Origin of the sequence: Streptomyces sp. NPDC021225, from assembly GCF_044332865.1 — a bacterium.
Classification (GTDB): Bacteria; Actinomycetota; Actinomycetes; order Streptomycetales; family Streptomycetaceae; genus Streptomyces.
Genome location: NZ_JBIRPV010000004.1, coordinates 113,098 through 275,132, shown reverse-complemented (window position 1 = coordinate 275,132; position 162,035 = coordinate 113,098). Strand labels below are relative to the sequence as shown.

Sequence of the window (162,035 nt, the reverse complement as noted above, 5' to 3'; positions counted from 1 at the left end):
GGGGGGGGGGCTCCCCCGGGGGGGGGGGGGCCCCCGGGCCCGCGCCGGGGGGGGGGGGGGGGGGGGGGGGGGCGGGCCCCCCCCCCCCCCCCCCCCCCGCGGCCCCTCCCCGCCGAGTGCCGGACCTGAACAGCCCTGATCGTCACGGGGGATTGCGCGGGGAGGGTGCTTGCGCCGGACGCTCGTCGGCTGCCGGACGGAGAGGTACCTGAACGCTGTCGCGGCGGCCCGCGCGCCTGGGTTGGCCCAGGACGACTCCGGCCAGGACCAGGACCAGTCCGCACAGTTGCTGAACGGTCAGTGCGTCTCCGGCGACACATGTGCCGAGCAGGACGCCGGTGACGGGGTTGAGCAGTCCGATCAGTCCGACGGTCCCAGCCGGCAGATGCCGCAGTCCGGTGAACCAGGCGGCGAAGGCCAGCGCGGTGGCGACCAGGGTGACGTAGCCGAACGCGAGGAGCGTCGGCGTCGAGAGCGCGGGCGGAGGGCCTTCCACGGCGGCGGCGACCGGGAGCAGAAACAGACCTCCGGCGGTGAGCTGCCAGGCGGTCGAGGCGAGCACATCGGTATCGGCGCTCCACCGTTTGGCCAGGATGTGCCCGAAGGACGACACCAGCATGGCCGCGGTCGAGGCGAGGACCCCCGGCAGGCTCACCCCTTCCGTCCCCGTGAGCAGCATGAGGCAGACCCCGGCGAGTCCGATCGCGGCGCAGGCCAGGTGGGCGGTCCGGGGCCGTTCGGACACCAGGGGCCAGGCTATGAGCATCATCGTCAGCGGGGACACCGCCATGACGGTCGAGGCGACGCTTGTCGGAAGCAGTTGGGAGGCGGCGTAGACGAGGACGAAGAACACGCTCATGTTGAGCAGCCCGAGCACCGCGGACCGCCACCACCACGCGCCACGCGGCCGCTGTCTGCGCAGGGCGAGCAGGACCAGGCCGGCGGGCAGCGCCCGCAGGGCGGCCCCGTAGAGCGGGCGGTCGGCCGGCAGGAACTCGTGTGTGACGAAGTAGTTGGTTCCCCAGGCCACCGGCGCGACTGCGGTCAGCGCCACCCAGCGCATATTAGCTTCCATGGAAGCTAATATAACTTCCCGGGAAGCTACCATGAGGTGCATGGAACACGGTGAACCGATGGACCGCGTGGCCCGCATCCAGGCGGACTGGCGCCGCGAGCGCCCCGACGTCGACATCACCCCGCAAGGAGTGATCGGACGGCTGCACCGCCTGGCCGACCGGCTCACCGAGGAACTCTGCCTCGTCTACGGCCGCTACGGCCTCAGCGAGGGAGAGTTCGACGTCCTGTGCGCGCTGCGCCGCGCCGGGGACCCCTACGAGCGGGCACCCGGTGAGCTCGCCGCGCACACCATGGTGACCACCGGCGCGATGACGAAGAGAATCGACCGCCTGGAGCGAGCCGGACTCGTCACCCGCCGCCGTTCCGACGACGACCAGCGCGGCCGGATCGTCGCCCTCACCAAACCCGGACGTGAACTGATCGACCGAGCGTTCACCGACCACATGCGCAACGAACGCCACCTGCTGGATCTACTGACGCCCACCGAGGCCGAGTCACTCGAAACGCTGCTCACGACCTGGCTCTCCCGCATGGAGCATCCGCGTCCTTCCCGCGGCGAGTGACGCTCGCGGCTCAGCCCGTCGACCAGACGCGGCGCAGCTGTTCGAAGCGGGTGGGCAGCGGGGGGCGGCGGGCGGCGTAGGTGGCGTTGGTGCGGTGGACGAAGCGGCGCCAGGAGAGCACCAGGCCCTGGCGGGTGATGGGCAGCCCGGCGGCGACGGTGACCCCGTTGTCGTGGGTGTGGTGCACCGTCAGCAGCAGCGCTCTCGGCACCGTCCCCTCCAGCTCGGCGCACAGTTCCTGACGCACCCGCAGCCATCGCCGCACCACGATGACCGTGCCCGGATCCAGCCCGTGCCGGCGCGGGACGCGGTGCTTGCCGTGTTCGATGGTCACCCAGCCCGCGTCCAGGTCCAGCGCGTCGGTGGTGCAGCGCAGCAGGTCCCCGTACCGGGCGCCGGTGGCCCGGGCCAGCCCGACCACCACGGCCAGCCGCACCGTCTCCGGCCGCGTGCCCTGCTCCAGCGCCTGCACCGACAGCAGCCGCCACACCCACTCCGCCTCTGCGGCCGACACCACCGGCCGCGGATACCGGTCGCTCGCCGTTTCCCCCGCCATCCATGCCCGCCTCTCCAGACCCGGCCAGGGCCGCTTGGCACACTATTTCTTACACCGTACTTCCCACCAGGGACAGCGGATATGCGCCACGACGCGCCGCGTCCGGCGCGGCAGCGCGGTACGGTCGCCGGGTGCGGTTGCTGCTGATGTCCGACACCCATGTCCCCCGGCGCGCCAAGCGGCTCCCGGAGGAGCTGCTGGCCCAGGTGGCGCGGGCCGACGTCGTGATCCACGCCGGGGACTGGGTCGACACCGCCACCCTCGACCTGCTCCAGGCGCGCTCCAGGCGGCTGATCGGGGTGTACGGCAACAACGACGGCCCGCCGCTGCGGGCGCGGCTGCCGGAGGTGGCGTACGCGGAGCTGGGCGGGGTGCGGATCGGGGTCGTGCACGAGACCGGGCCGGCGCGGGGACGGGCAGCCCGTTGCGCCGCGCGCTTCCCCGACGTCGACGTGCTGGTGTTCGGCCACAGCCACATCCCGTGGGACTCGGTGGCCGAGGACCGGCTGCGGCTGCTCAACCCCGGCTCCCCCACCGACCGGCGCCGGCAGCCCCACTGCACCTATATGACGGCCGAGGTGTCGGCGGGGCGGCTGACCGGTGTGGAGCTCCATCGGCTGCCGGCCCACCCATGACGTCCGGACCCGCCGCCGCTCAGCCGACGTGGACGTGAGGGCGCCGGGCGCGGTCCGGCTCTGCCTCGCGGAGCACCTCGCGGGTGACGGGCGCGACCTCCCCGTGTCCGAAGAGGAAGAACCGCAGGAAGTTGGCGATGGGGTTGCCCTCGGTCCACTCGAAGTAGATGTGCGGCCGCTGGCCCGTCACATCCCGTACGTGCAGCAGCATCCCGGCCAGCGCGTTGGCGACGGAGGAGCTGACCAGCGTCAGCACGCGGTAGCGGCCGTGCAGCACCTCCCCGCACACATACAGCTCCGTCTCGAACTCCGACGGGTCCGAGACGGTGACCTCGACGAAAATGAAGTCCTCCTCGGCCGGGAGGTCGTTGTCCTCCCGGATCTGGCGGAGCTTGTCGCGGTATTCGGCCACGTCGCGGCTGTCCGGCTCGTTCGCGATGAAGCGGATGGTGCGGTGGGCCATGTCGCGGACGAAGCGGTCGGCCATGGGGTCGAGGTCCACCCGGGTGACCCGCAGCTCGAAGGCGCGGGCGGCCCGGGACATCAGCGAGAGCCCGATGATGCCGGCGATGAAGCAGGCGCCGATCTTCACGCCGTCCGGCCGCTCCACGACGTTCGCCGCCGTGGTGTAGACGAAGACCGCCGCGATGGTGGCGAAGGCGGCCGTCCAGCGGCGCTGCCGGGCCTTGCGCGCGGCGATGGTGACGGCGATCGCGGCGGAGGAGATGAGCACCAGCACCCCGGTGGCGTACGCACCGCCCTGGGCGTCCACGCTGGCGCGGAAGATCCAGGTCACCAGGAAGGCGATGAGCGTGAAGACCAGCACCATGGGCCGCACCGCGCGGGCCCAGTGCGGCGCCATGCCGTAGCGGGGCAGATAGCGGGGCATCAGGTTGAGCAGCCCGGCCATGGCCGAGGCGCCGGCGAACCACAGGATGACGATGGTGGAGATGTCGTAGACGCTGCCGAAGCCGGAGCCCAGGTACTCGTGGGCCAGGTAGGCGAGGGCGCGGCCGTTGGCCTGTCCGCCGGGCTCGAACTCGTGGTGCGGGATCAGCAGGGTGGTGATGAAGCTGGTGACGATGAGGAAGACGCTCATGATCAGCGCGGCCGTGGTCAGCAGTTTCCTGGTCCCCCGGATCCGACCCGCCGGGTGCTCCTCGGTGTCCTGGGGGTCACCTTCGACATGCGGCATGACGGCCACGCCGGTCTCGAAGCCGGACAGGCCCAGCGCGAGTTTGGGGAAGACGAGCAGCGCCAGGCCGATCATCACCAGCGGATTGCCGTGTTCGGTGGTCAGCTTCGTCGTCCAGTCCGAGACCACGCCCGGCTCGGTGAGCACATGTTCCATCCCCACCACCACGACGACGACGTTCAGCGTCAGATAGATGCCGACCAGCACCACCGCCAGCCCGATGGCCTCCGTGAAGCCCTTGAGGAACACGCCGCCGAGCAGGGCGATCAGCACCCAGGTGACGGCCACCTCGTGGCCGTGCAGGGCGCCGCCGACGTTCGGGTTCTCGACCAGGTGGGCGGTGGCGTCGGCCGCCGAGAGGGTGATGGTGATCAGGAAGTCGGTGGCCGCGAACCCCAGCAGGATCAGGACGAACAGCTTGCCCTTCCAGAACGACAACAGCCGCTCCAGCATCGCGATCGAGCCCTGGCCGCGCGGGCTCTCCTCGGCCACCCGCCGGTACACCGGCAGCGCGCCGGCGACGGTGACGAGCACCAGCACGAGCGTGGCCACCGGGGAGAGCGCGCCCGCCGCCAGGGCGGCGATGCCCGGCTGGTAGCCCAGGGTGGAGAAGTAGTCCACACCGGTCAGGCACATGACCTTCCACCAGGGCCGCCCGGGGTGTTCGGCGGGAAGCTCGGCGTGCGGGCCCGGCTGCTGCTTGGCCATGTCGGCCAGGCCCTCGAGCATCCAGATGCGCAGGCGATGATGGCGTGTCCGGCCCCCGGCGTCGTTGCCCGCACGGTCGGAGCTGGCCATCACGTACTCCTGTCGAACCGTTGGATCGAACCGGCCGCTTCGGCAGGCGGCCAGGTCAGAGTACGCAACGGTCGGGTCGGAGCCGGCCCGGCACACCGCGCGAAGCGGGCCGCGGGTGCCGGGCGCGGGTGCCGCGCCCGGCACCCGTCACCGGCCCACGAGCGCCCTCAGGGTCGTCGCCTCCCTCGGCAGGATGGCTTCGTCGTCCCCCGGCACGAACTCCAGCAGCACATCCAGCGGCTCCCGCACGCCGCCCCGCGCGGCGCGGTGGGCGCGCAGCCGCTCGAAGGCGCCGCGCCACATCGCCTCGCGGGCCGACAGCGGCAGCCGGGTGGTGCCGGGCCACCAGGAGAAGGCGTGTACCGCGGCCACCCGGTCGATCAGCGCGTCGAGGCCGGACAGCGCCTCGGCGTCGGGCGTAGCAGGTTCAACAGGTGGCTGCCAGTAGCTCCGCACATCCTGGCGGCCGACCTCGTCGAGCAGCCCGAGGGTGTGGTCCGCGCCGTCGGTGAGGGTGTTCCGGTGGAATTCGTACCCGAGTTCCACCCCGGCGCGGGCCGCGAGCGCGGCGGCGCGCCGGGTGTCCTCGACGATCCGCCGGCGCTGCTCGGGCGGGGTCTCATGGGTGCCGGTGGCGCCCGCCCAGATCCGTATCCGCGGGGCGCCGAGCAGTTCGGCCGAGCGCAGGACCGCGTCGAACTCCTCCGGTTCGCTCACCCCGGCGCGGTAGTACGAGCCGTACGACGCGACGGCGAGGCCCGCGCCCTCGGTGGCCGCGCGCACCCGGCGGGCGACCCGCTCGTCCCCGGCGGGCACATGCCGGTCCCCGCCCCACTCCACGCACTCCAGGCCCGCCCCGGCGACGGCGGCGATCACCTGGTCCGGGTCCAGCCGGCGGAAGGTGACGGAGCAGATGCCCAGCCGGGTGCCGGTCACGCGGTCTCCCCGGTCACCCGGGGCGTGCGGCCGTCCGGGCCGCCGCCGAAGGCCACCACGGTGCTGCCCCCGTCCGGCCAGCGGATGGTGACGACCGGTCCGCTCACCTCGGCGGTGGCGAGCCCGGCCAAGGGCGGGGCGTCCGGGTCGCCGGTGAGCGAGGCGAGCGAGGCGAAGACGGCGCCGGACTCGCCCTCGCCGACGGCGCCGGTGAGCTCGGGGACCAGGGCCCAGGGACCGTACGCGGTGCCCTGCGGGGCCCGGCGGACCGCGGAGCTCTTCCAGCCGTGCAGCGGCAGCAGCCGGCCGGTCACCTCCGCCCCCGCCAGGCACAGCTCCCCCGCCGGGCCGGCGCCGTCCTCCTGCTCGGCGGCGCTGCCCGGCGCCACGGCGATGGCCCAGCCGCTGTGGTGGACGGCGGTGCCGACGGGGACGTTCACCATGTGGTGGAGGCGCAGCTCCATCGAACCGCGGGCCAGGGTCAGGCTGTCGATACGCGCGGCGGGCAGCACGGGGCCGCCGTCGGGGAACACGGGGATGTGCGAAGAGGCCAGCCAGTTGGGGCCGGCGGCCAGCGGGGTGATCCGGAGCCGGGAGCTGCGCAGCCCGCGCAGTTCGAGGCAGATGTGGTTGTCGGGGGTGTTGGCGGCGCTCGTCGGGCCGGTACGGGTGGAGTAGGCGAGGCGGGCGTACAGCGGGTCGCCGGGCGCCCGCTCCCCCTCCCAGGGGCGGATCTTGGCGCTGCCGTGGTTGTGCAGCCGCACCAGCCCGTCGCGGCCGGTGGTCTGCACCAGGAAGCCGGGGGCGGGCAGCGCCAGCACCCGGTCGGGTCCCTGGGACGGGGCCGGCTTCTCGGTGGCGGTCCACACCGGGTGGTCGGGCGGGAGCAGCAGGGCGAGGAACCCCTTGGACGCCCAGTAGGGGGAGCCCGGTCCGGAGTAGCGCTGAAGGGTGGCCTCATGGGGCCCGTACCAGCCCAGGCTCAGCACCCCGTGCCCGGTGAAAGCGCCGCGGTCGAGGAAGTGCCGCAGCGACCCGCTGAGCACCCGCCGGGTGGCGCCCGGGGCCAGCGGGGTGTGTCCGGTGAGGGCGCCGAGCGCGACGGCGGCCCCGGCGGCGAAGCGGTAGGTGAGGGAGCGGCCGTGGTGGATGGGGGCGCCGTCGGCGTCGAAGAGCAGCGAGAACCCCTCGAGGAACTCGCGCAACCGCGGGCCGAGGTGGTCGAGCAGCGCGCGGTCGGCGGCGAGGTGGGCGTGCAGCAGCGGATACAGGTGGAGGGCCCAGCCGTTGTAGTGGTCGAAGGCCCGTCCGTCGCCGTCGGTGTACCAGCCCTGGCCGCGGTACCAGCCCTCGAGCAGGTCGAGGGCGCGCTCGATGGCCCGGGCGGTCTCGGCGTCGCCGCGCCCGACGGACTCCAGGAAGCCGGCGACGGTCAGCGGGAAGAGGTACCAGTTGTTGGGCGCGGGGGTGTGCCGCAGGGCGCCGCGCAGCCATTCCTCGGTGCGGTCCCGGGCGGCGGCGGGCATCTTCTTCCAGGTCCAGGGCGTGGTCAGGCGCAGGGCCAGCGCCACGGACGCGGACTCCACCATCGGCTGGCCCTGGATGCCGTGATGGCCGATCAGCGGCCAGGACTCGGCGTCGTCCCGCCCGGGGGTGAGGGTGCCGCGCTCGATGCCCGCGGTGTAGCGGGACAGAAAGCTGTGCGGGTCGGCCCCGCCGGCGCCCGCGACGCGCAGGGCGGCCAGCAGGAAGGTGCGGGCGAAGCCTTCGAGGCCGTCGGAGCGCACGCCGGATCTCGACGGCGGTCCGGGGAGGTCGATCAGGCCGTGGCCGGGGGTGGCGTACCGCAGGGCGGCGCGCAGCATGCCGTCGGCGGCGGCCTCCCAGTGGGCGCGGGTCAGCCCGGTGTGCGGGCTGAGCTCGCGGTCGTCGGCGGGGAACGGGAAGGGGAGCGGCGCGGTGGGGGTGAGGGGCGTGGCGGTGGCGGTGGCGGGGGTGGGCATGGCGGGGTGGGTCTCCTGTCGCGTCTGTCCCTGTGCTGGAAGGCCCGGGTTTCCGGTGCCCCGGGTCTCCGGTGCCCGGCGTCAGGCCGAGCGGTCGAGGATCTCCGGGCGTACCGGATGGGCGAACGGGCGGCCGTGGACGTAGCGTTCGACCTCGCCGATCGCCAGGTCGGCGAGGCGCCCGAGCTCGCCGCTCTTGGACCCGGCGATATGCGGGGTGATCAGCGCGTGGTCGCTGTCGTACAGCGGCGAGTCGGCGGGCAGCACCTCCGGTTCGGTGACGTCCAGCACCGCGTACAGCCGTCCGGCCACCACCTCGTCGGTCAGCGCGGGCTGGTCCACGATGGCCCCGCGGGCGGTGTTGATCAGCGTGGCGCCGGTGGGCATGGTGGCCAGCAGCTCGCGGCTGACCAGGCCGCGGGTCTCGGGCAGCAGCGGGGTGTGCACGCTGACCACGTCGCTGGTGGCGAACAGCTCGGCCGGCGGGACGAGGCGGGCGCCCAGCTCGCTGGCCTCGTCGGCGGTGACGAACGGGTCGTACAGCAGGATGTCGAGGTCGTGCGGGCGCAGCAGTTCGATGACGCGCCGGCCGATGACGGAGGCGCTGAGGATCCCCACCGTTCTGCGGTAGTTGCCCGCTCCGGGGTACCGCTCGTTCCAGTCGACGCGGCGGCGCTCGGCGCGGTAGTCACGGGCGATGTCCAGGACGCGCTTGTTGGCGAGCAGGATCATCGCGAGGGTGTACTCGGCGACGGGCACCGCGTTGGCCGCGGCGGCCGAGGAGATGGCGAGGCCGCGCTCCCAGCAGGCGTCGGTGATGTGGTTGCGCACGGTCCCGGCGGTGTGCACGATGGCGCGCAGCCGGGGGGCGGCGTCCAGCGCCGGGCGGTCGACGGGCGCGCAGCCCCAGCCGGTGATCAGCAGTTCGGCGTCGGCCAGGGCGTGCTGGGCGGCCGGGGTGGTGAAGTCGTCGAGGACGAGTCCCGCGTCCAGGTCGGTCAGCCGGGTCAGGCGGGCCAGCGCCCGGTCGTCGAGCACCTGCCGGGCGGTTCTGGACGCCATGGCGAGGACGGCGCGCGGACGGGGACGGGGTTCGGTCACTTGACGCTCCCTGCGGTGAGGCCGGACTTCCAGTAGCGCTGGAGCAGTACGAAGGCCGCGATCAGCGGGACGACGGCGAGCAGCGAGCCGATGACGACCAGGGGGTAGTACTCGGGAGAGACGGTGGCGGCGCTGTTCCACGTGTAGAGGCCGAGGCTCAGCGGATACAGGTGCTGGTCGGAGAGCATCACCATGGGGAGGAAGAAGTTGTTCCAAATGGCGGTGAGCTGGAAGAGGAACACGGTGACGAAGCCGGGGCCGAGCATCCTGAGGCTGACCCGGAAGTAGGTCTGGAGCTCGCCCGCGCCGTCCATCCGGGACGCCTCCAGGACCTCGTTCGGCACATAGCCGCTGCTGAGCAGGCGGGCGAGGTAGACGCCGAAGGGGTTGAAGAGGACCGGGACGAACACCGCCCAGAAGGTGTTGACCATGCCGACGTTGGAGGCCACCAGATAGAGCGGGAGGGCCAGCACGGTCGGCGGCACCATGACACCGGTGAGGACGAGGCCGAACAGCTTCTCCTTGTGCCGGAACTCGTACTTGTCGAAGGCGTAGCCCGCGGCGACGCTGATGAGCGAGCCGACCAAGGCGCCGACGACCGCGTACAGCAGGCTGTTGACGTACCACTCGCCGTAGAGCCCGCCGTCCATGGAGAACAGGTCGGAGAGGTTGCGCGCGAAGGAGAAGTCGCCGAGGGAGAAGATGTCGCTGCCGAAGAGGGCGTCGGCGTTCTTGGTGGACGCCAGCACCAGCCACAGCGCGGGCAGCATGGTGTAGAGGGCGGCGATCAGGACCACCGCGTTGGCGACGCCGCGGCTGGTCAGCCTGGAACGCCCGAAGGGCTTGCCGAGCGTTCTGGCCGGCGGTCCGCCGGAGGCGTTCACGGGGGTGGTGGGTGTCGTCGTGGTCATCCCTCTCTCCGTTCCCGGCGGCCCGACCAGCGCGTCACGGCGTACGAGAGCACACAGGTGACGATCAGGAGGATCACGGAGGCCGCGGAGGCGAGTCCGTAGTTGTTGCGGCGGAAGGCCGCGTCATAGATGTACATGTTGGGGGTGAAGCGGGAGTTGACCATGGGGGTGGCCTGGTTCATCAGCATGGGTTCGGTGAACAGCTGGAGCGCACCGATCAGGGAGAACATGCACACCATGACGACGGAGCCCCTGACGATGGGCACCTTGACCTGGAGCGCGGTGCGGATACCCCCGGCGCCGTCGATGGTCGCCGCCTCGATCACCTCACGCGGCAGCGCCTGGAGCGCGGCATAGAAGATGATCATGTTGTAGCCGAGCCCGCTCCACAGGGCGATGTTGACGATCGACGGCAGCACGGTGTGCAGGCCGAGGAAGTCGATGGTGATGTCGGCCTGGGCGAAGAGTTTGATGACCGGGCTGAGCCCCGGGGTGTAGAGGTACAGCCAGATGACGGCCGCGATGATGCCGGGGACGGCGTGCGGCAGATAGACCAGCATCTGCGCGGTCCGCCGCAGCCGGATGAGGCCCGAGTCGAGCAGCAGGGCGAGCGCGAGCGAGCTGATGACCACGAGGGGTACGAAGATCACGCAGTAGAGTGCGATGGTACCGAACCCCGAGAGGAAACTCGGGTCCTGCAGCACCGAGAGATAGCTGCGCAGCCCGGTGAAGACGGTGCGCCCGCCGCCGAAGCCGAGGCCTTCGTGGTCCTCGGAGAAGAGGCTGAGGTAGATGGCGTAGCCGACGGGGATCAGGAACACGGCGATGAGCAGTGCCGTGAAGGGGGTCAGCAGAACGGTGGCGGCGATCCGCTGCTGACGTCGTCCGGTTCTGCGGGGCGGGTCGACGGCGGCCGCCGATGGCGGCGCCGTCCGTTTCGAGGACATGGCTGTGCTCACGGGTTACCTCGGATCCAACGGGTGAGGTGCGGCTCAGGGGTGAGACGGGGAGACGGCGGCTCAGCGGGTGGTGACCGACAGGCCGAGGCTCTTCAGATCGGGCATCGTTTTGCTCTGGGCCTCGCGCAGGGCCTTCAGGATGTCGCCGCTGCCGACACCGGCCTTCGCGAGCCCGTCGTCGCCGGAGGTGGTGGTCGAGACCATCCGCGGCCCCCACTTCCAGGTCGGGGAGATCAGCTCGGCCTGCTGCTGGAAGAGGCCGAAGATGTCCTGACCGGAGTAGTAGCTGGTGTCCATCTCCTTGCGGGCGACCGGGACCAGATCGGGGACGACCGGGAAGGCGCTGCTGACACCGCTGGCGAGCTTGGCGCGCAGGGCGTCGGGGCTGGTGACCATCCAGGAGATGAACTCCATGGCCTCCTTGGGGTGGTCACTGTCCTTGGTGACCATGAAGGTCGAGCCGCCCTGGGTGGACACCTTCGGCTTGGCCGGGTCCCACTGCGGAACCGGAGCGATGGCCCATTTGCCCTTGCCGTCGGGGGTGGACGCCATCATGGACCCCGCGGCCCAGGCGCCCGCCAGATAGCCGACCGTCTCCCCGCTGCGCAGATGGGCCCGCCACTGCTGGCTGGACCCGGGCTCCACGCGTACCAGGTCCTCGTCCATCAGCCGCTGCCAGTACGCCGCGACCTTGCGGGTGGGGGCGTCGTCCATGGAGATGCGCCAGGTGTCGTCGGCGGTGTCGTACCACTGGGCCCCGGCCTGCCAGGCGTACGCGGCCATGTAGAGCGTGCCGCCGGTGGTGAAGAGGCTGGCGATACGGGACCGCGGCTCCGCCTTCTTGAGCTTGCGGGCCGAGCTCTCGAACTCCGCCCAGGTCTTGGGCACCGGGATGTGGTTCTTGGTGAAGATGTCCTTGCGGTACAGGAAGACCATCGGCTCGATGTCCACCGGTACGGCGTAGGTGCGCCCGTCGAAGGTGGTGAGATCCAGCGCCTGCGGCAGGATCTTGCGGCGCACCGAGTCGGGCAACAGCCCGGTGATGTCCCGGGGCACGCCGTCGATGGTGAAGCTGGGCAGCTGCGGGTATTCGACGGTGGCCACATCGGGGGAGTTGCCGGCGCGCGCGGCGTTGCTGAGCTTGGCCCAGCCGCCCTGCTCTCCCGAGGGAACCTGCTGGAAATCGACCTTGATCTTGGTGTGGGTGCGGTTGAACTCGTCGACGACCTCCTGACTGCCGCGCAGCGCCGACCAGAAGGTGAGGCGCACGGGGCCGTTGCCGGCGGTGTCGGACCCGCGACCTGTGGAGCAGCCCGCCAGTACGAGGGCGAGCAGAGTGAGTAGTGCCGTGGTTCCGGCTGTGGCCCGGCGTCGGGTTGCCAGGCGTCCTGGGCGTCTGTGGCCAGGCATGGACCCTCCCCTGATTCAACGGTGGAGTCACGGGGAATCCTGATCGCTTGACTAAAAAGACGTCAATACATCGAACAGAAGAAACTAAAGCGGTCAAACGATCAGAACTGATGGGCCGCCGCGGGGGCCGTGGAATCCCGGACCACGAGATCCGGCAGCAGCTCCAGATGGCGGGTGGCGCCGGGCCGCCGGCCCTCACGCGCCGCGTCGAACTGACGGCTCAGCACATCCAGCGCGGCGCGCCCGATCTCCGCCTTCGGCGGGGCCACCGCGGTCAGCGCGATATGCCCCATATCCGCGACCACGTCGTTGTACGCGACCACCGAGCAGTCACGCGGCACCTCGAGGCCGGCCTCCTGGAGCCGCTGGACCAGCACCAGCGCGTCCATGTCGCTGTGGATCAGCGCGGCCGTCGCCCCGGTCTCGCGCAGCGTCTGGACCAGGTCGACCGCGCGCGCGTCGGCGACGCTCGGATCGGGGCCCGCGGTGCGCGAGCTGAGGATGGTGCGGCACCCCCCGGCGATCCCGCGGGCCGCGGTCTGCGCGGCGAACTCGGCGCGGATCACCCGCGCGGTGGGGCTGTCGTCGCGCGCCGCCAGCACGATCCGCTCATGGCCCAGGGAGAGCAGATGGCCGAGGGTCAGGTGCACCCCGTACGCGTGGTCGCCGCGGACCGAGTCGACCCCGTAGAGGGCGCTGCCCCGCTCCGGGCGCCGCTCCACCAGCACCACGGGCACCTCCAGGGCCGACAGCCAGGAGTGGTCCTGCGCCGCCTCCTCCGCCGTGCGCCAGCGCGGCGCGATCAGCAGGCCGCGCACCCCGGCGTCCAGCGCCTGGCGGACCGCCCGGCGGTCGGCACCCGGCTCGTCGGCGGCGATGTGCAGCGCAAGCCGCAGACCGGCCCGCTCGGCGGCCTCCCGCGCGCCCTGCACGGCCTCCGTCAGATACGTGTTGCGCTCGGGGACGACCATGCCCACCGCGTCCCCGGTGCCGGCGCCGGGCTCGGGCAACGGCCGCAGCGAGCGCGCCACCCCGTGGCCGCGTCGCACCTCCCCGCGGCGCGCCAGCTCCTCGATGTCCCGGCGCACCGTGACGATGGAGACCCCCAGCTCGTCGGCGAGATCGGTGATCCGCGCCAACCCGCGGGCCTCCACGATCCCCACGATCCGCGACTGCCTGTTCCGCGCCGGTTCCCGCATACCCCACCGCTCGTCTCCGTCGGTCACGCCCGGCGTGATCGGATTTTCCAGAACCCGGCCATAGTAGCGATCATTCGATCAGTACAGGACGGCGCCCATGGGGACGGCCCAGAAACACCACGAGGTGGTGAACGGAACAAGACCGCGGCACGTACCACCCTCCGTGCGCCGGTGCGCGGCGCGCGACGCCGACCCGACGACAGCTGCCCGAAACCTGGAGGCCCGATCATGAACCAGCCGGTCACCCCTCCCGTCCAAGCGCTCCCGGGCGGAGAGGCCGAACTCCGCCTTGTGCTCCATCTGTCCTGGGAGGACATCGCCAGGCTGGGCCAGGAGGCCGGCCGGCTGGCCGCCCAGCTACAGCGCCCGGTGAGCCTCGACGAGGCCGTCAGCCACCGGCTGCGCAGCCGACCGCCGGCCGCCCACGCCAAGCCCGCCCACGCCCCGGCCCCCGACCGCAGTCAGCCGCTCGCCGCCGCCTCGGCTCCGGCCGCGCCGCTCACCGCCCGCTCCCCCGGCGAGCAGGCCCGGCAGGCGATCGAGAAGATCAACAGCTCGGTCCAGCCGTATCAGGGCGGCGCCGAATCCCCGGGCTCGGCACCCCCGGGCCCGGCTCCCGAGGCGATCCCGAGCGACGCCCGGGGCATTCTGGAGCGTCCCACCCGCCCGCCGTCCTCCGTCAACGGCGCCGGCGAGCACGGCCAGTTGAGGGGCGCCTGACCACATCCTGCCCGGGCCCGATGTCGGCGGCCCCCAGTAGGGTCGCCGGATGAGCGTGTTGTGGCTGACCGTGGAGACGCCGCTGCCCACCGGGCGGATGCGGGTGGGGGTGACCGACCGCGGTGTGGTGGCCGCCGCGTACACCCCGCAGGGCGCGGCCGGGTTGCCGGCGGGGCCGCTGATATCCGAGGAGTCCGGCGACCGCCGGGCGGCCGCGGTGGCCGGCCGCTTCGCGGACTACTTCGCCGGGCGGCGGCGGGAGTTGGAGCTGCCGCTGGACTGGCGGCTGACCTCCGGGGCCCAGCAGGCCGTGCTGCGCGTGCTCCAGCGGACCGTCGGATTCGGACGCACCATCACGTACGGCGAACTGGCCGAGCGCAGCGGGGCGTTCGAGGCGGCGGAGCCGGAACAGCGGGCGCTCGCGGCGCGCACGGTGGGTTCGATCATGGGCTCCAACCCGATCTGTCTGCTGGTGCCCTGCCACCGCGTGGTGGCCGCCGACGGCATCGGCGGGTTCGGGGGCGGCGCGGCGGGGCTCGCGGTCAAGCGGTGGCTGCTGACCCTGGAGGGTTCGCTGGCCCCCACGCTGGACTGGGCGGACCCGGCCTGACCCCATCGGCCCGGTTCAGGCCGGGCCCGGCGAGGCGGGGCGCGCGGCGGGTTCCGTACGGCCTGCGGCGGGCCCGTTCCCCAGGAGTTCGCCCAGGCCCTGGCGGGTGGCGGCCAGCACCACGCGGTCCCGGGGCCGCAGCACGTAGTCCGGCGGCAGGTCCCACACCAGGCCCCGCTGCTGCCCGCTGCCGTCGTCCGGGGGCGCCGCGGCCAGATCGCGGAAGCCGCCGTCGGCGTCCGCGGTGTCCAGGGCGACCACCCGCCACGCGCCCGGCCGGAACGCCTCGGCGACCGTGCGGCCCGCCAGCTGCGGGTGGCCCGCGACCGGCAGCGCGGCGAAGAGCAGCACCCGCCGCTCGACCGGCACCGCGCCCAGGATCTGACGCCCCATCATGGCGCCCGCGAAGGCCGGGGCCGCCAGGGTGGACACGCTGCGGCTGCGGGTCAGCGCCTGCGGGTGCGCGGCCCGCAGGGTGCGGTAGACGGCCTTGGCGAAGCGGTCGTCGTACAGCCGCATGGCCACCCGCAGGCCGGGCTGGAGCGAGCGGGCGTACAGCGTGGCCTCCAGGTTGGTGGTGTCGGAGCTGGTGACCGCGAGCAGCGCGTGCGCCCGGTCGATCTTGGCGGCCTCCAGCACGCCCTCCTCCGTGACATCGCCGAGGACCGTGGGCACCCTCAGCCGCCGGGCCAGCGGAATGCCACGCGCCTGGGGGTCCTCCTCCACGCACACCACCGGGATGTCCAGCTCCCGGAGCCGGGCCAGCACGCGGGTGCCGACCTTCCCGAGGCCGAGCAGCACGACATGGCCGGACAGCCCGCGGGGCGGCCGGCGCAGGGCGGACGCGGTCCGGAAGGTGCCGAGCCCCTCCAGCGTGGCGGCCACCAGGACGGGCAGCAGCATCAGTCCGACCAGCCCGGACAGCAGTTGCAGGATCTGCCGGGCGAGCGGCTCGCCGAGCGCGGGGTCGCCGGTGCCGAGGATATCCAGCAGCGTCACATACGCGGCGCGCAGCGGATGTTCCCCGGTGATCTGCCAGGACGCGATGGCGAGGGCCACCAGCGCGGCGGCGAACCCCGCGATGGTCCGCCGCAGCCGGCGCGAGAACAGCGAGCCGAGCGGCACGCCCCGGCCGCCGAGCCGGCGCGGGGGCAGCGCGGAGCCGCTGTGCGAGACGGCCTCCAGCACCACCGTACGACGCCCGGTCGCGGCGGCCACGTCCTGGTCGTCGGGCAGCATGCGCGGCCCCTCGGCCCCGCTGCTGTCCGAACCCTCCTGGCCCGCCGGGTCGTTGGTGGTCGAGGAGAGCAGGGCGAGGGTGCACAGCCCCGGGTCGGCGATCTCGTCACGGCCGGGCGGGGTGTGGATGGCGGCCCGCAGCAACAGCCCGTCGGCCTGGATCACCTTGCTGGTGCCCGCCACGGCGGTGGCGGCGAGCGCGGGCGCGGCGGTGTCCGCGTCCGACAGGACGGTGGTCGAGGCGTCCAGGTCCGCCGCGTCGAGGCCGGGGTCGGCGACCGCCGCGGCCTGGTCGAGCAGTTCCCGCAGATGCTCGCCGAGCTTGCGGTTGTAGAGCCGGATCACCAGCCGCAGCCGGGGGTTGAGGCGGCGGGCGCGCAGCGCGGCGTGGATGTTGGTCTCGTCGTCGTCGTAGACCAGGGCGAGGGCGGCGGCCCGGTCCACCCCCGCCTCGGTGAGCACCTCGTCGTCCGGCTCGACGGCCTCCAGGACGCGGATGCCGGTGCCGGACGGCGCGTTGGCGGGCCCCGGCGGGGACAGCGACGGGCGGCCGACGGCCGCCGTCATCCGCCCGAACAGCGCGGCAGCCCGCGCCCGGCCGCGCCCGGCCCCCGGCACGGCGGTCCGCGCCGGGCGTGGCTCCCAGGCGGAGGGCGTGGCGGGGATGACGACGGTCACCCGCTGGACGTAGACGTCCTTGAGTTCGGCGGCGAGGCGGTGGGCGAGCGCGTCGTCGCCGCACACGACCATGTGCGGGCCGGGCGGCTCCGCCGACGGCTGCTGGGGCAGGGTGGGCATGCTCGGTAGAGTCTCCTGGGCCGCTCGGCGGTTCCGGCCGGACGCGCGGGGTGGCGCGGCCGCCCGTTGATCATCACGGTTACCGGCGGTCGGCGCCAGGGGCTGGCACGCGGCGGAGCCGCACATCGATGCTGCCCCCTGCCCGCCCCTTCCCGAAGCTCCAGTCGGGTAGTTCTGGGGTGGTCGGAAGATGTTGGCATCTTCGCAGGTCAGGCGGTAGCCGAGCCGGGGAGTGCGACATCGCGATCGGCGGCGCGACTCTCGCCGCCGAGGCGGCCGCGTCGGGTCTGATCGACGAGTACCGGGCCATGGCCTACCCGGTGCTGGTTGGCGGTGGCATTCCGTTCTTTCCCCACCGCGAGCGCCAGGTGGATCTCGAACTCGTCGAGACCCGCAACTTCAGCCCGAGAGTCGTCTACCTCCGCTACCGCGTGGCGCGTTAGGCCGTGTTTCCAGTTGTGATCATGTGGTGGGTGGAAGCTCGTCAGCCCCACAGCCAGTCGGATGCGAGCTCGGCGAAGGCACTTTCCTCTCGTGTGGCTCGTAGCGGACGGGTCTCCTTGTGGAACTGCAGGGTCACGCCGGTGACGGGCAGTGAGGGGCGGCCGGGGATGGTCATCGAGGTCCCGGCGGGCAGCTTGAAATGCCGGGAGCCCCAGGGGTTCCCCCAGGAGGAGACATGCGACTCCTCCTGCCAGGCCAACTCGGCGCGCATGCCCGCGAATGAGGCGATCGGCGTCTGCTGGGCGTCGTGGAAGACCGCGTCGTAGATGTCGGCATGTACGTCTCCCCACTGTTGCTTGCTGAGCGTGGCAGTGTTCTGCGGCTGCGTGAAGCCGTGGCTGGACAGGATGGCCACGTCGTAGCCCCAGGAGCCCTCACCCGTAGGGTGAACACTCAGGATCCGCAGGTTACGCAGGTAGGCGGCCTGAACAGCGTCCCCGGACGGTGTGCGGCGCGAGCACACGAACACTGCGGGCCGCCCTTCGCGAGCGGGGGTCGTTCCCACCCGGGTGGCAAGGTCCGCCACGCGCGCGATGTCGTCGACGGTGACCGTTGCATCCAGCGACCCCGCGGCGATGAGCGCCACCGCCTCGTCGTCTGCGCGGGCCACCAGCGTGGACCCGCCCGGCGGCGTGTGGAACTGCCAGATGTCGTCCTCTTCGGTCAACGCTCGGGCAACGGCGTCGAGAAACTGCCGATGTTCGGCGGGTTCGTCTTGCGTCATGGCCGATGATCGTAGGGTTTGCGCGCGTCGCCAACAGTGGCGGATGACTGCAGGCGCTTGATCTTGGGCCAGGGCTGTATCGGGCTTTGATCAATCTGTGGGGCCCAGGGACCGTGTCGAGTTGAGATCACGGGTTTCTTGTTTCGTCGTCCCGGCCGGGCTGGGACGGTAGACAGGCGGGATGACCCGGGGTGATCTCACGAACGACGAGTGGGCTGTGTTCGAACCGCTGCTGCCGCTGGGCGAACGCGGTCCCATTCCTGACCTGCGCAGACTGGTCAACGGCGTGATGTGGCGGTTCCGTACGGGCGGTCCGTGGCGGGACATGCCCGAGCGGTACGGGCCGTGGTCCACCGTCTACGGGCGGTTCCACCTCTGGGCCAGGTCCGGGGTCTTCCAGAGGCTGATGGAAGCGGTGATCGCCGAGGCCGCCGTGCGCGGTCAGGCGGACCTCGGCCTGGTGTGCGTGCACTCCACCGTGGCCCGGGCCCACCATCACGCCGCCGGGATGACGGTCGATGCGGAGCTGCTCGAAGCTCTGGAGAAGGCCGTCGCGGAGAAAAAGGGGCTTCCCCAAAGGGACAGAACGCCCCGGTAGCCGAGCCGGACGAGCAGGCGGATCCCGTCCGCAACGAGCGACGACGCCTGCATCGGCGCCGTAAAGCGCGGCTTCGCGCCGCCGAACTGGGGGCGCTCACGCGGCGGGCTGAGCAGCAAGGTGCACCTGTCGGCCGACCGCCGCTGCCGCCCGCTGTCCTTCGTGCTCACCCCCGGCCAGGCCGCCGACAGCCCCCGCTTCACCGCCGTCCTGGAGCGCATCAAGGTACGGGGCCCGGTCGGCCGGCCCCGCACCCGCCCCGCCGCCGTGGCCGCGGACAAGGCGTACTCCTCCCGCGCCAACCGCGCCTACCTGCGAAGACGCAGGATCCGCGCGGTGATCCCGGAGAAGACCGACCAGGCGGCCAACCGCAAGAAGAGGAAACTGCACGCCGATGCCACCGTCCACGTACGCGACGCCAAGGACGTCCAGGGCGGTCGGCTCTCCTTCGTGGACCGGTCCCGGATCGCCTTCGACAAGATCTGCTCCGGGCAACCCGGGCACCCGGTGTGGCGTACGTCACTGGAACCGGGTGGTGGTGTGCGGACAGATGCAGGGTGTGGATACGACTCTGCGGAAACGCATCGGTGCGGGGGACCACGGTGCTTTCGGTGAGATCTTCGACGCCTACGCGCGTTCCGTCTACAACCACGCCTTCCGGCTCACGGGTGACTGGGCACTGGCGGAGGACATCGTGTCCCTGACCTTCCTCGACGCCTGGCGCCTGCGCGGAAGGGTGGCCGAGGAGGGCGACTCGTTACGGCCCTGGCTGCTCGGGATCGCCACCAACATCGCGCGCAACACACGCAGGTCGGCCCGAAGACACGCGGCCGCCGTGGCGCGACTCCCCCGGGGCGGGGTCGAGCGCGACTTCGCCGAGGAGCTCGTCGGCCGCCTCGACGACGAGGCCCAACTGGGCCTCGTACAGGCGGCGCTGTCGGAACTGAAGAGGACCGAGCGTGAAGTCCTGGCTCTCTGCGTCTGGTCGGGGCTCGGCTACGCGGCGGCGGCCGAAGCGCTCGAAGTACCCGTCGGCACCGTGCGATCACGACTGTCCCGGGCGAGGGCAAAACTCGCGAAACATATGGAACCTCCGTCCAAACACGGGCAGACGAATGGATGGACGAGAGGGGAACGCACCACTTCGGTCGAGCCCGTCAAGGAGGAGAACCGTGGCTGAGCTTCCCGAGAAGGACTTCGCGCCGGGCCGTCACCGAGTCCTCAGAGATCATCTGATGTCCGAGATCCGGCGGAGCGGGAACCCGGCACCGACACCCGCACGGGCTTCGGTACGGAGGAACCGGCTGCGTCGCGCGTTCGGGGCCGTCGCCGCCACGGCCGCCGTCACCTTCGTACTGCTCACGCCGTCCGGCCAGGAGACGGGCGCCCGGCCGCCGGTACAGACCGCCGCGACGTTGCTGGAGGACATCGCGCTGGCCGCTGAGCGCGACAGGACGCTCGGCGGCATCCGCGACGACCAGTTTCTGTACGTCGAGAGCGAACTGGCCTACACCCTGCACGAGAAGGGCCGCAAGGCGCGGCTCGACCCCGTGCACCGGAGGGAGGTCTGGCTCTCGGTGGACGGCCTGCACACGGGCCTGCTCCGTGAGGACAACCGCCTCGGCGAAATCCCCCTGGAGCCCGATCTCCCCCTCACGGAGTCCTCCATGAACTATCGGACCCTGCAGGCCCTGCCGACCGATCCCGAGCAGATGCTGCGATGGCTCAACCGCGTCAGCCGGGGAGGCGAGAGCCATGACCAGAACGTCTTCGTGCAGGTCGGCGAAATGATGCAGGAGAATGTGGTGCCGCCCGCGCAGAGTGCGGCTCTCTACCGTGCCGCGGCCAGGATTCCCGGGGTCGTCGTCATCTCGGACGCGGTCGACGCGGCGGGGCGCCCCGGTGTGGCGGTCGCGCGGGTGGACGACGGGGAACGGCAGGAACTGATCTTCGACAAGGATACGAAACAGCTCCTGGGCGAACGTCTCGTCGCCGTCGAGGACCTCCCCGGCGGACAGAAGAAAGGCGAGGTCACCGGGTCCAGCGCGATCCTCGAACGAGCCGTCGTGGACGAGCCCGGCCGACGCCCGTAGGGCCTGTCCGTACCCTCGCCCCATGCCGTGCCGTGCCGGTCCCGGCGTGGGGCGAGGGTCTTTCAGATGTGTCGCCTCAGCTCCTGTCGCAGGACCGGCGTCAGGGCCGCGACGTAGGACTCAGCGAGGTGGCTCTCGTCGCGGTAGACGAATGTGTCCCCCACGGTGACTGGGCACCTGCCGGTGGGCGGGCACAGCCAGCCCTTGGGGTCGATGACCGCGGCGCCGGTGCGGCGGGCCGCCGTCCGGGCGGCCGTGCGAACGGTCGGGGAACTGACCGCGGCGCGTGCGTCCGTCTCGCACTCCCGCAGCTCCAGGGGATGACGCGCCGCGCACTCGACGGCGTCACCGCGGGGCCAGGGATTGTCCAGCAGCACGATCAGCATGCCGGCGTCCCGGACCAGCCGCCTGTCGACGCGCTCGTATCCCCCCGTCCACTCCCGCAGCGGATCGTGCACGCGGTCCACCGGTGTGCCCGCCTCGGACGAGGAGGCGACGACGAGCATCGGGCGGAGCTGCGCGATCCGTTCCAGGGCGTTCTTTCGCCAGGTGTCGCACGCCGTGTACGGTGCGCCGTCGGCGACGATGGTGAGGTCGGCGGTCTTGCAGGAGGCCTTGGTCAACGACACCAGTCTCCATCCCCGTTCCCGGCTCAGCCGGTCCAGCGCGGGGAACCACTGCGCGGCGTGGGAGTCGCCGAAGAGGACGACGACCTTGTCGGAGGACCGGTCCCCGTAGACGCAGGCCGGCGACCGCGTGGCGGTCTGGTCGACGTGGCAGCGGTCGCGGTAGACGGCGGACCGCTGTTCCTTCACGTGCGGCAGGGCCGGGGCCAGGTTGGCCGGCAGTCCGGTCGCGGGTGTGCCGAGGAGCGCGGTCAGCCGGGCCTGCGGGTCCCGAGCCGCGGCCAGGGTCGCGCTCAGCTCCGGGGCGCGGGCGCCGGAGCTGAGCGCGGGAGGGAAGGACGCCGCGACCAGGGTGACGCACACGGCGCTCGCCGACAGGCCGAGGCCGAAGGCGATCGCCGTGGCGGGCTGGCGGCGCAGCCCGCCGTGGAACCGGATCGGGTTCTCCACCAGGTGCAAGGTCGCCCAGGCCAGCAGCAGGGCGACCGCGCTCAGGGCAAGGAGCAGCCGGGGGGTGGCCGTACGGTCCAGGGCGGCGGGGCCGAGCATCAGCACCGGCCAGTGCCACAGGTACCAGCCGTACGAGAGGCCGCCCACCCAGGTCGCGGGGCGGACGGCGAGCAGCCGTGAGGCACCGGAGGAGGACGGGCGGCCTCCGCCCGCGATCACCAGGACCGCTCCGAGCACGGGCAGGAGCGCGTGATGGCCGGGGAACGGGGTGTCGTCGTCGTACAGCACCGCCGCCGCGAGGATCGCGGCCAGCCCCAGCCAGGCGCCCGCGCCGGACACGACACGCGGTATCCGGGTCAGCGCTCCGGGGCAGAAGGCCAGCAGGCCGCCGGCTCCCAGTTCCCACCATCGTGTGTGAAGGCCGAAGTAGGCCCAGGAAGGGGAGGTCCCGGTCGTCTCCGCGCTCAGGATGTAGGAGAACAGGCACAGCGCGCCGAGCAGCAGCGCGCTCGGCCACGGGCGCCGCAGCACCTTCCAGCTCAGCAGGAGGAGCACGGGCCACAGCAGGTAGAACTGCTCCTCGGCCGACAGCGACCAGTAGTGCTGGAACGGTGACGGCGTGGCGTTCTGCTGGAGGTAGTCGGTCCCGGAGAACGCCAGCTCGACGTTCATGAAGTGTGCCGCGGCGGCCAGCGCGTCGTGCAGGAACTCGGTGTAACGGATCTTCGAGGCGAACAGCCGGCAGCCCAGGATGGTGACCAGGCAGACCAGGGTCGCGAGCGGGAGGATGCGCATCGCCCGTCTGCCGAAGAAGCGGCGAAGGGACAGCGTTCCGGTGCGCGCGGCCTCCCGCAACAGCCCGGAGGTGATGAGGTACCCGGAGATGACGAAGAAGACGTCGACTCCGGCGTATCCCCCGGCGGCGTGGGGGACCCCGACGTGCGCCGCGACCACCAGGCCGACGGCCAGAGCGCGCAGTCCCTGGATGTCATGCCGGAGAGGTGGGTCCGGCCGGTCGCCGGGATCAGGGGGGTGCCCCCTGTGCGAGCCGGCCGGTGGCGGCCCCGCCTGCCGTCGGTCCGGATTCTGTCCGTCCGGCTTCTTGCCCCGATCGGTACGGGGGGTCACGGATGTGTGCTTCACGTCCTGGACTGTCCGCCGGGCAGGAGGCGTTCCCGTGAACCGGATCACACGTCCTCATGGACCGGAGCAGGCGCCGGCAACGAACACCTCGCCAAGGACGCCGAAGCCGGTTCCTGCTCGGGCTGCTCCGCAAGGAGCCGGGCCTCGACGTCGTGGAAGACGACGTCAACGGCTCCACGGCTCCCAGGGCGTCGCGGTGCCGATCGCCAGGACGACCGTCGCCGTGGTCGGCGTGGCATCCACGCGGGCCGGGTCCGTGATCTGTGGCTCGTGGTCAACCCGGACAAGCTGCACGCGTGGACCGACGCCGAACCGGGCTGAAAACCTCTCCCGGAACCCCTTCCGGAACCTCTCCCGGGGCTACTTCACGACCGCGACCGTCGTCCCCGCCGTGCCGAACTTCCACACCGCGTCCCCGTCCGCCGCCTTCATCCGGACGCCGCCCGTCGTCGCGCCCGACTCGGGCGGCGGCGGGGAGGAGCCGTCGAGGGTATAGATGGTCCCCTCATCCCGTCTCCGGCCGAGCGAAGGGCACGGAGATCGCTGGTCTGGTTGCCCTGCACACTGTCGGCCTTCACCTTCGGGCAAGGTCAAGACCCGAGGCGCTAGGCCCAACGGGTGGGGGGTCACTTCACGTCCTGCGGCCAGTCACTCGGCTGTTCCAGCGTTGTCAGTTCTCATCGACAATTCCGAGCTGTTTGATCGCGAAGTGCTGCCAAGAACCATCGACAAACGTTGCTCACTCCCGCTTACGAAACCACACTCGTCGTCGGCGGAGCTCAGCGGGAGTCGGCCGACCTGCTGAGCTTCCCGCGCTACCGGTGGTCCGCGGGGTCGTTGTACTCCGGAAGGCCCGACGTCCTGGAGGGCCGGTGAAGCCGTGAGGAAGGCGCCGGGATGAGCGTGAACGACCCGTACGACGAGCTGATGCAGCACCTTCGGGAGGCCAGGGAGCGGTTCGCCTCCGACCGCGAGGGCGCGACGATGACCGTCCTCAAGGACGACGGGGTCTACCGGCACCTGACCTTCAGCTTCCCCAAGGCGTCCTGGAGCTGGAGCGAGGTCGTCACCTGGCCGCACATGCTCGTCCTGCGCGGTGACCTGGGCTGCTGGTCCTTCTCCCGCGTCGAGGACATGTTCGACTTCTTCCGTGAGCCCGAGGACGCTCGCCCGGATGGACCCGGCGTACTGGGCGGAGAAGCTGGTGCCCGGAGGCCGCGACAGCGCGAAGGCGTACGCCGCCGAGCGGGCCGCCGCCCACGTCCTCCAGACCGTGGCCGGGGCCGAGCGTCCGGGCCTGTCCCATGACGTCGAGGAGGTGTTCTTCGGCGATGCGGACCTGAGCACGGAGAACGGCCTTCGAGAGGCCGTGGCCCGCTTCGACGAGCGGTTCCCCCACTACGCCATCGACGAGAACTTCCGCTTCCCCGTCGACACCTGGGACCTGCACCGGTACAGCCCGTGGTTCCTGCTGGCCTGCGTCGTCCTGCCCTGGGCCATCGGGCAGTACGACACCGCCCTCGTGCCCGCCAACTGACCCGTCCGGAGCCCTCGAGTCCGGCCGCTGGGCCACTGCTCCCCATGGCGCTCGCCGTGGTGGACGCGGAGCTGCGCATCGCCGTGGGCCCGCAGAGCGACACCCGCCTGGAGGAGATCTTCAACGACGCGCACGCCGTCGTCGTCCGCGCCGCCCTGGAGAAGGAAGGCGCCCGGCCCGGCGACCGCGAGATTCTCGGCTCACCCATACCGAACGCGTCGATCTCCGCCGCCCGCTCAAGCGCCCACTTCATCTGCGGCCCGGAGATCCGCACCGGACCGCGCCGCAGCCGGTCCAGCTCCGACACCCGCGCGCCGGGCGGCACGGTCAGCAGGGAGTCGAGCACCGCCCGCTGCCCGGTGCTCAGCAGCCCGTAGAGGCTGTCCCACAGTCGCTGGTTCGCCGCCTCCCGCACCGACGCGACCAGCCGGGCGAGCGTCGTCACGCCGGGCAGCAGCACCCGCCGCTCACGCAACCACCCCACCGCCGCGTCGAACAACGCCTTTGGGCCCTCCCCGGTCGTCCACGCCCGCGCGTCCACCCACACCCTCAACTCGGCTTCCGCCTCGGCGAACTCCGTGTACTCCAGGAGCTTCCGCAGTTCACGGACGTGGGCCAGCCGGGTGTTCTCCCGGTCCCCGTACGCCTTCAGTGCCGACGCGTCCGCTATGCCGAGCTGCTCGGCGAGGTAGTCGACGACCTCCGGCGGAACGTCGGTCGGGTCGTCCAGGAACACCCCGAGGTAGCGCGCGGTCGTGAGCTGGGCCGCGAAGCCCAGCCGGTTGTGGGACCGCCGCTTGCCCTCGATCAGCTCCCGGTCCGCGTCGTCCAGGAAGAAGAAACGCTCCAACTCCGTACGGGACGGCGCCCCGCCGTAGGCCGCGTACGCGGCGGCTTGTGCATCCGTCAGAAACTCGACCGGCACCCCGGACCTCCACACAGTCAGTGATCAACACGACTGCCGAAGGCTCCGCCCCCGCCGAACCCCAGGTCAAAGCACTCTCAGGCACTCCACGGGCTTAGCGCCGGTTTTCGTTCCGATGTTCCTCAACCCCCGAACTGCACGCTGCCGCCGAACGCCCTGTGCTTCTTGCTGAACCACAGGTCGTTGCCGTTCTCACGGACGCCGGTGAGACGGTCCGACTCGATGAGCGTGCCGTCAAGGATCACGTGGGTCAAAGGCCACCACGGGCGAAACAGCCGGAACTGAATTCGTCACCGACGGTCCACCCGGCGCCTCCGGATCAATGATTGGAAAGCCAGCTTTCATCGATCCATTCGTGCACGCCACGGGCGCGGGCGCAAAGTCTGTGCCGTTCGGTGACTGGTCGCGTTACGCGCAGGCGCCATTAAGCGGTTTGCCGACTCGGCTACGCGACAGGCAGCAGAAAGGGCCCCAGCACTTCTCGCGTCTGCAGGATGGCACCGGGGCCCTTTTTGCGTTGTGACTACTGCATAGCGGGTGCGTGTTCTACCGGTGCGCCCCTGGACCACAATTCCTCTGCGTGCTCGGCGAACCGGTCAAACATGCCGCCGTCGCCATGCTTGCGCAAATGCAGAAGCGGAGAGTCGTGGCCGACCAGGCGTGCGAGATGCGGAGTGACCAACGCCTGATTGTCGAACCGAAAAACTGATAGCGAGACGTGATTAGCGGCATCGGCCGTTGCCGAGAACCGCGCCTCTATCCCCTGAACAGTGCCCAGCTTCGCGAGGTTTTCCAGCGTGACGCGAACGCGCGTGGAAACGGTAAGTGAGACATCCTCGATCTGTTCGCGCTGACGCGTTACTTCGCAGTCGGGGTTGCCCAGCAGGAATCTGACACGGCATCCGCTTTCTGCTTTACGTCGCAGTGTGCTTGCGAACATTGGTTGTTCCAGCCAGAGGAAATAGTTTGTGTAACCGGCGAAAAAGAGTTCATCCGAAGATGACGCAATGAGTTCTCCCCACACCGTCGATGGGCACGCCGAGCGATACGGGTAAGAGCGGATAATTTCCCGGTCGGCACCCGTTTTCACACGGTCTTTGATTGCCTTCGGCCAGATCATTTCTTCACTCACTCCCAACGCCATGCAGGCGTCCTCACGGTTCTGCGCATGTGGAATCAGGGCCGCGTCCGCGATCCAACGTTCGACCGTCTTTCCGGAGACCCCGACGCGTGAGGCAAGTTGCCGCGCCGACAGTTTGGCGTCTGCCATAGCTGATCGTAAGGCAGTGTTCAAGGTCTCTCCCTCGGACGTTTGGGCGTTCTTCAACGCTACCGCCCGAACCTCCCAACTGTCCCCCAGACGTGGGCGGATACGTCTTTAAGGGGTTGGCAGGCTGCCTGGACGCAAGGCCCCCGGCGACCGCGCGAACGGCCCCGGGGCGTGGCCGATCTGAATGGAGCAGACCGACATGCAATGCCTATCACGACTACCCGAACGGGTGAGAGAGGCCCTGTTCGGGCGACACACCCCCGGCAAGCACAACCGCGCCCACGTGGCACCCCCTGTGCGTGCCGCGCACGCGCTTGCCATGGTGCGCCCCTACCTGGTGGCGCATGAGAGGCGGCAGGAACGGCAGCGACACCCGCAGCGCATGCGTGCTCTCGTGCTGGCGACTGTGGGCGCCGACTTTCTGCCGGAGGTGCCCCGATGAATGACCGGGAACCGGCACGGCTACTGCCATGGCCATCCGAAGGTGGGAAACCGTGTTTCCTCGCTCCAGGTAGTGAGGGCGGGTTTCTCTGGCGGCTCGCTGACGAGATGGAAGCCGTTCAGCTCACCATGGGAGCCGAGGTGCTGAACCACGCACGGAAGATCCTCAGCGACCCCAAGGCTTCCGCGACCGAATTGCGTTACGCCGGCGCGCGGCTGTCCGAATGCCTGGGCGACGCTCTACGGGTCGCTGAGAGCAGGGGCGCCCGATTGCCCATGACGGACTGCCAGAGCGCCGTGAAGGTGTTTTCATGGTCCGCTCAGTGATGCGTTTCGTGCCGCACACCATCCGGCACGTGCCAGACGGCGGAGCCACATTCGAAGCGTTCTGCATCACGTCCGGCTGTGGTGAGGAATCCGGCCCGCAGGAGGAGCAGGAGGCGGCGCAGCAGTGGTGTCTACGCCATACCGGCCGGACCGGTCATGATCTCTTCCGCCGAGTGGTGACGGACCATGCGCGGGTGACGCGGGAGGAATAGGCGCCCGAACCGGCACCCCCGGCCGGTACGGGCCGCGCCCCCGACAGCCTGACTTTGACGGCTGTCGGGGCGCCTCGCTGCGTCCAGAGCATGCGCCGGACCATAACCCGGCGCCCAGTGGCGCACGATAGCCCATTCGGGCAGGGGCGGTAGGGGAACAGCCTGCGCGGGCGCCCGCCTCAGCCGGTGTAGCGCCGGAAGGAGGGCGCCGCGGCGGTCAGGGCGAGCATCGTGGCGACCACCAGCAGTCCGCCCGCGGCCACCGCCACCCGGGGGCCGAACAGCGAGCCGGCCGTGCCGTGCAGCAAATCGGCCAGGCGCGGGCCGCCGGCCACCACCACCGTGAAGACGCCCTGCATCCGGCCGCGCATGTCATCGGTGGCGGCCGACTGGAGGATCGCCCCGCGGAAGACCATGGAGACCATGTCGGCGACGCCCGCCACCGCCAGGAAGCCCGCCGCCCACCACAGTCCGGCGCTCAGCCCGAACCCGGTGATGGCCAGCCCCCAGACCACCACCGCGGCGCTGACCATCAGCCCGTGCCGGCGCGCCCGCGAGAAGGTGCCCGACATCAGCCCGCCGGCCACCGCCCCGATGGGGATCGCCGCGAACAGCAGCCCGAGCGCGAACCCTTCACCCCAGGGCGCGTACGTGCTCGACGCCAGCTGCGGGAACAGCGCCCGCGGCATGCCGAAGACCATCGCCACGATGTCCGCGAGGAAGGACAGCAGCAGCACCCGTTGGGCCACGATGTAGCGGAACCCGTCGGCTACCTCCCGCGCGCCGGCCCGCCGCCGGCCGGGCCCGCTCCCCTCGCCCTCGTCCAGCGGAGGCAGCGGAGGCAGCGGAGGCAGCCGCCATACGGCCCACAGGGTGGCGCACAGCGCGACGGCGTCGATCACATACAGCGTGGACAGCCCGATGAGCGGGATCAGCGCCCCCGCCAGCAGCGGCCCGAGGACCATGCCGGTCTGCGCCACGGTGGACTGAAGGGCGCCCGCGGCGGGCAGTTCCTCGGCGGGCACGAGCCTGGCTATCGAGGCGCTGCGGGCCGGGAAGTTGATGCCGAACAGGCCCTGCTGGGCGGCGAGCAGCACCATGAGCAGCGCCACCGAGTGGATCCCGGCGGCGGACTGCGCCCAGAACAGCAGCGAGATGACGGCGATGCCCACATTCGTGAACAGCATCAGCTTCCGCCGGTCCACCCGGTCGGCGACCGCGCCGCCCCACAGCGCGAAGACCACCAGCGGCAGCAGCCCCGCGAAGCTCGCATAGCCGACCCAGGCCGAGGAGCCGGTGAGGTCGTAGACCTGCTTGGGCACGGCCACCGCGGTCAGCTGACTGCCGACGGTGGTGACGGATGTCGACGCCCACAGCCGTCGGAACGGCCGGTGCCGCAGCGGCCGCACATCCATGACCCACCCCCGCCACCCCTTCCCGCCCGGCCCGGCGGGCTCGCTTTCGCTCGCCGGGCCGACTTCGTCGTCGGTGCTCCTCGCAGTGTCCACGGCTGGGTTGATTCCTCCTACATCCATTCCGGAAATGGGACCATTGTGTCCCCGCCCCAGCTCCGGTGCGGATCCATCTCACCCTCCGGCCACGAGGACGCCCATCTGTCCGCGAGCAACAGCGCCAAGGGCCCGGCCGGAAAGAGGAAGCGGCCTTGCGTGGCCGCGTTGATCGCGTCACCCATCAGCCGGCCAGGTCCGACCGCTTCACCGTCGGGCGGGACATCCCGCACGGTACCGGCGCGGAGTCGGCGATCCGGTGGGTGTCGAACCAGAAGTCCGTGTCCGCCGCCAGCATCCGTATCGCCCTTCTCACCAGGGGCAGCGCCGCTTTGAGGCGCTTGCTGTACCCGGATTGCCGCGGCAGAAGGGTGTCCAGGTCGTCGTTCACGCCACGATCTTGGACACCCTGTTCGTGTTCCGCGGCGCGCCGTCAGGCGCCACCGCTACTCGGGCCACTCGCTCTTCCGAACTGCCGTGCAGCCAGGCCGAAGACGAGACCGCCGACCAGGAACCAGGGATTCCAGAGCGCCAGCGTCCACAGCCGCTGTTCCGGGCTCACGTCTATCTCCCGGCCCACTGCGTCACTCAGCACCAGCACCTCGACGGCGATGCTGCGCACCACCAGCACAGCGCAGGCGCACCAGCCCAGGGTCTTGACCGCCCGTCCGGCCAGGCCATGAGGCCGTGGCCGGGCGAGAAGCCATCCCAGCATGCCGCCGACAAGGCACAGCATTCCCACACCCCACAAGCCCACCACCACGAACCACCCGGGGCGTTCCTCGGCCAAGGGCCCCGCCGAGACACTCAGGCCCCAGCTGCCGCCGAGCGCCCAGTAGAAATGAAGCACAGCGAAAGTGACCGCCCACGTACACGCGATACGCCCCCACCACCGAGGCGTTGTCTTGTCCTGCGGATCTTCATGCATAGCGAGGAGCATGCCACTGCCGTGGCGCGCAGCCGCCAGCAGCGCTGAGAAACCGGGACGCCCGCCATCCAGTCGGCCACCACATGCGACCGGACACATCAGACTTGATCGTCTAGTGGTCAGGCGGCTGTGTCGATTCCTGGTTGGCCATTATGTCGGTGAAACCCCTTGAACTGCATGAGCGGCGGGAGCTTGGAGCCCGCCTGGGCGTCGAACTTGTGGGCGGGACGTCGGCAGATGGGGCAGAGGTGCCGCAGGAAGGTGCGGTGATCGCGGCAGATGAAGCTGACCGCCAGACGCCATTCCGCCGCGTTCCAGGGGCCGCCGTGCCGCTGCTGGATCACGGACCCGTCCCCGGCGAGGCACTTGGGGCAGTAGCGCGTGAAGGTCGACAGGGCCCACGGGTCGATGCGGGTCCAGGTGAAGCGGTGCTGGGTCTGGACGCGCAGGGATTCGGTGACCGATGGGAAGCGTTCGCCATGCGGTTCAAGAGTCAGGGCGGCTGCCTCGTCCGTCGTGAGCCGGGTGCTGTGGGCGAAGCGCTTTGAGCGTCTCGGCGAGCTTGCGGACGAGCGGTTACGAGCGGTTCGTCGGCCTCGGGTAGGACGTGCCGGATCACCCGGCCGGTCAGTCCGACGTCGGCGGTGAGGCCCCAAGGCTCTGCTCTTCCACGGGAGGGGCCGCCTCGCGCGAGACGACCCAGCCCTCGGCCCAGGCGCGCACGATCCCAGTCTTCCACGGCCCCCGTAACGGGCTCTCTCTGTAGACGTGCATTACACGTGGTGGATCCTGCCCGTGCGCGAGGTCAGCCGGGCGCCGCTGCCGCCCCAGCGGTCGGCGACGATCTCGGCGGCGATGCTGACCGCGGTCTCCTCGGGGGTGCGGGCGCCGAGGTCGAGGCCGATGGGCGAGGACAGCCGGGCCAGCCGGTCCGCGCCGAGGCCGCGCTCGCGCAGGCGGCGCAGCCGGTCCTCGTGGGTGCGGCGGGAGCCCATGGCGCCGATGTAGCCGAGCGGGAGGCGCAGGGCGCAGTCCAGCAGGGGCACGTCGAACTTGGGGTCGTGGGTGAGGACGCAGACCGCGGTCCGTTCGTCGAGGCGGCCCGCCTCGGCCTCGGCCCGCAGATAGCGGTGTGGCCAGTCGGTCACGACCTCGTGTGCCTCGGGGAAGCGGCGCCGGGTGGCGAAGACGGGGCGGGCGTCGCAGACGGTGACGCGATAGCCGAGGAAGCAGCCGATCCGGGCGAGTGCCGCCGCGAAGTCGACGGCGCCGAAGACCAGCAGCCTGGGCGGCGCGGCGTGGGCGGAGACGAACAGGGTGAGCTCGTCGCCGAGGGGCCGGCCGTCGTAGCCGTGGCGCAGGGTGCCGGTGCGCCCGCCGGCCAGCATGCCGCGCGCGGCCTCGGCGGCGGCCGCGTCCAGCCGCCGGGAGCCGAGCGTGCCGGTGGTGGTGTCGGGGCCGACGACCATGCGGCGGCCGAGCCTGGCCGCGGGGTCGGGGCCGGCCACGGCCACGCAGGTGACTTCGGCCACCGGCGCCCCGGACCGGACCGCCGTGGCCACCTCGCCGAACTCGGGAAAGCCCGTGGGGTCGATCCGCTCCACGTAGACGTCGATGATCCCGCCGCAGGTCAGTCCGACCGCGAACGCGTCGTCGTCGCTCACCCCGTAGCGCTGGAGCACTGGTGTCCCGGAGGCGATGGCCTCCTGGGCCAGTTCGTAGACCGCGCCCTCGACGCAGCCGCCGGAGACGCTGCCGACGGCGGAGCCGTCCGGCCCGACCAGCATGCTCGTGCCCGGCGGCAGGGGTGAGGAGCGCCAGGTGTCCACGACCGTGGCGCGCGCGAAGGGCTCACCCGCGCGCCACCAGCGGTGCGCCTCCTCGACCACGCGCGGCGGGTCGCCCCCCGTCATCTGCGCCCCCGACATCCCCGCCCTCGGCAGTTCGGGCTCTGGCATCGCTGATGTTCCCTCAACTCATGTAAGAGATTGATACATTGGATGTATGAGCCTCTCACATTCGTCTCCGAGTAGCGACATCACCTTGCGGATCAACGGCGAGAAACACGCTCTGACCGTGGACAACCGCACCACCCTGCTCGATGTGCTCCGCGAGCGGCTGGGCCTGACCGGCACGAAGAAGGGGTGCGACCACGGGCAGTGCGGCGCGTGCACCGTCCTGATGGACGGGGACCGGGTGAACAGCTGTCTGATGTTCGCGGTGGCGGCCGAGGGGCGGGACATCGTCTCGATCGAGGGAGTAGCAGATCTGGCAAGCGGCGACGGGCTGCACCCGGTGCAGCGGGCGTTCCTCGACCATGACGGGCTCCAGTGCGGCTACTGCACACCGGGCCAGATCTGCTCGGCGATCGGGGCGCTCGGCGAGGCCCGGCGCGGCTGGCCGAGCCAGGTGACCGAAGACATCGCCTCCGCCGCGGGGGTCGGCGCGCTGGACCACGAGGAGGTCCGCGAGCGGATGAGCGGCAATCTGTGCCGCTGCGGCGCGTACGGCGGCATCGTGGAGGCCGTCCTGGAGGCGGCGGGCACGGACGGGGGCGGCGCGCGATGAGGGAGTTCGCGTACGTACGGGCGGCCGACGCCGACGAGGCGGCCGCGCTGGTGGCGGACCGGCCCGACGCCGTGTACCTGGGCGGCGGCACCAACCTGGTGGACCTGATGAAGCTGGGTGTCGCGGGGCCGGGCCTGGTCGTGGACGTCTCGCGGCTCGACCACGACCGCGTCGAGCACCGCGACGACGGCTCGGCGCTGATCGGCGCCGCGGTGCGCAATGGCGAGCTGGCCGGCGACCCGGGGGTCCGGCGGCGTTTCCCGCTGCTGTCGCAGGCGCTGCTGGCGGGCGCGTCCGGGCAGCTGCGCACGGTGGCCACGGTGGCGGGCAATCTGATGCAGCGCACCCGCTGCGGCTACTTCCAGGACGTGACCAAGCCCTGCAACAAGCGCCGGCCGGGCTCGGGCTGTCCCGCGATCGAGGGCGCGCACCGCGAGCTCGCGATCCTCGGCACCTCCGAACACTGCGTGGCGGGCCACCCGTCCGACATGGCGGTGGCGCTGGTCGCGCTGGACGCGGTGGCGCGGCTGCGGTCGGCGGACGGCGGCGCGCGCACCGTCCCGGTGGAGGAGCTGTATGTGCTGCCCGGCGACACGCCGGAGCGCGAGACCGTGCTGGAACACGGCGATCTGATCACCGCCGTGGAGCTGCCGGCGCCACCGCCGGGCGCGGCGATGGCCTACCGCAAGGTGCGCGACCGCCGCTCGTACGCCTTCGCGCTGGTCAGCGTGGGCGCGGCGGTGAGCGTGGACGAGTCGGGCCGGGTGGCGGACGTACGGATCGCGCTCGGCGGCGTGGCGCCGCGCCCCTGGCGGGCCAGGACGGCGGAGGAGCTGCTGCGGGGGCGGCGCCCGGACGAGGCGACGCTGCGCGAGGCCGCGCGGGCGGAGCTGGCCGCCGCCCGCCCGCTGCCTGACAACGCGTTCAAGGTCGACCTGACCATTGATCTGATCGTCGCCGCCATCCGCGACCTGGTCGCGAGGAAGGACCGCGCATGACCACCGTCGAGCAGACGATCGGCGCCCCGCTGACCCGGGTGGACGGCCCCCAGAAGGTCACCGGGGAGGCGCTGTACTCCTATGAGTTCCCGACCCCCCACATCACCTATGTCTGGCCGGTGCAGTCGACGATCGCCCGCGGCCGGGTGACGGAGGTGGACGCGGCCGCGGCCCTCGCCCTGCCGGGCGTGCTCGCGGTCCTCGACTCCGGCAACGCCCCGCGGCTGAACGCGGACGCCGAGGTCAGCGCCGACCTGTTCGTGCTTCAGTCCCCCGAGGTGGCCTACCACGGGCAGATCGTGGCGGCGGTGGTGGCCACCTCCCTGGAGTCCGCGCGCGAGGCCGCGGCGGCGGTGCGGCTGAGCTACGCGCCCGAGCCGCACGATGTGGTGCTGCGCGCGGACGACGAGGCGGCGTATGTCCCCGAGCGCGTGACCGACGGCGAACCCGGGTTCCAGGAGCGCGGCGATGTGGAGCGCGCCCTGGCGGCCGCCCCGGTGCGCACCGACGCCACGTATTCCACTCCGGTGGAGCATCCGAGCCCGATGGAGCCGCACGCCACCATCGCCTCCTGGCAGGAGGGCCGGCTGACCCTGCACGACTCCAACCAGGGCCCGCGCTTCGCCGCGCAGTTGATGGCCGGGCTGTTCGGGCTCGACCTGGACGCGGTGGAGGTGGTCACCGAACACGTCGGCGGCGGCTTCGGGTCCAAGGGCATTCCGCGCTCACCGGCCGTTCTGGCGGTGCTGGCCGCCCAGGTCGTACGGCGGCCGGTGAAGATCGCGCTGACCCGGCAGCAGATGTTCGCGCTGGTCCCCCACCGGGCGCCGACGATCCAGCGGATCCGGCTCGGGGCCGAGCGGGACGGCCGGCTGACCGCGATCGACCACGAGTCGGTGCAGCCGCGGTCGAGGATGCTGGAGTTCGCCGACCAGACGGTGTCCTCGACGCGGATGATGTACGCGGCGCCGGATGTCCGCACCACCGTGAAGGTGGCGCCGCTGGACATCATGACGCCCGCCTGGTTCCGGGCGCCCGGCCACACCCCGGGCATGTTCGCGCTGGAGTCGGCCATCGACGAGCTGGCCGTCGAGCTGGGCATGGACCCGATCGAGCTGCGCATCCGTAACGAGCCGGAGCTGGACCCGGGCACCGGCAAGCCGTTCAGCAGCCGCAGCCTGGTCGAGTGTCTGCGCGAGGGCGCCGAACGATTCGGCTGGGAGCGGCGCGATCCGGCGCCGGGGGTCCGCCGGGAGGGGCGGTGGCTGGTCGGCACCGGCATGGCCGCCTCGCACCACCCCGACTACACCGCGCCCTCCACGGCCACCGCGCGCGCCGAGCCGGACGGGACCTTCCTGGTCCGGATCGGCGCGGTCGACATCGGTACGGGGGCGCGCACCGCGCTGACGCAGGTGGCGGCGGACGCGCTCGGGGTGTCCCCGACGCGGCTGCGGCTGGAGATCGGCCGGGCGTCGCTGGGCGTGGCGACGTTCGCGGGCGGTTCGATGGGCACGTCCTCGTGGGGCTGGGCCGTCCACAAGGCGTGCCGCGCGCTGGTGGAGGAGATGCGCGGCTACGCGGGTGTCGTCCCGGACGGGGGCCTGGAGGTGGTGGCCGACACCACCGAGGACCTCCAGGAACGGGCGGACCTCTCACGCCACACCTTCGGCGCGCAGTTCGCCCAGGTGCGGGTGGACGCCGACACCGGCGAGATCCGCGTCGACCGGATGCTGGGGGTGTTCGCGGCCGGGCGGATCCTCAGCCCCACCACGGCCCGCTCGCAGTTCCTCGGGGCGATGACGATGGGGCTCTCGATGGCGCTGCTGGAGGTCGGCGAGGTGGACCCGGCGTTCGGCGACTTCGCCAACCACGACTTCGCGGGCTACCACATCGCCGCCCACGCCGACGTCCCGAAGCTGGAGGTGCACTGGCTGGACGAGCGCGACGACCGGCTCAACCCGGTCGGCGGCAAGGGCATCGGCGAGCTGGGCATCGTGGGCGCGGCGGCCGCCATCGCGAACGCCTTCCACCACGCCACCGGCGTGCGGGCGCGGGATCTGCCGATCCGCATCGAGCGGTCGCGCGAGGCCCTGCGGGTCATGCGCGACGGGGCCGGAGAAAACCGAACGGATATCCGATAAGGTCAGCCGGATGGCACACAGCGGGGGCAGGGAACGCGGCGCCTACCACCACGGCGACCTCGCCGCCGCGCTGGTCAGGGCGACACTCGACATAGTCGACGAGGTGGGGGTGCGCGGCTTCTCCGTCGCTGAGGCCGCGCGCCGCACCCGGGTGAGCCCCGGGGCGCCGTACCGCCACTTCGCCGACCGCGACACGCTGTTGGCGGCCGCCGCCCTGGAGGTCTCGCGCAGGCTGCGGACGATCCATCTCCAGGGCATGGCCACGGCCACCTCGCCCCAGGAGCGCCTCGCCATGGTCGCGGGCAGCTATGTGCGCGCGGCGGCCGTCCACCGGGGCGCGTTCGACCTGCTCTTCGCCCCCGGCCTGCGCGTCCACCACCTGGAGCTGCGCGACAGCACCAGGGAGTTCATCGACCTGCTGCTGCCGAGCGCGTTCGACGTGGTGCCGCCGGACCGGGCGGCGAAGGCCGCCGTCGAGCTGCTCGAAGCGCTCTCCGCGCTGGCGCGCGGCTATGTCGCCCTCCTGCTCGACGGAGTATTCGGCGAACCCGATGCGGTGGCGGCGGAGGTCGCCGCCCGCGCCACGCGGGCGGCCCGCGCCATGGTGGACGGATACGGCCTCCCGGACGCGGGGGCTCAGGCGCCCGGCGGATCTTGACGGATACCCCTGGGGCGGGCCGTGTGGTGGTCGGCGGGCTGTAGGCGAGCTGTCGACCGGCTGTAGGGGGCGGCTGGGAGCGTCGTGGACACAGGCGGACACGCCCGGATGTCGTGGCCGCCGTTCACACCCCACTGCCTTCAGGAGGTTCGGTGCAGCAGTCGTTGCCGGTCCGGTTCATCCAGGTCACCGAGGTGCGGCGGATCACCCCGCGCATGGTGCGCGTGACCTTCGGCGGGGACGCCCTCGCCGACTTCGTCTGCGACGCGCCCGACCAGCAGGTCAAGTTGTACTTCCCCAGGCCGGGCCAGTCGGAGCCCCGCCTTCCGGAGCCCGGCCCGGACGGCGACGTGATGCGGTGGTACGAGGCGTACCAGGCGATCCCCGAGGACGAGCGGCCGTGGATGCGGAGCTACACCATCCGGGCGCATCACGCGCACAGCCGGACGCTCGACATCGACTTCGTGCTGCACGGAGCCGGGGACGGGCACGGCGACGGGGGCGGGCATGGCGTCGGGGGCGGGCACAGCGGCGTGGGCCCTGCGACCAGCTGGGCGCTGACGGCCGGGCCCGGCGACACGCTCGGCATGTTCGGCCCGTCGGCGGCCTTCGCCCGCCCCGTGCCGCTCGGCGAGGCCGACTGGACGCTGCTGGCCGGGGACGAGTCCGCGCTGCCCGCGATCGGCACGCTGATCGAGGCGCTGCCCGAGGGCGCCCGCGCGGTGGCGTACATCGAGGTCGCCGACGCGGCCGAGGAGCAGCGCTTCACGACCGCCGGCGAGGTGGAGGTGCACTGGCTGCACCGGAACGGGCGCCCCACCGGGGGCGGTGGGTCGCTGCTCGACGCGGTGCGTTCGGCCGCCTTCCCGCCCGGCTCGGTGTTCGCGTGGCTGGCCGGTGAGGCGGGGGCGGTACGGAGCCTGCGCCGTCATCTGGTGGGCGAGCGCGGCATCGACCGGCGGTCGATCGACTTCACCGGCTACTGGCGGCTGAAGCTCACCCAGGACGACGCCCCGACCGAGGAGGACCTGGCCGAGGCGCGGGAGCGGGTGGCGGACGCGCAGGCCGAGCAGAACGGCTGAGCCGGGCCCGCCCGGCCCGGCGTCACACGAGGGCGGCGGCGTCCCGCACCGCGAGGCCGCCGCCCTCGGCGTAGGCGCGCTCGTACGCCCGCGCGTCCAGCACCCGGCGCAGCTCCGCCTCGGCCCGCTGCCGCACCTCGGCGGCGGCCGAGAGCGTACGGAAGCAGAAGCCCTCCATCACGGGCCCGTGGTCGTAGGCGCCGAGCAGCCGCGCCCCGTCCTCCGCCGCGCCCAGGTGCGCCTTGGCCCAGGCGGCGCTGATGAACTGCTCGGCGACCAGATGCGGGGCGACCAGATACGCCAGGGGCTCCAGCGAGCTCACGGCCCGCCTCAGCCGGCTCCGGGCGCGCTCGTACGCGCCGTCCACGCAGTCCAGCCAGCCGTGCAGGCCCGCCACCATGCCGGTGAGAATCGCGGGGGTGGTGGCCGGAAACGCCTGCTCCAGCAGTTCCAGCTGGTCGCGGGCGGCGCCGGTGCGGCCGGTGCGGCCGAGGTGCTGGACCAGCATCAGCCGCGCCGTGTCCAGGGTCTCCCCGGCATACCGGCCCGACTCCACCACCGCTTGGCGCAGCAGCCGTTCGGCCTCGGCCCGCTCCTCCTCGTCCCGGGCGGTCTCCAGCCGTACGGACGCCAGCCTGGCCTCGAGCGCCGGGACCTGGGGCTGCGCGCCGCCCCGCGCGGAGACCTCGATGGCGCGGGCGAAGTCGGCGGCGGCCTCCTCGTACCGGCCCCGCCACTCGTACGCCTCGCCGCGCGCGGACAGCGACTCCGCGATCCCCCAGGGATCACCGGCCCGTTCGAACTGCCGCAGCGACTGGTCGGCGTCGTCCACCGACCGCTCGGTCCCGCCGGGGCGGCCGTACCGCGTCCTGGCGCGCATCAGCAGGGCGAAGCCGAGCTCCCAGGGGTGCCCCAGCTCCCGGCAACCCCGCACCATGTCGTCCAGCGTCTCGCCGAGGCTCGCGGCCCGGCCGGTGAGCAGCTTGGCGGAGAACCACACGAAGCCCGGCTGGCGGAAGGTCTGCGGCAGGCCCGGCCGGTACGCGTCGACGATCCCGCGCAGATACTCCTGGCCGCCCTCCCGGTCGGCGGAGGCGCCACCGCTCTCTCCGCTGCTCGCGAAGATCAGCAGCCGCACCCCGCGCCGGGCCTCCCACAGCTGCTCCTCGGACCAGGGCGGCGGCCGGTCGGTGCAGGGCTCGGCCAGCGGCACGGCGGGCCGCACGGGCGGGAGGAAGGGGTCGGGGCCGAGCGCGGCGACGGCGGGCGCCCAGGAGCGTACGTCGCCCAGGTGGTTGCGCTGCTGCCAGAACCAGCTCATGGACAGCGCCAGGCACAGCCCCTCCTGCTCCTCCCGCAGCGCCACGGCCCGGCGCAGCGCGGCCCGAAGGTTGTCGTGCTCCGCCTCGAACCGCCCCAGCCACCGGGCCTGTTCCGGGCCGCGCAGCAGCGGGTCGCCGATGCGGACCAGTTCGCGGAAGACGGTCAGATGCCGCCGCTCGACGGCCTCCCGCTCCCCGGCCTCGGCCAGCCGCCGCGCGGCGTACTCGGCGACGGTCTCCAGCAGCCGGTAGCGCATCCCGCCCGGCCCCTCGGGGACGGCGAGCACGAGCGACTTGTCGACGAGGGAGCTCAGGATGTTCAGGGTGTCCAGGGTGTCCAGGGTGTCCAGGGTGTCCTTCGGGGCGGGGTCGGCCCAGTCGCCCGGGGCGTCCCCGGCGCAGACCGCCTCGGCCTCCTCCAGCGCACAGCCGCCCGAGAAGACGGCCAGCCGCCGCAGCACGGTCCGCTCGTCCTCGTCCAGCAGGTCCCAGGACCAGTCCACCACCGCCCGCAGCGTCCGCTGCCGGGGCAGCGCGGTCCGGTGGCCGCCGGTCAGCAGCCGGAAGCGGCTGTCCAGCCGGTCGGCGATCTGGCGCGGGGTCAGCGCCCGCAGCCGGGCCGCGGCCAGCTCGATGGCCAGCGGGAGGCCGTCGAGCCGACGGCAGATCTCCACACAGGCGGGCCGGTCGTCGGCCACGCCGAACCCGGGGCGCACGGCGGCGCCGCGCTCCGCGAGCAGCCGCAGCGCCCACTCGCCCGGCAGCGGCTCGACGGGCCGCGCCCACTCGCCCGGCACGCCCAGCGGCTCCCGGCTGGTGGCCAGCACGGTCACGCCCGGGCAGCCGGTGAGCAGCGACCGGGCCAACTCGGCGGCGGCGCCGATCACATGCTCGCAGTTGTCCAGGACGAGCAGCATCCGACGCCGACCGCAGTGCTCCACCAGTTCGGCAAGCGGCCCCGGCGCGGCGCCCTCGGCCGCCCGCAGCTCCTGGGCGCCGGGCCCCCGCAGCGCCGTGTCGCGCGCCCCGACGGCGGTCAGGACCGCCTCCGGCACGGTCTCCCCGTCCCGTACGGGCGCCAGCTCGGCCAGCCACACCCCGTCGGGCCAGGCCCCGGCCGCCGCCTCGGCGGCCTCCAGGGCCAGCCGGGTCTTCCCGACGCCGCCGGTGCCCATCAGGGTGACCAGGCGCCGGGTGCGCAACTCGCTTGCCAGCTCACCCAGTTCTGCCTCGCGCCCCACGAAGGTGGTGAGCCGGGGCCGCAGATTTCCCGGCCCGCGTTGCCCGCCATCCGCGGCGGGCCCAGCACGCTGGTCGTCCTGCCATGTGCTGTCGGACCCACCGCGCTCCCCGGCACCGCCATCGGCATGCCACGCCATATCGCCTTCGGCGTGCCACGGCTCGCCGCCCGCGCCGCGCCGCTGCGCGCCGCCGCCCCCGCCGAACTCCCGCCCACCGCACGCGCCATCCCGCTCCAGGCCACCCTGCCGGGCGCCCTGTCCCAAAGCGCCCCGCGCGCTGTCACGGCGCCCGCCGCGCTGCCCGCCGTATCCCTGTCCCTGTCCGCCGCGCCCGCTCTGCTCAGGTCGTGGCCAACCGTCGTGCTCCCCGAGCCGTTTCGGGCCGTCCTGCCCGGCGCCCCCCTGCGCACCGTTCCCGGGATGCCGCCCCACACCTCCCGGCCCGCCGCTCCCCCCGCGCCGACCCGAGCCGTCCCGCGCGTCCTGTCGCCACGCACCGCCCCACCCGCCGGACCGTGCCGGGCCCTCCGCGGCGAGCGGGGCCGCGTCCTCGGCGAGCAGTTCGGCGTGCAGGGCGCGCAGCTCGCCGCCCGGATCCGCGCCGAGGCGATCGGCGAGGCGGAGCCGGACCTCCTCGTACGCCTGCAAGGCCTCGGCACGCCGGCCGGCGGCCCGCAGGGCACGTATCCACAGGGCCTGAAGCGGCTCGTCCAGCGGCTCCTGGCCCGCCAGCGCCGCCAGTTCGGCCAGGGCGCCCTCCGCGCCGCCCAGTGCCACCTCCGCCGCCAGGCGGTCACGGCGGGCCTGGGCGTGGCGCCGTTCGGCCCGTATGGCCACGGGTCCGCCGCGTGACGCGGAAGACACGCCTCCGCCCGCGCCCGGGAGGTCCGCGAGCAGCGGCCCGCGCCACAGCTCCAGCGCCTCGTCGAGCAGTGCGGCGGCCAGGCGCGCATCACCCGCGCCGAACGCGGCGGAGCCCTCCGCCGCCAGCCGCTCGAAGCGGAACAGGTCGATATCGTCCTTGTCCGCCACCAGGCGGTAGCCGCCGGGCACCGAGGCCACCGCCTCCTTGCCCAGCGCCCGCCGCAGCCGTCCCACCAGTGCCTGCACCGCTGCCACTTCGTCGGCGGGCGGCGCCTCGTCCTCGCCCCACAGCTCGGCGGCCAGCTGCGCCGTGGACGCCGGCCGGCCGCCGCCCAGGGCCAGCGCGCCCAGCAGCGCCCGCAGCCGGGCGCCGCCGAGCGGCACCTCGGTGCCGTCCGGACGGAGGGCCTGGGTGGCGCCGAGGACGCGGTAGCGGTATTTCACCCGCCCATTGTCACCAACCGACCCGCACCGTCCCGCATCGCGAAATCATTTTCGTCCGGCTCGCGGCCGTGGTGATACTCCGGCCATGGACCTCTCCCTGATCGCCGCCTTCGTGGCGGCCGCGTTCCTGCTCAGCGTCGCCCCAGGCCCGGACATGCTCTTCATCGTGGCCAACGCCACGTCCGGAGGCCGCCGCGCCGGGGTGGTGGCCGCCCTCGGCATGTCGACCGGTCTGGCCGTGCACACGCTCGCCGCGGCGCTCGGCCTGAGCGCGCTGTTCCGGGCCGCCCCTGAGGCGCTGGAGGTGGTGCGGCTGGCGGGCGCGGTGTTTCTGATCTACCTCGCCGTCACCTCCTGGCGGGCAGGTCGCCGTACGCCGGGCGGGGAGCAGGACACTGCCGACGCCACCGCCACCGCGCCCCGGCGGCCGCTGCGCAAGCTCTACCTGATGGCGACGCTGACCAATGTGGCCAATCCCAAGGTCATCCTCTTCTACCTGGCGTTTCTGCCGCAGTTCCTCACCGTGGGCGATGCGGCGTGGCCGGTGTGGCTACAGCTGCTGACCCTGGGCGGGCTGTTCATCATGATCGGGCTGCCGGTGGACGCCACGGTCGGGCTGGCCGCCGGGAGCCTGGCCGACAAGCTCCTCAGCCGGCCCTCGTTCCGCCGCCGGCTGGAGCGGGCGTCGGCCGTGGTCTTCGGCGGTCTCGCCGTCCGTCTGGCGCTCGACAGCCGCTGAGCGGCGAAGCAGGCGACAAGGGAGCGACAAAAGGCGGCGAAATATAGCCGATCTCCTGCCCGTGCCGTGGCTGCTCAGAGTCCCCTCCCCGGAAAACAACAAGGTCCGGCCCCTCTTCCGGTTTTCGTCCGAACCGGGATATCCATGAAGTGAGCGGCCGGACACCGGCCGTGATCGGCGACGTCGGGAGGACCTTCGACCATGAGCGACACAGCGCGGCCGGACGGCGGACAGAACGGCTGGTACGTGGACGACCGCTGCACGAACTGCGATGTGGCCCGGCAGCTCGCCCCCGGGCTGATCGGCGAGGCTGCCGACGGCCGCTCGCGGGTGCTGCGCCAGCCGCGCGACGAGGCCGAGAACAGGCTGCTGCACACCGCCGCGTACGCCTGCCACGTCCGGTCGATCCGCCCGCCGTCCCGGCGGCTCGACCCGGAGCTCGACCCGTTTCCGATGGCCCTGGACGACTCCGTGTACCTGTGCGGACACAACTCCACGCAGACCGCCGCGGCCAATTCCTATCTACTGCGCCGCCCGTCGGGAAACGTCATGGTGGACACGCCGCGCTGGAGCGAGGCGCTGGCGGAGCGGTACGCGGCGCTCGGCCCGGTGACCGAGGTACTGCTCACCCACCGCGACCACGCCGCGCACGGCCGCCGCTGGGCCGACCGCCTCGGCGCCCGGCTGTGGATCCACGAGGGCGACCTCGCCGCCGCCCCGGACGCCGACCGGGTGCTGCGCGGCACCGAGCCGGTCGAGGTCGCCGACGGCCTGGTCGCCCATCCGCTGCCCGGGCACACCGAGGGCAGCGTGCTCTACCTCGCGGACGACCGGTACTGCTTCAGCGGCGACAGCCTGTACTGGTCGCGCACCACGGAGGACATCGAGGTCGTGGAGAGCGTGACCTGGTACTCGATCGAGGAGCTCGCCGCGTCCCTGGCCCGCTCGGCGCCGCACCTGCGCTTCGAGTGGCTGCTGCCCGGCCACGGGGACCGCAGGCGGCTGCCCGCCGACGAAATGACCCGCCGCCTGGCGGGGCTGACGGACCGTGTGCGGGCGCTGCGGCCCCAGCCGATCGACTTCTCCGCCGTCCGCTGGTGACCCGATAGGCTGGAACACAGCATTCCGGCGCTCACGCCACTGCCTCTCCCCCCGCTCCCCAGGAGGGCGGTATGAGCAGATACCCGCAGGTCCGGGGCCGGGCTCGAGCCATCGAGGGGGCGGTCGTCCGGCGGGGCGACCCCGGCTACGAGAAGCTCCGCGCGAGCATGGTGTGGAACGAGCTGACACCGTCCCGGTCCCCGGACGTCATCGTGGTCGCCGCCTCCGAGCGGGACGTTCCCGAAGCGGTGCTGCTGGCCCGCGCGAGCGGCATGCGGATCGCCGTACGGGCGGGCGGGCACAGCTGGTGCGGCTCGTCGCTGCGCGAGGGCGGAATGCTCATCGACCTCTCCGGGCTGCGCCGGTACGTGATCGACCCGGCGGCCCGGACGGCCCATGTGCAGCCGGGGGTCACGGGCGGGGAACTCGCCGCCCGGCTGGCCCGCTACGGCCTCGCGTACGCCACGGGGCACTGCGAGTCGGTGGCGATGGGCGGCTATCTCCTCAGCGGCGGCCTCGGCTGGAACTCCGGAGCCTGGGGCCCGGCCTGCGCGGGCGTCCGGCGCGTCGAGGCCGTCACCGCGGACGGCGAGGTGGTCGGGTGCGACGCCGGGGAGAACGCGGATCTGTTCTGGGCGGCGCGGGGCGCGGGGCCCGGCTTCTTCGCCGTCGTCACCGGCTTCGACCTCGCCCTGCACCCGCTGCCCGGGGCCGTCGCGACGACTTCCTACGCCTTCCCCCTCGCCGACACCGAGGAGGTGGCGGGGCACATCTCCGGGGTTTCGGAGGAGCTCCCGGCCGAGGTGGAGCTGACGATCCAGCTCGCCACGGCCGACCCGGCCGTCTGCCCCGCAGCCCCCAGACCCCCGGTGATCACCGTGTCCGCCGTGGCGTTCGCGGACTCGTGGGAGGAGGCCGTCCGCCTCACCGAGCCCCTGCGGAGCTGCCCCGTCGTGGCACGGGCGCTGTTTCGCCGCGAGAGCGAGCCGGCCTCCTTCGCCACGCTGTCCGGCGGCGCCTCGTCGGCCTGGCCCGCCAAGCACCGCTTCGCGGCGGACACCCTGTGGTCCGACGACGACCTGGGGGCACTGCTGGCCCCGCTCGCCGACGCCATCGCCGCCGCGCCTTCCGGCAAGTCGTCCGTCCTGGCGCCGTTCCGGCCCGCCTCCCGGGACGAGCGGCTGCTGGGCGACATGGCGTTCTCGGTCCTCGGCAGGTCGTACGTCGTGCCGTACGCGGTGTGGGACGACCCGGGCCGGGACGGGGCGAATGCGCGGTGGCTGCGGGAGGCGATGCGCCGGGTGGAGCCGCTGGGCGCCGGGCACTACATCGCCGAGGCCGACCTCACCGCCGCCCCCAACCGCGCCGAGCGGTCGTACACCCCGGCCGACTGGCGGCGGCTGCGGGAGGTACGGGCGCGGTACGACCCCGACGGCGCCTTCCACTCGTACCTGGGCCCGGGCCCAGCCCCGCTCTAGTCCGACAGCGTGCGCATCAGCGGGGTCAGCGCCGCGCCGACCAGGGTGGCCGTGGCGATCGAGCCGAGGGTGATGCCCCATGCCACGGGCCCCAGCGGGGTGGAGCCGAAGAACTGGCTGACGCCCGGCGTCTGGACGATGCCCGCGAGGACGGCGGCGGAGCCGAGCCCCGCGATCAGGACGTGCCGGTCCAGGCCGCCGGTGGCCAGGGTCTGGGCGAGCTGGGTGCCGACCAGGGCGACGAGCGCGACCGTGCTCGCGCGGCGTCCCCGGCCGGTGAGCCGCGCGCCGGTCCAGGCCATGCCCGCACCGAGGGCCGTGATGACGCCGCGCAGCAGCATCTCGTGGGTCAGGGCGGTGCCGAGGGAGCGGTGCGGCCCTTCGCGCAGCAGCCGCTCGCCGGTGTGGCCGGTCGGCTCGCGCACCGCGATGGCGAGCGCGGGCGCGAGGTCGGTGAGCAGGTTGACCAGCATGATCTGCCGGGCGCTCAGCGGTGTGCCGCCGGTGAGCGCGGCGGTGACCACGCTGAAGGTGACCTCCCCGAGGTTGCCGCCGATGAGGATGGCGAGCGCGGCCCGCACCGAGGCCCACATGGCCCGCCCCTCCATCAGCGCCGAGACGATGGTCTCCAGGCGGTCGTCGCCGACGACCAGGTCGGCCGCGGCGGTGGCGGCGGGCGTGCCGCGCCGGCCGAGGGCGATCCCGATGTCCGCGAGGCGGATGGCGGGCGCGTCGTTGGCCCCGTCGCCGGTCATCGCCACGACCCGCCCCAGGCGCTGGTAGGCCTGGACGATGCGGACCTTGTGGTGCGGGCTGCACCGGGCGATCACATCGACGGTGGGCAGCAGTTCGTCGAGGGCCGCGTCGTCGAGCTCGTCCAGCTCGGGCCCCGTGCACACCTTCGGCTCCGGGACGTCGCTGACGGTCGCCGCGATGGCGTCCGCGGTGGCCGGGTGGTCGCCGGTGAGCATCACCGTGTGCACGCCCGCCTCGTGGAGCCGCCTGGTGGCGGGGGCGGCGCTGGTGCGGACCGGGTCGGCCAGCGCGATGAACCCGAGGAACACCAGGTCCCGCACGGTCTCGTCGGTGAGCTCCTCGTCGTCCGCCATGGGGCGCTCGGCCACGGCCAGCACCCGGCGGCCGGCCCCGGCGAGCTCCTCGGCGCGGCCGGTGAGCTGCTCGACGGCGGCGGGGTCCAGCGGGGCCTCCGCGTCCCGGGTCCGCCGGCGGGCGCAGCGGCGCAGCACGTTCTCCGGTGCGCCCTTCACGCTCAGGACCAGGCCGTGCGAGTCGCGCCCGGCGGTGGCGTGATAGGCCCGGGACGGCTCGAAGGGCAGGGCGTCGGTGCGCCGCCAGCGGGGGGCGCCGTGTCGTACGGCGACGCGCGCGCGGCGGGCTCCGGCCATCACCGCGCGGTCGGTCTGGTGGGCCATGGGTTCCGCCTGCCGGGCGGGCGGGGTGGCGCGCAGCGCGGCGGCGAGCACCGCCTTGCGCGGGTTGTCCAGCCGGTCGGCGGGAAGTTCGACCTCCCCGTCGCCGACGGCCGCGAGTTGCAGATTGCCCTCCGTGAGGGTGCCGGTCTTGTCGAAGCACAGGACATCGGCGCGGCCGAGCGCCTCGATGGTGCGGGGGTTGCGCACCAGCGCGCCGAGGTCGGCCAGGCGGCGGGCGGCGGCGAGCTGGGCCACGTTGACCAGGAACGGCAGCCCTTCGGGTACGGAGGCGACGGCGAGGTTCACCGACTGGGCGAGCGTGTCGGTCAACTTGCGGCCGTGCAGCAGCCCGGCCACGGACACCGCGGACGCGGAGCCGAGGGCGATGGGCAGGCTGGCCCGGGTGAGCTTGGTCAGCCGGGCCTCCACGCCGGTGACGGGCGCGGCCTGACGCGCGGTGGCGAGGCTGCGGCCGACCTCGGTGGAGGTGCCGGTGGCCACCACGACGGCCACCGCCCGCCCGGCGGAGACGGTGGTGCCCTCATAGAGCATCGAGCGGCGCCCGGTGATGTGCGCGGCGGTCACCGGCGCCGGATCCTTGGGCACGGGAAGGGACTCGCCGGTCAGCGAGGACTCGTCGACCTCGACGCCCTCGGCCTCCAGCAGCCGGCAGTCGGCGGGCACCACGTCCTCGGGGCGCAGCGCGATGATGTCGCCGGGCACCAGGTCCCCGGCGGCGACCAGCCGCTCGGTGCCGCCGCGGTGTACCCGCGCGCCGATGGCCGAGCGGGAGAACAGCTCCGCCAGGGCACGCTCGGTCCTGACCCGCTGGACCCCGCCGACCAGCGCGGAGGTGCCGGTGATCGCGGCCACCAGCGCGGCGTCGGTGCGCGATCCCACGGCCGCGGCGAGCGCGGCCCCGGCGGCGAGCACCGGGGTGAGGGGGTTGGCCAGCTCCTCGATGAACGCCGAGGGCAGGCTGGTACCGGTCGGCTCACCGGCGCTCGGGGCGCCGCGGGCACGGGTGGCGGCCTCGGCGGTGGTGAGCCCCTCGGTCCGGGTGCCCAGGCGTTCCAGGACGCGCCGGACGGGCATCAGATGCCAGGGGACGGAGGTCACCGGCGGCGCCAGGGGGCGCGCTATCAGTTGCTGGGCGCGCCAGTTGCCCATGCAGAAGGCGATGGTCCCGGCGACGTTGCTGGCGCCAGTGGCGCGCGCGGCGGACTGCCGGCGGGGGGCCTTGAGGGCGGCGACGGCGCCGACGCCGCTGCCGCCCGCCGCGAGCATGGCGCTGTCCCGGTCGACCCGGGCAGCCACCCCGACCGCGTCCACGATCACCCCGGCCGACTCCAGGTCCGCGCCGACCAGCAGATGCGCTCCCCAGGCCGGGGGCTCGCCCTCGCGGTGGGTGCCGATGCCGCAGTCGGCGGCGCCCAGCGCCCGGCGGTTGCCGGACAGCAGCAGCACCACCGCACCGTCCGCCTGGAATGCGCGCACCGAGGCCACGAGGCGCCCTCCGGCGGGCACCACCGCGTCGGCGAAGGCGAACGCCGGGTGCGGCCGATCGGTGGCCAGGACGACGCGGGCGCCCGCCCGGCGGGCGGCGGCCGCCACGGCCTCGGCGCCCGGGGCGGTCTGCGCGGCCAGCCCCACCACGGCCCGCAGACGGCTCCCCTTGGCCAGGCCGAGGACGCGCTCGCTGCCCTTGCCGCGCAGCCTGGCGGCGGCCTGGCCGCCCGTACGGCCCGTCAGGTCGAGCCGGTCCGGCGGCCCCAGCGCCCAGCCCTGGCCGTTGCGGCGGACTTCGAGAGGGCCGTCGGAGTCGAAGAGTTCGAACAGCCGCTCGGCGACCTGCGGGGCCTCGGCCCCGCCGAGCACTTCCATGTCGATGGGCTCGTACCGGTCGCCGCGCAGCGCCTCCTCGTCCAGCACCACGGTGTCGACCTGGCCGAGCCGCCGCAGCGCGCCGCGGTCCATGGCCACCACGCCGCGCAGCGCGAGGAAGCGGCCGAGGTTGGTCGCGAAGCCCTCCCTGCCCGCCCCCGGCGCCTTGGGGATGGAGGCCAGCGCCACGGCCAGGCCGCGGCGGGGGCCGGCGAACGGCACGGCGAGGGCGCCGGCGACCGCCCCGGCCCGCAGGGACCGCTCCGCGTAACGCGTGGTCGCGTCCCTCGGGGGCGGTCCGGGGCGCTCGACGACGATCGGCTCGGCCACGACGTCCCGCGGCCCGTGCACCAGCCGCGGCTCCGCCGCCTCCCATGCCTCGCTCTCCGCGGCGGCCTCCCGCCACTGCGCCAGGCGCTCGATCACGTCCAGCGCGAGCCCTCCGCCGCGGGTGGCCACGCCCTGGGTCAGGGCGCTCATCGCGGTCAGAACCGAGTCGGCCCGTTCTGCGCCGCCGATCGCCGCGGCCAGCCGGCGGATCCGGGGGTGGTGCTGGAGCAGGGAGGCCAGCGCGCCCACCTCGTGGGGCAGTTTGAGCCAGGGGGCCAGGCGCAGCGCGGTGGCCAGCGTCAGACCCACGGCGTCCGCGGTCAGCGCGGACACGGACTCGGGCGTGTTGGGCCCCTCGGACGGGTGCTGCGGCTCCGGGAGCCACTCGTCGAACTCCCCCGCGACGGCGGCTGCCAGTTCCTCGGCCTGCTCGACCAGGGCGACCAGCTCGGACTCGCGCGGCGGCGGGGAGGAGACCGACACCACGACGCGTTCGGAGGGCGCGTTGACCCGCGCCCACCGGACGCGGGGGTGTGACTCGAGCGCTCTCTCCACGCGGTGGCCCACGCGCTCGCCCCCGATGCCGTGCACCCCCCGGACCTCGATATAGCAGCGCCCGGGGTGGGACCACACCCCGCGCCGCGGCAGCCTGGCCAGCCGCCCGACCAGCCCGGCCGCGCCGCGCACGCCGGCGGTCACGCCGCTGGTGAGCGGCGTCAGCAGCGGGGTGACCACCGGGATGCGCAACCCTGGCAGCCCCGGCAGTCCTGACAGCCCCGAACGTGATGACGCTGACATCGACGCGGCCTCCCTAGACGTCGCCCGGCAGCCGCCCCCATTCGGCGGAAGATGAATCCCGATTACCCTGAAAAGTGAGTAATTACCGAAACGTCAACCATGTGTGGACGTGAGATCTGTGAGTACTCCCACCATTTCCCGCAAGCGCGGGTCCTCGGACAAGACGAAGACAGCGCCCCGGCGGAAGGCGACAACAGAGCGGAAGGCGACGACCCAGCGGAAGACCGCACCGGCCGCGAAGACCACGGCCGCGGCGAAAGGCACCAAGGCCGTGGCGAAGGCCGGGAAGGTCACCAAGGCCGCGGCCGACGGTCAGCGGTCCATCACCATCACCGTCCCCTCGGCGGGGCGCGTGGCGGGCGGCCTGGCCGACGCGGCGCTGCTGCCGGTGGCGGTGGCCCGCCGGTGGCTGCCCGCCAAGGGCGGTCTGCCGCTGTATGTGGGCCTGGGGCTGCTGGGCGCCGCGGACGCGCTCGAATGGCCGGTGGCCGTGGGCATCGGCATCGGCTACGCGGTGCTGCGCCGCGGCGGCGCCATGGCACCCCCCTCCACCGCCCGCCGGACCGCCGCCCGGGCGGCCTGAGCCGCGAACCGGGGCTCCGCCCCAGCCCTCGGGGGCCCAGGGGCGAAGCCCCCGGGGGCGGTCCGTCGCATGGTTTTGCCGGGTCTTTGCCATATCGCCCGTCATGCTGGCATATAGCACGCTTTGGGGCGAAACTTGAACCTCGAAAGAGGGAGTTTTTCCTCGGGGAAGTGATGATGTGCCCGTCAGCTGGGACGACACCGCCGCCCTCACCGATGCCCATGACCGTTTTCTGGCGGGGAGGCTCGTCAGGCGCGCCGTGCGTCCGCCGATCCTCAGCTCCTGGGAGCGCTGCCGGTCGCTGGGCATCGCGGCCGACCACGTCGAGGTGCTGTACCACACGGAGCTGGACCTCGGCGGCAGCCTCGCCGATGCCGCCCGGCCGGTGCTGGACCGGCTCGAGACCCAGGTCTCGGGCATCCGGGTGAGCGCGGTCCTGTGCGACCAGGACGCCCGGGTACTGGAGCGCCGGGTCGGCGAGCACTCGCTCAACCGCTTTCTGGACTCCCTGAACCTCGCCCCCGGCTTCGCCTTCTCCGAGGAGCTCACCGGCACCAACGGCATGGGCACCGCGCTCGCGGCCCGGCAGCCCGCCTTCGTCTGCGGCCGGGAGCACTTCGCCGACATCATGCGGCAGTTCGCCTGCGCCGCCGCCCCCATCCGCGACCCCCTGAGCGGGCGGGTCCTCGGCGCGCTGGACCTGACCTGCAACCACCGCCATGCCGACGCGTCCATGCTGGGCCTGGTCCATCAGGCGGCGGTCGACGTGGAGCAGCGGCTGCTCGACCGGATCACCGCCCGCGAGCGGGCCCTGCTCGCCGCCTTCCCCCGGGGCCGCCCCCGGGAGGCCGCCGACGCCCTCGGCCGACGGGACCGGCTGGTCCTGGAGGAGCTGGCCATGCAGCTGATCGCCGCGGGGCACGCCGGGGTGGCGGAGGCGTGGCTCCCCGGGGGCCGGGGCGTCACGCTGTGGTGCCGCGAGGCGCGGAGCCGGTCGGGGGCGACGGGCTTCCTCGTGGAGGCCGTGCTTGCCGGCGTCGACGGGCTGTACCGATGCGCCCCGCAGGACAGCCTGGGCGCCCCCGACGCCATGGGTCCGCCGGGCGGACCGGGCGCGGTCCCCCTCGCCCACGCACCGCTCGCCCCGGGAACACCCGCCCCCGACACGCCCGGCCCCGACACGCCCGTCCGCGAAATGCCCGGCCCGGAGATTCTGGTCCCGGAGACGCTCGTCCCCACCGCCCGCTCCGCCGACGCCCCCGCGCCGTTCGGCGAGCAGCCCCGGGGCGAGCCGCTGGCCGTCGGGGAGCCAGGCGTCAGCCGGCTGGCGCTGCTGGCCCGGGAGCGGCTGGGGCTGCTGTGCGAGGCGGGGGTCACGGTCGGCACCACCTTGGACGTCACCCGCACCGCCGAGGAGCTGACCGAGGTGGCCGTGCCGCGGTTCGCCGACCACGTCGTCGTGGATCTGCCGGACTGTGTGCTGCGCGGCGAGGAGCCGGTACGGACCGACGGCCCGCTGCGCCGGGTGGCGATGGCGGGGGCGGGCGTGGCGTCCCATCTGTATCCGGTGGGCGAGGCGGTCGGCTACGCCCCGTCGACGCCGCAGGCCCGCGCGCTCGCCACCGGCGACCCCGTGCTCGAGCCCTATCTGCACGAGGCCCACGGCTGGCTGGCCCACGACCCCAACCGCGGCGGGCGGGTGCTGCGGGCCGGGATCCACTCGCTGATCGCGGTGCCGATGCGGGCCCGGGGCGTCGTCCTGGGTGTGGCCGGGTTCTACCGCTCCGCGCTCAAGCAGCCCTTCGAGGAGGACGATCTGTCCTTGGCCGAGGACCTGGTCAGCCGCGCCGCCGTGTGCATCGACAACGCGCGGCGCTTCACCCGCGAGCACGCGACCGCCCTGGCGCTCCAGCGCAGCCTGCTCCCCCGCGGCCTGCCCGCGCAGCACGCGGTGGAGGCCGCCCACCGCTATCGGCCCGCGACGACAGGGGTCGGGGGCGACTGGTTCGATGTGATCCCGCTGTCCGGGGCCCGGGTGGCCCTGGCGGTCGGCGATGTGGTCGGGCACGGTCTGCACGCGACGGCGACCATGGGGCGGCTGCGTACCGCGGTCCACAACTTCTCGGCGCTGGATCTGGCCGTCGACGAGGTCCTCACCCAACTCGACGACCTGGTCTGCCGGTTGGACCCGGAGGCGATGGGCTGGGACGGCATGGGCGCGGAGGGGCCGGCCGCGGACGCACCGTCCACCGGAGAGACCGAGTCCGCAGCAGGGCCGGACGCAGCGGACTCGGGGCATGAGCCGGGCATCGTCGGCTCCGGGTGTCTGTACGCCGTCTACGACCCGGTGACCCGCCGCTGCACCGCCGCCCGGGCCGGACACCCGCCGCCCGCCCTCGTCCTGCCCGACGGTACCGTGGAGTTCCCCGACGTGCCCCCGGGGCCGCCGCTCGGCGTGGGCGGCCTGCCGTTCGAGACCGCCGACTTCGCGGTCCCCGAGGGCAGCCTGCTGGTGCTCTACACCGACGGCCTGCTCACCGGCGCCACCGGCCGTGACGCGGAGGTCGGCTTCGAGCGGCTGCGGACCGTCCTCGCCCGCGCGGGCCGTACGCCGGAACAGGCCTGCGACGCCCTGGAGTCGCTGCTGCCGGACCGTCCCGCGGATGATGTGGTGCTGCTCGTGGCCCGCACCCGGGCCCTGGCCGACGACCAGGTCGCCGTCTGGGACCTGCCCGCGGACCCGGCCGAGGTCTCCCGGGCGCGCCAGGAGGTCCTGGACCGGCTGACCGAGTGGGGACTGGAGGAGCCGGCGTTCACCACCGAGCTGATCGTCAGCGAGCTGGTCACCAACGCCATCCGGTACGGCCGCGAACCGCTACAGCTGCGGCTGCTGCGCGAGCGCGCGCTGATCTGCGAGATGGCCGACGGCAGCAGCACCTCCCCTCGGCTGCGCCGGGCCCGCACCACCGACGAGGGCGGCCGCGGGCTGTTCCTGGTCGCCCAGCTCGCCCAGCGCTGGGGCACCCGCTACACCGAGCACGGCAAGGTGATCTGGACCGAGCAGCCGCTGCCCCGCGGCGGGGCGCGCTGACCTGGGCGCGCCGACCTGGTGGGCCGTCAGCGCAGATCCTTGACCCGGCGGATCTTTCCGACGGAGCGCTCCAGCGACTCCGGCTCCACGACCTCCGCCTCGACGGTCAGCCCCACCCCGTCCTTGACCGCCTGGGCGATGGCCCGCTCGGCCGCCGCGCGCGCCTCGGGCGTGGCGCCGGGGCGCGCCTCGGCCCGCACCGTCAGGTGGTCCATCCGGCCGCGCCGGGTCAGCAGCAGCTGGAAGTGGGGGGCGACGCCGGGGGTGCGCAGCACGATCTCCTCGATCTGGCTGGGGAAGAGGTTCACCCCGCGCAGGATGATCATGTCGTCGCAGCGGCCGGTGATCTTCTGGATGCGGCGGAACGCGGGCCGGGCCGTGCCGGGCAGCAGCCGGGTCAGATCGCCGGTGCGGTAGCGGATGACGGGCAGGGCCTCCTTGGTCAGCGAGGTCAGGACCAGCTCGCCCTCCTCGCCTGCGGCCACCGGCTCGCCGGTGACCGGGTCCACGATCTCGGGGTAGAAGTGGTCCTCCCACACATGCAGCCCGTCCTTGGTCTCCACGCACTCCTGGGCCACCCCCGGGCCGATCACCTCGGACAGCCCGTATATGTCCACCGCGTGGAGGCCGGCGCGCTCCTCGATCTCCCGGCGCATCTCCTCCGTCCACGGCTCGGCGCCGAAGACGCCGACCTTGAGGGAGGTGGTGCGCGGGTCGATGCCCTGGCGCTCGAACTCGTCGAGGAGGGTGAGCATGTAGGAGGGGGTGACCATGATGACCTCGGGCCCGAAGTCCTCGATGATCCGCACCTGGCGGGCGGTCATCCCGCCGGAGGCGGGGACGACGGCGCAGCCGAGGCGCTCGGCGCCGTAGTGGGCACCGAGGCCGCCGGTGAACAGGCCGTAGCCGTAGGAGATGTGCACCATCTGGCCGGGGCGTCCGCCGGCGGCGCGCAGCGAGCGGGCGACCACCTCGGCCCACATGGACAGGTCGTTCTCGGTGTAGCCGACGACGGTGGGGCGGCCGGTGGTGCCGCTGGAGGCATGGACGCGGCGCAGCCGGGAGCGGTCCACGGCGAGCATGCCGAAGGGGTAGGCGTCGCGCAGATCGGCCTTGGTGGTGAGGGGGAAGCGGGCCAGGTCCGCGAGCGTGCGGCAGTCCTCGGGTTCGATGCCGGTCGCGCGGAACTTCCTCCGGTACGGCTCGACATGGTCGTGGACCCGCCTGAGGGTGGCCCGCAGCCGGGCGAGCTGGGTCTCGCGCAGCTCTTCCGGCCCCATCCGTTCGGCGGCGTCGAGGAGCTCGGCCGGCGGCGGGGACCCCAGTCTGCGTCCGCCACCCGCGGCAGTCGTCGAATCCGTCATGCTGGCACCACCCCAAGGAGCCGACCGACCATTCGGTTTAGCGCGCGACGCGATCAAGTAATCCAGCAACCGACCGGGCTGTCAAGGGTCGGCGCGGCCGCCCTCTTGTCCCCTATATATGGGGACGCTGCGGAGGGCCCCACAGAAGGGCCCTATATAGGGGACAGACAGAGGGAACAAACGGGATGGATCGGCGCGAGATCCGGTCGACTTCTCAGCGCGGTCAGGGCGAGGGCGCCCCGGCCGTCGGGGACGCCCCGTACGCGGCGGACTCCTCGATGGTGCCGCCGAGCTTGCCCCGGGCCTCCTTCAGCGTGCGCATGGACTCCGCCGAGACCACCCAGCGGTTGCCGACCAGATACGTCCCGCCGTACATCTGGGCGTAGCCGAGCCAGTCGCGCTGCCCCTTGGTGGTCACAAAGCTGAGGAAGACATAGTTCTTCTTGCCCGCGTGGCAGACGCCCTGACGGTAGTCGTCGACATCCGTGGTGATCTCCGGCTTGCACCCCATGGTCCCGGCCAGCTTCTCCACGCTGGCCGGCCGGGCGGCCGGGGCGCTCGCGCTCGGCTTGGCCTTTCCGCCGCGGTCGATCGCCGCCTTGTCGGAGTCGGCGTCCGACCCGCACCCGGCGGCCAGCAGCGCCACCGCCACCACGGCCGGGGCCACGGCGGCGATCCGGCGGCGCGGCGGGGCCGGCGGCCGGGGGCGCGGGGCCACGGCGGCGGGGCCGAACGCCGAACGGGAGGCGTCTTCCGGGAAGCACCTTCGCGGTGCGTGCTCGGGCTTCACACCCATCCCATACGTAGGCGAGGCGCGGGCCGTTCACCGGTTCCGGGAATTCCTTCGCGCGCCGCCGCGAGGACCGGAGGCAGCGGCCCGGGCGGGCGGAGGGCAAAAGTTTGGGAGGGTACCAGCAAGTAGAGATCGCTGTCAGGCTTTTATTCATTGGTGATGAGCTCTCCACTCCCGGGCCACACCAGGCACTAGCGTCCGGTGTCACTCCGAACCAAGGAGGGCGCTGTGCGATCAGCCATCATCAGCAGATCCATTGCTTCCAGCCGCACGATCGGGACCGGGCTCATCATTGGTGCGCTCGCGATGACGCTCGCGGCACTGCTCATCCCCGTGAGCCTGTTCGGCCAAAGCAGCGCCGCAGCGCTCCCGAGCGGGGTCATCGACGACGGTAAAGGAACCATCAGTACGCAATACGGACCGCTCACCGCGGTCGACAGGGACTTCGTCCGCAAGGTCAAGCTCGCCGGCCTGTGGGAGCTGCCCTCGGGGCGCATGGCGCAGGAGCGCGGTAACACCGACGCCGTGAAGACCGCGGGCGAACACCTCATCGAGGGCCACACCGAGCTGGACCGCCGATCCAACGAGGTGGGCCAGGCTCTCGGAATCCCCCTGCCCACCCAGCCCAATGAGCAGCAGCAGGGCTGGCTCAACCAGATGACCAGCGCCGCGTCACCGGCCGAGTTCCAGCAGCTGTTCGCCAACCTCCTGCGCGCCGCGCACGGAAAGGTCTTCGGCCTGGTCGCTCAGGTACGGGCGCAGAGCGAGAACTCCATGGTCAGGTCCCTCGCGACAAGGGCCAACGCAGTCGTTCTCGACCACATCACGGTCCTTGAGGACACCGGACTTGTCGACTTCGAGGCCCTCAACACAAAGTGAAGTGATCTCATGAGGCAACAGACCCATAAACGCGGGCGTTTCACGAACAAGACCGTGGCCATCGTGGCCGCGCTGGCGCTCGGCGGCGGCGGGGCGGCCATCATCGCGGCGAACGCGTCCGCGAGCGGCGACAAGAGCTCCGGCCAGGACCGGACGCTGTCGGCTACAGCGGGCACGATCAGCTGCCCCGACGTGGGCCAGAAGCTCAACACCGTGCCCCGTCAGGCCCGTGCCGAGGTCGACAGGAACCTGGCCGAGCTGGACACCCAGGTGGCCAACGCCTACCAGCGGATGGCCAAGAAGGAGGCGGGCACGGACTCCGTGCTCACCACGCTCCAGCAGCAGCGCACGGCCACCCTGGACCGCATCGGGACCGCCATCGGCCGCAGCTCCCAACGCCCGGCGGGCCTCGAGCAGATGAGCGCCTGCAAGATGCAGACCAACTTCGCCGGGAAGGGCCGTGGCAACGGCCAGGGCGGCAACCAGCAGGGCGGCGGCCAGCAGGGCAACCAGCAAGGCGGCAACCAGCAGGGCGGAAACAACCAGGGCGGGAACCAGCAGGGCGGCCAGCAGCAGGGCGGCAACCAGCAAGGTGGCGGCCAGCAGCAGGGCGGCCAGCAGGGTGGCAACAACCAGGGTGGCAACGGCGGACAGCAGGGCAACGGCCCCTCGCAGGACGACTTCGTCGACATCACGAAGGTGCAGCCCAACGTCAAGGAGCCGCAGAACCAGGGCGGCGCGTCGACCGGCAGCTTCGAGTCGAAGTGCGGTGTCAACGAGCAGGGCATCCGGAACACCGACAACGTGATCGTCGCGCCCGGCGTGGGCAACGGCGCCCACCACACCCACGACTACGTGGGCAACAAGACCACGAGCGCCAACTCCACCAACGACAGCCTGGCCGCGGGCGACACCACCTGCACCAACGGCGACCAGTCCACGTACTACTGGCCGGTGGTCCGGGTTCAGGACGGCACCCAGGAGAAGGACGCCAACCAGCTCGGCGGCGGCCTGGAGGGCAACGTCGGCCGGATCCTGACCGCCAAGAGCTCCACACTCGAGTTCAAGGGCAACCCGGTCGGCAAGGTCACGGCGATGCCCCGCTTCCTGCGGATCATCACCGGTGACGCCAAGGCGTTCACCAACGGCACGGCCAACGCCAACGCCCACTGGAGCTGCACCGGCTTCGAGGACCGCCAGCTGACCGACAAGTACCCGCTCTGCCCCGCGGGCAGCGATGTGGTGCGCAGCTTCGCCTTCCAGAGCTGCTGGGACGGCAAGAACGCCGACAGCGCGAACCACCGTGACCACGTGGCCTTCGCCCAGCAGGACGGCTCCTGCCCCAATGGCTTCCAGGCGATCCCCCAGCTGGTGAACAAGATCACCTATGAGGTCCCGGCGGGTCAGACCTACGCGGTCGACGGCTTCCCCGAGCAGTTGCACAAGCCGATCACCGACCACGACGACTTCATCAACGTGATGTCGGACAAGCTGATGAGCGAGGCGGTGGACTGCATCAACAGCGGCCGGAAGTGCGGCTGATGCCCCAACGCCAGGCGTGCGCCGACCGTTCCTCGGTCGGCGCACGCCGCGTTTCCGCGCAGCACGAGACCGCGGACGACGCGGCCGGCGGCGATCCGGCCGCCCAGCACCCGGACCACGCGGAGCGTTCGGGCCCCCCGGGCCACCCGGAACGGGCCGACCCCGAGGAGTTACCCCAGGGCACCCCCGGGCGGTTACCCGGGCGGACGGGGCCGGATCCCCGAGGCCGTGAGGCATCGCCCACGGACCAGGAGCTCACCCAGCGGCTCAAGGACGGGTACCGAGGCCGGCTCGGCACCATGGACCCGACGCCCGGTGAGATCCTCTACCGCCGCCACCACGAGGCGGCGCTCGCCTACGCCCGCACCTGCTGCCGCACCCTCCACGACGCCGAGGACCTCGTGTCCGAGGCGTTCATTCGTACGTTGCAGGCCATCCGGTCGGGCGGGGGTCCACGTGGCCCCTGGCGCCCGTATCTGCTGACCGTCATCCGCCACACCGCGATCGAGTGGACCGCCGGCGAGCGCCAGGTGCTGCTCACGGCGGACTTCGAGTCGTGGCGGCAGGAGACCACCGAGACGGATCCCCAGCAGCGCCTGCTGGCCGACGAGGACCGCAGGCTGCTGGTCCGCGGTTTCCGCACGCTGCCCGCGCGGTGGCGGACCGTGCTGTGGCACACGCTGGTGGAGGACGCCTCCCCGCAGCGCGTGGCCGCGCTGATGGGGCTGTCGCCCAGCGGTCTCACGTCCCTGGCGTTCCGGGCCCGTGAGGGGCTGCGCGAGGCGTATCTGCGCGCCCATGTGCAGTCCGAGTCCGCGGACAACGACCGCTGCCGCCACTTCAGCGCCATGATCGGCGCGTCGGTCCGGCGTGGCGCGGTACGCGGCCGTGGCCTCGGGCGCCACCTGGCCGAGTGTTCCTTCTGCGCGCGGGCGTACACCGAGCTGCTCGGCCTCAACTCGGCGTTGCCGGGGGCCACTCGGGCCCCGGAGTCCACCGGCACCCGGCGCTGAACCACTCGCTCCTCCGGGCCGGGCCCGGACATGGCCCCGGACATGGCACTGCCGGCCGCGATTCGCGGCCGGCAGTCGGGTGTGCGGGGCCTACGGGCCCTCGCTCACAGTCCGTTGACGCGCGCCTCCCTCGCCATGCCGCCCACGGGCCGCAGCCCGGTCGGCGCGCCCCGGCCGCGGCGGGTGACCGCCCGGGAGTAGTGGCGCCGGATCCGGTCCATCTGCGCAATCAGCCGGCGGCCGCGCAGCGCCATCTCCAGCTCGAAGCGTATCCGCGGGTCCCGCAGACCGGGCCCGAAGAGCTTCTCGATCTGGCGCAGCCGGTAGCGCACGGTCTGCGGATGCACCTTGAGCGCCTTGGCCGCTTCGGGCGCGCCGCCGCCCTCGAGCCATGCGAGCAGGGTCATCTGTAGCCGCTCGCTCTGCCGGGGGGTCAGTCCGGCCAGCGGCTTGAGCCACCGGGACGCCAACGCCCGTACCAGGGACTCGTCCTGGAGCAGGAGCAGCGTCGAGAGGTGATCGTCCACGAAGAGTATCCGAGCCTCGGGGCCGCTGCGCGCGTGGGTCATGGTGAGCAGCCGTCGGGCCCACCGCACCGAGGAGGCCGTGTCGTTCAGCGGAACGACATGGCCGACGGCGGCGGTGCGGCCCCGCAGCGCGGTCTCCAGGGCGCCGCGCCCGGAGGCCGGCTCGGGGGCGGGCTCCCGGTCGGGGTCCGGCTCGGCGGTCGCCGCCGGCTCGGCCAGGGTGTCCGGGACGGTGTCCGCGACCGGGTCGGGGATCAGCAGGCACAGTTCGTCGCCGACGGCGCCGATGAGGGTGTCGCCGAACACCGCGGCCAGCTGCGGCGCCTCGCCCGGGGTGGGCAGGACGATGGCCTGAACCGTCTCGGGCAGGGGCCAGCGGGCGGCCCGGGACAGCTCGGCCAGGGCCCGCTCGGACACGGGCACTTCGCCCACGAGGGCGTCGAAGAGGTCACGCCTGGCCCGCTCGGGCGGTACCTCGGTCAGGGACTTACGGCCCCGGGCTCCGTCGGCCACCGCTTGCTCGGTGGCCTCGTCGCCAGGGGACCGGTAGCCGAAAGCCGTCAGGAGGGCCTGTTCGACCGTCCATCGGACCTTGTCACGCTCAGTGTCCTCCAAGAGGTTGGCGAATCCCGGAATCCTGCGCCGAAGGGTCTCAACCACTTCTTCGGCCAGGGACGGGAGTTCATTGCGCAGGACGCGGGTCCGCTCGCCACGGGGGGGACGGGGGGACCAGATGCGGTTCGCGAGTTCGCCCATCATTACCTCGTTCTTGCCGGGGGGAGGCCTGCCCGTTGGGGGGTCGGTCAGGCCCGTGGAGGTTGCCTCCGTCGCCGGTCGTCCGCTCCGGAAGAGGGAGTCGAGGGTCCTCCGATGAATCTTGGAGGCACCCCTCCCCTGCCGGTCCCGGCGCTTTGCCGGGTCTTTGCCATCGAAATGACAGTGGAGCAGCCCGAGACGGTGTGGGCAGTGGTCGTCCACAAGAAGTTGTCACATTACGACAAATCTTATGGAGATCACGTGTAGTTCGGAGATGCTGCCGTACCCAACGACGACTTGACGTACTCGTCATTCGCGCGATCAGGCGCGATCGGGAGGCTTCGAATGCCCATGCCCCAGCCGCCGACTCCCCCGATTCCGGGGCCGCGCCGCAGGGCTCGCCGCGGAGGATCAACCATGCCACAAGGACCCGGAGGACCCGGCGGACGACGGGCCGCCCGCCGCGCCCGCCCGGTCCGAGCCGGCATCGGCTGGCCGCGCCACACCGTGCTGTACGCCGCTGTGGCGGCGGTCATACTCTCGCTGATCGTGGCCGGCAACGCCGGTGCGTTCACGAAAACTTGGGCCTTCCTCGACTTCGGGGCCGGTGTCCTCGCACTGGTCTCGCTGAGCAGCGCCGTGCTCTGGGGCCTGGCGGCCACCGACCGGCTGATCCTGCACTCGAACCACCGGCTGCTCGCCCAGGGTGTCCACCGTGGCGCCGCGGTGTCCGGCCTGCTCTTCCTCGTCCTCCATGTGTGGGTGAAGGTGGCGGAGAGCCGGACGCCCGCCGCGGCCATCGTGATACCGTTCGCTGACGCAAATAAACCTGTGCTGATCGGACTTGGCACTTTGGCCGGATACCTGTTCATCACGGCGGCGGTCACCGGAGCGGTACGCAGCTCCTTCGCCTCCGCCGGCAAGTCGCGCTGGCGGTACCGCTGGTGGCGGGCGCTGCATGTGGCCGCGTACCCCGCGTGGTGTGCCGCGCTGATCCACGGTCTGAAGAGCGGCCGCGCCGCGAAGGACTGGGCGACCGCCGGATACATCATGGCGCTGGCCGCGGTGGCCATCACCCTGTGGATCCGGCTCGCCACCCGCCGGGCCGAGCGCAGCGAGCGCGACGCCGTCATCACCGGCCAGATGAACGCGGTCGGCGGCCCCCAGGGCGGCGGGCCGCGCAGGCCCGTGTCCTCCGCGCCCTCGGCCGGCGGGGCCTCCTCGCGTGATGGTGAACGCCTCGGCGCCTCGCGCGGGTGGGGCGCGTGATCTCGACCAAACCCAGACTGGCCTGTATCGATCCGCCCCGGCTGCTGGCCGGGCTGGACGAGACATACCGGCTCGACCGGGTGGGACACCTGACCGTCCACGGCTCGATGCCCGCCCTGCGGGCGGACGAACTGGTGGCCCTCGCGGAGAACATCGACCTGCGCGGCCGAGGCGGCGCGGGTTTTCCGTTCGCCAAGAAGCTGACGGCCGTGATGGAGTCGGCCGGCCGCCGGGACGGCCGCTGCGCGGTGGTGGTCAACGGCAGTGAGGGCGAGCCCAGTTGCCTCAAGGACACCGCGCTGCTGCTGCACACCCCGCATCTGGTCATCGACGGCGCCGTGCTGGCGGCCACCGCGCTGGGCGCCGACGATGTGGCCATCGCCGTCCACCGGCCGGATGTCGAGGAGTCGCTGAACGCCGCCATCGCCGAGCGCGGCCCGAGCGGCCCGCGGGTGCAGGTGAGCGTGACGGACGACCGGTTCGTCGCCGGTGAGGGCGGCGCCGTCATCAACGGCATCAGCGGCGCGCCCGCCATCCCCAACGGCCGCAAGATTCGCACCAGCGACAGCGGCCTGGCCGGGCTGCCGACCCTGCTGTCCAACACCGAGACGTATGCGCAGCTCGCCGTGGCCGCGCGGATGGGCGCCCTGCCGTTCCGCTCGGTGGGGCTGCCCACCGAGCCCGGCACCACCCTGCTGACGGTGGGCGGGAAGTTCGTCATGGAGACCCCGTTCGGGGTGCCGCTCAGCTACGTCCTGGAGCTGTGCGGCCTCACCCCGGGCCAGGGTGTTCTGGTGGGCGGCTACCACGGCAAGTGGCTGCTGCCCGACAGCCTCGCGTCGGTGAACATCTCCCGGGAGTCCATGGAGAAGTACAACGCGCGGCTCGGGGCCGGGGCGGTGCTGCCGATCCCGGAGAACACCTGCCCGGTCGGCGAGACCGCGCGGGTGGCGCGCTGGCTGGCGGGCGAGACCGCCAACCAGTGCGGGCCCTGCTTCATCGGGCTGCCCGCGCTCGCGGACGCGATCGGCCAGGTGGAACGGGGCGGTGGCCAGGCCGCGTTGGACAGCGTGAGCGCGTACATCGAGTCGGTGAAGCGCCGTGGCGCCTGTAGCCACCCGGATGGCACGGCGGGCTTTGTGACCACCGCGCTGGACGCGTTTCCGGACGAGTTCCGGGAACACGCGCTGGGCCCCGGGTGCGGCCGTCCCACGCTCGGGGTGCTGCCGCTGACCGACGGCGCCTCCTCCGGGCCGCTGGCCCTGCCCCCGGGTCCCTCGGCCACCCGGCGGGACGAGCGGGACGCCTCGGAACAGCTCCTCGTGGACTGGACGCTGTGCCAGGGCCATGGGCTGTGCGCGGACATCCTCCCCGAGGTGATCGAGCTCGGCATCGACGGCTATCCGCACCGGGCCAAGTACGGGGTGCCCCGCCAGCTGCGCGGGCAGGCCGTCCGCGCGGTGCGGCGGTGCCCCGCGCTGGCGCTGCGCCTCGAGGAGTAGCCCCCGCTTCGACCTCCCCCCACTCGACGGCCGTCATATAACGGCCGTCGATTCGTCTGTGCTCACGGAAACACGTGTTTTTGCGTCTGATGACAAATTTCGAAGCCCATGAACGCCCGCCGAGACCCGCTCCGTATGCAAGTGACGTCGGCGCAAAACAGCCGCCGGACCGCAAGCTTGAAGGAGTGGGCATGAAGAAGCGGCAGATCGCGTTCGCCGGGGCCTCCGTCGCGATGGTCCTGATGACCGCGGCGTGCGGCAGCACCGAGAACAAGTCCTCGGGCAGCGCCAACGTCCAGCCCATCGGCGGCACCCAGACCGTGGGCGTGGGCGCCACCTCGGGGTCGTCGGGCTACGGCACCAGCGCCGGCTCCGGAAACGAGGCCGGGGGCGACAGCGGCGCCACGGAGTCCGGCAAGGACGCGCTGACCGGCCCGGCCAAGCAGCTGTCCGTGCGCGACGTCCCCAAGCTCGGCTCGGTCGTCACCGACAGCAAGGGCTGGACGCTCTACCGGTTCGACGAGGACACCTCCGGCGCCTCCCCCAAGTCCAACTGCAACGACGCCTGCGCCACCAAGTGGCCGCCGGTGCCCGCCGCCGACGCCACCGTCAGCACCGGGATCGACAAGGGCGAGCTGGGCACGACCACCCGGGCCGACGGCACCAAGCAGCTCACGCTGGGCGGCTGGCCGGTGTACCGCTTCGCCGGGGACACCAAGGCCGGGGACACCAAGGGCCACGGCGTGGGCGGCACCTGGAACGCCCTGGCGCCCGACGGAAAGCCTGCCGGGAAGAAGGCGGCCCAGGACGACAGCCTCCAGCTCTCGGTCAACGACAACGCCAAGCTCGGCAAGATCGTCGTGGACGGCCAGGGCATGACCGTCTACCGGTTCGACAAGGACAGCGCCTGGCCGATGAAGACCGGCTGCCTGGGCGCCTGCCTGGAGACCTGGAAGCCCGTCAAGCCCGTGGACACCTCCAAGGTGGCGGGCGTGGACCCGAAGAAGCTCACCACCTTCACCCGGCCCGACGGGTCCAAGCAGTTGGCCTTCGACTGCTGGCTGCTGTACACCTTCACCGGGGACACCAAGCCCGGCGACACCAACGGACAGGGCAAGCAGGGGCTTTGGTTCGCGGTCACCGACAAGGCCAAGAAGGCCGGCGTGTCCGCCTCGGAGTGAAGTACGAGCAGCGATCCGTATCAATCAGCGGTCCACCGAGCGGGGGGCCCGAGGCCACCGGCGCCCCCGGGCCTCCCCGCCGGACCACTACCGGGAGGTTGACGTGTCACACCTACTGCGTGCCACCGCGCTCTGCGCGGTGCTGCTGGTGAGCGGCTGCGCCGGCGGCCAGGGGCAGAGCCACGCGGGCCATGAGCAGAAGAAGACCTCCCCGGCCGCCGAGGGCTCTGCCGTGAAGACCGCCGGACCCGCGACGCTGACGAAGATCGCCGATGCCATCGGCTGCAAGGCGAATGTCGTCACCGACGCCGAGGAGCTGCGCCAGGCGGCGTGCAAGTCCGGCAAGTCCCAGTACACCCTGGTCACCTTCGCCACCGACAAGGGGAAGCGCGAGTGGCTGTCGGAGTCCAAGGACTACGGCGGCACCTATCTCGTCGGCTACCGCTGGTCGGTGACAGCCCCCTCGGAGAACTCCCTGAAGCCGCTTCGCACCAAGCTCGGCGGCAACATCGAGATCGGAACCTCCCACCAGGGCATGGAGATGGAGCCCGGGAAGGGCCACTCCGAACACGCGCAGCACGGCTGACGGCGTGTCATGTCGGCCCGGCCGTGCGGCCCTCAGGATCTGCGGGTGTCCGCCCACCTGAGCAGGTCGGGATCGGCGAGGCTGGCGACCCACAGGTCCACCGGTGGCCGCTCGTCCGCGGGTTTGCGGGGGCCCACCCCGAGGACTCTGAGCCCGGCCCGGGACGCGGACAGAAAGCCGCACTGGGAGTCCTCCACCGCCAAGGCGTCGCCGGGGGCCGCGCCGCACCGCCGGGCGGCCTCCAGATACACGTCCGGATGCGGCTTGGGGCGCACCTCGCCCTCGGGGACCAGCACATGGCCGAAGTACCGCAGCAGGCCGGCGCGGGAGAGCCCGGCCTCGACCACGTCGCGCGGGCAGTTGCTCGCCACGGCGAGCGGGGCGAACTGGGCGGCCTTGCGGACGATTTCGCTGGCCCCGGGCATGGTGACCGGGTCCTCGGCCACCAGTTGGCGGAAGTTCGCCAGGAGTTGCGCGGTCATCTGCCCGGCGAGCTCGGGAGCCCCGGCGTACTCGGCCATCATGCGGCCGCACTCGCTGTAGTGAAGGCCCTTGGTGGCGTTCGCGAACTGCCGGTCGGCGGTGGATCCGTGGCGGCTGAGCACCACCTCGCGCGCCTTCTCCCAGTGCCGTTCGGAGTCCATGAGGGTGCCGTCGCAGTCGAAGACGATGGCTGCGGGGGTCCAAGCGAGAAGCGTGTTGGCTGTCATCTGCCTGCCGTTCCATGGGAGTGGACGAATCGGCGCAGGGTGTGCCTGTACCTGCGGAAGACCAGCGCAGTGGGGTTCCTGGCGGCTCAGGCGCGAGAGCGCCGACCGCTGCCGTCCGATCCGCGAGCGCCTGATCGCTCGCGCGACGCGGGAAGCCGTACAGGCGGAGAGTCGCCTGCCCGAAAGATAACGATCACTACGGTAGTTAGATGACCCGCAGTAAGCAAGAGACTACTATGTGTCGGCGTTTCGTTCGTCGGTGTCGTGTTCGCCGAGTCCGTGTTCGCCGGTGCCGTGTTCTGCGGTCGGGTGCTCGTCGCTCAGACGTACCGAAGCGCGCCGACCGCGGTCCACTCCCCCGCCTGCCGCAGCCGGAAGACACAGGTCCGGCCGTGCGGGACGCACTCGACCCGGGCGGGCGGGGCGAATTCGGTGAACCGGAGGGCGCGCAGCCGGCAGCCGAAGGGGCGGGTCAGCACGCCCCCCGTCGCCAACGACGCGGCCTGGCGGGCGGCTTCCAGCAGGACCAGGCCCGGCACATGGTCGCTCCAGTGGTCGAAGAAGAACGGGTGGCGCAGGTCCGCCGGGTCCAGGCGCAGGGCGCCGCCCTCCCGCACCACCATGACGTCACGCTCCGCCGGCACCGCCACTGACCGCGGCGAGGGCCGCGCGAGGACTTCCGAGCGGGGCCGCGCGGCAGGCTCCGGCGCCGCGCGGCGGGCCGTCTCGTACGCCTCCGGGGCGAGGAAGCGCGCGGTGCCGCCGGCCCGCGCGAAGGGCACCCCGTCCGTGAGCAGCCGGATGTCGAGACGCAGCCCGGAGACGAACCGGCCGCAGGGGGTGGTGCGCACGTCGGCCACAGCGGCGCGGCAGACCACGTCCGTGGCCCCGTGGTCGACCCGCGGCTCGGCGGACGGGTCGAGCGCGAAGGAGAGGTCCTTGATCACGAAGTGCGCCCCCGCGGCGGTGGTGAAGTGGCGGGAGGGCAGATAGATGCCCAGCTGGCGCAGGGTCTCGGCGACCATCAGGGGGTGATGGCGGCCGTCCGGACCGTGCGGGAAGGTGGGGTGGGAGCGGGGCCACTGCACCGCGGCCACGAACCGGTCCCCGCCCAGCGCGCGGACATCGGTGAGCAGCACCTCGGCCACCGAGGTGCGGTGCACCGCCTCGCGCGCCACGGTGCGGGACCAGCTCAGCCGCGGCACCGCGAGCTCCCACGGCTCCGGGGGCTGTGCGCGCTGCGGGCGCTTCTCAGGCTCCGGCGGCTCTGGAAAACCACGCGCCTCACCAATAATGGCCATAAAATATTAATAATCGTTGACCTGTGGGTCTTCACCTCCATGACATGCGAGAAGTCCGCTAAGTTCACCCCGACAACGCATCGCACGCGACGGATCGAGGACGGACACCACGTGCAAGAGCGGGCCGAGCAGACACGCCGATCCCTCCTGGAAGCGGCGGCTTCCCTCTTCGACGAACGGGGCTACGCCGGCACCAGCATCAGCGATATCGCCACCCGGTCCGGCCATACCAGCGGCGCCATCTACTTCCACTACGCGAGCAAGGAGAAACTCGCGCTCGCCGTGGTCGAGGGACACTTCGCCACCTGGCCGCCGCTGATCGAGCGGCACACCGAGCCCGCCACCGGCACCCCCGCCCTGGAGCAGTTGGTGGGGCTGAGCTTCGCGGTGGCCCGCGCCTTCCGCGACGACATCGTCGTCCGGGCGGGGGCGCGGCTGTGGACGGAGCGCACGCTGATCGCGGCGCCGCTCCCGCCGCCCTTCGTCGGCTGGATCGACGCCGTGACCGCGATGCTGGAGCGGTCGCGCGCCGAGGGCGAGCTCGCCCCGCACATCGACCCCGAGCGCGCCGCCCGGACGGTGGTGTGCGCCTTCTTCGGCGTGCACACCGTCTCCGAGGCCCTGGACCGGCGCCGGTCCATCGAGGACCATCTGTCCGATCTCTGGGCGCTGCTGCTGCCCTCGCTCCAGGCCCGCCCCGCCCCGATGGAGCTGCTCCCGGTGGCCCGGCAGGGCTGAGCGCGGGGCCGCGGGCAGGGCCGTGGGCGGGCCTGACGGGCGCGTGGCTACCAGATCTCGTCGACCCACTCGGGGTGGTCGACGAACGGGTTCCGGTTGTGCTGGTAGTCGTCGTATATCACCTGGTTGCGACGCTGTTCGAAGGCGTCCGGCGGGTCCTCGGCGTTCCACTTGCGCAGGACGGACAGCCGCCCCAGATACGGCTGGCTGCCGTTGCCCGCCTTGTCGTTGACCTCGAGGTCGGCGAAGCCGTCGCCGCCCTCGTAACGCACCGCCATATAGAAGATCATGCGGGCCACATCGCCCTTGACGGCGTCGCGGGGCTCGAAGGAGTCGGCGTCGGTGTAGCTGCCGGGCGCCTCGGACACCGCGGAGCCGCCCTCGTCGAAGTCCTTGTTGCCACGGGTGCTGTTGACCGACACGTCCTCGGGGCGCAGATGGTGCAGATCGGTGCCCGGACCGGTCGCGGTGCCGAAGTCGCCGTGCGACTTGGCCCAGACGTGTTCCCGGTTCCAGTCGTTGGCGTTGCCGCCGTTGGAACTCTTGCTCTGCGACCGGCCGGAGTAGAGCAGGATGACGTTGGCGGAGTTGCGCGGGTCCTCGTCGGTGTTCTTGAGGGCCTCCCAGACCTGGCTGTACGAGATCTTCGAGTTGGTACTGATGACGCTGTGCAGCGCGTCCTTGAGCGGCTCACCGGTCTTGCCGATGGCGTCCTTGTAGTACGTGTCGTCGTATCCACCGGCGAGCGCGGGGCTCGTGGGCGCGGAGCCGGCGGTGGCGGGGGCCTGCGCGGTGGCGGTCACGGCCACCGCGCAGACCAGCAGGGCCAGGGATTTCCAGCGGGTCACACGGGTCATGTGCACAGGCGGTCCTCTCCCCGATTCACGTTCGATCGCCGAAAGCGTGTCAGAGAGCGGATCTCCCAAAGGTGAACGACAGGGAGAGGTTTCGTGACAGGGTCATGACTAAACCCGCCCGCGGGAGAGGGCTCCGTCCCCCCTCTCCCTCCCTCCCTCCGGGGGGATTACAGCGACGCGCCCCCGCACATCACCAGCGTCTGGCCGGTGGTCGAACCCCCCTCCGGCCCGAGCAGAAACGACGTCAGCCCGGCCACCTCCTCGGGGCGTACGAGCCTGCCCAGCGGCGGCACGACCGGAGGGGTCGCGCTGCGGCCGGGGTCCCGCAGCATCGGGGTGTCCGTGGGGCCGGGCGCCACGACGTTCACGGTGACCGCGCGCGGCGCCAGCTCCGCGGCCCAGGACCGGGCCATGGCCGCCAGCGCCGCCTTGGTGGCCGCGTACTGGCTCTTGCCCGGGACACCGGTCATGGTGCGGCTGCCCACGAGCACCACCCGGCCCCCGTCCGCGATCCGGTCCGCCAGGGTGTCGACCAGGACCTCGGCCGCCTGCACATGGACCCGCCACATCAGATCGCCGTCGGCCGCCGACAACCCGCCCAGCCGGGCGGAGCGCTGAACACCCGCCGCGTGCACGATCGCGCCCACCCCGGCCACCGGGGCGAGCGCGTCCCGCAGCGCCTCCGGCCGCGCCAGATCGACCGGGATCCAGCGCATCCGCTCGGCGGACACCGGCTCCGTACGGCTGATCCCGGTGATCCGCCACCCCTCGTCCAGCAGCCGGGCGGCGATGGCGGCGCCGATGCCGGAGCTGGCGCCGGTGACCACCGCGTGGCGGGGCTCAGACATCGGCCGCCCAATCCGGCGCCACCCGCACGTACTTGATGGCCCGGCGGTGGTAGGTGTACGCGATGTGCAGCGCGCCGTCCGGCGTCTGCGTCACGGACGGGTAGGACAGCTCGCGGTTGAGCCGGTCGCGCGAGTTGTTGGTCAGGCAGTGTCCGTCGCCGGTGTCGAGATCCCTGCGGTGCGGCCAGGTCAGGCCGCCGTCGGACGAGAGGGCCAGGGTCATCGGGGCCCGTGGCGCGCCCCAGAACGCGGTCCTGCCGCCGTCGGCCACCTCGGCCGGGGCGGTGGCGGCGGTGGCGGCCGGGGACTCACCCGCCTGGCCGTCCTCGTCGATCTCGTCGTAGAGCGAGACCCGGCGCGCGGTGGCGTCCGCGGCGCTGCTGTGGTTGTAGACCAGCGCGAGCCGCCCGTCGGCGAGCGGGACGTACTGGACGGAGGAGTTGTTGTTCGGCAGCTCCGTCGGCACCGGCTCGCTCCAGGTCTCGCCCCCGTCGCGAGAGTCCGAGCGGTACACCGCGTCCGCCCACCGGCTGCGGAACAGCGCGAGCAGGGAGCCGTCGGGCAGCGGGTGGATGTTCATGTGCACACAGCCGGTGGACCCGGGCACCGGCCGCTCCCGCCAGGTCCGCCCCTGGTCATCGCTGATCATCACCGCGCTGGTGTCGTGGTCGCCGACCCACGGGACACCCGGGGTGGCCACGCAGTGGAACACCGGCAGCAGCCACCGCCCGTCCTCCAGGACCACAGGAGGCTGACGTACGAAGACACCGCCGGTCGCGGTGGCCGGGAACAGCGTGCGCGTCGGCCCCCAGGTGGCGCCCCCGTCCGCCGAGGTCCGCAGCCGCACCTCGGCGGTGTCCTGATTGCCCGCCTGCTGGGCGGTGTGCAGCAGCCACAGCTCGCCGGTCGGCGCGGAGAAGAGCACGGGGTTCTGCTCCGAGCGCGTCGGGTCGTCGGAGAGTTGCACCGGGTCGGTCCAGGTGTCCGAGCGCGGGGCGAGCCGGGAGAACCACACACAGATGTCGGCGACACCCTCCTGCGTACCGCCGAACCACACGCACCCCAGGTCGCCCCCCGGCAGGACGGCCAGGTTGGCGGCGTGGTTCTGCACGGCGGGCGCGGGCAGGAACGCCTCGGCGCGCGCCGGGTCGTCCGGGCGCTCGCGCACCCGCCCGTCGGTCCGCAGCGCCTCGTCGGACTGCACTGGGGTGGTGTCGTGGTCGGCGGTCATGCCGCGGGCTCCTTCGATGGTGCGGGGTGGGTGTCAGATCACAGTGATGCTGGAGCGGGACGTCAGCGGTTGTACGCCGGCATCGGCCCCCGCAGCCGGGCCCCGACCTCGTCGCAGGCCGCGACCACGTCGGCCGGCAGCGGACCCGCCTGCGCGGCCGCCACATTGGCCAGCAGATGCTCGACGCGCGAGCCGCCGAGCAGCAGCGCGTCCACCCCGTCCCGGCCGAGCAGCCATCGCAGCGACAGCTCGACGAGTCCGAGGCCCGCGCCCTCGGCGATCCGGGCCAGGTCCCGCACGGCCTCGAAGAGCCGGGGGTCCCAGTACCGCTGCCGGTACATCTCGGCCAGCCGGGAGTCGCCGAACCGCCCCGACCCGGGTGTCTCCTCGAATGTGTGACGACCCGTCAGCAGCCCGCCGCCGAGCGGGTTGTAGACCATGGTGCGCACGCCGCTGGTGGCCGCGTACTCCAGGTACTCCTCCTCGACCCGCCGGGCCAGCAGGTTGTACAGCTGCTGGGCGACCACCGGGCGCGGCGCGCCCACCCGCTCCGCGGCGTGGCCGACCTCGGCGATCTGCCAGGCCGCGTAGTTGGACACGCCCAGCGCCAGGACCTTGCCCTCGGCGACGAACTCGGCGACGGTGCCCAGCGTCTCCTCGAGCGGGGCCGACCGGTCGGGCTGGTGCAGATAGAAGAGGTCGACGTGGTCGGTGTCCAGGCGCCGGAGGCTGCCTTCGAGGGCCGCCCGCAGCCCGCGCGCGGACAGCGGGGAGTGGTCGCCGTGGTCGGGGTGCGGCATTCCGGCCTTGGTGGCCAGCACGATCCGGTCCCGGCGGCCGGGCAGCAGCTCGGCCAGGATCGTCTCGGTGACCCCGCCCGCGTATGCGTTGGCGGTGTCCACACCGGTCACCCCGGCGTCCAGCGCCGCGTCCAGCATCGCGGCGGCACCGGCGCGGTCCACCGTGTCACCGAAGGTCATGGTGCCCAGCACCAGGCGCGAGAGCGGCACCGGTACGCCGGGCAGCTCCACCGCGCCGGGCGAGGTCCGGGGGGTGGTGTCGGGGTCGGTCATCGGGGGGTGGCTCCTTCGGCCGGCGCGCCCCGGCGCGCGGGGCGCGCCGGGGCCGGTGGGGTGGTGGGGTGGTGGGTCAGGACGGGGTGGCGGGGTCCGTGGACATCGCCGGGGCCGGTGACGCGGCGGCCGCCGCGACGATCGCGGAGACCAGGGCGCGCGGCTTGCGCCCCCGCATCGTCGTCGGGTCGAGGGCGGCGCGGCGCAGCGCCCTGGTGTACGGCTCGGCGGGGGCGGCGAGGACCGTCTCCGTGGAGCCGGACTCCACCACCCGTCCACCGCGCATCACCATGACCTCGGAGCTGATCTCGCGGACCACTCCGAGGTTGTGGGAGATCACGATGTAGGCCAGCTGCCGCTCGGCCTGGAGATCGCGCAGCAGCCGGAGCACCTGCGCCTGGACGGAGACGTCCAGCGCGGAGGTGGCCTCGTCGCAGACCAGCAGCTCGGGGTCGCTGGCCAGGGCGCGGGCGATGCCGATGCGCTGCCGCTGCCCGCCGGAGAACTCGCCGGGGCGCCGGTGGAGGGCGCTGGAGGGCAGCCCGACCTGGTCGATCAGCTCCGCCGCCCGGCGGGCGCGCTCGGCCTTGGAGGCGACACCGGCCAGCCGCAGCGGCTCGGCCACGATCTCCTCGGCGCTCTGATGCGGGTCCAGGGAGCCGTACGGGTCCTGGAAGACCATCTGCACCCGGCGGCGCAGCGGGCGCAGCCGCCGCTCCGGCAGGGTGGCGATGTCGGTGCCGTCGAGCAGGATGCGGCCCTCGGTGGGGCGCAGCAGCCGGACGAGGGAGCGGGCGATGGTGGACTTGCCGCAGCCGGACTCGCCGACGATGGCGAGCGACCCGCCGCGCTCGACGGTGAAGCCGACGCCGTCCACGGCGCGGAACTTCCCGCCGTGGACGGGGTATTCGACGACGAGGTTCTCGACGGCCAGCAGGGGTGTGGTCACAGCGCCTCCCGGTGTGCGGCGGCGGGCGCCTGGGGGACGCCCTCGTCCCAGGGGCCCAGGGTGGGGACGGCGGCGAGCAGGCCGCGGGTGTACGGCTCGGCGGGGTGGTCGACGATCCGCTCGACGGGGCCGGACTCGACGAAGCGGCCGTCGCGCATGACGTGGATGCGGTCGGACACCAGCCGGGCCACACCCAGGTCGTGGGTGATCATCAGGATGCCGATGCCGGTGCGCTCCTGCAACTCCATCATCAGGTCCAGGACGCCGGCCTGGACGGTGACGTCCAGGGCCGAGGTCGGCTCGTCGGCGACCAGCAGTTCGGGCTCGGCGGCCAGGGCGATGGCGATGAGGACGCGCTGGAGCATGCCGCCGGAGAACTGGTGCGGGTAGGCGCCCCAGCGGGTCTCGGGGTGCGGGATCCGCACCCGGCCGAGGAGTTCGACGCCGCGGGTGCGCGCCTCGGCCTTGGACAGTTCGGGGTGGCGCAGCCGCAGCGCCTCGCCCAGCTGGTGGCCGATGGTGTGCACCGGGCTGAGCGCGGTCATCGGGTCCTGCGGGATGAGGGACACGCCCCGGCCGCGGATCCGCCGGATCGCCTTGGGGTCGGCGATGATGTCGCAGCCGAGCACGCGGGCGGTGCCGGACAGCACGGCCAGCCCCTCGGGCAGCAGGCGCAGCAGGCCCATGGCGGTGGTCGACTTGCCGGAGCCGGACTCGCCGATGAGCGTGACCGTCTCGCCCGGGGCGATGGTGAAGCCGACGCCGTCGACGGCGCGGACCACGCCGCGGTCGGTGATCAGCTCGATCTGGAGATCCTCGACCTCCAGCAGCGGAGCCTTCTCGCTGGTCTCGCTCATGAGGAGGCCTCCGTGGCGCGTCGGCGGGTGCGGTCGCGCAGACCGTCGCCCAGCAGGTTGACCCCGACCACCAGGAGCACGATGACGAGGCCGGGCAGGGTCACCAGCCACCACGAGGTGGTGATGTAGTCCTGGCCGTCGGAGATGATCCGCCCCCAGGTGGCGAACGGCCGCTGGGGCCCGGCGCCGAGGTAGCTGAGCGCGCTCTCCAGCAGCACCGCCTGGGCGAGCAGCAGGAGGACGACCAGGGACGCCTGGCGGACGATGTTGGGGATGATGTGGCGGGCCAGGATGGCGGCCTGGCGCAGTCCGAGTACCCGGGCGGCAGCCACGTACGGCTTCTCCCGCTCGACCAGCACCAGTGACCGGGTGATCCGGGCCACCTCGGGCCACTGGGCGATCGCGATCACGCAGGTGATGACGGTGACGGAGGGGCCGAAGAGGGCGACGACCAGCAGCAGCATCATCAGCAGCGGGAGCGACATCTGCGCCTCCAGCAGCCGGGAGACGACCGTGTCGATCCAGCGGCCGAAGTATCCGGCGGCCGCGCCGGCGACGATGCCGATGAGTCCGGAGACGACGACCGCCAGCACACCGATGGACAGCGACACCTGGCCGCCGTGCAGCACGCGGGAGAGCACATCGCGGCCGAGCTGGTCGGTGCCGAAGAGATGGCCGTCGGTCAGCGGCGGCAGCCGCCGCGCGGAGAGGTCCTGGTCGTCGGCTCCGGCCAGCGGCAGCAGCTGGGCGAGGGCCACGGGGACCACCACCAGCAGGGTGCACACGGCGCCGGCCATAAGTTTCAGGCTCGCGCTGCGGTGGCGCCGGGTGGCGGTGGCGCGGGCCACGTCCTTCGCGGTGACCGCGCTCGGGCGGGCCGCTGCGGCCGTCTCGGCCGGGGCCGGGGGTTCGAGGGCGCCTTTCATGTCTCAGGCCGCCTTTCCCAGGCGTACCCGCGGGTCGAGCAGCGGGTAGGCCAGGTCGATGAGGAGTTGGACGAGGACCGCCAGGGCGGCGGTGACCAGGACGGTGGCCTGGATGAGGGGGTAGTCGCGGGTCTCCAGGGCGCGGACGACCAGGGAGCCGACGCCGGGCCAGCCGAAGACCACCTCGACCACCACGACGCCGTTGAGCATCGCGGCGAACCGGGTGCCGAGCGCGGTCAGCACCGGGATGGCGGAGTTGCCGAGGGCGTAACGCCAGGTCAGAGCGCGCTCCGAGACGCCGCGGGAGCGGGCGACGGTGACATACGGGGAGGTCAGGGCCGCCACCATCTCGCGGCGGACCAGCCGGGAGATGAGCGCCATCTGGAGGATGGCCACGGTGACGGTCGGCAGGATCAGTCCGCCCCAGGTGGTGAACCCGGAGGCGGGGAGTACCGGCACCAGCACCGCGAAGACGGTCAGCAGCATCACGCCGATCCAGAAGTCCGGCATGGACTGTCCGGCGATGGTGAGGACGTTGGCGCCCAGCTCGCGCTTGGTGTCGGCGCGGCGGGCCATCCATACGCCGAGCGGTACGGCGACAACTGTGGTGAGCGCGATGGCGGCGATGGACAGGGTCATGGTGTACGGCACCCGGTCGAGCACCACGTCGAAGGCGGGGGCGTGGAAGGAGTAGCTGGTGCCGAGGTCGCCGGTGAACAGATCGCGCAGGAACACCCCGTACTGGGTGAGCAGGCTGTCGTTCAGGCCGAACTGTTCGCGGATCCGCGCCAGGTCCTCGCTGGTCGGGTTGGGCCCGGCCAGGGCCGTGGCGGGGTCGCCGGGCGCCATGCGCACCAGCACGAAGACGGTGGAGACGGTCAGGAAGATGGTCAGGACGCTCTGGCCGAGGCGGCGCAGGAGATAGCGGATCACGGCTCAGCCCTCCAGGCGCACGGCGGCGAGGTCGTAGGAGTTGACCTGGAGGAGCCGCACGTCCTGGACGCGGGTCCGGCGGGCCAGCACCACATTGGGGATGAAGGCCCACAGGCAGGGCCGGGTGTCCCAGATCGCCTTCTGGACGGCGGCGAGCTTCTTGTTGCGGACGTCCTCGTCGCTCTCGCGGGAGGCGTCGGCCAGGCGGGCCGCGATCTCGGGGAAGACATAGCCCTGGTAGGTGTCCCGGGTCTTCTCTTTTTCGGGGGTGCCTCCGTACATTCCCTGGAGGCTGGTGCTGGCGTAGCCGGTGGGGACGGAGTAGCCGTTGCCGAGGACGTCCCAGTCGCCGCGGCGGCCCTGCCGCCACTGGAGGATGTCGCCGCCCGGCTGGAACTGCTGGAGGGAGGCGCGGACGCCGACGGCGCGCAGCATCTCCAGCACGGCCTCCATCACGGAGGTGTCGGCGGGGAACTCGCCCGACTCCCAGATGATCTTCACCTTGAGGTCACCGGCGCCCAGCGCGGTCAGCCGTTTGCGGGCCTTGCCGGGGTCGTAGACATAGGACCCGGTGCGCACCGCGCCCCTGAGGGCGAGCGGGACCACGCCCTCGGCCTGCTGGGCGGAGCCGGTGAGCACATCGCGCACCAGGGACTCGCCGTCGATGGCGTAGCTGAGCGCCTCGCGCACCCGGGGGTCGGCCAGCGGGTGTCCCTTGGGCTTGCGGAAGTTGAAGAACAGCTGGTTGACCCGGGTGCCCGAGGTGCGCTCCAGGCGCACGCCGGGCAGGCCGCGCAGCTGCTCGGCGGAGTCGGGCGTGATGGTGTCGATCACGTCCAGCTCGCCGCTGCGCAGGGCGACCACGCGGCTGGACTCCTCCGGGACGAAGCGGACCCGCACCTTCTCGGTGCGGGGGCGCGGTCCCCAGTAGTTGCGGTTGGCGGCCAGGGAGTACTCGCCGGTGCCGGAGTTCGCCGAGGTGACGATGTACGGGCCGGAGCCCACCCCGCCGGACAGCTCCTCGGGGCGGTTCTTGGCGGCCGGGCTGATCAGGATGTTGGCCATCAGCTGGTCGAGGATCGGCACCGGATGTTTGGTGCGCAGATAGAACGTGCGCTCGTTCACCGGCTCGACGACGGGCAGCTCGGGGAACAGGCCGATCAGGAAGGAACCGTTGACGCCCGCGTACATCTTCAGGGCGGTGGCCACGTCCTTGACCGTGACCGGGGTGCCGTCGGAGTAGCGCACGCCGGACCGCAGCCGCACCGTCCAGCGGGTGGGCTCGGTCATCTCGAAGCGATCGGCGAGGACCAGCTCGGTCTTCATGCCCCGCCCGATCCGGGTGAGCGCCTGGCGGACGGCGCGCTGCACCGTGACCGCCGCGTCGAACTGGTTGAGCTTGTTGTCGAGGCTGACCAGGGAGCGGTTCAGCCCCAGGATGACGGTGCCGGGGCCGGGGGCCCCGGTGGGACCGGCGCACCCGGCCAGGGGACCGAGCGCGAGGCCTGCGGTGGCACCCGCGCCCAGACGCAGCACGGTCCGCCGGCTGGCGGCGGTCAGACCGGTTGGGAAACCGGATGGGTTACGGGTCATCGTTGACCTCTCGGCATTTCAGGCGAGCGACCGGCTCGCTCGATCCGTCCGGATCGCCGCCGGACGGGTCACAGTGTCGCGGCGGTCACCGTGACATGGATGCGCGTTTCACGCAATACCCCTCGCACACTTCGCGCAGGGTGTGTCATCATCGAGACCGCCGGGGCGGCGTGCGCCGCCATCTGCCGCTGCCATGCCATTCCGTGCTGTTCATGGTCATTGCTGTTCATGGTCGTTCGAGGAGGTACCGGTGTCACCGACGCCCAGTCGCCGGCTGCTCGCCGTCGCGGACGACCTGTCCGGCGCGGCCGAGACGGCCGCCGGGCTTGAATCGCGCACAACGCGCAGTCGGGTGGTGCTTGTTGGGGACTCCGCCGCCCCGCGCCACCCGGGCGAGGCCACCGTGCTCGACCTCGACTCGCGCCATCTGCCCGCCGCCGAGGCGGCCGAGGCGGTCCGCGCCGCGCTGGCCCTGCCGCCCCCGGGCGACCCCCTGGTCCTGAAGAAGATCGACTCGCTGCTGCGGGGGAATGTCGCCGCCGAGGTGGCCGCCCTCGCCGCGGGCGGGGCGGGCGTGGTCGTCGCCCCCGCGCTGCCCGCCGCCGGGCGCGCGGTGCGCGCGGGCGTCGTCCACCTGGGCACCACCCCGCTGCACCACAGCGACGCCTGGCGCGCCGAGCCGGTGCCCCCGCCGCCCTCCGTGGCCGCCGCGCTCGGCCCGGCCCGCACCGCGCTGGTGCCGCTGTCGGCCGTACGGGACTCCCGGCGCACCCTGCTGACCGCGCTGCGGACCGCCCTCGCCGAGGGGCGGGTGGCCGTCTGCGACGCCGAGACCGACGCCGACCTGGACGCGATCGTCGAGGCCGCGCTGGCCGACGGGCCGGGCACCCGCCTGGTCGGCTCCGGCGGCCTGGCCGCCGCCCTCGGCCGCCACCTGGCGGGCGGCACGTCGCCCCAGGACGGCGAGCCGCCCCAGGACGACGTGCCGCCGACCCCGGCTGCGCTGGAGGACCCGCGCCCGCTGCTGGTCGTGGTCGGCACCGCCGAACCCTCGGCCGCCGAACAGATCCGGCGGCTGGCCGCCGACGGCGCCGCCGTCCTGCGGCTGCCCGTCGAGGCCCTGTGCGCGGACGGCCCGGCCGCGCCGATCGCGCCGCCCCCGCTCAGCGCCGACGGGGTCACCGTCCTCACCCCCGCCCCCACGCGGGCCCCGTTCTCACCCCGGCGGCTGGTGCACGGCCTCGCCCGCGCCGTCGCCGCCGCCGTCGCCCGCCATGACGGGTCCGTCGACCTCGTCCTCACCGGCGGGGAGACCGCCCGGCGGGTGCTGGACGCGCTCGGCGTCACCGAGCTCCACCCCGTCGGCCAGGTGCACCACGGCGCCGTACATCTCCGTACCCCCGACGGGCGATCCGTCGTGACCCGCCCGGGCAGCTTCGGCGACGCCGACTCACTGCGGCAGATCGTCCAGGCGCTGCGCCCCCACCCGACTCAACGGAAGGTCCGTCCATGAACGCATCCCCCAACCCCGCCTCCCCCGCCGATGTCCCGCTGCCCCTCATCGCGGTCACCATGGGCGACGGCGCGGGCATCGGACCGGAGGTGGTCGTCCCGGCCCTGCTCGACCAGGACACGCTGGGGCGCTGCCGCCCGGTGGTCATCGGGGACGCGGAGCGGCTGCGCCAGGCCGCCCGGCTGCGGGGCGTCGACTGCCGGATCGTCCCCGTCGACACGCCCCAGGAGGCCGAGTTCACCCCGGGGCGGATCAATGTGATCGACCTGGACCTGCTCCCCGCCGACCTGCCCTGGGGCCAACTGTCCCCGGTGGCCGGGGACGCCGCCTACCAGTACGTACGGGCGGCCGCCGAACTCGCCATGAGCGGCGCGGTCCAGGGCATCTGCACCGCCCCCCTGAACAAGGAGGCCCTGCACGCGGGCGGCCACATCTTCCCCGGACACACCGAACTCCTCGCCCATCTCACCGGCGTCGAGGAGGTGTCGATGATGCTGGCCACCCCGACCGTGAAGGTCATCCACGTCACCACGCACATAGGCCTGATCGACGCGGTCAACCGGATCGAGCCCGGCCTCGTCGAGCGCACCGTGCGCCGCGGCCACGAGGCGATGGTCCGCGCCGGGAACCCGAACCCGGTGATCGGGGTGTGCGGCATCAACCCGCACGCCGGCGAGAACGGGCTGTTCGGCTACGGCGAGGAGGAGGAGAAGATCGTCCCCGCGCTGGAGGTGGTGCGCGCGGACGGCATCGACGCCCGTGGCCCGCTCCCCGCCGACACCGCCTTCTTCCTGGCCGGCCGGGGCGACTACGACCTGATCGTGGCGATGTACCACGACCAGGGCCACGGCCCGGTCAAGGTGCTCGGCCTGGAGGCCGGGGTCAACCTGACCGTCGGACTGCCCGTCATCCGCACCTCCGTCGACCACGGCACCGCCTTCGACATCGCCGGTACCGGCAAGGCGGACGCCGGTAGCATGATCGAGGCCCTGCGGCAGGCGGCCGAGATGTCCTCGGTCCCCGCCCGGTGACCCGAACACCAGAAGAGACGAGCCACGAGTGACGATGCCTGCCCAGGGAGCGCGGGGCCGCCGCGACCAGATCGTCCACCTCGCCACCACCACGGGGTTGGCGAGCGTGGAGGAGCTGTCCCGCGCCTTCGGGGTCACCGCCTCCACCATCCGCCGCGACCTCGCCCAGCTGACCGCCGCCGGCCGGCTGGCGCGCACCTACGGCGGCGCCATGGCCCTGGTGGCACACCCCGAGGCATCGCTGCGCCAGCGCACCGGCGAGGCCTTCGAGGCCAAGCAGGCCATCGCCCGGTGGGCCGCGGGGCAGATCCGTACGGGCGAGACGGTCCTGCTCGACGCGGGCTCCACCGTCGGCGCCCTGGCCCATGAGCTGCGCACGGCCGGGGATCTGACGGTGGCGACGACCGGGCTCACCGCGCTCCAGGAGCTCTCCGACGTGGACGGCGTGCGGGTGGAGTGCCTCGGCGGCACGCTCCGCCCGCTGAGCCAGAGCTTCGTCGGACCGCTCACCGAGGCCGCGCTGGAGCGGATGACCTTCGACCGGGTTTTCCTGGGCGCCGACGGGGTGACGGCCCGCCACGGCCTGTGCGAGGCCGATCTGCGCCAGACCCGCCTCAAGGAGCTGATGGCCCGCCGGGCCGACGCCGTCTATGTGCTGGCCCACTCGTCGAAGATAGGCCGCCGCCCCTTCCACACCTGGGTCCAACTGCCGCCCGGATGGACGCTGGTGACGGACGGCGCGGCCGACGAGGACGAGGTGCGGGCGCTGCGGGCGGCGGGCATCGAGGTCGTGCTCGTCGACACGGCGGCGTAAAGCGCTCGGCGCGCGCGGCCCCACCGGGCGCGCGCGCCGGGGTACGTCCTCGCGGCGGGTCGCGGGGTCAGGTGCGGCCGTGCCAGGAGGCCCAGAGCGCGGCGTACGCGCCGCCGCGCCGCACCAGCTCCTCGTGCGGCCCGAGTTCGGTGATCCGCCCGTCCTCCATCACCGCCACCCGGTCGGCGTCGTGCGCGGTGTGCAGCCGGTGGGCGATCGCGACGACGGTGCGCCCTTCGAGGACGGCCGCGAGCGACCGCTCCGTGTCCCGGGCGGCGCGCGGATCGAGCAGCGAGGTGGCCTCGTCCAGGACCAGGGTGTGCGGATCGGCCAGGATCAGCCGGGCCAGGGAGAGTTGCTGCGCCCGGTCGGGCGGCAGCGCCGCGCCGCCCGCCCCCACCCGGGCGTCGAGCCCCGTGCGCGCGGCCCACTCCCAGGCGCCGACCGCCCGCAGCGCCCGCTCCAGCTCGGCGTCGTCCGCGTCGGGCCGGGCGAAGAGCAGGTTGTCGCGCACCGTGCCGCGGAAGACATAGGTCTCCTGGGTGACCAGGGCGACCTCACCGCGCAGTTCGGCCGGTGAGAGGTCGCTCAGCGGCACTCCCCCGACGGTGACCGCGCCGGTGCGCGGCCGGTGGATCCCGGCGAGCAGCCGGCCGAGGGTGGACTTGCCCGCGCCCGACGGGCCGACGACGGCCAGCCGCTCCCCGCGCTCGATCCTGAGGTCGATGTCGCGCAGCACGTCCCGGCCGTCCCGGTAGGCGTAACTCACCGCGCGCACCTCGAGATCTCGCGAGCGCTTGAGATCGGGGCGGGCCGCGGGGTCCGGCCCGCTCCCGCCGGACCCGCGGCCGACCCCCAGCAGCCGGGCCAGCGAGGCGGCGCCGGTCTGGAGATCGCCCAGCGAGTACAGCAGCATGTCGACCGGTCCGAGCAGCTGCTGGACGTAGAGCGTGGCCGCGGTGACCGACGCCAGCGAGACCAGGCCCTCGACGGCGAACAGCCCGCCGACGACCAGGGTGGCGGCCACCGGCAGGACATACGCGGTGTCGCTGATCGGCAGATAGACGGTGAGCAGCCGCAGCGTGCGGCGCTCGGCGGCGTAGGACCCGGCGATGTCCTGGTCCGTGCGGGCGGTGCGGCGCTCGGCGACGCGCAGCGCCTCGACCGTACGGGCCCCCTCGACGGTCTCGGTGAGGCCCTCGGTGAGCTGTGAGTAGGAGGCGTTCTGGGCCAGGAACGCGTCGCGGGAGCGGCTGAAGAACCAGCGGGAGGCGACCCACAGGACGGGGACGGCGATCAGGCAGGGGAACGCGAGCAGCGGGCCGACCACGACCATCGCCCCGAGGGTGACGAGGATCGTGACCAGCGCGGTGAGCGCGGCCGGGACGGCGCCGCGCACCACGCGCGCGAGCACGTCCACATCGCGCGTGGTCCGGGTGACCAGATCGCCCGAGCCCGCCCGCTCGACGGTGGCGAGCGGCAGCGTCAGCACATCGTCGACGAACCGCTCGCGCAGCCCGGCCAGGACCTTCTCGCCCAGCCTGGCCGAGGCATACCCGGCGGCGTGGGTCAGCGCCGCCTGGGCGACGATGAACGCGCAGATCAGCAGCGCGGTGCGGGGAATGTCGGCGGTGCCGTGCGCGGCGTCCTCGACCAGGCCGCCGAGCAGCCAGGGGCCGACCAGGCCGCAGACGGCGGCCAGGCCGTGCAGCGCCAAGGTGGCGGCCAGCTCACGCGGGTGACGCCGGGCCAGCCGCCGGGCATGGGCGCGGACCTCCTTCGCGGAGGCGACGGGCAGCGCGGCGCTCATGCCACCCCACTCGCGCTCGGTCCTGGCGCGCTCATATCGTTTCCTCCTCGCGGGCGACCACGGCCCGGTAGCGGGGGTCGCCGAGCAGTTCGCCGTGCGTGCCGTGGGCGACGGCCTTGGCGTTCTCCACGTAGACGACGTGATCCGCCCGGTCGAGCAGGATCGGGCTGGTGGTGAACACGACGGTGGTGCGGCCCGCGCGATGGGCGCCGAGCCCGCGGGCGACGCGGGCCTCGGTGTGGGCGTCGACCGCGCTGGTGGGCTCGACCAGGACCAGCACCTCCGGGTCGGCCATGAGCGCCCGTACCAGGCGCAGCCGCTGCTGCTGGCCGCCGGAGAGGTCGCGTCCGGACGCGGCGATCACGGTGTCCGGCCCGTCCGGCAGGGCCTCGACGATGTCGCGCGCCGAGGCGGTGTCCAGCGCCCTCTCCAGCAGTTCGCGGGAGCCCGGACGGGGCCCGGCGGGGTCCAGTTCGGCACTCAGCGGGCCGGCGAAGAGCACATCGTCGTTGGTGGCGACGAGGATGCGCCGCCGCACCTCCGCGAGGGGCAGATCGGCGAGCGGAGTGTCCTGCCAGGTGACGGCGGAGTCGGTGTAGCGGCCGAGCCGGTCGGCGAGGGTGGCGGCGTCGGCCGGGGAGGCGCAGGCCACAGCCGTGAACCGGCCCGGTGCCACGGTCAGCCCCGAGTCGGGGTCGGCCAGGGGGCCGGTGCGAGACCGGGGCCGATCGGTGCCGGAGGCGAGTTCGGGCGCGAGCGCGAGAAAGCGGGTGACGCCGCGGGCGGCGACATGGCCCCGGGTGATCTGCCCGACGGCGTCGGTGAGCCGGCGCAGCGGGTCGACCAGGTAGACGGCGTAGCCGTAGAACGCGACGAACTGCCCGGCGCCGATCCGGCCGGACTCCACGGAACGGGCCCCCAGCCAGACCACGGCGCAGGTCAGCAAGGACGGGAGCAGCACCTTGACGGCGCCGAACAGGGCGTCGACCCGGGCCAGCGCCACCCCCGCGCCGCGCAGCCGCTGGGAGTCGGCGCGATAGCGCCCGGCGAAGACCGCCTCGCCGCCGATGCCGCGCAGCACGCGCAGTCCGCTGACGATGTCGACGGCCCGGCCGGTCAGTTCGGCCTGGTGCTCGCGCAGCCGCTCCTGGCGCCGGTGCAGCGGGCGGATCAGCAGCGCGACCGCCCAGACCATGAGCGGCACACCGGCCAGCACCACGGCGCCGAGCCGCCAGGAGGCGTCCAGCATGATCGCGGCGATGGCGGCGATGGCCACGACCGCGCCGCTGCCGCGGGCGGTGCCGGCCAGCGCCTCGCCGATCCGGTCGATGTCCGCCACTCCGGCGTTGACGATCTCCCCCTTGGCCATGCGCTTGGGCAGGGTGGCGCCGAGCCCGGCGGTCTGTCGGGTGATGAGCTGCATGGTGCGGTACGAGGCGCCGAGCCGGGTGGTGAGGGTGGCGCGGTCCCGCAGGATCCCCGTGACGGCCTGGACCACGCCGAGCAGCAGCACGGCGCCGCCCCACAGCAGCAGCGCCCGGCGGTCCCGGTCGACGATCCCGTCGTCGATGGCGGCCCCGATCGCGGCCGGTACGAACGCCTGGGCCAGCACGCAGAGAATTCCCCACAAAATGCCGAGGAGAATTGAATTGCGGAGATCACGGGCGAGCCATAACAGATAGGATATGGGTGACCGATGGTCTGGGATTCCGGGTTCCGGATCAGGGAAGCGTCGCATGGCACGCCGATGCTAGCGATGCCGTTCCCCGCCCGACGATGGATTTTCCGGCAGGCATGGCCGGGGGCGGGCGGGGCACTCGCGGCGCGATGGATGAGTGGCCGTCGCACGAATTCTGGAGGTCACCGTGACACGGCAGGCCGATCCCCGGCGCCTCTTCCCCGACGACCGCGCCCCCGCGCCGCCGTCGCCCGGCCCCGGCGGGCAGGGACCGGGCCCCGAGCCGGGGCCGGCGCCCGGGCCGCCGCCCGACCCCGTACCCAGCCCGCCGCCGAGCCCGCCACCCCCGGGCCCCACGCCCGGTCCGCCGCCCGGCCCGGCGCCGGACCCGGTCCCGCACCCACCCGGCCCCGACCCGGTCCCGGACCCTTCTCCAGCCCCCGGACCACTGACCCGGCAGGCCCGCGGCCAGGGGGTGTCCGGCGGCCACGCGGCGGAGCCACACCTTGGTTCTGTTCCCCGCCCCTTCCCGGCCCCCGTCGATGTGCGGCTCCGCCGCGTGGGCCCGCCGCAGGCGTCAAGATCCGCCGGACGGGGCCTTAGGGCTTGGGCCGCTTCGGGGTGGCGGTCTTGGCCGCCTTCGCGGCCTGTTTGGCCTGCTGCTTGAAGGCGCGGACCTTGTCCAGCGACTCGGGTCCGGTGATGTCCGCGACCGAGCGGTACGAGCCCTCCTCGCCGTAGAGGCCCGCCGCCTCGCGCCAGCCCTTCGGCCGCACGCCGAACTGCTTGCCGAGCAGCGCCAGGAAGATCTGCGACTTCTGCCTGCCGAAGCCGGGCAGCGCGTTCAGCCGGCCGAGCAGCTCCTCGCCAGTGGCGACGTCCCGCCACAGCGCGGCCGCGTCGCCGTCGTACTGATCGACCAGGTACTGGCACAGCTGCTGCACCCGCCTGGCCATGGACCCCGGATACCGGTGCACCGCGGGCTTGGCCGACAGCACCTCCGCGAACCGCTCCGGGTCGCAGGCGGCGATCTCGTGCGCGTCCAGGTCGTCACCGCCCATGCGCCGCGCGATGGTGTACGGGCCGGAGAAGGCCCACTCCATGGGCACCTGCTGGTCGAGCAGCATGCCGGTCAGCGCGGCCAGCGGGCTGCGCCCGAGCAGTGCGTCGGCCTCGGGCTGCTGGGCGAGGCGAAGGGTGACGTCCATCCCGCCCGGATACCCCTCGCGGCGGGGCCGAACCAGCCTCCCCCGGCCGGCTTCCCCCGCACGGGGGAGGCACGGGGGTCAATTCGGCCGAATTGCGAGGCATTCGGGACCGTGCGAATCTGGTGGCGACCGTGAATTCGATCAACCACAAAGGGGGTATCTCCCGGCGACAGCCGGGGGAGGCCGAGCAAGCGGGACATCAGCGAACCTCATGTGCCGCGGGCTGGATGTGACATCGGACCACGGAGACGAGTGACCATGTCAGCAACCGCGACTCGCCACCGGCGCCATGACGACACTCCCGATACCGACGGTGACTTCGCTCGCCTTTCCCGATTGCGGCCGGGACCGGAGCGCGACGCCCTGCGAGAGGCGATCATCTGCGCCTGGCTGCCCGTGGCAAAACGCCTGGCGCTGCGTTTCCGCAATAAGGGCGAGAATATGGAAGACCTCACCCAGGTCGCCTCGCTCGCCCTGGTGAAGGCGGTCGACCGCTACGACCCCGACCTCGGTCACGCATTTCCCTCGTATGCGATCCCCGTCATCACCGGCGAACTCAAGCGGCACTTCCGCGACTATCTGTGGACGCTGCACGTCCCCCGCAATATCCAGGAGGTCCGCTCCCGCACCCGCTCGGCGCGCGACGCGCTGGAACAGGAACTCGGCGGCCGCGCCCCCACCATCACCGAGATATCCACCCGCACCGGCATGCCCAAGGAAGATGTGAAAGCGGGCCTGGAGGCCAGCGCCTCGTGCACCCCGCTCTCCCTCAACGCCGCCGTCCAGGGTGCCGAGGAGCGGCTGCTCGCCGAGACGGTGGGCGCGGACGACGCGGCGATCGAGCGCGTCGTCAACCGGGAGGCGCTCCGGGCGCTGATCACCCACCTCTCGGAGCAGGACCGTTACGTCCTGTATCTGCGGTTCTTCGTCGGCCTCTCGCAGAGCCAGATCGGCGAGATCCTCGGCTTCTCGCAGATGCACATCTCCCGCAGGCTCTCCCGGCTGTACAGCGAATTGAGGCAGGGCCTGCTGGCCCATGCCTGAGCCGCGCAGGAGGAGGTGGCCGATGGCCCCGGAGCCCGAGGACGAGACGGCCCGCATCGCCGCGGACGGCGCGATGCTCGTGGGCGACCTGGTGGTGCCCGAGGGGTCCGGCGGCATGGTGGCCTTCGCCCACGGCAGCGGCAGCTCCCGGCACAGCCCGCGCAATCGCGCGGTGGCCGAGGTGCTTCAGCGGGCGGGCCTGGGGACGCTGCTGTTCGACCTGCTCACCCTGGACGAGGAGCGGGTGGACGCGATCACCGCCGAGCACCGCTTCGACATCCCCCTGCTGGGCCGGCGCCTGGTGGCGGCGGTGGACTGGCTCGGCGGGCACCCGAAGACCGCCGCGCTGCCGGTCGGGCTGTTCGGCGCCAGCACGGGCGCGGCGGCGGCGCTGGTGGCCGCGGCGGAGCGGCCGGAGCGGGTGCGGGCCGTGGTGTCCCGGGGCGGCCGGCCCGATCTGGCGGGCGGCGCGCTCTCCCGGGTCCGCGCCCCGGTGCTGCTGGTGGTGGGCGGCGAGGACCGTGAGGTGCTGCGGCTCAACGAGCAGGCGGCGGCCATGCTCGCGGCGCCGCACTCCCTGCATGTGGTGCCCGGTGCGACCCATCTGTTCGAGGAGCCCGGGACGCTGGACCAGGCGGCCGCGGCGGCCCGCGACTGGTTCCTGGACATGACCGCCGCCCCCGCCGGAGGCCCGGGCGGCTCCCGGCGGTCCCCCCGGCGGCCCTGAGCGCACCCGAGGGCACACGCGTTACGCCCCCGGGTCGCACGGGGGAGCACGGCCGGGGCGCTCGGGGGGCACGGAGGGGGCGCCGAGGGGCGCTGAGTGTGCGTCAGCCGCCCAGCACCTCGCCGAGGTCGTAGCGCACCGGCTCCTCCAGCTGGCTGTATGTGCAGCCGTGCGGCTCGCGGTCGGGCCGCCAGCGGCGGAACCGGGCCGTGTGGCGGAAGCGGTCGCCCTGCATATGGTCGTACGCCACCTCGCACACCCGCTCCGGCCGCAGCGGCACCCACGACAGGTCCTTGACGCCGGTCCAGCGGCTGGGCGCGCCGGGCATCCGGCCGCGCGTCTGCGCCTCCTCGCCGGCCCAGTCGGCCCAGGGGTGCCCGCCCAAGGAGTCCATCCGCAGCGGCTCCAGCTCGGCCATGAGCTCCTGGCGCCGCCGCATGGAGAAGGCGCCGCACACGCCGACGTGCTGGAGCCGGCCCGAGGCGTCGTACAGGCCCAGCAGCAGCGAGCCGACGACCGGGCCGGACTTGTGCGGCCGCATGCCCGCCACCACGCAGTCCGCGGTCCGCTCGTGCTTGACCTTGACCATGACCCGCTCCCCCGGCCGGTAGCCGAGGTCGGGGCGCTTGGCGATGACGCCGTCCAGGCCCGCCCCCTCGAACTGCTGGAACCACCGCTCCGCGACCTCGATGTCATCGGTCCAGGGCGCGGTGTGGACCGGGTCGGCGGCGGCGCTCAGCGCCTCGGTCAGCGCGTCCCGCCGCTGCCGCAGGGGCGTGTCCATCAGGGACTCGTCGCCCAGCGCCAGCAGGTCGAAGGCGACGAAGCTCGCCGGGGTCACCTCGGCGAGGTGGCGCACCCGCGACGCGGCGGGGTGGATGCGTTCCAGGAGCGCGTCGAAGTCCAGACGGCCCCCGCGGGCGATCACGATCTCGCCGTCGAGGACGCAGCGCGGCGGCAGATTCGCGCGCAGGGCGTCGACCAGCTCCGGAAAGTAGCGCGTCAGCGGCTTGCCCGAGCGGCTGACCAGCTCGACCTCGTCCCCGTCGCGGAACACGATGGCCCGGAAGCCGTCCCATTTCGCCTCGTACCGCATGCCCGGCGGGATGGCGGCCGCGGACTTGGCCAGCATCGGCTCCACGGGCGGCATGACCGGAAGGTCCATGCCCCGATTGTCTGTCCCTCGCGGGCCGCGCGCCCGCCGGGAGGTGGCCGGGGGCGCGCGGGCCTAGGACCTGTCGTCAAAGGGGGCGTCCTGCTCCCGACGCCTGGCACGGCGCCTCGCTGCGTTGTCGCATCGTCCAAGTACGCCCAGTACGAGGACGATGCTCCGCCTTGCGATCCACCGCGCCAGACGCCGCTCGCGGCCGGTCGCCCCCTTTGACGACAGGCCCTAGCGTGGGGTCATGGGAGAGACGGCGGAGCTCACGGTCGGCGAGCGCACGGTACGGCTGACCAACCCCGGCAAGGTCTATTTTCCGCGGCGGGGCTTCACCAAGCTGGACGTCGCCCGCTACTACCTGGCGGTGGGCGACGGCATCCTGCGGGCGCTGCGGGACCGGCCGACGATGCTGGAGCGCTACCCGGACGGCGTAGAGGGCGAGTCGTTCTTCCAGAAGCGGGCGCCGAAGAACCTGCCCGAGTGGATTCCGACCGGGCGGATCTCCTTCCCCAGCGGGCGCCACGCGGACGAGATCTGCCCCACCGAGGCCGGGGCCGTGGTGTGGGCGGCGAATCTGGGGTGTCTGACCTTCCACCCGTGGCCGGTGCGGCGTCAGGACACCGACCACCCCGACGAGCTGCGGATCGATCTGGACCCGCAGCCGGGCACCGGTTACGAGGACGCGGTGTGGGCGGCCGGGGAGCTGCGGCCGGTGCTGGAGGGGCTGGGGCTGCGGGGGTGGCCGAAGACGTCCGGCGGCCGCGGGCTGCATGTGTTCGTGCCCATCGAGCCGGTGTGGACGTTCACCCAGGTGCGCCGGGCCGCGATCGCCATCGCCCGCGAACTGGAGCGGCGCGCGCCACGGCGGATCACCACGGCGTGGTGGAAGGAGGAGCGCGGCGAGAAGGTGTTCGTGGACTACAACCAGACGGCCCGCGACCGGACCATCGCCAGCGCCTATTCCGTACGCCCCCGGGCGGATGCCCCGGTCTCGGCGCCGCTGCGCTGGGAGGAGGTGCCGGACGCCCGGCCGGAGGACTTCGACCTGGCCACCATGCCGGTGCGGTTCCGGGAACTGGGCGATGTGCACGCCGACATGGAAGGGCAGCCCTGTCGGCTGGAGGCCGCGCTGGAGCTGGCCGAGCGGGACGAGCGGGAGCACGGCCTGGGCGATCTGCCGTATCCGCCCGAGCATCCGAAGGTGAAGGGCGAGCCGAAGCGGGTGCAGCCGAGCCGCGCCAAGAAGTGACGCACCGAGAAGTGAGGGGTGTGGCCGGACGGCCACACCCCTCACAGCTTCGGAATCAGCTCTTGGGGGAGGTGAACTCGGCGGTGCCCAGGGTGGCGAACCAGCCGCGGATCCGGTTCTGGTCGTGCGTCGCGGCGAGCGACAGCAGGAGCAGCAGCCGGGCCTTCTGCGGGGTGAGGTCCGCGGCGCCGATGACGCCGTCGGTGTTTGTGTCGTAGACGGCGCCGGAGCCGGTGCGGGTCGTGGCGGCGAAGAGCACGCCGTTCTTGACGGCTTCCTTGCGCGCCGCGGACATCTGCGGGGAGATGCCGCCCGCGCCGGTGCCCGCGGTCACCACCCCGTCCGCCCCGGCGTCGGCGAAGGCCTTGACCGCCTCGCCGCCGGCGTCCTGGTAGCTGTAGGCGATCTCGACCTTGGGCAGGCCCTTCTCGGCGATCTTGTCCAGGTCGAAGGGGGTCTGCCAGGACTTCCTGCCGCACTGCTGGACGCGCGCGGGCGCGCGGTTGAGCCGGATGTTGTCCTGGTCGACGACGCCGAGTTCGCCGCTGGCTCCGCTGGTGAACGTGTCCATCCGCAGCGCGTCCGTCTTGCGGACCTCACGGGCGGCCTGGATCTGGTCGTTGAGCATCAGGACGGTGCCGTAGCAGGTGGTCTTGGAGCTGGCGGCCAGGTGGATGGCGTTGTAGAGGTTGGCGGGCGCGTCGGTGCCGATCACCGTCCAGGGGCGCATCGAGCCGGTGAGGACGACCGGCTTGTCGCTGCGGACGGTCAGGTCGAGCCAGTACGCGAACTCCTCCATGGTGTCGGTGCCGGTGGTGACCACGACCCCGTCGTTCGTCTTCAGCGCCTTGTCGACCGCGGCCGTGAGTCTGCGGTAGTCGGCGATCGAGTAGCCGCTGGAGCCCTTGTTGCCGAACTGCTCGGTGGAGACGTCGGCGACCGTGTCCACCTCCGGCTTGAGGTCGTCGACCAGCTTGGACACCGGCAGCTTCCCGGACTCGTAGTCCTGGAAGGACACCCGGCTCTTGCTGACGCCGGAGATGGTGCCGCCGGTGCCGATGACGGCGACCTTCGGCAGGGGCTTCTTGTCGGGCTCCGCTCCGGCGACCGAGGCGGTCGTGCCGAGGGCGAGGGAGATGAGGGTGAGCAGCACGGTGGAGCGGCGGGTGAGCTTGCGCATCGGTGGGATGGTCTCCTCGGCCGGGGGTGATGTGAACCAGGCGGACGGAAACTTTCCGCATACATGTTTCCCGGGCGTTCGGTGATCGTGAACTGGGGATTGCCGTCCGCGCCAGGAGTTCCTACCCTCCTGGGGCCGGGGCGCGAAGCCGGGCCAGGAGCAGCGCCACATCGTCGTCGGGCGCCCCGTGCAGGGCGGCCAGCACCTGGTCGCAGGTGCGCTCCAGCGGGCCCTGTTGACGGCTCAGCAGCTCCAGCAGGGTGCGCAGACCCACGTCGATGGACTGGTGGCGCTTCTCGACCAGACCGTCGGTGAACAGGGCCAGCAGGGTGCCCGGCGACAGTTCGCACTCGGCCGGGGCGAAGGGCACGCCGCCCACGCCCAGCGGTGCGCCGCTGGGCATCTCGAGGAGTTCGGCCTGTCCTCCCGGGGGCACCAGCACCGGTGGCAGATGGCCGGCGGTGGACATCCGGCACCGGCCGCTGCGCGTGTCGCAGACCGCGTACAGACAGGTGGCGATGGAGTCGCCCAGGGTGGTGGTGATGTCGTCGAGGTGGCGCAGCAGTTCGGCGGGGGCCAGGTCGAGCTGGGCGAAGGCCCGGGTGGCGGTGCGCAGTTGGCCCATGATCGCGGCGGCGTGGATGCCCTTGCCCATCACGTCCCCGACCACCAGGGCCACCTTGCCGTCCTTGAGCGCCAGCACGTCGAACCAGTCGCCGCCGGCCGCGCTGACCGCGGGCAGATATCGCGAGGCGATCTCCAGGCCGTCCAGGTCGCGCGGCTGCTGGGACAGCAGGCTGCGCTGGAGGGTGAGCGCGGCGTCGCGCTCCCGGGCGTACAGCCGGGCGTTGTCGATGCACAGCGCGGCGCGGGTGGCCAGTTCGCAGGCGAGGGTGAGGTCCTGCTCGTCGAAGGGGCGGTCGTTGATCGTGCGGTGCAGGCTGAGGGTGCCGAGCACGCTGCCGCGGGCGATCAGCGGGGCCGCGAGATAGGAGTGGACGCCCTCCTTGCGCAGCACGGCGGTGGCCGCCTCGTCCCGCGCGATGCGGCGCAGGTCCTCGTCGGTCACCTGGGGCACGAAGATCGGCTGGGCCTCGCGGACACAGCGGGTGATCATGCGGCTCGGGTCGTACCGGGCGATCTCGCCGACCGGGTCCGCGGCGTGCACGGCGTCGGTGGGGTAGCCCGCCGCCACGGCCAGCGCCCGGAAGCGGGCCGAGCCGTCCGTGCCCACCCGGGCCATGGGCTCGCGGTGCACCACGGCGTCCAGCACATCCACGGCGGCGAGGTCGGCCAGCCGGGGCACGGTCACATCGGCCAGCTCCTGGGCGGTCTGCCGCAGGTCCAAGGTGGTGCCGATGCGCACCCCGGCCTCGGCGATGAGGCCCAGCCGCTCGCGGGCCTCGGAGATCTCGCTGGTCGCCCGGTGGCGTCTGGACACATCGATCACCGAGATCGCGACGCCCAGGACGCGCCCGCTGGGGTCCTCCAGCCGGTAGTACGACTCCGACCAGGCGTGGTCGTGGTCCGGGTCGGCCGGGGTGCGGCCGACGGTCTGCTGGTCGAGCAGCGGCCGCCCGGTCTCCATGACGTGCAGCATCGCGGCCTCGATGGCCCGGGTGTCCATGTGGGGCAACATCTCCGCGAGGCGCCGGCCGCGCACCCGCTCCTGCGACAGGCCGTTCATCTTCCGCAGGGCCGGGTTGGCCAGGGCCCACCGCAGGTCCGTGTCGAACACGGCGAGGCCCACGGGCGACTGCTCGACCAGGAAGCCGGAGACGGCCAGGTCGGTCTCCAGCTGCCGTACGGTGCCCTCGTCGGCGGCGAGCCCCAGGGCGTAGGCGTCGCCGCGGGAGTCCCGCAGGCCCATGGTGCGGAACTCCACCCGCAGGGCGCCGCCGTCCTTGTGACGGACCGGGAAGACCCCCGCCCACATCTTGCCCGCGCGCACCTGGGCGAACAGCTCCGCCGCGGACCGCCGGTTCTCGCGGTCGACCAGCAGCCGGGCGGCGTTGCGCCCCAGGGCCTCGGCGGCGCGGTAGCCCAGCAGCCGCTCGGCCTCCGGGCTCCACAGGGCGATGCGGCCGTCGCTGTCCAGCACCACCGCGGCGACCCGCAGCAGATCGAGGAGACCTCCCGGGGCGGCGGCCAGGTCGGCCGGGGCCACCGCCTCGCCGTCCCCTCGCGGGCGGTCTTGCGCAGTCATCCCGGCACCTCATTCCCGCTGCCCGTACGCAGGGGCGGGCCGACGTGGCACCAACGGTCGGCCGGGCGGGCCTCCGGAGTGCCCTTCTTCTGTCATACCTCTCCGGGCGCGGGCCCGCACACCCAGGTCACGCGGCGGGCGTTCAGGGGGTGACGGGCCGCGGCCGGGCGGACAGCGCGCGCAGCACGGTCTCGGTGGTGCGCTCCAGATAGTCGGCGTCGGGCCGCACGCCACGGACGGACACATGCCAGTGGACCAGCGCGGCGAGCAGGTCGAGCGCCGTCTCGCGGTCCGTGTCCGGGGGCAGCTCGCCGCGCCGCACCGCCCGGTCCAGGACCACGACGGCGCGCGAGCGGCGCGGCTCGCCGACGCTCCTGGCCAGCGCCTCGGCCAGCGCGGGGTCGCGGTGCGCCTCGGCGATCAGGTCCGGGAAGATCCGCGAGAACCGCGGATGGGTGAGCCAGTCGGCCACCGAGCGCAGCAGGGCCAGCACATCGTCGCGCAGCGAGCCGGTGTCGGGGGCCTCCAGGCGCTCGACGCTCAGCTCGGAGACGACCGCGATGATCATGTGCTGCTTGGAGGGCCAGCGGCGGTACAGGGCGCTCTTGCCGACCCCGGCCCGTTTGGCCACGGCCTCCATCGAGAGCCGCCCGTAGCCGTGTTCGGCGAGTTCGTCGAGCACGGCCTCGCCGATGGCCGCGGTCTTGTCGGCGCGCAGGGCGGCGGCGCCGCTCGGGGCGCGTCGGGTCGGCTCAGGCATACGGGCGAGGGTAACAGATGGACGGAACGGTCCCGTCCCGTTTACGCTCGGGAAGACGACGGAACGGTACCGTTCCGTCCGACCCTTCCATCATTGCTCCATCACTGCTCCACAGCTCACTCACGAGGGTGCTCGCTCATGAAGACAACCCACCGGACCGCCCCCACCGGGCAGCCCGATCCCGCGGACCGTCCCCGTCCCCGTACCCCCCGTACGGCCGCCGAGGTGTTCGACCGGGCCAAGGAACTGCTGCTCGCCCACGACATGCTCGGGTTCGCCGATCTGTGGGCGGCCGACGGGACCATGGAGTTCCCGTTCGCGCCGCCCGGCCGGCCGAGCCGGCTGGAGGGGCGCGAGGCGGTGCGGGAGTATGTGCGCGACTACACCGACCATCTGGACGTGCGCACGGTGACCCATGACGTCAGACACCGGACCGAAGACCCGGACACGCTGATCGTCGAGTTCGCGGTGGAGGGCGTCGCCGTCCGCACCGGCCGCCCGTACCGCATGGCGTACGTCGCCTTCATCACGGTCGAGGACGGCGAGATCACCGCCTACCGCGACTACTGGAACCCGCTCGCCGCCGGCCACACGCTGGGCATCCTCGACGAGCTGACCGCCGCGTACGCGGAGGGCCGGGCCGATGGCTGAACCCACCGTCCTGGTCACCGGCGCGACCGGGAACACCGGCTCCCGGCTGCTGCCGCTTCTCGCCGCGCGGGGCGCCCGGATCAGGGCGGCCGCCCGCCGCCCGGCCCCCGCGGCGGGGCCGCACGAGACCGTCCGGTTCGACTGGCGCGACCCGGCCACCCACGCCGCGGCGCTGCGCGGGGCGACCCACCTGTACCTCATCGCCCCGGTGGCGGAGGCCGAGCCGCTGTCGCTGGTCGAGCCGTTCCTGGCCGACGCGGTCCGCCAGGGCGTACGGCGCGTGGTGCTGCTCAGCTCCTCCGCGGTCACCGCCGAGACGCCGGGGCTCGGCTCGCTGCACCGGCTCGTCCAGGAGACCGCGCCCGAGTGGACGGTGCTGCGGCCCTCCTGGTTCATGCAGAACTTCACCCGCGACCACCCGGTGGCCCAGGCGATCCGCGCGACCGGCGAGATCGTCACCGCCACCGGGGACGCCAGGGTCGGCTTCGTCGACGCGGGCGACATCGCCGCCGTCGCGGCGCGGGCCCTCCTGGACGAACGGCCGCACGACACCGCGCACATCATCACCGGGCCCGAGGCGATCGGCTACGGCGACGCCGCGCGCATCATCGCCGAGGTCTCCGGCCGGGCCGTCCGCCATGTCGCGGTGGACACCGCGGCCCTGGCCGGGCGGCTGACCGACGCGGGATACCCGAAGGAGTTCGCCGCCATGCTGGCCGGGCTCGACGAGGACATCCGGCGCGGCGCGGAGGACCGCACGACCGACACGGTGCTCCGGGTCACCGGGCGCGCCCCCCGCTCCTTCCGCGACTTCGCCGTCGAACACCGCGCGGCCTGGGCCTGAGCGCGCGCCGGAACTACCGGAAGAGCGCGTACGAGGCGCGGTCCCGGGGCCGGGGCGGGGCGCTGTCCCGCAGCGCGGCCCATAACACCCGGCTGTCGGTGAGCGGGCCGCCCGGCACGACCAGCCAGATGTGGCCCTGCCGTACGCAGCCGGGCCGGGGGCAGCGCAGCACCCGGCCCGGCCCGGCGGCGGCCACGGCGCGGCGGCGGCCGTACCCGGTCCCCTCCAGCCACGCCTTCCACTCCCGGGCCGAGCCCGGCGGCACGAGGAACGACAGCACATGGCTGGCGGTGGCCAGCATCACCGGGCCGATCGCCGCGTCGCGCCCCCGCAGCTCCTGGACCACCGCGAACCCGACGTCGTCGGACATCCGGACCAGATCGAAGAGCGGGCCCACCGGGAGGTCGGCGAGGCCGTCGCCGCTGGCCCACTGGAGGCGCACCCGGCCGGGCTCCTCGCCGGTCGACGACAGCAGCCAGTCGGCCGCGCCGGTCTCCACGGTGCCTGGCCTACGCATAGCGCCTCCGCTCCCCCACTGTCCCGTCCGCTGTCCGCACCGCTGCCCGGAGGCCCCGCGCTCTGCCACTTCCCCGTCGGCCCGTCCTGCCGCCGGGGCTACCGCGCCCGGTCGAGCGCCAGCGTGAACCACACCTTCTTGCCCGCGCCGTCCCCGTCCGGCGGATCGGTGCCCCAGGCGCTGGCCAGGCCGTCGACGATGGCCAGCCCCCGCCCGCACTCCTCGGTCTCGGCCGCCGCGCGGAAGACCGGCGGGACCGGCGAGCCGTCGGCCACCTCGATGCGCAGCTCGTCCCCGGCGGGCTCCACACCCACCGTGACGGTGACGGTGTCGTCGGGGCCGCTGCTGCCGTGCTCCACCGCGTTCGCGAACAGCTCGTTGGTGGCCAGCACGGCGCTGTCCACGGCCTGGTCGAGCTTCCAGTACTTCAGGAAGGCGGTGAGCATCCGGCGGACGGCGAAGGCCCGGTCGGTCCGGGCCGGGAACTCGGCCCGGAAGAAGCGGCGGGTCGCCAAGGAGATCACCGGCCCCTCACCGCCTGTCGAGCCTGCCCCGCCCGCCCTGCCCCGTGGGCCCGGCGCGCCCGTAACGCGCCCGGCGCCGCGGGTGGTTGATGCCCTGCTAAGCGGGTAAGCGCATGCCGACGGCCCCCACCGCGGCATCCTCGCCGGGGGCGGGGGGTGCGCGCCCCTCGGCCCACCCACCGGGGCCGACTACCGCGGGCGGCTGCGGCCCGGTCACGGTGGGTGCCGGGTTGCGGCATGGAATCCTCCTTCGAAGACAGCGCGGGACGTGCGTCAGTCACCGTTCACGTAGACAAACGGTTGGACGGTCCGGTCGGCGAGGGGGCACGGGGGTTGTTCGGTTGTACGGGCGTAGTGGTTCGGGTCGCACACCGCGGGGACTGTACGGTCCGGGCGTGGCGAGCGCGAGTGAGGACCGCGGGCATCAGCCCTGGCCTGCGGGGTGGTCCGGGGTGAATGGCAAGCGGATCGTGGTCACCGGAGGCACCCGGGGCTTGGGTGAGCAGATCGTACGACTGTTGCTGGCGGATGGCGCGGCGGTCGCAACCTGCGCACGGACGGCGCACGATCTGGCCGCCCTGTCACGGTCGTTGCGCGGGCCGGAGCGGAATGCTCTGTTCAGCCGGGCGCTCGATGTCGTCGAGGCGGGACGGCTGGAGGCGTTCGTCGATGCCTCAGCGGCGCGTTTCGGCGGTCTGGACGGCGTGGTGGCCTGTGCGGGCGGCGCGCACGGGGGCGGTCTGGAGGACGCGGACGCCCACGACTGGGCCGCCACCTGGGAGTTGAACGTCGGTCACACCGCCCGGCTGGTGCGGGCCGCCGCGCCGCATCTGCGCGCGGCCGGGGGCGGATCGGTCGTGGTCATCGCGTCCATATCCGGCTGGAAGCCGGGACCGCAGGCCCAGTACGGCGCGGCGAAGGCCGCCCAGATCCACCTGGCCGCCTCGCTGGCCCGCGAACTCGGGCCCGACGGCATCCGGGTGAACGCCGTCTCCCCCGGGTCGATGCTCATCCCCGGGAAGCGCTGGGACCGGATGCGCGGCGCGGAGCCGGAGGCGTTCGCCAGGTTCGCGGCGGAGTTTCCGCAGGGCGAGCTGGTCGCGCCACAGGAGGTGGCCCGGGTCGTCGCGTTCCTGCTGTCGGACGCCGCCAGCGGCGTCTCCGGCGCGCATCTCCCCGTCGACCGCGCCCAGAACGCGCCGACCCCGGAGGGGTATTAGGCCCTGTCCGGCGGATCTTGACGCCGCGGCGGGCCGGGGAAAGGTCCGCCAGACACCTCCGCGGCCTGTCGATATGCGGCCGCGCCGCGCGGGGCCGCTGCCCCGGACCCAGGGGTCCAGGGGCAGAGCCCATGGTTCGGGCGCTGCCGGGAAGTGGGCCGCGCCCGTCCCTGCGCACCCCCGGCGGCGCAGGGTCCGGGCGAGGTCCCCTTCCGGGCCGCATGGCGGTGGAGCCCGGAAGGAGCTGTGGGCGGGAGTCGCGTGGGACGCGCCTCAGGCCGCAGCGCCGAGCAGGGTCCGGGACCGGAGCTCGAAGTCGCGGACCATGGGTTCGCCGCGGTGCGGCCGCAGCCGGCCGCGGAAGTCGCGCAGGGCCTGGACCGAGCGCTCGCTGTGCACACCGCTGAGCGCGCTCAGCGCCGCGTCGGCGGTGCCGATGGCCTCGTCGAGCCGGTTCTGCTGCAAATGCGCGGTGGCCAGGACCGAGCGGCTGATGGCCTGGCGGCGGCGCCGGTCGCCGTTGGCCCGCACCGACTTGTCCGCCGCGCGCTCGGCCTCGGCCGCGCTGCCCAGGTCGCGGAAGCACAGGGCGGCCTCGGCCGCCAGATAGTGGTGGTCGAGGAAGCGGACCCACTCCGACTCCTCCTCCGCGCCCCGGCTCGCCTCCAGCGCGGTGTCCGCCGCGCGCAGCGCGCGGGTGGCCTCGCGGGGCTCGTCGAGGGCGGCGTGTCCGCGGGCCGCCATCGCGTGCAGGCGCATCAGCCCCAGCGGGCTGCCCGCGTTCCTGGCCGTGGCCACGCCCACCCGGGCCAGCTCGACCCCGGCCTGGGGCTGGCCGAGGTTGGTGGCCAGATGGGACAGCCCGGCCAGGATCTGGCCGCCGAGGACCCGGTCGCCGCCTTCGGCGCACAGCCGCAGCGCCTGGGTCATATAGCGCTGCGCCAGGCCGTATTCGGCGTTGTCGTAGCTGCTCCAGCCGGCCATCGCGGCCAGCTTGGCGGCGGCGGTGAACAGTTCCCGCCGCTCACCCGTGGCCACGCCGCGCCGCTGGAGCATGGGGACGACCTCGGTCGACAGATACAGGACGATGCTGGCGCGGACCTGGCCGCCGCCGAAACGGTTGTCCATCTCGTCGAACATGCTGATCGCGGCGCGGACCTGCTCGATCCGGCCGGCGTCGGCGGCCGCGGCCGGATCGCCTGCGGCCGGGCCGGCGGTGCCCTGGTTCTCGACCAGCCACAGCAGCCATTCGCGCTGCGGGGTCACCAGCGCGCCGGCGACGAAGGGGACCGCGCCCAGCAGGCTGCGGCGGGATATGTCGGTGGAGCCGAGTTCGGCGAGCGTGTGCAAGGTTTCCGCCACGTCCTCCCGGTAGGCCAGCGCCCTTGCGACGACCGGGCGCTGTCGGTCGGGGATGAAGCCGAGCTCGGCGGGGGCCACCGGCCGGCCGAGCCGGTGGGAGAGCACGGCCGCGATCAGTTCGGGCGTCGTACCGCGGGGCTGGCCGCCCTGGAGCCAGCGGGTGACGGACGCCTTGTCGTAGTTGGAGGAGTGTCCCTGACAGCGGCCCAGTTCATTGACGCGCAGCGCCAGTGAGGCGTATGAGCAGCCGGATTCTCTGAGGGCCGCGGCCAGCGCCTGGTTGGGGGGCGAGCCCTGGTGCCGGGTGCCCGGCGCCGCGCCGCGGGTCACCGGGGCCACTCCTGGATCGGGCCGCTCGGGACCGGGCCGCGCGGTGCGGAGCTGCTGAGTACCCGTAACGCCTTATCGGACAAGGCCGGTTGAGGGCACCAGCCGTGGTGCGTGAGATGGGTCACGTGCCCACTATGCGCGCCGACAGACTCAGCTCGCAACCTTCGTCCTGATAATTTCAGAACGATCCGCATCGCTCTGTCCGGTGCTATCAGGTCGTGGCACACTGCACCCACATGACGGTGATTCCGGGAGGCAGGACGTGAGTGAGGCACGGCCGGGGAGCGCCGCCCCCACCGTCTTACGCATGGTCCTGGGCAAGCGCCTGCGCCATCTGCGGGAGCGGGCCAAGGTGTCGTTCGAGGAGGCGGCCCGGGCCGTCGAGGTCACCCCGCTGACGGTGCGCCGGATGGAGAAGGCCGAGGTCGGCCTGAAGATCCCGTACGTCAAGGAGCTGTTGCGGACCTATGGCGTCCCCTCCCCCGAGATAGACGACTTCCTGGATCTGACCCGGGAGGCCAACCAGCCCGGCTGGTGGCACCAGTTCCGCGATGTGGTGCCGGAGTGGTTCAGCGCGTATGTGAGCCTGGAGAGCGAGGCCACCGTCATCCGCGCCTATGAACCCCACTACGTCCCCGGTCTGCTCCAGACCGAGGACTACGCCCGCGCGGTGCTGCGCGCCGGGTTTCCCAATCACACGGACGAGGAGATCGAGCGCCGGATCGCCCTGCGCGTCAAGCGCCAGAGCCTGCTCTCCAAGCCGGACGCCCCGGCCATCTGGGCCATCCTGGAGGAGACGGCGCTGCGCCGCCCCGTGGGCGGGCCCGAGGTGATGCGCCGGCAGATCGACCATCTCGTCGAGGCCCTGGCGGCGCCCAAGGTCCGGCTTCAGATCATGCGGTTCGCGGCGGGCCCGCACCCCGGGGCCTTCGGTCCCCTGCACTACTTCCGGTTCGGATTCTCCGAACTGCCCGACGTCGTCTACACCGAGAGCGTGACCGGCGCGGTCTACGTGGACCAGCCGGGCGAGGTCGTCACCTGTCTCGAGGTGCTGGACCGGATGGCCGTCCAGGCCGAGCCGGTCGGCGAGACCATTCCCATCCTGGCCGAACTGCGTAAGGAGCTCTGACATGACGGACCCGGTCTACAGCGGAATGCCGGCCTTGGACCTCGGCACGGAGGGCTGGGAGAAGCCCTGGAGCGGAACCAACGGAGGCACCTGCATCGAGGCCAAGAAGCTGCCGGACGGCCGGGTCGCGCTCCGCCAGTCCACGGACCCGGCCGGCCCCGCCCTGATCTACTCCCGGGCCGAGGTGGCCTCGTTCCTGGAGGCCGCGAAGGCCGGCCGGGCGGACTTCCTGATCGCCTGACCGGCCCCCGACACCCACGGAAACCACCCCGCAAGCCGTCCCGGCAACCACTACGCCCGCACAACCGCACAACCCGGCCCCGGACTCCCCCCGGACGACCGGGCCGCGCACACTGAATGCCCCGTGCGGGATCAACGAACGGAACGGCGGGTTGACCGGGATGTCGGCATGACCGGGGTGGCGCGGATGGACTTCCACGAGGCGGTGCGGCGCCGCGTCCTGATCGTGGAGGGCTGTGGCGGCGCCGCCCGCGCCGGGCTGCTGACCTGGCTGGCCCACCGCCACGGGTTCACCGTCGAGCGCCCGCCCCGCGAGCTGCCCGCGCTCGACCCGGCGCGCCCGTACCGCGAGCTGCTGCGGCGCGGCGGGCGGCTCGCCCTGGACTCCAGGTTCGTCGGCGAGTTGGTCTACGGGCCGCTGCGCCGGGGACACTCCCGGGTGACCTGGATCGAGGCCTTCGACTTCGCCGAGGCGGTGGCCGAGCGCGGCGGCGCGTTTCTGCATCTGACGGCCCCGCCACCCGCGCTCGCGGGGCGGCCCGGCGGGCGGGACGCGACGGCGGCCGCGGCGGAGACCGAGGCCGTGGCGGCCGCCTACGAGCGCGCCTTCGCCACCCTCGCCCAGCACGCCCCGGTGCTCACCGTGCGCCCCGGCGCGGCGAAGTCCCTTGCCTCGGCGGTAAGTTGGAACTCCGCGCACGGCCTCACGCAGGGCAGGAGAATCCCTAGATGACTCACGGCTCGTCCACCCCCCACCAGCAGCCGGCCTCAGGCAAGATCGATACCTCGGTTCCGCACTCGGCCCGGATCTGGAACTACTGGATGGGCGGCAAGGACAACTACGAGGTCGACCGGGTGGCCGGCGACCAGTACCGCGAGGTCGCGCCCACCATCGAGGTCATGGCCCGCGCGTCCCGGGCGTATCTGATCCGCACGGTGACGCATGTGGCCGGAGAGGCCGGGATCCGCCAGTTCCTGGACATCGGCACCGGGCTGCCCACGTACGACAACACCCACCAGGTCGCCCAGCGGATCGCCCCCGAGGCCCGCATCGTCTATGTCGACAACGACCCCCTGGTGCTCCGGCACGCCCAGGCCCTGCTCACCAGCACCCCCGAGGGCGTCACCGACTACATCGACGCCGATCTGCACGACCCCGAGAAGATCCTTCAGGCCGCGACCAAGACGCTGGACTTCAGCCGCCCCGTCGCGCTGATGCTCATGGGCATCCTGGGCCACATCCAGGACTACGACGAGGCCCGGGCGATCGTGCGGCGGCTCCAGGAGGCGCTTCCGCCGGGCAGCTACTTCGTGCACTACGACAGCACGGACACGGACCAGGCGCTCAAGCAGGCCCAGCAGGGCTACGACGACACCGGCGCGGTGCCGTACGTGCTGCGCAGCCCCGAGCAGGTCGCGCGCTTCTACGACGGTCTTGAGCTGATCGAGCCCGGCATCGCGTCCTGCCCCCTGTGGCGCCCCGAGCCCCCCGACGCGCCCGTCGAGAAGACCGACGTCTACGGGGGCGTCGCCCGCAAACTCTGACGCCCCCGCCGCTCCCCGTCAGCGGATCTGCATGCCGGACAGGGTGCGGGCGATGACCAGGCGCTGGATCTCGCTCGTACCCTCGAAGATCGTGAAGATCGCCGCATCGCGGTGCATCCGCTCCACCGGGTACTCACGGGTGAATCCGTTGCCCCCGAGGATCTGCACCGCCTGGGCCGTCACCGCCTTCGCCGTCTCCCCGGCGAAGAGCTTGGACATCGACCCCTCGGCGGCGGTGAAGGGCTTGCCCGCGGTGGCCATCCAGGAGGCGCGCCACACCAGCAGGCGCGCCGCGTCGATCCGGGTGCGCATGTCGGAGAGCTGGAAGGCGATGCCCTGGTTGTCGATGATGGGCCGGCCGAACTGCACCCGGTTCTTCGCGTAGTCGAGCGCCACCTCGTACGCCGCGCGGGCCACGCCGACCGCCTGGGCGCCGACGGCCGGGCGGGAGGCCTCGAAGGTCGCCATGGCGGCGTTCCTGCCGCGCTCGGTGCCGGCGCGGGCCCGCTCGCGGGCGCGGGCGAGGCGCTCGTCGAGCTTCTCCTTGCCGCCGAGCAGACAGTGGCCGGGGACGCGGACGCCGTCCAGGACCACCTCGGCGGTGTGCGAGGCGCGGATGCCGTGCTTCTTGAACTTCTGCCCCTGGGAGAGGCCGGGGGTGCCCGGGGGCACCACGAAGGACGCGTGGCCGCGGGCACCCAGCTCCGGGTCGACGGAGGCGATCACGACGTGGACGCCCGCGATGCCGCCGTTGGTGACCCAGGTCTTGGTGCCGTTGATGACCCACTCGTCCTTGGCCTCGTCGTAGACGGCCCGGGTGCGCATCGCGGCGACGTCCGATCCGGCGTCCGGTTCGGAGGAGCAGAACGCGGCGACCTTCACGTCGTTCGCGTCGCCGTACATGGGCGGGATCCAGGTGCCGATCTGCTCCTCGGTGCCGTTGGCGAGGACGGCGACGGCGGCCAGGGAGGTGCCGACGATGGCGAGCGCGATGCCCGCGTCGCCCCAGAACAGCTCCTCCATGGTCATCGGGATGCCGAGGCCGGTGGGGTCGAAGTACTGCTGGGCGTAGAAGTCCAGTGAGTACAGCCCGATCTTCGCGGCCTCCTGGATGATCGGCCAGGGGGTCTCCTCCCGCTCGTCCCATTCCGCCGCGGCCGGGCGCATCACATCGACCGCAAATCCGTGAATCCAGTCGCGCACCGCCTTCTGGTCGTCGTCGAGCTCGAACGAGAATTCCGGCATTACCCCTCCACCTCACCATTACCGTCGGTAACAAGAGTCTGTTACTCGCGAGTAGACGATGTCAACTCCCACGGCAGATCCATCCCCCCGCGCCAGCCCGGAGTGTTACGTTTCGCAGGCGTAAAGAACGACCAGGGGGCGGGAGGCGACTTCATGGACACCGGCACCAGCCAGCGTGACGATCAGCAGCAGGCGGCCCAGCGGCGGCGCAAGGAGCTGCTGGAGGCGGCGGACCGGGTGGTGCTGCGGGACGGGCCGGACGCCTCGATGAACGCGATCGCCGCGGAGGCGGGCATCACCAAGCCCATCCTGTACCGCCACTTCGGCGACAAGGGCGGGCTCTATCGCGCCCTCGCCAAGCGCCACACCGACGCGCTCCTCGCCTCGCTGCGCGCCGCGCTCGACGCCCCCAACGACCGCCGGGAGCGCGTCGAGGCCACGCTGGACACGTACCTCGCGGCGATCGAGGCGCGGCCCCAGGTCTACCGCTTCCTGATGCACCCCGCCGAGGACGCCCCCCAGGCGGAGCAGGGCTTCGACATCGGCCGCCACTCGGCCCCGGTGCTGCGCCGCCTCGGCGAGGAACTGGCCAAGGTGATCACCGAACAGCTCGACCTCGGCCCCGACGGCACGCGCGTGGCCCGCGTCTGGGGACACGGGATCGTCGGCATGATGCACGCGGCGGGCGACTGGTGGCTGCGCGAGCGGCCCTGCACCCGCGCCGAGTTGGTGCGGCACCTCACCGATCTGCTGTGGGGGCGGCTCACCATGGTGGACGACCGCATCGGCGCACCGCGCACCTGAGCGGACCCGGGGACCGGGCCTCAGGCCGTGTCCGCGGACCACGGCGCGCGCTGGGCCGCGCGCAGGGCGCGGCGGCGGCGCAGGCCGGTGAGCCGGTCGGTGAACAGGCGCCCGTCGAGGTGGTCGCACTCGTGCTGGAGACAGCGCGCGAAGAAGCCCGTGCCCTCCACCCGCACCGGCTTCCCGGCCACGGTCACCCCCTCCACGACCGCGTGGTCGTGGCGCGGGGTGCCCGCCTCGATGCCGGGCAGCGAGAGACAGCCCTCCGTCCCCCGCACCGTCACCCCATCGGCCTCGACCAGCCGCGGATTGACCACATGCCCCAGGTGACGGCGGTCCTCGTCGTCCGGGCAGTCGTAGACGAACACCCGCAGGCCCACGCCGACCTGGTTCGCGGCGAGACCGACGCCCTGCGCCGCGTACATCGTCGCGTACATGTCCTCGACCAGCCGCCCGAGGGCCGCGTCGAACGCGGTGACCTCCTCGCAGGGCGTGGCCAGCACCGGATCGCCGAGCAGCCGCATCGTCCGCACCAGTCCCCGACTGCCGGGGATCGCGCCGTTTCGCATGGCAGCAAAGCCTACGTGCCAGGCGTCGCGGGCCCGCGGGAATCGGGGAGGCAGGGTCTAGGTTGTGCGGGTGAGGTTCGGGACAGCGCCCGGATCTCGATAGGCTGATCCCCGACCGTGGCCTCCCGGCTGGCGATTCGGCGCGGAGGGGGCGTACCACCGGCGCCTCAGGGGGCAGGAGCGGCGCCGGTATGCGAGGAGGACGAAGACGATGGCAGGCAACTCGGAGCCGCTGTCGCCGCGGGCCAAGCTGGCCGTGACGGCGGGCAAGGCCGCGGCAGCGGTGTCGCGGGCGGCGGGCCGCGGCAGCGGATCGGTGATCGGCGGCAAGGTGGCCCTGCGGCTCGACCCCGAGCTGCTGGGCAGGCTGGCGCGACACCTGGACGTGATCCTGGTGTCGGCGACCAATGGCAAGACCACGACCACCCGGCTCATCGCCGAGGCGCTGCGGGCGGCGGGGCCCGTTGTCTCCAACGCGCTCGGGGCGAACATGCCCGCCGGTATCACCTCGGCACTCGCCGGCGGCTCCGACGCCCGTTACGGCGTGATCGAGGTCGACGAGAAGTACCTGGCCGGGGTGGCACGCGACACGGAGCCGAAGGCGATCGCGCTGCTCAACCTCTCGCGCGACCAGCTCGACCGGGCCGCCGAGACGCGCATGCTCGCGGAGAAGTGGCGAGAGGGCCTCTCCGGCTCCAAGGCCGTGGTGATCGCGAACGCGGACGACCCACTGATCGTCTGGGCCGCCTCCTCCTCGCCCAATGTGGTCTGGGTCGCGGCCGGCCAGGAGTGGAAGGACGACGCCTGGTCCTGCCCCTCGTGCGGCGGTGTGCTTCAGCGCCCCGGCGACGACTGGGTCTGCGGCGACTGCGGCTTCCGCCGCCCCGTCCCCACCTGGGCGCTCAACGGCGACTACGTGATGGACCCGCACGGCTCGGCCTGGCCGATCCACCTCCAGCTCCCCGGCCGCGCCAACAAGGCGAACGCCGCCACCTCGGCGGCCGTCGCGGCGACCTTCGGGGTGCCGCCGCAGGTGGCGCTGGAGCGGATGTACCAGGTCCAGGCGGTCGCCGGGCGGTACGACGTGGTCACCTTCCAGGAGCGCCAGCTGCGGCTGCTGCTGGCCAAGAACCCGGCGGGCTGGCTGGAGACCTTCTCCCTCATCGACCCGCCGCCCACCCCGGTGCTGCTGTCGGTGAACGCCCGGGGCGCGGACGGCACGGACACCTCCTGGCTGTGGGACGTGGACTACACCCGGCTCGCCGGGCACCCGATCTGCGTGATCGGCGACCGCAAGCTGGACCTCGCGGTGCGGCTGGAGGTCGCGGGCCTGGACTTCCGGGTCTGCGAGACCGTGGACGAGGCCTTGCAGATCGCCCCGCCCGGCCGGATCGAGGCGATCGCCAACTACACCGCGTTCCAGGACCTGCGCCGCCGCGTGGGCAACTGAGGCCGTACGAGCAAAAAGGGCAATCAAAATGCGACGGATGAACCAGAACAGCCTGCGGCTCGTGTGGGTCTACCCGGACCTGCTGAGCACGTACGGCGACCAGGGGAATGCGCTCGTCGTGGAGCGCCGGGCGCGCCAGCGCGGACTGGATGTCTCCCGCCTCGACGTCCGCTCCGACCAGCAGATCCCCACCTCCGGTGACATCTATCTGATCGGTGGCGGCGAGGACCGGCCGCAGCGGCTGGCGTCCGAGCGGCTGCGCCGGGACGGCGGGCTGAACCGCGCGGTCTCCAACGGGGCCATCGTGTTCTCGGTGTGCGCGGGCTACCAGATCCTGGGGCACGAGTTCATCAACGACCTCGGACAGCGCGAGCCGGGCCTGGGGCTGCTCGATGTGGTGAGCACCCGGGGCGAGGGCGAGCGCTGCGTCGGCGACGTCCTGGCCGACATCGACGACCGGCTGGGGCTGCCGCCGCTGACCGGCTTCGAGAACCACCAGGGCGTGACCCACCTGGGCCCGACCGCGCGCCCCTTCGCGCGCGTGCGGTTCGGGAACGGCAACGGCACGGGCGACGGCACCGAGGGCGCGTACAACGACACCGTCTTCGGCACCTACATGCACGGCCCGGTCATGGCCCGCAACCCGCACATCGCGGACCTGCTGCTCAAGCTGGCGCTGGATGTGAACGCGCTGCCGCCGGTGAACGACCAGTGGTACGACGCGCTGCGCAACGAGCGGATCACGGCGGCCACCCAGGCCTCCGCGTAACCGGCCCGGGCCCCTTCGGCCCGCCCGGTCCGCACCGTCCGCCCGCATGGCGGACACACCACGGCCCCGCCGCCCCCGCGCTTGTAGGGTGGCGGGGTCCCGCCGGACGACGCGGTCCGGCCGTCAGCCCACATTGCAGAGGTATCAGGGCCATGCGCATTGGTGTGCTCACGTCCGGCGGCGACTGCCCCGGCCTGAACGCTGTGATCAGGTCCGTCGTACACCGCGCCGTCGTCGACCACGGCGATGAGGTGATCGGCTTCCACGACGGTTGGAAGGGCCTGCTTGAGGGCGACTACCGCAAGCTCGACCTCGACGCCGTGGGCGGCATCCTGGCGCTCGGCGGCACCATCCTGGGGTCCACCCGGGTCCAGCCCACGCGGCTGCGCGACGGCGTGGAGCGCGCCAAGGGGCACGTCGCCGAGCTCGGCCTGGACGCGATCATCCCGATCGGCGGGGAGGGCACGCTCAAGGCGGCCCGGCTGCTGTCGGACGCGGGGCTGCCCATCGTCGGCGTCCCCAAGACGATCGACAACGACATCGCGTCCACCGATGTGACCTTCGGCTTCGACACGGCGGTCGGCGTGGCCACCGAGGCCCTGGACCGGCTGAAGACCACCGCCGAGTCGCACCAGCGGGTGCTGATCGTCGAGGTCATGGGGCGGCACACCGGCTGGATCGCGCTGCACTCCGGGATGGCCGCGGGCGCCCACGCGATCGTGGTGCCGGAGCGCCCGTTCGACATCGACGAGCTGACCAAGGTGGTCGGGGCGCGCTTCGAGGCGGGCAAGAAGTTCGCGATCGTGGTCGTGGCGGAGGGCGCGAAGCCGCGCGAGGGCACCATGGCCTTCGAGGCGGGCGGCACGGACGTCTACGGCCATGAGCGGTTCGCCGGGGTGGCCCGGCAGCTCTCCGTCGAGCTGGAACGGCGCCTGGAGAAGGAGGCGCGGGCGGTGATTCTCGGCCATGTGCAGCGGGGCGGCACGCCGACGGCGTACGACCGGGTGCTGGCCACCCGGTTCGGCTGGCACGCCGTGGAGGCCGTGCACCGCGGCGCCTTCGGGAGCATGACGGCGCTGCGCGGCACGGACATCACGCTGGTGCCCCTCGCCCAGGCCGTGGAGCACCTCAAGACGGTGCCCGCCGAGCGGTACGCCGAGGCCGAGTGCGTCCTGTGAGCTGAGCGGTTCTACCCTGGTGCGAGGCGCTTGGCGGGGGCGCGTCGCAATGTCGCGTTACTACCAGGAGAACAACACATGGATCACGGCGGGCACGGCATGCCCATGGATCTGCCGCCGTTCACGCTGGCGCGCGGGCTGGAGTTCGGCGGGGACGCGTTCTTCCTGATCGGCTGTGTGGTGGCGCTCGCCCTGTACGGCTGGGGCGTGGCGCGGCTGGCGCGGCGCGGCGACCGCTGGCCGGTGAGCCGGACGGCGTCGTTCGCGCTCGGGGTCCTCACCATCGCGCTGGTGATGTGCACCAAGCTCAATGACTACGGCATGGTCATGTTCAGCGTGCACATGGTCCAGCACATGGTCGTCAGCATGGTCTCGCCGATCCTGCTGCTGCTCGGCGCCCCGGTGACGCTGACCCTGCGCGCCCTGCCGACGGCCGGGCGTGGCCGCAAGGGGCCCCGGGAGCTGCTGGTGGCACTGTTGCACAGCCGCTATGTGCGGATCGTCAGCCACCCGGCGTTCACGATCCCGATGTTCATCGCGAGCCTGTACGGGCTCTACTTCACCCCGCTCTTCGACTTCCTCATGGAGAGCAAGCTCGGACACATCGCGATGATGACCCACTTCCTGCTGGTCGGCCTGTTCTTCTTCTGGCCGATCATGGGTGTGGACCCGGGCCCGCACCGGCCCGGCTATGTGATGCGGATGCTGGAGCTCTTCGCGGGCATGCCGTTCCACGCGTTCTTCGGGATCGCCCTGATGATGGCGAGCGAGCCCATGGTCGGCACCTACGAGCACCCGCCCGCCTCGCTGGGCATCGACGCACTGTCCGACCAGACGGCGGCGGGCGGGATCGCCTGGGCCTTCAGTGAGATCCCCTCGGTGATCGTCCTGGTCGCGCTGCTCGCCCAGTGGTACAAGTCGGACCAGCGCCAGGCGCGGCGCGCGGACCGTACGGCGGACCGGGACGGCGACCAGGAGCTCGCCGCGTACAACGCCTATCTGGCCTCGCTTCAGGGCCGCGGCCGTTAGGCCCTGTCTCCCCGATCTCTGCGGGCCCGCGACGCCTGGCACGCGCCCCCAGCTACCGCTGGGCGGTGCCCCCTGACGCCGCGGGCCCCCGCGGCGGAGCCGCTGATGTCACCGTCACAGAGATCAGGGAGACAGGACCTGACCGTTTCGGCCAAACCGAGCACCCCGCCGCCCCCGCCGCCGGACGATGTCTAGCGGCGGGGGCGGCGTCCGTACGACGATGTCCTCCTGGGCCGTTGAGGCTGAGGAGGTTGCGGGGATGCCCGGATCTGCGAAGGCGATGACAGCGTGCACGGTGGGGGGCCTGGTCGTGGTGACCGCGTACTCGGTGGCCCTGGGCAGCAATGGATGGCTCTGGTTCGGCTGGGTGGTGCTCGGCCTGCTCACCGTGGGGGTGCTGGTGGCCCGGGCCTGAGCCCGCGCCACAGGGACCGCCACCAGGACCGGGCCCGGAACGGCCGCTTTCCGGGCTCGGCGACGGCCGCCCGCGGCGGCGCCGGCGTGGTCGACAACTCCGCCGGGTCCGCCGGGTCGGCCGGTTCCGCCCGGTCCGGCAGGGCCATATAGCGGGCCAGGAAGTCCGGTGCCAACAAGCCCGTCTCGGTCTCCACCGTGTCCGAGTCGCCCTGCCGCGGGGTGAACTCGGCGGGCAGCGACACGAGGCGGCGGGAGACCCACGAGACGGTCCAGCGCAGCTCGGTCTCCAGGACTGCCGGCCGCAGATCGGGCAGGCGCAGCAGCAGGGCGTCGATGCCGGTGTCGGTGATGGCACGGCCGATGTCCTGGCCGGGGCATTCGTGTGGCCCGCCGCTGAAGGCGAGATGGGAGCGGTTGCCGTACATGGGCGCGCCGATCTCGGGGCGGATGGCGGGGTCGATGTTTCCGGCGGCCAGGCCGAGCAGCAGCATGTCCCCGGCCTTGATCTGCCGCCCGGCGAGCTCCGTGTCGCCGGTCGCCCAGCGGCCGGGGATCACGGCGAGCGGCGGTTCGTTCCACAGCACATGCTCGATGGCGTCCGGCAGGGTCATCTGACCGCCGGCCAGGGAGGCGCGGAAGCGCGGGTCGGTCAGCACCGTCAGCAGCGTGTTGGCTATCAGGTTGGTGGTGGTCTCATTGCCGGTGAGCAGCACCAGCCGCAGATGCTGGACGATCTCCTCCCCCGTCAGCCCGGAAGGGTGGCTCAACAGCCAGGAGGCCAGGTCCTGACCGGGCTCGGCGCGCTTGCGGGCCACCAGGTTCTCGAGGGTCCGGATGACGTACTCGTTGCTGCTGATGGCCGTCTCCGTGCCCTTCATCAGGTCCCGGCTGGCCTCGACCAGGCGCGGACCGTCCTCGTCGGGCATGCCGAGCAGCTGGGTGAGCACCAGCATGGGCAGCTGCTCGGCGAATTCGGTCACCAGGTCGGCGTGTCCGTCGGTGGCGAACTTCTCGACCAACTGGTTGGTGAACCGGGTGACATGGCGGCGCATCCCGCGCCGGTCGACGCGGTCCATGCTCTCGGTGAGCGCGGTGCGCAGCCGCTCGTGCTCGGCGCCGTCGGCGAAGGTGCACATGGGCTGCCAGCCGACCACCGGCAGCAGCGGCGAGTCGGGGGCGACCCGGCCCTCCCGCCAGTCGCCCCAGTGGCGGGAGTCGCGGGAGAAGCGGGAGGGGGTGCGGGCCACTTCCAGGTTCTCCCGGTAGCCCAGGAGCAGCCACGCGGGCAGGTCGCCGGCGACCCGGACGGGGGCGACCGCGCCGTGTTCGGCGCGCAGCCGCTCGTAGAAGCCCTTGGGGTCGGCTTCGTGGCCGGGTCCGAAGAGGTCCGCCAGGGCGGAGGCGGGGGCGGCGGCGTGAACGGCGGCGTGGGCGGGGCATTCGGGGGGAGGCATGGCCACCTGCCCGGTGCCGAGGTGGTCGGTGCCCGGGTGCTCGGGTGGAGGGGTCACGGGGTCTCCGGGGTCACGGTGATCAGGGAGTGCAGATAGCGCACGAGGGTCAGCAGGGCGTCACGGCTGGACCCGCGGTCCCGGGCGTCGCAGTCGATCATGGGTACGGATTCGGGCAGGTCCATCGCTGCGCGCAGCTCCGCGACGGGGTAGGCGGGGGCCTCGGGGAAGGCGTTGACGGCGACGACGAAGGGCACCGAGCGCTCCTCCAGCCGGCCGACCACGTCGAAGCTGACCTCCAGCCGCCGGGTGTCGATGAGCACCACGGCCCCCAGGGCGCCCTCGAACAGGCCGTCCCACAGGAACCAGAAGCGCTCCTGGCCGGGCGTGCCGAACAGATAGAGCACCAGCTGGTCGTTGAGGCTGATCCGGCCGAAGTCCATCGCCACGGTGGTCTCGGTCTTGCGCTCGACCCCGGCGAGGTCGTCCACGCCGACCCCGGCCTGGGTCATGGTCTCCTCGGTGGTCAGCGGACGGATCTCGCTCACCGAGCCGACCATGGTCGTCTTGCCGACGCCGAACCCACCGACGATCACCACCTTGACCGCAGCGTTCACCGAGGACGGCAGGACGTCCTCGGCGCGCGGTCCAGCGACCGCCTCAGAGCTTCTGTAGTCCATGCATCACCGCCTGGAGGAGTGCGGGGTCGGGCAGTTCGGCGGCGGGGACCGGCGCCCGGGTCTCCACCTGGTCCTCCGCGAGCAGCTCCGCGAGCACCTCGGTGACGCCGGATACGGGCAGGGCCAGATACGCGGAGATCTCGGCCACGGACAGCGGGAACTGGCACATTCTCAGGACGGCCGCGCACTCGGGGCGTGTCCCCGGCTCCGTCTCGGCCCGCGCCACGATCAGGGTGACCAGTTCCACGTCGGCCCGCGGGGTGCGGCGCGCCCGGCTGTCGGCGAGGGTGTACAGCCGCTCGGGGGCGCCTTCGGCGAGGCGCTCCCGCGGTTCGCTCATGCCGTCCGCCCGTCGACGCGCGGCGGGCTGCTGAGGTGTTCGCCGAGCCGGGCCACCAGGCTTCTCATGCACTGGCCCATGAGCCCGGCGTCCACGCTGTCCTCGGCCAGCACCGCCAGATACGCCCCGACGCCGGCCGCCATCAGATAGAAGAACCCGCCGTCGACCTCGATGGCGACGAGTTTCATCCGCCCGTCGCCCTCGGGGAATTCGGCGGCGATCGCCCCCGAGAGGCTCTGGAGCCCCGCGCAGGCGGCGGCCAGCCGGTCGGCGGTTTCCTCGTCGGCGCCGATCTGCGCCATGCACAGGCCGTCCGAGGAGAGGAGCACCACGTGGCGGGTCTGCGGAACGCTGGTCGCCAGGTCCCGGAGCATCCAGTCCATGTTGTACCGCGGTTGCGTCACTTGCCTATTCACCCTTATCCGACTCATACGAGGTGTTCGACGATTCATCACGGTGCGGACGGCCGGATTCGGTGTTCTCGGCCGCACCGGAAACGCCCTGGAAGAAAGGGCCCAGCCACAGTCCCGGCTCCACGGCCGGCTCGGCCGGGGCGCCGGGCCCGGCGCCGCTCTCGGCCCGGGCCCGGGCGGGCCGGGTCACCTGGGGCATCCGGCGGCGCCGCTGCGGCAGTCCGGCCGTGTTCTGCATCGCGGGGCCGCGGCCGGCGGGGACCGGGCCGGTGCGCGCCGGGGCCGGGGTGGGCGTGGGCCGCCGCACCGGCTTGGGCGGGGGCAGCTTGGCGGCGAGGGCGATCATGCCGCCGGGCGCGGGGGTGGTGCAGGTGATGTCCTGCGGTACGACCAGGACCGCGCGGACGCCGCCGTACGCGGAGGGGCGCATCGAGAACTGGAAGCGGTACTTGTGGGCGAGCCGGCCGACCACCGCGAGCCCCAGACGCGGCGTCTCGCCCAGGTCGTTGAGGTCGAGTCCGGCCGCCGCGTGGGCCAGCACCAGGTCGGTGCGGCGGCGGGCCTCCTCCGTCAGGCCCACCCCGGCGTCCTCGATCTCGATGGCGATCCCGGACTGGACCTCGACCGCGGTGAGATGCACCCGGGTCTTCGGCGGTGAGTAGCGGGTGGCGTTGTCCAGCAGTTCGGCCATGGCGTGGATCAGCGGCTCGACGCTGGGGCCGACGATGCCGACGTCCGCCACCGAGTGCAGATCGACCCGCCGGTACTCCAGGATCCGCGAGATGGCGCCGCGGCAGACGTTGTACAGCGGGATCGGGCTACGCCACTGGCGGCCCGGGCGGGAGCCGCCGAGCACCGCGATGCTGTCCGCCATGCGGCCGATCAGCGCGTTGCCGTGGTCGAGGTGGAGCAGATCGGCGTACACCTCGGGGTCGGCGCCGTGCTTGTCCTCCATCTCCCGCATGTCGTAGGCCTGTTGGTTGGTGATGGCCTGGACGCGGCGGGCGATGTTGACGAAGGCCCGCTGGGCGGCGTCCCTGAGGTCCTCCTCGGCCCGCACGGTGTACAGCATCGCTGCCAGGACCGAGCGGTGCGCGGACTCGAAGTCCGGGTCGAGGCACGGCGAGTGGTCGATGTCCTTCATCACGTCGACGGGTTCGGCGCCGGCCCTGAGCCGGGCCACGGCCGCGGGGAGCAGTTCCTTGGCCAGCCGTCTGGTCTCCGCCTCCTGGTCGACCAGGCGCTGCCGCAGCGCGGCCTCACGCTCCGCGGCCCGCAGGCGCAGGGTCGCGGTGGCGCGCCCGCGGCGCACCGCCTCGCCCGCCACCACGGCCACCGCCAGCGTCGCCGCCAGGCCGCACCAGACGGCCGCCGCCCGCGCCCCGGTGGGCACGCGGGTCACGGCCAGCGCCGCGCAGAGCGCCGTGGCGGCGGGAGGGATCAGCCATACGAGCGCGGAGGCGGGCCGCCGGCCTCCGGGTGACGAGCCAGCAAAAACCATGGGCGTCCTTCTTGAGAACTGCGGGGAGAGAATAAGCGCGAAGGGCTCGTAATGAGCCAGGGAGAGTTCGCTATGAGCCAAGGAGCATAGCGCTTTCGCCGACGACCGAGACGAATATGCGTTTTTCTCGGCAATGCACTGAAGTACGAATTGAAATAGCCCAAGAACCGATCGCGTTCTTTCATTTTCATTGCGTTCTCGAAATTTTCCGGAACGCACGGCCGTTGCGCCCAGAGCTGATCCGCGCAGGGTGAACGCGGCTGGGCGGTGCCCCGGAGAGCACGTAGCGTCCGCGTATGACCATCGGAGACGCATTCGTGATCGGGGCGACGGGACAGATCGGGCGGGCGGCCGTACGGGCGCTCGCCGCCGAGGGATGGCGGGTGCGGGCCGCCTCGCGCGGCGGTGGCCGCGACGAGCGATGGCCCGAGGAGGTGCGGGCCGTGACCGTGGACCGGGAGGACGACGCCGCGCTGGCGGCGGCGCTCGGGGACGGCTGCGATGTGCTGCTGGACTGCGTGGCCTACGGGTCGCGCCACGCCCGGCAGTTGCTCGGCCTCGCGGACCGGATCGGCTCGGCGGTGGTGATCTCCAGCGTCGCGGTGTACCAGGACGACCGAGGCCGCGGCTTCGACACCCAGGCCGAGCCGGACGGCGTCCCGGACTACCCGGTGCCGATTCCCGAGTCGCAGCCGACCGTCGCGCCGGGCGACGACACGTACAGCACCGCCAAGGTCGCGCTGGAGCGGGAGTTGCTGGCCGCCGGGGACCGGCTGCCGACCACGCTGCTGCGCGCCGGGGCGATCCACGGCCCGCACAGCCCCCTGCCCCGCGAGACGTACTTCGTCAAGCGGGTGCTCGACGGACGGCCGGTGCGGATCCTCGCCCACGGGGGCGCCAGCCGGTTCCACCCGGTGCACGTGGACAACCTGGCCGAGCTGGTGCGGCTGGCCGCCCGCAGGCCCGGCTCCCGGGCGCTCAACGCGGGCGATCCGCAGGCGCCGACGGTCGCCGAGATCGCGGCCGCGGTGGACGCGGCGATGGGCGCCACCAGCGAGCTGATCACGTTCGACGGCGAGCCGCCGCGCCCGGGTCTTGGGCAGACCCCCTGGAGCACGGCCCGGCCGGTGGTGATGGACATGTCGGCGGCGGAGCGCGAGCTGGGCTACCGGGCGGCGACCGGTTACGCCGAATCGCTCCCGGAGACGGTGGAGTGGACGGCCCGCCGGCTGGCGGGCGGCCGGGACTGGCGGGAGGCGTTCCCGCTCCTGGCCAAGGCCTATGGGTCCTTCGACCTCTTCGACTACGCCGCGGAGGACGCGTGGCTGGCCGAGCGCGGGTCCGCCGCCGGCTCCGGGCGCTGACGGCACCGGGCCCCGCCCAGGGGGTGCGTCTCGCACCCCCGGAGCGGGGCCCGGCCCGGTGTGGCTCCGGCTACTTGGCGGCGGCCGGTACGGGCGTGGCGTGCGGGCCGCACGTCACGTCCTGGGCGTCCACCGTGCCCTTCAGCAGATAGGTGTCCACCCGGTCGTTGATGCACGCGTTGACCAGACCGGTGACCCCGTGCGAGCCGGCGTCCTTCTCGGTGATCAGGCGCGACCCCTTCAGCCGCTTGTGCAGCTCGACGGCGCCCTCGTACGGGGTGGCGGCGTCGCGGGTGCTCTGCACGATGAGCGTCGGGGGCAGACCCTTGTCCGCGCCGACCTCAATCGGGGTCTGCTGCCGGGCGCCCCAGGTGCTGCACGGCAGGTTCATCCAGGCGTTCGCCCAGGTCATGAATGGGTAGTCCTTGTGCAGCCGGGTGTTGTCCCGGTCCCAGGTGCGCCAGCTGGTCGGCCACTTGGCGTCCGCGCACTCCACCGCCGTGTAGACGGCGTTGCCGTTCTCCGAGGAGATGTTGCCCGCGGTGTCGGACAGATCCGGGCCCGCGGCCTCGACCAGCTGCTTCTCGTCACCGGCGAGATAGGCGCTCCACACCGCGGCGGTCGGGGCCCACGACGAGTCGTAGTACGGCGCGCTCTGGAAGAAGCCCACCAGCTCGGCCGGGCCGACGACCCCGCCGATCGGGTGCTTCTTGGCGGCCGCGCGCAGCGTCTCCCACTGCTTCTGGACCTTCTGCGGGGTGTCCCCGATGTGGTAGGTCGCGTCGTTCTTGGCGACCCACGCCGTCCAGTCCTTCCAGCGCATCTCGAAGGCGACGTCCTGGTCCAGGTTGGCCTGGTACCAGATCTTCTCCCGCGACGGGTTGACCACGCTGTCGACGATCATGCGGCGCACATGGGTCGGGAAGAGCGTGGCGTACACGCCGCCGATGTAGGTGCCGTAGGACACGCCGAGGTAGTTGAGCTTCTTCTCGCCGAGCGCGGCCCGGATGACGTCGATGTCACGGGCGGTGTTGGGCGTCGTCATGTACGGCAGCATCCAGCCGCTGCGCTCCGCGCACCCCTGCGCGTACTCCTTGGCCAGCTTGCGCTGCGCGCGCTTGTCCGCCTCGCTGTCCGGCACCGGGTCCGCCTTCGGCGCCTTGACGAACTCCTGCGGGTCGACGCAGGAGATGGCGGCGGAGTGGCCGACTCCACGCGGGTCGAAGCCCACGAAGTCGTAGGCCTTCGAGGCCTTCTTCCACAGCGGGTTCTCGGTGGTGACCCGGCGCGGGAACTTCAGGCCCGAGCCGCCGGGCCCGCCCGGGTTGTAGAGCAGCGCGCCCTGGCGCTCGGTGGCGCTCCCGGTGCTGCCGATCCGGTCCACGGCGAGCTTGATGGTGCGGCCGCCCGGCTTGGCGTAGTCGAGCGGAACCGTCACATAGCCGCACTGGATGGGCTTCTCCAGGCTCCAGTCGGCCGGGCAGTCCTTCCAGTCGACGCCCGCCTCGGCGGCCCTGGCCGCGGCGATCGCCACACCGCGCGCCTCCGCCGCTCCCCCCGGCGTACGCGCCTTGGCGCTGGCCATCGGCGTGGCCAGGGCGCCCGCTATCAGCGCCCCGGTGAGCACACCGCCGGCCGTGCCGAGCATTGCTGTACGTCTCACGTAGCTACTCCCCCTGCCATGTCGCGCCGCCCCTGCGGCGATGATCACAGATTGTCAGAAGGATCCTCGCGCCTGACTCACCGCTGGGTACAGCGCGAACCGGGATTTCTTTGTCAATTCGTGAACATGCGGCCATCGGCGGTCACCTCGTCGAGCAGCCGGCGCAGCCGCAGCGCGTCCGGCGCCACCGCGGTGACCAGAGCGGCGGGGCCCGCGAGCGGGGTGAGGACCGCCGTCTCGCCCAGCTGCCTGACGGGCACGGGCCGGTCCTCGAAGGCCGGGTCGACGAGCAGGAGTTGGCCGGTGGCCCGGTGCCCGCCGAGGACCGCGCCGCCGTCCCAGCCGGGCCTCCCCGGCCCGTAGCCGAGCTCCTGGTCCAGCAGGGCCCGTCCGGCGCGGCGCACCGTCAGACGGGCCGTCAGCCGTCCCGGCGGCTCCCCGGCCCGGCCGAGCACCTGCTCCTCGCGGAGCAGCAGCCGGGCGGTGGGGGCCAGCTCGACGCGGCAGGTCATCCGCAGATCGCTGCCGCGCGCTGAGATGAGCGGTTCGGGGAGCCAGCACAGCGTCGCGCCGTCGCCGACGGTGAGCCGTACGTCGTAGTGGGCGGGTTCGGCCGACCGGCCGGGCAGGGCGATGGTGGCGGCCGCCGCGCCCATCCAGAGCCGGGCGCCGGGCCCGGCCGTCACATCCAGGGCGAGCCGGTCGCCGCCGAGCGGGGCGCTCATCGCCCCCACCACGGTCACCCGCGCCGCACCCGCGCCGCCGCCGGCCCCGCCGGCCGCACCCGGCCGTGTCCGCCGCAGCGCAAGCGGGCCGTCCCCGGCGAGCACGGGCAGCGCGGTTCCGCCCCGCCCGTCCGCCTCGGCGACGACGCGGGCGGTGGCTCGTACGCCGGTTCCCGTAGCCGGTACAGCCGGTACGGCCGGTGCCGTCACGCCGGGGCCGCCGTCCAGGCGGTCAGCCGCTCGCGCACCCAGTCGGCGACCGGCTTGACGCCGTTCTCGGCGACCAGGGAGGTGAAGGCGACGGGCAGGTCGCCGCGCTGGGCCCGGGCGTCATGGGCCATGCGCTCCAGGTCGGAGCCGACGTACGGCGCGAGGTCGGTCTTGTTGACGACCAGGAGGTCGGCGGTGGTCACGCCGGGGCCGCCCTTGCGCGGGATGTCGTCGCCGCCCGCCACGTCGATGACGAAGATCTGCGCGTCGGCCAGGCCCTTGGAGAAGGTCGCGGTGAGGTTGTCGCCGCCGGACTCGATGAACACGATGTCCAGGCCGCCGAGCGCGTCCTCGAGGTCCTCGACCGCCTCGAGGTTGGCGGAGATGTCGTCGCGGATGGCGGTGTGCGGGCAGGCGCCGGTCTCCACCGCCGTGATGCGCGTCGCGGGCAGCACGGCCTCGCGCAGCAGGAACTCGGCGTCCTCGCGGGTGTAGATGTCGTTGGTGACCACGGCGATGGACAGTTCGTCGCGCAGCGCGCGGCACAGCGCGGCGACGGTCGCGGTCTTCCCGGAGCCCACGGGGCCGCCCAGGCCGATGCGCAGGGCGCGCCGGGTGCCGTCGGGGCGGCGGGGGTCGGCGGCGCTGTGGGTGTGGCGCTGGGGGTAGGCGCCGGCGTGGTCGAGGTGGTCGTCGAGATGCATGACGGCTCCGGATGGCTGGGGGGTGCGGGATGGGGTCGAGCGGGCTACGGCGCTCAGGAGGCGAAGAGGCGTACGGGCCAGGCCGCGTGCGCCTCGGCGGTGATGTCCAGCAGGGGCGCGGAGGCGGCGGGCAGCGCGTCCGGGCCCTCGTCGAGGGCCCGCCGGGCCGCCTCGGCGGCGCGCGCCGCCACCTGGTCGAGCTCGGGGACGAGGCGGGCGAGCACGGCAGTGGCATCGAAGGGGTTGAGGCTCAGCAGCCGTACGACGGCGGTCGCGGGCCCGCTGACCGACTCGTACGCGGCGATGTGCGCGGCGTCCAGCGGGCTCGCCCCGGCGGCGCGGGCGGCCAGGCCGAGGACGACCGGCTGGTGGGCGCCGCGCGGGCGGGCCGCGGCCAGGGCGTCGAGCTCCGGTCCTGGCCAGGTGGCCCGGGCGGCGCGCATCATCTGTCTGCCGAGCCGCCGCGCGGTGGCGCGCAGGGCGGGGGCCGGGGTGCGGGCGTCGGCGGCCTCGTCGAGCGCGAGCGGGTCGAGCCCGGCGGCGGCCGCGGCGGCGAGCCCGGCCGCCGTGAGCCCGGCGGTGTGCAGCCGGCCCCGGCAGAACTCCTCCAGGGTGGCCGCGTCCCGGATCCGGCCCGCCTTGACGGCGGCCTCGGCGCCCCCGGAGTGCGCGTGGCCCCCGGCGGGGAACCGGCCGTCGGCGAGGACGAGCAGGGCCGCCCGGGCGGTGGCCGCGGACAGGGGCACGGTCATGGTCGCCACGTCCGCTCAGAAGAGGAAGTAGCGCTGCGCCATGGGCAGTTCCGCGGCCGGGGCCGGTTCGACCGGCTCGCCGTCGATGGTCACCGTGAAGGTGTCCGGGTCGACCTCGACGCGCGGGCGGGCGTCGTTCTCCCGCATGTCGGCCTTGGTGACGCCGCGTGTGCTGCGGATCGGGACGAACCGCTTGCCGAGCCCGAGCCGCTCCACGAGGCCGTCGTCGAGCGCGGTCCGCGTGACGAAGTTGAGCGAGTTGGTGGCCGGGGCGCGGCCGATCGCGCCGAACATGGGGCGCGGCAGGACCGGCTGGGGCGTGGGGATGGAGGCGTTGGCGTCGCCCATCTGCGCGTACGCGATCTGTCCGCCCTTGATGACCAGCTGCGGCTTGACGCCGAAGAACGCCGGGTCCCACAGCACCAGATCGGCGAGCTTCCCGGTCTCCACGGACCCGATCTCGTGGTCCAGGCCCTGGGCGACGGCCGGGTTGATGGTGTATTTGGCGACGTAGCGGCGCGCCCGGTGGTTGTCGGCGCGGCCGTCGCCGGGCAGGGCGCCGCGCCGGCGCTTCATGACGTGCGCGGTCTGCCAGGTGCGCAGCACGACTTCGCCGACCCGCCCCATGGCCTGGGAGTCGGAGGAGATGATCGAGATGGCGCCGAGGTCGTGGAGTATGTCCTCGGCCGCGATGGTGCTGGGCCTGATGCGGGACTCGGCGAAGGCGAGGTCCTCGGGGACGGCGGGGTTGAGGTGGTGGCAGACCATCAGCATGTCGAGGTGTTCCTCGACGGTGTTGACGGTGTGCGGGCGGGTCGGGTTGGTGGAGCTGGGCAGCACGTTGGGCTGGGACACCACGGTGATGATGTCCGGCGCGTGCCCGCCGCCCGCGCCCTCGGTGTGGTACGCGTGGATGGAGCGCCCGGCGATGGCGGCGAGGGTGTCGCCGACGAAGCCCGCCTCGTTGAGCGTGTCGGTGTGGATGGCGAGCTGGGCGCCGCTCTCCTCGCACACGCCCAGGCAGGCGTCGATGGCGGCGGGGGTGGCGCCCCAGTCCTCATGGATTTTGAACCCGAGGGCCCCGCCGCGCAGTTGGGAGTACATCGCCTCGCGGGAGACGGTGTTGCCCTTGCCGAGCAGCCCGATGTTGACCGGGTAGGCCTCCAGCGCCTCGAACATCCGGGCAAGGTGCCAGGGGCCCGGGGTGATGGTGGTCGCCTTGGTGCCCTCGGCGGGTCCGGTGCCGCCGCCGACCAGGGTGGTGATGCCCGCCGCCAGCGCCTCGTCGGCGATGGTCGGGGAGATGAAGTGGACATGGGCGTCGATGGCCCCGGCGGTGAGGATCCTGCCGTTGCCCGCGATGACCTCGGTCTCCGGCCCGATCACGAGGTCGGGGTGGACGCCGTCCATGGTGTCCGGGTTGCCCGCCTTGCCGATGCCGGTGATCCGGCCGTCGCGCAGGCCGATGTCGGCCTTGACGATCCCCCAGTGGTCCAGGATCACGGCGCCGGTGATCACGGTGTCGGGGGTCCCTTCGGCGCGCGTGGCGCGGGACTGGCCCATGGACTCGCGGATCACCTTGCCGCCACCGAAGACCGCCTCGTCCCCGGCGCGGCCGGGGCCGCCCGCGCGGTCCTCCTCGATCTCGATGAGCAGGTCGGTGTCGGCGAGTCGTATACGGTCGCCGGCGGTCGGCCCGAAGAGGTCCGTGTACGCGGCGCGGTTGAGTTCAGCCATCGAGGGAACCTCCGGTTTCCCCGCGCAGCCCGGGTACGACGCGCGCGCCCGCGATCGGGACCAGCTCGACCTCGACGGGGATGCCGGGCTCGAAGCGCGCGGCGGTGCCCGCGGCGATGTGCAGGCGCTTGCCATGGGCGGCGGCGCGGTCGAAGTCGAGGCCGGGGTTCGCCTCGGCGAAGTGGTAGTGGGAGCCGACCTGGACGGGCCGGTCGGCGGCGTTGAGCACGGTGAGGCGGGTGACGGGACGGCCCTCGTTGAGGCCGATCGGCTCGTCCGCGTGCAGGATCTCTCCGGGGGTCACGGAAGGCGTCCTCCGTCAGGCGATCGGCTGGTGGACGGTGACGAGCTTGGTGCCGTCGGGGAAGGTGGCCTCGACCTGGACGTCGTGGATCATCTCGGGGACGCCCTCCATGACCTCCTCGCGGGTGAGCACCTCGCGGCCGGAGGACATCAGCTCGGCGACCGTACGGCCGTCGCGGGCGCCCTCCAGGATGTGCGCGGTGATCAGCGCGATGGCCTCCGGGTGGTTGAGGACCACTCCGCGGGCCCGCCGCTTCTCGGCCACGTCGGCGGCCACATGGATGAGCAGTCGTTCCTGTTCGTGCGGGGTCAACTGCACGCCTACCACCTCACACTCGTCCCGTCGGGCGTGTCCCTCGGACCCTCTGTCCCTCGTCGAGGGGAAAATCGCCCGTTCACCTGCGGCCCAGGGCGGCTCGCACCCGGTTTCGGAAGGCTAGTTCCGCGGCGTTTCCACGGCGTTAACTCCGACGGGTGCTGCCGGGTGCGGCCGGGCGGTACGGGTGCGGCGGGTGGCGGGTGGCGGGTGGGCGGCTGTGTCAGGCGCGGCCGGGCCGCCGGTCCCCGGTGTCCGGGCCGCGGTGCTCCGCCGCGATGCCGAACCGCCGCCGTTCGCCGGGAGCGGACGCCACCGGGCGCACCGCGGAGACCGTGCTGATCACCTGATCCTCCGCCTCCGACTCGCTCTCCTCGAGTCGCCGCAGGTCATCGGCCGAGACCAGGGCCACGAGCGGCTTTCCGTGCCGGGTCACGACCACGCGCTCACCGCCGTAGACAACGCGGTTGATGAGCTCCGCGAGCTCTGCTCGGGCTTGCGTCACCGGAATCTCGTAGGCCATGCTCCCCATCATAACGAGGTGTACGTCCTGTACATTTTTTACAGGCTCCTGGCTACCGACTGACACTGAGGGGTGACGCGATGGAACGCCCGACGGCGCGCTATGTCCTGCCCGAGTTCACCGAGCGCACGAGCTCCGGGATCCGCACCATGGACCCGTACTCCAAGCTCCTGTCCGAGCGCATCGTCTTCCTCGGCACGCCGGTCGACGACACCTCGGCCAACGACGTGATCGCACAGCTCATCCACCTCGAGCACGCCGGGCCCGACCAGGACATCTCGCTCTACATCAACTCGCCCGGCGGCTCGTTCTCCGCCATGACGGCGATCTACGACACCATGCACTTCGTCACCTGCGACGTGGAGACGGTCTGCCTGGGCCAGGCCGCCTCCGCGGCCGCCGTGCTGCTCGCCGCCGGGGCCCCCGGCAAGCGCTTCGCGCTGCCCGGCGCGCGGGTCCTCATCCACCAGCCGTCGTTCAGCGAGCCCGTCCAGGGCACGACGTCCGACCTGGAGCTCCAGGCCAAGGAGATGCTGCGCACCCGCGAGCTGCTGGAGGAACTGCTGGTGCGGCACACCGGGCAGAGCGCGGAGCGCATCCGCGCCGATGTCGAGCGCGACAAGATCTTCGACGCGGAGGGCGCGGTGGCGTACGGGCTGGTGGACCGGCTCACCCAGAGCCGCAAGCGCCCGTCGGCGCCGCGCGGGGCGAGGTGAGCGGCCGTGCTGCCCCCCGAACTCCCCCCGCTGCCCGCGCTCACCCGCGCGGAGGGCGCGCTGGTGGACGGCTATCTGGACGTGGTGGACCTGCTGGGCCGCATCAACCCGGCCCGCGGCAGTGACACGTACGCGGGGCTGCGCGCCGCGCAGGCCCTGGTCGGAAAGGCCACGGCGCTCCGGGACGCGCTGGCGCTGATGCACGAGCGCGGGGAGAGCCGGCTGCACGCCGCGACGCTGGAGCGGGCCCTGCGCGTCCTGGACGGCGAGCGTCGCACCGAGCGCGTCACGCTTCCCCCGGCGTCGGCGCCCTGAGGCCGGACCCCGTTCACCCGGACGGCGTAATCCGCGCCCGGCCGGCTCGGCATGCCGGTCACGGCTGCGGCACCATCCCTAGGACGACAGGACCCGCCGTGCCGGGCGCCTGGCCGGCCCGGTCCGGGCGGGCCCCGGCGGACGGAAGGGGGTGCGCGATGAATGCGCACATGCGAGTTCCCGCAGTGGTGTCCAGGGCCGGCGCCGTCTCGGCCATGACCGTCGCCGCGGTCGGCGGCCCCGTAGCGGCGCCAGGGCTTCCACAGCAGGCCGACGCGGCGTCCGCCGCCGCGCGGGCGCTACAGATCGCCGCCTCGAAGAAGGGCGCCCCGTACAGATACGGGGCGGCGGGCCCCAGCCGCTTCGACTGCTCGGGCCTGACCCAGTACGCCTACAAGCGGGCCGGGAAGCGGCTGCCGCGCACGGCGTCCGCGCAGTACAACCGCACCCGCCATATCAAGGCCGCCTCCCGCCACGGCGGCGACCTGGTGTTCTTCCACTCCGGGAGCAGCGTCTACCACGTGGGCCTGTACGCGGGGCGCGGCCGGATCTGGCACGCGCCCAAGCCGGGGACCGTGGTGCGGCTGGAGCGCATCTGGACCAAGAAGGTCTGGTACGGCAAGGTGCGCTGATGCCTGGGCCCGACTGTCGGTGGGCGCCGGTACGTTGGCGGGGTCGGGAAGGCCCGTCCATCGCCGCGAGGGATCACATGTCATATCTGAACCCGGTCCGGAACATCACCTTCGACGCCCATGACCCGTACGCCCTGGCACAGTTCTGGTCCGCCCTCACCGGGTACCCGCTGGAGGGCTCCGCGCCGGGTGACGACGAGGTGCTGATCTCGTCGGGCCAGACGGGGGCTCCGGGCCTGCTGTTCCAGCGGGTGCCGGACGCCAAGGCCGTCAAGAACCGCGTCCACCTCGACATCCAGCCGCCCTCGGGCACGCGGGACGCCGAGGTGGAGCGGCTGCTCCCGCTGGGCGCGCGGGTCGTCGACGACCGGCGCACGGACGACGGGCTGGGCTGGGTGGTGATGGCGGACCCCGAGGGCAATGAGTTCTGCGTGGAGCGCAGCGCCGTCGAGCGCGGCCTGGTGGAGCCGATGTGACGCGGGTCTTCTGCGACGGGGGTCTTCGACGCCTGCGCCAACGCGCGTAGCGTGGCCCGGTGTCGGCAGCAGGAGGGGGCTTGTGGTGACCGAGCAGTTCGAGGCGGACCGGACCTACGACCATGTGTATCTGGTGTTCGTCGACACCGCGGGGTATTCGACGATCGTTCTGTCGAATCCGAGAGACCGCGCCGCCCACGCCTTCGATCTGCTGCGCGAGCGGATGCGCAGCCGGATCGAGCAGCTGGCCGCGGAGCGCCGCTGCGCCCGCAGCGGGGTGTGGAGCTGGCGGGGCGACGGCGGCTTCTTCGCCGTCCACGACGACAGCGAGAGCGTGGCCCGCGATGTCGCACTGGAGGCGGCCAGGACGTTTCTCACCCTGGACCTGCTCCATCTGCGGGACGAGTTCGCGCGGGCGGGCGTGGGCGGCGAGCTGCATCTGCGGATGGCCGTGCACAAGGGCACGATCCAGCACACCGGCGAGGGGCGGACGGGTGCGATCCACTCCCCCGACATCAATCTGGCCGCCCATCTGGAGAAGGCGACCCCCCGGGACTGCCTGGCGATCTCGGAGGACGTGTACCGCACCGCGGGCCCGCACGCGGAGCGGTTCGCGCTCGTGGGGAGCCACGAGGGCAAGCGGGTGTATCTGATGGCCGGGGACGGCGGGCCTGAGCGAGCGGCCAAGGCCTGGCTGGGGAGCCGCGGTCTCGACGGGGGCACCACGGTCCACGCGTATCCCGAACGGCCCAGCTCCGAGGAGAAGGCGCGGCTGCTGGACGCGGCGTCCGAGGAGGTCCTCGACATGGGCACGGCGCTGCGCACCTCGTCCGGCCGGCTGGTGACCACGGAGCGCCCGGCCCGCTATCGCGACGCGGTGCTCGGTCTGCTGCGCCGGGGCGGCGTCTACAGCTGCTATCTGCTGGATCCGTCCTCGGACGCCGCGGCCACGCTGTCGCACCAGTACCAGGAGGACATGACGCGGAAGATCAAGGACTCACTGGAGCGGTTCGGCCGGTTCAAGGAACGCTACGGCGCCGAGGCCGAGGGGCTTCGGGTGTATCAGACGGACGAGTTCCCGGGCTTCTCGGCGCTGGCCGTCGATATGCGGCGGCCCGACGGGCTGATCCTCTACTCCTCGTATCTCATGGGCGCCGGCAAGTACGGCGTGATCGAGCGCGGCGATATGCCGCACCATCTGATCAGCCCGGCGGCCGGGCCGGTGTTCGGGCGCATCCGGGAGCTGGCCGAGGCGCGCGGCACCACGGGGGGAGTCGAGCGCGTCCTGTGAGCCCGCTCAGCCCACGGGAACGCTCCAGGGCAGCGCGATCCAGACGGTCTTCCCGCCCTCGGGTGTCGGAATGACGGACACCTCGCCGCCCCACTCCGCGGCCAGTGAACGGATGATCAGCAGACCCCGGCCGCTGTCCTGGTGGGGGGCGGCCGGGAGCCGTTTGGGCCATCGGGGGTGGCTGTCGGTGACGCCGATCCGCAGCCGCTCCTCACGCTCGAGCCGCACGTCCACGGTGAAGGTGGGTGACTGGCCCATCGTGTGCTGCACCGCGTTGGTGGCGAGTTCGGAGACGACGAGCCGTACGATGCCGACGGTCTCCGCGTCCGTCGGCAGACCCCATTCGGTCAGCACGCTCGTCACATATCTTCGCGCCGCGGTCACCGAGACCGGCGCGCTCGGCAGAGTGACGGATGCTTCCTGGTGGTCAGCCATGGCGACCCTGTCCCTTCCCGCCGGGGTCGCGGCTGCGGGCGCGTGCGAGTGGTATTGCCAAGCCAGTGAAGTCGTTGGGCAGCCCCGGCGGCTCTAGCGTCAGAGTGCCATCGATAGGGCCCGCGACGGGGGCGATCCGCCGAGTTATGCATATATCTGTCGCTCGAAACGGTGAACTCTGCTACGGAAGACCGGATTTGAGCGGCACACTGGCGACCGGGAATTCACAGATAGCCGAAAGGGGACATCATGCGGTATGGCCCTGCGGTGCGCCGCCGCAAGCTCGGTGCGGAACTCCGCCGCCTCCGCGATCTCGCCGGACTCACCAGCGGTGAGGCCGCGCGCCGGGTGGGCTGGCACCAGTCGAAGGTGAGTCGGCTGGAAACCGGGCGCAGCGGCGCGAGACCGTCCGATGTGACGCGGCTGCTGGATGTCTACGGGGTCGCCGACCCGGAGTTGCGGGCGCTGCTGGAGGCGCTGTGCGGCGGGGGCGCCTCGGATCCCGAGGGTTCGCGGCGCGGCTGGTGGTACGCGTACCGCGATCTGCTGCCGCCCGCCTACCGGGACTTCATCAGCCTGGAGTCGGAGGCCTCGGCCGCGTACACGCTGGAGACCACGGTGGTGCCGGGGCTGCTCCAGACCCCGGACTACGCGCGGGCGGTGACCCGGGCGGCGCTGCCGGATCTGCCGCGGCCGGAGGTGGACACCTTGGTGGAGGTGCGGATCGCGCGGCAGTCGGTGCTGCGCGGGGCGCGTCCGCTGCGGCTGCACGCGGTGCTCGACGAGGCGGTGCTGCGGCGGGAGGTCGGCGGGCCCGGGGTGATGGCGGCTCAGCTGAGGCATCTGGCAGAGGTGGCGGCGCTCCCTCAAGTACGGCTCCAGGTACTGCCATTCTCGGCCGGAATGCCCATTGGCATCACGGGTCCTTTCATTATTTTTTCGTTTTCGCACATTAGTGATCTCGATGTTGTTGTTCTCGACCACTTGACGAGTAGCCTCTACCTGGAGCGGAAAGAAGACCTCCGGGCGTACAGCGCCGCGTTCGACACGCTGCGCACCAACGCCCTGTCAGTCAAGGAATCGTTGACCTTCATCACAAAAATCGGGGGCGGCGCCTGAGGGGGCACCATGTCTGGAATGTCCTGGTCCCTACCCTGCGATTCGGCACTGCGCGATGCGCAATGGCGGCGCAGCAGCTACAGCACCGGAATGAACAACTGCGTCGAGTCGGCCGCACTCCCGCCCGGCCTGCTGGCCGTGCGGGACTCCAAGAACACGGCCGGTCCCGCGTTGCTGTTCACCCCGGAAACGTGGGTCACGTTCGTCGACGCGCTACGGGGCGGCGCGCTCGACACCGACGGGACCCGCGCCGACGGGCGTAGCTGAGCCGTCTAAGCGGTCGGCGCGGTCCTCACGACCGCGTCGGCCGCCTCCTCGATTTGCTGATCGGTCAGATCCGCCCGGGCCGTCAGCCGCAGCCGGGAGATGCCGTCCGGGACGGACGGCGGGCGGAAGCAGCCGACGGCCAGCCCGGCCGCCCGGCAGTCCGCGGCCCACCGAACCGCCCGCTCGGGCGAGGGGGCCCGCACCGACACCACCGACGCGTCCGGCCGCACCGCGCTCAGCCCGGCGGCGGTGAGCCGTTCGTACAGCGCGGTGGCCACCGCGCGGGCGCGCTCGGCGCGCTCCGGCTCGCGGCGCAGCAGGCGCAGGCTCGCCTGGGCGGCGCCCACGGCGGCCGGGTTGAGGCCGGTGTCGAAGATGAAGGTACGGGCCGCGTTGACCAGGTGTTCGATCACCCGCGCCGGTCCCAGGACGGCCCCGCCCTGGCTGCCCAGCGCCTTGGACAGCGTGACCGTGACGACCACGTCGGGCGCCCCCGCGAGCCCGGCGGCGTACGGCGCGCCGCGCCCGCCGTCGCCCAGCACCCCGAAGCCGTGCGCGTCGTCGACGACCAGGGCCGCGCCGTGTGCGCGGCAGGCGGCGGCGAGGCCGGGCAGGGGCGCGGCGTCGCCGTCGACGGAGAAGACGGAGTCGGTGACCACGAGCGCGCGGCGAGAGGTGGTTTCCGTCCGGGAGGCGGTTTCCAGGGCCTTGCGCACCGCCTCGGGGTCCGCGTGCGGCACGACGGCGACCTCGGCCCTGGACAGCCGGCAGCCGTCGATGAGCGAGGCGTGGTTGCCCGCGTCGGACAGGACCAGGGCGTCGCGACCGCTCAGCGCGGCGACGGCGGCGAGGTTCGCCGCGTAGCCGGAGGAGAACACCAGGGCCGCCTCGAAGCCGCAGAAGGCGGCGAGTTCCGCCTCCAGCGCGGCGTGCAGCTCCGTATGGCCGGTGACCAGCCGGGACCCGGTCGAGCCCGCCCCCCAGCGTGCCGCCGCCGCACCGGCCGCGGCCGTGACCTCCGGATGCCTGGCCAGACCCAGGTAGTCATTGCCCGCCAGATCGAGCAGCGGGGAGTCGGCGGGACGGGGGGTGAGCGTGCGGACGAGTCCGGCACGGCGCCGCCGTTCGCTCTGTTCGTCGATCCACTCGAACGGGTCGTCGTGACGGTCCTGGGGCATACGCCGTCCCTGCCTTCCGCCGGGCACCTGTCGGGCGCCAACTGTCGGGTCCCGATAGAACGTAGCGGCGTCCATGCATGGTCAGGGTGTGGCAATACACACACCTGGAACGGATGGTGTTGTGGAGTCTCTCCTTTGCCCCGGGCCCTGGGGCAGGGCAGGATCGGCGCCATGGAGCTGCTGAAGACGCTGGTGGACAAGGGGCTGCGGCGCGAGCTGCCGACCCGAGAAGAGGCCCTCGCCGTGCTGGCGACCGCCGACGACGATGTGCTCGACGTGGTGGCCGCGGCGGGCAGGGTGCGCCGCGCCTGGTTCGGGCGGCGGGTGAAGCTCAACTATCTGGTCAACCTCAAGTCCGGCCTGTGCCCCGAGGACTGCTCGTACTGCTCACAGCGGCTCGGCTCGCGCGCCGGCATCCTCAAGTACACCTGGCTGAAGCCCGAGGAGGCCGCGGCCGCGGCGGGCGCGGGGGTCGCCGGCGGCGCCAAGCGGGTCTGCCTGGTCGCCAGCGGGCGCGGGCCGACGGACCGGGATGTGGAGCGGGTCTCCCGCACCATCGAGGCGATCAAGGAGGAGAACGAGGGCGTCGAGGTGTGCGCCTGTCTCGGCCTGCTCTCGGACGGGCAGGCGACGCGGCTGCGGGAGGCGGGCGCCGACGCGTACAACCACAACCTCAACACCTCGGAAGCCACGTACGGGGACATCACCACCACCCACACCTACGCCGACCGGGTGTCGACCGTGCAGCAGGCCCAGGCGGCGGGCATGTCCGCCTGCTCCGGGCTGATCGCGGGCATGGGCGAGACGGACGAGGACCTGGTCGACGTGGTCTTCGCGCTCCGCGAGATGGACCCGGACTCGGTGCCGGTCAACTTCCTCATCCCCATCGAAGGCACCCCGCTCGCGCAGGAGTGGACGCTCACCCCGCAGCGCTGTCTGCGCATCCTGGCGATGGTGCGGTTCGTCTGCCCGGACGTCGAGGTACGGCTCGCCGGCGGCCGCGAGATCCATCTGCGCTCGCTCCAGCCGCTCGCCCTGCACCTGGCCAACTCGATCTTCCTGGGCGACTATCTGACCACCGAGGGCCAGGCGGGCGCGGACGACCTCGCGATGATCGCCGACGCCGGCTTCGAGGTGGAGGGCAGCGACACGACGACGCTGCCCGCGCACCGGGCCGACGCGCTCGCGGCGGCCCGGGCGGGCTGCGGTTCGCACAGCCGTTCCGAGGGGGAGGCGACGGGCGGAGGCTGCGGGCCGTGCGGCGACGCCGCGCCCGCGGAGGCACCGGCCGCCGAAGCCGGGGTCGGCGCAGTCGAGCCCGCGCAGGCCGCCGGCGCCCGCACCGACCTGGTCGCCGTACGCCGCCGTGGCGCGGGCACGGACCTGCCGCCCAATGCCTGAGCCGCTGACGCCCGCCGAGCTGCTGGCCCTGGACCGGCGGCACGTCTGGCATCCGTACGGGCCGATGCCCGGCCGCCAGGACCCGCTGATCGTCGAGTCCGCCTCCGGGGTCCGGCTGCGCCTGGCCGAACCGGCCGAGGGCCACCGGGAGTTGATCGACGGGATGTCGTCGTGGTGGTCCGCCGTCCACGGCTACAACCACCCGGTGCTCAACGACGCGGCCCGCGGCCAGATGGACCGGATGAGCCATGTGATGTTCGGCGGACTCACCCACGAGCCCGCCGTGCGGCTGGCCGCCCGCCTCGTGGAGCTCACGCCCGAGCCGCTCGAACACGTCTTCCTCGCCGACTCCGGCTCCGTCTCGGTCGAGGTCGCGGTCAAGATGTGCCTCCAGTACTGGCGCTCGCTGGGCCGCCCCGCCAAGCGACGGCTGCTCACCTGGCGCGGCGGCTACCACGGCGACACCTGGCAGCCGATGGCGGTCTGCGACCCGGACGGCGGAATGCACCACCTGTGGTCGGGCCTGCTGCCCCGTCACCTCTTCGCCGACGCGCCCCCGCCCGGCTTCGACGCCCCGCCGGACCCCGCGTACGAGGCGCATCTGCGCGACCTGATCGCCCGCCACGCGGACGAACTGGCCGCGGTGATCGTCGAGCCGGTGGTGCAGGGCGCGGGCGGGATGCGCTTCCACTCCCCCGGCCTGCTGCGGGTGTTGCGCGAGGCCTGCGACGAGCACGACGTGCTGCTGGTCTTCGACGAGATCGCCACCGGCTTCGGCCGCACGGGCGAGCTCTTCGCGGCCGGACACGCGGGCGTCAGCCCCGATGTGATGTGCCTGGGCAAGGCGCTCACCGGCGGTTATCTGACGCTCGCCGCGGCGCTGTGCACCCCGCGCGTGGCGGACGGCATCTCGCGCGGCGAGCTCCCGGTGCTCGCCCACGGCCCGACGTTCATGGGCAACCCCCTGGCCGCCGCCGTCGCCCTCGCCTCGATCGACCTGCTGCTCGGCCACGACTGGCGGCAGGAGGTCAAGCGCATCGAGGCGGGCCTGCGGGACGGCCTGGCCGCCACGGCCGAGCTGCCCGGCGTACGGGACGTCCGGGTCCTGGGCGCCATCGGTGTCGTCCAGCTCGACCACGCCCTCGACGAAGGGGGCATGGCGGCGGCCACCCGCGCGGCGGTACGGGAGGGCGTCTGGCTGCGGCCGTTCCGCGACCTGCTGTACACCATGCCGCCGTACATCACGGGCGACGACGACGTGACCCGCATCTGCGCGGCCGTCCACGCGGCGGCCCGAGCGGCCTGACCCGACCGGGCAGGCGTCCGCCGCGACACCCCGCACCCACACGAGAGACCGAAAGGCGCCACCCCATGCCCGTACTCGTCATCACCGGCACCGGCACGGAAATCGGCAAGACCGTCACCACCGCGGCCATCGCCGCCGCCGCGCTGGCCGGCGGCCGGTCCGTCGCGGTGCTCAAGCCCGCGCAGACCGGGGTCCGGGCGGACGAGCCGGGGGACGCGGCGGAGGTGGCGCGGCTGGCGGGGGCGGTCACGCAGGCGGAACTCGCCCGCTACCCGGACCCGTTGGCCCCGGCCACCGCCGCCCGCCGGGCCGGCCGTCCCGCCGTGCGGCCCGCCGACGTGGCCGAGGCGGCGGGCAAGCTGGCCGCCGAGCACGACCTGGTGCTCGTGGAGGGCGCGGGCGGGCTGCTGGTGCGCTTCGACGAGGAGGGCACGACGCTCGCGGACGCGGCGCGGCTGCTGGACGCGCCCGTGCTGGTCGTCGTCCAGGCGGGCCTGGGCACGCTCAACACGACCGCCCTGACGGCGGAGGCGCTGCGCGCCCGGGGCCTGCACTGCCCCGGCTTCGTCATCGGCAGCTGGCCCACGGCCCCGGGCCTCGCGGACCGCTGCAACGTCGCGGAACTGCCCGGGGAGGCCGGCGCCCCGCTGCTGGGCGCCCTGCCGCAGGGCGCGGCGGCCCTCCCACCCGCCGGCTTCCGCGCCGCGGCCCCCGGCTGGCTGGCCCCCGAGCTCGACGGGACCTGGAGCGCGGAGCGGTTCGCCGCGGCGCACGGCTGACCGGGCCGACGGTCTCACCGGGCGGCGGGGCGCACGCGATCGTCGCGTGTGCCCCGCCGACCCACCCCCGCGGCCTCATCCCGCGGCCTCATCCCGCGGCGCGATACGCCGCCCTCAGCTTCCGCAGCGCTCCGGTCACATCCCCGCCGAGCAGCAGATGGTCCGCCTCGGCGAAGGGCTTCGCCACCGCCGGGGTGATCTTCTGGCCGACCCGGTCCTGGACCAGGAGCCGCGCGGCCGTCGCCAGGGCCCGGCTCTCCGCGGAGTCCGCGCGCCCGGTCTTCCGCAGGGCCCTCGCCTCGGCGGTCAGCTCCCCGAGGCGCTTCGCGCCGCCGTGCGCACCGGGCGCACGGGCCGTCGTCAGCCCCCAGCCGTACGGGTACTGCGGGTCGTACGCCGCGTCGCCCACGTTGATCGGCAGCTGGGCCTCGGACTTGGGCCAGGTCACCGGCAGCTGCCCGGTGAAGGGCCGCTTGCCGTAGAGGACGTCCGCGACCCCGTCGCCCTCCGTGCCGGGCAGCCAGGAGGCGACGAGGGCGTCGATGTCGCCGAGGCGGTCGCCGATGAGCTGCGGGCGGCCGGAGACGATCAGCACCGCGCACTTCATGGCGCCGCACACCCGGTCCACCGCGGCCCGGTCGGCCTCGGACAGCCGCAGGTCATGGCCGTTGCCGACGTCCCCCACCCCCTCGGCGTACGGGGTCTCGCCGACGACCACGACACCGACGTCGTGTCCGTCCGTCGGGGCGGAGGCGTCCCTGGAGTAGGTGACAGCGGAGTCGGCGGCCGCCTTCCGCATGCCCTCCAGGATCGTGGTGCCCTCGGTGTGCCGGCCGGAGGAGCCCTGCCAGGTGATGGTCCAGCCGCCGGTCTGGTTGCCGAGGTCGTCGGCATTGGACCCGGCGACGTAGACCTTCTGGGAGGGGGTCAGGGGCAGCACCCCGCCGCCGTTCTTCAGCAGCACCTGCGACTTCGCGGCCGCCTCGCGGGCGACGGCGCGATGGCCGGCCGAGCCGATCCGGTCGAGGTTCGAGGTGTCGGCATACGGCTTCTCGAAGAGGCCGAGCCGGAACTTGGCCGTCAGGATGCGGGAGACCGCGTCGTCGATCCTGGCCCGGCTGATCCGGCCGGCCTCGACCTCGTCGACGAGGGTGGAGTGGAAGTCCGCGTACGCCGTGGGCACCATGACCATGTCCACCCCGGCGTTCACCGCGGTGCGGACGTCGCTCGGGTAGTCGCCGGGGATCTGGTCGATGGCCTTCCAGTCGCTGACGACGAAGCCGTCGAAGCCCATCCGGCCCTTCAGCACGCCGTTGATCATCGCCCCGTCGGCGTGCATCTTGAGCGGCGGCCGCCCGTCGCCGAGGATGTCGAGCGAGGAGTACGAGGGCATGACCGTGCCCACCCCGCGGCGCACGGCCTCCCGGTACGGCGCGAGGTGGATCTTCTCCAGCTCCTCGCGGGTGACCTTGGTGACGCCCTGGTCGATGGTGTAGCCGTCGGTCGTCGAGGAGCCGAACTCCGTACCGCCGTCCCCCACGAAGTGCTTGGCGGTGGTCAGCACCTTGTCGCGGCGGTCGAGGTCCTTGCCGCTCGGCGCGCCCTGAAGGCCCCTGATGACCGGCTCCATGGCGATGACCAGCGCCGGGTCCTCGCCGAAGGACTCGTACGCCCGTCCCCACCGCTCGTCGCGGGACACGCACAGGCAGGGCGCGAAGTCCCAGGGGACGCCGGTGGCGCGCACCTCGGAGGCGGTCACCGCGCCCGTCCTCTCGGCCAGCCGGGGGTCGCGGGCGGCGCCGAGGCCGATGTTGTGCGGCATGATCGTCGCCCCGACGAGATTGTTGTGGCCGTGCACCGCGTCCACGCCGTACACCAGCGGGATCTGGAAGCGGGTGGCCTGGGCGCGCAGTTGGAAGGCGTCCACCATCCGCGCCCAGGCCTCGGGCGTGTCGGGGGTGGGCACCGAGCCGCCGCCGGACAGCAGGGAGCCGAGGCCGTAGGCGGCGATGTCGCCCGGTGAGGTGAGCGCGCCGCGCTCGGCCTGGGTCATCTGTCCGGCCTTCTCCGCCGGCGACATCCGGGAGAGCAGGTCCTTGACGCGCTGCCGCACGGGCAGCTTCGGGTCGAGATACGGCAGCCCATGGGCGTCGATCACGACCCGGGGCGGCTCGGCGGGGGCCTTGGCGCCGGACACGGTGAGCCGCAGCGGAACGGTCTCGGCGGGTTCGGCGCCGCCGCCCCGCGCGGTGACGACCTCGACGGTGCGGGAGGCGCCGGAGGCGGTGCCGGCCGGGAAGGTCACGCTGCCCTTGGCCGGGCGGTAGTCCTCGCCGGGGGTGGCGGTGGCGCCCGGGCCGTCCGCGTCGGTGGCGTAGTCGACGGTCACGGGTTCGCCGAGCGGCGCGGAGCCGGTGGTGGCCACGGAGATCCTGACCCGGGCGGTCGCGCCCTCCTCGACCGGGTAGACGGCCGCGTCCGTGACCACCCGCGCCTTGAGCGAGCCGTCGGCCGTCGCGTGGCCCGCGGCCGCGGCGCCTCCCGTGAGGGGCAGTAAGGCGACGACGACGGCCCCGGCGATAAGCGACGCCGCGGTGGGTCCGAGCCTTCCGTGCTCTCTTGTCTGTCTCCGCTGTCCTCGCTGGCCTGGCATCGCGGCTCCTTCGGCGCTCCTTCGGCTGGATGCACAGATCCTGGGCCGACGCGCCGCCCCGATCGCGGCGGCACGCCGCTCAGGCGCTCCAGGTGCGCAGCTCGGCGGCGATGGCGTGGACGTCTGCGGTGCCGTCCTTGACGAGGCGGGCCAGGTCGCGGACGCGCTCGGGGGTGGTGGCGATCTTCAGCCCGCTGGCGACGAGATAGGCGTACGCGACGGCGGTGGCGAACAGCGCGTTGGACCGCTCCAGGGCGGGCACCAGCAGGAGCAGCTGGAGCAGCGAGGCGGCCCTGGTCTGCGGGTCGGGGTAGATGGGGGTGCCGAATATCTCGGCTTCATGCCTGCTGACGGCGGCGACCAGCGCGCCGTAGTCGGTGACCTGCGGGTCCCCGGGGGTGCTGCGCTCGGCGACCATCAGCAGCCAGGCGAGGTCGATCCGCACAGTCAAGACCGCGCCCCGGCCTCCTTGCCGAACTCCTCGTCGAACACGGTTTGATACTGCTTCATGAAGTCGGCGGCCGCCTCCACGAAGGTATGGCCGACCTCTCCGGCGTCCTTGCGGACCAGCTCTTCGATGTAGCGGTTCATGCTCATGCCCCGCTGGAGCGCGCGCTCCCGCGCCACCTCCGCGGTGGCCTCATCGACCCGGACGTTCAGCTGTGTCTTCGCCACGGCCTCACGCTAGCGTCAATCCGCTAGCATCGGCAAGCCGGGTCTCGCATCGCGGGACCGGGGGCAATTCGATCGACGCCGGGCTCCCGGCGGTGATGGGATCCCACCATGAACGATCTCGTGATACGGGCCGCGACGCCCGCGGACCTCGACGCCGTGCTGGCCTTCTGGAAGGAAGCCGCCGAGGGCACCAGCATCAGCGACGACCGGGACGGCGTGGCCCGACTGCTCGACCGCGACCCCGAGTCGCTGCTGCTGGCCGAGCGGGAGGGACAGCTCGCCGGGACCGTGATCGCGGGCTTCGACGGCTGGCGCTGCCATCTGTACCGGCTCGCCGTGCACCCCGGCCACCGGCGCCAGGGGGTGGCCACCGCGCTCCTCCGGGCGGCCGAGGAGCGGTTCACCGCGCTCGGCGGGCGGCGCGGTGACGCGATGGTGCTGGAAGACAACGAACTCGCCCACCACGCCTGGCGCGCGGCGGGCTACGCCCCGCAGCCGGAGTGGAGCCGCTGGGTCAAGCCGCTGGCCACCTCCCGGTAGGCCCTGTCCGGCGGATCTTGACGCCTGCGGCGGGCCCCACCTGTGCGGCTCCGCCGCGTGGCCGCCGGACACCCGCCGGCCCACATCGCGCACTCCCCCTGTTCCTGCCGGACCATGGGACAGGGGTGACCCGATGACCGAAGTGCTCCTCCTGGCCGTGGCGGTCCTGCTGGCCCTCGCCTGCGGCGGTTTCGTCGCGGCCGAGTTCTCCCTGACCACCGTCGATCGCGGCGCGCTCGAGCGGGCGGTCGAGCGCGGGGAGCGGGGCGCGGCCAGTGCGCTGAAGGCCTCGCGCAGCCTGACCTTCCAGCTCTCCGGCGCCCAGCTCGGCATCACCGTCACCAATCTGGTGGTCGGCATGCTCGCCGAGCCGTCCGTGGCCGCGTTGCTGGCCGGGCCGCTCGAGGCGGCGGGGGTGCCGGCCTCCGCCGTCCACTCGGTGGCGCTGGTGATCGGCACGGCCCTGTCGACGGTCGTGCTGATGGTCGTCGGCGAGCTGGTCCCCAAGAACTGGGCCATCTCCCGCCCGCTGGCCGTCGCCCGGGCCGTCGCCGCCCCGCAGCGCGCCTTCAGCGCCGCCTTCCGCCCGCTCATCGCCCATCTCAACAACGCCGCCAACCGCACGGTGCGCCGGATGGGCCTGGAGCCCGCCGAGGAACTGGCCTCCGCGCGCAGCCCTCAGGAGCTGATCGCGCTGGCCCGGCACTCGGCCCGGGAGGGCGCCCTGGAGGAGGACACCGCGGAGCTGTTCGTACGGACCCTGAATCTGCGGAAGCTGACCGCGGAGAACGTGATGACCCCGCGCGTGCAGGTCATCGCGCTGGACGTACGGGCCACCGCCGAGGACGTCGCCAACGCCACGCGCGCCACCGGCCTGTCCCGCTTCCCGGTCTACCGCGGCAGCCTGGACACCGTCGTCGGCACCGCCCACATCAAGGACCTGCTGGCCCTCCCCGCCGAGGAGCGGCCCCGCCGCCCGGTGTCGGAGCTGATGCGCGAGCCGCTGTTCGTCCCCGCGCCGCTCACCGTGGACCGGGTGCTCGACCGGCTCTCGGGGGAGCGCAGCATGGCCGTGGTCATCGACGAGTACGGCGGCACGGCCGGGGTCGTCACCCTGGAGGACATCGTCGAGGAAGTGGTCGGCGAGGTCCGCGACGAGCACGACCCGCACGAGAAGCCGGGCCTGGCCCCGGCCGGGGAGGACGCGGAGGGCCGGGCGCTGTACGACGCGGACGGCGCGGCCCGCGTCGACCAGCTGGAGGCGCTCGGCATGCGGGTGCCGCACGGCCCGTACGAGACCCTGGCCGGGCTGGTGGCCACCGGTCTCGGCCGGATCCCGGTACGGGGCGACACCCTGGAGGTGGCGGGCTGGGGCGTCGAGGTGGCCGACGACTCCGGCCACCGGGCCGCGCGCGTACGGCTGCGCGCGCCGCTGCCGGACGACGGGGACGGCGGGGATCGCGGGGATCCCCGGGACGGCCGGAGCGGAGACGGTGAGGGGGCGGCCCGATGACCCTGCTCCAGGTGCTGATCGGCCTGCTGACGGTGGTCGTCAACGCCTTCTTCGTGGGGGCCGAATTCAGCCTCGTCTCGGTGCGGCGCAGCCAGATCGAGCCGCGCGCCGAGCAGGGCGACCGGCGGGCGCACGCCGTGCTGTGGGGCCTGGAGCACGTCTCCGCGCTGCTCGCCGCGGCCCAGCTGGGCATCACGCTGTGCACGCTGGTGCTGGGCGCGGTCGCGGAGCCGGCCATCGCGCATCTGCTGGAGCCGGTGTTCCACGCGGTGGGCCTGCCCCTGGGGCTGATCCACCCGGTGGCGTTCGTGATCGCGCTGACCGCGGCGACCTATGTGCACATGCTGTTCGGCGAGATGGTGCCCAAGAACGTGGCGCTGGCCGAGCCGGTGCGCACGGCGCTGCTGCTCGGCCCGCCGCTGGTCGCCCTGGCGCGCGGCCTGCGCCCGGTGATCTTCACGGTCAACTCCTTCGCGAACGCCCTGCTGAAGCTGTTGCGGGTGGAGCCCAAGGGCGAGGTGGCCTCGACCTTCTCCGACGACGAACTGGCCCGGGTGGTCGTGGACTCCCGCAAGGCCGGAATGCTCGACGACCGGGCCACCGAACGGCTGCGGGACGCCCTCGAACTCGGCCGCCGCCGGGTGCGCGATGTCGTGCTGCCTCTGGACCGGGTGGTCTCCGCCCGGCTCGGGGTGACCCCCGAGGAGCTGGAGGGGCTGGCGGCCGAATCCGGGTTCTCGCGCTTCCCGGTGGTCGACGGCTCCGGGCGCGTCCTGGGCTATCTGCACGTCAAGGACGCGCTGGACGCCCGCCCCCGCGACCTGCCGTTCCGCCTCGACCAGCTGCGCTCGATCGCCCGGGTGCGGCCCCAGACGGCGCTGGACGACGTGCTGACCGCGATGCGCGACAGCCGCACCCACCTCGCCGCCGTCATCGGCCCGGAGGGTCGTCTGGAGGGCCTGGTCACCATGGAGGACGTGCTGCGCGAGCTGGTCGCCTGAGCGGGCGGGCAGGCGGCCCGCCATCCGCCCCTCATGCGTCTGCCATGTGTCACCGCCTAGTCACCCCGCCGCGACTCGTGCGCGATGATGCACGCCTGCCAGTGGGCGAGCGCCTCGGCCTTGCCCCCGCCCCCTTCCTCCGCCACGGCCAGCAGCGCGTCGGCTGCCATCGCGGCCAGCCGGACGGCCACCCGGCACACGTCCCGCCGCTCCAGCGGGTCCAGCAGGGCGACGGCCCCCTCCCCGTCGTCGGCGAGCGCGGCGGCCACGATGGCCATGGTCGTACGGTCGCATTCAAAGGCATCCACGCCGCCAGACTGCCCCGATGCGCCCCGTCCGGAACCCGGCACGGGCCAACCGAGGGATCCGCCGGGCGCGCGGGGCGCGCGTGAGGCGCGGGTCACGCGAGCCTCATGTGGGCCGGGTGCCGGATGGGTCGTAGCGGAAGATCGTGTACTCGATCCTCCCGATGACCTTCGTTCTGGTGGTCCGCCGGTACAGCTCGGGCGGCCGGAAGATGTTGTCGTCGTAGATGTCGGCGCCCGGCTCCAGGTTCCAGATGGCGGTCGTGCCGTTGCGCGCCCCGCCCTCGAAGTAGATGTTGGTCATGCCCATGCGGCTCATCATGCGCGCGCCCGCCGTGGCGCGCACCCACGGGGCGGTCATGGCACGCCCACCGGATAGGATCGCCCGCGCCATGCGGATGAACACCACCTACACCAGCTACGTCGCGGTCGGCGACTCCTTCACCGAGGGCATGTCCGACGGACTGCCGGACGGCAGCTACCGGGGCTGGGCCGATCTGCTCGCGGCGCGCCTCGCGGCCCGCACCCCCGGGTTCCGCTACGCCAACCTCGCGGTGCGCGGCAAGCTCATCGGACAGATCGTCGACGAGCAGGCCGACCCGGCGGCGGCGATGGGCGCGGACCTGGTCACCCTGGTCGGCGGACTGAACGACGTGCTGCGGCCCAAGTGCGACGTGGAACAGGTCTGCGGGCTGCTCGAGGATGCCGCGGGGCGGCTGGCGCCCAGCTGCAAACAGCTGGTGCTGATGCGCAGCCCGGGGCGGCGCGGGCCGGTGCTGGGGCGGTTCCTGCCGCGGATGGAGGAGCTGTTCTCCTTCATCGACGGGCTGGCGGCGCGGCACGGCGCGATCGTCGTGGACCTGTTCGCCTCCGAGGCGCTCGGCGATCCGCGGATGTGGGCGGAGGACCGGCTGCATCTGAACGCCGAGGGGCACCGGCGGGTGGCCGAGGCGGTCTGGCAGGCGCTGGGGCACGAGCCGGAGGCCGACTGGAACGCACCGCTGCCGCCCGCCGTACGGCCCGGCTGGGCCGCCCGGCGCGCCTCGGACGCGCGCTTCGCCCGCGAGCACCTCGGGCCGTGGATCGGCAGGCGGCTGACGGGCCGTTCCTCGGGCGACGGGCGGCCGCCGAAGCGGGCCGAGCTGCTGCCGTACGAGGGCTGATCCGCCGCCGTACGGGCGCTGGGGCGCTGCCGTCCGGGCGTGACCACGGCCACCGCGCTGGCCTGCGCATACGCCCAGTAGACTGTCTGTCCGTGACTGCTAAGCCGCGCATCCCGAACGTCCTGGCCGGCCGCTACGCCTCCGCGGAGCTGGCCGTCCTGTGGTCCCCCGAGTACAAGGTGACGCTGGAGCGGCGGCTGTGGCTCGCCGTGCTGCGCGCCCAGAAGGACCTCGGGATCGAGGTGCCGGACGCCGCCCTCGCCGACTACGAGCGGGTGCTGGAGACCGTCGACCTGGCCTCGATCGCCGAGCGCGAGAAGGTCACCCGGCACGACGTGAAGGCCCGGATCGAGGAGTTCAACGCGCTCGCCGGGCATGAGCACGTCCACAAGGGCATGACCTCCCGCGATCTGACCGAGAACGTGGAGCAGCTCCAGATCCGGCTCTCCCTGGAGCTGGTCCAAGGCCGTACGGTCGCCACGCTGGCCCGGCTGGGGAAGCTGGCCGCCGAACACGCCGAGCTGGTCATGGCCGGGCGCTCGCACAACGTGGCGGCGCAGGCGACGACCCTCGGCAAGCGCTTCGCGACCGCGGCCGACGAGCTGCTGGTGGCGTACGGGCGGCTGGAGGAGCTGCTGGGCCGCTACCCGCTGCGCGGCATCAAGGGCCCGGTCGGCACCGCGCAGGACATGCTGGACCTGCTGGGCGGCGACGCGGCCAAGCTGGCCGAGCTGGAGCGGCGGATCGCCGGGCACCTGGGCTTCGGGCAGGTCTTCACCTCCGTCGGCCAGGTCTACCCGCGCTCGCTGGACTTCGAGGTGGTCACCGCGCTGGTGCAGCTGGCCGCGGCCCCCTCCTCGCTGGCCAAGACGATCCGGCTGATGGCCGGGCACGAGCTGGTGACCGAGGGCTTCAAGCCCGGGCAGGTCGGCTCCTCCGCCATGCCGCACAAGATGAACACCCGCTCATGCGAGCGCGTCAACGGCCTCGCGGTGATCCTGCGCGGCTATGCCTCGATGACCGGCGAGCTGGCCGGCGACCAGTGGAACGAGGGCGATGTGTCCTGTTCGGTGGTGCGCCGCGTCGCGCTGCCGGACGCCTTCTTCGCCTTCGACGGGCTGCTGGAGACCTTCCTGACGGTGCTCGACGAGTTCGGCGCCTTCCCCGCCGTCGTCGCCCGCGAGCTGGACCGCTACCTGCCCTTCCTCGCGACGACGAAGGTGCTGATGGGGGCGGTGCGGGCCGGGGTGGGCCGCGAGGTGGCGCATGAGGCCATCAAGGAGCACGCGGTCGCGTCGGCGCTCGCGATGCGCGAGCAGGGCGCCGAGCGCAACGAGCTGCTCGACAAGCTCGCCGCCGACGAGCGGATCCCGCTGGACCGCGCTCAGCTCGACGGGCTGATGGCCGACAAGCTGTCCTTCACGGGCGCGGCCGCCGAGCAGGTCGCCGCGGTGGTCGCCCGGATCGAGGAGATCACCAAGCGCCACCCGGAAGCCGCGGCGTACACGCCCGGGTCGATCCTCTAACCCGGCCCGGCACTCCGCGATGACCCCCGCCGAACTGGAAGCCGCCCGCGACCGCCTCGTGCCCGACGTGGTCGCGGACGGCCTCCGCGTGCTGTTCTGCGGCATCAACCCCGGGCTGATGACCGCCGCGACGGGCCACCACTTCGCCCGGCCGGGCAACAGGTTCTGGCCCGTCCTGCACGCCTCCGGTTTCACCCCGCGCCGGCTCCTGCCGTCGGAGCAGGACGAGCTGCCGGGGTACGGCCTGGGGATCACCAATGTGGTCGCCCGCGCCAGCGCCCGGGCCGACGAGCTGAGCGACGAGGAGTACCGCGAGGGCGGGCGGCTCCTGGCGGAGAAGGTCGCCCGGCTGCGCCCGCGGTGGCTCGCCGTCGCGGGCGTGACCGCGTATCGGGTGGCCTTCGGCGACAAGCGGGCCAGGATCGGCCCGCAGGAGCGCACCATCGGCGCCACCCGGATATGGGCCCTGCCCAACCCCAGCGGGCTGAACGCCCACTGGACCCTGGCCACGATGGCCGAGGAGTACGGCCGGCTGCGCGCCGCCGCGTACGCCGACGGTGACGGCTGACGGCTGACCGCTGAGAACACGCGGCTGGGAGCAGACGGCTCAGCGCACGCTGTCCTCCCCTATCGCCGCGACCAGTTGCAGGGGCAGCTCGCGGTCCCCCTGCCCTATCCCCAGCCCTATCCAGCGCCCGCCGGTCCGCCAGCCGTACATCCGCCCCACATAGCCGCACAGCGACCGCAGCGGCTCCAGCACCGGCTCGCCCATGGCTTCGCGCTCCACATGGTCGGCCAGGTCGAGGACTTCGGGCTCGCCCCAGCGTAAGGACAACACCTGGACCAGCACCCGCAGCTCCGCCTCGAATTCCTCCTCGACCTCGATCAGGCGCTCCAGATCCGCGTCCCAGAAGTCCTCGCTGACCCGGAGGTCGGCGACATGGAAGCCGGGGCCGCTCGCCACGCCCCCGACGACGCCCCGCCGGTCGGGGAAGTCCCGGGCGCGCAGCCGGTCGATGGTCGCCAGATGGTCCGCCGTGCTGGTCATGACGTCATTAAACAAGCGGGGTACGACAATCAGGCGGTCAGGCGGCGCCCGGCAGTTGGCCGCCCGTCAGCTGTCCCGGCGCTCGACCGCCAGCCGCCCGCAGAACACCGCGACCGCCGTGTACAGCGCCAGCACCCCGAGCCCCGTCCACGCGCCGAGCGGGCCTTCCGGCGTGGCATGCAGCACCTGCTGACCGGCCTGGTCGGGGAGGAACCTGGTGGCGGACGTGGCGCCGAACACCGGGGAGAGGAACGAGACGACGGGGACGACCAGCGCCAGGGCGCCGACCGAGCTGCGCAGCACGGCGGCGACGCCCGCGGCCAGCACCGTCAGCAGGGCGAGATAGATCCCGCAGCCGACCGCCGCGCGCAGCGCTCCCTGTGCGCCCGGGCCCACGCCCTCGTCGCCGAGCAGCGCCTGGCCGCTGAGCAGCGACACGAATCCGGTGACCAGACCGACGGCCAGGGCGCACAGGCCCACGACGGTCAGTTTGCACCCGTAGTAGAGGCCGCGCCGGGGTACGGCGGCCAGCCAGACGCGGATGCCTCCGCCGGTGTATTCGTTGGCCACCGCGAGGACGCCGAAGCAGACGGCGGCGATCTGTCCGAAGGGCAGGCCGAAGAAGGAGTAGAAGACCGGGTCGAAGTCGCTCTCCTTGCCGTCATAGGTCGCGCTCGCGACCGCCGAGATCCCGGCGGTCGCCACCAGACCGCCGAGGAGGGCGAGCAGGAGGGATCGCAGGGTGCGGATCTTCATCCACTCCGAGTGCAGCACCGCTTTGACCGACATACGACCTCAAACCTCCTGCTTCGTTGTGTTCACGTTCTCGTCCTCGGATGTGGGCGCGGATGTGGGCGCGGACGCCGTGAATTCCGCCTCGTCCGCGGTGAGCCGCAGATACGCCTGCTCCAAGGAGGCCTTGTCGTCGACCAGTTCGAGGACGGGGATGCCGTGCTGGGCGGCCAGCGTGCCGACCTGCTCCGGTGTGGCCCCGTCGACCGTCCAGTGGTCCGGCCCGTCCGGCTCCACGGTCAGCCCCGTGCGGGTCAGCTCCGCGCGCAGCCGCTCCGGCTCGGTGGTGCGCACCCGCACCCGCGGTCGGCTGTGTTCCCGGATGAACGCCTCCATGGACATGTCGGCGAGCAGCCTGCCCCGGCCGAGCACGACGAGGTGATCGGCGGTCAGCGCGGTCTCGGCCATGAGATGGCTGGAGACCAGGACGGTGCGGCCCTCTCCGGCCAGCCGTTTCATGAGCGTACGGATCCAGATGATGCCTTCGGGGTCGAGCCCGTTGGCCGGCTCGTCGAGCATCAGCACGGGCGGGTCGCCCAGCAGCGCCGCCGCGATGCCCAGTCGCTGCCGCATGCCGAGCGAGAACGTCCTGATGCGCCGCTTCGCGGCAGCGGCCAGCCCCGACTCCTCCAGCACGGCGTCGACCCGGCTCGCGGGGAGGCGGTTGCTCAGCGCCAGGCACAGCAGGTGGTCCCGGGCGGTGCGGGCGCCATGGGCGGCGCCCGCGTCCAGCAGCGCGCCGACGTGGCGCAGGGGCTCGTCGTGCTCGCGGTACGGGCGGTCGCCGACGGTCGCGGTGCCGGAGTCCGGCCGGTCGAGGCCCAGCACCATCCGCATGGTGGTGGACTTGCCGGCGCCGTTGGGCCCGAGGAAGCCGGTGACCCGGCCGGGTTCCACCCGGAAGGTCAGCCCGTCCACGGCGCGCACCGACCCGTAGTCCTTGGTCAGCTCATGTACGTCGATCGACGTCGCGGTGGTCATGGTCTCCACGCTGCCGTGCCGGGCCGCCCGTGGCTTCCCCCACCAGCGGGGTCGGCCTCCCCCGCGCGGGGGAGGGCGTGGGAGCGGGGCGCAGGGCACGATGGCCGATGTGTCCACGTCGCCCGCCGCCCTCGCCACCCGTATCCCGCGCGCCGCACGGGCCGCCGTCGCCCCGCTGGCCCGGGCGGTCACCTACACCCGCTGGCTGCATCTGCTGATGGGGGCCGTGGTGGCGGCGGCGTGCGGCCTGGTCTACCCCGGGCTCTTCGACCTCCGCACCGCCGACCTGCTGTGGCTGCCGGTGCTGCCGGTGCTGCCGCTGGTGGCCGTCGCGATGGTGCCGGCCACCCGGCTGGCGGAGGGGCTCCAGGCCCGTCTGCTGCTCACCCCCGGAGAGCACGCGCGCCACCAGCAGGGCCACCTCGCCCCGCGGATCGCGGCCGCGCCGTCCGCGTCCCGGGGCGACCGGGCGCGCACCGCGCTGTGGCTGGTGCTGCGGCTGGAGGCGGGCTGTCTGACGGCGCTGCTGAGCGTCCAACTGCCCAATGTGACGGGGGCGCTGGTCGCCGCGGCGTCCGATGGCACGCCCACGGCGGTCATGGGCCTACGGATCAGCGGCCACCACTGGTGGTACGCGCTGCTCGCCCCGCTCCCCCTCGCCGCCCTGATGGCCCTGGTCGTGGCCGCCGGGAGCCTGATGACGGCGGCCGCCACCCGGCTGCTGGGCCCGTCGGCCGCGGAGCGGCTGGCCGCGCTGGAGGAGCGTACGGAGCGGCTCCTGGAACACAACCGGCTCGCCCGCGAGTTGCACGACTCCATCGGACACGCGCTCACGGTCGCCGTGGTGCAGGCCGGCGCGGCGCGCGCGGCGGGCTCCGCGGAGTTCACGGACCGCGCGCTGGCCGCGATCGAGGAGACCGGGCGGAGCGCGCTGGAGGACCTGGAGCGGGTGCTGCGGCTGCTGCGCGAGGACACCGCCCGGGGCCCGGCCGACCGCCCGGGACTCACCGACGCCGAGCGCCTCCTGGAGTCGGCGCGGGCGGCGGGCTCGACGCTCGACGCGGAGGTGACCGGCCCGCTGGAGGAGCTGCCAGGACCGGTGTCCCGCGAGGGCTACCGCATCCTCCAGGAGGCGCTGACCAATGTGCTGCGGCACGCGGGCCCGGTGCCGGTGACGGTACGGGTCGCCGTCGCCGCGGACACGGGGGCGCTGCGGCTGGACGTACGCAACCCGCTGCCGGGCCCCGGCCGCCCGGACGGGCCGTTCGCCGGTCCCGGCCGCGGCACCGGCCTGCGCGGCATCCGCGAGCGGGCGGCGCTGCTGGGCGGCGAGGCGGAGGCGGGCCCGTACGAGGGCGAGTGGCGGCTGAGTGTGACCCTGCCGCCGGACCGGAGCCACGCCCACGTGTGATCCGAGGCCGAGGCGAGCACATTAAGACCGTCCGGCGGTAGGGAGCGCGGGTGAAGGAGCGGGTCGAGGGGCAAGCATGGGCGTGCCCCGTGAGGAGAGCGCAGCGGCGCTGCGTGCGACGAGCGGGGTGCGGCCAGGCGCCGCCCATCGGCACGCGACGCCGCGGGCCCTACTGCCGGACGGTCTAGGGTGTTCGCGTGCCGATCAGTGTCCTCCTCGTCGACGACGAGCAGTTGGTGCGCGCCGGGTTGCGCGCGATCCTGGAGTCCCAGCCGGACATCCGGGTCACCGGCGAGGCGGCCGACGGGGCCTCGGTGGTGCCGCTGGTGCGGCAACTGCGGCCGGATGTGGTGGCGATGGATGTGCGGATGCCGCTGCTGGACGGCATCGAGGCGACCCGCGCCGTGCTGCGGGCGGTCCCCGACCCGCCCCGGATCCTGGTCGTGACGACCTTCGAGAACGACGAGTACGTGTACGAGGCGCTGCGCGCCGGGGCGGACGGCTTTCTGCTCAAGCGGGCCCGCCCGGCCGAGATCGTGCACGCGGTGCGCCTGGTGGCGGAGGGGGAGTCGCTGCTGTTCCCGGCGGCCGTACGGTCGCTCGCCGCGGCCCGCGGCGGCAACGCGCGCGCCCGCGAGGCCATGGAGCGGGCCGCCCTCACCGAACGCGAGGCGGAGGTGCTGCGGCTGATGGCCCGTGGCCTGTCGAACGCCGAGATCTCCGGCCATCTGCTCATCGGCACCGAGACGGTCAAGACACACGTCAGCGCGGTGCTGGCGAAACTGGGCGCGCGGGACCGCACCCAGGCGGTGATCGCGGCGTACGAGTCGGGCTTCGTGGTGCCCGGCTGACGTGCCTCTCGCCGCGTCCACGTCCAGCGGCTACGATCCGGCAGACACCCACAGCAGGGAGGTCCACGTGGGGCGGCTCACCGGCGGGGATCCGTCCCTGCTGCGGCGCATCAACTCCGCCGTCGTCCTGCACGCGCTGCGCGCGGCGACCGTGTCCCCCGAGGGCCGGGACCCCGGTGCCGGCGCGGACGCCGACCGCGCCCCGGAGCGCGCCCCCGACGCCGCGCCCGGCTGTGCCACCCTCACCGACCTCACCCGGGTGACCGGCCTGTCCCGCCCCACCGTCGAGGGCGTGGTCGAGGGGCTGATCGCGGACGGCCTGGTGGTGGAGATGCCCGCCGAGGAGGGCGGCGTCCGCCGTCAGGGGCGCCCCGCCCGGCGTTTCCGGTTCCGGGCCGAGGCCGGCCATCTGCTGGGCGTCGAGATCGGCGCCCATCGCGTCGCCGCCCTGCTCTCCGACCTCGACGGCCGACCGCTCGGCTCCACGGTGCGGGAGGTGTCCGAGAAGGCGCCGGCCGACGAGCGCCTGGAGCGGGTCCGCGGCGCCGTCGCCGACCTGCTGCGCCGGGCCGGGGTCTCCCGCCACTCGCTGCGGGCGGTGGGGGTCGGCAGCCCCGGCGTCGTCGAGGCCGACGGCACCGTCCACCTGGGCACCGCACTCCCCGGCTGGACCGGGCTGCGCCTCGGGGAGCGTCTGCGCCGCTCCTTCCGCTGCCCGGTGCTCGTCGAGAACGACGCCAACGCCGCCGCCGTGGCCGAGCACTGGAAGGGCGCCGCCGTCGGCTCCGACGACGTGGTCTTCGTCCTGGCGGGTCTGAGCCCCGGCGCCGGCTCGCTGATCGGCGGGCGGCTGCACCGCGGCTTCGGCGGCGCGGCGGGCGAGATCGGCGCCCTGCACCTGCTGGGCCGCGAAGCCACCCCGGAAGAGGTCCTCTCCACGACCGGCGAACCGCTCAACCCTCTCGACGAGGGCCAGGTCGCCCGCGTCTTCGCCCTCGCCCGCTCCGGGGACGCCCGCGCCCGCGCGGCCGTCGACCGCTTCATCCGCCGCCTCGTCCATGACGTGGGCGCGCTCGTCCTCGCCCTCGACCCCGAGGTCGTGGTGGTCGGCGGCTGGGCCACCGGCCTGGACGGCGTCCTCGACCCCCTTCGGGACGAGCTCGCCCGCTGGTGCCTGCGCCCGCCCCAGGTCGCCCAGTCCCTCCTCGGCGAGGCGGCCGTGGTGACCGGCGCGCTCCGGCTGGCCCTCGACCATGTGGAAGAGGAGCTGTTCGCCGTCGAGTCCACGGTCACGGCCCGCCGCGCGAGCCGCTGATCCGGCCGCGGCAGGCCGCCCAGATGTTCCGGCTGTTCTAGGGTCGTCCCTCATGGGAACGGACATCAGCGGCGTGATCGAAATCCGTGCGGCGGACGGCCGCTGGGAAACCGAGGTCGGCCTGATGGACTTCCAGCTCGGCCGGGACCGCTCCGCGTGGGAGTGTCTCTTCGGCTTCGGAAACAGCGACGACATCCAGCGTCCGCTCTTCGACAGCCGGGGGCTTCCGCCCGACGCCTCGGACTGGGTACGGGAAACGGGCACCGAGGACTTCTACGGTCACAGCCACACCTGCGCCACCTGGGCCGAAGTCGCCGCCATCGACTGGGACGCCCCCCTCGCCGACGGCCCCGCCCGGTACTGGGCGGCCCGGTGGCGACCTGGCCCGACCGGCGAACTCGTCAGGCACGACGTCGTACCGGCCACGGTCGACCTGGCCGATGCAGCGTCCGACATTTTCGGCGGCCACATGCTCCTCGCGCCGTCGCAGTGGCCACCGGGCGGCGAAGTGCCCCTGGACGGCGCGGTGTACCGCCCCGTGATCCTCACCGCACGGATGCTCGTCCCTCCGGACGAGGCGCCCTGGGCGCAGGTCTGGCAGACGATGCGAGAGCTGGCCGCCGATATCGGCGCCGACAACGTACGCCTGGTCGTCTGGTTCGGCTGACGCCGTCCCCGGCCCCCCTGCGCCACCGGATGCCGGCCCCGCGGCGGAGTGGCGCGGGGCTGCGTACGGTGGTGGCGGTGTTGCATTCCCGAGGAGGAGCGATGGGCGGGACCTGGGCAGGGGTGCGGGAGCGTGTGCTCGCGCTGCGGAAGGCGCCGCGGTGGTGGGCGGTGTTCGGCGCCGACTACCCCGACCACGGCCACAACTTCGAGCTGCTGCCCGTCCTCACCGAGGAGCAGCTGGAGGCGGTGGAGAGGCGGTTCGGCGCCGAACTGCCCCAGGAGTACCGCACGTTCCTCCTGGAGGTGGGAGCGGGTGGCGCGGGCCCCGAGTACGGCCTGTTCCCGATCAAACCCCCCGGCCCCGACACCCCGCCCGCCTCCGGCCACTGCGCCCTGCCCTTCCGCCCCGGGCTCACGGCCGAGCTCGAGGACCACGAGTGCGCGGAGCCCACGCGGGCCGACCATCCGGACGCCGACGACGACGCCTTCGCCGCCGTGTACGCCACCTGGGACGCCCGCCACGACGAGCTGCTCGACGCACTGACCGAGGGCACCCTCTGCATCGGCCACCAGGGCTGCGGGTACTACTCGCTCCTCGTGGTCACGGGCCCCCTCAGCGGCACCATGTGGGACGACGTACGGGCGGTCGGGGAGGGCGTGGTGCCGGTCGAGCTGATCCGCAGAACGGGGCATGTGTCGTTCGCGGAGTGGTATCTGAACTGGCTCGACCACGCCGAGCGCCGCGCCTGGGACGAGACGACCGAGCCGCCGCCACGGCTTCAGTTCACCTCCGGCCGGACCACGTCCGGCGGGTAGCGGACACCGCGCCCGTCCGTCTGTCACAGCCCACTGCGATGATGACGAGCAGTACCGGCAGAACGGGGAGCAGGGCATGGTGGAGCAGGCCGCGCGGCGGATCGTCGAGAAGCTCGTCGCGGCCGCGCCGGCGGGCTGGACGCGGGCGGTGCTGGGGTGCACGGCGCGCGCGGGCGGGGCCTCGTTGACCGGCGCCTACTTCGTCCCCGGCACGGCCTCGTGGCGCCACCCGGTGCCCAGCCTCTTTCCCGAACTGAGGGCACTGGCCGGGGCGTTGCGGGCGACCGGGGGCGGTGAATCGACCACATTGGAGATCGAGTGCCGCCCGTCCGGCGAGTACCGGCTGGTCGCGTCCGCGGACACGATCACCAGCCTGCGCGGGCGAGGCGGCGGTTTCCAGGTCGTGCTGGACCCCGACTACCGGCTGCCCGAGCCGGGGTTCGGGCAGGAGGCGGGCACGGCCGCGCCCGCGGGCGACCCGGAGCTGGCGGTGGCGCGGTTCCGCGCGTATCTGGAGCGGCGGGCCGCGATCCTGGGGCGGCCCGAGCAGCTGCCGCCGCCCGCCTCGGCCGCCGCGCTCGACGAGGCCGAGCGCCGCATCGGCCGGCCCCTGCCCGCCGACCTGCGGGCGCTGTACTCGATCGCCGACGGGGACGGCGTCGGCTTCGAGCACCGCTACCTGCTCGGCGGCATGGCCTGGATGGCGCTGAAGAGCCTGGTCACCGTCCATGCCGACCAGCGCGAATCGGCCTGGTACAGCTGGGAGCTGGCCTGGCACTCGGTCGTCTTCGACACCGACCCGGCCGACACCGTCCGGCGCTGCGACGGGCACCCGGCCTGGCTGCCCTTCGCCACCGGCGAGGACGGCAACTACCTGGCGGTGGACCTGGCCCCGGCCCGCGACGGCCGGCCCGGCCAGGTCATCCGGATGGGCCGCGACTACAACAGGGGCCCGGCCTACGTCGCCGACTCGCTCACCTCTCTGCTCGGCCGCCACCTGAAGGAGCTGGAAGAAGGGGCGTACGAGGAGGAGGACGGTTATGTCTTCCCGCTGGAGCCCGGCCGCAGGTTCGGCCCGGAGAGGATCATCGGCGAGATCCCCGACGTGATCCCGCCCGCCCTCCAGGCCATCCACATCAACGACGCCACCGGCCCGGTCGATCTCGCCCCGCTCCTGGCGGCCCCGAGCCTGCGGCTGCTGCACCTCAACAGCGGCGCCACCGCCGATCTGACGCCGCTGCGCGCGCTGCCCGTCGAGTCATTGCGCGTCACCCTGGACGGCGGCGACCTGACGCCGCTCGAAGGCCACCCGGATCTCAGCTTTCTGAGCCTGGGGACCACCGCCCCGATCGACATCGCCCCGCTGCGCACCGTCCCGAACCTGCGCGGCCTGGACCTCTCCCGGGCCGAGGTCCGCGATCCGACCGTCCTGGCCGACCTGCCCGACCTGCGCTATCTGGCCCTCACCGCGCGGCAGTGGACCGCCCTGCTGGACGAGGGCAAGGCGCCGCCCACCCTCGCCGCCGCCCGCCTGGCCGACGACGAGGCCACGCTGGACGAGGCCCTCGCCTGGTCGGACCGGATCGGCCTGGACACCGGGGGCGCGCTGCGCTTCACCGGCACGCTCGGAACCGAGGGCGGGTGAGCCCGGGCGCTGGGCCCCGTCTCTCCGATCTCTGTGACGGTGACGCCCCCAGCGACCGCTGGGGGCGGGTGCCAGGCGTCGCGGGCCCGCTGAGATCGGGGAGACAGGGCCTGGGCGCGGGTGGTGGCGGGCGGCTCCGTCCGGGGTCAGCCCGCCAGGAGTTCCACACCCGCGCCGTCGCCGAAGGTGAGGCGGCAGGTGTCGGCGCGGTAGGTGGCCACCGCCACGGCGATCGTGTGGCCGGCCGCGGTGTAGCGGGTGGTGACCACGAGGACGGGGGCGCCGGGCAGCCGGTCCAGGGCCTTGGCCTGGTCGGCCCGGGCGGAGCCCAGCTCGACCGACTGCTCGCGGCCCCCGAGTTCCACGTGGCGCAGCTCGCGGAGGATCGCGCGGGCGCGGGCGGCGCCGGGCGGGGTGTCGAGGGCGCTGAGGCCGGGGACGGACGCGGGCGGGACGTAGAGAAGCTCGGCGGCGATCGGCTGGCCGTGGCCGACGCGGCTGCGGCGCACGATGTGCACCAGGGCGCCGGGCTGGATCTCCAGCAGCCGGGCGATCTCGGCGGGCGGGGCGGTCTCGGTGCTGTCGACGGGCTGCCAGGCCGCGTCGTCCGCGTCCTCCCAGCTGTGGGCGCGCTCGCCGACCGCGACGCCCATGCGGGGCGGGGCCACGGTGGTGCCGACGCCGCGGCGGCGCTGCAACCTGCCCTCCAGCTCGAGCTGTTCGAGGGCCTGCCGGAGGGTGGCGCGGGCCACGCCGAAGCGGGCCGCGAGCTCACGCTCGTTGGGCAGGATCTCACCGACCGCGAACTCCGAGTCGAGCGCGTCGGTGAGCACGGTTTTCAGATGCCAGTACTTGGGCTCCGGCACCGTGTCGAGCTGCGTGGTCCCCACCCTGTCCTCCGCAACAGTCTGTGCGCCGCGACATGCGCGCTTCGATATGCGTGTTTCTTTATTAAAGGTTGTTGCAGTATCTATGGCGACGATAGGACGGCGCCCCGGGTTGGTCAAGACCAATCGACGCGCCGCCTAGGATGCCGCCATGAGCTCACAGTCCTATCTCTCCGAACTCTTCTCGCTGGACGGCCGGGTCGCCGTGGTGACCGGGGGCAGCTCGGGCATCGGCCGTGCCATCACCGGGGCCCTGGCGCGCGCGGGCGCGAGCGTCGTGGTGGTGGCGCGCAGGGAGGCGGAGCTGGCCGCCACGGTCGAGGAGCTGACGGGGCAGGGCTGCCGGGCGGCCTGGGTGAGCGCCGACCTGGGCACCCGTGACGCCGTCCGGGCGGCGGCCGAGGAGGCGGCCGCGGTGTTCGGGGAGCCCGACATCCTGGTCAACAGCGCCGGGGTCAATCTGCGGCCCCCGATGGGCGAGTTGGGCGAGGAAGTGTGGGACACCACGATGGCGGTGAACCTGGAGGCGCCCTATCTGCTGGGGCAGCGGTTCGGCCCGGGGATGGCCGAGCGGGGCTTCGGGCGGATCATCCACATCACCTCCCAGCAGGCGCACCGGGCGTTTGTGCAGAGCGGCGCGTACGGGGTCTCCAAGGGGGCGCTGGAGTCGCTGGCCCGGTCACAGGCCGAGGCGTGGTCGCCGTACGGCGTCACCTGCAACACCCTGGTCCCGGGCTTCGTGATGACGCCGCTCAACGTGCGGCTGTCGTCCGACCCCGAGAAGGTGTCGGCGCTGGCCGCGCGCACGATGGTCGGGCGCAACGGCCTGGCCGAGGACTTCGAGGGCGCCGCGGTGTTCCTGGCGAGCCGCGCCTCCGCCTATGTCACCGGGCAGGCGATCTTCGTCGACGGCGGGCTCTCCGTTCACTGACCCCCGGCGCCGGGCAACCGCCGCGTCAGGTGTGTCAGCTTGTCGGGGTTGCGCACGATGTAGACGGCCTGGACACGGCCCTCGGCGACATCGAGGGAGAGGGCCGTGTCGGGGCGGCCGGCCGAGAAGAGCACCACCGCGGGCCCGCCGTTGAGCTCGGTGAAGACGAACTCCGGGTCCGGGACGGCGTCCTGGCTGATCCCCACCACGAAGCGGGCGATCTTGCCCGCCGTCTCCAGGACGCGCAGCGCCGCCTTGGCCTTCCCGCCGCCGTCGTTGATCAGGCGGGCGTCGGGTGCCAGCAGGGCGAGCAGGCCGTCGAGGTCCCCGCTGCGGGCTGCGGCCAGAAAACGCTCCGTCAGGTCGCGGCGCTGCCCCGGGTCCACCTCGAACCGCGGCTTGCGCTCGTCCACATGGCGCCGCGCCCGCCCGGCCATCTGCCGCACCGCCGCCTCCGTGCGGTCCAGGGCGGCGGCGATCTCCCCGTACGGGAAGCCGAATGCCTCGCGCAGCACGAACACCGCGCGCTCCAGCGGCGAGAGCGACTCCAGGACCACGAGCACGGCCAGCGAGACGGACTCGGCGAGCACCGCCAGCTCGGCGGTGTCCGGGGCGGTGTGGCCGAAGTCGGTGGCGATGGGCTCGGGCAGCCATGGGCCGACGTACGCCTCGTGGCGGGCCTGGGCCTGCCGCAGCCGGTCGATGGCGAGGCGGGTGGTGATCCGTACGAGATAGCCGCGGGGGTCGCGCACCGGCTCGCGGTCGGCGCCGGACCAGCGCAGCCACGCCTCCTGGACGACGTCCTCCGCGTCCGCCGCCCGGCCCAGCATCCGGTAGGCGACGCCGGTCAGCGTGGGGCGGTGCTCTTCGAAGACGTCCGTCGCGGTATCTGCGGTGGTCACGCGGCTCATCATCCCATCCGGCCGAGGCCGGTCGTCCGGCGGCCCGGCGGGCACCGCACCGCACCGATCCGCCCTGCCGGCGCCATCCGCGCCCGGCCCTGGCGGCGTTCAGCCGGGGCCGTGGTCGCAGGGGCCCGGCTGGTCCGCCTCCCCGGCCGCCGCCGTGTCCGCGTGATCGACGACCCCGCGCCCGTCGCCTCCGTGATCCTGGACGGCAGCCGCTGACCGGCCGCTCGCCGTGCCCAGCACGCCCGAGCCCAGGGCCACCCCCAGCCCGACCAGAAGGCTGCCGCCCGCCTGTGCCGGGCCGTATCCGCCGGTGCCGACGAGCGGTGCGGTCGCGGCGGCGGAGACGGGGATGAGCCCCGAGAAGAGGGTGGCCCGCTCGGCGCCGATCCGCTGGACGCCGACGTACCAGCACACGAAGCCGACGACGGTGACCACCACCCCCTGCCACAGCAGCGCCGCCGCCTCCCCGCCGTCCGGTGTCCGCAGCCATCCCCCGCCGTCGAGCACCAGGCCGAGCAGCGCTGACTCCACAGCGGCCAGGCCGCAGGCCGCGGCGGACAGCAGCCGCGGTCCGAGCGGCCGCAGCACGGGGACGGCCAGGACGGCGAAGCCCACCTCGCCCACGAGCGCCCCCAGCGACCACAGCAGCCCCGCCGTGTCCGTACGCCCCCACCCCTGCACGACGAAGGCGCCCGCGGCGACCGACAGCGCCCCCGCGACCACCGCCGGGGCCGGGCGCCGCCCGTCGAGCGCGGGCGCGATCACGGCGACGGCCACGGGCGCGCAGCCGACGAACACCCCGGGCACCGCGGGTTCCGCGCTGCCCTCCGCCGCCAGCACGGCCAGGTTGAACCCCACCATCCCGACGGCCGCCAGCGCGGCCAGCCGCCCCCACTGCCGCCCGCTCAGCGCCCGCAGCGGAGCCCGCACCGGCCCGCCGCGCGCGGCGAGCGGCAGGAGCAGGACGCAGGCGAGGCCGTAGCGCAGCGCCTGGCCGCCCGCGAGCGGGTAGTCGCCCAGCACGCTGTTGGCGGTGAACGAGGCACCGACCAGGCAGCACGCCACGGCCGCGAGCAGCGCCCCCAGCCGCCCATGGCGCGACCGCGCGGTGGCAGCAGTGGCAGCGGTGGGCTCGGCCGGTCCCGCGCCCTCCGGAAGATCACTTCGTTTCATGGCGCCGACGCTAGGCAGCCGACCGGTACCCCTTAAGGTCCAATTCGATGGCTGATTCCCGGACCACTTCCCGGACCCCCTCCCGGACCACCTCGCGGGCCTCTTCCTGGACCGCCGCGTGGGAGCTGCTGCTCCCCACCGCGGCCGCGCCGCCCCGTAAGCGCGGGCGGACACTTCAGTCCGCGCTGCGCGAGGCGGTGCGCTCCGGCCGGATCGCCGCCGGGACCCGGCTGCCGTCCAGCCGGGAGCTGGCCGCCGACCTGGGGGTCTCACGCGGCCTGGTGACCGACGCGTACGAGCAGCTGACGGCCGAGGGATACCTCAACAGCAGCCGGGGCTCGGGCACATGGGTGAGCGGGGCGGCGCGGGCCACGGCGGCGCGGGAGCACCGGCGCCCCGCGGCCGCCGACGCCCCCGGGACCGGCTTCCTGCCCGGCACCCCCGATCTGTCGCTGTTTCCGCGCGCCGCGTGGTCGGCGGCGCACCGCCGGGTTCTGGCGCGCCTTCCGCACAGCGGGCTCGGGTATCCGGATCCGCGCGGGCTGCCGGAGTTGCGGGCGGCCGTGGCGGGGCTGCTCACCCGCCGCCGCGGGGTGGTGGCGGACCCGGAGTCCGTGGTGATCTGCTCGGGTGTGGCGCAGGCCATGACGTTGCTGGGCTTCACACTGGCCGGTCTTGGCCACCGGGCCGTGGCGGTGGAGGATCCGGGCAGCCCCGAGAACACCGCGCTGCTCTCGGCGGCGGGCCTGACGACCGTGCCCGTGCCGCTGGACGCCGAGGGGGCCTCCCCCGCCGCGCTGGCCGCCTCGGGCGCGCGGGCCGCCCAGCTGACTCCGTGCCATCAGTTCCCTTCGGGCATCGCGTATTCGGCGCGGCGCCGCCTCGAACTGCTGGAGTGGGCGCGGACCGCCGACGGGCTGTTGCTGGAGGACGACTACGACGGCGACTTCCGCTACGACCGGGCGCCGGTCGGCGCGCTCCAGGGCCTGGACCCGGCGCGGGTCGCCTACGCCGGGTCGGTCAGCAAGTCGCTCGCCCCGGGGCTGCGGCTGGGCTGGCTGGTGGTCCCCGAACACCTCGTGGACCTGGTCGTGGAGCGCAAGCGGACCATGGACCTGGGCAATCCGGCGCTGGACCAGGCGCTGCTGGCCGAGTTCATCGAACGCGGCGACTACGACCGGCAGTTGCGGCGCTGTCAGCGCGCCTACCGGGAGCGGCGCGACGCGCTGGTCGCGGCGCTGGCGGAACACTTCCCGGGCACGGAGGTGACCGGGATCGCCGCCGGGCTGCACATCATCGCGCGGCTGCCGCGGCGGTACGGGCCCGAGGCGCGCTTCCTGGAGCGCGCGGCGGAGGCGGGGGTGGCGCTGCGCCCGCTCGCCGACTTCGCCCGGCGGCCCGCCGACACCCCCGCCCACTCGCCCGACGAAAACGCCGAGGACGACGAAAACGCCGAGGACGCCGAGAACGCCGAGGACGCCGAGGACGCCGGCGAGGTGCGTCTGGTGATGGGCTACGCCCACCTCTCCCCCGCCCGGATCGCCCGGGCCGTGGCGCTGATCGCCGAGGCCCGGGCCCCGGGCCTTCCCGGCACCCCGCGGTGAGTTGTTCACTGTCCGTTCGAACGCGAGGCATCTGGCACCGATAGCAACAGGACCGCACAGCGGTTCCATGAGCAACGGGAGGTTCGGCATGGCGCGGGAATCCGACAGAGGAATTGGACGGCGGCAGGTACTGCGGGGCTCGGCGGCGGCGTCCGCCGGGCTGGCGCTGCCGGCGCTGGCGTCGTCAGTGGCGTCCGCCGCGCCCGCGCAGGCGCTGTCCGGACGGCCGAGCGCCCAGTGGGGCGTCCAGGTGGGCGATGTGACCACGTCCTCGGGCCTGGTGTGGGTGCGCTCGGACCGTCCGGCCCGGATGGTCGTCGAGACATCCGCGACCGAGTCGTTCGCGAAGGCGCGGCGCTGGCGGGGCCCGGTGCTCGGGGCCGGCAGCGACTTCACCGGCACCACCCCGCTGCACGGGCTGCCCGCGGGCACCCAGGTGCACTACCGGGTGCTGCTCGCCGACCCGGACGACCCGCGCCGCACCGGCGAGCCGGTGTACGGGACGTTCCGCACCGCGCCGGCCCGCCGCCAGGGCCTGCGGTTCGTGTGGTCGGGCGACCTGGCGGGGCAGGGCTGGGGCATCAACCCGGAGCTCGGCGGCTACCGGATCTTCGAGGAGATGCGGCGGCTGGACCCGGACTTCTTCCTGTGCAGCGGTGACAACATCTACGCCGACGGCCCGATGACGCAGAGCGTGACGCTGCCCGACGGCCGCACCTGGCGGAACCTGGTCACCGAGGAGAAGTCCAAGGTCGCCGAGACGCTCGACGAGTACCGGGGCAACTTCCGCTACAACCTCCTCGACGCCAATCTGCGCCGCTTCAACGCCCAGGTGCCCACCATCATCCAGTGGGACGACCACGAGGTGCTCAACAACTGGTACCCGGGCGAGATCCTCACCGACGACCGCTACACCGAGAAGAACGTGAACGTGCTGGCGGCGCGGTCGCGGCAGGCGTTCAGCGAGTACTTCCCCATCTCCACGATGCGGTCGGACGCCCAGAACCGGGTGTACCGGGTGCTCCGGCACGGCCCGCTGCTCGACGTCTTCGTGCTGGACTGCCGTACGTACCGGAACGCCAACTCCCCGGACCGGCAGCCCGACGACGCCCAGGGCATCCTCGGCGCCGAGCAGCTGGCGTGGCTCAAGCGGGAGCTGTCGGCGTCGCGCGCGGTGTGGAAGGTGATCGCCTGCGACATGCCGCTGGGCCTCGTGGTCCCGGACGGGGCGACGGACTTCGAGGCGGTCGCGCAGGGCGACCCGGGCGCGCCGCTCGGCCGTGAACTCCAGATCGCGGAGCTGCTGCGGCACATCAAGCACCGGAAGATCACCGGCACGGTGTGGCTGACGGCGGACGTCCACTACACCAGCGCCCAGCACTACGACCCGTCGCGGGCGGCCTTCAAGGACTTCGCCCCGTTCTGGGAGTTCGTCTCCGGGCCACTGAACGCGGGCTCCTTCCCGGCGGTGAAGCTGGACGGAACCTTCGGGCCGGAGCAGCCCTTCGTCAAGGCGCCGACCAGGGCGAACGTCTCGCCGGCCGAGGGCTTCCAGTTCTACGGCGAGGTGGACATCGACGGGCACAGCGGCGAGCTGACGGTGCGGCTGCGCGAGGTGGGCGGCACGGTGCTCTACACCAAGGTGCTCCAGCCCGGGCGCGTCGGTCAGTGACGTGCGGGGCCGGGCTCGTACCGTACGGGCATGTCCACGACCGGCCCCGCATCCCGTCTGACCTACCCGGAGACGGGCGCCACGCGGCAGTGGCCGCTGCCCGACGGCTACAGCCATCTCCGGGTGTCCGTCCCGGTGGGCCGCGGCCCCGACGCGTTCGGGGCCGCGGGCCGGGCCGTGATGGACTGGCGCATGCACCGGGCGGTGGGCGTGTCGGTGCGCTGCTGGGAGCCGACCGCGGTGGCGGGTCTGCCGGTGGTGATCGGTCTTGGGGTGGGGCGGCTGCGGCTGCGCGCGCCGTGCCAGGTGGTGTGGACGCTGGCGGAGGAGACGCGGATCGGCTTCGCGTACGGGACGCTGCCCGGGCACCCGGAGCGTGGCGAGGAGTCGTTCGTGGTCAGCCTGGAGCGGGACGGGACCGTGCTGCTCACGGTGACCGCGTTCAGCCGTCCGGCGGTCTGGTACGCGCGGGCCGCCGGGCCGCTGGTGCCGCTGTTCCAGCGGGCGTACGCGCGGCGCTGCGGGGCCGTGCTGCGGCGGCTGGCCACCGCGTGAGAACCTGAACCCCACCGCATGGCAGCCTGATTGGCGCGGCATGAGACCCTGAGAGGCGGCGGCGAGCCCCGACAGGCTCCGCCTTTCAACCGCTCCATTCCAGACAAAAACGGTTTCGCGTCGCAAATACCCTCTTAACCCATCGGTCACAATGCGTTCGTGATCGCGCAACACCCCTCCGCAAGGGTGTACGCATGACCGACGCGACCCCTCACGACCACACCCGGCGCCCCCACGGCTGGCGGCGCGATCTGGTAGAGCTGGCCGCCCGGTGGTCACGGCGCCACGGCAACGGCCCTGTCACGGACGGCACTGACGGTACGGGCAGCACGGACGGCACGAACGGCGCTCACCACACAAACGGCGGAACCGGCGCGCGGAGCGCCGAGACCACCCTGTGGCGGATGCGGACGACCGTGCGGGACGAGCCGGGCACCCTGGCCGCGCTGTGCATGGCGCTCGCCCACCACGAGGTCGACATCCTGTCGCTCCAGACCCACCCGCTGGCCGACGGCACCGTCGACGAGTTCCTGCTGCGCGCCCCCGCCGGTCTGCCGCCCTCCGAGCTCACCGGCGCCGTCACCACCGGGGGCGGCCGCGACACCTGGCTCGAGCGGGCCGACGCCCACGACCTGGTGGACGCGCCGACCCGGATCCTGTCCCTGGCCACCCGCACCGCCCTGGACGCCGCCGAACTCCCCCTCGCGCTGCGCGGGCTGCTCGGCCGCTGCACCATCCGGTCGGTGCCCGCCAAGTCCCTCGGCAGGCATCCCGTGGCCGGGGCGGACGGCGCCCCGCCGGTTGAGGGCGTGCTGGAGGAGACCGTGATGCGGCTGCGGGACCCGTCCGGCGGCGCGATCACCGTCGAGCGCCCCTACCTCCCCTTCACCCCGACCGAGTTCGCGCGCGCCCGCGCCCTGGTCGAGCTGGACACCCGGCTGGGCCCGCGGGTGCCCCGCCGCCACGATGTGCTGACGCTGCCCGAGGGCAACGAGATCACCGTGCGCCGCGCCGACACCCGCGACCTGGACGCCGCGCGCGCCATGCACCAGCGGTGCTCGGCCGCGACGCTCACCCGGCGCTACCACGGCCCGGCCGACGACGCCGACCGCTATCTGACCCACCTGCTGAGCCCGCGCTTCGGCCGCACCCTTGCCGCGTACACCGCCTCCGGACGGCTGGTCGCCCTCGGCCATCTGCTGTGGGACGGGGACGAGACCGAGATCGCGCTGCTCGTCGAGGACGAGTGGCAGCGGCGGGGCATCGGCGGCGAGGTGCTGCGGCGGCTGGTCGCGATGGCCGCGGAGGCGGGGGGCGAAAGCGTCTACGCCGTCACCCAGTCGGCCAACACCGGCATGGTCGCGGCGATGCGCGCGCTGGAGCTGCCGCTGGACTACCAGATCGAGGAGGGCACGCTCGTCATCACCGCCCGGCTCTCACCCGCGGTGATCACCTCGGGCGCGTAGCGGGCCGCGCCGGGCGGGGGCGCGGGCTGGTCCGGCACGAGATGATCTCGGTCAGGTACGTCACGTCCAATGCCCGTGACGCGACACCTCCCGCCGTACGAGGATGGCCGCATGTCCGACACCAATGACGCATCCCTGCCCCGCCAGGTGGCCGACGCCTACGTCGACGCCCTCATCGAACTCGATCCGATCACCGGCACCTACCTGGGGGTGCCCGAGAGCGCCCGGCGCCTGCCGGACTACTCCCCCGCGGGGCGGGAGGCGCTCGCGAGCCTCGCCCGCACCACCCTGGACCGGCTCGCCGAGGCCGAGACGCGGCCCGGTGCGGACAGCGACAGCGAGCGGCGCTGCGCCCGGCTGCTGCGGGAGCGGCTGACCGCCGAACTCGCCGTGCACGAGGCTCACGAGCAGCTGCGGGCCGTCAGCAACCTCCACTCCCCGCTCCACGAGGTGCGCGGCGTCTTCACCGTGATGCCGACCGAGACCGAGGACGACTGGGCGGCGGTCGCCGCGCGGCTGCGCGCCGTACCCGCCGCCCTGGAGGGATACCGCGCCTCGCTCGCCGAGGGGCTGCGCCGGGAGCTGCCCGCGGGCCCCCGGCAGGTGACCACGGTCGTCGGCCAGCTCGGCGAATGGATCGGCGCCGAAGGCGGCTGGTTCGCCGACTTCGCGTCCGGCGGCCCCGACGCGCTGCGCACCGAGCTGGACGGGGCGGCGGTCGAGGCCACCGCCGCCCTCGCCGCGCTCCGCGACTGGCTGCGCGATGTGTACGGACCGGCGGTCCAGGGCGCGCCCGATGTCGTCGGGCGCGAGCGCTACCGCACCTGGGCGCGCATGTGGAACGGCACGGACCTCGACCTGGACGAGGCGTACGCCTACGGCTGGTCCGAATACCACCGGCTGCACGCCGAGATGCGCACCGAGGCGGAGAAGATCCTCCCCGGCGCCACCCCCTGGGAGGCGCTGCGCCACCTCGACGAGCACGGCGAGGCCATCGAGGGCGTCGAGGAGACCCGCGTCTGGCTCCAGGGGCTCATGGACCAGGCCATCGAGGCGCTGGACGGCACCCACTTCGACCTGGCCGAGCGGGTCAAGCGGGTCGAGTCGATGATCGCGCCGCCGGGCAGCGCGGCGGCGCCGTACTACACCCAGCCGTCGGTGGACTTCTCCCGCCCCGGCCGGACCTGGCTGCCCACCATGGGCGAGACCCGCTTCCCCGTCTACGACCTGGTCTCCACCTGGTACCACGAGGGTGTGCCCGGCCACCATCTCCAGCTCGCGCAGTGGGCGCACGTGGCCGACCGGCTCTCCCGCTACCAGGCCACGGTCGGCATGGTCAGCGCCAACGCGGAGGGCTGGGCGCTGTACGCGGAGCGGCTGATGGACGAGCTGGGCTTCCTCACCGACTCCGAGCGGCGCCTGGGCTATCTCGACGCGCAGATGATGCGCGCGGTGCGCGTGATCATCGACATCGGTATGCACCTGGAGCTGGAGATCCCCGCCGACTCCCCGTTCCACCCCGGGGAGCGCTGGACGCCGGAGCTGGCGCAGGAGTTCTTCGGCAGGCACAGCGGCCGGCCCGCGGACTTCGTCGAGAGCGAGCTGGTGCGCTACCTGGGCATGCCGGGCCAGGCCATCGGCTACAAGCTGGGCGAGCGGGCCTGGCTGGCCGGGCGCGAGGCGGCCCGCAAGGCCCACGGCGATGCCTTCGACGCCAAGTCCTGGCACATGGCGGCCCTTTCGCAGGGCTCGCTGGGCCTGGACGACCTGGTGGCCGAGCTCTCGGCGATCTGACGGGCGGGCCGGGACCGGCCGCGGCGGGGGCGGCGCGGCGCGCCCCGTTGGGGCCGCGCCGCCGCCCCTGGGGACGTGTCAGGGGCGGCGGCCCGCCCCCGCCGTGGCCCCGGCCGTACGGTGGCGCACCGCCGATCCGTCCCGGCCCTTCACCACCTCAAGACGCACCGGTATGCGCTGCCGCAGATCGGCGACATGGCTGACGATGCCGACCGTACGGTCCCGCTCGCGCAGCGAGTCCAGCACGTCCAGGACCTCGTCGAGGGTCTGCTCGTCCAGGCTGCCGAAACCCTCGTCGATGAACAGGGTGTCCAGCCGGGTGCCGCCCGCCTCGTCCGTCACCACGTCGGCGAGGCCGAGGGCGAGCGAGAGCGACACGAAGAAGGTCTCGCCGCCGGAGAGGGTGGCGGTGTCGCGCTCGCTGCCCGTCCAGGCGTCGATGACATGCAGGCCCAGGCCCGACCTGCCGCGGCCGCCCGTCCGGGCGTCGGAGTGCACCAGCGTGTAGCGCCCGGCGGACATGTGCCGCAGCCGCGCGCTGGCCGCGGCCGCGACCTGTTCGAGGCGCGCGGCCAGGACGTACGCCTCCAGGCGCATCTTCCGCTCGTTCTCGGCGGAGGTGCCTGCGGCGAGCGTGGCCAGCCGGGCCAGGCGGTCGTGCTCGTCGCGCAGCGGGGCGAGCCGCCGCGCGTCGGCGACGGCCTGGGCGGAGAGTTTGTCCAGCTCCTGGCAGCGGGTACGGGCCGCCGCGTCCCGCGCCGACGCCTCGCGCAGCGCCCGGGTGGCCGCCTCGGCCGCCGCGTCGGCGGCGGTGGGGTCGGCGGGCGGCTCCTGCGCGGCCGCGGCCAGTTGCGGGTCGGCCAGCTCCGCCGTGACGGCCGCGGACTCCGTCTGCCACTGGTCCAGGCGGTGCCGCAGCCCACGCTGGTTCGCCGCGGGCAGGACGGCGCAGGCCGCGGCGTGCGGCGTCTCGAAGCCCGCGCGGCGCGCGGCGTCCGCGAGCCGTGCCTCCGCCTCCGCCAGCCGCCGCGTGGCGGCCTCCGCCTCGCGGGCCGCCTCGGCGGCCCCGGCCAGCAGCCCCGCGTGGCGCTCCAGCCGGGCGGCGCGCTCAGCGACGGTGGCGGCTCCGCCGCGGGCCCGCTCCAGGTCCGCCAGCA

At 73.1% G+C, this 162,035-nt stretch carries 150 protein-coding genes and 4 pseudogenes (1 of these 154 running past the window's edge); 77 read left to right on the top strand and 77 right to left on the bottom strand.

What is annotated here, in order from left to right:
- Positions 1-142: 142 nt before the first annotated feature.
- On the bottom strand, positions 143-1,063 hold the full coding sequence (locus ACH4S9_RS19855) for an EamA family transporter (RefSeq protein ID WP_398373650.1): 921 nt from the start codon (positions 1,061-1,063) through the stop codon (positions 143-145).
- 52 nt (positions 1,064-1,115) lie between these two features.
- Here ACH4S9_RS19855 and ACH4S9_RS19850 point away from each other — a divergent pair, with 52 nt between their 5' ends.
- Complete coding sequence (locus ACH4S9_RS19850) at positions 1,116-1,640, top strand: MarR family transcriptional regulator (protein WP_311725397.1); 525 nt, start codon at positions 1,116-1,118, stop codon at positions 1,638-1,640.
- A gap of 10 nt (positions 1,641-1,650) precedes the next feature.
- On the opposite strand, the gene ACH4S9_RS19845 is transcribed toward ACH4S9_RS19850, so the two are convergent.
- A complete protein-coding gene (locus tag ACH4S9_RS19845) occupies positions 1,651-2,196 on the bottom strand; it encodes a tyrosine-type recombinase/integrase (protein WP_361188120.1) in 546 nt (181 codons plus the stop codon).
- 131 nt (positions 2,197-2,327) lie between these two features.
- Here ACH4S9_RS19845 and ACH4S9_RS19840 point away from each other — a divergent pair, with 131 nt between their 5' ends.
- Complete coding sequence (locus ACH4S9_RS19840; protein WP_398373310.1) at positions 2,328-2,831, top strand: metallophosphoesterase family protein; 504 nt, start codon at positions 2,328-2,330, stop codon at positions 2,829-2,831.
- A 19-nt stretch (positions 2,832-2,850) separates the two neighbouring features.
- Here ACH4S9_RS19840 and ACH4S9_RS19835 read toward each other — a convergent pair whose 3' ends face one another.
- From ACH4S9_RS19835 to ACH4S9_RS19800, 8 genes are all read right to left on the bottom strand, one after another.
- Positions 2,851-4,824 (bottom strand): amino acid transporter, encoded by a 1,974-nt coding sequence (locus ACH4S9_RS19835; RefSeq protein WP_398373308.1) that lies wholly within the window; start codon positions 4,822-4,824, stop codon positions 2,851-2,853.
- A 147-nt stretch (positions 4,825-4,971) separates the two neighbouring features.
- Positions 4,972-5,760 (bottom strand): TIM barrel protein, encoded by a 789-nt coding sequence (locus ACH4S9_RS19830; protein WP_311725393.1) that lies wholly within the window; start codon positions 5,758-5,760, stop codon positions 4,972-4,974.
- Entirely contained in the window at positions 5,757-7,763 is a 2,007-nt protein-coding gene (locus tag ACH4S9_RS19825) for a DUF2264 domain-containing protein (protein ID WP_398373306.1), read from the bottom strand. Before ACH4S9_RS19825 ends, ACH4S9_RS19830 begins: the two co-directional genes overlap by 4 nt.
- 81 nt (positions 7,764-7,844) lie before the next feature.
- The gene (locus ACH4S9_RS19820; protein WP_398373649.1) at positions 7,845-8,825 is read right to left on the bottom strand and encodes a hydroxyacid dehydrogenase; all 981 of its coding nucleotides are present in this window, start codon (positions 8,823-8,825) and stop codon (positions 7,845-7,847) included.
- 35 nt (positions 8,826-8,860) lie between these two features.
- The gene (locus ACH4S9_RS19815; RefSeq protein WP_311725390.1) at positions 8,861-9,775 is read right to left on the bottom strand and encodes a carbohydrate ABC transporter permease; all 915 of its coding nucleotides are present in this window, start codon (positions 9,773-9,775) and stop codon (positions 8,861-8,863) included.
- Complete coding sequence (locus tag ACH4S9_RS19810) at positions 9,772-10,722, bottom strand: carbohydrate ABC transporter permease (RefSeq protein ID WP_398373303.1); 951 nt, start codon at positions 10,720-10,722, stop codon at positions 9,772-9,774. Before ACH4S9_RS19810 ends, ACH4S9_RS19815 begins: the two co-directional genes overlap by 4 nt.
- Before the next feature lie 72 nt (positions 10,723-10,794).
- Positions 10,795-12,144, bottom strand: a complete 1,350-nt coding sequence (locus ACH4S9_RS19805; RefSeq protein ID WP_398373301.1) for an ABC transporter substrate-binding protein — start codon at positions 12,142-12,144, stop codon at positions 10,795-10,797.
- Between the two features lie 101 nt (positions 12,145-12,245).
- The gene (locus ACH4S9_RS19800) at positions 12,246-13,343 is read right to left on the bottom strand and encodes a substrate-binding domain-containing protein (protein WP_311725598.1); all 1,098 of its coding nucleotides are present in this window, start codon (positions 13,341-13,343) and stop codon (positions 12,246-12,248) included.
- 228 nt (positions 13,344-13,571) lie between these two features.
- Here ACH4S9_RS19800 and ACH4S9_RS19795 point away from each other — a divergent pair, with 228 nt between their 5' ends.
- Positions 13,572-14,063 (top strand): hypothetical protein, encoded by a 492-nt coding sequence (locus tag ACH4S9_RS19795; protein ID WP_311725386.1) that lies wholly within the window; start codon positions 13,572-13,574, stop codon positions 14,061-14,063.
- A gap of 49 nt (positions 14,064-14,112) precedes the next feature.
- On the top strand, positions 14,113-14,673 hold the full coding sequence (locus tag ACH4S9_RS19790) for a methylated-DNA--[protein]-cysteine S-methyltransferase (protein ID WP_398373299.1): 561 nt from the start codon (positions 14,113-14,115) through the stop codon (positions 14,671-14,673).
- A 15-nt stretch (positions 14,674-14,688) separates the two neighbouring features.
- Here ACH4S9_RS19790 and ACH4S9_RS19785 read toward each other — a convergent pair whose 3' ends face one another.
- Entirely contained in the window at positions 14,689-16,710 is a 2,022-nt protein-coding gene (locus ACH4S9_RS19785) for an NAD-binding protein (RefSeq protein WP_311725384.1), read from the bottom strand.
- Between the two features lie 227 nt (positions 16,711-16,937).
- Here ACH4S9_RS19785 and ACH4S9_RS19780 point away from each other — a divergent pair.
- Positions 16,938-17,153: pseudogene (locus tag ACH4S9_RS19780) on the top strand (dihydrofolate reductase family protein); the annotation flags it as partial.
- A gap of 41 nt (positions 17,154-17,194) precedes the next feature.
- Here ACH4S9_RS19780 and ACH4S9_RS19775 read toward each other — a convergent pair.
- Positions 17,195-17,938: a hypothetical protein gene (locus ACH4S9_RS19775; RefSeq protein ID WP_398373296.1), complete on the bottom strand. Its 744-nt coding sequence runs from the start codon at positions 17,936-17,938 to the stop codon at positions 17,195-17,197.
- A 181-nt stretch (positions 17,939-18,119) separates the two neighbouring features.
- On the opposite strand from ACH4S9_RS19775, the gene ACH4S9_RS19770 reads away from it, so the two are divergent.
- From ACH4S9_RS19770 to ACH4S9_RS19755, 4 genes are read left to right on the top strand one after another with little or no spacing between them, the layout of a single operon-like run.
- Positions 18,120-18,536, top strand: coding sequence for a transposase (locus ACH4S9_RS19770; RefSeq protein WP_398373294.1), 417 nt, complete (start codon positions 18,120-18,122; stop codon positions 18,534-18,536).
- Positions 18,537-18,557: 21 nt separating this feature from the next.
- Positions 18,558-19,151: a transposase gene (locus ACH4S9_RS19765; RefSeq protein ID WP_398373648.1), complete on the top strand. Its 594-nt coding sequence runs from the start codon at positions 18,558-18,560 to the stop codon at positions 19,149-19,151.
- Positions 19,096-19,716: an RNA polymerase sigma factor gene (locus ACH4S9_RS19760; RefSeq protein WP_394816776.1), complete on the top strand. Its 621-nt coding sequence runs from the start codon at positions 19,096-19,098 to the stop codon at positions 19,714-19,716. The genes ACH4S9_RS19765 and ACH4S9_RS19760 overlap by 56 nt, the downstream gene beginning before the upstream one ends.
- Entirely contained in the window at positions 19,709-20,629 is a 921-nt protein-coding gene (locus tag ACH4S9_RS19755) for a CU044_5270 family protein (protein ID WP_311725378.1), read from the top strand. The genes ACH4S9_RS19760 and ACH4S9_RS19755 overlap by 8 nt, the downstream gene beginning before the upstream one ends.
- Positions 20,630-20,691: 62 nt before the next feature.
- Here ACH4S9_RS19755 and ACH4S9_RS19750 read toward each other — a convergent pair whose 3' ends face one another.
- Together ACH4S9_RS19750 and ACH4S9_RS19745 are read right to left on the bottom strand one after the other, a co-directional pair.
- Complete coding sequence (locus ACH4S9_RS19750) at positions 20,692-22,848, bottom strand: acyltransferase family protein (RefSeq protein WP_385336723.1); 2,157 nt, start codon at positions 22,846-22,848, stop codon at positions 20,692-20,694.
- A 1,010-nt stretch (positions 22,849-23,858) separates the two neighbouring features.
- On the bottom strand, positions 23,859-23,984 hold the full coding sequence (locus ACH4S9_RS19745; RefSeq protein ID WP_398373661.1) for a hypothetical protein: 126 nt from the start codon (positions 23,982-23,984) through the stop codon (positions 23,859-23,861).
- A 14-nt stretch (positions 23,985-23,998) separates the two neighbouring features.
- Between ACH4S9_RS19745 and ACH4S9_RS19740 the strand changes: the two genes are divergently transcribed.
- Positions 23,999-24,385 carry a hypothetical protein gene (locus ACH4S9_RS19740; protein ID WP_398373660.1) on the top strand — a complete coding sequence of 129 codons (387 nt, stop codon included), beginning with the start codon at positions 23,999-24,001 and terminating at the stop codon, positions 24,383-24,385.
- A gap of 172 nt (positions 24,386-24,557) precedes the next feature.
- Here ACH4S9_RS19740 and ACH4S9_RS19735 read toward each other — a convergent pair.
- The 3 genes and pseudogenes from ACH4S9_RS19735 to ACH4S9_RS19725 form a co-directional block, all read right to left on the bottom strand.
- Positions 24,558-25,310, bottom strand: a pseudogene (locus tag ACH4S9_RS19735) (DUF4158 domain-containing protein); the annotation flags it as partial.
- A 134-nt stretch (positions 25,311-25,444) separates the two neighbouring features.
- Positions 25,445-25,561 (bottom strand): annotated as a pseudogene (locus ACH4S9_RS19730) (IS5/IS1182 family transposase); the annotation flags it as partial.
- Between the two features lie 272 nt (positions 25,562-25,833).
- Positions 25,834-26,580 (bottom strand): DUF5919 domain-containing protein, encoded by a 747-nt coding sequence (locus ACH4S9_RS19725; protein WP_311725369.1) that lies wholly within the window; start codon positions 26,578-26,580, stop codon positions 25,834-25,836.
- A gap of 752 nt (positions 26,581-27,332) precedes the next feature.
- Here ACH4S9_RS19725 and ACH4S9_RS19720 point away from each other — a divergent pair.
- On the top strand, positions 27,333-27,560 hold the full coding sequence (locus ACH4S9_RS19720; RefSeq protein ID WP_398373290.1) for a hypothetical protein: 228 nt from the start codon (positions 27,333-27,335) through the stop codon (positions 27,558-27,560).
- A gap of 179 nt (positions 27,561-27,739) precedes the next feature.
- Here the strand turns inward: ACH4S9_RS19720 and ACH4S9_RS19715 are convergent, their stop codons facing one another.
- The 5 genes and pseudogenes from ACH4S9_RS19715 to ACH4S9_RS19695 form a co-directional block, all read right to left on the bottom strand.
- Positions 27,740-29,068: an MFS transporter gene (locus tag ACH4S9_RS19715; RefSeq protein ID WP_398373288.1), complete on the bottom strand. Its 1,329-nt coding sequence runs from the start codon at positions 29,066-29,068 to the stop codon at positions 27,740-27,742.
- A gap of 187 nt (positions 29,069-29,255) precedes the next feature.
- A pseudogene (locus ACH4S9_RS19710) lies at positions 29,256-29,435 on the bottom strand (IS982 family transposase); the annotation flags it as partial.
- A 66-nt stretch (positions 29,436-29,501) separates the two neighbouring features.
- Entirely contained in the window at positions 29,502-29,918 is a 417-nt protein-coding gene (locus ACH4S9_RS19705; RefSeq protein WP_385336711.1) for a DUF3995 domain-containing protein, read from the bottom strand.
- 197 nt (positions 29,919-30,115) lie between these two features.
- Positions 30,116-30,652: a TniQ family protein gene (locus tag ACH4S9_RS19700; protein ID WP_398373286.1), complete on the bottom strand. Its 537-nt coding sequence runs from the start codon at positions 30,650-30,652 to the stop codon at positions 30,116-30,118.
- A gap of 117 nt (positions 30,653-30,769) precedes the next feature.
- On the bottom strand, positions 30,770-31,909 hold the full coding sequence (locus ACH4S9_RS19695) for an XdhC family protein (RefSeq protein WP_398373647.1): 1,140 nt from the start codon (positions 31,907-31,909) through the stop codon (positions 30,770-30,772).
- A gap of 91 nt (positions 31,910-32,000) precedes the next feature.
- Here ACH4S9_RS19695 and ACH4S9_RS19690 point away from each other — a divergent pair, with 91 nt between their 5' ends.
- The 5 genes from ACH4S9_RS19690 to ACH4S9_RS19670 all read left to right on the top strand — a co-directional run bounded on the left by ACH4S9_RS19690 (position 32,001) and on the right by ACH4S9_RS19670 (position 37,443).
- The gene (locus tag ACH4S9_RS19690) at positions 32,001-32,564 is read left to right on the top strand and encodes a (2Fe-2S)-binding protein (RefSeq protein WP_385336708.1); all 564 of its coding nucleotides are present in this window, start codon (positions 32,001-32,003) and stop codon (positions 32,562-32,564) included.
- On the top strand, positions 32,561-33,562 hold the full coding sequence (locus ACH4S9_RS19685) for a xanthine dehydrogenase family protein subunit M (RefSeq protein WP_311725362.1): 1,002 nt from the start codon (positions 32,561-32,563) through the stop codon (positions 33,560-33,562). Before ACH4S9_RS19690 ends, ACH4S9_RS19685 begins: the two co-directional genes overlap by 4 nt.
- On the top strand, positions 33,559-35,703 hold the full coding sequence (locus ACH4S9_RS19680; protein ID WP_398373283.1) for a xanthine dehydrogenase family protein molybdopterin-binding subunit: 2,145 nt from the start codon (positions 33,559-33,561) through the stop codon (positions 35,701-35,703). The genes ACH4S9_RS19685 and ACH4S9_RS19680 overlap by 4 nt, the downstream gene beginning before the upstream one ends.
- Before the next feature lie 10 nt (positions 35,704-35,713).
- A complete protein-coding gene (locus ACH4S9_RS19675) occupies positions 35,714-36,361 on the top strand; it encodes a TetR family transcriptional regulator (protein WP_311725360.1) in 648 nt (215 codons plus the stop codon).
- A gap of 152 nt (positions 36,362-36,513) precedes the next feature.
- Entirely contained in the window at positions 36,514-37,443 is a 930-nt protein-coding gene (locus tag ACH4S9_RS19670) for a siderophore-interacting protein (RefSeq protein WP_398373280.1), read from the top strand.
- Between the two features lie 22 nt (positions 37,444-37,465).
- On the opposite strand, the gene ACH4S9_RS19665 is transcribed toward ACH4S9_RS19670, so the two are convergent.
- Positions 37,466-41,314: an AfsR/SARP family transcriptional regulator gene (locus ACH4S9_RS19665; protein WP_398373278.1), complete on the bottom strand. Its 3,849-nt coding sequence runs from the start codon at positions 41,312-41,314 to the stop codon at positions 37,466-37,468.
- Positions 41,315-41,399: 85 nt separating this feature from the next.
- Here ACH4S9_RS19665 and ACH4S9_RS19660 point away from each other — a divergent pair, with 85 nt between their 5' ends.
- The 3 genes from ACH4S9_RS19660 (at position 41,400) to ACH4S9_RS19650 (ending at position 44,632) form a co-directional block, all read left to right on the top strand.
- Positions 41,400-42,053, top strand: coding sequence for a LysE family translocator (locus ACH4S9_RS19660; RefSeq protein WP_398373276.1), 654 nt, complete (start codon positions 41,400-41,402; stop codon positions 42,051-42,053).
- Positions 42,054-42,254: 201 nt separating this feature from the next.
- Positions 42,255-43,154, top strand: a complete 900-nt coding sequence (locus ACH4S9_RS19655) for an MBL fold metallo-hydrolase (protein WP_398373274.1) — start codon at positions 42,255-42,257, stop codon at positions 43,152-43,154.
- A gap of 71 nt (positions 43,155-43,225) precedes the next feature.
- Positions 43,226-44,632, top strand: coding sequence for an FAD-binding oxidoreductase (locus ACH4S9_RS19650; protein WP_385336689.1), 1,407 nt, complete (start codon positions 43,226-43,228; stop codon positions 44,630-44,632).
- Here ACH4S9_RS19650 and ACH4S9_RS19645 read toward each other — a convergent pair.
- Positions 44,629-49,077: an HAD-IC family P-type ATPase gene (locus ACH4S9_RS19645; protein WP_398373272.1), complete on the bottom strand. Its 4,449-nt coding sequence runs from the start codon at positions 49,075-49,077 to the stop codon at positions 44,629-44,631. The genes ACH4S9_RS19650 and ACH4S9_RS19645 overlap by 4 nt on opposite strands.
- A 109-nt stretch (positions 49,078-49,186) precedes the next feature.
- Here ACH4S9_RS19645 and ACH4S9_RS19640 point away from each other — a divergent pair, with 109 nt between their 5' ends.
- Both ACH4S9_RS19640 and ACH4S9_RS19635 read left to right on the top strand, forming a co-directional pair.
- Positions 49,187-49,660, top strand: a complete 474-nt coding sequence (locus ACH4S9_RS19640; protein ID WP_361188158.1) for a hypothetical protein — start codon at positions 49,187-49,189, stop codon at positions 49,658-49,660.
- Positions 49,661-49,838: 178 nt separating this feature from the next.
- Positions 49,839-52,751, top strand: coding sequence for a SpoIIE family protein phosphatase (locus ACH4S9_RS19635; RefSeq protein ID WP_398373269.1), 2,913 nt, complete (start codon positions 49,839-49,841; stop codon positions 52,749-52,751).
- A 26-nt stretch (positions 52,752-52,777) separates the two neighbouring features.
- Here ACH4S9_RS19635 and paaK read toward each other — a convergent pair whose 3' ends face one another.
- Positions 52,778-54,115, bottom strand: a complete 1,338-nt coding sequence (gene paaK, locus ACH4S9_RS19630; protein ID WP_398373267.1) for a phenylacetate--CoA ligase PaaK — start codon at positions 54,113-54,115, stop codon at positions 52,778-52,780.
- A 223-nt stretch (positions 54,116-54,338) separates the two neighbouring features.
- The gene (locus ACH4S9_RS19625) at positions 54,339-54,911 is read right to left on the bottom strand and encodes a hypothetical protein (RefSeq protein WP_398373265.1); all 573 of its coding nucleotides are present in this window, start codon (positions 54,909-54,911) and stop codon (positions 54,339-54,341) included.
- 225 nt (positions 54,912-55,136) lie between these two features.
- On the opposite strand from ACH4S9_RS19625, the gene ACH4S9_RS19620 reads away from it, so the two are divergent.
- The 3 genes from ACH4S9_RS19620 to ACH4S9_RS19610 are packed head-to-tail and all read left to right on the top strand — an operon-like array spanning position 55,137 to position 58,342.
- Positions 55,137-55,787, top strand: coding sequence for a DUF4142 domain-containing protein (locus ACH4S9_RS19620; protein WP_311725349.1), 651 nt, complete (start codon positions 55,137-55,139; stop codon positions 55,785-55,787).
- A gap of 9 nt (positions 55,788-55,796) precedes the next feature.
- The gene (locus ACH4S9_RS19615) at positions 55,797-57,329 is read left to right on the top strand and encodes a DUF1996 domain-containing protein (RefSeq protein ID WP_385336669.1); all 1,533 of its coding nucleotides are present in this window, start codon (positions 55,797-55,799) and stop codon (positions 57,327-57,329) included.
- Entirely contained in the window at positions 57,329-58,342 is a 1,014-nt protein-coding gene (locus ACH4S9_RS19610) for an RNA polymerase sigma factor (protein ID WP_398373262.1), read from the top strand. Before ACH4S9_RS19615 ends, ACH4S9_RS19610 begins: the two co-directional genes overlap by 1 nt.
- A 104-nt stretch (positions 58,343-58,446) precedes the next feature.
- Here ACH4S9_RS19610 and ACH4S9_RS19605 read toward each other — a convergent pair whose 3' ends face one another.
- On the bottom strand, positions 58,447-59,484 hold the full coding sequence (locus tag ACH4S9_RS19605) for a PucR family transcriptional regulator (RefSeq protein WP_398373260.1): 1,038 nt from the start codon (positions 59,482-59,484) through the stop codon (positions 58,447-58,449).
- 558 nt (positions 59,485-60,042) lie between these two features.
- Between ACH4S9_RS19605 and ACH4S9_RS19600 the strand changes: the two genes are divergently transcribed.
- The 4 genes from ACH4S9_RS19600 to ACH4S9_RS19585 all read left to right on the top strand — a co-directional run bounded on the left by ACH4S9_RS19600 (position 60,043) and on the right by ACH4S9_RS19585 (position 64,163).
- The gene (locus tag ACH4S9_RS19600) at positions 60,043-60,894 is read left to right on the top strand and encodes a hypothetical protein (RefSeq protein WP_398373258.1); all 852 of its coding nucleotides are present in this window, start codon (positions 60,043-60,045) and stop codon (positions 60,892-60,894) included.
- A complete protein-coding gene (locus ACH4S9_RS19595; RefSeq protein ID WP_311730647.1) occupies positions 60,882-62,396 on the top strand; it encodes an NADH-ubiquinone oxidoreductase-F iron-sulfur binding region domain-containing protein in 1,515 nt (504 codons plus the stop codon). Before ACH4S9_RS19600 ends, ACH4S9_RS19595 begins: the two co-directional genes overlap by 13 nt.
- 191 nt (positions 62,397-62,587) lie before the next feature.
- Positions 62,588-63,577 (top strand): SCO0930 family lipoprotein, encoded by a 990-nt coding sequence (locus ACH4S9_RS19590; RefSeq protein ID WP_311730646.1) that lies wholly within the window; start codon positions 62,588-62,590, stop codon positions 63,575-63,577.
- Positions 63,578-63,680: 103 nt separating this feature from the next.
- Positions 63,681-64,163, top strand: a complete 483-nt coding sequence (locus tag ACH4S9_RS19585; protein ID WP_398373255.1) for a hypothetical protein — start codon at positions 63,681-63,683, stop codon at positions 64,161-64,163.
- Between the two features lie 32 nt (positions 64,164-64,195).
- Here the strand turns inward: ACH4S9_RS19585 and ACH4S9_RS19580 are convergent, their stop codons facing one another.
- Together ACH4S9_RS19580 and ACH4S9_RS19575 are read right to left on the bottom strand one after the other, a co-directional pair.
- The gene (locus ACH4S9_RS19580) at positions 64,196-64,873 is read right to left on the bottom strand and encodes an HAD family phosphatase (protein ID WP_311730644.1); all 678 of its coding nucleotides are present in this window, start codon (positions 64,871-64,873) and stop codon (positions 64,196-64,198) included.
- A gap of 320 nt (positions 64,874-65,193) precedes the next feature.
- Positions 65,194-66,174: a ScbA/BarX family gamma-butyrolactone biosynthesis protein gene (locus ACH4S9_RS19575; protein WP_311730643.1), complete on the bottom strand. Its 981-nt coding sequence runs from the start codon at positions 66,172-66,174 to the stop codon at positions 65,194-65,196.
- Positions 66,175-66,285: 111 nt separating this feature from the next.
- Here ACH4S9_RS19575 and ACH4S9_RS19570 point away from each other — a divergent pair, with 111 nt between their 5' ends.
- Positions 66,286-66,912: a ScbR family autoregulator-binding transcription factor gene (locus ACH4S9_RS19570; RefSeq protein ID WP_311730642.1), complete on the top strand. Its 627-nt coding sequence runs from the start codon at positions 66,286-66,288 to the stop codon at positions 66,910-66,912.
- A 47-nt stretch (positions 66,913-66,959) separates the two neighbouring features.
- Here ACH4S9_RS19570 and ACH4S9_RS19565 read toward each other — a convergent pair whose 3' ends face one another.
- The 9 genes from ACH4S9_RS19565 to ACH4S9_RS19525 all read right to left on the bottom strand — a co-directional run bounded on the left by ACH4S9_RS19565 (position 66,960) and on the right by ACH4S9_RS19525 (position 76,179).
- Complete coding sequence (locus ACH4S9_RS19565; protein ID WP_398373251.1) at positions 66,960-67,769, bottom strand: endonuclease I family protein; 810 nt, start codon at positions 67,767-67,769, stop codon at positions 66,960-66,962.
- Between the two features lie 167 nt (positions 67,770-67,936).
- Positions 67,937-68,617 (bottom strand): SDR family NAD(P)-dependent oxidoreductase, encoded by a 681-nt coding sequence (locus ACH4S9_RS19560; protein ID WP_398373249.1) that lies wholly within the window; start codon positions 68,615-68,617, stop codon positions 67,937-67,939.
- A complete protein-coding gene (locus ACH4S9_RS19555) occupies positions 68,610-69,848 on the bottom strand; it encodes an exo-alpha-sialidase (RefSeq protein ID WP_398373247.1) in 1,239 nt (412 codons plus the stop codon). Before ACH4S9_RS19555 ends, ACH4S9_RS19560 begins: the two co-directional genes overlap by 8 nt.
- A 62-nt stretch (positions 69,849-69,910) precedes the next feature.
- Entirely contained in the window at positions 69,911-70,921 is a 1,011-nt protein-coding gene (locus ACH4S9_RS19550; RefSeq protein WP_311730638.1) for an aldo/keto reductase, read from the bottom strand.
- Between the two features lie 76 nt (positions 70,922-70,997).
- Positions 70,998-71,870 carry a dipeptide/oligopeptide/nickel ABC transporter ATP-binding protein gene (locus ACH4S9_RS19545; RefSeq protein WP_311730637.1) on the bottom strand — a complete coding sequence of 291 codons (873 nt, stop codon included), beginning with the start codon at positions 71,868-71,870 and terminating at the stop codon, positions 70,998-71,000.
- Positions 71,867-72,727 (bottom strand): ABC transporter ATP-binding protein, encoded by an 861-nt coding sequence (locus ACH4S9_RS19540; protein WP_358846187.1) that lies wholly within the window; start codon positions 72,725-72,727, stop codon positions 71,867-71,869. Before ACH4S9_RS19540 ends, ACH4S9_RS19545 begins: the two co-directional genes overlap by 4 nt.
- Positions 72,724-73,653 (bottom strand): ABC transporter permease, encoded by a 930-nt coding sequence (locus tag ACH4S9_RS19535; RefSeq protein WP_311730635.1) that lies wholly within the window; start codon positions 73,651-73,653, stop codon positions 72,724-72,726. The genes ACH4S9_RS19540 and ACH4S9_RS19535 overlap by 4 nt, the downstream gene beginning before the upstream one ends.
- Positions 73,654-73,656: 3 nt before the next feature.
- Complete coding sequence (locus tag ACH4S9_RS19530; RefSeq protein WP_311730634.1) at positions 73,657-74,586, bottom strand: ABC transporter permease; 930 nt, start codon at positions 74,584-74,586, stop codon at positions 73,657-73,659.
- A 3-nt stretch (positions 74,587-74,589) separates the two neighbouring features.
- Positions 74,590-76,179, bottom strand: a complete 1,590-nt coding sequence (locus tag ACH4S9_RS19525) for an ABC transporter substrate-binding protein (protein ID WP_311730633.1) — start codon at positions 76,177-76,179, stop codon at positions 74,590-74,592.
- Positions 76,180-76,429: 250 nt separating this feature from the next.
- Between ACH4S9_RS19525 and ACH4S9_RS19520 the strand changes: the two genes are divergently transcribed.
- From ACH4S9_RS19520 to ACH4S9_RS19510, 3 genes are read left to right on the top strand one after another with little or no spacing between them, the layout of a single operon-like run.
- A complete protein-coding gene (locus tag ACH4S9_RS19520; RefSeq protein ID WP_361189187.1) occupies positions 76,430-77,692 on the top strand; it encodes a four-carbon acid sugar kinase family protein in 1,263 nt (420 codons plus the stop codon).
- Positions 77,689-78,723, top strand: a complete 1,035-nt coding sequence (gene pdxA / locus ACH4S9_RS19515) for a 4-hydroxythreonine-4-phosphate dehydrogenase PdxA (RefSeq protein ID WP_398373242.1) — start codon at positions 77,689-77,691, stop codon at positions 78,721-78,723. The genes ACH4S9_RS19520 and pdxA overlap by 4 nt, the downstream gene beginning before the upstream one ends.
- Before the next feature lie 34 nt (positions 78,724-78,757).
- Entirely contained in the window at positions 78,758-79,537 is a 780-nt protein-coding gene (locus tag ACH4S9_RS19510; RefSeq protein ID WP_311730629.1) for a DeoR/GlpR family DNA-binding transcription regulator, read from the top strand.
- A gap of 67 nt (positions 79,538-79,604) precedes the next feature.
- On the opposite strand, the gene ACH4S9_RS19505 is transcribed toward ACH4S9_RS19510, so the two are convergent.
- The 3 genes from ACH4S9_RS19505 to ACH4S9_RS19495 all read right to left on the bottom strand — a co-directional run bounded on the left by ACH4S9_RS19505 (position 79,605) and on the right by ACH4S9_RS19495 (position 84,233).
- Entirely contained in the window at positions 79,605-81,347 is a 1,743-nt protein-coding gene (locus tag ACH4S9_RS19505; RefSeq protein ID WP_398373240.1) for an ABC transporter ATP-binding protein, read from the bottom strand.
- Between the two features lie 31 nt (positions 81,348-81,378).
- Positions 81,379-83,085 (bottom strand): ABC transporter ATP-binding protein, encoded by a 1,707-nt coding sequence (locus ACH4S9_RS19500; RefSeq protein WP_398373238.1) that lies wholly within the window; start codon positions 83,083-83,085, stop codon positions 81,379-81,381.
- Between the two features lie 539 nt (positions 83,086-83,624).
- On the bottom strand, positions 83,625-84,233 hold the full coding sequence (locus ACH4S9_RS19495; RefSeq protein ID WP_311730626.1) for an HhH-GPD-type base excision DNA repair protein: 609 nt from the start codon (positions 84,231-84,233) through the stop codon (positions 83,625-83,627).
- A gap of 258 nt (positions 84,234-84,491) precedes the next feature.
- Here ACH4S9_RS19495 and ACH4S9_RS19490 point away from each other — a divergent pair, with 258 nt between their 5' ends.
- On the top strand, positions 84,492-85,277 hold the full coding sequence (locus ACH4S9_RS19490; protein WP_385336617.1) for a SigB/SigF/SigG family RNA polymerase sigma factor: 786 nt from the start codon (positions 84,492-84,494) through the stop codon (positions 85,275-85,277).
- A gap of 22 nt (positions 85,278-85,299) precedes the next feature.
- Positions 85,300-86,004 carry a dienelactone hydrolase family protein gene (locus ACH4S9_RS19485; protein ID WP_311730623.1) on the top strand — a complete coding sequence of 235 codons (705 nt, stop codon included), beginning with the start codon at positions 85,300-85,302 and terminating at the stop codon, positions 86,002-86,004.
- A gap of 103 nt (positions 86,005-86,107) precedes the next feature.
- Here the strand turns inward: ACH4S9_RS19485 and ACH4S9_RS19480 are convergent, their stop codons facing one another.
- Positions 86,108-87,169, bottom strand: coding sequence for an ATP-dependent DNA ligase (locus tag ACH4S9_RS19480; protein ID WP_398373235.1), 1,062 nt, complete (start codon positions 87,167-87,169; stop codon positions 86,108-86,110).
- A gap of 241 nt (positions 87,170-87,410) precedes the next feature.
- Between ACH4S9_RS19480 and ligD the strand changes: the two genes are divergently transcribed.
- On the top strand, positions 87,411-88,415 hold the full coding sequence (gene ligD / locus ACH4S9_RS19475) for a non-homologous end-joining DNA ligase (RefSeq protein WP_385336610.1): 1,005 nt from the start codon (positions 87,411-87,413) through the stop codon (positions 88,413-88,415).
- Positions 88,416-88,470: 55 nt separating this feature from the next.
- Here ligD and ACH4S9_RS19470 read toward each other — a convergent pair whose 3' ends face one another.
- From ACH4S9_RS19470 to ACH4S9_RS19460, 3 genes are all read right to left on the bottom strand, one after another.
- Complete coding sequence (locus tag ACH4S9_RS19470) at positions 88,471-89,595, bottom strand: asparaginase (RefSeq protein WP_311730620.1); 1,125 nt, start codon at positions 89,593-89,595, stop codon at positions 88,471-88,473.
- A gap of 121 nt (positions 89,596-89,716) precedes the next feature.
- Positions 89,717-91,801 (bottom strand): SpoIIE family protein phosphatase, encoded by a 2,085-nt coding sequence (locus ACH4S9_RS19465; protein ID WP_398373232.1) that lies wholly within the window; start codon positions 91,799-91,801, stop codon positions 89,717-89,719.
- 142 nt (positions 91,802-91,943) lie between these two features.
- Positions 91,944-92,561, bottom strand: coding sequence for a TetR/AcrR family transcriptional regulator (locus ACH4S9_RS19460; RefSeq protein ID WP_385336603.1), 618 nt, complete (start codon positions 92,559-92,561; stop codon positions 91,944-91,946).
- Positions 92,562-92,699: 138 nt separating this feature from the next.
- Here ACH4S9_RS19460 and ACH4S9_RS19455 point away from each other — a divergent pair, with 138 nt between their 5' ends.
- Both ACH4S9_RS19455 and ACH4S9_RS19450 read left to right on the top strand, forming a co-directional pair.
- Positions 92,700-93,212 (top strand): nuclear transport factor 2 family protein, encoded by a 513-nt coding sequence (locus ACH4S9_RS19455; RefSeq protein WP_385336600.1) that lies wholly within the window; start codon positions 92,700-92,702, stop codon positions 93,210-93,212.
- On the top strand, positions 93,205-94,056 hold the full coding sequence (locus ACH4S9_RS19450; protein WP_385336597.1) for an NAD(P)H-binding protein: 852 nt from the start codon (positions 93,205-93,207) through the stop codon (positions 94,054-94,056). The genes ACH4S9_RS19455 and ACH4S9_RS19450 overlap by 8 nt, the downstream gene beginning before the upstream one ends.
- Before the next feature lie 13 nt (positions 94,057-94,069).
- Here the strand turns inward: ACH4S9_RS19450 and ACH4S9_RS19445 are convergent, their stop codons facing one another.
- Together ACH4S9_RS19445 and ACH4S9_RS19440 are read right to left on the bottom strand one after the other, a co-directional pair.
- Positions 94,070-94,573 (bottom strand): hypothetical protein, encoded by a 504-nt coding sequence (locus ACH4S9_RS19445; RefSeq protein ID WP_385336594.1) that lies wholly within the window; start codon positions 94,571-94,573, stop codon positions 94,070-94,072.
- A gap of 98 nt (positions 94,574-94,671) precedes the next feature.
- Complete coding sequence (locus ACH4S9_RS19440) at positions 94,672-95,097, bottom strand: ATP-binding protein (RefSeq protein ID WP_311730614.1); 426 nt, start codon at positions 95,095-95,097, stop codon at positions 94,672-94,674.
- 395 nt (positions 95,098-95,492) lie between these two features.
- Here ACH4S9_RS19440 and ACH4S9_RS19435 point away from each other — a divergent pair, with 395 nt between their 5' ends.
- Entirely contained in the window at positions 95,493-96,317 is an 825-nt protein-coding gene (locus ACH4S9_RS19435) for an SDR family oxidoreductase (protein ID WP_311730613.1), read from the top strand.
- 273 nt (positions 96,318-96,590) lie between these two features.
- Here the strand turns inward: ACH4S9_RS19435 and ACH4S9_RS19430 are convergent, their stop codons facing one another.
- Complete coding sequence (locus ACH4S9_RS19430) at positions 96,591-98,018, bottom strand: hypothetical protein (protein ID WP_398373227.1); 1,428 nt, start codon at positions 98,016-98,018, stop codon at positions 96,591-96,593.
- Positions 98,019-98,316: 298 nt separating this feature from the next.
- Here ACH4S9_RS19430 and ACH4S9_RS19425 point away from each other — a divergent pair, with 298 nt between their 5' ends.
- The 4 genes from ACH4S9_RS19425 to ACH4S9_RS19410 all read left to right on the top strand — a co-directional run bounded on the left by ACH4S9_RS19425 (position 98,317) and on the right by ACH4S9_RS19410 (position 100,923).
- Positions 98,317-99,138, top strand: a complete 822-nt coding sequence (locus ACH4S9_RS19425) for a helix-turn-helix transcriptional regulator (RefSeq protein ID WP_311730654.1) — start codon at positions 98,317-98,319, stop codon at positions 99,136-99,138.
- Between the two features lies 1 nt (position 99,139).
- Positions 99,140-99,379, top strand: a complete 240-nt coding sequence (locus ACH4S9_RS19420; RefSeq protein WP_311730611.1) for a DUF397 domain-containing protein — start codon at positions 99,140-99,142, stop codon at positions 99,377-99,379.
- Between the two features lie 168 nt (positions 99,380-99,547).
- The gene (locus tag ACH4S9_RS19415; protein WP_398373224.1) at positions 99,548-100,111 is read left to right on the top strand and encodes a hypothetical protein; all 564 of its coding nucleotides are present in this window, start codon (positions 99,548-99,550) and stop codon (positions 100,109-100,111) included.
- Positions 100,108-100,923: an SAM-dependent methyltransferase gene (locus ACH4S9_RS19410; protein ID WP_398373222.1), complete on the top strand. Its 816-nt coding sequence runs from the start codon at positions 100,108-100,110 to the stop codon at positions 100,921-100,923. The genes ACH4S9_RS19415 and ACH4S9_RS19410 overlap by 4 nt, the downstream gene beginning before the upstream one ends.
- 18 nt (positions 100,924-100,941) lie before the next feature.
- On the opposite strand, the gene ACH4S9_RS19405 is transcribed toward ACH4S9_RS19410, so the two are convergent.
- The gene (locus ACH4S9_RS19405) at positions 100,942-102,168 is read right to left on the bottom strand and encodes an acyl-CoA dehydrogenase family protein (protein WP_311730608.1); all 1,227 of its coding nucleotides are present in this window, start codon (positions 102,166-102,168) and stop codon (positions 100,942-100,944) included.
- Between the two features lie 153 nt (positions 102,169-102,321).
- Between ACH4S9_RS19405 and ACH4S9_RS19400 the strand changes: the two genes are divergently transcribed.
- On the top strand, positions 102,322-102,972 hold the full coding sequence (locus ACH4S9_RS19400; RefSeq protein ID WP_311730607.1) for a TetR family transcriptional regulator: 651 nt from the start codon (positions 102,322-102,324) through the stop codon (positions 102,970-102,972).
- Positions 102,973-102,992: 20 nt separating this feature from the next.
- Here the strand turns inward: ACH4S9_RS19400 and def are convergent, their stop codons facing one another.
- Complete coding sequence (def, locus tag ACH4S9_RS19395; protein WP_385336579.1) at positions 102,993-103,541, bottom strand: peptide deformylase; 549 nt, start codon at positions 103,539-103,541, stop codon at positions 102,993-102,995.
- Between the two features lie 211 nt (positions 103,542-103,752).
- Between def and ACH4S9_RS19390 the strand changes: the two genes are divergently transcribed.
- The 5 genes from ACH4S9_RS19390 to ACH4S9_RS19370 all read left to right on the top strand — a co-directional run bounded on the left by ACH4S9_RS19390 (position 103,753) and on the right by ACH4S9_RS19370 (position 108,382).
- Positions 103,753-104,991 (top strand): MurT ligase domain-containing protein, encoded by a 1,239-nt coding sequence (locus ACH4S9_RS19390; RefSeq protein WP_311730605.1) that lies wholly within the window; start codon positions 103,753-103,755, stop codon positions 104,989-104,991.
- A 37-nt stretch (positions 104,992-105,028) separates the two neighbouring features.
- Positions 105,029-105,760, top strand: coding sequence for a glutamine amidotransferase (locus ACH4S9_RS19385; RefSeq protein WP_311730604.1), 732 nt, complete (start codon positions 105,029-105,031; stop codon positions 105,758-105,760).
- Positions 105,761-105,912: 152 nt separating this feature from the next.
- Positions 105,913-106,938 carry a 6-phosphofructokinase gene (locus ACH4S9_RS19380; protein ID WP_311730603.1) on the top strand — a complete coding sequence of 342 codons (1,026 nt, stop codon included), beginning with the start codon at positions 105,913-105,915 and terminating at the stop codon, positions 106,936-106,938.
- A gap of 78 nt (positions 106,939-107,016) precedes the next feature.
- Entirely contained in the window at positions 107,017-107,967 is a 951-nt protein-coding gene (locus ACH4S9_RS19375) for a cytochrome c oxidase assembly protein (RefSeq protein WP_358846209.1), read from the top strand.
- Between the two features lie 259 nt (positions 107,968-108,226).
- The gene (locus ACH4S9_RS19370) at positions 108,227-108,382 is read left to right on the top strand and encodes a hypothetical protein (protein WP_311730601.1); all 156 of its coding nucleotides are present in this window, start codon (positions 108,227-108,229) and stop codon (positions 108,380-108,382) included.
- Here ACH4S9_RS19370 and ACH4S9_RS19365 read toward each other — a convergent pair.
- Genes ACH4S9_RS19365 through ACH4S9_RS19345 form a run of 5 tightly spaced genes read right to left on the bottom strand, consistent with a single transcriptional unit; the run spans position 108,351 to position 112,769 of the window.
- A complete protein-coding gene (locus ACH4S9_RS19365) occupies positions 108,351-109,895 on the bottom strand; it encodes a cytochrome P450 (protein ID WP_398373217.1) in 1,545 nt (514 codons plus the stop codon). The two genes, ACH4S9_RS19370 and ACH4S9_RS19365, sit on opposite strands and share 32 nt — an antisense overlap.
- Positions 109,892-110,515, bottom strand: coding sequence for an ATP/GTP-binding protein (locus ACH4S9_RS19360; RefSeq protein ID WP_385336564.1), 624 nt, complete (start codon positions 110,513-110,515; stop codon positions 109,892-109,894). Before ACH4S9_RS19360 ends, ACH4S9_RS19365 begins: the two co-directional genes overlap by 4 nt.
- Positions 110,496-110,855: a DUF742 domain-containing protein gene (locus ACH4S9_RS19355; RefSeq protein WP_311730598.1), complete on the bottom strand. Its 360-nt coding sequence runs from the start codon at positions 110,853-110,855 to the stop codon at positions 110,496-110,498. Before ACH4S9_RS19355 ends, ACH4S9_RS19360 begins: the two co-directional genes overlap by 20 nt.
- On the bottom strand, positions 110,852-111,238 hold the full coding sequence (locus tag ACH4S9_RS19350; protein WP_311730652.1) for a roadblock/LC7 domain-containing protein: 387 nt from the start codon (positions 111,236-111,238) through the stop codon (positions 110,852-110,854). Before ACH4S9_RS19350 ends, ACH4S9_RS19355 begins: the two co-directional genes overlap by 4 nt.
- A gap of 25 nt (positions 111,239-111,263) precedes the next feature.
- Positions 111,264-112,769, bottom strand: a complete 1,506-nt coding sequence (locus tag ACH4S9_RS19345; RefSeq protein WP_398373214.1) for an ATP-binding protein — start codon at positions 112,767-112,769, stop codon at positions 111,264-111,266.
- 296 nt (positions 112,770-113,065) lie between these two features.
- On the opposite strand from ACH4S9_RS19345, the gene ACH4S9_RS19340 reads away from it, so the two are divergent.
- Positions 113,066-114,133: an NAD-dependent epimerase/dehydratase family protein gene (locus ACH4S9_RS19340; RefSeq protein ID WP_398373212.1), complete on the top strand. Its 1,068-nt coding sequence runs from the start codon at positions 113,066-113,068 to the stop codon at positions 114,131-114,133.
- A gap of 70 nt (positions 114,134-114,203) precedes the next feature.
- On the opposite strand, the gene ACH4S9_RS19335 is transcribed toward ACH4S9_RS19340, so the two are convergent.
- The 8 genes from ACH4S9_RS19335 to ACH4S9_RS19300 all read right to left on the bottom strand — a co-directional run bounded on the left by ACH4S9_RS19335 (position 114,204) and on the right by ACH4S9_RS19300 (position 121,066).
- A complete protein-coding gene (locus tag ACH4S9_RS19335) occupies positions 114,204-115,781 on the bottom strand; it encodes an alpha/beta hydrolase (protein WP_385337214.1) in 1,578 nt (525 codons plus the stop codon).
- 128 nt (positions 115,782-115,909) lie between these two features.
- The gene (locus ACH4S9_RS19330; RefSeq protein WP_398373210.1) at positions 115,910-116,731 is read right to left on the bottom strand and encodes an urease accessory protein UreD; all 822 of its coding nucleotides are present in this window, start codon (positions 116,729-116,731) and stop codon (positions 115,910-115,912) included.
- Positions 116,728-117,435, bottom strand: coding sequence for an urease accessory protein UreG (gene ureG, locus ACH4S9_RS19325; protein WP_311730594.1), 708 nt, complete (start codon positions 117,433-117,435; stop codon positions 116,728-116,730). The genes ACH4S9_RS19330 and ureG overlap by 4 nt, the downstream gene beginning before the upstream one ends.
- Positions 117,436-117,488: 53 nt before the next feature.
- Complete coding sequence (locus tag ACH4S9_RS19320; RefSeq protein ID WP_398373207.1) at positions 117,489-118,187, bottom strand: urease accessory protein UreF; 699 nt, start codon at positions 118,185-118,187, stop codon at positions 117,489-117,491.
- 15 nt (positions 118,188-118,202) lie between these two features.
- Positions 118,203-119,924, bottom strand: a complete 1,722-nt coding sequence (locus tag ACH4S9_RS19315) for an urease subunit alpha (protein ID WP_398373205.1) — start codon at positions 119,922-119,924, stop codon at positions 118,203-118,205.
- On the bottom strand, positions 119,917-120,228 hold the full coding sequence (locus ACH4S9_RS19310; RefSeq protein ID WP_385336551.1) for an urease subunit beta: 312 nt from the start codon (positions 120,226-120,228) through the stop codon (positions 119,917-119,919). Before ACH4S9_RS19310 ends, ACH4S9_RS19315 begins: the two co-directional genes overlap by 8 nt.
- A gap of 15 nt (positions 120,229-120,243) precedes the next feature.
- Positions 120,244-120,546: an urease subunit gamma gene (locus ACH4S9_RS19305; protein WP_358846217.1), complete on the bottom strand. Its 303-nt coding sequence runs from the start codon at positions 120,544-120,546 to the stop codon at positions 120,244-120,246.
- A gap of 220 nt (positions 120,547-120,766) precedes the next feature.
- Complete coding sequence (locus tag ACH4S9_RS19300) at positions 120,767-121,066, bottom strand: type II toxin-antitoxin system Phd/YefM family antitoxin (protein WP_311729472.1); 300 nt, start codon at positions 121,064-121,066, stop codon at positions 120,767-120,769.
- 80 nt (positions 121,067-121,146) lie between these two features.
- Here ACH4S9_RS19300 and ACH4S9_RS19295 point away from each other — a divergent pair, with 80 nt between their 5' ends.
- From ACH4S9_RS19295 to ACH4S9_RS19275, 5 genes are all read left to right on the top strand, one after another.
- Positions 121,147-121,782: an ATP-dependent Clp protease proteolytic subunit gene (locus ACH4S9_RS19295; protein WP_311729473.1), complete on the top strand. Its 636-nt coding sequence runs from the start codon at positions 121,147-121,149 to the stop codon at positions 121,780-121,782.
- A gap of 6 nt (positions 121,783-121,788) precedes the next feature.
- Complete coding sequence (locus tag ACH4S9_RS19290; RefSeq protein WP_311729474.1) at positions 121,789-122,097, top strand: hypothetical protein; 309 nt, start codon at positions 121,789-121,791, stop codon at positions 122,095-122,097.
- A gap of 158 nt (positions 122,098-122,255) precedes the next feature.
- Entirely contained in the window at positions 122,256-122,729 is a 474-nt protein-coding gene (locus ACH4S9_RS19285) for a C40 family peptidase (protein WP_311729475.1), read from the top strand.
- A 77-nt stretch (positions 122,730-122,806) separates the two neighbouring features.
- The gene (locus ACH4S9_RS19280) at positions 122,807-123,205 is read left to right on the top strand and encodes a VOC family protein (RefSeq protein WP_311729476.1); all 399 of its coding nucleotides are present in this window, start codon (positions 122,807-122,809) and stop codon (positions 123,203-123,205) included.
- Positions 123,206-123,290: 85 nt separating this feature from the next.
- The gene (locus ACH4S9_RS19275; RefSeq protein ID WP_311729477.1) at positions 123,291-124,496 is read left to right on the top strand and encodes a hypothetical protein; all 1,206 of its coding nucleotides are present in this window, start codon (positions 123,291-123,293) and stop codon (positions 124,494-124,496) included.
- A 6-nt stretch (positions 124,497-124,502) separates the two neighbouring features.
- Here the strand turns inward: ACH4S9_RS19275 and ACH4S9_RS19270 are convergent, their stop codons facing one another.
- On the bottom strand, positions 124,503-124,931 hold the full coding sequence (locus ACH4S9_RS19270) for an ATP-binding protein (RefSeq protein WP_311729478.1): 429 nt from the start codon (positions 124,929-124,931) through the stop codon (positions 124,503-124,505).
- Between the two features lie 249 nt (positions 124,932-125,180).
- Here ACH4S9_RS19270 and ACH4S9_RS19265 point away from each other — a divergent pair, with 249 nt between their 5' ends.
- Together ACH4S9_RS19265 and ACH4S9_RS19260 are read left to right on the top strand one after the other, a co-directional pair.
- Positions 125,181-126,050, top strand: a complete 870-nt coding sequence (locus tag ACH4S9_RS19265; protein ID WP_361189141.1) for a helix-turn-helix transcriptional regulator — start codon at positions 125,181-125,183, stop codon at positions 126,048-126,050.
- Positions 126,051-126,059: 9 nt separating this feature from the next.
- On the top strand, positions 126,060-126,317 hold the full coding sequence (locus ACH4S9_RS19260) for a DUF397 domain-containing protein (RefSeq protein ID WP_352132645.1): 258 nt from the start codon (positions 126,060-126,062) through the stop codon (positions 126,315-126,317).
- A 5-nt stretch (positions 126,318-126,322) separates the two neighbouring features.
- Here ACH4S9_RS19260 and ACH4S9_RS19255 read toward each other — a convergent pair whose 3' ends face one another.
- The gene (locus ACH4S9_RS19255) at positions 126,323-127,495 is read right to left on the bottom strand and encodes an 8-amino-7-oxononanoate synthase (RefSeq protein ID WP_398373198.1); all 1,173 of its coding nucleotides are present in this window, start codon (positions 127,493-127,495) and stop codon (positions 126,323-126,325) included.
- A 171-nt stretch (positions 127,496-127,666) separates the two neighbouring features.
- Between ACH4S9_RS19255 and bioB the strand changes: the two genes are divergently transcribed.
- The 3 genes from bioB (at position 127,667) to bioD (ending at position 130,981) form a co-directional block, all read left to right on the top strand.
- Entirely contained in the window at positions 127,667-128,896 is a 1,230-nt protein-coding gene (gene bioB / locus ACH4S9_RS19250) for a biotin synthase BioB (RefSeq protein ID WP_398373196.1), read from the top strand.
- Positions 128,889-130,202 (top strand): adenosylmethionine--8-amino-7-oxononanoate transaminase, encoded by a 1,314-nt coding sequence (locus ACH4S9_RS19245; RefSeq protein WP_398373194.1) that lies wholly within the window; start codon positions 128,889-128,891, stop codon positions 130,200-130,202. The genes bioB and ACH4S9_RS19245 overlap by 8 nt, the downstream gene beginning before the upstream one ends.
- 65 nt (positions 130,203-130,267) lie before the next feature.
- A complete protein-coding gene (gene bioD / locus ACH4S9_RS19240) occupies positions 130,268-130,981 on the top strand; it encodes a dethiobiotin synthase (RefSeq protein ID WP_398373192.1) in 714 nt (237 codons plus the stop codon).
- Between the two features lie 88 nt (positions 130,982-131,069).
- Here the strand turns inward: bioD and ACH4S9_RS19235 are convergent, their stop codons facing one another.
- The 3 genes from ACH4S9_RS19235 to ACH4S9_RS19225 form a co-directional block, all read right to left on the bottom strand.
- A complete protein-coding gene (locus tag ACH4S9_RS19235) occupies positions 131,070-133,634 on the bottom strand; it encodes a glycoside hydrolase family 3 N-terminal domain-containing protein (protein ID WP_398373190.1) in 2,565 nt (854 codons plus the stop codon).
- A 79-nt stretch (positions 133,635-133,713) separates the two neighbouring features.
- A complete protein-coding gene (locus tag ACH4S9_RS19230) occupies positions 133,714-134,085 on the bottom strand; it encodes a fic family toxin-antitoxin system, toxin component (RefSeq protein WP_352132651.1) in 372 nt (123 codons plus the stop codon).
- The gene (locus ACH4S9_RS19225) at positions 134,082-134,309 is read right to left on the bottom strand and encodes an antitoxin (protein WP_311729487.1); all 228 of its coding nucleotides are present in this window, start codon (positions 134,307-134,309) and stop codon (positions 134,082-134,084) included. Before ACH4S9_RS19225 ends, ACH4S9_RS19230 begins: the two co-directional genes overlap by 4 nt.
- 108 nt (positions 134,310-134,417) lie before the next feature.
- On the opposite strand from ACH4S9_RS19225, the gene ACH4S9_RS19220 reads away from it, so the two are divergent.
- From ACH4S9_RS19220 to ACH4S9_RS19210, 3 genes are all read left to right on the top strand, one after another.
- Complete coding sequence (locus tag ACH4S9_RS19220) at positions 134,418-134,849, top strand: GNAT family N-acetyltransferase (protein ID WP_311729488.1); 432 nt, start codon at positions 134,418-134,420, stop codon at positions 134,847-134,849.
- Between the two features lie 133 nt (positions 134,850-134,982).
- Positions 134,983-136,362, top strand: a complete 1,380-nt coding sequence (locus tag ACH4S9_RS19215) for a hemolysin family protein (protein WP_398373187.1) — start codon at positions 134,983-134,985, stop codon at positions 136,360-136,362.
- Entirely contained in the window at positions 136,359-137,363 is a 1,005-nt protein-coding gene (locus ACH4S9_RS19210) for a hemolysin family protein (protein WP_398373185.1), read from the top strand. Before ACH4S9_RS19215 ends, ACH4S9_RS19210 begins: the two co-directional genes overlap by 4 nt.
- Positions 137,364-137,419: 56 nt before the next feature.
- Here ACH4S9_RS19210 and ACH4S9_RS19205 read toward each other — a convergent pair whose 3' ends face one another.
- Entirely contained in the window at positions 137,420-137,641 is a 222-nt protein-coding gene (locus tag ACH4S9_RS19205) for a hypothetical protein (protein ID WP_311729602.1), read from the bottom strand.
- Between the two features lie 133 nt (positions 137,642-137,774).
- Positions 137,775-138,029, bottom strand: coding sequence for a hypothetical protein (locus tag ACH4S9_RS19200; protein ID WP_311729491.1), 255 nt, complete (start codon positions 138,027-138,029; stop codon positions 137,775-137,777).
- Between the two features lie 31 nt (positions 138,030-138,060).
- Between ACH4S9_RS19200 and ACH4S9_RS19195 the strand changes: the two genes are divergently transcribed.
- The 3 genes from ACH4S9_RS19195 to mug all read left to right on the top strand — a co-directional run bounded on the left by ACH4S9_RS19195 (position 138,061) and on the right by mug (position 140,925).
- Positions 138,061-138,831, top strand: coding sequence for an SGNH/GDSL hydrolase family protein (locus ACH4S9_RS19195; RefSeq protein WP_398373182.1), 771 nt, complete (start codon positions 138,061-138,063; stop codon positions 138,829-138,831).
- A 92-nt stretch (positions 138,832-138,923) separates the two neighbouring features.
- Positions 138,924-140,357, top strand: a complete 1,434-nt coding sequence (purB, locus tag ACH4S9_RS19190; protein ID WP_385346323.1) for an adenylosuccinate lyase — start codon at positions 138,924-138,926, stop codon at positions 140,355-140,357.
- Positions 140,358-140,376: 19 nt separating this feature from the next.
- The gene (gene mug / locus ACH4S9_RS19185) at positions 140,377-140,925 is read left to right on the top strand and encodes a G/U mismatch-specific DNA glycosylase (RefSeq protein ID WP_385346321.1); all 549 of its coding nucleotides are present in this window, start codon (positions 140,377-140,379) and stop codon (positions 140,923-140,925) included.
- A 39-nt stretch (positions 140,926-140,964) separates the two neighbouring features.
- Here mug and ACH4S9_RS19180 read toward each other — a convergent pair whose 3' ends face one another.
- The 3 genes from ACH4S9_RS19180 to ACH4S9_RS19170 form a co-directional block, all read right to left on the bottom strand.
- Positions 140,965-141,405: a hypothetical protein gene (locus tag ACH4S9_RS19180; protein ID WP_398373179.1), complete on the bottom strand. Its 441-nt coding sequence runs from the start codon at positions 141,403-141,405 to the stop codon at positions 140,965-140,967.
- Positions 141,406-141,471: 66 nt separating this feature from the next.
- The gene (locus ACH4S9_RS19175) at positions 141,472-142,194 is read right to left on the bottom strand and encodes an ABC transporter permease subunit (RefSeq protein WP_311729496.1); all 723 of its coding nucleotides are present in this window, start codon (positions 142,192-142,194) and stop codon (positions 141,472-141,474) included.
- A gap of 6 nt (positions 142,195-142,200) precedes the next feature.
- The gene (locus ACH4S9_RS19170) at positions 142,201-143,178 is read right to left on the bottom strand and encodes an ATP-binding cassette domain-containing protein (protein ID WP_311729497.1); all 978 of its coding nucleotides are present in this window, start codon (positions 143,176-143,178) and stop codon (positions 142,201-142,203) included.
- Between the two features lie 100 nt (positions 143,179-143,278).
- Here ACH4S9_RS19170 and ACH4S9_RS19165 point away from each other — a divergent pair, with 100 nt between their 5' ends.
- From ACH4S9_RS19165 to ACH4S9_RS19140, 6 genes are all read left to right on the top strand, one after another.
- Entirely contained in the window at positions 143,279-144,589 is a 1,311-nt protein-coding gene (locus tag ACH4S9_RS19165) for a histidine kinase (RefSeq protein WP_311729498.1), read from the top strand.
- A 197-nt stretch (positions 144,590-144,786) separates the two neighbouring features.
- Positions 144,787-145,440, top strand: a complete 654-nt coding sequence (locus ACH4S9_RS19160) for a response regulator transcription factor (RefSeq protein ID WP_311729499.1) — start codon at positions 144,787-144,789, stop codon at positions 145,438-145,440.
- A gap of 67 nt (positions 145,441-145,507) precedes the next feature.
- Positions 145,508-146,755: an ROK family protein gene (locus ACH4S9_RS19155; RefSeq protein ID WP_358846235.1), complete on the top strand. Its 1,248-nt coding sequence runs from the start codon at positions 145,508-145,510 to the stop codon at positions 146,753-146,755.
- 52 nt (positions 146,756-146,807) lie between these two features.
- Complete coding sequence (locus ACH4S9_RS19150) at positions 146,808-147,422, top strand: hypothetical protein (RefSeq protein ID WP_385346312.1); 615 nt, start codon at positions 146,808-146,810, stop codon at positions 147,420-147,422.
- Between the two features lie 101 nt (positions 147,423-147,523).
- Positions 147,524-148,240, top strand: coding sequence for an SMI1/KNR4 family protein (locus ACH4S9_RS19145; protein ID WP_385346310.1), 717 nt, complete (start codon positions 147,524-147,526; stop codon positions 148,238-148,240).
- A gap of 76 nt (positions 148,241-148,316) precedes the next feature.
- Complete coding sequence (locus ACH4S9_RS19140; RefSeq protein ID WP_398373174.1) at positions 148,317-149,885, top strand: SMI1/KNR4 family protein; 1,569 nt, start codon at positions 148,317-148,319, stop codon at positions 149,883-149,885.
- Between the two features lie 146 nt (positions 149,886-150,031).
- Here ACH4S9_RS19140 and ACH4S9_RS19135 read toward each other — a convergent pair whose 3' ends face one another.
- The gene (locus ACH4S9_RS19135; RefSeq protein ID WP_385346307.1) at positions 150,032-150,775 is read right to left on the bottom strand and encodes a GntR family transcriptional regulator; all 744 of its coding nucleotides are present in this window, start codon (positions 150,773-150,775) and stop codon (positions 150,032-150,034) included.
- 148 nt (positions 150,776-150,923) lie between these two features.
- Between ACH4S9_RS19135 and ACH4S9_RS19130 the strand changes: the two genes are divergently transcribed.
- A complete protein-coding gene (locus ACH4S9_RS19130) occupies positions 150,924-151,703 on the top strand; it encodes an SDR family oxidoreductase (protein WP_311729505.1) in 780 nt (259 codons plus the stop codon).
- Here ACH4S9_RS19130 and ACH4S9_RS19125 read toward each other — a convergent pair.
- Entirely contained in the window at positions 151,697-152,605 is a 909-nt protein-coding gene (locus ACH4S9_RS19125) for an RNA polymerase sigma-70 factor (RefSeq protein WP_385346305.1), read from the bottom strand. The genes ACH4S9_RS19130 and ACH4S9_RS19125 overlap by 7 nt on opposite strands.
- Positions 152,606-152,713: 108 nt before the next feature.
- The gene (locus ACH4S9_RS19120) at positions 152,714-153,787 is read right to left on the bottom strand and encodes a DMT family transporter (protein ID WP_398373171.1); all 1,074 of its coding nucleotides are present in this window, start codon (positions 153,785-153,787) and stop codon (positions 152,714-152,716) included.
- A gap of 47 nt (positions 153,788-153,834) precedes the next feature.
- Here ACH4S9_RS19120 and ACH4S9_RS19115 point away from each other — a divergent pair, with 47 nt between their 5' ends.
- The 5 genes from ACH4S9_RS19115 to ACH4S9_RS19095 all read left to right on the top strand — a co-directional run bounded on the left by ACH4S9_RS19115 (position 153,835) and on the right by ACH4S9_RS19095 (position 160,878).
- Positions 153,835-155,391: a PLP-dependent aminotransferase family protein gene (locus ACH4S9_RS19115; protein ID WP_398373169.1), complete on the top strand. Its 1,557-nt coding sequence runs from the start codon at positions 153,835-153,837 to the stop codon at positions 155,389-155,391.
- 67 nt (positions 155,392-155,458) lie between these two features.
- Positions 155,459-157,063: an alkaline phosphatase D family protein gene (locus tag ACH4S9_RS19110; RefSeq protein WP_385346299.1), complete on the top strand. Its 1,605-nt coding sequence runs from the start codon at positions 155,459-155,461 to the stop codon at positions 157,061-157,063.
- 30 nt (positions 157,064-157,093) lie between these two features.
- Positions 157,094-157,618: a DUF1990 family protein gene (locus ACH4S9_RS19105; RefSeq protein ID WP_398373167.1), complete on the top strand. Its 525-nt coding sequence runs from the start codon at positions 157,094-157,096 to the stop codon at positions 157,616-157,618.
- Positions 157,619-157,812: 194 nt separating this feature from the next.
- A complete protein-coding gene (locus ACH4S9_RS19100; protein WP_398373165.1) occupies positions 157,813-159,084 on the top strand; it encodes a GNAT family N-acetyltransferase in 1,272 nt (423 codons plus the stop codon).
- 111 nt (positions 159,085-159,195) lie between these two features.
- Positions 159,196-160,878, top strand: a complete 1,683-nt coding sequence (locus ACH4S9_RS19095) for a DUF885 domain-containing protein (RefSeq protein WP_385346295.1) — start codon at positions 159,196-159,198, stop codon at positions 160,876-160,878.
- 78 nt (positions 160,879-160,956) lie between these two features.
- Here the strand turns inward: ACH4S9_RS19095 and ACH4S9_RS19090 are convergent, their stop codons facing one another.
- Positions 160,957-162,035: the end of an AAA family ATPase gene (locus ACH4S9_RS19090; RefSeq protein WP_398373162.1), read on the bottom strand. Its footprint extends 2,743 nt past the window's final position; only the last 1,079 of its 3,822 coding nucleotides appear in the window; its start codon lies off the right edge, out of view; its stop codon occupies positions 160,957-160,959.

What these genes read in the sequence shown, in the direction of transcription:
- ACH4S9_RS19855 (WP_398373650.1), bottom strand. Translation starts at nt 1,063, where the DNA reads ATGCGCTGGGTGGCGCTGACCGCAGTCGCGCCGGTGGCCTGGGGAACC.
- ACH4S9_RS19850 (WP_311725397.1), top strand. Translation starts at nt 1,116, where the DNA reads ATGGAACACGGTGAACCGATGGACCGCGTGGCCCGCATCCAGGCGGAC.
- ACH4S9_RS19845 (WP_361188120.1), bottom strand. Translation starts at nt 2,196, where the DNA reads ATGGCGGGGGAAACGGCGAGCGACCGGTATCCGCGGCCGGTGGTGTCG.
- ACH4S9_RS19835 (WP_398373308.1), bottom strand. Translation starts at nt 4,824, where the DNA reads ATGGCCAGCTCCGACCGTGCGGGCAACGACGCCGGGGGCCGGACACGC.
- ACH4S9_RS19825 (WP_398373306.1), bottom strand. Translation starts at nt 7,763, where the DNA reads ATGCCCACCCCCGCCACCGCCACCGCCACGCCCCTCACCCCCACCGCG.
- ACH4S9_RS19820 (WP_398373649.1), bottom strand. Translation starts at nt 8,825, where the DNA reads ATGGCGTCCAGAACCGCCCGGCAGGTGCTCGACGACCGGGCGCTGGCC.
- ACH4S9_RS19815 (WP_311725390.1), bottom strand. Translation starts at nt 9,775, where the DNA reads ATGACCACGACGACACCCACCACCCCCGTGAACGCCTCCGGCGGACCG.
- ACH4S9_RS19810 (WP_398373303.1), bottom strand. Translation starts at nt 10,722, where the DNA reads ATGTCCTCGAAACGGACGGCGCCGCCATCGGCGGCCGCCGTCGACCCG.
- ACH4S9_RS19805 (WP_398373301.1), bottom strand. Translation starts at nt 12,144, where the DNA reads ATGCCTGGCCACAGACGCCCAGGACGCCTGGCAACCCGACGCCGGGCC.
- ACH4S9_RS19800 (WP_311725598.1), bottom strand. Translation starts at nt 13,343, where the DNA reads ATGCGGGAACCGGCGCGGAACAGGCAGTCGCGGATCGTGGGGATCGTG.
- ACH4S9_RS19795 (WP_311725386.1), top strand. Translation starts at nt 13,572, where the DNA reads ATGAACCAGCCGGTCACCCCTCCCGTCCAAGCGCTCCCGGGCGGAGAG.
- ACH4S9_RS19790 (WP_398373299.1), top strand. Translation starts at nt 14,113, where the DNA reads ATGAGCGTGTTGTGGCTGACCGTGGAGACGCCGCTGCCCACCGGGCGG.
- ACH4S9_RS19785 (WP_311725384.1), bottom strand. Translation starts at nt 16,710, where the DNA reads ATGCCCACCCTGCCCCAGCAGCCGTCGGCGGAGCCGCCCGGCCCGCAC.
- ACH4S9_RS19775 (WP_398373296.1), bottom strand. Translation starts at nt 17,938, where the DNA reads ATGACGCAAGACGAACCCGCCGAACATCGGCAGTTTCTCGACGCCGTT.
- ACH4S9_RS19770 (WP_398373294.1), top strand. Translation starts at nt 18,120, where the DNA reads ATGACCCGGGGTGATCTCACGAACGACGAGTGGGCTGTGTTCGAACCG.
- ACH4S9_RS19745 (WP_398373661.1), bottom strand. Translation starts at nt 23,984, where the DNA reads ATGTCCTCGACGCGGGAGAAGGACCAGCAGCCCAGGTCACCGCGCAGG.
- ACH4S9_RS19725 (WP_311725369.1), bottom strand. Translation starts at nt 26,580, where the DNA reads ATGGCAGACGCCAAACTGTCGGCGCGGCAACTTGCCTCACGCGTCGGG.
- ACH4S9_RS19720 (WP_398373290.1), top strand. Translation starts at nt 27,333, where the DNA reads ATGGTCCGCTCAGTGATGCGTTTCGTGCCGCACACCATCCGGCACGTG.
- ACH4S9_RS19695 (WP_398373647.1), bottom strand. Translation starts at nt 31,909, where the DNA reads ATGACGGGGGGCGACCCGCCGCGCGTGGTCGAGGAGGCGCACCGCTGG.
- ACH4S9_RS19690 (WP_385336708.1), top strand. Translation starts at nt 32,001, where the DNA reads ATGAGCCTCTCACATTCGTCTCCGAGTAGCGACATCACCTTGCGGATC.
- ACH4S9_RS19685 (WP_311725362.1), top strand. Translation starts at nt 32,561, where the DNA reads ATGAGGGAGTTCGCGTACGTACGGGCGGCCGACGCCGACGAGGCGGCC.
- ACH4S9_RS19680 (WP_398373283.1), top strand. Translation starts at nt 33,559, where the DNA reads ATGACCACCGTCGAGCAGACGATCGGCGCCCCGCTGACCCGGGTGGAC.
- ACH4S9_RS19675 (WP_311725360.1), top strand. Translation starts at nt 35,714, where the DNA reads ATGGCACACAGCGGGGGCAGGGAACGCGGCGCCTACCACCACGGCGAC.
- ACH4S9_RS19660 (WP_398373276.1), top strand. Translation starts at nt 41,400, where the DNA reads ATGGACCTCTCCCTGATCGCCGCCTTCGTGGCGGCCGCGTTCCTGCTC.
- ACH4S9_RS19655 (WP_398373274.1), top strand. Translation starts at nt 42,255, where the DNA reads ATGAGCGACACAGCGCGGCCGGACGGCGGACAGAACGGCTGGTACGTG.
- ACH4S9_RS19650 (WP_385336689.1), top strand. Translation starts at nt 43,226, where the DNA reads ATGAGCAGATACCCGCAGGTCCGGGGCCGGGCTCGAGCCATCGAGGGG.
- ACH4S9_RS19645 (WP_398373272.1), bottom strand. Translation starts at nt 49,077, where the DNA reads ATGTCAGCGTCATCACGTTCGGGGCTGTCAGGACTGCCGGGGCTGCCA.
- paaK (WP_398373267.1), bottom strand. Translation starts at nt 54,115, where the DNA reads ATGACGGATTCGACGACTGCCGCGGGTGGCGGACGCAGACTGGGGTCC.
- ACH4S9_RS19625 (WP_398373265.1), bottom strand. Translation starts at nt 54,911, where the DNA reads ATGGGTGTGAAGCCCGAGCACGCACCGCGAAGGTGCTTCCCGGAAGAC.
- ACH4S9_RS19615 (WP_385336669.1), top strand. Translation starts at nt 55,797, where the DNA reads ATGAGGCAACAGACCCATAAACGCGGGCGTTTCACGAACAAGACCGTG.
- ACH4S9_RS19610 (WP_398373262.1), top strand. Translation starts at nt 57,329, where the DNA reads ATGCCCCAACGCCAGGCGTGCGCCGACCGTTCCTCGGTCGGCGCACGC.
- ACH4S9_RS19600 (WP_398373258.1), top strand. Translation starts at nt 60,043, where the DNA reads ATGCCACAAGGACCCGGAGGACCCGGCGGACGACGGGCCGCCCGCCGC.
- ACH4S9_RS19590 (WP_311730646.1), top strand. Translation starts at nt 62,588, where the DNA reads ATGAAGAAGCGGCAGATCGCGTTCGCCGGGGCCTCCGTCGCGATGGTC.
- ACH4S9_RS19580 (WP_311730644.1), bottom strand. Translation starts at nt 64,873, where the DNA reads ATGACAGCCAACACGCTTCTCGCTTGGACCCCCGCAGCCATCGTCTTC.
- ACH4S9_RS19575 (WP_311730643.1), bottom strand. Translation starts at nt 66,174, where the DNA reads ATGGCCATTATTGGTGAGGCGCGTGGTTTTCCAGAGCCGCCGGAGCCT.
- ACH4S9_RS19565 (WP_398373251.1), bottom strand. Translation starts at nt 67,769, where the DNA reads ATGACCCGTGTGACCCGCTGGAAATCCCTGGCCCTGCTGGTCTGCGCG.
- ACH4S9_RS19560 (WP_398373249.1), bottom strand. Translation starts at nt 68,617, where the DNA reads ATGTCTGAGCCCCGCCACGCGGTGGTCACCGGCGCCAGCTCCGGCATC.
- ACH4S9_RS19555 (WP_398373247.1), bottom strand. Translation starts at nt 69,848, where the DNA reads ATGACCGCCGACCACGACACCACCCCAGTGCAGTCCGACGAGGCGCTG.
- ACH4S9_RS19550 (WP_311730638.1), bottom strand. Translation starts at nt 70,921, where the DNA reads ATGACCGACCCCGACACCACCCCCCGGACCTCGCCCGGCGCGGTGGAG.
- ACH4S9_RS19540 (WP_358846187.1), bottom strand. Translation starts at nt 72,727, where the DNA reads ATGAGCGAGACCAGCGAGAAGGCTCCGCTGCTGGAGGTCGAGGATCTC.
- ACH4S9_RS19535 (WP_311730635.1), bottom strand. Translation starts at nt 73,653, where the DNA reads ATGAAAGGCGCCCTCGAACCCCCGGCCCCGGCCGAGACGGCCGCAGCG.
- ACH4S9_RS19525 (WP_311730633.1), bottom strand. Translation starts at nt 76,179, where the DNA reads ATGACCCGTAACCCATCCGGTTTCCCAACCGGTCTGACCGCCGCCAGC.
- pdxA (WP_398373242.1), top strand. Translation starts at nt 77,689, where the DNA reads ATGAACGCATCCCCCAACCCCGCCTCCCCCGCCGATGTCCCGCTGCCC.
- ACH4S9_RS19510 (WP_311730629.1), top strand. Translation starts at nt 78,758, where the DNA reads ATGCCTGCCCAGGGAGCGCGGGGCCGCCGCGACCAGATCGTCCACCTC.
- ACH4S9_RS19505 (WP_398373240.1), bottom strand. Translation starts at nt 81,347, where the DNA reads ATGAGCGCCGCGCTGCCCGTCGCCTCCGCGAAGGAGGTCCGCGCCCAT.
- ACH4S9_RS19500 (WP_398373238.1), bottom strand. Translation starts at nt 83,085, where the DNA reads ATGCGACGCTTCCCTGATCCGGAACCCGGAATCCCAGACCATCGGTCA.
- ACH4S9_RS19495 (WP_311730626.1), bottom strand. Translation starts at nt 84,233, where the DNA reads ATGGACGTCACCCTTCGCCTCGCCCAGCAGCCCGAGGCCGACGCACTG.
- ACH4S9_RS19490 (WP_385336617.1), top strand. Translation starts at nt 84,492, where the DNA reads ATGTCAGCAACCGCGACTCGCCACCGGCGCCATGACGACACTCCCGAT.
- ACH4S9_RS19485 (WP_311730623.1), top strand. Translation starts at nt 85,300, where the DNA reads ATGGCCCCGGAGCCCGAGGACGAGACGGCCCGCATCGCCGCGGACGGC.
- ACH4S9_RS19480 (WP_398373235.1), bottom strand. Translation starts at nt 87,169, where the DNA reads ATGGACCTTCCGGTCATGCCGCCCGTGGAGCCGATGCTGGCCAAGTCC.
- ligD (WP_385336610.1), top strand. Translation starts at nt 87,411, where the DNA reads ATGGGAGAGACGGCGGAGCTCACGGTCGGCGAGCGCACGGTACGGCTG.
- ACH4S9_RS19470 (WP_311730620.1), bottom strand. Translation starts at nt 89,595, where the DNA reads ATGCGCAAGCTCACCCGCCGCTCCACCGTGCTGCTCACCCTCATCTCC.
- ACH4S9_RS19465 (WP_398373232.1), bottom strand. Translation starts at nt 91,801, where the DNA reads ATGACTGCGCAAGACCGCCCGCGAGGGGACGGCGAGGCGGTGGCCCCG.
- ACH4S9_RS19460 (WP_385336603.1), bottom strand. Translation starts at nt 92,561, where the DNA reads ATGCCTGAGCCGACCCGACGCGCCCCGAGCGGCGCCGCCGCCCTGCGC.
- ACH4S9_RS19455 (WP_385336600.1), top strand. Translation starts at nt 92,700, where the DNA reads ATGAAGACAACCCACCGGACCGCCCCCACCGGGCAGCCCGATCCCGCG.
- ACH4S9_RS19450 (WP_385336597.1), top strand. Translation starts at nt 93,205, where the DNA reads ATGGCTGAACCCACCGTCCTGGTCACCGGCGCGACCGGGAACACCGGC.
- ACH4S9_RS19445 (WP_385336594.1), bottom strand. Translation starts at nt 94,573, where the DNA reads ATGCGTAGGCCAGGCACCGTGGAGACCGGCGCGGCCGACTGGCTGCTG.
- ACH4S9_RS19425 (WP_311730654.1), top strand. Translation starts at nt 98,317, where the DNA reads ATGGTCCTGGGCAAGCGCCTGCGCCATCTGCGGGAGCGGGCCAAGGTG.
- ACH4S9_RS19420 (WP_311730611.1), top strand. Translation starts at nt 99,140, where the DNA reads ATGACGGACCCGGTCTACAGCGGAATGCCGGCCTTGGACCTCGGCACG.
- ACH4S9_RS19415 (WP_398373224.1), top strand. Translation starts at nt 99,548, where the DNA reads ATGACCGGGGTGGCGCGGATGGACTTCCACGAGGCGGTGCGGCGCCGC.
- ACH4S9_RS19410 (WP_398373222.1), top strand. Translation starts at nt 100,108, where the DNA reads ATGACTCACGGCTCGTCCACCCCCCACCAGCAGCCGGCCTCAGGCAAG.
- ACH4S9_RS19405 (WP_311730608.1), bottom strand. Translation starts at nt 102,168, where the DNA reads ATGCCGGAATTCTCGTTCGAGCTCGACGACGACCAGAAGGCGGTGCGC.
- ACH4S9_RS19400 (WP_311730607.1), top strand. Translation starts at nt 102,322, where the DNA reads ATGGACACCGGCACCAGCCAGCGTGACGATCAGCAGCAGGCGGCCCAG.
- def (WP_385336579.1), bottom strand. Translation starts at nt 103,541, where the DNA reads ATGCGAAACGGCGCGATCCCCGGCAGTCGGGGACTGGTGCGGACGATG.
- ACH4S9_RS19390 (WP_311730605.1), top strand. Translation starts at nt 103,753, where the DNA reads ATGGCAGGCAACTCGGAGCCGCTGTCGCCGCGGGCCAAGCTGGCCGTG.
- ACH4S9_RS19385 (WP_311730604.1), top strand. Translation starts at nt 105,029, where the DNA reads ATGAACCAGAACAGCCTGCGGCTCGTGTGGGTCTACCCGGACCTGCTG.
- ACH4S9_RS19380 (WP_311730603.1), top strand. Translation starts at nt 105,913, where the DNA reads ATGCGCATTGGTGTGCTCACGTCCGGCGGCGACTGCCCCGGCCTGAAC.
- ACH4S9_RS19375 (WP_358846209.1), top strand. Translation starts at nt 107,017, where the DNA reads ATGGATCACGGCGGGCACGGCATGCCCATGGATCTGCCGCCGTTCACG.
- ACH4S9_RS19370 (WP_311730601.1), top strand. Translation starts at nt 108,227, where the DNA reads ATGCCCGGATCTGCGAAGGCGATGACAGCGTGCACGGTGGGGGGCCTG.
- ACH4S9_RS19360 (WP_385336564.1), bottom strand. Translation starts at nt 110,515, where the DNA reads ATGGACTACAGAAGCTCTGAGGCGGTCGCTGGACCGCGCGCCGAGGAC.
- ACH4S9_RS19355 (WP_311730598.1), bottom strand. Translation starts at nt 110,855, where the DNA reads ATGAGCGAACCGCGGGAGCGCCTCGCCGAAGGCGCCCCCGAGCGGCTG.
- ACH4S9_RS19350 (WP_311730652.1), bottom strand. Translation starts at nt 111,238, where the DNA reads ATGGACTGGATGCTCCGGGACCTGGCGACCAGCGTTCCGCAGACCCGC.
- ACH4S9_RS19345 (WP_398373214.1), bottom strand. Translation starts at nt 112,769, where the DNA reads ATGGTTTTTGCTGGCTCGTCACCCGGAGGCCGGCGGCCCGCCTCCGCG.
- ACH4S9_RS19340 (WP_398373212.1), top strand. Translation starts at nt 113,066, where the DNA reads ATGACCATCGGAGACGCATTCGTGATCGGGGCGACGGGACAGATCGGG.
- ACH4S9_RS19335 (WP_385337214.1), bottom strand. Translation starts at nt 115,781, where the DNA reads ATGCTCGGCACGGCCGGCGGTGTGCTCACCGGGGCGCTGATAGCGGGC.
- ureG (WP_311730594.1), bottom strand. Translation starts at nt 117,435, where the DNA reads ATGCATCTCGACGACCACCTCGACCACGCCGGCGCCTACCCCCAGCGC.
- ACH4S9_RS19320 (WP_398373207.1), bottom strand. Translation starts at nt 118,187, where the DNA reads ATGACCGTGCCCCTGTCCGCGGCCACCGCCCGGGCGGCCCTGCTCGTC.
- ACH4S9_RS19315 (WP_398373205.1), bottom strand. Translation starts at nt 119,924, where the DNA reads ATGGCTGAACTCAACCGCGCCGCGTACACGGACCTCTTCGGGCCGACC.
- ACH4S9_RS19300 (WP_311729472.1), bottom strand. Translation starts at nt 121,066, where the DNA reads ATGGCCTACGAGATTCCGGTGACGCAAGCCCGAGCAGAGCTCGCGGAG.
- ACH4S9_RS19295 (WP_311729473.1), top strand. Translation starts at nt 121,147, where the DNA reads ATGGAACGCCCGACGGCGCGCTATGTCCTGCCCGAGTTCACCGAGCGC.
- ACH4S9_RS19285 (WP_311729475.1), top strand. Translation starts at nt 122,256, where the DNA reads ATGAATGCGCACATGCGAGTTCCCGCAGTGGTGTCCAGGGCCGGCGCC.
- ACH4S9_RS19280 (WP_311729476.1), top strand. Translation starts at nt 122,807, where the DNA reads ATGTCATATCTGAACCCGGTCCGGAACATCACCTTCGACGCCCATGAC.
- ACH4S9_RS19270 (WP_311729478.1), bottom strand. Translation starts at nt 124,931, where the DNA reads ATGGCTGACCACCAGGAAGCATCCGTCACTCTGCCGAGCGCGCCGGTC.
- ACH4S9_RS19265 (WP_361189141.1), top strand. Translation starts at nt 125,181, where the DNA reads ATGCGGTATGGCCCTGCGGTGCGCCGCCGCAAGCTCGGTGCGGAACTC.
- ACH4S9_RS19260 (WP_352132645.1), top strand. Translation starts at nt 126,060, where the DNA reads ATGTCTGGAATGTCCTGGTCCCTACCCTGCGATTCGGCACTGCGCGAT.
- ACH4S9_RS19255 (WP_398373198.1), bottom strand. Translation starts at nt 127,495, where the DNA reads ATGCCCCAGGACCGTCACGACGACCCGTTCGAGTGGATCGACGAACAG.
- bioB (WP_398373196.1), top strand. Translation starts at nt 127,667, where the DNA reads ATGGAGCTGCTGAAGACGCTGGTGGACAAGGGGCTGCGGCGCGAGCTG.
- ACH4S9_RS19245 (WP_398373194.1), top strand. Translation starts at nt 128,889, where the DNA reads ATGCCTGAGCCGCTGACGCCCGCCGAGCTGCTGGCCCTGGACCGGCGG.
- bioD (WP_398373192.1), top strand. Translation starts at nt 130,268, where the DNA reads ATGCCCGTACTCGTCATCACCGGCACCGGCACGGAAATCGGCAAGACC.
- ACH4S9_RS19235 (WP_398373190.1), bottom strand. Translation starts at nt 133,634, where the DNA reads ATGCCAGGCCAGCGAGGACAGCGGAGACAGACAAGAGAGCACGGAAGG.
- ACH4S9_RS19220 (WP_311729488.1), top strand. Translation starts at nt 134,418, where the DNA reads ATGAACGATCTCGTGATACGGGCCGCGACGCCCGCGGACCTCGACGCC.
- ACH4S9_RS19215 (WP_398373187.1), top strand. Translation starts at nt 134,983, where the DNA reads ATGACCGAAGTGCTCCTCCTGGCCGTGGCGGTCCTGCTGGCCCTCGCC.
- ACH4S9_RS19210 (WP_398373185.1), top strand. Translation starts at nt 136,359, where the DNA reads ATGACCCTGCTCCAGGTGCTGATCGGCCTGCTGACGGTGGTCGTCAAC.
- ACH4S9_RS19205 (WP_311729602.1), bottom strand. Translation starts at nt 137,641, where the DNA reads ATGGCCATCGTGGCCGCCGCGCTCGCCGACGACGGGGAGGGGGCCGTC.
- ACH4S9_RS19200 (WP_311729491.1), bottom strand. Translation starts at nt 138,029, where the DNA reads ATGACCGCCCCGTGGGTGCGCGCCACGGCGGGCGCGCGCATGATGAGC.
- ACH4S9_RS19195 (WP_398373182.1), top strand. Translation starts at nt 138,061, where the DNA reads ATGCGGATGAACACCACCTACACCAGCTACGTCGCGGTCGGCGACTCC.
- mug (WP_385346321.1), top strand. Translation starts at nt 140,377, where the DNA reads ATGACCCCCGCCGAACTGGAAGCCGCCCGCGACCGCCTCGTGCCCGAC.
- ACH4S9_RS19180 (WP_398373179.1), bottom strand. Translation starts at nt 141,405, where the DNA reads ATGACCAGCACGGCGGACCATCTGGCGACCATCGACCGGCTGCGCGCC.
- ACH4S9_RS19175 (WP_311729496.1), bottom strand. Translation starts at nt 142,194, where the DNA reads ATGTCGGTCAAAGCGGTGCTGCACTCGGAGTGGATGAAGATCCGCACC.
- ACH4S9_RS19170 (WP_311729497.1), bottom strand. Translation starts at nt 143,178, where the DNA reads ATGACCACCGCGACGTCGATCGACGTACATGAGCTGACCAAGGACTAC.
- ACH4S9_RS19165 (WP_311729498.1), top strand. Translation starts at nt 143,279, where the DNA reads ATGGCCGATGTGTCCACGTCGCCCGCCGCCCTCGCCACCCGTATCCCG.
- ACH4S9_RS19150 (WP_385346312.1), top strand. Translation starts at nt 146,808, where the DNA reads ATGGGAACGGACATCAGCGGCGTGATCGAAATCCGTGCGGCGGACGGC.
- ACH4S9_RS19145 (WP_385346310.1), top strand. Translation starts at nt 147,524, where the DNA reads ATGGGCGGGACCTGGGCAGGGGTGCGGGAGCGTGTGCTCGCGCTGCGG.
- ACH4S9_RS19140 (WP_398373174.1), top strand. Translation starts at nt 148,317, where the DNA reads ATGGTGGAGCAGGCCGCGCGGCGGATCGTCGAGAAGCTCGTCGCGGCC.
- ACH4S9_RS19130 (WP_311729505.1), top strand. Translation starts at nt 150,924, where the DNA reads ATGAGCTCACAGTCCTATCTCTCCGAACTCTTCTCGCTGGACGGCCGG.
- ACH4S9_RS19120 (WP_398373171.1), bottom strand. Translation starts at nt 153,787, where the DNA reads ATGAAACGAAGTGATCTTCCGGAGGGCGCGGGACCGGCCGAGCCCACC.
- ACH4S9_RS19115 (WP_398373169.1), top strand. Translation starts at nt 153,835, where the DNA reads ATGGCTGATTCCCGGACCACTTCCCGGACCCCCTCCCGGACCACCTCG.
- ACH4S9_RS19110 (WP_385346299.1), top strand. Translation starts at nt 155,459, where the DNA reads ATGAGCAACGGGAGGTTCGGCATGGCGCGGGAATCCGACAGAGGAATT.
- ACH4S9_RS19105 (WP_398373167.1), top strand. Translation starts at nt 157,094, where the DNA reads ATGTCCACGACCGGCCCCGCATCCCGTCTGACCTACCCGGAGACGGGC.
- ACH4S9_RS19100 (WP_398373165.1), top strand. Translation starts at nt 157,813, where the DNA reads ATGACCGACGCGACCCCTCACGACCACACCCGGCGCCCCCACGGCTGG.
- ACH4S9_RS19095 (WP_385346295.1), top strand. Translation starts at nt 159,196, where the DNA reads ATGTCCGACACCAATGACGCATCCCTGCCCCGCCAGGTGGCCGACGCC.